General features: G+C 68.3%; 214 protein-coding genes, 4 tRNA genes and 1 pseudogene (1 of these 219 running past the window's edge). 86 read left to right on the plus strand and 133 right to left on the minus strand.

The annotated features are described in order from the left end of the window. Positions 1-127 precede the first annotated feature (127 nt). The 5 genes from rplA to EV652_RS14855 all read right to left on the minus strand — a co-directional run bounded on the left by rplA (position 128) and on the right by EV652_RS14855 (position 3,079). On the minus strand, positions 128-850 hold the full coding sequence (gene rplA / locus EV652_RS14835) for a 50S ribosomal protein L1 (RefSeq protein WP_132209718.1): 723 nt from the start codon (positions 848-850) through the stop codon (positions 128-130). Between the two features lie 114 nt (positions 851-964). Then, positions 965-1,396 carry a 50S ribosomal protein L11 gene (gene rplK / locus EV652_RS14840; RefSeq protein ID WP_132209719.1) on the minus strand — a complete coding sequence of 144 codons (432 nt, stop codon included), beginning with the start codon at positions 1,394-1,396 and terminating at the stop codon, positions 965-967. A gap of 9 nt (positions 1,397-1,405) precedes the next feature. After that, entirely contained in the window at positions 1,406-2,305 is a 900-nt protein-coding gene (nusG, locus tag EV652_RS14845; RefSeq protein WP_439649063.1) for a transcription termination/antitermination protein NusG, read from the minus strand. A 402-nt stretch (positions 2,306-2,707) separates the two neighbouring features. After that, positions 2,708-2,950, minus strand: coding sequence for a preprotein translocase subunit SecE (secE, locus tag EV652_RS14850; RefSeq protein WP_020388149.1), 243 nt, complete (start codon positions 2,948-2,950; stop codon positions 2,708-2,710). 56 nt (positions 2,951-3,006) lie between these two features. Continuing rightward, positions 3,007-3,079 (minus strand) — tRNA-Trp (locus tag EV652_RS14855). A 358-nt stretch (positions 3,080-3,437) separates the two neighbouring features. Between EV652_RS14855 and EV652_RS14860 the strand changes: the two genes are divergently transcribed. The 4 genes from EV652_RS14860 (at position 3,438) to EV652_RS14875 (ending at position 7,716) form a co-directional block, all read left to right on the plus strand. Continuing rightward, positions 3,438-4,631: a pyridoxal phosphate-dependent aminotransferase gene (locus EV652_RS14860; RefSeq protein ID WP_199238201.1), complete on the plus strand. Its 1,194-nt coding sequence runs from the start codon at positions 3,438-3,440 to the stop codon at positions 4,629-4,631. Positions 4,632-4,716: 85 nt separating this feature from the next. Then, complete coding sequence (locus EV652_RS14865; protein WP_132209722.1) at positions 4,717-5,751, plus strand: adenosine deaminase; 1,035 nt, start codon at positions 4,717-4,719, stop codon at positions 5,749-5,751. Further along, positions 5,748-6,329 carry a histidine phosphatase family protein gene (locus tag EV652_RS14870; RefSeq protein ID WP_158441162.1) on the plus strand — a complete coding sequence of 194 codons (582 nt, stop codon included), beginning with the start codon at positions 5,748-5,750 and terminating at the stop codon, positions 6,327-6,329. Before EV652_RS14865 ends, EV652_RS14870 begins: the two co-directional genes overlap by 4 nt. A 16-nt stretch (positions 6,330-6,345) precedes the next feature. Further along, positions 6,346-7,716 (plus strand): TrpB-like pyridoxal phosphate-dependent enzyme, encoded by a 1,371-nt coding sequence (locus EV652_RS14875; RefSeq protein ID WP_132209723.1) that lies wholly within the window; start codon positions 6,346-6,348, stop codon positions 7,714-7,716. On the opposite strand, the gene EV652_RS14880 is transcribed toward EV652_RS14875, so the two are convergent. Then, on the minus strand, positions 7,709-8,203 hold the full coding sequence (locus EV652_RS14880) for a hypothetical protein (RefSeq protein WP_132209724.1): 495 nt from the start codon (positions 8,201-8,203) through the stop codon (positions 7,709-7,711). The two genes, EV652_RS14875 and EV652_RS14880, sit on opposite strands and share 8 nt — an antisense overlap. A gap of 243 nt (positions 8,204-8,446) precedes the next feature. On the opposite strand from EV652_RS14880, the gene EV652_RS14885 reads away from it, so the two are divergent. Next, positions 8,447-9,763 carry an NsdA family TPR-like regulatory protein gene (locus EV652_RS14885; protein ID WP_242001782.1) on the plus strand — a complete coding sequence of 439 codons (1,317 nt, stop codon included), beginning with the start codon at positions 8,447-8,449 and terminating at the stop codon, positions 9,761-9,763. A gap of 27 nt (positions 9,764-9,790) precedes the next feature. Next, positions 9,791-10,405 carry a 2'-5' RNA ligase family protein gene (locus EV652_RS14890; RefSeq protein WP_132209725.1) on the plus strand — a complete coding sequence of 205 codons (615 nt, stop codon included), beginning with the start codon at positions 9,791-9,793 and terminating at the stop codon, positions 10,403-10,405. Between the two features lie 230 nt (positions 10,406-10,635). On the opposite strand, the gene EV652_RS14895 is transcribed toward EV652_RS14890, so the two are convergent. From EV652_RS14895 to EV652_RS14940, 10 genes are all read right to left on the minus strand, one after another. Further along, on the minus strand, positions 10,636-12,825 hold the full coding sequence (locus EV652_RS14895; protein ID WP_132209726.1) for an FAD-dependent oxidoreductase: 2,190 nt from the start codon (positions 12,823-12,825) through the stop codon (positions 10,636-10,638). A gap of 11 nt (positions 12,826-12,836) precedes the next feature. After that, positions 12,837-13,733, minus strand: coding sequence for a MurR/RpiR family transcriptional regulator (locus EV652_RS14900; RefSeq protein ID WP_242001783.1), 897 nt, complete (start codon positions 13,731-13,733; stop codon positions 12,837-12,839). 10 nt (positions 13,734-13,743) lie between these two features. Beyond that, complete coding sequence (locus tag EV652_RS14905) at positions 13,744-15,120, minus strand: hypothetical protein (RefSeq protein ID WP_206752088.1); 1,377 nt, start codon at positions 15,118-15,120, stop codon at positions 13,744-13,746. Continuing rightward, the gene (locus tag EV652_RS14910) at positions 15,120-15,938 is read right to left on the minus strand and encodes a carbohydrate ABC transporter permease (RefSeq protein WP_132209728.1); all 819 of its coding nucleotides are present in this window, start codon (positions 15,936-15,938) and stop codon (positions 15,120-15,122) included. The genes EV652_RS14905 and EV652_RS14910 overlap by 1 nt, the downstream gene beginning before the upstream one ends. Beyond that, entirely contained in the window at positions 15,931-16,887 is a 957-nt protein-coding gene (locus tag EV652_RS14915) for a carbohydrate ABC transporter permease (protein WP_132209729.1), read from the minus strand. Before EV652_RS14915 ends, EV652_RS14910 begins: the two co-directional genes overlap by 8 nt. Next, on the minus strand, positions 16,887-18,185 hold the full coding sequence (locus tag EV652_RS14920) for an ABC transporter substrate-binding protein (RefSeq protein ID WP_132209730.1): 1,299 nt from the start codon (positions 18,183-18,185) through the stop codon (positions 16,887-16,889). The genes EV652_RS14915 and EV652_RS14920 overlap by 1 nt, the downstream gene beginning before the upstream one ends. A 166-nt stretch (positions 18,186-18,351) precedes the next feature. Further along, positions 18,352-19,224 carry a type IV toxin-antitoxin system AbiEi family antitoxin domain-containing protein gene (locus EV652_RS14925; RefSeq protein WP_132209731.1) on the minus strand — a complete coding sequence of 291 codons (873 nt, stop codon included), beginning with the start codon at positions 19,222-19,224 and terminating at the stop codon, positions 18,352-18,354. 154 nt (positions 19,225-19,378) lie between these two features. Beyond that, a complete protein-coding gene (locus tag EV652_RS14930) occupies positions 19,379-20,404 on the minus strand; it encodes a UDP-N-acetylmuramate dehydrogenase (RefSeq protein ID WP_132209732.1) in 1,026 nt (341 codons plus the stop codon). Next, complete coding sequence (locus EV652_RS14935) at positions 20,401-20,805, minus strand: MaoC family dehydratase (protein WP_132209733.1); 405 nt, start codon at positions 20,803-20,805, stop codon at positions 20,401-20,403. The genes EV652_RS14930 and EV652_RS14935 overlap by 4 nt, the downstream gene beginning before the upstream one ends. 55 nt (positions 20,806-20,860) lie before the next feature. Next, the gene (locus EV652_RS14940; RefSeq protein WP_132209734.1) at positions 20,861-21,283 is read right to left on the minus strand and encodes an FAS1-like dehydratase domain-containing protein; all 423 of its coding nucleotides are present in this window, start codon (positions 21,281-21,283) and stop codon (positions 20,861-20,863) included. Positions 21,284-21,530: 247 nt separating this feature from the next. Here EV652_RS14940 and EV652_RS14945 point away from each other — a divergent pair, with 247 nt between their 5' ends. After that, positions 21,531-22,277, plus strand: a complete 747-nt coding sequence (locus EV652_RS14945; protein WP_132209735.1) for a hypothetical protein — start codon at positions 21,531-21,533, stop codon at positions 22,275-22,277. 68 nt (positions 22,278-22,345) lie between these two features. Here the strand turns inward: EV652_RS14945 and rpmG are convergent, their stop codons facing one another. The 16 genes from rpmG to EV652_RS46155 all read right to left on the minus strand — a co-directional run bounded on the left by rpmG (position 22,346) and on the right by EV652_RS46155 (position 36,074). Next, positions 22,346-22,513 carry a 50S ribosomal protein L33 gene (rpmG, locus tag EV652_RS14950; RefSeq protein ID WP_132209736.1) on the minus strand — a complete coding sequence of 56 codons (168 nt, stop codon included), beginning with the start codon at positions 22,511-22,513 and terminating at the stop codon, positions 22,346-22,348. 67 nt (positions 22,514-22,580) lie between these two features. Further along, positions 22,581-22,654, minus strand: a tRNA-Met gene (locus EV652_RS14955). 51 nt (positions 22,655-22,705) lie between these two features. Beyond that, positions 22,706-22,778, minus strand: a tRNA-Thr gene (locus EV652_RS14960). Positions 22,779-22,901: 123 nt separating this feature from the next. After that, a complete protein-coding gene (locus EV652_RS14965) occupies positions 22,902-23,846 on the minus strand; it encodes an NAD-dependent epimerase/dehydratase family protein (protein ID WP_132209737.1) in 945 nt (314 codons plus the stop codon). Between the two features lie 67 nt (positions 23,847-23,913). Then, on the minus strand, positions 23,914-24,963 hold the full coding sequence (locus tag EV652_RS14970; protein ID WP_132209738.1) for an LLM class flavin-dependent oxidoreductase: 1,050 nt from the start codon (positions 24,961-24,963) through the stop codon (positions 23,914-23,916). After that, a complete protein-coding gene (locus EV652_RS14975) occupies positions 24,960-25,739 on the minus strand; it encodes a DUF1684 domain-containing protein (RefSeq protein WP_132209739.1) in 780 nt (259 codons plus the stop codon). Before EV652_RS14975 ends, EV652_RS14970 begins: the two co-directional genes overlap by 4 nt. Continuing rightward, on the minus strand, positions 25,736-26,848 hold the full coding sequence (locus tag EV652_RS14980) for an LLM class flavin-dependent oxidoreductase (protein WP_132209740.1): 1,113 nt from the start codon (positions 26,846-26,848) through the stop codon (positions 25,736-25,738). Before EV652_RS14980 ends, EV652_RS14975 begins: the two co-directional genes overlap by 4 nt. After that, a complete protein-coding gene (locus EV652_RS14985; protein ID WP_132209741.1) occupies positions 26,838-28,772 on the minus strand; it encodes an FAD/NAD(P)-binding protein in 1,935 nt (644 codons plus the stop codon). Before EV652_RS14985 ends, EV652_RS14980 begins: the two co-directional genes overlap by 11 nt. Further along, positions 28,769-30,085 (minus strand): NtaA/DmoA family FMN-dependent monooxygenase, encoded by a 1,317-nt coding sequence (locus tag EV652_RS14990; RefSeq protein WP_132209742.1) that lies wholly within the window; start codon positions 30,083-30,085, stop codon positions 28,769-28,771. The genes EV652_RS14985 and EV652_RS14990 overlap by 4 nt, the downstream gene beginning before the upstream one ends. Next, the gene (locus EV652_RS14995; protein WP_132209743.1) at positions 30,082-31,164 is read right to left on the minus strand and encodes an LLM class flavin-dependent oxidoreductase; all 1,083 of its coding nucleotides are present in this window, start codon (positions 31,162-31,164) and stop codon (positions 30,082-30,084) included. The genes EV652_RS14990 and EV652_RS14995 overlap by 4 nt, the downstream gene beginning before the upstream one ends. Beyond that, a complete protein-coding gene (gene ssuE, locus EV652_RS46010; protein ID WP_132209744.1) occupies positions 31,161-32,216 on the minus strand; it encodes an NADPH-dependent FMN reductase in 1,056 nt (351 codons plus the stop codon). The genes EV652_RS14995 and ssuE overlap by 4 nt, the downstream gene beginning before the upstream one ends. Positions 32,217-32,228: 12 nt before the next feature. Further along, entirely contained in the window at positions 32,229-33,224 is a 996-nt protein-coding gene (locus tag EV652_RS15005) for an ABC transporter substrate-binding protein (protein ID WP_132209745.1), read from the minus strand. A gap of 9 nt (positions 33,225-33,233) precedes the next feature. Beyond that, positions 33,234-34,163 carry an ABC transporter substrate-binding protein gene (locus EV652_RS15010; protein WP_132209746.1) on the minus strand — a complete coding sequence of 310 codons (930 nt, stop codon included), beginning with the start codon at positions 34,161-34,163 and terminating at the stop codon, positions 33,234-33,236. Between the two features lie 3 nt (positions 34,164-34,166). Continuing rightward, the gene (locus tag EV652_RS15015) at positions 34,167-34,919 is read right to left on the minus strand and encodes an amino acid ABC transporter ATP-binding protein (RefSeq protein WP_132210214.1); all 753 of its coding nucleotides are present in this window, start codon (positions 34,917-34,919) and stop codon (positions 34,167-34,169) included. A gap of 5 nt (positions 34,920-34,924) precedes the next feature. Beyond that, entirely contained in the window at positions 34,925-35,887 is a 963-nt protein-coding gene (locus tag EV652_RS15020; RefSeq protein ID WP_132209747.1) for an amino acid ABC transporter permease, read from the minus strand. A gap of 112 nt (positions 35,888-35,999) precedes the next feature. Further along, positions 36,000-36,074 (minus strand): putative leader peptide, encoded by a 75-nt coding sequence (locus EV652_RS46155; protein ID WP_369410014.1) that lies wholly within the window; start codon positions 36,072-36,074, stop codon positions 36,000-36,002. 474 nt (positions 36,075-36,548) lie between these two features. Here EV652_RS46155 and EV652_RS15025 point away from each other — a divergent pair, with 474 nt between their 5' ends. Next, positions 36,549-37,340, plus strand: coding sequence for a M23 family metallopeptidase (locus EV652_RS15025; protein ID WP_132209748.1), 792 nt, complete (start codon positions 36,549-36,551; stop codon positions 37,338-37,340). 68 nt (positions 37,341-37,408) lie between these two features. Here EV652_RS15025 and EV652_RS15030 read toward each other — a convergent pair whose 3' ends face one another. Beyond that, positions 37,409-37,900, minus strand: coding sequence for a GNAT family N-acetyltransferase (locus EV652_RS15030; protein ID WP_132209749.1), 492 nt, complete (start codon positions 37,898-37,900; stop codon positions 37,409-37,411). A 39-nt stretch (positions 37,901-37,939) separates the two neighbouring features. Then, positions 37,940-38,464, minus strand: coding sequence for a GNAT family N-acetyltransferase (locus tag EV652_RS15035; protein ID WP_132209750.1), 525 nt, complete (start codon positions 38,462-38,464; stop codon positions 37,940-37,942). Between the two features lie 39 nt (positions 38,465-38,503). On the opposite strand from EV652_RS15035, the gene EV652_RS15040 reads away from it, so the two are divergent. From EV652_RS15040 to EV652_RS15060, 5 genes are all read left to right on the plus strand, one after another. Next, positions 38,504-39,067, plus strand: a complete 564-nt coding sequence (locus tag EV652_RS15040) for a helix-turn-helix domain-containing protein (protein WP_132209751.1) — start codon at positions 38,504-38,506, stop codon at positions 39,065-39,067. 62 nt (positions 39,068-39,129) lie between these two features. Beyond that, entirely contained in the window at positions 39,130-40,338 is a 1,209-nt protein-coding gene (locus EV652_RS15045; RefSeq protein WP_132209752.1) for a TerC family protein, read from the plus strand. Positions 40,339-40,627: 289 nt separating this feature from the next. Next, the gene (locus EV652_RS15050; protein WP_132209753.1) at positions 40,628-41,704 is read left to right on the plus strand and encodes a phosphotransferase enzyme family protein; all 1,077 of its coding nucleotides are present in this window, start codon (positions 40,628-40,630) and stop codon (positions 41,702-41,704) included. A gap of 15 nt (positions 41,705-41,719) precedes the next feature. Next, positions 41,720-46,396 carry an ATP-binding cassette domain-containing protein gene (locus EV652_RS15055; protein WP_132209754.1) on the plus strand — a complete coding sequence of 1,559 codons (4,677 nt, stop codon included), beginning with the start codon at positions 41,720-41,722 and terminating at the stop codon, positions 46,394-46,396. Then, positions 46,393-47,430, plus strand: a complete 1,038-nt coding sequence (locus EV652_RS15060; RefSeq protein WP_132209755.1) for a hypothetical protein — start codon at positions 46,393-46,395, stop codon at positions 47,428-47,430. The genes EV652_RS15055 and EV652_RS15060 overlap by 4 nt, the downstream gene beginning before the upstream one ends. 25 nt (positions 47,431-47,455) lie before the next feature. On the opposite strand, the gene EV652_RS15065 is transcribed toward EV652_RS15060, so the two are convergent. Genes EV652_RS15065 through EV652_RS15080 form a run of 4 tightly spaced genes read right to left on the minus strand, consistent with a single transcriptional unit; the run spans position 47,456 to position 52,445 of the window. Then, entirely contained in the window at positions 47,456-48,286 is an 831-nt protein-coding gene (locus EV652_RS15065; protein WP_132209756.1) for a carbohydrate ABC transporter permease, read from the minus strand. A gap of 2 nt (positions 48,287-48,288) precedes the next feature. Further along, positions 48,289-49,197 carry a carbohydrate ABC transporter permease gene (locus EV652_RS15070; protein ID WP_199238202.1) on the minus strand — a complete coding sequence of 303 codons (909 nt, stop codon included), beginning with the start codon at positions 49,195-49,197 and terminating at the stop codon, positions 48,289-48,291. Between the two features lie 29 nt (positions 49,198-49,226). Continuing rightward, entirely contained in the window at positions 49,227-50,537 is a 1,311-nt protein-coding gene (locus EV652_RS15075; RefSeq protein ID WP_132209758.1) for an extracellular solute-binding protein, read from the minus strand. Positions 50,538-50,582: 45 nt separating this feature from the next. Beyond that, on the minus strand, positions 50,583-52,445 hold the full coding sequence (locus EV652_RS15080; protein ID WP_132209759.1) for a glycoside hydrolase family 127 protein: 1,863 nt from the start codon (positions 52,443-52,445) through the stop codon (positions 50,583-50,585). 159 nt (positions 52,446-52,604) lie between these two features. On the opposite strand from EV652_RS15080, the gene EV652_RS15085 reads away from it, so the two are divergent. Genes EV652_RS15085 through EV652_RS15100 form a run of 4 tightly spaced genes read left to right on the plus strand, consistent with a single transcriptional unit; the run spans position 52,605 to position 56,062 of the window. Then, positions 52,605-53,603, plus strand: coding sequence for a LacI family DNA-binding transcriptional regulator (locus EV652_RS15085; protein WP_132209760.1), 999 nt, complete (start codon positions 52,605-52,607; stop codon positions 53,601-53,603). Between the two features lie 53 nt (positions 53,604-53,656). Further along, positions 53,657-54,832 (plus strand): hypothetical protein, encoded by a 1,176-nt coding sequence (locus EV652_RS15090; RefSeq protein ID WP_132209761.1) that lies wholly within the window; start codon positions 53,657-53,659, stop codon positions 54,830-54,832. Between the two features lie 9 nt (positions 54,833-54,841). Next, positions 54,842-55,654, plus strand: a complete 813-nt coding sequence (locus EV652_RS15095; protein ID WP_132209762.1) for a TrmH family RNA methyltransferase — start codon at positions 54,842-54,844, stop codon at positions 55,652-55,654. A gap of 24 nt (positions 55,655-55,678) precedes the next feature. Next, positions 55,679-56,062: a VOC family protein gene (locus EV652_RS15100; protein ID WP_132209763.1), complete on the plus strand. Its 384-nt coding sequence runs from the start codon at positions 55,679-55,681 to the stop codon at positions 56,060-56,062. Between the two features lie 56 nt (positions 56,063-56,118). Here EV652_RS15100 and EV652_RS15105 read toward each other — a convergent pair whose 3' ends face one another. The 3 genes from EV652_RS15105 to EV652_RS15115 all read right to left on the minus strand — a co-directional run bounded on the left by EV652_RS15105 (position 56,119) and on the right by EV652_RS15115 (position 61,168). Continuing rightward, positions 56,119-57,156 (minus strand): class I SAM-dependent methyltransferase, encoded by a 1,038-nt coding sequence (locus EV652_RS15105; RefSeq protein WP_132209764.1) that lies wholly within the window; start codon positions 57,154-57,156, stop codon positions 56,119-56,121. A gap of 87 nt (positions 57,157-57,243) precedes the next feature. Next, positions 57,244-60,294 carry an ATP-binding protein gene (locus tag EV652_RS15110; RefSeq protein ID WP_132209765.1) on the minus strand — a complete coding sequence of 1,017 codons (3,051 nt, stop codon included), beginning with the start codon at positions 60,292-60,294 and terminating at the stop codon, positions 57,244-57,246. A 79-nt stretch (positions 60,295-60,373) separates the two neighbouring features. Further along, positions 60,374-61,168 carry a class I SAM-dependent methyltransferase gene (locus EV652_RS15115; RefSeq protein WP_132209766.1) on the minus strand — a complete coding sequence of 265 codons (795 nt, stop codon included), beginning with the start codon at positions 61,166-61,168 and terminating at the stop codon, positions 60,374-60,376. A gap of 172 nt (positions 61,169-61,340) precedes the next feature. Between EV652_RS15115 and EV652_RS15120 the strand changes: the two genes are divergently transcribed. Continuing rightward, on the plus strand, positions 61,341-62,087 hold the full coding sequence (locus EV652_RS15120; RefSeq protein WP_132209767.1) for an isocitrate lyase/PEP mutase family protein: 747 nt from the start codon (positions 61,341-61,343) through the stop codon (positions 62,085-62,087). Here the strand turns inward: EV652_RS15120 and EV652_RS15125 are convergent. Then, the gene (locus EV652_RS15125) at positions 62,063-63,187 is read right to left on the minus strand and encodes a helix-turn-helix domain-containing protein (protein WP_132209768.1); all 1,125 of its coding nucleotides are present in this window, start codon (positions 63,185-63,187) and stop codon (positions 62,063-62,065) included. The two genes, EV652_RS15120 and EV652_RS15125, sit on opposite strands and share 25 nt — an antisense overlap. Before the next feature lie 121 nt (positions 63,188-63,308). On the opposite strand from EV652_RS15125, the gene EV652_RS15130 reads away from it, so the two are divergent. The 3 genes from EV652_RS15130 to EV652_RS15140 are packed head-to-tail and all read left to right on the plus strand — an operon-like array spanning position 63,309 to position 65,473. Continuing rightward, positions 63,309-63,857, plus strand: coding sequence for a P-loop nucleotide/nucleoside kinase family protein (locus tag EV652_RS15130; RefSeq protein WP_242001784.1), 549 nt, complete (start codon positions 63,309-63,311; stop codon positions 63,855-63,857). 34 nt (positions 63,858-63,891) lie between these two features. Next, complete coding sequence (locus tag EV652_RS15135; protein ID WP_132209769.1) at positions 63,892-64,572, plus strand: RraA family protein; 681 nt, start codon at positions 63,892-63,894, stop codon at positions 64,570-64,572. A gap of 13 nt (positions 64,573-64,585) precedes the next feature. Continuing rightward, the gene (locus EV652_RS15140; RefSeq protein ID WP_242001785.1) at positions 64,586-65,473 is read left to right on the plus strand and encodes an aldo/keto reductase; all 888 of its coding nucleotides are present in this window, start codon (positions 64,586-64,588) and stop codon (positions 65,471-65,473) included. Here the strand turns inward: EV652_RS15140 and EV652_RS15145 are convergent. Then, complete coding sequence (locus EV652_RS15145) at positions 65,470-66,354, minus strand: LLM class flavin-dependent oxidoreductase (RefSeq protein WP_132209770.1); 885 nt, start codon at positions 66,352-66,354, stop codon at positions 65,470-65,472. The two genes, EV652_RS15140 and EV652_RS15145, sit on opposite strands and share 4 nt — an antisense overlap. A gap of 94 nt (positions 66,355-66,448) precedes the next feature. Between EV652_RS15145 and EV652_RS15150 the strand changes: the two genes are divergently transcribed. Then, on the plus strand, positions 66,449-66,874 hold the full coding sequence (locus EV652_RS15150; protein WP_132209771.1) for a MarR family winged helix-turn-helix transcriptional regulator: 426 nt from the start codon (positions 66,449-66,451) through the stop codon (positions 66,872-66,874). After that, entirely contained in the window at positions 66,874-67,554 is a 681-nt protein-coding gene (locus EV652_RS15155; RefSeq protein ID WP_132209772.1) for an alpha/beta fold hydrolase, read from the plus strand. The genes EV652_RS15150 and EV652_RS15155 overlap by 1 nt, the downstream gene beginning before the upstream one ends. Before the next feature lie 42 nt (positions 67,555-67,596). Here EV652_RS15155 and EV652_RS15160 read toward each other — a convergent pair whose 3' ends face one another. Continuing rightward, a complete protein-coding gene (locus EV652_RS15160; RefSeq protein WP_132209773.1) occupies positions 67,597-68,766 on the minus strand; it encodes an MFS transporter in 1,170 nt (389 codons plus the stop codon). Positions 68,767-68,849: 83 nt separating this feature from the next. Here EV652_RS15160 and EV652_RS15165 point away from each other — a divergent pair, with 83 nt between their 5' ends. Continuing rightward, positions 68,850-70,343 (plus strand): HD domain-containing phosphohydrolase, encoded by a 1,494-nt coding sequence (locus EV652_RS15165; RefSeq protein ID WP_132209774.1) that lies wholly within the window; start codon positions 68,850-68,852, stop codon positions 70,341-70,343. On the opposite strand, the gene EV652_RS15170 is transcribed toward EV652_RS15165, so the two are convergent. Beyond that, complete coding sequence (locus EV652_RS15170; RefSeq protein ID WP_132209775.1) at positions 70,333-70,638, minus strand: hypothetical protein; 306 nt, start codon at positions 70,636-70,638, stop codon at positions 70,333-70,335. The two genes, EV652_RS15165 and EV652_RS15170, sit on opposite strands and share 11 nt — an antisense overlap. Then, positions 70,635-71,495 (minus strand): phytanoyl-CoA dioxygenase family protein, encoded by an 861-nt coding sequence (locus EV652_RS15175; RefSeq protein WP_199238203.1) that lies wholly within the window; start codon positions 71,493-71,495, stop codon positions 70,635-70,637. Before EV652_RS15175 ends, EV652_RS15170 begins: the two co-directional genes overlap by 4 nt. Positions 71,496-71,598: 103 nt before the next feature. Between EV652_RS15175 and EV652_RS15180 the strand changes: the two genes are divergently transcribed. Then, entirely contained in the window at positions 71,599-72,384 is a 786-nt protein-coding gene (locus EV652_RS15180; protein WP_132209776.1) for an AraC family transcriptional regulator, read from the plus strand. Positions 72,385-72,394: 10 nt separating this feature from the next. Then, on the plus strand, positions 72,395-73,126 hold the full coding sequence (locus tag EV652_RS15185) for a hypothetical protein (protein WP_132209777.1): 732 nt from the start codon (positions 72,395-72,397) through the stop codon (positions 73,124-73,126). 45 nt (positions 73,127-73,171) lie between these two features. On the opposite strand, the gene EV652_RS45265 is transcribed toward EV652_RS15185, so the two are convergent. After that, entirely contained in the window at positions 73,172-73,918 is a 747-nt protein-coding gene (locus EV652_RS45265; RefSeq protein WP_132209778.1) for a helix-turn-helix transcriptional regulator, read from the minus strand. Between the two features lie 134 nt (positions 73,919-74,052). Between EV652_RS45265 and EV652_RS15195 the strand changes: the two genes are divergently transcribed. After that, on the plus strand, positions 74,053-74,343 hold the full coding sequence (locus EV652_RS15195; RefSeq protein ID WP_132209779.1) for a hypothetical protein: 291 nt from the start codon (positions 74,053-74,055) through the stop codon (positions 74,341-74,343). Further along, entirely contained in the window at positions 74,343-75,587 is a 1,245-nt protein-coding gene (locus EV652_RS15200) for a vanadium-dependent haloperoxidase (protein ID WP_132209780.1), read from the plus strand. Before EV652_RS15195 ends, EV652_RS15200 begins: the two co-directional genes overlap by 1 nt. Here the strand turns inward: EV652_RS15200 and EV652_RS15205 are convergent. Beyond that, entirely contained in the window at positions 75,584-76,516 is a 933-nt protein-coding gene (locus tag EV652_RS15205; protein ID WP_158441163.1) for a phosphotransferase enzyme family protein, read from the minus strand. The genes EV652_RS15200 and EV652_RS15205 overlap by 4 nt on opposite strands. Positions 76,517-76,585: 69 nt before the next feature. Beyond that, positions 76,586-77,077: a YajQ family cyclic di-GMP-binding protein gene (locus EV652_RS15210; protein WP_132209782.1), complete on the minus strand. Its 492-nt coding sequence runs from the start codon at positions 77,075-77,077 to the stop codon at positions 76,586-76,588. Positions 77,078-77,159: 82 nt separating this feature from the next. Between EV652_RS15210 and EV652_RS15215 the strand changes: the two genes are divergently transcribed. Beyond that, a tRNA-Tyr gene (locus tag EV652_RS15215) sits at positions 77,160-77,245 on the plus strand. Positions 77,246-77,413: 168 nt separating this feature from the next. Then, positions 77,414-78,205 (plus strand): class I SAM-dependent methyltransferase, encoded by a 792-nt coding sequence (locus EV652_RS15220; protein WP_132209783.1) that lies wholly within the window; start codon positions 77,414-77,416, stop codon positions 78,203-78,205. An 80-nt stretch (positions 78,206-78,285) separates the two neighbouring features. Here EV652_RS15220 and EV652_RS15225 read toward each other — a convergent pair whose 3' ends face one another. Both EV652_RS15225 and EV652_RS15230 read right to left on the minus strand, forming a co-directional pair. Further along, entirely contained in the window at positions 78,286-79,680 is a 1,395-nt protein-coding gene (locus EV652_RS15225) for a vanadium-dependent haloperoxidase (RefSeq protein ID WP_132209784.1), read from the minus strand. A 175-nt stretch (positions 79,681-79,855) separates the two neighbouring features. Further along, positions 79,856-80,746, minus strand: a complete 891-nt coding sequence (locus EV652_RS15230) for an RNA polymerase sigma-70 factor (protein ID WP_132209785.1) — start codon at positions 80,744-80,746, stop codon at positions 79,856-79,858. A gap of 152 nt (positions 80,747-80,898) precedes the next feature. Here EV652_RS15230 and EV652_RS15235 point away from each other — a divergent pair, with 152 nt between their 5' ends. Both EV652_RS15235 and EV652_RS15240 read left to right on the plus strand, forming a co-directional pair. Beyond that, positions 80,899-81,381, plus strand: coding sequence for a carboxymuconolactone decarboxylase family protein (locus EV652_RS15235; RefSeq protein WP_132209786.1), 483 nt, complete (start codon positions 80,899-80,901; stop codon positions 81,379-81,381). 83 nt (positions 81,382-81,464) lie between these two features. Next, positions 81,465-82,565 carry a hypothetical protein gene (locus tag EV652_RS15240; RefSeq protein WP_132209787.1) on the plus strand — a complete coding sequence of 367 codons (1,101 nt, stop codon included), beginning with the start codon at positions 81,465-81,467 and terminating at the stop codon, positions 82,563-82,565. A gap of 21 nt (positions 82,566-82,586) precedes the next feature. Here the strand turns inward: EV652_RS15240 and EV652_RS15245 are convergent, their stop codons facing one another. Continuing rightward, complete coding sequence (locus EV652_RS15245; RefSeq protein ID WP_132209788.1) at positions 82,587-83,606, minus strand: lactonase family protein; 1,020 nt, start codon at positions 83,604-83,606, stop codon at positions 82,587-82,589. 51 nt (positions 83,607-83,657) lie between these two features. Beyond that, positions 83,658-84,179 (minus strand): GNAT family N-acetyltransferase, encoded by a 522-nt coding sequence (locus EV652_RS15250; protein WP_158441164.1) that lies wholly within the window; start codon positions 84,177-84,179, stop codon positions 83,658-83,660. A gap of 84 nt (positions 84,180-84,263) precedes the next feature. Here EV652_RS15250 and EV652_RS15255 point away from each other — a divergent pair, with 84 nt between their 5' ends. After that, on the plus strand, positions 84,264-85,106 hold the full coding sequence (locus tag EV652_RS15255) for an arylamine N-acetyltransferase family protein (protein WP_158441165.1): 843 nt from the start codon (positions 84,264-84,266) through the stop codon (positions 85,104-85,106). Between the two features lie 115 nt (positions 85,107-85,221). On the opposite strand, the gene EV652_RS15260 is transcribed toward EV652_RS15255, so the two are convergent. From EV652_RS15260 to EV652_RS15315, 12 genes and pseudogenes are all read right to left on the minus strand, one after another. Then, on the minus strand, positions 85,222-86,673 hold the full coding sequence (locus tag EV652_RS15260; RefSeq protein ID WP_132209791.1) for an NADH-quinone oxidoreductase subunit N: 1,452 nt from the start codon (positions 86,671-86,673) through the stop codon (positions 85,222-85,224). Between the two features lie 40 nt (positions 86,674-86,713). Further along, positions 86,714-88,240, minus strand: coding sequence for a complex I subunit 4 family protein (locus EV652_RS15265; protein ID WP_132209792.1), 1,527 nt, complete (start codon positions 88,238-88,240; stop codon positions 86,714-86,716). Next, entirely contained in the window at positions 88,237-90,000 is a 1,764-nt protein-coding gene (locus EV652_RS15270; RefSeq protein ID WP_132209793.1) for an NADH-quinone oxidoreductase subunit 5 family protein, read from the minus strand. Before EV652_RS15270 ends, EV652_RS15265 begins: the two co-directional genes overlap by 4 nt. Then, the gene (nuoK, locus tag EV652_RS15275; protein WP_132209794.1) at positions 89,997-90,323 is read right to left on the minus strand and encodes an NADH-quinone oxidoreductase subunit NuoK; all 327 of its coding nucleotides are present in this window, start codon (positions 90,321-90,323) and stop codon (positions 89,997-89,999) included. Before nuoK (EV652_RS15275) ends, EV652_RS15270 begins: the two co-directional genes overlap by 4 nt. A gap of 1 nt (position 90,324) precedes the next feature. Beyond that, a complete protein-coding gene (locus tag EV652_RS15280; RefSeq protein WP_132209795.1) occupies positions 90,325-90,825 on the minus strand; it encodes an NADH-quinone oxidoreductase subunit J family protein in 501 nt (166 codons plus the stop codon). Between the two features lie 176 nt (positions 90,826-91,001). Further along, positions 91,002-91,229, minus strand: a pseudogene (locus EV652_RS45270) (4Fe-4S binding protein); the annotation flags it as partial. A gap of 198 nt (positions 91,230-91,427) precedes the next feature. Then, entirely contained in the window at positions 91,428-92,192 is a 765-nt protein-coding gene (locus EV652_RS15290) for a methylenetetrahydrofolate reductase (RefSeq protein ID WP_132209796.1), read from the minus strand. Positions 92,193-92,223: 31 nt separating this feature from the next. Beyond that, positions 92,224-94,833 (minus strand): rifamycin-inactivating phosphotransferase, encoded by a 2,610-nt coding sequence (gene rph / locus EV652_RS15295; RefSeq protein WP_132209797.1) that lies wholly within the window; start codon positions 94,831-94,833, stop codon positions 92,224-92,226. Between the two features lie 152 nt (positions 94,834-94,985). Further along, positions 94,986-96,200, minus strand: coding sequence for an RNA polymerase sigma factor (locus EV652_RS15300; protein WP_439649058.1), 1,215 nt, complete (start codon positions 96,198-96,200; stop codon positions 94,986-94,988). Further along, positions 96,197-96,541, minus strand: coding sequence for a YciI family protein (locus EV652_RS15305; RefSeq protein WP_132209799.1), 345 nt, complete (start codon positions 96,539-96,541; stop codon positions 96,197-96,199). Before EV652_RS15305 ends, EV652_RS15300 begins: the two co-directional genes overlap by 4 nt. A gap of 43 nt (positions 96,542-96,584) precedes the next feature. Further along, entirely contained in the window at positions 96,585-97,826 is a 1,242-nt protein-coding gene (locus EV652_RS15310; RefSeq protein WP_132209800.1) for a sensor histidine kinase, read from the minus strand. After that, positions 97,823-98,479, minus strand: coding sequence for a response regulator transcription factor (locus EV652_RS15315; protein ID WP_132209801.1), 657 nt, complete (start codon positions 98,477-98,479; stop codon positions 97,823-97,825). The genes EV652_RS15310 and EV652_RS15315 overlap by 4 nt, the downstream gene beginning before the upstream one ends. A 112-nt stretch (positions 98,480-98,591) precedes the next feature. Here EV652_RS15315 and EV652_RS15320 point away from each other — a divergent pair, with 112 nt between their 5' ends. Genes EV652_RS15320 through EV652_RS15335 form a run of 4 tightly spaced genes read left to right on the plus strand, consistent with a single transcriptional unit; the run spans position 98,592 to position 102,050 of the window. Next, positions 98,592-99,122 carry a hypothetical protein gene (locus EV652_RS15320; protein ID WP_242001786.1) on the plus strand — a complete coding sequence of 177 codons (531 nt, stop codon included), beginning with the start codon at positions 98,592-98,594 and terminating at the stop codon, positions 99,120-99,122. Further along, positions 99,122-100,174, plus strand: a complete 1,053-nt coding sequence (locus EV652_RS15325; RefSeq protein WP_132209802.1) for a peptidoglycan-binding protein — start codon at positions 99,122-99,124, stop codon at positions 100,172-100,174. The genes EV652_RS15320 and EV652_RS15325 overlap by 1 nt, the downstream gene beginning before the upstream one ends. Next, positions 100,171-100,836 (plus strand): ABC transporter ATP-binding protein, encoded by a 666-nt coding sequence (locus EV652_RS15330; protein ID WP_132209803.1) that lies wholly within the window; start codon positions 100,171-100,173, stop codon positions 100,834-100,836. The genes EV652_RS15325 and EV652_RS15330 overlap by 4 nt, the downstream gene beginning before the upstream one ends. Continuing rightward, the gene (locus EV652_RS15335) at positions 100,833-102,050 is read left to right on the plus strand and encodes an ABC transporter permease (RefSeq protein ID WP_132209804.1); all 1,218 of its coding nucleotides are present in this window, start codon (positions 100,833-100,835) and stop codon (positions 102,048-102,050) included. Before EV652_RS15330 ends, EV652_RS15335 begins: the two co-directional genes overlap by 4 nt. A 14-nt stretch (positions 102,051-102,064) precedes the next feature. Here EV652_RS15335 and EV652_RS15340 read toward each other — a convergent pair whose 3' ends face one another. Beyond that, positions 102,065-103,012 (minus strand): complex I subunit 1/NuoH family protein, encoded by a 948-nt coding sequence (locus EV652_RS15340; RefSeq protein ID WP_132209805.1) that lies wholly within the window; start codon positions 103,010-103,012, stop codon positions 102,065-102,067. A gap of 87 nt (positions 103,013-103,099) precedes the next feature. Between EV652_RS15340 and EV652_RS15345 the strand changes: the two genes are divergently transcribed. Further along, positions 103,100-103,942, plus strand: coding sequence for an SDR family oxidoreductase (locus EV652_RS15345; RefSeq protein WP_132209806.1), 843 nt, complete (start codon positions 103,100-103,102; stop codon positions 103,940-103,942). A gap of 16 nt (positions 103,943-103,958) precedes the next feature. Here the strand turns inward: EV652_RS15345 and EV652_RS15350 are convergent, their stop codons facing one another. The 5 genes from EV652_RS15350 to EV652_RS15370 all read right to left on the minus strand — a co-directional run bounded on the left by EV652_RS15350 (position 103,959) and on the right by EV652_RS15370 (position 106,871). Continuing rightward, complete coding sequence (locus EV652_RS15350) at positions 103,959-104,279, minus strand: GNAT family N-acetyltransferase (protein ID WP_132209807.1); 321 nt, start codon at positions 104,277-104,279, stop codon at positions 103,959-103,961. Between the two features lie 36 nt (positions 104,280-104,315). Next, the gene (locus EV652_RS15355; protein WP_206752089.1) at positions 104,316-104,648 is read right to left on the minus strand and encodes a hypothetical protein; all 333 of its coding nucleotides are present in this window, start codon (positions 104,646-104,648) and stop codon (positions 104,316-104,318) included. Positions 104,649-104,729: 81 nt separating this feature from the next. Beyond that, complete coding sequence (locus EV652_RS15360; protein ID WP_132209809.1) at positions 104,730-105,455, minus strand: NADH-quinone oxidoreductase subunit C; 726 nt, start codon at positions 105,453-105,455, stop codon at positions 104,730-104,732. After that, positions 105,452-106,012 carry an NADH-quinone oxidoreductase subunit B gene (locus EV652_RS15365; RefSeq protein ID WP_132209810.1) on the minus strand — a complete coding sequence of 187 codons (561 nt, stop codon included), beginning with the start codon at positions 106,010-106,012 and terminating at the stop codon, positions 105,452-105,454. The genes EV652_RS15360 and EV652_RS15365 overlap by 4 nt, the downstream gene beginning before the upstream one ends. 4 nt (positions 106,013-106,016) lie before the next feature. After that, positions 106,017-106,871: an alpha/beta fold hydrolase gene (locus tag EV652_RS15370; RefSeq protein WP_242001787.1), complete on the minus strand. Its 855-nt coding sequence runs from the start codon at positions 106,869-106,871 to the stop codon at positions 106,017-106,019. A gap of 72 nt (positions 106,872-106,943) precedes the next feature. On the opposite strand from EV652_RS15370, the gene EV652_RS15375 reads away from it, so the two are divergent. The 7 genes from EV652_RS15375 (at position 106,944) to EV652_RS46015 (ending at position 113,459) form a co-directional block, all read left to right on the plus strand. Next, entirely contained in the window at positions 106,944-108,407 is a 1,464-nt protein-coding gene (locus tag EV652_RS15375; RefSeq protein ID WP_132209811.1) for a purine-cytosine permease family protein, read from the plus strand. Next, on the plus strand, positions 108,407-108,946 hold the full coding sequence (locus tag EV652_RS15380) for a cysteine hydrolase family protein (protein WP_132209812.1): 540 nt from the start codon (positions 108,407-108,409) through the stop codon (positions 108,944-108,946). The genes EV652_RS15375 and EV652_RS15380 overlap by 1 nt, the downstream gene beginning before the upstream one ends. A 7-nt stretch (positions 108,947-108,953) precedes the next feature. Then, positions 108,954-109,661: a GntR family transcriptional regulator gene (locus tag EV652_RS15385; protein ID WP_132209813.1), complete on the plus strand. Its 708-nt coding sequence runs from the start codon at positions 108,954-108,956 to the stop codon at positions 109,659-109,661. Positions 109,662-109,756: 95 nt separating this feature from the next. After that, complete coding sequence (locus tag EV652_RS44620) at positions 109,757-109,915, plus strand: hypothetical protein (RefSeq protein ID WP_199238204.1); 159 nt, start codon at positions 109,757-109,759, stop codon at positions 109,913-109,915. A 220-nt stretch (positions 109,916-110,135) separates the two neighbouring features. Beyond that, entirely contained in the window at positions 110,136-110,264 is a 129-nt protein-coding gene (locus EV652_RS45790) for a hypothetical protein (RefSeq protein WP_255512596.1), read from the plus strand. 13 nt (positions 110,265-110,277) lie between these two features. Next, on the plus strand, positions 110,278-110,430 hold the full coding sequence (locus tag EV652_RS44035; RefSeq protein ID WP_158441167.1) for a hypothetical protein: 153 nt from the start codon (positions 110,278-110,280) through the stop codon (positions 110,428-110,430). Between the two features lie 113 nt (positions 110,431-110,543). Continuing rightward, positions 110,544-113,459: a helix-turn-helix transcriptional regulator gene (locus tag EV652_RS46015; protein ID WP_132209814.1), complete on the plus strand. Its 2,916-nt coding sequence runs from the start codon at positions 110,544-110,546 to the stop codon at positions 113,457-113,459. A 162-nt stretch (positions 113,460-113,621) separates the two neighbouring features. Here EV652_RS46015 and EV652_RS15395 read toward each other — a convergent pair whose 3' ends face one another. The 3 genes from EV652_RS15395 to EV652_RS15405 form a co-directional block, all read right to left on the minus strand. Next, complete coding sequence (locus tag EV652_RS15395; RefSeq protein ID WP_132209815.1) at positions 113,622-113,846, minus strand: hypothetical protein; 225 nt, start codon at positions 113,844-113,846, stop codon at positions 113,622-113,624. A 181-nt stretch (positions 113,847-114,027) separates the two neighbouring features. Beyond that, complete coding sequence (locus EV652_RS15400; RefSeq protein WP_132209816.1) at positions 114,028-115,377, minus strand: serine hydrolase domain-containing protein; 1,350 nt, start codon at positions 115,375-115,377, stop codon at positions 114,028-114,030. Positions 115,378-115,383: 6 nt separating this feature from the next. Continuing rightward, the gene (locus EV652_RS15405) at positions 115,384-116,400 is read right to left on the minus strand and encodes a dipeptidase (protein ID WP_132209817.1); all 1,017 of its coding nucleotides are present in this window, start codon (positions 116,398-116,400) and stop codon (positions 115,384-115,386) included. A gap of 43 nt (positions 116,401-116,443) precedes the next feature. Between EV652_RS15405 and EV652_RS15410 the strand changes: the two genes are divergently transcribed. Further along, entirely contained in the window at positions 116,444-117,343 is a 900-nt protein-coding gene (locus EV652_RS15410) for an ornithine cyclodeaminase family protein (protein WP_132209818.1), read from the plus strand. A 100-nt stretch (positions 117,344-117,443) separates the two neighbouring features. Here EV652_RS15410 and EV652_RS15415 read toward each other — a convergent pair whose 3' ends face one another. The 3 genes from EV652_RS15415 to EV652_RS15420 are packed head-to-tail and all read right to left on the minus strand — an operon-like array spanning position 117,444 to position 118,674. Continuing rightward, positions 117,444-117,800 (minus strand): NADH-quinone oxidoreductase subunit A, encoded by a 357-nt coding sequence (locus EV652_RS15415; protein WP_132209819.1) that lies wholly within the window; start codon positions 117,798-117,800, stop codon positions 117,444-117,446. 35 nt (positions 117,801-117,835) lie between these two features. Next, positions 117,836-117,985, minus strand: a complete 150-nt coding sequence (locus EV652_RS45285; protein WP_242001788.1) for a hypothetical protein — start codon at positions 117,983-117,985, stop codon at positions 117,836-117,838. Next, positions 117,982-118,674: a hypothetical protein gene (locus EV652_RS15420; RefSeq protein ID WP_242001789.1), complete on the minus strand. Its 693-nt coding sequence runs from the start codon at positions 118,672-118,674 to the stop codon at positions 117,982-117,984. Before EV652_RS15420 ends, EV652_RS45285 begins: the two co-directional genes overlap by 4 nt. Positions 118,675-118,947: 273 nt before the next feature. Here EV652_RS15420 and EV652_RS15425 point away from each other — a divergent pair, with 273 nt between their 5' ends. After that, the gene (locus EV652_RS15425) at positions 118,948-120,942 is read left to right on the plus strand and encodes a 2-oxoacid:acceptor oxidoreductase subunit alpha (RefSeq protein ID WP_242001790.1); all 1,995 of its coding nucleotides are present in this window, start codon (positions 118,948-118,950) and stop codon (positions 120,940-120,942) included. Continuing rightward, positions 120,939-122,018 (plus strand): 2-oxoacid:ferredoxin oxidoreductase subunit beta, encoded by a 1,080-nt coding sequence (locus tag EV652_RS15430; RefSeq protein WP_199238205.1) that lies wholly within the window; start codon positions 120,939-120,941, stop codon positions 122,016-122,018. Before EV652_RS15425 ends, EV652_RS15430 begins: the two co-directional genes overlap by 4 nt. Here the strand turns inward: EV652_RS15430 and EV652_RS15435 are convergent. Together EV652_RS15435 and EV652_RS15440 are read right to left on the minus strand one after the other, a co-directional pair. Then, the gene (locus EV652_RS15435; protein WP_132209820.1) at positions 122,011-122,772 is read right to left on the minus strand and encodes an alpha/beta fold hydrolase; all 762 of its coding nucleotides are present in this window, start codon (positions 122,770-122,772) and stop codon (positions 122,011-122,013) included. The two genes, EV652_RS15430 and EV652_RS15435, sit on opposite strands and share 8 nt — an antisense overlap. After that, positions 122,753-123,943, minus strand: coding sequence for a serine hydrolase domain-containing protein (locus EV652_RS15440; RefSeq protein ID WP_132209821.1), 1,191 nt, complete (start codon positions 123,941-123,943; stop codon positions 122,753-122,755). Before EV652_RS15440 ends, EV652_RS15435 begins: the two co-directional genes overlap by 20 nt. Before the next feature lie 93 nt (positions 123,944-124,036). Here EV652_RS15440 and EV652_RS15445 point away from each other — a divergent pair, with 93 nt between their 5' ends. From EV652_RS15445 to EV652_RS15455, 3 genes are all read left to right on the plus strand, one after another. After that, entirely contained in the window at positions 124,037-124,996 is a 960-nt protein-coding gene (locus EV652_RS15445; RefSeq protein WP_132209822.1) for a GlxA family transcriptional regulator, read from the plus strand. A 90-nt stretch (positions 124,997-125,086) separates the two neighbouring features. Further along, complete coding sequence (locus tag EV652_RS15450; protein ID WP_132209823.1) at positions 125,087-125,662, plus strand: hypothetical protein; 576 nt, start codon at positions 125,087-125,089, stop codon at positions 125,660-125,662. Between the two features lie 9 nt (positions 125,663-125,671). Beyond that, a complete protein-coding gene (locus EV652_RS15455) occupies positions 125,672-126,049 on the plus strand; it encodes a DUF805 domain-containing protein (protein WP_132209824.1) in 378 nt (125 codons plus the stop codon). Between the two features lie 21 nt (positions 126,050-126,070). Here the strand turns inward: EV652_RS15455 and EV652_RS15460 are convergent, their stop codons facing one another. The 3 genes from EV652_RS15460 to EV652_RS15470 are packed head-to-tail and all read right to left on the minus strand — an operon-like array spanning position 126,071 to position 129,133. After that, the gene (locus EV652_RS15460; RefSeq protein ID WP_132209825.1) at positions 126,071-126,646 is read right to left on the minus strand and encodes a ribonuclease FAU-1 family protein; all 576 of its coding nucleotides are present in this window, start codon (positions 126,644-126,646) and stop codon (positions 126,071-126,073) included. After that, positions 126,643-127,890 carry a DUF445 domain-containing protein gene (locus tag EV652_RS15465; RefSeq protein ID WP_132209826.1) on the minus strand — a complete coding sequence of 416 codons (1,248 nt, stop codon included), beginning with the start codon at positions 127,888-127,890 and terminating at the stop codon, positions 126,643-126,645. Before EV652_RS15465 ends, EV652_RS15460 begins: the two co-directional genes overlap by 4 nt. A gap of 43 nt (positions 127,891-127,933) precedes the next feature. Further along, positions 127,934-129,133 carry an MFS transporter gene (locus tag EV652_RS15470; protein ID WP_242001791.1) on the minus strand — a complete coding sequence of 400 codons (1,200 nt, stop codon included), beginning with the start codon at positions 129,131-129,133 and terminating at the stop codon, positions 127,934-127,936. A 90-nt stretch (positions 129,134-129,223) separates the two neighbouring features. Here EV652_RS15470 and EV652_RS15475 point away from each other — a divergent pair, with 90 nt between their 5' ends. Then, the gene (locus EV652_RS15475) at positions 129,224-130,375 is read left to right on the plus strand and encodes an alpha-hydroxy-acid oxidizing protein (RefSeq protein ID WP_132209828.1); all 1,152 of its coding nucleotides are present in this window, start codon (positions 129,224-129,226) and stop codon (positions 130,373-130,375) included. After that, the gene (locus EV652_RS15480; RefSeq protein WP_132209829.1) at positions 130,372-131,028 is read left to right on the plus strand and encodes an HAD family hydrolase; all 657 of its coding nucleotides are present in this window, start codon (positions 130,372-130,374) and stop codon (positions 131,026-131,028) included. The genes EV652_RS15475 and EV652_RS15480 overlap by 4 nt, the downstream gene beginning before the upstream one ends. On the opposite strand, the gene EV652_RS15485 is transcribed toward EV652_RS15480, so the two are convergent. Both EV652_RS15485 and EV652_RS15490 read right to left on the minus strand, forming a co-directional pair. After that, positions 131,012-131,773, minus strand: coding sequence for a D-Ala-D-Ala carboxypeptidase family metallohydrolase (locus tag EV652_RS15485; protein ID WP_242001792.1), 762 nt, complete (start codon positions 131,771-131,773; stop codon positions 131,012-131,014). The genes EV652_RS15480 and EV652_RS15485 overlap by 17 nt on opposite strands. A gap of 139 nt (positions 131,774-131,912) precedes the next feature. After that, entirely contained in the window at positions 131,913-132,665 is a 753-nt protein-coding gene (locus tag EV652_RS15490) for a sugar phosphate isomerase/epimerase family protein (protein WP_132209830.1), read from the minus strand. A 141-nt stretch (positions 132,666-132,806) separates the two neighbouring features. On the opposite strand from EV652_RS15490, the gene rarD reads away from it, so the two are divergent. The 6 genes from rarD (at position 132,807) to EV652_RS15520 (ending at position 140,671) form a co-directional block, all read left to right on the plus strand. Further along, positions 132,807-133,724 (plus strand): EamA family transporter RarD, encoded by a 918-nt coding sequence (gene rarD, locus EV652_RS15495; RefSeq protein WP_132209831.1) that lies wholly within the window; start codon positions 132,807-132,809, stop codon positions 133,722-133,724. A 97-nt stretch (positions 133,725-133,821) separates the two neighbouring features. Beyond that, entirely contained in the window at positions 133,822-135,894 is a 2,073-nt protein-coding gene (locus tag EV652_RS15500; protein ID WP_132209832.1) for a PhoX family protein, read from the plus strand. A 139-nt stretch (positions 135,895-136,033) separates the two neighbouring features. Further along, positions 136,034-136,516: an RrF2 family transcriptional regulator gene (locus EV652_RS15505; protein ID WP_199238207.1), complete on the plus strand. Its 483-nt coding sequence runs from the start codon at positions 136,034-136,036 to the stop codon at positions 136,514-136,516. Positions 136,517-136,639: 123 nt separating this feature from the next. Continuing rightward, entirely contained in the window at positions 136,640-138,052 is a 1,413-nt protein-coding gene (locus EV652_RS15510) for an MFS transporter (RefSeq protein ID WP_132209833.1), read from the plus strand. Positions 138,053-138,070: 18 nt separating this feature from the next. Beyond that, complete coding sequence (locus tag EV652_RS15515; RefSeq protein ID WP_132209834.1) at positions 138,071-138,529, plus strand: cupin domain-containing protein; 459 nt, start codon at positions 138,071-138,073, stop codon at positions 138,527-138,529. A 219-nt stretch (positions 138,530-138,748) separates the two neighbouring features. Beyond that, entirely contained in the window at positions 138,749-140,671 is a 1,923-nt protein-coding gene (locus EV652_RS15520; RefSeq protein ID WP_132209835.1) for an HNH endonuclease signature motif containing protein, read from the plus strand. A 561-nt stretch (positions 140,672-141,232) separates the two neighbouring features. Here the strand turns inward: EV652_RS15520 and EV652_RS15525 are convergent. From EV652_RS15525 to EV652_RS15610, 18 genes are all read right to left on the minus strand, one after another. Beyond that, positions 141,233-141,790 carry a hypothetical protein gene (locus EV652_RS15525; protein ID WP_132209836.1) on the minus strand — a complete coding sequence of 186 codons (558 nt, stop codon included), beginning with the start codon at positions 141,788-141,790 and terminating at the stop codon, positions 141,233-141,235. A 68-nt stretch (positions 141,791-141,858) separates the two neighbouring features. Further along, the gene (locus EV652_RS15530; RefSeq protein WP_132209837.1) at positions 141,859-142,881 is read right to left on the minus strand and encodes a polyprenyl synthetase family protein; all 1,023 of its coding nucleotides are present in this window, start codon (positions 142,879-142,881) and stop codon (positions 141,859-141,861) included. Continuing rightward, entirely contained in the window at positions 142,878-144,467 is a 1,590-nt protein-coding gene (gene nuoN / locus EV652_RS15535; RefSeq protein ID WP_132209838.1) for an NADH-quinone oxidoreductase subunit NuoN, read from the minus strand. The genes EV652_RS15530 and nuoN overlap by 4 nt, the downstream gene beginning before the upstream one ends. Continuing rightward, the gene (locus EV652_RS15540; RefSeq protein WP_132209839.1) at positions 144,464-145,987 is read right to left on the minus strand and encodes an NADH-quinone oxidoreductase subunit M; all 1,524 of its coding nucleotides are present in this window, start codon (positions 145,985-145,987) and stop codon (positions 144,464-144,466) included. Before EV652_RS15540 ends, nuoN begins: the two co-directional genes overlap by 4 nt. Beyond that, the gene (nuoL, locus tag EV652_RS15545; protein ID WP_132209840.1) at positions 145,984-147,855 is read right to left on the minus strand and encodes an NADH-quinone oxidoreductase subunit L; all 1,872 of its coding nucleotides are present in this window, start codon (positions 147,853-147,855) and stop codon (positions 145,984-145,986) included. The genes EV652_RS15540 and nuoL overlap by 4 nt, the downstream gene beginning before the upstream one ends. A gap of 11 nt (positions 147,856-147,866) precedes the next feature. After that, the gene (gene nuoK / locus EV652_RS15550; protein ID WP_130384807.1) at positions 147,867-148,166 is read right to left on the minus strand and encodes an NADH-quinone oxidoreductase subunit NuoK; all 300 of its coding nucleotides are present in this window, start codon (positions 148,164-148,166) and stop codon (positions 147,867-147,869) included. 73 nt (positions 148,167-148,239) lie between these two features. Next, the gene (locus EV652_RS15555) at positions 148,240-149,085 is read right to left on the minus strand and encodes an NADH-quinone oxidoreductase subunit J (RefSeq protein WP_132209841.1); all 846 of its coding nucleotides are present in this window, start codon (positions 149,083-149,085) and stop codon (positions 148,240-148,242) included. Further along, positions 149,082-149,636 (minus strand): NADH-quinone oxidoreductase subunit NuoI, encoded by a 555-nt coding sequence (nuoI, locus tag EV652_RS15560; RefSeq protein ID WP_242001793.1) that lies wholly within the window; start codon positions 149,634-149,636, stop codon positions 149,082-149,084. The genes EV652_RS15555 and nuoI overlap by 4 nt, the downstream gene beginning before the upstream one ends. Then, positions 149,629-150,969: an NADH-quinone oxidoreductase subunit NuoH gene (gene nuoH, locus EV652_RS15565; protein ID WP_132209843.1), complete on the minus strand. Its 1,341-nt coding sequence runs from the start codon at positions 150,967-150,969 to the stop codon at positions 149,629-149,631. Before nuoH ends, nuoI begins: the two co-directional genes overlap by 8 nt. Then, positions 150,966-153,395: an NADH-quinone oxidoreductase subunit G gene (locus EV652_RS15570; protein WP_132209844.1), complete on the minus strand. Its 2,430-nt coding sequence runs from the start codon at positions 153,393-153,395 to the stop codon at positions 150,966-150,968. Before EV652_RS15570 ends, nuoH begins: the two co-directional genes overlap by 4 nt. Next, positions 153,392-154,693: an NADH-quinone oxidoreductase subunit NuoF gene (gene nuoF / locus EV652_RS15575; protein ID WP_132209845.1), complete on the minus strand. Its 1,302-nt coding sequence runs from the start codon at positions 154,691-154,693 to the stop codon at positions 153,392-153,394. Before nuoF ends, EV652_RS15570 begins: the two co-directional genes overlap by 4 nt. A 2-nt stretch (positions 154,694-154,695) precedes the next feature. Beyond that, positions 154,696-155,508 (minus strand): NADH-quinone oxidoreductase subunit NuoE, encoded by an 813-nt coding sequence (gene nuoE, locus EV652_RS15580; RefSeq protein ID WP_132209846.1) that lies wholly within the window; start codon positions 155,506-155,508, stop codon positions 154,696-154,698. Further along, complete coding sequence (locus EV652_RS15585) at positions 155,509-156,861, minus strand: NADH-quinone oxidoreductase subunit D (protein ID WP_132209847.1); 1,353 nt, start codon at positions 156,859-156,861, stop codon at positions 155,509-155,511. Continuing rightward, on the minus strand, positions 156,861-157,568 hold the full coding sequence (locus tag EV652_RS15590; protein ID WP_132209848.1) for an NADH-quinone oxidoreductase subunit C: 708 nt from the start codon (positions 157,566-157,568) through the stop codon (positions 156,861-156,863). Before EV652_RS15590 ends, EV652_RS15585 begins: the two co-directional genes overlap by 1 nt. Then, positions 157,565-158,119: a NuoB/complex I 20 kDa subunit family protein gene (locus EV652_RS15595; RefSeq protein ID WP_132209849.1), complete on the minus strand. Its 555-nt coding sequence runs from the start codon at positions 158,117-158,119 to the stop codon at positions 157,565-157,567. The genes EV652_RS15590 and EV652_RS15595 overlap by 4 nt, the downstream gene beginning before the upstream one ends. A gap of 3 nt (positions 158,120-158,122) precedes the next feature. After that, positions 158,123-158,482, minus strand: a complete 360-nt coding sequence (locus EV652_RS15600) for an NADH-quinone oxidoreductase subunit A (RefSeq protein ID WP_132209850.1) — start codon at positions 158,480-158,482, stop codon at positions 158,123-158,125. Between the two features lie 104 nt (positions 158,483-158,586). Continuing rightward, positions 158,587-159,900 carry a geranylgeranyl reductase family protein gene (locus EV652_RS15605; RefSeq protein ID WP_132209851.1) on the minus strand — a complete coding sequence of 438 codons (1,314 nt, stop codon included), beginning with the start codon at positions 159,898-159,900 and terminating at the stop codon, positions 158,587-158,589. Positions 159,901-160,093: 193 nt separating this feature from the next. Then, on the minus strand, positions 160,094-160,795 hold the full coding sequence (locus EV652_RS15610; RefSeq protein ID WP_132209852.1) for a demethylmenaquinone methyltransferase: 702 nt from the start codon (positions 160,793-160,795) through the stop codon (positions 160,094-160,096). 301 nt (positions 160,796-161,096) lie between these two features. Between EV652_RS15610 and EV652_RS15615 the strand changes: the two genes are divergently transcribed. The 3 genes from EV652_RS15615 to EV652_RS15625 all read left to right on the plus strand — a co-directional run bounded on the left by EV652_RS15615 (position 161,097) and on the right by EV652_RS15625 (position 163,460). Then, positions 161,097-162,359, plus strand: coding sequence for an isochorismate synthase (locus EV652_RS15615; protein ID WP_132209853.1), 1,263 nt, complete (start codon positions 161,097-161,099; stop codon positions 162,357-162,359). A 2-nt stretch (positions 162,360-162,361) separates the two neighbouring features. Further along, positions 162,362-162,982, plus strand: a complete 621-nt coding sequence (locus EV652_RS15620; RefSeq protein WP_132209854.1) for an MBL fold metallo-hydrolase — start codon at positions 162,362-162,364, stop codon at positions 162,980-162,982. A 250-nt stretch (positions 162,983-163,232) separates the two neighbouring features. Beyond that, complete coding sequence (locus EV652_RS15625) at positions 163,233-163,460, plus strand: hypothetical protein (RefSeq protein ID WP_132209855.1); 228 nt, start codon at positions 163,233-163,235, stop codon at positions 163,458-163,460. On the opposite strand, the gene EV652_RS15630 is transcribed toward EV652_RS15625, so the two are convergent. Beyond that, positions 163,450-164,277 carry a GNAT family N-acetyltransferase gene (locus EV652_RS15630; protein WP_132209856.1) on the minus strand — a complete coding sequence of 276 codons (828 nt, stop codon included), beginning with the start codon at positions 164,275-164,277 and terminating at the stop codon, positions 163,450-163,452. The two genes, EV652_RS15625 and EV652_RS15630, sit on opposite strands and share 11 nt — an antisense overlap. A gap of 57 nt (positions 164,278-164,334) precedes the next feature. Between EV652_RS15630 and EV652_RS15635 the strand changes: the two genes are divergently transcribed. The 4 genes from EV652_RS15635 to mptB all read left to right on the plus strand — a co-directional run bounded on the left by EV652_RS15635 (position 164,335) and on the right by mptB (position 168,358). Continuing rightward, on the plus strand, positions 164,335-164,964 hold the full coding sequence (locus EV652_RS15635) for a PadR family transcriptional regulator (RefSeq protein ID WP_132209857.1): 630 nt from the start codon (positions 164,335-164,337) through the stop codon (positions 164,962-164,964). A gap of 73 nt (positions 164,965-165,037) precedes the next feature. Next, on the plus strand, positions 165,038-166,027 hold the full coding sequence (locus EV652_RS15640; protein WP_132209858.1) for an ATP-binding cassette domain-containing protein: 990 nt from the start codon (positions 165,038-165,040) through the stop codon (positions 166,025-166,027). Beyond that, the gene (locus EV652_RS15645) at positions 166,024-166,788 is read left to right on the plus strand and encodes an ABC transporter permease (protein WP_132209859.1); all 765 of its coding nucleotides are present in this window, start codon (positions 166,024-166,026) and stop codon (positions 166,786-166,788) included. The genes EV652_RS15640 and EV652_RS15645 overlap by 4 nt, the downstream gene beginning before the upstream one ends. Before the next feature lie 124 nt (positions 166,789-166,912). Next, positions 166,913-168,358 (plus strand): polyprenol phosphomannose-dependent alpha 1,6 mannosyltransferase MptB, encoded by a 1,446-nt coding sequence (gene mptB, locus EV652_RS15650; protein WP_132209860.1) that lies wholly within the window; start codon positions 166,913-166,915, stop codon positions 168,356-168,358. On the opposite strand, the gene menD is transcribed toward mptB, so the two are convergent. Genes menD through menE form a run of 3 tightly spaced genes read right to left on the minus strand, consistent with a single transcriptional unit; the run spans position 168,345 to position 172,002 of the window. Further along, the gene (gene menD / locus EV652_RS15655; RefSeq protein ID WP_132209861.1) at positions 168,345-169,985 is read right to left on the minus strand and encodes a 2-succinyl-5-enolpyruvyl-6-hydroxy-3-cyclohexene-1-carboxylic-acid synthase; all 1,641 of its coding nucleotides are present in this window, start codon (positions 169,983-169,985) and stop codon (positions 168,345-168,347) included. The two genes, mptB and menD, sit on opposite strands and share 14 nt — an antisense overlap. After that, entirely contained in the window at positions 169,982-170,914 is a 933-nt protein-coding gene (locus EV652_RS15660) for an o-succinylbenzoate synthase (RefSeq protein ID WP_132209862.1), read from the minus strand. The genes menD and EV652_RS15660 overlap by 4 nt, the downstream gene beginning before the upstream one ends. Then, positions 170,911-172,002, minus strand: coding sequence for an o-succinylbenzoate--CoA ligase (gene menE / locus EV652_RS15665; protein ID WP_132209863.1), 1,092 nt, complete (start codon positions 172,000-172,002; stop codon positions 170,911-170,913). Before menE ends, EV652_RS15660 begins: the two co-directional genes overlap by 4 nt. Before the next feature lie 63 nt (positions 172,003-172,065). Between menE and EV652_RS15670 the strand changes: the two genes are divergently transcribed. Next, positions 172,066-172,938 carry a 1,4-dihydroxy-2-naphthoate polyprenyltransferase gene (locus tag EV652_RS15670; protein ID WP_132209864.1) on the plus strand — a complete coding sequence of 291 codons (873 nt, stop codon included), beginning with the start codon at positions 172,066-172,068 and terminating at the stop codon, positions 172,936-172,938. A gap of 136 nt (positions 172,939-173,074) precedes the next feature. On the opposite strand, the gene cds1 is transcribed toward EV652_RS15670, so the two are convergent. Further along, positions 173,075-174,196 carry an L-cysteine desulfhydrase Cds1 gene (gene cds1, locus EV652_RS15675; RefSeq protein WP_132209865.1) on the minus strand — a complete coding sequence of 374 codons (1,122 nt, stop codon included), beginning with the start codon at positions 174,194-174,196 and terminating at the stop codon, positions 173,075-173,077. 82 nt (positions 174,197-174,278) lie between these two features. Here cds1 and EV652_RS15680 point away from each other — a divergent pair, with 82 nt between their 5' ends. Then, positions 174,279-174,635 (plus strand): hypothetical protein, encoded by a 357-nt coding sequence (locus EV652_RS15680; RefSeq protein WP_132209866.1) that lies wholly within the window; start codon positions 174,279-174,281, stop codon positions 174,633-174,635. Continuing rightward, positions 174,632-175,648, plus strand: coding sequence for a M48 family metallopeptidase (locus EV652_RS15685; RefSeq protein ID WP_132209867.1), 1,017 nt, complete (start codon positions 174,632-174,634; stop codon positions 175,646-175,648). Before EV652_RS15680 ends, EV652_RS15685 begins: the two co-directional genes overlap by 4 nt. 71 nt (positions 175,649-175,719) lie before the next feature. Here EV652_RS15685 and EV652_RS15690 read toward each other — a convergent pair whose 3' ends face one another. The 9 genes from EV652_RS15690 to hemL form a co-directional block, all read right to left on the minus strand. After that, complete coding sequence (locus EV652_RS15690; protein ID WP_132209868.1) at positions 175,720-177,294, minus strand: MFS transporter; 1,575 nt, start codon at positions 177,292-177,294, stop codon at positions 175,720-175,722. 61 nt (positions 177,295-177,355) lie between these two features. Next, entirely contained in the window at positions 177,356-177,958 is a 603-nt protein-coding gene (locus tag EV652_RS15695; RefSeq protein ID WP_242001794.1) for a TetR-like C-terminal domain-containing protein, read from the minus strand. Between the two features lie 275 nt (positions 177,959-178,233). Then, positions 178,234-178,485 carry a DUF4229 domain-containing protein gene (locus EV652_RS15700; RefSeq protein WP_132209870.1) on the minus strand — a complete coding sequence of 84 codons (252 nt, stop codon included), beginning with the start codon at positions 178,483-178,485 and terminating at the stop codon, positions 178,234-178,236. Between the two features lies 1 nt (position 178,486). Next, entirely contained in the window at positions 178,487-179,491 is a 1,005-nt protein-coding gene (gene ccsB / locus EV652_RS15705) for a c-type cytochrome biogenesis protein CcsB (RefSeq protein ID WP_132209871.1), read from the minus strand. Then, positions 179,488-181,065, minus strand: a complete 1,578-nt coding sequence (gene resB / locus EV652_RS15710) for a cytochrome c biogenesis protein ResB (RefSeq protein ID WP_132209872.1) — start codon at positions 181,063-181,065, stop codon at positions 179,488-179,490. The genes ccsB and resB overlap by 4 nt, the downstream gene beginning before the upstream one ends. Before the next feature lies 1 nt (position 181,066). After that, on the minus strand, positions 181,067-181,810 hold the full coding sequence (locus EV652_RS15715) for a cytochrome c biogenesis CcdA family protein (RefSeq protein ID WP_132209873.1): 744 nt from the start codon (positions 181,808-181,810) through the stop codon (positions 181,067-181,069). 6 nt (positions 181,811-181,816) lie between these two features. Then, positions 181,817-182,389 carry a TlpA family protein disulfide reductase gene (locus EV652_RS15720; RefSeq protein ID WP_132210224.1) on the minus strand — a complete coding sequence of 191 codons (573 nt, stop codon included), beginning with the start codon at positions 182,387-182,389 and terminating at the stop codon, positions 181,817-181,819. Beyond that, positions 182,389-183,054 carry a histidine phosphatase family protein gene (locus tag EV652_RS15725; RefSeq protein ID WP_199238208.1) on the minus strand — a complete coding sequence of 222 codons (666 nt, stop codon included), beginning with the start codon at positions 183,052-183,054 and terminating at the stop codon, positions 182,389-182,391. The genes EV652_RS15720 and EV652_RS15725 overlap by 1 nt, the downstream gene beginning before the upstream one ends. A 17-nt stretch (positions 183,055-183,071) precedes the next feature. After that, positions 183,072-184,394: a glutamate-1-semialdehyde 2,1-aminomutase gene (hemL, locus tag EV652_RS15730; RefSeq protein WP_132209875.1), complete on the minus strand. Its 1,323-nt coding sequence runs from the start codon at positions 184,392-184,394 to the stop codon at positions 183,072-183,074. Between the two features lie 254 nt (positions 184,395-184,648). Between hemL and EV652_RS15735 the strand changes: the two genes are divergently transcribed. Further along, positions 184,649-185,998, plus strand: coding sequence for a lytic transglycosylase domain-containing protein (locus EV652_RS15735; RefSeq protein ID WP_132209876.1), 1,350 nt, complete (start codon positions 184,649-184,651; stop codon positions 185,996-185,998). Positions 185,999-186,093: 95 nt separating this feature from the next. On the opposite strand, the gene EV652_RS15740 is transcribed toward EV652_RS15735, so the two are convergent. After that, complete coding sequence (locus EV652_RS15740; RefSeq protein WP_242001795.1) at positions 186,094-189,780, minus strand: S8 family peptidase; 3,687 nt, start codon at positions 189,778-189,780, stop codon at positions 186,094-186,096. A 193-nt stretch (positions 189,781-189,973) separates the two neighbouring features. Here EV652_RS15740 and EV652_RS15745 point away from each other — a divergent pair, with 193 nt between their 5' ends. Then, on the plus strand, positions 189,974-191,029 hold the full coding sequence (locus EV652_RS15745) for an acyltransferase family protein (protein ID WP_132209877.1): 1,056 nt from the start codon (positions 189,974-189,976) through the stop codon (positions 191,027-191,029). Between the two features lies 1 nt (position 191,030). Here the strand turns inward: EV652_RS15745 and EV652_RS15750 are convergent, their stop codons facing one another. Then, positions 191,031-191,993 (minus strand): LLM class F420-dependent oxidoreductase, encoded by a 963-nt coding sequence (locus tag EV652_RS15750; RefSeq protein WP_132209878.1) that lies wholly within the window; start codon positions 191,991-191,993, stop codon positions 191,031-191,033. Between the two features lie 132 nt (positions 191,994-192,125). Here EV652_RS15750 and EV652_RS15755 point away from each other — a divergent pair, with 132 nt between their 5' ends. Together EV652_RS15755 and EV652_RS15760 are read left to right on the plus strand one after the other, a co-directional pair. Beyond that, positions 192,126-192,830, plus strand: a complete 705-nt coding sequence (locus EV652_RS15755) for a hypothetical protein (RefSeq protein ID WP_132209879.1) — start codon at positions 192,126-192,128, stop codon at positions 192,828-192,830. 96 nt (positions 192,831-192,926) lie between these two features. Continuing rightward, positions 192,927-196,088: a glycoside hydrolase family 3 protein gene (locus EV652_RS15760; RefSeq protein ID WP_132209880.1), complete on the plus strand. Its 3,162-nt coding sequence runs from the start codon at positions 192,927-192,929 to the stop codon at positions 196,086-196,088. 149 nt (positions 196,089-196,237) lie between these two features. Here EV652_RS15760 and EV652_RS15765 read toward each other — a convergent pair whose 3' ends face one another. The 3 genes from EV652_RS15765 to EV652_RS15775 all read right to left on the minus strand — a co-directional run bounded on the left by EV652_RS15765 (position 196,238) and on the right by EV652_RS15775 (position 200,011). After that, positions 196,238-198,361 (minus strand): MMPL family transporter, encoded by a 2,124-nt coding sequence (locus EV652_RS15765; protein WP_242001796.1) that lies wholly within the window; start codon positions 198,359-198,361, stop codon positions 196,238-196,240. Positions 198,362-198,477: 116 nt separating this feature from the next. Continuing rightward, on the minus strand, positions 198,478-199,407 hold the full coding sequence (locus tag EV652_RS15770) for a GlxA family transcriptional regulator (protein ID WP_132209882.1): 930 nt from the start codon (positions 199,405-199,407) through the stop codon (positions 198,478-198,480). A gap of 4 nt (positions 199,408-199,411) precedes the next feature. Then, positions 199,412-200,011: a cysteine hydrolase family protein gene (locus EV652_RS15775; protein WP_199238209.1), complete on the minus strand. Its 600-nt coding sequence runs from the start codon at positions 200,009-200,011 to the stop codon at positions 199,412-199,414. A 240-nt stretch (positions 200,012-200,251) separates the two neighbouring features. Here EV652_RS15775 and EV652_RS15780 point away from each other — a divergent pair, with 240 nt between their 5' ends. Beyond that, on the plus strand, positions 200,252-201,484 hold the full coding sequence (locus tag EV652_RS15780; RefSeq protein WP_132209883.1) for an aldose epimerase family protein: 1,233 nt from the start codon (positions 200,252-200,254) through the stop codon (positions 201,482-201,484). A 98-nt stretch (positions 201,485-201,582) separates the two neighbouring features. On the opposite strand, the gene EV652_RS15785 is transcribed toward EV652_RS15780, so the two are convergent. Further along, complete coding sequence (locus tag EV652_RS15785) at positions 201,583-202,170, minus strand: DJ-1/PfpI family protein (protein WP_132209884.1); 588 nt, start codon at positions 202,168-202,170, stop codon at positions 201,583-201,585. A 72-nt stretch (positions 202,171-202,242) separates the two neighbouring features. Here EV652_RS15785 and EV652_RS15790 point away from each other — a divergent pair, with 72 nt between their 5' ends. Together EV652_RS15790 and EV652_RS15795 are read left to right on the plus strand one after the other, a co-directional pair. After that, positions 202,243-203,169 carry a GlxA family transcriptional regulator gene (locus tag EV652_RS15790; RefSeq protein ID WP_132209885.1) on the plus strand — a complete coding sequence of 309 codons (927 nt, stop codon included), beginning with the start codon at positions 202,243-202,245 and terminating at the stop codon, positions 203,167-203,169. Between the two features lie 40 nt (positions 203,170-203,209). Then, positions 203,210-204,412, plus strand: a complete 1,203-nt coding sequence (locus EV652_RS15795) for a cytochrome P450 (RefSeq protein ID WP_132209886.1) — start codon at positions 203,210-203,212, stop codon at positions 204,410-204,412. A 36-nt stretch (positions 204,413-204,448) separates the two neighbouring features. Here the strand turns inward: EV652_RS15795 and EV652_RS15800 are convergent, their stop codons facing one another. Further along, positions 204,449-205,954, minus strand: a complete 1,506-nt coding sequence (locus tag EV652_RS15800) for a hypothetical protein (protein ID WP_132209887.1) — start codon at positions 205,952-205,954, stop codon at positions 204,449-204,451. A 188-nt stretch (positions 205,955-206,142) separates the two neighbouring features. Between EV652_RS15800 and EV652_RS15805 the strand changes: the two genes are divergently transcribed. Both EV652_RS15805 and EV652_RS15810 read left to right on the plus strand, forming a co-directional pair. Continuing rightward, positions 206,143-207,063 (plus strand): phosphotransferase enzyme family protein, encoded by a 921-nt coding sequence (locus EV652_RS15805; RefSeq protein ID WP_158441168.1) that lies wholly within the window; start codon positions 206,143-206,145, stop codon positions 207,061-207,063. Positions 207,064-207,132: 69 nt separating this feature from the next. Then, positions 207,133-208,626 carry a sensor histidine kinase gene (locus EV652_RS15810; protein ID WP_132209889.1) on the plus strand — a complete coding sequence of 498 codons (1,494 nt, stop codon included), beginning with the start codon at positions 207,133-207,135 and terminating at the stop codon, positions 208,624-208,626. A gap of 25 nt (positions 208,627-208,651) precedes the next feature. On the opposite strand, the gene EV652_RS15815 is transcribed toward EV652_RS15810, so the two are convergent. The 5 genes from EV652_RS15815 to EV652_RS15835 are packed head-to-tail and all read right to left on the minus strand — an operon-like array spanning position 208,652 to position 213,917. Beyond that, the gene (locus EV652_RS15815; protein ID WP_132209890.1) at positions 208,652-209,566 is read right to left on the minus strand and encodes a DUF6807 domain-containing protein; all 915 of its coding nucleotides are present in this window, start codon (positions 209,564-209,566) and stop codon (positions 208,652-208,654) included. Beyond that, on the minus strand, positions 209,563-210,708 hold the full coding sequence (locus tag EV652_RS15820; protein ID WP_132209891.1) for a Gfo/Idh/MocA family protein: 1,146 nt from the start codon (positions 210,706-210,708) through the stop codon (positions 209,563-209,565). The genes EV652_RS15815 and EV652_RS15820 overlap by 4 nt, the downstream gene beginning before the upstream one ends. 26 nt (positions 210,709-210,734) lie before the next feature. After that, the gene (locus tag EV652_RS15825; RefSeq protein WP_242001797.1) at positions 210,735-212,066 is read right to left on the minus strand and encodes an ABC transporter substrate-binding protein; all 1,332 of its coding nucleotides are present in this window, start codon (positions 212,064-212,066) and stop codon (positions 210,735-210,737) included. A 17-nt stretch (positions 212,067-212,083) separates the two neighbouring features. Then, on the minus strand, positions 212,084-212,968 hold the full coding sequence (locus EV652_RS15830; protein WP_132209892.1) for a carbohydrate ABC transporter permease: 885 nt from the start codon (positions 212,966-212,968) through the stop codon (positions 212,084-212,086). Continuing rightward, positions 212,958-213,917: a carbohydrate ABC transporter permease gene (locus EV652_RS15835; RefSeq protein WP_132209893.1), complete on the minus strand. Its 960-nt coding sequence runs from the start codon at positions 213,915-213,917 to the stop codon at positions 212,958-212,960. Before EV652_RS15835 ends, EV652_RS15830 begins: the two co-directional genes overlap by 11 nt. Before the next feature lie 226 nt (positions 213,918-214,143). Between EV652_RS15835 and EV652_RS15840 the strand changes: the two genes are divergently transcribed. Beyond that, positions 214,144-215,904, plus strand: coding sequence for a prenyltransferase/squalene oxidase repeat-containing protein (locus EV652_RS15840; RefSeq protein ID WP_132209894.1), 1,761 nt, complete (start codon positions 214,144-214,146; stop codon positions 215,902-215,904). Here the strand turns inward: EV652_RS15840 and EV652_RS15845 are convergent. From EV652_RS15845 to EV652_RS15855, 3 genes are all read right to left on the minus strand, one after another. Beyond that, complete coding sequence (locus tag EV652_RS15845) at positions 215,901-216,878, minus strand: NAD(P)-dependent alcohol dehydrogenase (RefSeq protein ID WP_132209895.1); 978 nt, start codon at positions 216,876-216,878, stop codon at positions 215,901-215,903. The two genes, EV652_RS15840 and EV652_RS15845, sit on opposite strands and share 4 nt — an antisense overlap. A gap of 82 nt (positions 216,879-216,960) precedes the next feature. Then, a complete protein-coding gene (locus tag EV652_RS15850) occupies positions 216,961-218,811 on the minus strand; it encodes a hypothetical protein (RefSeq protein ID WP_132209896.1) in 1,851 nt (616 codons plus the stop codon). Between the two features lie 52 nt (positions 218,812-218,863). Further along, positions 218,864-221,032, minus strand: a complete 2,169-nt coding sequence (locus EV652_RS15855; RefSeq protein ID WP_132209897.1) for a glycosyl hydrolase family 28-related protein — start codon at positions 221,030-221,032, stop codon at positions 218,864-218,866. A gap of 177 nt (positions 221,033-221,209) precedes the next feature. Between EV652_RS15855 and EV652_RS15860 the strand changes: the two genes are divergently transcribed. The 6 genes from EV652_RS15860 to EV652_RS15885 are packed head-to-tail and all read left to right on the plus strand — an operon-like array spanning position 221,210 to position 227,444. Beyond that, positions 221,210-222,241, plus strand: coding sequence for a LacI family DNA-binding transcriptional regulator (locus EV652_RS15860; protein ID WP_132209898.1), 1,032 nt, complete (start codon positions 221,210-221,212; stop codon positions 222,239-222,241). Beyond that, complete coding sequence (locus EV652_RS15865) at positions 222,241-223,836, plus strand: FAD-dependent oxidoreductase (RefSeq protein WP_132209899.1); 1,596 nt, start codon at positions 222,241-222,243, stop codon at positions 223,834-223,836. Before EV652_RS15860 ends, EV652_RS15865 begins: the two co-directional genes overlap by 1 nt. A gap of 24 nt (positions 223,837-223,860) precedes the next feature. Then, positions 223,861-225,105 carry an ABC transporter substrate-binding protein gene (locus EV652_RS15870; protein WP_132209900.1) on the plus strand — a complete coding sequence of 415 codons (1,245 nt, stop codon included), beginning with the start codon at positions 223,861-223,863 and terminating at the stop codon, positions 225,103-225,105. After that, positions 225,102-226,040: a carbohydrate ABC transporter permease gene (locus tag EV652_RS15875; protein ID WP_199238210.1), complete on the plus strand. Its 939-nt coding sequence runs from the start codon at positions 225,102-225,104 to the stop codon at positions 226,038-226,040. The genes EV652_RS15870 and EV652_RS15875 overlap by 4 nt, the downstream gene beginning before the upstream one ends. Further along, on the plus strand, positions 226,030-226,860 hold the full coding sequence (locus tag EV652_RS15880; RefSeq protein WP_132209901.1) for a carbohydrate ABC transporter permease: 831 nt from the start codon (positions 226,030-226,032) through the stop codon (positions 226,858-226,860). The genes EV652_RS15875 and EV652_RS15880 overlap by 11 nt, the downstream gene beginning before the upstream one ends. Before the next feature lie 59 nt (positions 226,861-226,919). Continuing rightward, positions 226,920-227,444, plus strand: coding sequence for a dihydrofolate reductase family protein (locus tag EV652_RS15885; protein ID WP_132209902.1), 525 nt, complete (start codon positions 226,920-226,922; stop codon positions 227,442-227,444). A 20-nt stretch (positions 227,445-227,464) separates the two neighbouring features. On the opposite strand, the gene EV652_RS15890 is transcribed toward EV652_RS15885, so the two are convergent. Next, positions 227,465-227,881, minus strand: coding sequence for a nuclear transport factor 2 family protein (locus EV652_RS15890; RefSeq protein WP_158441169.1), 417 nt, complete (start codon positions 227,879-227,881; stop codon positions 227,465-227,467). An 82-nt stretch (positions 227,882-227,963) separates the two neighbouring features. On the opposite strand from EV652_RS15890, the gene EV652_RS15895 reads away from it, so the two are divergent. Beyond that, complete coding sequence (locus EV652_RS15895) at positions 227,964-228,527, plus strand: TetR/AcrR family transcriptional regulator (RefSeq protein ID WP_132209904.1); 564 nt, start codon at positions 227,964-227,966, stop codon at positions 228,525-228,527. Positions 228,528-228,573: 46 nt separating this feature from the next. On the opposite strand, the gene EV652_RS15900 is transcribed toward EV652_RS15895, so the two are convergent. Then, on the minus strand, positions 228,574-229,343 hold the 3' portion of the coding sequence (locus EV652_RS15900; RefSeq protein ID WP_132209905.1) for a hypothetical protein. 55 nt of this gene lie beyond the right edge of the window; 770 of the gene's 825 nt are visible here — the last part of the coding sequence; its start codon lies beyond the right edge, outside the window; it ends in the stop codon at positions 228,574-228,576.

Below are 229,343 nucleotides of genomic sequence, written 5' to 3' on the forward strand. Positions count from 1 at the left end.
AAACGCTCGACTGGGACACCCCAGCCGAGCGCTTGCGTGATCTACTCACCACCTAGAAACCAAGGCGGTGTTGCAACGACCCCTTGAAACCGCCCCGTAGACCGGGGCCCTCGTTGCCAGTGACGCGTCAGGCGTCGGCGGTCTCCTCGGTGAGGTTGCGGGTGAGGTTGGGGTCAACCTGGACACCCGGGCCCATCGTGGTGGAGACGACGGTCTTCCTGATGTAGCGGCCCTTCGAGCTGGCGGGCTTGAGGCGGAGGATCTCCTCCAGCGCGGCGCTGTAGTTCTCCACCAGCTGCGCCTCATCGAAGGAGGCCTTGCCGATGATGAAGTGCAGGTTCGCGTGCCGGTCGACCCGGAACTCGATCTTGCCGCCCTTGATCTCGGTCACGGCCTTGACGACGTCCGGGGTGACCGTACCGGTCTTCGGGTTCGGCATCAGACCGCGCGGGCCGAGGACGCGGCCGAGGCGGCCGACCTTGCCCATCAGGTCGGGGGTGGCGACGACGGCGTCGAAGTCGAGCCAGCCGTCGGTCACCTTCTTGATCATGTCGTCATCGCCGACGAAGTCGGCGCCCGCGGCCTTGGCGGCCTCGGCCTTGTCACCGGTGGCGAAGACGAGGACCCGTGCCGTCTTGCCAGTCCCGTGCGGAAGGTTGACGGTGCCGCGCACCATCTGGTCGGCCTTGCGGGGGTCGACCCCGAGACGCATCGCGACGTCCACGGTGGAGTTGAACTTCTTGCTGCCGGCGGCCTCCTTGGCCAGCCGGATCGCCTCGAGCGGCGTGTACAGGTGGTCGAAGTCAATCTTGTCCGCGATCGTGCGGTAAGCCTTGCTGCGCTGTGCCATTTCTCTTCTCCTGTCGCGAACGGTGCTGATCGTTCGCGTGTTGTGGTTTCTGGCGGGCGAAATCTCCTCGCCCTTCCACTACTGCTGGTCCACCGGGGTGAACCGGTGGATGTACTACTTGTCGACGACGACGCCCATCGAGCGGGCGGTACCCTCGATGATCTTCATCGCGGCGTCGATGTCGCGGGCGTTCAGGTCCGGCATCTTGGTGGTGGCGATCTCGCGGACCTGGTCCTTGGTGATCTTGCCGACCTTGTCGCGCTGCGGGACGGCCGAGCCCTTCTGCAGACCGGCGGCCTTCTTGATCATCTCCGGCGCCGGCGGCGTCTTGGTGATGAAGGTGAAGGAACGGTCTTCGTAGATGGTGATCTCGACCGGAACCACGTTGCCGCGCATGGACTCCGTCTGGGCGTTGTACGCCTTGCAGAACTCCATGATGTTGACGCCGTGCGGACCGAGCGCGGTACCGACCGGCGGGGCCGGCGTCGCGGCACCGGCCTGGAGCTGCACCTTGACCAGGGCAGCGATCTTCTTCTTGGGAGGCATTTCGGGTCCTTAGACTTTCTGGATCTGGCTGAAGCTGAGTTCCACCGGGGTCTCCCGGCCGAAGATCTCCACCAGCGCCTTGATCCGCTGGGCGTCGGCATTGATCTCCGTGATCGTGGCGTGCAGGGTCGCGAACGGCCCGTCGACCACCATGACCGAGTCGCCGACACCGAAGTCCGCAACCTCGACCTTCTTCTTGGCCGCGGTCTTGGTCGGTGCGGCGCCGGCCTCGGCAGCCGCTGCCTCGGCCGCCGCCACGACGGCCGGAGCAAGCATCTTCTCGACCTCTTCGAGGCTGAGCGGGACGGGCTTCTGGCTGTTCCCGACGAAGCCGGTCACCGACGGCGTGTGCCGCACGGTCGACCAGGACTCGTCGGTCAGGTCCATCCGGACCAGCACGTAACCCGGGAGCACGGTGCGCTTCACCATCCGGCGCTGCCCGTTCTTGATCTCGGCGACCTCTTCGGTCGGCACGATGATCTCGAAGATGTAGTCCTCCATGTTCAGGGAGTTGATCCGGTTCTCCAGGTTGCCCTTGACCCGGTTCTCCATCCCCGAATAGGTGTGGACCACGTACCAGTCGCCGATCTGCGAGCGCAGCCGGCTGCGCAGCTCCTCGAGCGGGTCACCCGGCTCCTCGGGCTCCACGACCTCGTCCTCGGCCTGCGCGGCGGCGGCCGCAGTCGTAGCGGCGAAGGCGTCCATGTCGGCGTCGTCGGCGGGCTCGTCCTCGTCCGACTCGTCGTCGGCGGTCAGGCTCGCGGCGGCGGCCGTACCGGAGTCACCGGTGTCGCCGGCGGAGAAGACCAGCTCGTCCTCGACCGGCTCCTCGGCGGTGTCCTCGGCCGCCGTCTCGGCGGTCTCGGCGGCCAGCTCGTCGGCGGCGTCCTCGACGTCGGACTCGGTCACGACCTCGTCGGCCTCCGCGGCGTCGGCGGCGGCGACCACGACGACCGGCTCGTCGTCGGAGTCGTCCTCGTCGGCCGGGCCTTCCTCGGCCTCGTCGTCGGCGGAGTACTCCTCGGCTTCGTCCTCGATCTCGATGTCGTCATCCTCGTCGTCGTCGTCGGTGTCGAGATCCGCAAAGAGGTCGTCATCGTCGTCGGAGTCGTCCAGGTCGAGCTCGAGGTCCAGGTCGGGCTCGACGTCGGAGTCAGCGGATACGTCGAACTCGTCCTCGTTGTCGAGGATCTCGTCGTCGCGCTCGGACACGTTGTACTCCGTCATCTCTGCATCGGGTCTTGTCTGCTTCGGGTCGGGCCGCGGCCCGGGACCCCCGGCTCAGGTGTTCGTGGGCGGCTGCGAACGGTCTCAGCCGAAGATCTTGAACATCGCCCAACCGAAGGCGAGGTCGAGAACCGAGACGATCGCGATGACGAACACCACGAAGGTCAGGACGACCACGAAGTAGGTGGAGAGCTGCTTGCGAGTCGGCCAGACGACCTTGCGGAGCTCGGCAACCACCTGGCGGTAGAAGCGCAGCAGGCGGTTGCCCGACTTGCTCTCCGCAGGCTTGCCGGCGCCGGACGGTGCCGGGGTGCGCGTCTCCGTCACGACCTAACCTCTTTCGCTAGCGGCGGCCTGACCGGCCCTGCGCCGGTCAGGATTTGCAGGGCACGAGGGACTTGAACCCCCAACCTTCGGTTTTGGAGACCGATGCTCTGCCAGTTGAGCTAGTGCCCTCTGCAATCCTCCGGACGCCGCGGGACCTGATCTCGGGCATGCCGAGTCAGGGCCTCCAACGCCCGGACTAGAAGAGTGTACGGGTTCGGGGCCACCTGGTCGAACTGAGGCCCTACCCGTACGACCCCACCCGGGCGCCGCACCGCGACCAGAACCATACAGCCTCCAACCGGTCCCAACGGACCGCACCCCCAGCGTGTTCCCGGATCACCGACGACGAGAGACGGACGGCCAGGCCATCTCAATCGGCCCCCTCGGTGAGGCTCCCGCGTGCGGCCGGCGGGATCGCGCGAATGTGATGGCCTGGCGGTCCGCCCCCGAGTAGGAGCAGCCGCCGGGCAGTGCCAAGATGGCAGCCATGGGTTCCAGGGTTTCGGCGCGGATCGGCGCCATCAGTGAGTCGGCGACACTCGCGGTCGACAGCAAGGCGAAGGCGCTCAAGGCGGCCGGGCGACCGGTGATCGGGTTCGGGGCCGGTGAGCCGGACTTCCCGACGCCGGACTACATCGTCGAGGCGGCCGTCGAGGCCGCGCGCGATCCGAAGAACCACCGCTACAGCCCCGCCGGCGGTCTGCCGGAGCTGAAGAAGGCGATCGTCGACAAGACCAAGCGCGACTCCGGCTACGAGGTCGAGGCGGCCCAGGTGCTGGTCACCAACGGCGGCAAGCACGCGGTCTACAACACGTTCGCGGCGCTCCTCGATCCGGGTGACGAGGTCCTGCTGCCGGCGCCGTACTGGACGACGTACCCGGAGGCCATCCAGCTGGCCGGCGGCGTGCCGGTCGAGGTGCTCGCCGACGAGACCCAGAACTACCTGGTCACCGTCGAGCAGCTGGAGGCGGCCCGGACCGAGAAGACCAAGGCTCTGCTGTTCTGCTCCCCGTCGAACCCGACCGGCGCGGTCGACAGCCCGGAGGCGGTCGAGGCGATCGGCCGCTGGGCGCTCGAGCACGACATCTGGGTGGTCACCGACGAGATCTACGAGCACCTGACGTACGGCGAGACGAAGTCGACCTCGATCCCGGTCGCCGTACCGGAACTGGCGGACCGGACCGTCGTCCTGAACGGTGTCGCCAAGACCTACGCGATGACCGGCTGGCGGGTCGGCTGGATGATCGGCCCGAAGGACGTCATCAAGGCCGCGACGAACCTGCAGTCGCACCAGACCTCGAACGTCTGCAACGTCGCCCAGCGGGCCGCGATCGCCGCGCTGACCGGCGACCTGAGCGCGGTCGACGAGATGAAGAAGGCGTTCGACCGCCGCCGGCAGACGATGGTGAAGCTGCTGAACGAGATCCCCGGCGTCGAGTGCCCGGAGCCGACCGGCGCGTTCTACGCGTACCCGTCGGTCAAGGGTGTGCTCGGCAAGGAGATCAACGGGCGTACGGCGAACTCGTCGACCGAGCTGGCCGAGATCATCCTGGACGAGGCCGAGGTGGCCGTCGTACCGGGTGAGGCGTTCGGTGCGCCCGGGTACCTGCGGCTGTCGTACGCGCTCGGCGACACGGATCTGGCCGAGGGCGTCGGCCGGATCGCCAAGCTGCTGAGCTGACGCCGCGCATGCTCGTCGGGCCGTCCATCCACAGGGTGGACGGCCCGATTTCTGTCCGGGCGCTGTACGTCGGTAACCTTCTGTAATGACGCATCGGGACCTGCGGGTGCTGCCGAAGGCGCATCTGCATCTTCACTTCTCGGGCTCGATGCGGCACCTGACGCTGGTCGAGCTGGCGGACACGCACGGCGTCCGGTTGCCCGACGCGCTGCGCACCGACTGGCCGCCCGATCTGTCGGCGGCAGACGAGCGCGGCTGGTTCCGGTTCCAGCGGCTGTACGACATCGCCCGGTCGGTGCTGCGCACGGAGGACGACGTACGGCGACTCGTCCGGGAAGCGGCCGAGGACGACCGGGCCGACGGCTCCCGCTGGCTCGAGATCCAGGTGGACCCGTCGGGGTACGCGAACCGCTTCCACGGCATCACCGAGTTCACCGATCTGGTCCTGGACGCGGCCCGGGACGCGGCGGCCTCGACCGGGATCGCGGTCCAGGTGGTGATCGCGGCCAACCGCACCCGCCATCCGCTCGACGCACGCACGCTTGCCCGGCTCGCTTCGCAGTACGTGGGCCGCGGTGTGGTCGGGTTCGGCCTGTCGAACGACGAGCGCCGCGGTACGACGTCGGAGTTCGCGCCGGCCTTCCGGATCGCTCGCAACGCCGGATTGCTCGCCACACCGCACGGTGGTGAGCTGTGCGGCCCCGCAACCGTCCGGACTTGCCTGGACGAGCTGGGTGCCGACCGCATCGGCCATGGCGTCCGCTCCATCGAGGACCCCGACCTCCTGAAGCGTCTGGTCGACGCACAGGTCGCACTGGAGGTCTGTCCAGCCTCCAATGTCTCCCTCGGCGTCTACGACAGCGCCGAAGAAGTCCCCCTCCGCCAGCTCTACGAGGCCGGCGCCCGAATCGCCCTAGGCGCCGACGACCCGCTGTTGTTCGGTTCCCGCCTGGCCGAGCAGTACGAAACAGCCCGCACAGTCCACGCCTTCACCGACGAAGAACTCGCCGACCTGGCCCGAGGCTCGGTCCTGGCCTCCACCGCCCCACCCGACGTCCAGAAGTCTCTACTCACCGAGATCGACGACTGGCTCGGCGTCACCGCCCCAGCCCTGGCGTGACCGCCTTCGAAGTCGTCTACCTGGCCCGCCACGGCCAGACTGAGTGGAACGTCGAGGGCCGGAAGCAGGGCCGGCTCGACTCCCCTCTGACACCACAAGGGCTCGCCCAGGTACGTCGCAACGCCGCACTGGTCAGCGAGGAACCAGTCGACGGCATCTTCACCAGCCCGCTCGGGCGGGCCCATACAACCGCAGAGGTCTTCGCGACAGCGCTTCGGTTGCCGCTGCACGTGCTCGACGACCTCAGCGAGGTCGACCACGGTGAGTGGTCCGGACTCACCAAGGCCGAGGTTGAGGCAGGCTGGCCGGGAGAGCTTGCCGTCCGGAAACAGGGAAAGTACGGCTACCGGTTTCCGGGCGGGGAGAGTTACGCGGATGCCGACGTACGGGCTGGACGGGCGTTGGCGGAGGTGGCTCAGTCGGGAGCACGGCGTCCGCTGCTGGTCTCGCACGAGATGATCGGGCGGATGCTGCTGAAGCAGTTGGGTGTGGAGGACGCGCTGAGCCTCGATCAGCCGTCCGAGGTCGTCTACCGCGTCACGATCGGTGATCAGAGCATTGTCGTCGGCCGGATCTGAGCCGTACGTTTCAGTCATGAGTGCGACGAAGATCTTGTTGCCCGAGGACGAGTTGCCGACACGTTGGTACAACGTGCTGCATGATCTGCCGACGCCACCGCCGCCGGTGTTGCATCCGGGGACGGGACAGCCGGTGGGGCCGGATGACCTGGCTCCGCTGTTCCCGATGGATCTGATCCTGCAAGAGGTGTCGCAGGACCAGTACGTCGACATCCCGGGCGACGTGCTCGACGTCTACAAGCTCTGGCGGCCGAGCCCGCTCTACCGGGCTCACCGGCTGGAGAAGGCGCTCGACACCCCTGCACGGATCTACTACAAGTACGAGGGCGTCTCCCCCGCCGGGTCGCACAAGCCGAACACCGCCGTACCGCAGGCCTACTACAACGCCAAGTCCGGTGTCCGGAAGCTCACCACCGAGACAGGTGCCGGCCAGTGGGGTACGGCGCTCGCCTTCGCCTGTGCGCAGTACGGGCTGGAGTGTGAGGTCTGGCAGGTACGGGCGTCGTACGACCAGAAGCCGTACCGCCGGACGATGATGGAGGTCTTCGGCGCGACCGTGCACCCGAGCCCGTCGGAGCTCACCGAGGCGGGACGCAAGATCCTGGCCGGCGATCCCGACTCCACCGGCTCGCTGGGTATCGCGATCAGTGAGGCGGTCGAGGCAGCGCTCCAAGACGAGACCGTGCACTACGCGCTCGGCTCGGTGCTCAACCACGTGCTGCTGCACCAGACGATCATCGGCGAGGAAGCGCTGATCCAGCTCGCCATGGTCGGTGAGACGCCGGACCTGCTCGTCGGCTGCACCGGCGGCGGCTCGAACTTCGGCGGTCTCGCGTTCCCGTTCCTGCGGGAGAAGTGGGCCGGCCGGATGGCGCCGGTCGTCCGCGCGGTCGAGCCGGCCGCCTGCCCGTCGCTGACGCAGGGGACGTACGCGTACGACTTCGGCGACACGATCGGGATGACGCCGCTGATGAAGATGCACACCCTCGGCCACGACTTCGTCCCCGACCCGATCCACGCCGGCGGGCTGCGGTACCACGGGATGAGCCCGCTGATCAGCCACCTCTACGAGACCGGTGAGATCGAGGCCGTCGCCAAACAGCAGTCGGAGTGCTTCGCCGCCGGTCTGCAGTTCGCCCGCACCGAGGGCATCGTGCCGGCGCCCGAGCCCACGCACGCACTGGCCGCCGCGATCGAGGAAGCCCTGCTCTGCAAGGAGTCCGGCGAGGAGAAGGTCATCCTCACCGCCCTCTGCGGCCACGGCCACCTCGACCTGGCGGCGTACGACGCCTACCTCAGCGGCGCCATGACAGACCGGTCCTGGGACGACGCCGACATCCAGGCTGCGGTCGCACAGGCCCTCACGCGGCTGCCAGCGGTCAACTAGCCCCACCGCGCTTCCACCAGGGTTTGGGCCGCTTGGCGACGGCTGACAACCAGTCCGCCGGGATGACCCAACCCCTGGTGCTCAGTGCCTCGAAGTACTGCGCTTTGAGGCTGTCAGGCAACCAGTACGTCGCCCGCTCGCGCCCGACCACCTCGAAGTACGTCGTCCGGTGCCGAGCACTCCACACAGTCGCCTGGTTGGAGCAGTAGGCCAGCCGCACGTAGTCCCACCGTGCCTGTGCGTCCTGCATGTCGAACGACCGCTCGCGCCCACGCTCCTCCTGCTCGATCTCCTCGATCAGCCCCTGCACCAAGGCCCGGTCGTCTGTCACCTGGTCCGGCAACCGCAGCCCCACCGGATCCAGCACCACAGCGCCCAACTGCTCCCGTCCTACCTCCAGAAACACCTCCAGCAACGCCAACGCCTCTTCGGCCCGGTCGAACCGCGCGAGCTCCGCGCGCAACGTCGTCACAGCTTCCTCGGCCACAGCAGGACCCTAATCTGCCCCGGTCTGCCCGCATCTGCCCCGGCTGTTCACGCTCAGCTAGCCCGTCCCGACCCCCACACTGCCCCGACCGGCGGCCACCGGGCGTGTCGACCTCGCCGGAAAGCCCTTCCGCAGCGGGGATTCCGGGGCATCTCGGGGCATTGCGGGGCAGCTTGGGGCAGATCATCCACAGACGCGGTTTTCGTGGTCGCGGACGGTGTTCGGGCACCTACAGTTACCGCCATGCCAGAGCCCAACGAACTGCTGCGAGCCGCCCGGGAGCGGACGGCATCGCGGCGCGCGCCCGGTGAGCAGATGTCCCGGGCCGAACTCGCGGAGGCCGTCTGCAGCTGGCTGTGGGAGACCACCGAGACGAAGTACGAGCTGGACGGGCACTACATCGCCAAGCTCGAGCGTGGTGCGGTCCGCTGGCCCGGAGCGGCGTACCGGTCGGGCCTGCGGTATGTCCTGAACGCCGCCGACGACAGCGAACTGGGCTTCGTCCCGCCGGGCGGTCCCGGCAGTGTCGATCCCGAGCCCGGCACCAGTTCGATGCTCGGTCTCGAGGACGACCTGGTGCAGGCCGGCGACGAGTCGGTCGCGCTCCTCGCTCTCGCCGAGGAGTCGAACGTCGGTGAGCTGACCGTCGAACAGCTGCACGCGGACATCCTGCGGATCACCCAGAACTACCTGCGGACGCCGACCAAGGCGCTGTTCGTTCGCAGCCGCGCCGTCCGGGACCGTGCCTTCCGCCTGCTCTCCGGACGACAGCCACCGAACCAGACCCGCGACCTGTACGCGACGGCCGGCTGGGCGCTGACCCTGCTCGGCTGGATGGCGGTGGATCTCGGCCGACCGGACGTAGCCGAAAGCCACACCCGGACGGCGTGGGCCTGCGCCGATGCCGCCGATCTCGACGACCTCCGCGCGTGGGTCCGCGCCACGCAGCACACGGCCGCGTTCTGGCAGGACGACTTCGCCCGCGCGGCGTCGTACGCGCAGGACGGGCTGCAGTTCGCCCGCGGTAGCTCGACGCTGTTTCTCACGAGTGTGTCGGCGGTCGACCTGGCCCGGTCGGGGCGTCATGCCGAAGCCCGCGAAGCCCTGTCCATCGCGAAGCGCACCACGGTCCGCACCGATGTCCCCGAGCTCGGCGGCCCGTTCCTGTGTACGCCGGAACGCGCAGCGGGCATCTGGTCCGACGCGCACCTGGCGCTCGGCGAAGCGGCGGAGACGTTGAAGCATGCCGACCACGGCGTCGCGATGTTCGAGGCCGCGCCGCATGCGGTCCGCAACTTCGGCTCCGAACGCATGGTCCGGCTGCAACTCGCCAAGGCCCATCTGCAACTCGGTGAGCTGGACGGCGCGACCGAGGCGGTCGCGGCGGTCCTCAGCACACCGGTCGAGTACCGCGTCCGTCCACTCATCCACCGCATCAGCGAGGTCGCCGCTCTCACCCGACTCAGTCGGCACGCGACTGATCCCAAGGCGCTCGCTCTGCACGACTCGATCCGCGTCTTCATCCGTCATCCCGCCAGCCGGGCGACGCCCAGCAAGTAATCGCCCAACAAGGACAGAGGAGTACTGATGTTCGAAGAAGTCCGCGACCACTGGTACTGGCGACCCGGTTGGCGGCCCGATCGCAGCTTCTACACCTGGCACATCAACTTCGCCGGCCGCTCGGAGATCGCCGCGCTCCATGCGTCGTACGCCGAGCTGCTCAACGAGCTGCCAGGCCTCACGCCCGTACCGCTGGAATGGCTGCACCTCACCGTCCAGGGTGTCGGCTTCACCGACCGCGTACCCGACGCGGACGTGGCTGATATCACCGAAGCCACCCGCCGCCGCCTCACCACGGTCGAGTCCTTCCCGGTCACCATCGGCCCCGCCGTACTCGATCCCGAGAGCATCCAGCTCCCGGTCCGCCCGATCGACCCCCTACAGCACCTCCGCGACATCACCCGCGCCGCCATCACCGACATCTGGGGCGACGACGCCGTACCCGAGCTCCCCGAGCTCAACCCCCACATCACCCTTGCCTACTGCAACCACAACACCCCCGCCGCCCCACTATCCACCCGCCTCCTAGCCCACACCCCCCATTCCACAGCACTCTCCATCACCACCCTCACCCTCGTAGCCCTCACCAGAACCCACCACCTCTACCACTGGAAACCCACCCACACCCTGACCCTCACCTGAACCCCACCTCGGTGGGGTTTTGTCTTTCCGGGGGTGAGCCAGGCACGAAGGGCCACGGCTGCAGCTAGTAGCAGAGCGCGAAAGCGCAGAACCCGGCTCACCAACCGTCCGGATGGCTGCCGGGTTCACTTCCCACAAGCTATTGCCCTGGGCAACAACAACTCTACCCGCCCGTGGGCGGGCGTGCTACCTCCCGGACAGTTGGGAGTTGGCTTGCGCCACCTCGCTGGTCAGGCGTACGCGCGGAGGGAGACTACGTGGGCTCGGGGGATGCCGTTTGTTGTTAGGGCTCTTAGGCGGAGGGCGGTTGCCTGTATCGAGACGGGGTGGCGGACGGTTCGGTGGTGGTTGGACTGGACGGTGGCGATGGGGTGCCATTCGGGGGTGCCGGTTTGGGCTTCGAGGATGTAGGTGTTCAGGAGGGTGGGGAGGATCTCGAAGGGGGTGCGGTGGTGGTGGAGGTTGATGAGGTCTTCTTCGACGTCGGCGTCCAGGATGACGACGATCTCGGAGAGTTCGACCGGGCTGGGCCAGGTGAGCTGGATCCAGGGTTCGGGGTCCCAGGCGAGGTCTTCGGAGGACCAGAGTTGCGGGGCGCCGTACGGGCGGGAGTAGCCGCCGACGACGTTCGAGGCGGCGTATGCCGACGTCTCGCCGAGGCGGAGGCAGAGGCCGGCCCGCGGGAGGATGTGTTTCCAGGAGCGGAACTGCTCGGTCCACTCCTCGTCGGGCGCGGGGTCGCGGTGGGCGAAGAAGATCATCCCGGGTAGGGCGGTATCGGCGGTGTGGACCGAGATCGCCGGGTTCTGCCGCAGTACGACGATCGCGTTACCCGCATGGTCCAGCGGTACGTCGACCCATCGCTTCTCACCAGCCGGCACGGGCACATCCCACGAGTCGATCAGCGCCAGCGGCACGTAGTTCTGCGGCTTCACCGGATCGTGGAGCTCCACCGTCAGCGAAGCATCAGCCGAAGCGTCGACCAGCAAGGACAAGCCGGTCGCCGACGGAAGCACCATTGCGATGTCGGTCGTGAGCGGCAAGGTTCCGGACGAGACCTCGACCGCTGGGTGCGTGAGGGTAGACGAGGCGGACACAGACGCCGTCAGCGCAAGGTTGGCCGGATCGTCGTCGACCACACCGAGCACCGACGCGTCGGCCCGCTGTAGCGCGCGCCGCATCAACTCGAACCGATCGCACGCCAACTCCCGCGGCGACAACCCGTTGCGTGACGCAACGGCTGACGCGATCCCGACGGCCTCCCCGAGTACGGCGCACGTCGCCATCACCCGCGTCGTACCGAAGGCCACATGGCTCGCGCTGATGTTCCGCCCCGCCATCCACAAGTTCGACACGTTCCGCGAGTACAGCGACCGCAGCGGGATGTGGTAGTTCCCGTCCGGATGCCAATGCTTCGACCCACGCTCGGCGGCATAGACACCACCGGGCGGATGCAGGTCGATCGACCAGCCACCAAAGGCCACCCGGTCGTCGAATTCGGTCTGCCCGAGTACGTCGTGCTGCGTCAGCACGTGATCACCGAGGAACCGGCGATACTCCCGCTTCCCCGGCACGGACCCGATCCACTCCAGGGTCAGACACTCCGCGTCGAAGCGGCCCGAGTTCTTGATGTAGTCCCAGATCCCGTAGACAACAGCCTGCAGCTCGTCCCGGATCCGTTCGTTGTCGTCGACAACATCCAGTTCGCCACCCCACTCGATCCACCAATAGGCACACCCGTTCAGGTCGGAGCGGATGATCCGTCGAGAAGGAATCGCGGTCTCATCGATGTTCCGCGCAAAGGAAGGTGGTACGAACCGCACCGGCGATCCGGTGTCCTTGGTGTAGAAGAGGATCGTGCTCCCCAACGTGTTCCCATCCGGGACGTCCGGAGCCCACGACTCGTCGTACAACGACCGCGGCTCACGACCCGTCGCGAACTCCGCCCCAGCGAGATACCCGACCAGCCCGTCCCCCGAGCAGTCGGCAAACGCCGGGCTGTAGAAGGTGATCGACTTCTCCGAGCCCATCTGCCACCCGGTGACCGACCGGATCTCCCCGTCCGCAGCGTCCACCGTCCGCACGTCCGTGTTCAGGAACAGCGAGATCCGCGACTCCGCCCGGACCGCCTCCAGCAGCACGAGATCCCAGTAGTACGGATTCCCCTCCGGATTCCGGTACTGGTTCTCGACGAACAGCTCGCCCATGATCCCGGTCTCCCGGGCGAAGTGCTGGACGCCGTGCGCGGTCGCCCCGCACACCCACACCCGCACCTCGCTGGAGGAGTTGCCGCCGAGCACCGGCCGGTTCTGGACCAGGGCCACCGTGCTCCCCTGCCGGGCCGCGGCGATCGCCGCGCAGATGCCGGCGAGGCCGCCGCCGATGACGGTCAGATCGGTACGGACGTCGAGCTGTTGCATGCACGAACCTTTCAGCTATCTGGATCTGGATGGACGACGGGTTGTCCCGGACCGTTCGGGTGGTTGGCGGTGAGGTGATCGGGGACGCGCTGCGCGACCAGGACGAACAGCAGCCCAGCCGTCAGTACGTCGCTGGCCCGGCCGGCGAAGAACTCGGTCCAGGTCGTCCCGTTCGGCGTACCGGTGTCGAGGGTGACGTCGGCCAGCCGGCCGATCGGCGCATCGACGACCCCGGTGATCGCGACCGTGAGCGCACCCTCGGTCTTGGAACGCTTGATGAACTCCAACGTGGTCTGATCGGTCCCGGATCGCGAGATCACCAGGGCGACATCGCCGGACCCGAGCAGCCCGGCCCCGATCTGGGACGACTGCGGTCCGTCGAAGAACCACACCGGGATCCCGATCCGCAGCAACCGGATGTAGAGCTCCCGGGCCGGAATGGCGTCACCCCATTCCCCATAGATATGCGTACGGCGTGCGCCCGCGATCGCATCGGCGACACGAGTAGCCGCGGCCAGGTCGATCGCCGCCAAGGCATTCCTCAAAGCGTTCGCCTGGGTGGACGCGAGCACGTTCAGCACCTGCTCGGGCGGATCCGCCGGGCCGATCGCCATCCCGATGTCACTCGCCCAGCCCGCCTCCAGCCCGCGGCCGATCTCCATCGCCAGCGCGGCCCGGAGGGCGGGATACCCAGCGAACCCGAGCTGGGTGGACAGCCGGGTGACCGTCGCGGCCGAGGTCTGTGCGGCCTCGGCCAGCTTGGTGATCGACCCGCGCGCGACCTCGTCCGGGTTGGCCAGGATGTGTTCGGCGACCCGCTGCATCGCGCCGTGCAGGTCCGGCTGCGCACGCTTGACCAGCTGCAACGGACTCGGGCTGCCGGCTCGCTCCATCGAAGTAGATCCCATCCCGTGATCATCACGTATAGACGAACTGGGCACTCGCCACACCGTCGGTGTCGCTCACCACCCGCACCCAGTGCGCGCTGAACCCGGGCGGGAACACGTGGGTGCGGACCTGCCCCGGCTCGACCGTCAACGACTCGACCGCGCCGAACCGGCCGTGCCCGTGGAAGTCGATCTCGACCGTGATCGTCAACGGCGACGAGCTGAAGTTCTCCAGATGCAGGCACTTCCCGTCGAACCCGGTCATCAGATAGGGATCCGAAGGCTCACCGGCGACCACCGGCGTCTCCCACCACGGACCGCCCCACCCGGCCGGCTTGCCGAAGCTCCACAGGTCGTCGGTCTTCCCGAACCACAGCCCGGACTGCGGTTCCGCCGTGGTCGGGTTGAGCCCGTGACTCGGTGACGCATTGTCGGCGCCGGCGACGAGCATCCCGCGCCAGGAGCAGAAGTCCCCGAGCACCCACAGGTGGGTCGAGATCGGCCGGACGCCCCAGATCCTGCCGCCGTACGCCCACGGCGACAGCTCGTAGAACATCCCGTGGTGGTCGAGCAGCAGCCGCTCGTGCTCGACCTCCCGGATCCGCGGCCACTCGGTCTGCCACTTGTGGTCGAAACAGTGCGACGCCTTCGGCAGCCGGTACCGGGTCCACTTCTGGTCCGACTCGGTGAACACCTCGAGGATCGCCGACGCGCGATCCCAGCCGGCCGCGAAGATGGTCCCGCCGAACTCGTGCCGCCCGCCGATCGCGGTGAACGGGTCCTCCGCCAGCACGCGCCACGCCGTACCGTCGTACTCCGCCAAGCGCCCCCGCGACCGTTCACCGGCCCACTCGGGCTCGGCGTACTCGTTGGAGCAGACCACGAGACGACCGAACGACGTGTAGCAGTCCTTGTAGTGGACCTTCATCTCGCCGTCGGTATCGAGCTCGTCGTTCAGATCGAAGAGCTGCACACACTCGTACGTCGTGAGGTCGAGCTCGAACAACTCGCCTTCCATCGCGAGGACGTAGACATGCGTATCCGGTTTCGTCAGGTGGCGCGACGTACCGCAGACCCGGAGCGGCTGGAGCTCGGGGATCGTGACGATCTTGTGGTCGGCGCTGATCACGTGCGGCCCGAGGACCAGTTGAGAGGTCGGGAAGTGCACGAACCGGTTGGTGTAGGTGCCGTCGACGCCGAGCGTCTCGGGCACGATCTCCATCGACAGGTCCGGCTCGATCCGGCGCAGGCTGACGCCGGCACCGGACCGTGCCTTGTGCGAGTTGTAGTTCTGGACGTAGAGCTTCCCGTTCCACGGCATCAGCGAACCGACGCCGAGCTCGCTGCGCGGCGGACCGAAGTCGCCGATCTGCGCGAGATGCGGGAAGACACCTGAGACGTTCTGCATCATTTGATCCCTGTGTGAGTCATGGCAGCGATGAACCGGCGTTGCAGGACGACGAAGACGATCAGCACCGGGACGATCGAGATCACCGACGCGGCCATGGTCAGGCCGGGGGCGATCTGGCCCTGTTCGTCGACGAAGTTGGTCAGGCTGAGCGGCAACGTGTAGCGGTCCGGGTTGCTGATCAGCACCAGCGGGGTCTCGTAGTCGTTCCACGACCAGACGAACGCCAGGATGCCGAGCGCACTCATCACCGGTGTTGCCAACGGCAAGTAGATCCGGGTGAACACCTGCCACTCGTTCGCACCGTCCATCCGGGCCGCCTCGGCGAACTCGGCCGGCTGGCTGACGAAGAACTGGCGCATCAGGAAGGTGCCGAGCACGGTGAACATGCCGGGCAGGATCAGCGCCCAGAGCGTGTCGTAGAGCCCGAGCTTCTGGAAGTAGATGAACCGCGGCACCAGCAGCAGCTGCGCCGGGATGATCGCGGTCGCCAGGTACAGCAGGAACAGCCGGTCCCGGCCCTTGAACGACATCCGCGCGAACGCGTAGCCGGCCATCGTCGCGGTGATGAGCTCACCCGCAACCCGCAGTACGGCGACGAAGACGGACCGGCCGAACGCCGGTAGCACCGAGGTCGCGCCGGTGAGGACGGTCTGAAAGTTGTCCCACTGGAACGGGTCGGGGATCCACTGCATCGGGATGCGGTACGCGTCCACGTCCGCCTTGAGCGCGGTCGACAGCATCCACGCGAACGGCGCGAGGAAGGCGATCGCGAGGATCCACAACGGGATCCCCCAGTACCACTTCGACTTAGTCATGGAGGGCCCTCCCACGCTGCGCGCGCCACGTCACCAAGGTCAGTGCGAGTACGCCGATGAACGTCACCAGGCCGATCGCCGACGCGTAGCCGAACCGGTAGAACTGGAAGCCGGTCTGGTACATGTAGTACGAGATCGTGGTGGTCGAGTCACCCGGACCACCTGCCGTGATCAGCGCGATCAACCCGAAGCCCTGGGAAGCGCCGATGATCAGCGTCACCAGCAGGAAGATCGTTGTCGGCAGCAACGACGGCCAGGTGATCACGCGGAACTTCGCCCACGCCCCGGCACCGTCGATGTCGGCCGCCTCGTACAGCTGCCGCGGCGCGTCCTGCAGCGCGGACAGGTAGATCAGCGAGCAGTACCCGACACCACCCCAGACGGCCATCACGATCAGCGCCGGCAGTGCCCAGTGCGACGACGCGAACCAGCCGGGCTGCAGACCGAACGCGTCGAGCACCTGGTTGACCAGGCCCGCCTTCGGGTTCATCAGCATCAGCCAGGTCATCCCGATCGCGACCACGTTGACGATGTACGGCAGGAAGAAGATCGCCCGCAGTACGGCGCGACCCGGCAGCGGCCGGTTCAGCGCGATCCCGAGTGCCAGCCCGAGGACGACGGTCAGCGGCACGCTCACCCCGACGTACACCAGTGTCAGACCGACCGCCCGCCAGAAACCGGGGTCCTGGGCGATCGCGACGAAGTTGTCGAGGCCGTTGAAGGTGATGCCGCCGAGGCCGGAGACCAGGTTCCAGTCGGTGAAGGCGAGCACGATGACGCTGATCAGCGGGATCAGGGTGAAGGCGATGACACCGAGCAGGTTGGGCGCGATGAAGAGGAATCCGATCCAGCCTCTCGGCTTGATCCCGGGCGCCTTCCCGGTCCGGACCGACGGCGGCCCCGAGCTTGTGGTGACGGCTTCCTCAGCCGTCGCGACCGTGGTGGCCATCAGGACCTCCTCTCGTTACGGGCGATCGCTGCGTCGGCGAGCCGCCGTACCTCACGGATCGCGACGCCGGGGTCCTTCTCACCCAGCCAGCACAGGTCGCCCTGCTGCTTGACCGCGAGGCTGATCTCCGGGAACCCGGTCAGCCGGGTGTCGGTGGCGAGTTTGGGATCGGAGTCCAGGACGACGCGGCGGAACGACTCGACGTCGAAGAACTCCTCCGGCTCCTTGCCGAGCATGCCGGTGATCACCTGGTCGTCGGTGACGTTGCCGAGCGTGGGCAGCTTGCCGGCCTTGAGCATCGGCGCGGATCCTTCGGTGATCCAGAACTTCACGAACTCCCAGGCCGCCTCGAGTTTCGGCGAGTGCGGGTTGACCATCACGAAGTTGCTGTAGCTGCCGCCGTTCCAGTCCTTGCCGTCGACCGTCGGCGGCGGTGCGAACGAGACCTTGAAGTCGTGCGGGTACTTCTTCGGGTCGTACAGGTACCGCAGATTGAACGGTGCCGTCGACCACAGATGGAACTCCTCGCGGAGGAAGGAGTTCTGCTGATAGGCGTTCAGGTGCCGGGACAGCACCTCGCTCCACGGGAACGCGGACCCCTCGGCGATCATCTCCTGCCCGAGTCGCAGCCCCTGCTCGAAGTGCGGATCACCGAAGTTCGAGCGATCGCCGTCGTACCAGTAGTTGGGACCGAGGGCGATCCGGGCGACGTCGGGGATCGAGTAGGCACCGATCGTTGTCCCGGTCGTCAGACGTTGGGCCGTGCTGCGGTAGTCCTCGATCGTCCACTGCCGTGGGAGGTCGACACCGGCCTGCTGCCGGAGCTTCTCGTTGAAGAGGACGAAGCCCGGCTCACGGGCGGTCGCGAGCGCCTTGACCTTGCCGTTCTCGATGTACGCCCGCGGCTCGACCGTGTCCAGGAAGGGTTTCAGGTCCGGATCGGCGGTGACTCGGTCGGTCAGGTCCGCGGCCAGTCCGGACCCGGCCCGCAGCGCCATCGACGCCTGTGAGTAGGTGAAGTACACGTCGATGTCGAGCCCGCCCTGCAACGCGGTGTCCAGCTTGAGGTTGCCGCGGGGATCGTTGACGAATCGCGTGTAGTTCACCTTGTACTGCGGGAACTTCTTCTGGAACGCCTCGACGACGGCCGCCGGGCCGGACGCCGCCGGTACGCCGCCCCATACCTGCAGCGCACTCGACCGCGCGCCACCGGACGAACACCCCGGCACGACCGCCGCGGCCGCCGCCGCGCCCAGCCCGGCGAGTACCTCCCGCCGTGAAAATCCTTTGCGCCTCACACTCCACCTCCCACCAGATTTCGCAAAAGATTAGCGAGAGTGGAGTGCTTTGCCTAGCCCTGGTGCAAATCTTTTTCAGACTAGCGTACCGACGAACGGGTAGTCTCCCGCGTACAGCGCGGCAGGTACACCATCCACGGTGGACTGGATGACCGGCCCGGTACTACTACCCGTTCCTCGGTACGCCGATCCGTTGCGCCACCGCACTCCGGACGGTCGCGACTACCCAGTTCGGATCACCAAGCACCTGCTGATAGGTGAACCTCAGGACGAGCCACCCGTCCGCGACGAGTTCGTCGTACCGGCGGCAGTCGGCGGCAAAGTCTCTGGCCGAGCCGTGGAACTCGTAGCCCTCGGCCTCCAAGGCGACCCGCGCCTGCCGATGTCCCAGGTCTACGCGTACACGGAAGGTGCCCAGGTCGACCAGGACCTGCGGCTCGAAACCGTCGACACCGGCCGATACCAGCAGGCCTCGCAGCATCGACTCGAGAAAGCTGTCCGCGCGACCGCTGGCGGCCGCCGCGACCTGGACCGCGTTCGGCCGTCCCGATCCTCGCATCGCGATTGCCGCAGCCTGCAGTTCCTCGGGTGTCAGCCGACCGCCGGAGAGCGCGGCGTCGGCCACCGCGAGCGCCTCGCCGAACGGCAGGATCCGAGCACAGTCCAGGACTGTTCGCAGCAACGAGGTCCTGCGCCGGCTCGAGTCAGCCGACGCGATGGTGCCCCAGTGCAGGACCGCAGGCGGTCCGGAACGGGCATTGCGGTTCATCGGCAAGGTGATGTGGGGTTTCGGCGGCACGACGAGCAGCGGCAACTGCCAGCCGGCGGCCGCACTCGTATGCGAGATGACCCCGTCATAGGCGATGGCCGCCGCCAGGTCCGGGGCGAGGCCGGGTATCCCGTAGATCCCGCGCGTGAGCCGCGCGATGTCGCCGCGACGAACCGCCGCCGCCAGCGCACGCCGGGAGGTCGCGCTGACCAGCTCGGCGGACGTCGCCCAGCCGCCTTGCCGGATCAACACTTCGACGACGGACTCCACCCGACAATGCTGCCGGAGTAAGCGGGGTTCCGGCCGGCGCTATCCACAGCGGACCGAAGGACGGGTGGTAGTCCCGAGTGGCGCCCCGGAGACACGCCTGGCGTTGCGCGCGAACTCACCGCAGGGAGGACTATTACCCGTTCTTCGGTACGAATCAGAGACTGCTGTTCACCAGGACAGGTTCATTGACCAAGGTGATGCCGAAGGCCTGGTGGACCTGGGCGCGGATGTGGCCGGCCAGGCCGAGGATCTCCTTGGCGGTGGCGCCGCCGCGGTTGGTGAGCGCCAGGGTGTGCTTGGTCGAGACCGAGGCGGCGCCGATCGCGAAACCCTTCGGGATGCCGGCGTGCTCGATCAGCCAGGCCGCGCTGGTCTTCACCCGGCCGTCGGGTTGCGGCCACTGCGGTGCTCCGGCCGGTACGTCGGACGCCGTGTCGAGGATCGGGTTGGTGAAGAACGAGCCGGCACTCCACGTGTCGTGGTCGGACTCGTCCAGGACCATGCCCTTACTCCGCCGCAGCCCCAGCACGGCTTCGCGTACGTCGGTCATCGGCGCGCGCGACCCCGGCTCGACCTCGAGCACTCGAGCCAGTTCGGCGTACCCGACCGGTGCGGACAAATCGCCGATCTTCAGCTGGAACGCGACCTCGAGTACGACGTACCGCGAAGGATCGGCCTTGAAGCGCGAGTTCCGGTAGCTGAAGCCGCAGTCGGCCGCGAAGATCGTCTGGACCTTGTTGTCCACTCGGTCCCAGACCCGGACCGACGCGATCGTCTCGGCCACCTCGTGACCGTAGGCGCCGACGTTCTGGACCGGGGTCGATCCGGTCAGCCCAGGGATGCCGGACATCGACTCCAACCCACTCCACTCCTCGGCGATCGCGCGCTGGACCACCGTGTCCCAGTCCTCGCCGGCCTGGATGTGGACCATCGCGCCTGAGCACATGTCTGCGTCGACCTCGATCCCACGGGTGGCGACCTTGATCACGGTGCCGCGGAACCCTTCGTCGCCGATCACCACGTTGCTCCCGCCGGACAGCAGCAGCACCGGTTCCCCGGCGGCGTCGGAGTCGCGGACGGCGGTGATCAGATCGTCCTCGGTGGTGACCTCCACCAGCTTGTCGGCCAGCCCTCCGATCCGCAGGGTGGTGAAGTCGGCCAGGCGTACGTGGGTCTTCACTGGACGCGCACTACCGCCCTGGACCGGCCGAGGACCTTCTCCTCGCCGGCGATCGCGGTGATGTCGATCTCGGCCAGCCCGTCGGCGACCTTGTCCACCTTGGCCGAGAACGTCACGCTCGTGCCCTTGTCGTCATCCGGTACGACGACCGGCTTGGTGAACCGTACGCCGTACTCGACCAGATCGGCCGGGTCGTCGAGCCAGTCGGTGACGACCCGGACCGCGGAGGCCATGGTGAGCATGCCGTGCGCGATCACACCGGGCAGACCGAGCGCGGCCGCCATCCGGTCGCTCCAGTGGATCGGGTTGAAGTCCCCGCTGGCACCGGCGTACCGGACCAGGTCCTCGCGCCGGAAAGTGACGGTCAGCGGCGGCAGTTCGGTGCCGACGTCGATGGTCATGGGGCCTCCCGGCCTGGACTGAGGAGCGGAGGGAGACCGGCCAAAAGCACGGTGCTCATGCTTCCGCCCGGTTGTGCGAGATCGTGGAGGTCGAGGTGGCGATCGGCTCGCCGTCGACCGTGGTCAGGGCGGTCTCGTACATGATCACCTCGACGTCACCGGCCTTGCGCACGGTGGTGATGGTCGCGGTCGCGGCGATGTCGTCGCCGGCCTTGATCGGGCGGGTGTAGGCGAACTTCTGCGCGCCGTGCACGATCCGGTCGAGCCGCAGCCCGAGCTCCTCGTCGCTCAGCAGCTGCTCCAGCGCCCGGCTGCCGAGCATGAAGGCGAAGGTCGGCGGTGCGATCGCGTCAGCACCCCGGTACGCCGGGTTGGAGTCGCCGATCGCGTCGGCGAACTCGCGGATCTTCTCCCGGCCGACCTGGTAGGACTCGGCGGCCGTGTAGCTCCGGCCGACCATCGTGGCGTCGATCGTCATATCCCGTAACCCTACTGGCAGACTAGGGAAGGCGTACCTGCCGGTCCCACGCCGTAGCGAGCAGGTGCTCGGTGCGGTAACTCGGCGTGCTGGAGCAAAGGCCTCGATGCGGGTTTCATCGTGGCCTTTGCTCCAGTGCGGCGAGATGCCGTGCCGAGTGCCGCGCAGTAGGCGTGGGACCGGCAGGTACGCCTTGATGCGAGTGCCGCCACCCACTCTCAGTAAGACCGGACTGGGAAGGTAGAACGTGACGGCAGTAACGGCGCTGGCTAGGTACGCGCCCCGGTACAGGCTGGACATCGGTGCGCCGGAGGGCCCGGAGTGGCTCCGGGTGGACCGGATCCTCGAGCAGGACGGGCCGGAGCTCACCGAGCTCCTCAAGCGCGACCACGACGCCAGCGGGCACACATCTGCCCACGCTAACGCGCTCAGCTTCATGTCCTTCTACGCCGGCCGCGCACCCGCGACCGCACTGCTGTGGTGGGCGCTGGAGGGCCATGTCCTCGACATCCGCCCGCACAATCTCTGGGTCCGCCCCCACGACGGCCACGGCCTCGCCGCCGTCGCCATCCGCTCCGCCCGCTACCTCCCGGGCGGCCTGGAGACCCTGTACGACGTGGTGCTCCGGCAGCACCTGCTACCACTGTCCGCCGAGCTCCACCGCCGTACCCGGGCCGGACTCCGCCAACTCCAGGGCGGTGTCGCAGCCGGCTGCGCGATGGGCTTCTGCGCCGCCAACCGCGAGCAGGAGACGGTGTCCCCGACCTATCTGCTCGATCGCTGGCGGACCTTCGTTGGGAACGCCCCGGGCGGGCTGGCTCGGCTGGGCGACGTACAGGAGGCGGCCGGGAAGCTCGTCTACCTCCGCAACACCTGCTGCCTCTACTACACCAGTGAGGTCGGCACCGGAACGCTGTGCGGTTCCTGCTGCCTGACCCCGCGCGACGAGCGCCTGGCCGCCTACGAGGGCGGCCGACCCATCCTCACCGTGTAACTAGTGCGCTGAGGCATAGCGAAAGGGCCGCTTCGGTGTCCGAAGCGGCCCTCGCGAAGAAGCTGGGGTCAGCGGGTTTCGCGGTGGTCGGTGTGGTCGTTGCAGCGGAAGCAGTACTTCTTCAGCTCAAGACGATCCGGGTCGTTGCGCCGGTTCTTCTTGGTGATGTAGTTGCGCTCCTTGCAGACCGTGCACGCCAGCGTGATCTTCGGGCGGACGTCGGTTGACTTGGCCACTGCTGCCTCTTCTTGTCAGGAGTGCGCAACTTAGGTGATCGCACTCTCGAGATACTGCGTTGGTAGGTAGCGGGGGCGGGAGTCGAACCCGCGACACCACGATTATGAGCCGTGTGCTCTAACCACCTGAGCTACCCCGCCGGGGAGAGTCCGTCACCCCACCCGGCGAACCGGGTGAGATGTCGTTCTCAGAGCCCCTTTACGGAATCGAACCGTAGACCTTCTCCTTACCATGGAGACGCTCTGCCGACTGAGCTAAAGGGGCGGGCCGAGGAGAGAGATTACACGGTCCGCCGCCTCGATGTGAAATCGAGCCGGGCGCACCCTGTGCCCCCCTCTGTCCGACCCGGAAAGCATACCGGGTCCGCAGAGTCCTTCTGACCAATTTTCAGCCCAGTACGTCGTCATCCGCGGAAAAGTCGTCGGAGGCGTCCGAGGGCGGGTGCGCGAGGTGCCACCGCACCGACCGACGCAGACTCTCGGCCGGGTCGACCGGTGCCCACCCGAGCACCGTCCGCGCCTTCCACGAGTCCATCAGCAGGTGCTGGTCCAACGTCCCGGTCAACGACAGGTCCTCCGGCAGCAGATCGTCCCGGACCCGCACCAACTCCACGTCCGACCCACCCGCCGCGGCCAGGATCTGCTCGGCGAACAGCCGGTACGGCGTTGTGACCGGCTCCACGATGTTGAACGCCTCACCCCGATGGTCACCGGCCAGCGCCAACGACACGGCCGCTGCGACATCACCGACATACACCCGGCTGAACAGGAACTGCCCCGACCCGATCGGGATCCGCTTCCGCCCGGCCCGCACCCGCCGCAGGACGAACTCGAACCGCCGCTGGTAGTCGTGCTCGCCGTACACCGCCCCCAGCCGCAGCACGGTCGCTCCCCGCGGCAGGTACCGCTCCTCCATCTCCAGGTTCTCGTACTGCGGCCCGTCCACGAACCGCCGCTCGCGCAACGGAGCGGACTCGGTCAACGGCAGCCCGTCGCTGGTCCAGTTGGAGTGCAGACCGTCGTACGCGCGATAGACGTCACCACTGGAGATCGCCACCAACTTCACCGACGGCCCCACCGCACCCAGCGCCGCGTCGGCCGCGGCAGCGTTCATCCCGGAGACGTCAACGAGCGCCTCCGGCTCGAACGGCTTCAACGCGGCAGCCAGCGCCGGCCCGTCATGCCGATCCACGTGCGCGTGCTCGACGACGGGGAGCCCCGCAGGCTCGTGCTCCCCACGGTGAACCACGAGCAGCTCGTGTCCATCCCCCACCAACCGCTCCACGACTGCCCTGCCGATGAACTGGGTTCCACCCAGGATCGCAATCCGCATTCCCCCAGTCCTACCCGCCGAACCAGCCCCCGCCTAGCACCGTCTGCGCCCAGCAGAACCAGCCCGCCTAGGACTCGGTCCACACCCGGCTCGGGTACGACGTTCGGAGTGCCGGCATCACCTCCGTGACGAACGTCTCCACCGAGGCCCGGTTCTCATCCTCCGGGAGGCCTGCGACCTCAAGCGAGATGCCCGACAGTTCGTGGCCGAAGGCCTCCTGGTAGCGGCCGAACTTGTCGATCACCTGCTCCGGCGACCCGACCAGCACCGACCCACCCTCGAGGAACTCCTCCAGCGTCTGGAACGGCAACTTGTTGTGCCGAGCCCCCGGCGAGTCCATGAACGCATCGAAGATGGGTCGGTACCCGTCCACCGCCTCCTGCGACGTCTTCTTCACGTACAGCCCGTTGAAGCCCGCCCCGACCACAGCGTCGGCCGGATCACGCCCGTACGCCTCCCACCGCTCCCGGTAGTGCCGGATCAGCCCGGCGTACTTCTCCAGCGGGTGGAAGCCGTTCGCCGAGAACAACGGATCACCCCAGCGAGCCGCCAGCTCGGTCGACTCCGTCGACGACGCCGAGCCATGCCACAGCGGGATGCCATCGACCCGATAAGGCCGAGGCTGACTCGTCGCGTCCACCAACGCAGGACGATAGGAACCCGACCAGGTGACAGCTGTCTCCCGCAGCAACCGCCGCAGCAGCTCGTACTTCTCCCGGTTCCGATCCCACTGGCCCTCGAGCGAGTACCCGAACAGCGCGTTCTGGTCCGGGTCGTTGCCCTTCCCGATGATGATGTCGAGCCGCCCACCCGACAGCTGGTCCAGCGTCGCGTAGTCCTCCGCCACGCGGACCGGATCCAGCAGCGACAGCACGGTCACCGTCGTCAGCAGCCGGATCCGCGACGTCACCGCCGCGATGTACGACAACACCACCGGCGGAGACGACGAGATGAACCGCTGCGCGTGCCGCTCCCCCACGCCGTACGCGTCGAACCCCAGTTCCTCCGCCCACTGCGCCTGCTGTACGACGTGCTGGAACCGCTGGTACGGCGTCAGTTGCACCCCGCTGATCGGGTCCGGCGAGTTGTCGATCAGCGTGTAGGTACAGAACTTCATCGCGGCTTCTTCTCGCCTGCCGTGATCGGCAGGCCGAGGCGGTTACCTGCGACCGGCGCCGGGCAGGTCCCGTACGCCGTGAACGCGAACGGCAGGTTGATGGTCCGGTTGAAGTCGATCAGGACTGAGTGGTCCTTCTCCACGACTCCAGTGGTGACAGTGCGCCAGGGAGCCGTCTCCTCCCCGTTTGTCTTGTCGTGGAAGGACAGAGTGAGCCGTCCACCCCCGGCAGCCGTCGCCACCAGTTCGTACGCCGACCCGCCGAGCGCCACGTGGACAGTGCCGACCGCAGTGACGTGCTGACGGAGGTCATCGCGGGCTGTGGAGACCTCCACCCGCTCCGGCTCCGGGTACGGCGTGTAGTACGCCTTCACCACCCAGTCCGGATTCAGTGGGTACGTCGGTACACCGCTGAACCCACGCCGGGTCGATGCCCGTGGGTCTCGCTGGCGAACGGCGTACCGTCCGCCTCGCCGCACGAGTTCCGCGAGGCGGTCGCCGTACAGCAGCCAGCTCAGTGAGCCCGCCTCAGGCACACTTGCCGACGTCTCGCCGTGCACTGGCTCACCGCCCAGTGTCAGCTCGCCATCGGCCGTCACCGACGCCTGCTGGTTGTCGGCCCACCACTTGCCCGGCAGGCCGCGGATCAACCCAGGCGCCGGTGGCAGCCAGTCGAAGGCGACTACGGTCAGCCAGCCGTAGTCGGTGTCCAGGTCCTGTTCGCGGGCAGCGTGCCACGTCTGCCAGTCCTGCTCGAGGTCGGAGACGACGGTCATGAGGCCAGGTCCTTCCGGGAGTTCTGCTCGCGGTGCGCCACTTCGGACCGGACCAGCGGGATGACGTAGCGGCCGAAGTCGATCGCGTCGTCGTAGATGTCGTAACCGCGGGCGGAGAAGATCCGGATCCCGAGGTCGTAGTAGTCGAGCAACGCGGCCGCCACCGTGTCCGGCGTACCGACCAGCGCGGTCGAGTTGCCGCCACCTCCGGTCAGCCCGGTCGGGGCGGTCCACAGCGCCCGGTCGTGCCGCTCGCCGGCCTCGACCGCCGTCAGCAACCGCTGGGAGCCGGCGTTCTCGGGCGTCTTCGACCGGAGGCGCGTGTTCAGCGGGACACCACCGGCCCGCACGGTCTTGATCCGGCCGAGAATGCTTTCGGCCTTCTCCCAGGCGAGTTCCTCGGTCGGCGCCAGGATCGGCCGGAAGGCGATCTGGATCGTCGGACGGTCCGCACGACCTGCCTTCGAGGCTTCGGCGTCGATGGTCGCCAACTGGTCCCGCGTTCCGGCCAGCGGCTCACCCCACAACGCGAAGATGTCCGCCTCGGCCGCACCCACCGCGTACGCCGCGGCCGACGAACCACCGAACGAGATCCGCGGCCGCGGCTGCTGCAACGGCTTGATATCCGCCAGAAACTGCTCGAAACGATAGAACGAGCCGTTGAAGTCGAACCGCTCGTCCGAGGTCCAGGCCTGTTTGAGGATCTGGATGAACTCCCGCGTCCGCCCGTACCGGTCGTCCTTGGCCAGGAAGTCGCCCTCGGCCGCCTGGTCAGCGGTCGACCCGCCGGTGATCACGTGGACCTCGAACCGGCCGCCGCTGATGTGGTCGAGCGTCGCGAACGTCTTCGCGGTCAGCGTCGGGTAGGCGACGTTCGGCCGGTGCGCGACCACCAGGTTGATCCGTTCGGTCCGGCCGGCGACGTACGCCGCGACCTGGGCCGGGTCCGGCGACCCCGAGTGGTAGGCGAACAGGATCCGGTCCCACCCGTTGTCCTCGTGGGCACGGGCGAGCTTGGCCGTGTACTCCAGGTCCAGCGGGCCGCCGGTTCGCGGTGTGACCTCGCTGGCCGGGTTGGTCCCGGCGATTCCCAGGAACTCAACTGGCATGGCGTTCTTCCTTCCGTACGGTGGGTGCGAGAAGCTTCAGGAGGTGCCTGGCGACCGCGTCGTTCTGCCGGAACCCGGCGCCGTTGAAATGTGGCCGCGAGAACCCGGACGACCCGGCCGAACCGGACACCGACGGCCCGAGCAGGAACAGCGACGGGTGGACGCTGCCGTCGGCCCGGATCGCGCGACACTGCGAGTCCGCCTTGAGCTGACCGCCGCCGAGACTCGTCCCGTCCGCGGCGAACAACTCGTCGGCCGCCAGTACGCCGGACGCCAGCAACCCGCGCAGCAGCGGATCGGTCGCAGCCAGTACGTCGGGGCGCGGCAACCGAGCCTCGACGAACGCACGCGCCCGGATCTCCCCGGCCACACCGGAGCTCCGGGCCACGAACTGATCGTTGTCGATGGCAACATCAAGATCAGGACCGGCGAACCGGACGATGCCGGCTCGATGCAACGCGAGCAGTTCCTCCAGCCGCCGCGGCGGTGGACCACTCGCCACGAACGAGAAGAACCCGTGCCACTCGGTCTCCACATGCCGGACCCGATCCTCGTCCGACAACCGCCCTTCGGTGATCGCCACCGACAACACGCTGTAGATGCTCAGCAGCGCATTGAAAACCGCAAGATCAGCCGAGTACGACGCATCCGCGCGCCGCAGCAGATCCGTCTCGATCAACCCGGCCAGGAACTGCTCGAACCGGTCCCGGTCCTCGAAGAACCGCCCGTTCAACGGCCGATCCACGGCAGCGCGCACGAACCGGTCGTTGGGATCCGGTACGGCGTCCTCCACCGCCGCGATGAACTCAGGGGCTGTCGGCCACGACCCGTCGAGCACGGAAGCGAATCGTTGCCACGACCACCGAGTCCGCTCCGGATGCGCGCTGAACAGCTGCTGATAGTGGGCGAACGTCAGTTCCTTGTCGATCAACGGGCTCAAGTGGGTCTGGAAGTCGAGCACCCCGGCGCCGAGCTCGTCCAACGCGGCCTTGGTCAGATAGCGGGTCGGCACCGGCTTCGTCCCGGCCACTGTGTAACCGAGCTTGGCGTGATACGGCACTCCGCGGCGCGAACCGACGTACAGGATCGGCTCGTTGCCGGACGGGCGGTAGCTGAGCAGGCCATCGCACTCGTCGTACCAGCCGCCGCGTCCCTCGGTGAGCAGGACCATCAGGTCGATGAACGCCTGACCGAAGCCGCGGACGATCACGTTCTCGCCCGACCGCAGGTCATCGAGGTCGACGTCTGCGGTGTAGCCGGGTGGGATGTAGGTCAGGCCCGCGTCGGATGCGCGCGCTGCCCAGGCGGTCTCCGATGCCGTCGGCAACCGGTCGAGGTAGCCGAGGGCCAGCACCACGAGGTCGGCGTCGATCTCCTTGCCGGACGCGAGCACCACGCGTTGATCGGCCGTCAACTCGACTGCACGCTCCAAGTGGGTGGTGACGGTCGCGGGCAGGTCGCGGACCACCCGTTCCCAGACCCACGCGAGGTACTCGGCCTGCAGTAAGCGCGGCGGGAAGTCCATCGGACCGGCCGGTTCCAGAGCGGCGCGCTCCAGGATCACGGCGCCCTCGCCGGCCACCCAGGTGGCGAGGTCCGGGCCGGGGATGATCGGTCCGTCGCACTCGACCGATTCGTCGGTGAAGATCGTGACGTCGGATGTCATCGAGTTCATCCAGAGCAGCCGCGACTGGTCCCGCCGCCAGATCCGGCCGCCGCCGGCCGGAAACGGATCCACCACGTGGATCTCCAGCGATCGCTCGCCCAGCAGTTCAGGAGCGCTCGCCGCGAACCGTTCGAGCAACCCGACCGTGCGCGGTCCGCCGCCGACGAACACGATCTTCGCCGGTGAGTTGGAGTGGCCGACCCCGGGCGCGCGTGGCCGGCGGAACTCCGCGGCGACGACCTGTTCCTGCCTTGTCATGTGTCCAGCCCGAGGTGTCCGCGCAACGTCGTACCGGCGTACTCGGACCGGAACACCCCACGCTCGCGCAGGAGGGGGACGACCCGGTCGACGAAGTCGTCCAGGCCGCCGGGTGTGAGGTGTGGGACCAGGACGAAGCCGTCGGCCGCGTCTTCCTGGACGTGACGGTTCAGCGCTTCGGCGACCGTCGACGGGGAGCCGATGAAGGTCTGGCGGTTCTGCTGGTTGATCACGGTCTCGCGCAACGACCAGCCGTGCGCCTCGGCCTGCGCCCGCCATTCCGCCACGATCGGCGCCGGGTCGTTGTAGCCGACGCGCCCCTGGGTCACGGACGACCCGACCACCGGGTCCTCGGACGGCAGCGGACCATCCGGGTCGTACGCCGAGAGATCGCGACCCCACAGGAGTTCGGCCAGTACGAGAGCCGTTGGTCCGGAGACCTGCTGCTCGCGGATGTACTGCGCCTTCTCGACCGCCTCCGCATCAGTGTCCGCGACGACGACCGTCACCGCGGGCATGATCTTCAGCGACTCGTCGGTCCGCCCGTAACGGGCCAGCCGCGACTTCACGTCCTTGTAGAAGGTCTGCCCGGCTTCGAACGTCCCGTGCCGGCTGAAGATCACGTCCGCACCCGACGCCGCGAACTCCCGGCCCTGATCGCTGTCGCCGGCCTGGATGACCACCGGCCGGCCCTGCGGCGACGGCGGCAACCCGAACCGCCCGCGGATGTCGAAGTGCGCGCCCTCGTCCGCGAAGGCCCCAGCGCCCTCGCGGGCGAAGACACCCGCCGCCTGGGCCAGGACCAGATCGTCCTCGGTCCAGGAATCCCACAATTTCCGCACGATCCGCAGTGACTCCTGCGCGCGGACGTACCGATCCGCCTTGTCCAGGTACCCGCCGCGGCGGAAGTTCTCGCCGGTGAACGCGTCCCACGACGTCACGACGTTCCAGGCCGCGCGTCCGCCGGAGAGGTGGTCGAGGGTGGCGAGGCGCTTGGCCAACTCGTACGGCTCGTTGAACGTCGAGTTCACCGTCGCCGCGAGGCCGAGATGCTGGGTGACCGCGGCCAGCCCACTCAGCACCGTCAGAGACTCTGGCCGGCCGACCACGTCGAGGTCGTGGATCTTGCCCTTCACCTCACGCAGCCGCAGTCCCTCGGCCAGGAAGAAGAAGTCGAACGTCCCGCGCTCGGCCGTCTCGGCCAGATGTTTGAACGACGCGAAATCGATCTGCGACCCCGACTCCGGATCTGACCACACCGTGGTGTTGTTCACGCCCGGGAAGTGCGCCGCCAGATGGATCTGCTTGGTCATCGCTCGCTCCCCACATACCGGCTCCCCGGCCGCGCCAGCCCGAGCCGGCTCCTCAGCGTCGCCGCCCGGCCGACCGGCCCGATCAACTTCCTTGCCCGCAGCAACGGAATCAGCCGCTCCGCGATCACAGGTACGTCGACCTCCAGCGAAGCCGGCCGCAGTTGCACCCCATCCACGCCCGCCGCAGCCCACTCTCCAATCAGGTCAGCCAGCCGCTCCACCCCACCGATGTGGTCAAGGTGACTGGCCCCGTCAGCCCGCAAAGCAGCCGCCGCCGGGTCCTCATCCAGCAACACCCCCACCGAAACCAACACCCGCGGCGACCCCGCGCCGACTCGGATCGCAGCCAGCCGCTCCTCCAACTCCCCGACTCCCGGCAGCAGGACCAACTCGGCCTCGGCGGCTGTTTCCAGGGCCTCCGGGGTGTTTACCCGGATCGCGGTGATCGGGTGACCTTGGGGCGGGCGAGGGACGATCGAAGGACCTTTGATGTTGAACGTCGGGCTGGAGTAGTCGACGTAGTGAATGCGGTCTCGGTCTATGAAGCGGCCGGTCGACGCGTCGCGGATGATGGCGTCGTCTTCCCAGGAGTCCCAGAGGTGTCGGCTGACATCGACGACGTACCGGGCCTCGCGCCAGGTGTCGGCGGCGGGAGCCGGTTCACGACGGCCGATCACCGCGGCCGCCTCCTCCGACGACGACACGTCTGCGACCCACCCACCGCGACCGGACGAGATGTAGTCGAGCGTGGCGACGGACGCCTGCACGTGGAACGGCTCGGTGTGCGTGACAGTGATCGTCGGCAGCAGTCCGATCCGCTCGGTCGCCGGTGCGATCCGGGCCGCCAGACCGAGCGCATCCAGCCGCACGCTCACCCGATCGGCAATATCCGCCGGCGCTTCCAGTGCATCGGCGAAGGTCGCGATGTCGACCCCGGCCGCCTCGGCCCGTTGCACCGCACGCAGGGCGAGTTCACCGGTGAGGATCGCGGCCGGGTCCACCTCAGGCCCACGCCAGGCAGCCGGATGCCCGCCGGCACCATCGATCTCGATCGCGGTGATCAACCGCCGCCGACTCACGACGCCACCTTCAACGCGACGCTCAGGTCCTTCGTGAACCGCAGCGGACCGATCGACTCCGGGTCGGCCGACGTGTCGAACTGCGGCTCGAACCCGACCGCCAGGTACAACCCCGCCGCCTCCGGTTGCCGCGGGCCGGTGGTCAGGCAGAGCTTGCGGTACCCGAGGTCGATCGCGGCCGCCTCCAACTCTGTGAGGACCCGACGACCCAGCCCCTGCCGACGGTGCAGGTGCGAGGTCCACATCCGCTTCACCTCGGCGGTCTGGTCGTCGTACCGACGGATGGCGCCGCCGGCAACGGTCCGGCCGCCGTACCGGAGCAGGACGAACGCGCCGCCGCGCTCGGGATGGAAGTCGGACGGCGGGACCTCGGTGAGCTGGGTGTTCTCGTTGGTCCGGCCGTACCGGGTGCTGTACTCGACGACGAGATCGGCGAGGAGCGGCGCCGCCTCGGGATCCTCCGGGCGAGCGCGCACCGCCTCGATCCCGGCGAGCTGGACCGGCACACTCTCGGCCGGCCGGCTGCCCTCGACGGTGGCGAGGAACGCCTCGGTCACCTGGTAGAGCGGCACCGACGCCGCCGGGTCAAGGAGCAGCCCGCCACCGTCGTACAGGCGAATGTGGGACGACAGCACGAACCAGCCCTGCCCGATCGCGCCGGCACCGAGGCTGGTGAGCACCGGCCGGAGCGCGTAGTCGATCACCAGGACGTGCGCCGGCGTACCACCCGTTGCCAACGGCAACACCGTCTTGCCTCTCAAGGCGTACTGCGGCAACAGGTCGAGGAACACCTTGAGAAGCCCGGAGTACGCCGCCTTGTAGACCGGCGTGGTGACGACGACGGCGTCGGCGGCCTCCAACACCTTGACGGCCAAGGCGATCTCCGGGTCGTCGGCGCGACCACGGAGCAGAGGCTCGGCCGAGAGGTCGCGCAGGACGATCGGGGGGACGGTGTGACCGTGGCTGATCAGCCGCTTGGTGACGTACTCCAGCACGGCGTCGGTACGAGAAGGATCGGACGGGCTGCTGGAGATGGTTGCGATGGTTGCCATCTGTGTCGCCTCCTACTTCTGTTTGTCCTTGGGCAGGCCGGGCGGGTTGATCAGGGACTTCGGCACTGCCTCTGCGTCCAGGCCCCACTTCTTCAGGACCTTCGCGTAGCTGCCGTCGGCGACCGCCGCGTTCAGTGCGTCCGCGAGCGGCTTGACCAGGCCGTTGTCCTTCTTGGTGGTGATCCCGACCAGGCCCTGGACCGGGTAGCTGGACGACACCGTGCCGACGATCTCGGTCTTGGCCTGGGTCGCCACGTGGTACGAGGCGTTCGGGTTCGGGCCGAGGTAGAGGTCGATCCGGCCGGACTCCAGCGCGAGGTACGTGTCCGACGCCTGCTGGTAGTACTTCGGGTTCGCGGGCTTACGTCCGGCGGCCGCGTTCTGCTTGTTCCAGTCGAGCAGGATCGCCTCCTGCAGCGTGCCCGAACTGACCGCGATGGTCTTACCGGAGATGTCGGCCGGACCGGCGATCTTCAGGCCGGAGCCCTTCTTCGCCTCGAACGCGTGCAGGCCCAGCCGGTAGGTGGCGAAGTCGTACTTCTCCTTGCGCAGTTCGGACACCCCGATGTTGGAGATGCCGACCTGGTACTTGCCGGAGTCGAGCCCGAGGAACAGGTTCTCCCAGCTGGTGGTCTGGATCTCCGCCTTGAGGCCGAGCACACTCGCGACCAGGTAGGCGATGTCGATCTCGACACCGATCGGGGTCTTGTTGTCGTCCGCGGTGAAGCCGAGCGGCGGCAACCCGCCACCGGCCGAACCGTTGCCGACGACAAGCGTTCCGCTCTCCCGGACGGCGGCCGGCAGTTCGGCCGCGATGCTGTCGACCTTGGCCGACGTGATGTGCTGCTGATTCGCCGAGGTGTCGAACGCGACCACCGAGGCGTCACCAGCCCTGGGAGCCTCCGTCTGCGGATCCGCACAGGCAACCGGCGCCGCGAGTACGACGATTGCCGCGAGGGCCGCCCGCCAGCCGACCGCTGGGCGTACCGAATTCAAGCGTTGCGTCATCAGGATTCCTCAGCTCGTCAGGGGAAGGCCGGGTGGGTTGATCTCGGACTTGTCGACCGCTTCTGTCGACACGTTCCAGCGCTCCAGGACCTTGGCGTAGCTGCCGTCCGCGATGACGCCATCGAGGGCCGCCTGGTACGCCTTGACCAGTCCGCTGTTCTTCTTCGTGGTGGCCGCGATCAGGCCCTGCAGCGTCGGGCCGGCACCGGAGAACTTGCCGATCGTCTCGGTCTGGCCGGACGTCTTCACGTGGTACGCGATCGACGGGTTCGGCCCGAGATAGGCGTCGATCCGGCCGGAGCTCAGCGCCAGATAGGTGTCGGACTGGTTGTTGAAGTACTTGATCGTCGCGGCCGGCAGCCCGGCCTTGACGTTCGCCTCGTTCCAGTCGACCAGGATCTTCTCCTGGTTCGTGCCGGAGCCGACCGCGATCGTCTTGCCGGCCACGTCCTTGCCGCCGGCGACCCGCCAGGGATTGCCCTTCTTCGCCTCGAACGCGATGTCGTCCTTGCGGTAGGTGGCGAAGTCATACTTCTGCTTGCGCTTCTCCGTCACCGTGATGTTCGAGAAGCCCGCGTCGTACCTGGCCGAGTCCAGACCGATGAAGAGATTCTCCCAGCTGGTCACCTGGATGTCTGGCGTCAGCCCGAGCGCCTCCGCGACCAGGTAGGCGATGTCGATCTCCAGGCCGATCGGGGTCTTGTTGTCGTCGGCAAGGAATCCGAGCGGCACGTTGCCGCTGCCGAAGCCGGCGCCGACGATCAGCGTGCCGCGCTCGCGGACCTTCGCCGGCAGCAGCGCGGCGGCTGCTTCGTTCTTCGTGGTGGTCACGCGGTTCTGCTCGGCCGACGTGTTGACGCCGGTGTCGGTCGCAACCTGGGCCGGCGCGGCCGTGCAGCCGGTCAGGAGGAGAAGAGCCGCGATCAGGAGACGTTTCATCAGTCAGAGAACCTTGGAGATGAAGGCGCGGGTGCGCTCGTGGACGGGGTTGTCGAGCACCTCGTGGGGTGGACCCGACTCGACGATCCGGCCGCCGTCGATGAAGACCACCGTGTCGGCGATCTCCCGGGCGAAGCCGATCTCGTGGGTGACGACGACCATCGTGGCGCCGTCGCGGGCGAGCTCCTTGATCACGTCGAGGACCTCGCCGACCAGCTCGGGATCGAGGGCGCTGGTGGGTTCGTCGAACAGCAGGACCTTCGGCCGGAGCGCCAGCGCACGGGCGATCGCGACGCGTTGCTGCTGGCCGCCGGACAACTGGCGCGGGTACACGTCGGCCTTGTCACCGACTCCCACCCGCTCGAGGAGTTCGCGGGCCAATGACTCGACCTCGCTGCGCTTGCGGCGCTGCGACGAGACCGGTGCCTCGACGACGTTCTGCAAGGCGGTGAGATGTCCGAAGAGGTTGAAGTTCTGGAACACGAACCCGACCTGCGACCGCTGGTGCAGGATGTCGCGCTCGCGCAACTCGTGCAGCTTGTTGCCGCGCCGCTTGTACCCGATCAGCTCACCGTCGATCCGGATCAGCCCGCGATCCACCTTCTCCAGATGGTTGATCGAGCGCAGCAGCGTCGACTTGCCCGACCCGGACGGCCCGAGGATCACCGTGACCGAGCCGGCCCGCACCTCCAGATCCACACCCTTCAGGACTTCGAGATCCCCGAAGCTCTTGTGCACGCCCTTGATGTCCACCATTGCGCTCATCGGGCCGCCTTCACTTTCAGGTCGCGCCAGGTACGCCGTACGCGCTGGACCGGAGTCGGTGGCAGCTCACGCGTCGTACCGCGGGCGAAGTGCCGCTCGACGTAGAACTGGGCGATGGACAGCAGTGTGGTCAGGACGATGTACCAGACCGTCGCGACCATCAGCAGCGGGACGACCCGGCTGTTGCGGCCGTAGATCACCTGCACCTGGTAGAAGAGCTCCGGGATCGCCATCACCGAGACGATCGAGGTGCCCTTGAACAGGCTGATCACCTCGTTCGCGCCGTTCGGCAGGATCGAACGCATCGCCTGCGGGAGCACGATCCGGAAGAACTGCCGCAGCCTCGGGATCCCCAGCGCGGCGGCGGCCTCCAGCTGGCCCTGGTCGACCGAGATGATGCCGCCGCGGATGATCTCGGCGGCGTACGCGGCCTGGTGCAGCGCCAGTCCGAGCACCGCCGCACCGAGCGGGCCGAACAGGTTGTTGGTACTGAAGTGCACGAACTCCGGGCCGAACGGAATGCCCAGGCTGAGCTCCTGGTACAGGTAGGCGATGTTGAACCAGAACAGCAGCTGCACGATCAGCGGGATCGAGCGGAAGGCCCAGATGTAGCCCCAGGCAACTACTTGGAGGAACGGGCTGGTCGACAACCGCATCGTCGCGATCACCGCACCGAGGGCGAACCCGAGCACCGTCCCGTACACGGTCAGCTGGATGGTCACCCAGAGCGCGGCGAAGATCGTCCGGGTGGTGACGAACTGGAAGAACGTCGGCCAGTCCCAGCCGGGGTTGGTGGCCAGGCCGTGCACGAACATCGCGAGCAGGACGAGCACGACGGCGACGCCGACCCACCGCCACGGATGCCGCCGCCCGACCACGGGCAGATCGGCATCGTCCGGTACGGCGGTCTGCGGCGGGTCGGCGGCATGCGGAGCGGAGGTGAGCGAGGTGGTCGGCACGGGTTCTCCCTGGCGGTGGGCAGGCTTCGCGGGCGCTCGGGCGGCGCGGATGCGGGCACGGCGCGGCAGACGTCCGGTGGCCGGACGCCGTCGTACGGAATGTGCTGTCGGGTCAGCGCAGACAGAGGGCGCTGGAGACGCGCAGGAGGTCGATGTGGAGGCGGTAGTACGGCAGTGCGCGCGTCATTTGCGTCCTCCTCGGTAGCTCCTGAATCGATCGGTGATTCCAGTATGGGTCGACTTTGAAAGTTAAGTAACTTGGTCGACAAACCTCTCAATATATGGACGGCTTATACCGGTGTGGAGGGGCTGCTCGGCGCCATTTGCAGAGTGATGCGCGTCACGCCCGCCTTCAACTACCCGGCGGTTCGACTCACGCCTGAGCGTCTACGCGGGGGCAGGGATCCTTCACCGTCCGTGTGCGATTTTGTTCATCTGACCGCAATCCACGTTTGAAGGCACCGTGACCTTCTCTTATGGTCGAGGGCGCTACTGCTTCCCCCCGGCAGTGGTGCCCCTCCCTGGAAGGCCCCTCGTGTCCCCCCACTCTGACGTGCCGGAAACAGAACGGCCGGCACCGAGTCGTCCTGCTGCCCCGCGCCGGGCGGCCAAGCATCGTTCCTCCCGTCGAAGTCTCGGCCGCCGTACCCAGCTGATCGGCATGACCGCCGCTCTCGCCGCCGCGGCCGGCACCACCGCTGTCGGTATCACCTCCTCCGCCACCGGATCCTCCACGGCCAACACCGGACTGAGCCCCTCACAGGCCGGCGACCTGACCGCGGCCAGGATCGATCGGCGGGACCTCGGTTCCCGGGACGCGTCCCGGGTCGACCTGAACCTCGCGGCGACCCGCAAGGCGCAGGCCGACAAGGCTGCCCAGCAGCGGGCCGCGCGCCTGGCCGCGAACGCGACGCTGACCCAGCGTCGTGCCCTCGCGCTCGCCGCGGCCAAGGCAGCCGCCGCCAAGAAGGCGGCCGCGCAGGCCCGTGCGCTCGCCGCAGCGAAGGCGGCCGCGATCGCCAAGGCCAAGGCTGAGGCAGCGGAGAAGGCCAAGGTGAAGGTCGTCCTCCCGACCACCGGCTACCACCTGACCGCTCACTTCGGCCAGGCCGGCGGCCGCTGGGCCAGCAACCACACCGGTCTCGACTTCGCCGCACCTCTCGGTACGCCGGTTCGTTCGGTGATGGCCGGTGAGGTCATCCAGGCGGCGTACGAAGGTGCGTACGGTCGCCAGGTGAAGGTCCGGCACGCCGACGGAACGGTCACGTCGTACAGCCACATGTCCGAGTTCGACGTCTCGGTCGGCGACATGGTGACCGCCGGCGACCCGGTCGGCGCCATCGGCATGACCGGCAACACCACCGGCCCGCACGTCCACTTCGAGGTGCTGCCGGGTGGCGGCTCGCCGATCGACCCGGAGCCGTGGCTCCGGGACCACGGCGTCAACCCGTAGTACCCAGGAACCTCGCCACGGTCGCCACGAAGGCGTCGGCATCATCCAGGCATAACCCCGATCCTCCCTCACAACATCTTGGCCATGTCGATGGCGTCGACGTAGGTGCCTTCGATGAGGAACTCGTTGGGGTGGGTGCCTTCAATGACGTAGCCGTGGCGTTCGTAGAGGCGGCGGGCGACGGTGTTGGTGCCGTGGACGTGCAGGCTGATCTTGCGGGCGCCGCGGCGTTTGCCCTCGGCGGCGGCCGCATCCAGGAGGGCGGTGGCGACGCCTTGACCGCGGGCATCGAGGGCGACCGCGAGACCGTTGATGGTGAGGACGCCTTCGCCCTCGGGGAACGGGTACTTGTCCTGCAGCCGGAGGTAGCCAACCACCTGGCCGTCGTACTCGGCGACCAGGTGGGCCTCCGGGCCGCTGCGGGCGAAGAAGCTGTCCCGGATGTGCTCCTGGTACGACGGGAAGCCCGTGGTGGCGTCCCAGGAGGTCTGATCGATCCGGAGGAGTACGGCGTCGTCGGTCTCGACGGCACGGCGAACGGTCAGGCGGTTGGCGGTCACCCGACAATCCTCACCCTCCGACCAGGTCAGCCCCCTTCCCTAGCGGGTCTCCTCCGGCGGATCCGGGAGTACGGCGAGGGGACGCTGCCGCCAATGGACGTCGTGCCAGGCGTCGAGCTTCCACCCGATCTTGCGGTAAGTGCCGATTTCTTCGAATCCGAGCGCCTTGTGCAGTCCAACGCTGGCGTCGTTCGGCAGCGTCATCCCGGCGACCGCCGTACGGAAGCCACGCTCGGTCAGCCGCTCGAACAGGGCCTCGTAGAGCGCTCGCCCACCACCGGTCCGGCGGCGGCCGAGCTCCAGGTAGACACTCACCTCGCAGGACCATCGGTACGCCGCTCGCGGCTTCATCGGACCCGCATACGCGTACCCGACAACCCGGCCATCATCGTCCTCCAGCACGATCCAGGCATGGGTCGCCTGCGTGCTCTCGATGCGCGCGGCCATCTCCTCGACCGTCGGCGGCTCGATCTCGAACGTGATCGCCGTACCGGTGACATAAGGCGCGTAGATCGCCGCGCAGGTCTCGGCGTCGAGCCGCGACGCATCTCTGATCTTTGGCATGTCACGATAGTAGCCATAAATGTGGCTATAGTGGCAACCATGTTGGATCAACTGTCCGCCTCGCTCGCCGCGACGGTGCAGGCCGCCCGGATCGCCCAGGACCTGTCTGTGAACGCGCTGGCCGAGCGTTCGGGGGTGTCCCGGGCGATGATCGGCAAGATCGAGCGCGGTGAGGCGCAGCCGACCGCGGTGCTACTCGGCCGGCTCTCCGGCGCCCTCGGCATGACCCTGTCCGAACTGGTCGCCCGCGCCGAGAACACCGACGACCTCCTCCGCCGCCGGTCCGATCAGCCTGCCTGGACGGACCCCGCCACCGGCTACGTGCGCCGCGCGGTCTCACCGGTCACCGACGGCCCGCTGGAACTGGTCGAGGTGGAGCTCCCACCCGGCGCCTCGGTCTCGTACCCGGCGGACGCCTACATCTTCAAGTACCAGCAAATCTGGATCCTCGACGGCCACCTCCGCTTCCACGAAGGCCCGGTCATCCACGACCTCCACACCGGCGACTGCCTCCAGCTCGGCCCGCCGTCACCCACCACATTCCACAACCCGTCGACCACGCCGTGCCGCTACCTGGTGGCCCTGGTCAAAGGCCGTAGCTAGCGGACACAGGCCGGTACGGCGTGATTGGCTGAGCCCATTGCCCCACGCCGTACGGAGGAACGATGTCGGTGTCCCCGCTGGTCTGGATCCTCAGCCTTGGCCTCATCCTCGCGCTGCTCGCGTTCGACTACTTCTTCCACGTCCGGTCCGCGCACGTGCCGACGCTGCGGGAAGCGGCGATCTGGTCCTGTGTGTACGTCGGGATCGCGGTGCTGTTCGGACTCGGCTGCTTCCTCTTCGGGGGTACGGCGATGGGCTCGGAGTACTTCGCCGGATACATCACCGAGAAGGCGTTGTCGGTCGACAACCTGTTCGTGTTCCTGATCATCATGACCAGCTTCCGGGTGCCGCGGGAGAACCAGCAGAAGGTGCTGCTGTTCGGCATCGTCTTCTCACTGATCGCCCGGTCCGGGTTCATCTTCCTCGGGTCGGCGTTGCTGAACACGTTCTCCTGGGTGTTCTACCTGTTCGGCGTGGCCCTGCTGCTCACCGCGGGCAACATGCTCAAGCCGCAGACCGAGGAGTCTCACTCGGCGCAGAACCTCGTGGTCCGGCTCAGCCGGCGCCTGTTCCGTACCTCGGAGGACTTCGACGGCGACCGCCTGTTCACCTCCCTCGACGGTCGCCGGATGATGACGCCGATGGTGCTGGTGATGGTCGCGATCGGTGGCACCGACCTGATGTTCGCGCTGGACTCGATCCCGGCGATCTTCGGGCTGACCCAGAACGTGTTCATCGTGTTCACCGCGACCGCGTTCAGCCTGCTCGGCCTGCGGCAGCTGTACTTCCTGCTCGACGGCCTGCTGGACCGGCTCATCTACCTGTCCTTCGGGCTGGCCGCGATCCTCGCGTTCATCGGCGCCAAGCTGATCCTGCACGCACTGCACGAGAACAACCTGCCGTTCATCAACAACGGCGAACACGTCGACGTGGTCGAGATCAGCACCGGCCTGTCCCTCGTGGTCATCATGGCCGTCCTGGTGATCACGGTGCTGGCGTCCCTGTTCAGCACCCGCGGCCGCACCCAGACCGCGATGGCCAACATCCGCCGCGACGCCAACGCCTACCTGGACGCCGAATACACCATGGACCAGGGCGAGCGCGAACGCATCTTCCTGCGACTACTCGCGGCTCGTGACCACATCATCGCCCTAGGCCCCCAAGCCCGCCAGCAGGTCAAGAACGAACCCGAACTGATGGACCTCTGTCGCCAAGTCGCCGAAAGCCACGCCGCCGCCCACGCCGACCACGAAATCCGCCCCAGCCTGTAGTTCTTGCCCGCGATCAACCACACCGTGGTCACGGAGGCGAGTGATCACCATCTGCCGACGCTATCGCGCACTTCGAGTGGCGTCTCGACTCGCAGGCGAACGCTTGACAAGCGCTACGCCGGCCGGGGAGATTGGCGCCACGGCGCCGACCGGTCGCCGAGCTGTGGAACCTCTGCCCCAGTCGGAGTTCCATTGGCGAAGGGGAGTTGTCCTCTCGGTCGTCGATGTCATCAGGCCATCTCTCAACACCGCGTCGCTGGGGGGCGAGGGTGTCAAGAGGAGGCTTGTCATGACCAGGGACGGCAACTTCAAGAAGGTCGTCCGGCGTCACGCCGAGGAGACCGGGCTGCGCTACACCGAGGCGCTGACCGATCTAGAGGGTCTCAGTACCCGCATGCACCACGAGCCCGTTGCCGAGCGACTGCTCGCCCACCTTCGGGATTGCTACGGCATCAACGCCGTCGCGGCGACGAAGGTCAGTGTGCACAAGACCTACGTCTTCCGCATCGACAGGAATGACGGCGACCCGTGGATCGCGCGTGCGTTCCCTCCCGCCCGTCCGAGGGCCAGCGTCGAGGGCGACGCCGCGATCCTGCGATTCCTGGAGCGACACGACTTCCCCGCGGAGCGTCTTGCGGTCGACGACGCGGTGTCCGACTTCGACGGAAGCGCGGTCCTCGTGACCCGGCTCATCGAAGGCGTCCCGCTTCCCGAAGGTGTCGAGAAGTTCGCCATTATGGGTGACCTGCTCGGACGGCTGCACGCGCTGCCGTTCGACGAGTCCGTCACTCGCCCCGGTGGCGCGAGTGGTGAGGACCCCAGCCGTGAGGGTAGGCCGCGTCAGGATCTGCTGGCCGCTCTGTCGTTTCTCGATGCGGTGGACACCAAGGTCGCGGCTGCCAATCGCAAGCAATTCGAGCAGCTTCGCGACCAGGTACGCACGGCCGACGACGGTCACGGCCTTCCCGAGAGCTTGCTCCACGGCAACCTCCTCCACGCCCCCGATCACGCGGTCGTGAGCGAGCAACGGCCGGTGGCGATCAACTGGAAGGCGTCTGGGCGCGGACCGCGCCTCGCCGACTTCGCGTACCTGATCTGGGGCACCGGGCACTGGTCTCCTTCGAGACTCACCAACGAGGAGTGCATCGACGCGGTCGTCAACGCCTACCGCCGACACGTCGAGCTGACCGACGACGAACTCGACCGACTCGAGGCGGTGATGTACATCCGGCCGCTCTACCTCGTTGGCTTCGGTTACCGGCGTGCGCTCGCCAACGGCCTGATGTTCGACGAGTGGGGTTTCATCGAACCACCGGAGTACTTCAGCTCCACCGCAGCCGCGACCAGAGCCGCGTTCCGCGGATAGACAGCGTCCGCGGCGATGGTGGGAAAGCTGAAGGTTCTCGGCGCGTCCGAGCACAACCTGCGTGACGTCGACGTCACGTTCGGGCCCGGCGTGACCGCCGTCGTCGGTGTGTCCGGTTCGGGGAAGTCGTCGCTCGCGTTCGACGTCGTCTACACCGAGGCACGGCGCCGGTTCACCGAGTCGTTCGCCCCCGGACGTCGAGGGGCACGCGTTCCGGCCGCACAGGTACGCAGCATCGAAGGCTTGGGGCCTGCGGTCGCGATTGCCCAGAACGTGCTCAACGTCAACCCGGCTTCGACAGTGGCGACGTCGGTCGGCTTGCACCCGTTCCTGCGCATTCTCTACGCGCGATTCGCGGATGTCACCTGCCCGCGTTGCGAGGTGCCAGTTCGGTCGGTGTCGCGCGAAGAGCGGCTCGCGACCGCCTCGGACATGCTCGCGACCGCGGGCAGCCTCGACGTCGAGGTCGCGGTGGTGCGCGGGCTTCGCCGGAGCCACGCGCGTCTGCTCGCCGGCCTGCGTGGCCAGTTCGACGCGGTCACGATCGACGGCCGTCCGTGGGCTGCAACCACGTCGAGCCGCGTGCCGCGGCTTGACCCGGCGGTGCCGCACGATGTGGTCGTACGCGTCGCCACGCTCCAAGCGGGAGCGTCGGCGGCGGACGTTCGTGCCACCCTCGAGCGTGCTGACGCGTTGGGCTCGCCCGAGGTCCGTCTCGACGGTACGCCGGTACTGCGGACGCCCATTTGCCCGAGCTGCTCGGAGTGGGTCCGGCCGCTGGAGCCGATGGCGTTTCGCGACCCAGCGGTGGACACGTCGTCGCATCGCATCGCCGGCGTGACCTTGCCCGAGTTGCTGGCTTGCTCGGTGAGCGAGGTCCTCGAGTTCGTCGAGCAACTTCCGGTCGGCCCCCGCGCGGCACGCATCGAGGACGAGCTGTTGCGGCGACTGCGGCCGATGGTCACGTTGGGGCTCGGCCACGTCACCCTCGACCGGTCGATGCCGACGCTGTCGCGCGGCGAGGCCCAACGGACCCGGCTGGCGGTCGTGCTCGGAGGCAGGCTCGAAGACCTGCTGCATGTCCTCGATGAGCCGACCATCGGGCTGCACCACACCGATCTCCAACGACTGCTGGATGCCATCGCATCGCTTTCCGGCCCCGTCCTCATGGTCGAACACGACCGGGCCGCGATTGCGATGGCAGACGAGGTCGTCGAGATCGGCCCGGCCGGAGGCCGCGGCGGCGGCGAACTCGTCTTTCAAGGAACTCCCGCCGCGCTGTGGCGCGCCGGCACCGCATCGGGCCGCGGCTTTTCGGCGCCAGCCCGTATCCGGCGAGCCCCCCGTGCGATCGGTGATCAGCGGATCGGCATCAGCGGTGCCGGCCTGCGCAACCTTCGCGGAGTCGACTGCGAGATCCCGCTCGGAGCGCTCACCGTCATCACCGGTCCGTCGGGAGCCGGCAAGACCACCCTCGCTCGCGACGTGTTGTTGGCGTCGATCCGAGAGCACTCGCCGATCGGCTGCGCGACGTTCGACGCGCCCGCCGTGCGCGCGATCGCCGTCGACCAGAAGCCGCTGGGCAACAACCCGCGGTCAAATCCCGCGACGTACACCAAGGTCCTGGACCGCATCCGCGATGTCTTCGCGAACGAGACCGGGCGGTCCGCGTCGGAGTTCACGTTCAACCGAGCCGAAGGGGCCTGTCCCGAGTGCGAGGGGATGGGCGCGGTCGCGATCAGCCTGAGCTACCTCGCGCCCATATGGGTCCCGTGCGAGGCCTGCGAGGGCCGGCGCTACCGGCCCGAGGTCCTCGACGCAACGTGGTCGGAACTCTCGATCGCTGACGTGCTGGCGTTGAGTGTCGACGAGGCCCACGCCTTGTTCGCCGAGCACCGGTCGGTGACGCGCATCCTCGAGACCTTGCAGGAAGTCGGGCTCGGCTACGTGACGTTGGGCCAGCCGTCGCCGAGCCTGTCAGGCGGTGAAGCGCAACGGGTTCGTCTCGCCCGCGAGGTGACCAAGGCCAAGACGGGCGACCTTGTGCTGCTCGACGAGCCCACCACCGGCCTCCACCCCGCTGACCTCGGCCGGCTGCTTACTGTGCTGGACAAGCTGACGGCCAACGGCTGCACCGTGGTTGTCGTCGAGCACCACGCCGACGTGATCGCCTCCGCCGACTGGCGCGTCGATCTCGGCCCGGGCGGTGGCCCTGACGGCGGACGTCTGCAGCATTGCGGCCCGCCCGTCGCGGAGAAACAGCCGAGGGTGACGCCCCGAGCGAGGCCACGCGCCGGCCGACGCTCGAGCGACGCGATCAGCGTGCGCGGGGCCCGCGCCCACAATCTGCAGGGTGTGGATGTCGACTTCGCGAAGGGCCGATTCACCGTCGTGACGGGGGTGTCGGGCTCCGGCAAGTCGTCGTTGGTCCGCGATGTCGTCGCGGCCGAAGCAACGCGGCGGTTGCTCGAGTGCCTGTCGGTGTACGAGCGCCAGTCGGTGCGAGAGGGTCCCGAAGCCCCGCTCGACTCGCTGACCGGACTGGGGCCGACGCTGAGCATCGACGCCTCCGGCACGATGTTCGACTCGCGAGGGCCCGGCTTCTATATCTGGGATGCCGCCCGAGCGACCGTTGGCCTGTCGAGCGACCTCGATCGTCTCATCGCCGTCGTCATGGCGCGCGCCGGTGTGCGCACGTGCCTCGCGTGCGGTGGCGACGACGTTCGCCGAATGTCACCGACGCCCGACGCTGCGTGGACCTGCAGCGGTTGCGACACAACGGCGGTGCCGATCGAACCGCGTCACCTGATGGGATCGCCGGCGTCCGTCTGTCCCCAATGCGTGGGACTCGGCGTTGAGCGCGAGTACGACTGGGACAAGCTGATCGTGCGGCCTGACGCACCACTCGCCCGCTGCTTCGGCGGAAGCCTGGCATGGTTCCGTCCTGAAGTAGTCGGCAGCAACGACGTGTTGTGTGCCCTCGGCGCGCGCTACCAGTTCGACCCGAGCACCAAGCCGTGGTCCGAACTGACAGACGAAGTGCGCCACGCGGTCTTGTACGGCGACTCGTCCTGGGCCGGGCTCAACGACTGGGCTCAGCACGACCTGGGCGGCAAGGACACAAAGGTGTTCCCGTGTCGGGAGTGCGACGGCAAACGGCTGCGCGCTCCCTACTTGGCGATTCACCTCGAGGGTCGGGACCGCAATGACCTGTTCTCGGCATCGCTCGCCGAAGTCGAAGAGGTACTGGCGTCCATGGACGAACCCGACGACAAGCACTCCGCCGACGCCCGCACCGTCGCCCTTCACCGCCTCGGCTTCCTGTGCTCGGTCGGGCTCGGCTACCTTCACTTGGACCGGACGACCTGGACGTTGTCCGCGGGCGAGGCCCAGCGGATCAAGCTGGCGTCGGTGGTCGGCGGCGGCCTCGTCGGCATGACCGTTCTGCTTGACGAACCATCCCGCGGCCTGCACCCCGCAGAAGTGAGTGCGCTCGCTCAAACCCTGGCCGAGTTGCGCGACGCAGGCAACACCGTCATCACCGTCGAACATGACCCGACGCTCATCCGCGCCGCAGACGATGTCGTCGAGATCGGCCCTGGGCCCGGGCGAGCGGGCGGCCGCATCATCGATCTCAACAGTGCCGAGTCGGTCACCCGGGCAGTGCGCGACGGACGCAACTCGATCCCTCGCCGCGACCGCCGCGAGCCAACAGAGTGGATGCACGTCACCGGCGCGCGGGAGAACAACCTGCGCGGCCTCGACGTGCGCATCCCGCTCGGCGTGCACGTCGGCGTGTGCGGTGTGTCGGGTTCGGGCAAGTCCTCGCTCGTCGTCGACACGATCGCCCTGGGCCTGGCGCGACCGAAGACCGACATCCCTCACCGCGGTGTGGTCCGCGTCGAGCCCGGCGTTCACGACGCCATCGCCGGCGCGCCCGCCCGCACCGTCGTGGTCGACCAATCGCGCGCCGAGATCACCTCACCCGGCATGTTCCTCGGGCTGATCAACGCAGTCCGCAAGTCGTTCGCCACGAGCGAAGTCGCCCGCGAGCAGGGCATCACGATGAAGGATCTCACCTATGGCTGCGACGCCTGCGGCGGCAAAGGAACGTGGCAAGAGGGCATGTCGTTCCTGCCGTCGGTGACCCAGACCTGCGAGGCGTGCGGCGGCTGCGGCTACCGCCGCGAGGTCGCCGCCCTCGTCGAGCGGGGCCGAAGCCTCGCCGACATCGAAGCCCTCACCATCGGTGAACTCGTCGAGGAGTGGGGCGATATCGACCGGGTGCGCCGCGTCGGCGACGCCGCTGTCGCGCTCGGCCTTGGCTACCTGATCGTCCGCCAGCCCGGCTGGAGTCTCTCGGGCGGCGAAGCCCAGCGGCTCAAGCTCGCCAAGGAACTCGCTCGGTCCACGAAGGCCGGCACGCTGTACGTACTCGATGAGCCCACCGTCGGTCTGCAGGTCACCGACGTCGCCGTGCTCGCCCGCGCCCTCGACACGATCGTCGACGCCGGCAACACCGTGCTCGTCGTCGAGCACGACCCGATGTTGCTCGCTACCTGTGACTGGCTCGTCGAACTCGGTCCCGGTGCAGGACCCCATGGCGGCAAGACTGTCTTCGAAGGCCCACCCGAAGAACTCGCCAAGGCCGACACCGCCACCGCGCCCTTCCTGCTCGAGGTCCTCACATGAACACGCTGCTACTCGGAGACCCGTCCCCGTCGCTGCAATGGCGCGCGGCCGTCGAGCTCGAGGGAATCACCGAGGACGATGACGACGTACAGGCGTCGCTCGCCGAGATCCGCGAGAGCGCCGCGGTCCGGTCGCTCCTCGCGCGGCTTGAAGCTGCGCGCAACCGGCCCAAGGCTGCCGGCTACCTGCTGTGTCAGCTCGCGTACCTCGGCTACCGGGGGCCTGAGCTGCCCGCTGCGGTCGACGCCATCTTCGCCCACCAGCAGTCGGATGGCTCGTGGCCACTGTGGCTCGACGACGACAGCGACCAGCCAGCACGTAAGCCCACACGGAAAGCGCAGCCGCCACCGGCCCCAGCCGACGGCCCGCGGTTCATCACCATGCAGACGGTCGTACCCTTGCGGGGCATCGCCGCTGCGGGCTTTGCCACCGACCCGCGCGCGGAACGCGCCTACGAGTGGCTCCTCCGCGAACGCCTCCCCGACGGCTCCTGGCCGGCGGGACCCAAAGCCGACCTCGGCGGTCCCGGACGCCCATCGCCGCCGGAGAAGGAGTACCGGCGACTCACACGAGCCGCTGGATGCCGCTCGGCGACGACCGGCGCCGCCGCCTGCTTCGCGCTGCACCCCGAACGGAGACGATCGGAGGCCGCTCGCATCGGCATCGACCATCTCCTCGCACGCGAGTCGCGAGACCAGTCGACCCTCGGCTGGGAAGTCTCCCGCCTGCTCGGGCTCGAGCGGGCCATGGGACAGGTCACCTTCTACGTCACCTGCGATCCCGCCTTCGTCCTCGACCTCGCCTCCCGATGCGGCGTCTCCGCTGATGACCGCCGCGTACGCGACCTCGTCACCTGGCTCGAAACACTTCGAGGCCCCTACGGCCTCTGGGAACACCACGCCCAGCCGCAGCTGTCCCGATGGCTCACCTTCGACCTCGAATGCAGCCTCCGCCGACTGACCGACGGCGACTGGATCGGCAACGAGGAACCGGCTGGCTTCACCCCCTACCAACGTGGCCGCCGCCGCTACTGACAAGGAGCCGGTTGCGGGGAAAGACTCAGCCTTTGACGGCTCCGGATGCTAGGCCGGTTACGTAGAAGCGTTGTAGGCCGACGTACAGGACTATGCAGGGGATCATGGCGATCACCGAGCCTGCGACCAGGGAGCCGAAGTTGACCTCGCCGTAGGCGCCGGCCTGGACGTTCACCAATGCGACGGGCAGCGTGTAGAGCTCGTCCTTCGTGAGGAACGTCAATGCGCCGAGGAACTCGGTCCACGCCGCCAGGAACGCGTAGAGGGCGACCGTCGCGGCGCCGGGGGTGACCAGCGGACGCAAGACGGACCCGATCATTCGCAGCGTGCCGCAGCCGTCGACGTGGGCGGAGTCTTCCAGCTCGACCGGGACCGAGGAGAAGGAGTTGCGCATGACGAAGACCCCGAACGGCAGGTTGACCGTGGTGTAGAAGAGCACCAGTCCGAGCAGGCTGTCGGTCAGCCGCAGGACGTTCATCTCCAGGTACAGCGGCGTCAGGATCGCCTGGAACGGGATCATCATCGACACCATCACGAGAGCGAACAACAGCGGCCCACTCCGGAACCGGAACCGGGCGAAACCATAGCCCGCGAAGGTGGCCAGTACGGCGGTCAGCGCCGCCGTACTGACCGCCACGACCAGACTGTTGCCGACGGCCCGCATCAGGTTGCCCGGTCCTTCGATCAGGGTCCGGAAGTTGTCCCAGGTCAGGTGGAAGAAGGTCGACCGATCCGGGGCCGCGACGATCACGTCGTTCGGCTGCACCGACCGGAAGAGTGCCCACAGCAGCGGTACGGCGAAGACCAGGAAGGCACCGCCACCGCCGACGACGTACAGGATGTTCTTGAGCCTCATCGTCAGTCCCTCTCCCGGAGCAGCCAGAACTGGGCCGCGGTGACGAGTCCGACCACGACCACCAGCACGATCGACAGCGCGGTCGCGGCACCGAGCTGCAGTTGGACGAAGGCGCGGTTGTAGATGTACTGGACGACCGTGGTGGTGTCCGTCCCCGGACCGCCGCGGGTCAGGATGTAGAACTGGGTGAACGCGAGCAGCGAGCCGACCACCGAGATGATCACCGACATCGCGATCGTCGGACGCAGCACCGGGATCGTGATCTCCCACTCCTGCCGCCACCAGCCGGCCCCGTCCAGCTCGGACGACTCGTAGTACTCCCGCGGGATCGCCTGCATCCCGGCCATCAGCAGCATCATGGTCAGCCCCGACACACCCCAGATCACCAGCACGCAGATCAGGCCGGTCGCGAGCGGGCCGTCCACGAGCCAGGCCGTCGTACCGTCGGTGATGCCGAGTGTGCGGAGAATGATGTTGATCGCACCGCTGTCCGGCTGGGCCTCGAGCACGGTGACGAAGCTCAGCGTGGACAGACCGACGACGAACGGCAGGAAGAAGACCGTACGCAACAAGGTCGCGCCGCGGCGCTTGCGACGTACCAGGACGGCGAGGGCGTAGCCGAGCACCAGGATCGGCCCGGTCACGATGACCGTGTAGAGCAGGGTGTAGAGCACCGACTTCGCGAATGCGGCGTCGGAGACGATGGCGGTGTAGTTCTTCACCCCGCTGAACTTCACCGTGCCGATCAGCGGCCAGTTGGTCAGCGAGATCACCAGCGCGAAGCCGAGCGGCACCAGCACGAAGACCGCGACGAACAGTACGGCGGGCATCACGAGGAGCAGCCCGGTTCGGGACGGATGGGTGAGCGAGCCGCGGCCACGAGCAGCCTTCGGCCGCGCAGCAGGTTCCACGCGGCGAGGCCTGACTTCTGTCCGGGTGCTCATGCCTGTCCCTGGGCGAGGATTCGGTCGAAGTTGCTCTGGGCTTCCGTCATGGCGGCCTCCAGCTCGCCGTCGAACACTGCCCGGCGGAACATCTGCAGCCACGGGCCGTCCGGCTGGTTGTAGAGCAGGTTGTAGGAGAGAGTGGTCGGTGCGTATCCCTCCGAGATGCGTTCCAGGGGCAGCGTCGCGAGCGGGAACTTCTTCGCGAACTCCGGTGTCGCGGCATCCGACCGGACCGGGGTGTAGCCGCCGGCGGGCAGATCGATCTGCTGCGGCAGGTCGAGTGCGAACCGGACGAACTCCCAAGCACCGGAGGCGTTGCGAGCCCCCCGCGGGATGCACATGTTGTCGCCACCGTCGAAGAAGGCCGCGCCACCCGTCGGACCGGACAGCAGTTTGGGCGCCACCTTCTTCTGGAAGGCTTCGTCCGAGGACGACACGACCACGGCGTAGTTGGACGGGAAGATGCCGATCTTGCCGGCCCGGAAGTCGCTGCCCCACCGGGACGCGTCGTCGGAGAAGTTCGCCCGCGGCACCAGTCCGTCAACCCACAACTGCCGGTGCAGCTCGAGCATCTGCTGGACCGCGTCGTTCCCGACGATGTCGCCGGACTGTTCACCGATCTTGCCCTTGATCAGGTCGGTATCCGCAGCCCAGATCATCGGCTGTACGACGAAGCCGAGTGCGCCCGGGCTGTTCGCCGGGAAGCTCCACGCGTAGATGTCGTCGCCGAGCTTCCGCAGCTTGCGGGCCGCGTCGAGCAGATTGTCGAAGGACTTGATCGCCTCATCCGGGTCGACGTCCGCCTTGTCGCACAGCTCGGTGTTGAACCAGAACATCGAGTTGTCGGCCAGGTACGGTACGCCGAACGCCCGGTCGTCCTTGGTCGCCAGCCGCAGGTGTCCGGGGCTGAGCTTGTCCCGGAAGTCCAACGCCTGCAGGGGTTCGGTGAGGTCGGTGAACGCGTCCCGGTAGATGAACAGCATCGAGTTGATGTCGTCGATGTCGACCAGGTCCGGCACCGACCGGCCGCGGATCGCGGTCGCCAGCTTGGTCACGTACTGCGCGTCCAGGACCGGCGTCAGCTCGACGGTGAGCCGGTCCTGGGACGCGTTGAACTTCTTCACCAGGTCGGTCAGACCGGTCTGGGTTGCCGCCCGGCACCACACCTGCACGGTGCCGGTGGCGTCCTGCCCGAACCCGGCCGCCTGGACGTCGGGTTCGGCCAAGACCGAACTACAGCCCGGTACGGCGGCGGCCGCGGTTGCGGCCGCCGTCACACCGAGGAACTTCCGTCGCGTCAGCATGAGTACCTCCGCCTCACAAGGGAGCCCCCGCTGGTGCGCGCCTCATTAGGCGCGCGGCAGCCACACGCGCATCGCACCGATCTCGCGATTCGCCCAGGCGTAATACGGCACCGCGACCACGTCGACCTCGTCGCCGACCTGATCCGCGGCTTCGGGCGTGAACGGCCAACCCCCGTGGTGACCGGTCCCGATCCGTCCACGCGTCGTCAGTACCGTCACGCCGTCCAGCAGCCCGTCGTCGTGACTCGCGGCAACTGATGCCTCTGGCAACAGGTGAAGGTCGTCGACATTCGCCTGCTGATCGGCCTGCTCAACCGCGTAGACGAGCGGACCGCGCTCCAGCGCGACACACCCGCGGACGGCGTCGACGCGCGGATCGGCCGCAATGACGCGCGCGGCCATCGGCAACTGCAGATCGATCTCGTTTGCCTCGACCCGCGCGTAGGTACCGGCCTCGACGGGCTTGCCGTTGACGGTCGCACCTTCCGCCCAGGCCGGGATCCGCAGCTCCACCGCGACCGAGCCGTCGACGGTGATCCGCACCGCGCCGTCCCACGGGTAGGCCGTTTCCACGGTCAGGGTGGCGTCTCCCACGGTCAGCGTGCCGGCGGCGTACTGATGGATCTGTACGGCGTCGTCGCTGCTGCTCGCGAGATAGCCGTCGAGGCTGGCCAGCGTGCGCATGATGTTCGGCGGGCAGCACGCGCAGTCGAACCACCCACGCCGGCCGTGCATCGGACTGCGGCCGGTGTCGGCATGCGCGGCGCCGCGCAACTGCAGGGCGTTGACGTAGAAGTACTCGGTCCCCTTGAGCGAGACACCGGCGAGGAAGCCGTTGTAGAGCATCCGCTCGATCGCATCCGCGTAGAACGCGTCTCCGGTGGCGATGAGCATCCGCCAGGCCCACTGGATCCCGCCGATCGCGGCACACGTCTCGGCGTACGCGCGGTCCGGCGGCAGCTCGTACTCGTCGCCGAACGCCTCACCCTCCCAGCGCGCGCCGAGGCCGCCGGTGATGTAGGTCTTCGTCGACCACATGTGGTCGAACTGCGTCTTGAGCGCATCGAGCAGCTCGGTGTCGCCGGTCTCGAGCGCGACGTCGGCGGCACCGGCCGCGAGGTACACGGCCCGGACCGAATGGCCTTCCACCGTGGTCGCCTCGCGGACCGGGAGCCGGTCGGAGAAGTACGTCGGCTCGTGGCCGTGTTCCTTGATGATCCCGTGGCCACGGGCCTCGACGAACCACTTGGCCAGGTCGAGGTAGGCCGCCGTACCGGTTTCTCGATACAGCTCGACCAGGGCCATCTCGATGACGGGGTGACCGTCCACGTCCACCGTCTTGTCGTCACCGAAGGTTGCGACGAGGTGGTCGGCGATCTTGATCGCGACATCGAGCAGCTCGCGGTCGCCGGTGCAGCGGACCTGGGCGACAGCGGCCTGGATCAGGTGGCCGGCGCAGTAGTGCTCGTGGCTCCAGACGAGTTGCTTGTAGCGGCCTTCGTCGCCGTACCGGAGCTGCACGACCGAGTCGAGGTAGCCGTCCTCGCGCTGCGCGGCAGCGACGATCGCGGTGAGCTCGCGCTGGCGCTTGAGCAGGTCCTCGTTCGGATTGCGGCCGTACTCCCAGGCGGCGGCCTCGAGCCACTTGTAGACGTCGGAGTCAGCGAACACCGGGCCGATCGCCTCGCCCTCACCGATGCCGGCCGCAAGCCGGAGGTTCTGCAGGTTGCCGGCCGTCTCGAGCTGGTCCTGGCCGCTCGGGATCGCGCTCTCGCCGTTCCGGGTCTGGCGCGGCGCCCAGAAGCCGCCGGTGATCTTCGCCTGGCCGAGGCCGACGGGTTGCCAGCGGCCATTGCCGCTGGCGGCTGGACTGCGGGAGGTGGTGGCAGAGTCCGGGGAAGGGCTCATAGAGGGAAGCTCCTAGGCTCACGGAAAATCCAGAATACGTTTTCCTTGACGAAGTTAGAGACGCGCAACGGTCTGGTCAACCCCTGGGACCTGGCGAAATCCGGACAACGCGGGAATCGTGCTGTACTGTTTCCGGAAAGTTCGGAAAGGAGTTGCCGGATGGCGTCACGTGGTCCCTCGCTGCCCCGGATCACCGATGTGGCCGCGCTGGCAGGCGTCTCCACGAGTACGGCGTCCAAGGCGCTGAACGACACCGGTCAGCTCCGCGAGGAGACCAGAGAGCGGGTACGACGAGCCGCCGAGCAGCTCGGGTTCACGCCGGACAGCCGCGGTCGGGCGTTGTCGTCCGGGCGCAGTTTCACGGTCGGGCTGATCACCACCGACAGCTCCGGCCGGTTCAGTATCCCGATCATGCTCGGTGCGGAGGACGCCCTGAGTGCGGGCGAGATGGGGTTGCTGCTGTGCGACACCCGCGACGACCCGTTGCGCGAGCAGCACTACCTGCGGTCGCTGGTGTCGCGGCGGGTCGACGGGATCATCGTGACCGGGCGACGGACCGAGCCGCGCGCGCCGATCGACGTACCGATTCCCGTTGTCTACGCCTTCAGCCCGTCGACCGATCCGTCCGACACCTCGGTGATCGCGGACGACCACGGTGGCGCGGCCTCCACCGTGCGGCATCTGCTCAGCCTCGGGCGTCGGCGGATCGCACACATCAGCGGACCGGTGTCTCACCACAGTGCGCAGACCCGTGCCGCGGCGACAGTCGAGGCTGCCGCCGGCGCGCTGGTCGGTGAGCCGATGCACGGCGAGTGGAGCGAACGCTGGGGCCGCCACGCGGTCGACGTCCTCCTTCGTACCTCGCCCGACGTCGACGCGATCTCCTGCGGCAGCGACCAGATCGCCCGCGGCGTGTGCGACCGGCTCCGCGAACTCGGCCGATCCGTCCCGGACGACATCGCGGTCACCGGCTACGACAACTGGTCCGTCATGGCCCTGGCCAGCCGGCCGCCGCTCACCACTGTCGATCTGGAGTTGGAAGAGCTCGGCCGCCGTACGGCGAATCTCCTGCTGGACGCGATCGCCGGCTCACCCCACCGCGGCCTGATGGAACTCCCGACCCGCCTGGTCACGCGCGAATCCACGCTTGGTACCTAGTTGGTTGCTTGGCGGACCGCCGTTGTCCGTCTGGCGTCGGTAGATTTCGCCGGGTGCTGCGCAAGCTCGTGATCGGCCTCGCGGTGATCGCCACGCTGGTGGCGGGGGTGGGCACCGCGCGCCTGGTGCTGCCCCGGACCGATCCCACTCCAGGGGTGGTCAAGCAACTGACGTTCCTGCGAGCGGAGATCGAAGACGGCGCCGACCACGCCGCGCAACAGCAGTTCCCGGAGGGGTACTTCTTCCTCAACGCCCTCTACGGACTGACCTGGGTGCAGGTCGGACTCGCCGATCCGGACCGCTCGGTCGACGCCGCCCGCGAGGCTCGATGGGCCCTCGACCGGCTGAAGTCCCCGGACGGGACCGCCGTGTTCGACGCCTCGCTCCGACCGAGGTACGGCGTCTTCCACGCCGGCTGGACCAACTGGCTGCGCGGTGGACTGATCGCGCTCAAGCACTCCGACGCAGCCGAGATCGACGAGTTCACACGCACCTCGGTCGAGATCGCGACCGCGTTCCGCACCGCCAAGACCCCGTTCCTGCCGGCGTACCCGGGTCAGGCCTGGCCGGTCGACTCGACGGTCGCCATTGCCTCACTGCGCTTGTACGACGACCTGGTGGCACCCCGGTTCGGCGCGACCACGGAACGTTGGGTGGCCGCGGTGAAGACCCAACTGGATCCGGCGACCGGACTGATGCCGCATCAGGTCGAGCCGGAGACGACCGGCGCGCGGGCATCGTCGCAGAGCATGATCCAGCGGTTCCTGGTGGAGATCGATCCCGCCTTCGCACGGGCGCAGTACGAGATCTTCAAGGATCGGTTCGTGGCCGGGGTGGGTGTCCGGGAGTACCCGAAAGGTGTTGGTGGACACGGTGATGTGGACTCCGGCCCGCTGATCCTCGGGATCAGTCTGTCCGCGACCGTGGTCACGATGGGCGCGGCCCGGGTCCAACACGATCCGCTCGCCGATCGGCTCGCCCGGGAAGGCGATCTGCTCGGTCTGCCACTCAGCGGGCTGAAGACGAAACGGTACGCCCTCGGGCTGGTGCCGATCGGCGACGCCTTCCTGGCCTGGTCCGCGTCCGCGCGGCCGATCGTGGCGGACGAGCAGCCGGAGTTCGCGAGTGGTTCCGGCTGGTGGCGGGTTCCGTGGCTGCTGGTGCTGTGGCTGCCGGCGTTGATCCTGTGGGGTTTCGTCCGGTTCAGACGTTCGCGCCGACGGCACTAGGGTGAGGATGTGCAGCGGATCTCGTCTCGGAACGCGCGGTTTCAGGTGTGGCAGTCCTACCTGACCAACCGGACCAAGCGGCACCGGGCGGGCGAGTTCCTGGTCCAGGGCGTGCGGCCGATTTCGCTTGCTGTGGACAACGGGTGGCCGGTCCGGACGGTGATCCACGATGCGGCGCGGCCCTTTTCGCACTGGGCCCAGGAGCTGTATCAGCGGCTGCCCGGGGTCGAGCGAGTGGCGATGGAACCGGAATTGCTGGCCGAGCTCGGCGAGAAGGATGCCGAGGTCGTTGCGGTGGTCGAGATGCCGCCGGACGACCTGGATCGGATCCCGGTGGGCCCCGACTTCCTCGGCGTGGTGTTCGACCGGCCGACCGGGCCGGGCAACATCGGGTCGATCATCCGGTCCGCGGACGCGTTCGGTGCGCACGGCGTGATCGTCACCGGGCACGCGGCCGACATCTACGATCCGAAGGCAGTGCGGGCGACGACCGGGTCGCTCTTCAGCGTTCCCGCCGTCCGCGTGCCGTCGCATCGTGAGGTGATCGAGTGGGTACGGCGGTCGACCGGCGTACCGATCGTGGTCGTCGGCACGGACGAGCACGGCACCGCGGATGTGTTCGACTTCGATCTGACCCAGCCGACCTTGCTGCTGATCGGCAACGAGACCCACGGGCTCAGCACCGCGTGGAAGGAGGCCGCCGACGCGCTGGTGCGGATCCCGATCACCGGATCGGCGAGCTCACTCAACGCGGCCAATGCTGCGACGGCCGTTCTGTATGAGGTGTCGCGGCAGCGCTCCCATTCGTCCAAGACTCGATAGGTGCTGCGGCCTAGCGTCGTACCCATGAGGCCACAAACTTTGATCGCGGTGAGCGATGTCGAGAAGAGCAGTGCCTGGTACTGCGAGGTGTTGGGAGCTGTCAGCGGTCACGGCGGACCGGAGTACGAGCGGCTCGTGGTCGACGACGTACTGGTCATGCAGCTGCACCAGCTGGAGGTCGAGCACCATCACGGCACGTTCGGCGATCCCTCGCATCCGTTGGGGAACGGGGTCGCGATCTGGTTCGAGGTGGACGACCTGGAGGCAGCAGCCGAGCGCGCCCGCACCCTCGGTGCCACCGTCCAGACCGACATCCACCTGAACCCGAACGCCAACCACTACGAGCTCTGGCTCCGGGACCCGGACAACGACCTCGTCGTCCTCGCGTCTCACCCGTCGAGCCGGTAGAACCGCCAGAACGGGTGCTCGATCGGCAGGATCTCGACGCTGCCGAAGCCGGCGCGCTAGGCCAGTCGGCGCATCACGGCGGGCCGGATCTCGAGTGGTCCCACAACTTCGGAGCCGGCATCGGTACGGCCCTGCGGGACACACCAGAGTGTGCCTGCCGCGGCCATGAACCGCTCGACCTCGTCACCCGGAGCGGTGAAGGTCTCGGCGACGTGCTCCTCCATCACGATCACCGAGCCCCCGGGAGCCAGCGCACGACGGGCGGCCTCGAGTGCTGCCACCGGATGCGGCAGGTCGTGCAGGCACTCGAAGAAGAACGCCACGTCGTACCCGTCGCGAGGCAGCGGCTGGGTGATGTCGGCAACCTCGAGGTCGACCCGGCCGGCCACGCCGCGCTCGGCGACGTACCGACGGCCGCGGGCGATGGACTCCTCGTCCAGGTCGTACCCGTCGACGCGTACGTTCGGGAACGCCTCCGCGAGCCGGATCGACGCCCAGCCCACGCCCGCGCCCAGGTCCGCGACGCGCGCCGGACTGGTGGTGTCGGCGAGACGGGCCTGGATATCCGGCACCTGAGGCAACCACTCGTCGATCAGCGAGTTCTCGTAGGCGGGCCGGTTCAGTGCCTCCTGCGCGGTCACGGCTTCGGGGCCGTACGCCGCGTACGGCACGCCGTCCCCGGTACTGAACGCGGCGACCAGCGACGGCAGCGCACGTCCGATCGCGGGCACGATGTAGGACATGCCGCCGACGTAGAAGGGGCTGATCTCGTCGACCAGTGTCTCGTGCACACCATCGGCCAGGCTGAACTGCGCAGTCGACGGCTCGTCGCCTTCGGCGATCAGCAACCCGGCGACAGCCTGCTGGGCCAGCCATTCCTGGGTGTAGCGAACCTCGTTGGCGGTCCGCTCGGCCAGTTCGGCAGCCGTCGCCGGCCCGTCGTTCGACAGTGACCGGTAGAAGCCCAGCCGGATGCCGAAATAGACGTTGAACAGCTCCACGGTGTCGAGGGTCTGCAGGAAGAGGCGGCCGGACAGCTCCTCGGCCGCGGACGGGGTGGGGGTCTCCTCGACCTGATCCAGCAACGTGCTCATGATGTCCTCCCGGATGCTTCGCGGCGCCCGGTGCGCCGCTTCTACCAGGGAGGCGCCAGGTCTGCTGTGGCGATGCCACACGACCGGCTAGCTGTGCCAGGTCACGGCTTCCTCCGGGCGATAGACGCAGAATCGCCCGGTAGAGACAGCCAGCTCGAGGTGGCGGGCCAGCGCGGGATGGACCTCACGGATCGCCTTGATCGCCGTCGCGATGCGCATCGCGACGGCCTTGCGAGCACGTTCCGACTGGTCCCCCGTCGTACGGGCCCGGCCACCGAGGCCGTAGGCCGCAGCCAGTTCGCGGACCAGGAAGTCCCGCTCGTCAGTGAGGGTGCCGACCAGCTGGGCCGCGCCGTCCCGTTCGGCTTCGGCGATATCCGTCTCGAGTTCGGTGACCCGGCGCTTGTAGGCCGAGCGAGCCGTGCCGTCGAGGAGCGGCCCGGTATCACCGCCGGCCGCCGCCCGCGGCGGGCCGCCACCAGCTGCGACCAGATCGAGCACGTGGACCGGCTGGCCCGGCCGGGCCAGCACGACGGACAGATCGTGCATTCCCTTGGAGTCCGGGACAGTTGCCTCACCGTCCCGCCAGCGCAGGTGCCACGTCCGGCCATCCTTGCGGAACACGCCCTCAAGGCTGGTGGCTGGTCCAGCCGGTACGCCGATCGCGGCCAGATCCTGCTCTGCCTTGACCAGCCAGGGTTTCGCTCCGGAGCCGCGGTACGCATCGACGGCGCTGGTGAGCAGCCGCCGTGCGTCGTCGGTGCGACCCAGGAACACGGACAACCGCCCGAGGAGGTGGGCGGTCACGCCCATCACACCACCGCCGATACCGTCGATGACCCACAAGTCTTCGTACGGCGCGAGTCGCCGAGCCACGTCCGCCGCCGCATCGGCATGGGCGAGAGCGATGGCCGCGTCGCCCACGTGCCACATCCCCTCCAGCCATTCGCAGTCATCAGGTATCGCATCCAGGCCCCGACCCATCAGCTGGTCGAAGAAAGGCCGCGACTTGTCGAGTTCTCCAGCCGCGGTGAAGTAGCTAGCCCTCATGCCCAGAGCGACGGCTGACTCACGCATCGACTCGGCGACCGCGTCCGCCTCGGCCCCGAAGCTCGCCGGAAGCGCACCGCGCGTCCGGTAGGTCCACATTCGCAAGGTGAAGACCATCAGTGCGGCGTTGGCACTGCCGGCGCGTCGGCCGATCGCCGCCACCTCATCGGCACACCGCTCCGCCGAACCGAAATCACCGGACATCAGTGCGCGCGCGCCACGCCACAGCGGAACACACCACGCGTACAGCGGCAGCATCAGCCGGTCCGACGTCCGCGCGAAGGCCTCGATCTCCGCGTCGACCGCAGGCCAGTCGCCGCGCTCCATCAACGCGACCACACGCAGCCGACGGGCCAGCAACTGGCATGGCGAATCGTGGCCGCGTTCGGCCACCGCGAGCATCCGGGTGGCCGCGGCGAAACGCTCGTCGTCATGGCTGGGGCCGGCAATTGTGTCGCAGTACGCCGCCAGCGCGCCCGACTCGACACATGGGTGGCCGACCCGTCCGGCCATCTCCACGGCGGACCGGGCCAGTTCGACCCGCTCGCCCTCCCGCTCCGTCGCCGCGTAGGCCAGCGAGAGCCGTCCCATGACGGCCGCGCGAAGTCCGCCGTCTCGCTCCGGCAGCGATGCCAGGGCTTCCTCGAGCAGCTCTGTCTGCAGTTCGTCGTACAGCGGAACCTCGAAGCCACCCAGGCCGGTGCCCAAGCCGAGCGCGGCCATCGCGAGATGACTGGCTCTGCCGTTGCGTCGAGCCAGCTCGGCGGTCTCTGCGAACGTCTGCCGGGCGCCCTCGAGGTCACCGGCGTACATCTGTACCTCGCCGAGCTCGAGCATCACCTTCGTCCGCTCGATGTCCTTTCCACGTAAGGCGATCCGGTAGGCGTCGACCGCCTGCTCGTAGCCCATCCGCGACCGCGCCGCTCGTGCTGCCCGCAAGGCCCACTCCGAAGCCCGTTCGCTGGCGTCCGGGCCGAAGGCGGCGGACCAATGGCGAGCCAACTCGCCTGCGGCAGCATTCTCGTCCGTGGCAGTCGCCTCGAGCTGTTCGGCCAAGGCTCGATGCAGCGCGGCTCGCCGAGCGGTGCCGAGCGATGCATCCAGCACCTCCCGGACCAGGGCGTGGGCGAACCAGATCCGGCCGTCGACCGGCGGGCCGGCGAGCAACCGGGCGGCGGCCGCCTCCTCGAGCAGCTCGAGAACGGCTGGACGGTCGGCGACGGCCGTGACGAGGGACAGGTCGGCGCCGTCCCCCGCCACCGCTACGACCTCCAGAATCTGCTGGCAGTCCTGGCTGACTCGCGCGATCCGCCGTGCCAGCACCTCCCGCACGCCATCGGGTACGGCGGTCGTCGCCGGCCGAGCGGCGAGCAGCCGGGAAACCTCGCGCACGAAGAACGGGTTGCCACCGGTGCGACTGTGCACCATGGTGGCCAACTCGTCGGTGGCGGTCTCGCCGAGCACCCGCGTCACCACCGCCGCGACCTCGTCGACCTCGAGACCGTCGAGCCGGATCCGCTGGACGGCGGTGGGCAAGTCCCGTACGACGGCGAGCACCTCGTCACTGCTCTCGAACGGCTCGTCACGACATGTGGCAACGAGCAGGACTCGAAGGCCTGGCAAGGCATCGATGACCGTACGGAGCAGCAGCAGCGATGCGCTGTCCGCCCACTGCAGGTCTTCGAGGACGAGAACGATCGGGCCTTCGCCGGAGACCTTCTGCAACGCGTCGATCACCGAAACAAACAGCCTGGCCCGGGCTCCGGCGTCACCGCGCAGCAAACCCAGCCCATCAGCGCCGGCATCGGCAGGCTGCTCGGCAGCGAGCCGGTGGTCCGGCACCAGCTCCCGGAGAATGGTCCGCCATGGCCAGAACGGCGGCATCTCGGTGGCCGAGCACCAACCCCAGGCGACGGTCACGCCAGCTTCCCCGGCACGGTCCGCGAGCGCCTCGGCCAAGGTGGTCTTGCCCATGCCCGGCTCGCCCAGGACGACCGCGGACCGGCCGCGGCCGTCGATTGCTGCTGCCAGCAGGCTGTCGAGCTCGGCCAGTGGTCTGGCCCGGCCCACCATCACCCGTCGCTCCATCCGACGCCTCCCCGATCCCCATGCTAAGCAGCATGCGCCGCCGGGTCAGCTGGTCGGAAGAAGCGTCCGCGGGCCGTAATCAGGCGATGCCGAGGAGTTCGCCGTGCAGGATGGAGATCCAGCCGTCGGGGCGGGCGGCCCAGGTACGCCAGGCGGCTGAGATGCGTTCGAGGGTCTCCTCCGGTACGCCGGCGCGGCGGGCCTGATCCGCCATCGCCGACTGCAGGACGCGGTCCGCCCACATGCCGCCCCAGAAGGCGCGCGAGTCGTCGTCGGCGAACGCCCAGGTACTCGCGGTCGCGTCCACCTTCTCGAAGCCTGCTTCCAGCGCCCATGACAGCAGGCGACGGCCGGCGTCCGGCTCGCCCTGGTTGGCGCGCGCCATCCGCTGGTAGAGCTCCATCCACTCGTCCAGCTCGGGCAGCGCCGGGTACCAGGTGAAGCCGTGGTAGTCGGAGTCGCGGACGGCGACAATCCCGCCAGGCTTGCAGACCCGGCGCATCTCGCGCAGTGCCTGCACCGGATCCGCGACGTGCTGCAGGACCTGGTGCGCGTGCACGACGTCGTACGAGTCGTCGGGAAGATCCAGCGCATGGACGTCGCCGACCACGAACTGCACCCGGACGTCGAGCTTCGCAAAGGTAGCGCGAGTGATGTCGAGCGCCGCCTCGGTCGCCTCAAGGGCGGTGACCTTGCCTGGTTCGACCAGCCGGGCCAGGTCGGCGGTGATGGTGCCGGGACCCGCGCCGACGTCGAGCAGCGACATGCCGGGCCGCAGGTGCGGAAGGAGGTAGCCGGCCGAGTTCTCCGCGGTACGCCAGCTATGCGAACGCAGCACCGATTCGTGGTGGCCGTGCGTATACACGTTACTCATCACAGGCTCCTTTGCCTCGGTCGGACACCTTCTTCACGCTACTCCAGAATCTTGGTTTGTGAGACATATCGTCCTACATAGTGATACAGACGGAGATGGCCGAATATGGCCAGACCTGAGGTGGGGTGGGGGCGAGGCTGGAGGGGTTGTCGTCGATCTCAGGAGGAAGTCAGTGAAGACGGAGTTGGCACGGCGGTTGCGGGAGTTGCATGAGCGGCCGCCGCTGGTTCTGCCGAACGCGTGGGATGCCGGGTCGGCGCGGGCGATCGAGGCCGCGGGCGCGCAGGCGATCGCGACGACGAGCGCGGGTGTCTCGTGGGCCGCGGGCGTGGAGGACGCCGGCGGATTGAACCGCACGACGGCCATCGCGGCGGTCCGGGCGATCGTCGCGGCGGTGTCGGTCCCGGTGACCGCGGATGTCGAATCCGGGTACGGCGATGTCGAGGCAACAGTTGCCGAGGTCATCGAGGCAGGTGTCGCCGGCATCAACCTCGAGGACAGCGACGCCGGCGCCTTGGTCGATCCCGCCGTCCATGCGGGTCGAATCGCGGCTGCGCGGGCGGCAGCAGTTGCTGCTGGCATCGACCTGGTGATCAACGCCCGTGTCGACACCTATCTCTTCGGTGACGGAACCGGGACGATCGAGCGGGCCAAGATCTACGCCGAGGCCGGTGCGGACGTGCTGTTCGTGCCCGGCGTCGTCGACGCGCCGACGATCCGTGAGTTGGTCGACGGGTCGCCGTTGCCCTTGAACGTGATGGCCGGTCCGGGAGCACCCGCCGTCACCGAGCTTGCCGCGTTGGGGGTGACCAGGATCAGCGTCGGTCCCGCCATCACCACGGCCGCCTATGCGCTGGCCGCGGCCGCCGCCCAGGAACTGCTCACGACCGGCACCTACCGAACCCTCAGCGCCACCTGACACGCCGCCGCGACGCTGACGCCGGGCACCTCCGCCAAGGAACGGATCAGCAGCTCCGTGCTCTGACCCTCGAAGCGTATGTTGCCTGCAGCAACCTCTTGGGCGAGTGGGCCGATCAGCTCGTCACCGGCCAGCGCCTCCGCCGAGGGGAACGCGTGAGTGAGTCCGTGGCCGAGCCCCGGCACCGGCATCCCGTGCACCTCGACGAGCTTGCGGAGTACGGCGTACGCCTCCTGCTCCGCAAGCTGGTCGCGGACGACCGCCCCGACGGCGACCTCGAACGGGCCCCAGGCGCCCGGGCCACGGCGGGCGGGGCGGAAGTGCAGGCCGGCCAGCCGGGCGGCGCGGTCGACGATGTGGATGACGCCTTCCCAGTAAGGGAGATGGGCTTTCAGGAGGAGGTGGTCGTCGCCGCCCGGGCCGATCTCGAGCAGACCGGGATCACCGTCGATCGAGACCGTCCGGCGATACACACCGTCCTCGACCGATTCGACCCCCGGGATCGCGTGTGCGGCGAGAAAGGTGGCCGTCGCATCCCAGTCGTACGGCGGGTCGTACGGCAGCCGCAGTACCAGGCCTCCGTCCGCCACCAGGCGATCACTGCGACGGCGGCCGTCCCGGAGCTCTCGCGGCGAGGCACGGAAGATCTCGCGCATTTCCCGGTTGAACTGGCGCAGACTGCCGAACCCGGCGGCGAAGGCGACGTCCGCGATCTTGAGGTCGGAGTCGTCCAGCAAGCGGCGGGCGAAATGGGCTCGCCGCGAGCGCGCGAACTGGTCGGGCGTGACGCCGAGGTGCTCGAAGAAGATCCGCCGCAGGTGCCGCGCGGAGAAACCCAACTGTGCACCGAGCGCTTCCTCACCCGACCCGTCCAGCACGCCGGCGATGATCAACTGCACCGCCCGGCAGACGAGTTCGGGGAGCTCGTCGGACACCGTCTGTGCCACCCGATACGGCCGGCAGCGCAGGCAGGCGCGATACCCGGCCGCCTCGGCGGCCGCGGCCAGCGAGAACGTCCGCACGTTCTCCGCCAGCGGCTTGGCACCGCATCCCGGCCGGCAGTAGATCCCCGTCGTACGCACCGCCGAAAAGGTGGTCACCCGACCACGCTAACCATCCGCACCGACATCTCTCCGTCCCACCGCCCCGGTCAGGCAGTTGGTCTGAACGTGGGTCCTACGTCGGCTGGCGAGTCTTGCGTGGGCTGGCTAGGGTTCGGCGGTGCAGTCGAAGCCGATGGTCATTGTGGTGAGCGGCCCGCCGGGGACCGGGAAGACGACGCTGGCGCACCGGGTGGCGGCCGCGATCGGGTGCCCGGCGATCTGCCGGGACGAGATCAAGGAGGGAATGGCGCACGCGACCCCGGGGTTCGTGCCCGGGCCCGGCGACCCGCTGACGATGCGGACGCTGTCGACGTTCTTCGACGTGATCGGGTTGCTCGTCGGCCGCGGTACGACGGTCGTCGCCGAAGCCGCCTTCCAGGATCGGCTGTGGAATCCCGGCCTGACCCCGTTGCTCAGCCGCGCGGACCTGCGCATCATCCACTGCGTGATTCCGGCCGACCTCGCCCTCGCCCGGATCCACGCCCGGACCGCCGCCGACCCCAAACGTGGCTCCCACGAGGACGCCCAGATCGGCGACGACGCCCGGCTTCGCACCCACAACGCGTTCCAGCCCGTCGACCTCCCGGTCCCGATGCTCACCGTCGACACCTCCACCGCGGTCTACGACCCACCACTGCCAGAAATCCTCAACTTTCTGTCGCGCTGACCCAGCGGTTGGATTGCCTGATTAGGGTCGGGGGATGGAACGGTTCGAGGGGCTTACCACCGCGCACGTCGCGGATGCTTGTATCCGGGCCGGCGTACCGGTGCGCACGGTTTCGCTGACGTCCGTGGCGGGTGGTCAGGTCGCCGGTCGCGTGTTGCCGGCTCAGCACGTGGGCAGCGTCGATGTCTTTCTGGAGGCGTTCGAGTCGGCCGAGGCGGGCGACGTACTGGTTGTCGACAACGGCGGGCGGCGGGACGAGGCCTGCGTGGGCGACATGGTCGCGCTCGAGGCACAGGCGGCCGGTGTCACGGGGCTCGTCGTGTGGGGGCTGCATCGCGACACGGTGGACATCACCGCGATCGGCTTGCCCGTGTTCAGTCTCGGCGCGTTGCCCACCGGACCGTTGCGGCTCGACCCGCTGCCGGGTGATGCGTTGTCGTCGGCAACCATCGGCGAGTGGACCGTCACCCGCGCCGACGTCGTACTGGGTGACGAGGACGGGGTCGTGTTCGTGCCGGCCGACCGGGTCGACGAGCTCTTCGACCTGGCCGAGTCCATCCGCGACACCGAGCGTGCGCAGGCGGACGCGATCCGGGCCGGGCGGTCGTTGCGCGAGCAGGTGCGGTTCGCGGACTACCTGACCGCGCGAGCGGCGAATCCGGAGCTCACCTTCCGGCAACATCTGCGTGCGGTCCAGGGCGCGATCGAGGAGTAGCTACCCTGGCTCGGTGATCAACGCATCCGCCGCGGGTAGCTGGAAGCTAGGCGAAGTCACCGTCAACCGCATGGGGTACGGCGCCATGCGGATCACCGTCAACCCGGACCGAGACCTCGCGATCCGGGTCCTGCGCCGGGCCGTCGAGCTCGGCGTCAACCACATCGACACCGCCGGCTTCTACCGGACGCCGGGCGGCCCGCTCAACCTCGACGACGGCGGGTCGGTGCGGTACGCGAACGAGCTGATCCGGGACGCGTTGGCGCCGTACCCGGACGATCTCGTCATCACCACCAAAGTCGGGCCTGGCGAGGATCCGGAGCGTGGCTTCTACCAGGCCCGGACGCCGGCGGAGATCCGCGCGCAGGTGGAGACCAACCTGCGCCAGCTCGGCGTCGACTGCCTCGACGTGGTGAACCTGCGCATCATCAAGAAGCCCGGCGCCGACTCGATCGCGGAACGGTTCGGAGCACTCGCGGAGCTGCGCGACGCCGGGCTGATCCGGCAGCTCGGCGTGTCCAACGTACGCGCCGACCATATCGACGAGGCGGAGGCGATCGCCCCGGTGGTCTGCGTACAGAACGGCTACGCGATCGACATGCGGCGCGACCAGGACGAGCTGATCAGGCTGTGTGCGGACCGCGGGATCGCATACACGCCGTTCTTCGCGATCGCCGGGACCGAACGCGAAGGTGGTGCGACCAACGACCACTCCGAGGCCGTCCAGGCGATCGCCACGGCTCACGGCGTCACACCACAGCAGGTCCGCCTCGCCTGGACCCTCCACCAGAGCCCGAATGTCCTCGCGATCCCCGGCACCGGCAACCCCACCCACCTGGAGCAGAACATCGCCGCCGGGGCGATCCACCTGACCCCGGACGAACTGGCCACCGTGAACTAACTGACCGCGGTGCGGACGGCTGGGGCGATCTCCTGGGCCCATTTGGCGAGTTGTACGCCGTACGGGTCGGGGCCGGTCGGGAACAGGGTGAAGCCGGCGGCGCCGTGGTTGAGGACGGCGTCGGTGAGTACTTCGATCCACTGGTCGGAGGATCCGCCGATCCAGCGGCCGTCGTCATCGCGCGTACGACGTACCGGCGACGAGGTGATCGCGCCCGGGAAGTTGTAGATGGTGGCAACGTCGGACGGTTTGCGGCCGACCGCGAGGGCGGCCTCGTCGATGATCGGGCGGGACCAGCGGTAGCGGTCGCTCAGCCAGTCGGCCGCGTGGCCGGGGATCCAGCCGTCCGCCTGCCGGCCGGTCGCGGCGAGCGACTTCGGGCCGTTCGATCCGGTCCAGATGAGCGGAGCCGCGACGGTTGAGGGCTTCAGCGCGCCGATCGGGTAATGCTTGGTCGGGGCCGGGCGGCCGCCGTCGGACATGCTCCGGACCAGCTGCATCGCCTCTTCGAAGGCTTCGACCGCTTGGGCGGGGCGCAACTCCGGTACGCCCATCGTGGTGATGTGGTTCCACGCTCCCCCGGCGCCGAGGCCGAGGACGAACCGGCCGCCGGACAGTGCGGACAGGGCGGACGCCGTACGGGCGAGCACCGGGGCCGGGCGCAACGGCAGGTTGGTCACGTTGACGAACGCCGACAGGCGCTCGGTCCGGCCGAGGATGAAGCCGATCGCGGCGTACCCGTCCAGCAGGTCGGCGACGTACGGGTGATCCGACAGGCTGACGTGGTCCAGCCCGTCGGAGTCGGCCTGCTTGGCCAGTCGCAGGATCCGGTCCACGTCGCGGATCTTGTCGGGTGAGCCGTATCCGAATCGCACGGTCATATCTCGTCTCCTTCAGATGCTTCGTAGACCTAAATAGTAGCCCTACGAAGTATCAGGTCCGCAAACTGTCCGCGCTGCGGACTACAGTGGAGGTATGGCGACCACGACAGCGCAGGACGCGGAGCTGGCCGGCGCGCTCGTCCAGACGATGCACGTCCTGCAGGATCTGTACGCCGAGACGAGCCGGCCGCTCGGCCTGACCCCGCAGCAGGCGCACCTACTCTGCGTACTCCTCGCCGGCCCGCTCGGGATGACGGAGCTGAGCCGCATCCTCAGCATCGAACGCTCCAGCCTGACCAGCATGGTCGACCGCCTGGAACGCCGCGACCTGGTCGCCCGCATCCCCAACCCGACCGATCGCCGCGCCTTCCAGATCGAGCTCACCGATCCCGGCCTCGCGCTGGCCAACGATGCCCACAAGGCCTTCACCACCCGCATCGACGACCTCACCGCCGACCTCAGCCCGACGGCCCGCCGTACCCTCAGCACCGCCTTGACGAGCATCTTCAGCCGAGCCTGATGTACAGCCACGTCACGCTGAACGGCGCGCGGATCGCGTACCGCATCAGTGGTGACGGGCCGGCGCTGGTGCTGATGAAGAACAACCGCCGACCACTCGACTACCCCGCGGCCGCTGTGTTGTCGCACAACTTCCGCGTCCTACAGCTCCATCCGATCGGCTTCGGCGCCAGCGACCGTCCGGACAACTACGACTTCGGCAGCATCGGCGAGCAGGTCCTGGCGGTCCTGGACCACGAAGGCATCGACCGCTTCGCCATCTGGGGTTTCTCCCAACCAGCAGCCATGGCGGCTGTAGCGGCCCGACATACCGGTCGGGCCGCCGCCCTCATCATGGGCGGCATTCCCCCGATCGGCTTCCCCACCGACACCGAGATGCGTCGCCTCGAACGCGAACCTCGCCTCCCCCGACCGCCGCTCGAGTTCTGGCGCGCCTACCGCTCCTACGACTGGCACCACGAACTCCGCACCCTCCCCGCGGCCAGGCTCGTCTACCTTGGCACCGCCGACAGAGTCATCAAGCCTTTCCGACGCCTCCGCCCCGTCCTCGAAGGCATCGGATGCACCTACCTCGAGTTCGACGCCCTCGACCACCACGCCGCCGGCCTGGGCGCTCCCGCAGACCCCTACATCCTCACCACCATCACCGACTGGCTCGATCAGGAACAGGTCTTCTCATAGGCCGCTTCTCGAAAGCCACCAGGTCCGGGATCGGACCACGCGCTAGGCGGGTGATCGGGTCCGGCCCCGGGCGGCCAAGGCCAGGCCGGCGGCGGCTACCAGGGCTGCGGCCAGGAAGCCGGTGCCGCGGTCTCCGCCGGCGGCGACCAGGCCGAAGGTGGCGGGGCCTAGGCCGGCGGCCAGGTCGATGCTCATGCTGACGGTGCCCATGACAGCGCCGCGTTCGGCGGCGGGGGCGCGGTCGAGGGCGAGCATCATGATCGCGGGGGTGCCGAGAGCGACGCCGACACCGAGGACGACGGTGCCGAGGACGAGGCCCGGAGCGGACCGCCAGCAGCCGATGACGGCGAGCCCGATCGTGGCGCAGAGCAAGGAGATCCGGACACTCCGGACGGCGCCCAACCGATCGGGGATCCGCGCACCGACGCTCCGGATGACCACGACGATCCCGGCGAAGCCGAAGAGCAGGAACCCGGATCCCGGCAGCCCGAGGTCGAGCGCATAGAGCGGCACGAACGCCAGGAATCCGGCCATTCCCCACACCAGCGCGAGCAACAGCAGCGCGGGTACGACGGCCGCACGCGGGACGAGACGCGTAGGCCCGGCACTCGGCTCGGCGGTCGTCGGCTCGCGGGTGTCGCCGACGCGCGCTGCGAGGAGTACGGCGAGAAGCGCGGAACCGGCGGCGACCAGCCAGACCGTGGTGAATCCCGCCACGTTGACGAGCAGTTCCCCGATCGGCGGGCCGACGGCGAGGCCGACGTACAGGGAGAGGGAGAACAGGCTGATCGCCTCACCGCGGCGTTCGGCCGGGGCGAGGTCGCTCATCGCGGTGACGGCGCCGACGAAGAAGAACGCGTCGCCCACACCGGTCAGCAGCCTGAGCGCGGAGAGCGCACCGACGGAGTCGACCAGACCGTAGGCAGCAACCGACGTGGCGAAGATGATCCCGCCACCGACCATCGCGAGTGACCGGCCGTGCCGATCGGCCAGTCGTCCGGCCCATGGGCGCAGTACCAGGGCCGACAGGCTGAACGCGGCGACCACCAGACCGACCGCGATGTTACCGCCGGTAAGTTGCCCGGCCACGTACCGCGGCACGGCGGGAACCAGCAGTCCGTCGGCGAGGAAATAGGCCAGTGCGGCGGAGCCGAGCAGCGCGAACTGCGGCGTGATGAGTCGCGGAACGGTGGAAGTCGCTGCTGTACTCATGGCATCTCCTCTGGTCACGCCCACAATGGCCGTAGGAGTGACACCGGGGCATCGGTAGATCTGCCCATCCAGGGGAGGTTGCGATGGGACAGCACGATCCGCGACTCGCAGAGCTGCTCTGCGCACTGTCCGTGAGCCTGGATCTCGCCATGGCGCAGCCGCCGGAGAAGTCGATCCGTAGTTGCCTGGTCGCGACGCGCCTCGCTGACCGCCTCGGAGTCGCTGACAAGCGCACGATCTACTACGCCACCCTGCTGCGCCACCTCGGCTGCACTGCCACCACTCACGAGGAGCTCTACCTCCTGGGCCCACGTGCGGCCGAGCTGCGCCCGTTGGCGGAGCGGACCGACTCCAGCAGCCGCAAGGAGTCGCTCAACTACCTCAGACACGTCGGCAAAGGCACCGGCATCAGGCGCTTCCAGTACGTCGCCCGCACCATGGCAGCGGGTGAGGCCGACCTGCTCCGAGCCGTCTGCGAAGTAGGCAGCATGCTCGCCGAACGCCTTGGACTGGGCCCTGCCACATCCGAAGCGCTCTACCAGAACCTGGAGCGCTGGGACGGCAAAGGTACGCCGAAAGGCCTGGCCGGCAGCGAGATCCACATCGCCACCCGTGTCGCCGAGGTTGCAACCCAGGCAGTCATCGTGGGCGGCGAGACACTGCAGAAGCGGGCAGGCGGCTGGCTGGATCCGGAGATCGTCGCGGCGTACGACGACAGCCTCGTAGCCGACCTGGACGAGATCGACGTGTGGCAAGCGACTCTGGACGCCGAGCCACAACCCTGGTCCACCACACAGGATCTGGACGAGCTGGCACGCACCTTCGCCTACTTCGTCGACCTCAAGTCGCCGTACCTCTTCGGCCACTCCACGGGCGTCGCCATACTCGCTGACGAGGCTGCGCGGCTGCTGCACCTCGAGGAAGCAGAGAGAGCGACTCTGCGGCGTGCGGCCCTGCTGCACGACCTCGGCAGGGTCGCAGTACCTACAGCCGTGTGGGAGCGCCCCGGACCACTACGGCGAGCGGATTGGGAGCAGGTGCGGCTTCACCCATACCAGGCCGAGCGGATCCTCGCCCGATCCCCAGTACTCGAGCCCATCGCCGTACTGGCGGCTCTGCACCACGAGAGGCTCGATGGCAGTGGCTATCCGCGGCACGCCAAGGGTGGTGAGCTCTCCACCGCCGCACGGATCCTTGCTGCGGCGGACTGCTACCAGGCACTGACCCAGGACCGTCCACACCGGTCCGCGCACTCACCTCAGGGTGCTGCCGAGCTCATCCTGGGCCAGGCAGCGGCCGGACGACTCGACGGCCGCTGTGTGAAGGCTGTGCTCGCGGCGGCCGGGCAACAGGTGCCCGGCCGCCGGATGAGCCGTCCCGCCGGTCTCACCGAGCGGGAGATCGACGTACTGCGCTTACTCGCTCGCGGGTCGTCGAACGCCGATATAGCCCGCGAGCTGGTGGTGTCACGCCGTACTGCCGAGCATCACGTCCAGCACATCTACGGCAAGATCGGTGTGTCCACCAGAGCCGGTGCAGCGCTGTTCGCGATGCAGCACGGGCTCTTTACACAGTGACGAGCTTCTCGAAGAAGAACTCGTGCTTGAGGAACGAGACGTCGTACTCGCGCCCCGGGAACGGCGGCAGCAGTTGCGCGGCCTGGAACAGTCGCCAACCGTCCTTCAGCGCGTCCAGCCCGGTCTTGTACGGCGGGACGTCGCTGTCCCCTGTCGTCGGCGACGTCTCGCCGGTGCCGTCGTACGTCGACCAGCCGACCACCCGCGCGTCGAGCGCGGAGGAGGCCAGGTAGAGCACCAGCACCTGCTGGCGGACCGTCTGCTGACCGGCGGCGACGGGTGCGGTGGTGGTCATACCATCTCCTTCTTCGCGTGCGGGTTCTGGCTGCGCTGGGCGACCACACGGGTCGGGCGGTTGGACACCCGGGTGACCCAGAACTCCGGGTCGAAGGTGTCGTCACCGGTGAGGGCCTGCCACAGCTTGATCCGGTTGTACTTCTCCAGCCGGCCGGTCGCGTTCTCGTACCAGGGGAACGACTGGTCGAGCTCGCGCGCGACCTCCTCGTCGTACAGGTCCTCGACGTTCCACAACCGGACCTGGCGAACGGTCGGGTTGAACCGGATCTTGAACATGTAGCGGTCGATGTCGCTGTCGTTCTTCCGGCCGCCGTGCCAGATGCCGTGGTGCAGGAAGACGACCGTGCCGGCCGGGCAGACCAGCCGGGTCTGGCCGAGCAGGTTCTGGTACCGGCCGGTGTCGCTCTCGTTGGTCCGGCGCAGGTGGCTGCCGGGCACGCTCAGCGTGCCGCCCATCTCGAGCGTCACGTCCTGCGGGTAGTACATGAGCTGTACGTCGAACGCATCCGGGCGGACGTCGATGATCGCGTCACCGTGCAGGTTCTGCGCCTCGCCCTCATTGGCCTTGCGGATGTGCACTGCGTGGTGGTCGACGGTCGGCTCGGGCCCGACCAGGCTGTGGATGGCGCCGGCAACCTCGGGCAGCTGAACCAGCCGCTGGACGAAGTCGCTGCTGGTGAACGCGTCCGACAGCGGCGTGCCGTACGGAACGCCGGGAATGCCGGCCTTCAGTACGTCGATCGCCTGCTGGTTCATGTCGTCCGGGACGACGGCGTCCATCCGGAACGACCCGGTGGCCACGAAATGCGCCATCTGAACCGAGGTGAGCAGGTTCTTGCGATGCGGATGGGGCATGAGTCTCCCTCTCGGGGGGGAAGTGGTAACTACTCCACCAGGCTAAGTTCAGACAGCGTTGTCGCGCGTTGGATGTGTTCACCACTAGTGGTAATTTCTCACCATGATCGAGTTGCCCCTGGCTGCGCCGCCGGACGTTGTCAACGTCGGCGTGGGGATCCACGGCGTGCGGAGCCTGCGGGATGTGTTCCGGCTGCCGGACCTGTGGCAGCTGCATCTGTACAGCTACTCGGCCGAGCTGACGGTCGACGGTACGACGTACGCCGTGGCACCCGGGTACGTCAGCCTGACCCCGGCCGGGGCGCAGGTGCAGTTCGACTACCGCGGTCGGTCGGAGCACCTGTACGTGCACTTCCGGCCGGCGGCTGTCGGCGAGCCGTCGTACCTGCCCGTCGTACAGGATGCGGGCGCAGCCGCGCCGGTGCTGGCCGATCTGCTGCGCTCGGCCCTGGAGTCGTCGCCGTCAGGTTCCGCACGGGTAACGGCCGAGGTGTGGACGGCGTTGTGGCGGATCGCGGAGCTGGGATCGTCGTCCAGCGCCGAGGACGCGACCCACCCTGCCGTGTCGGCGGCGATCGCCTACATCGAGGCGAACCTGGCCCAGCCGCTCACCATCCCGGCGCTGGCCCGGATGGCCGGCGTCTCGCACAACCACCTGACCCGCCTCTTCCACGCCGAGACCGGGCTGACCGTGATCGCCTACATCCGTCAGCGCCGGATGACCCGCGCTCTCCACCTCCTCGTCTCGTCGACGCTGTCGATCCCGGCCGTCGCGGCGTCGGTCGGCATCCCGGACCTCCAAGCCTTCAACAAGACCTGCCGCCGTGAACTGGGCGGCTCACCGCGAGCAGTCCGAAACGCGGTGGCCGGCACGACACCGGCGGGTTAGCGTTCCCGGTATGTACGAGCTGATACCGGTGGGCGAGGCGCCTGAGCTGGATGAGGAAGCCGGACGGCGGTTTGTCGAGAACTGGCCGGAGTTCATCTTTCATGACCTGGAGGTGAAGAAGTACAGGGAGCGGCGGGTGGAGTACTTCCGGGAGTGGGAGTTCTACCTGGTCTCCGCCGGTCGGCTGATCGCGGGGTGCTGGGGTGTGCCGATCGCGTGGGACACGACGGTCGACGACCTTCCGGGTGGATTCACCGACTCGCTGGCTCGGGCAGTCACGTCGTACGAGGAGGGCGTCGTACCGAACACGTTCGTGCTGATGGCGGCCGCCGTACGGAACGACGAGCAGGGCAAGGGGCATGCCGGCCGGGTGATCAGTGCGGTGCGGGAGCGCGCGGCTGACGGTGGGCTGCCGCAGGTGATCGCGCCGGTCCGGCCGACGCTGAAGTCTTCCTATCCGTTGACCGATATCGCGTCGTTCATGACCTGGACGCGGGAGGACGGGCTGCCGCTCGATCCGTGGGTGCGTACGCACGTCCGCCTGGGTGCGACGATCCTCGCGCCGGCGCCGGAGTCTCAGACGATGACCGGAAGCGTCGCCGACTGGGAGAAGTGGACCGGCATGGTGTTCCCGGAGTCCGGGTCCTACGTCATCCCCGACGGGCTGACGCTGCTGGAGCTCGACCGCGCGGCCGACGTCGGCGTCTACCGCGAGCCGAACATCTGGATGCGGCACAGCTGATCAGGCCGGCTGCGGTGCTCGAGCGTCCGGTTGCGGCGCGGGTGATCAGGCCGAGAGTGGGAATGCTGTTGCGACGGCGGCCGTGCGGCTGCTGACGCCGAGGCGCTCGTAGATGTTCTCCAAGTGCTTGCGAACGGTGCCTTCAGCAACGAACAGCCGGCGGGCGATCTGGGTGTTGCTGTGGCCCTCGGCAACGAGACGCAGGAGCTGCAGTTGCCGGCTGGTCAGATCCGGGATGCCGGCCCGGCGGCGTTCGAGGTCGCGATGCGCCTCGATGAAGTGCGGCCGGAGCATCCGGAGCAGCAGCCGCTCGCGTTCGGTGAAGTCGCGGCCGGTGCCGCGGAACAGCAGCAGCCGACGGTCCTCGGCTCCGCTCGCCGGGAACGGTACGGCGATCTCGCTGCGGACGCCGATCACCCGGAACCACTCACCGATTGGTGACCTCGCCAGCTGACTGGTGGACAGATAGTCGGAGATCTTCCAGACGCTCTCGTAATCACCGGTCCGTTGCGGCCGGCTGCACACGTCCTCGCCCCAGTAGGACCGCCAGAACAAGTCCTCCCAGCCTTCACCGGGGTAGACATCCTGCAGGGTGACCTCCTCGTACGCGACGAACTCGCGATCCAGCGGCCGGCTCACCTGGAACGTGACGTCGTCGGCCGGGATCAGCTCGGCGAGCGCCCGCATCAGCTCGCGCGGAAACACCTCGTCAGGCCCTGCCTGCCGCCCCCGGTCGATCACGTCCAACATCCTGCGCAGGTCGCGCTCGGTGACAGTCAACTGCTCCACCATGACGTACCCCTCCCCTCGACTCAGGCTAAGCCCGCTGCGGCGATCCGCGAATACGTCGAACTACGTATGGCTGTGGGCGGTCCGACGCGGCCACGGTTGGTCGTGGAAGTTCCACAATCGGGAGGGAAAGACCCATGAAGCGCTTGTCTCGTCTGGCCGGTCTGTCGGCCGCACTACTGGTCACCGTCGTCGCACTGTCGGGTACGGCGTACGCCAAGATCCCACCGCATGATCCGGACACCGGTCCTGGAGTTGCGTACGACGCTCCGCGGTCGCCGGCCGCCGTTGTCGAGACCGGGCTGTCCGTGCTGCAGGTGGTCGGGCTGATGCTGCTGGCGGCCATTGCTGCAGCCGTCGTCACGGCCCTTGCCGGTAGGCGGATGCCGCGGATCTCGGCCGGCGCGGTGCAGGCAGGGACTCGGTGATGTTTCGACGTGTGTGGAGGTGGCCGGCGCTGCTGGCCACCTGTGCCCTGCTCACCGCAACCGCCTGGTCGCCTGCAGCAACCGCAGTAGCCGGCGCAAAGGCTTCTGCTGCGCCGGTGCTCGACTGGAGTCGGGTGGCGACGCAGTCGATCGTCGCTGGCGGCCGGCCGCCGGCAAGTAGCGAGGTGCTGATGGGGATCGTGCACATCGCGATCGCCGACACTGTGGCCGGGCTGGGATACGGCCGGCCGTACGTGGCCGCCGTACGTCCCGATCGGCAGGCGTCTGCGGCGTCTGCGGTCGCCACTGCGGCGTACGACGTACTGAAGGCTCGGGTTCCGGCTGCGGGGCTTGATGTCACCTATGCCGACTACCTGGCCGATGTGCCGGACGGGAAGGCCAAGACTCGGGGGATCACGCTGGGACGTGCGGTGGCAGCCGCCGTACTCGCGTGGCGAGCAGGAGACGGCTTCAACACCTCGGTGGCGTACGTGCAGCGGCAGCCGGGACCGGGAGTGTGGGAACCGACCGCGGCGACTCCGCAGGTCGACCTGGTCCTCACCCAGGTCAGGCCGCTGACGCTGCGTTCCCGCGCACAGTTCCGGCCCGATGGTCCTGTTGCGGTCACGAGCAAGCAGTACGCCCGTGACGTGGCTGAGGTCGCTGCACTCGGCCGCAAGGACAGTACGACGCGGACCGCCGTACAGACTGAGACAGCGATGTTCTGGTCGGAGCACACTGCCCAGCAGTGGAGCCGCGCTCTGGTGCGGCTGGCGACCGAGCGGCACCTCTCACTGTCCGAGGCGGCCAGGATGCTGGCTCTGGTCCACGTGACGACTGGGGACGCTCTGATCGCGTGCTGGGATGCCAAGTACCACTACCGCTTCTGGCGGCCGGTCCACGCCATCCAGCGCGCCGACACCGACGGCAACCCACGTACGACGGCCGACCCCACGTGGCAACCGCTCCTCGGCGCCAACCACCCGGATTACCCCTCGGGCCACGCCTGCTTCACCGCAGCCACCACTCGAGCCTTGGAGTCCTTCTTCCACACCAGCAGGCTGAAGCTCTCGATCGACAGCCAGGTCACGGGCACCACCCGCCACTACGACAAGCTGTCCGCCATCCGCCACGACGTCCGCGAGGCCCGGATCCTCTCCGGCCTCCACTTCCGCCACGCCATGCATGACGGCGACCAGCTAGGCACCAACGTCGCCAACTGGACAACCCACCGCTTCCGCTAGGGCAGCGCCAGTCGGGCGAGACCGCCGGCCCCGAGTACACCGCTGAGGATGTCCACACAGTCCTCGCGGTCGGGGCCGGTGAGGGCCTGTTCTGCCCAGAGGGCGACGTCTTCGAGGGCTCGGGTGTGGCGGTAGTAGGCGATGGCGTCCTGGTCCAGGTCGACGTCGCCGTACCCGGTGAAGAAGGCTGTGAGCTGTTCGGGCGTGGTGGGGCCGATGGAGCCCATGCCGCCAAGCATGAACATGAGGTCCTGCTCGCGTGGCGCCAGTACGACGTCGTCCCAGTCGATCAGGTGGACGTGGCCGTCGACCAGGACATTGCCGAGGTGGGGGTCGGCGTGGCAGACGACCTTGCGGCCGCCTGGCTCCGGCGGCCGGGCGGTCAGCAGGTGGGCGATGGTGTCCTGGTGCTCTTTCCAGACGGCGGCGAGCTCGGCCTCGAGGTCGTCCTCCGGCGCTTGCGTGGTGAGCCGGGTCTGCAGCTGCGCGGCCAGCCCGGGGATGCGGGCGTCGACTGGGCTGTGCCGAGGTAGCGCGTCGCGGAGTCGTTCTGGTAGCTCTGACGAGTGCACTCGCTGGAGGAGTACGCCGTACTCAGTCCACTGCTCGGTGGTGAGGCCTGTCTCGGCCGCACGGACGCCGTCGATCCACGGTGTGATGGTGAGGCGCTTCTTCCCGTGGAAGCTCCACAGGCCGCCCTCCATGGTCCGGATCAGCTCGGGGATGCCTTGCAGGCCGACGTCCGCCAAGTACGCCGCCACCTGGTGGCCCGTATTGGTGCCGGCCCCGCTCCACTTCACGGCGTACGTGTTGGTGGCCGTGGCCGCCCTCCATACCTGGGCCGCCACGTCAGCCCCGTGCCCGACCGGTGAGAGCTCCACCACATCAAGCCCGAAGTCCTCCAGCACCCACCGCTGCAGCTTCCTCACGCCCGCCAGCATGCCCGGCTACCGGCCGCGATGCGACCGCTTTACCGGGCAGGCCGGCGTGCCCGAAGGTCAGCGGTAGTTGACGAACTGGACGGCGAAGTCGAGGTCCTGGCCCTTGATGAGCGCCTGGACCGACTGCAGGTCATCGCGGCTCTTGCTGGAGACCCGCAGCTCCTCGCCCTGGATCTGTGCCTTGACGCCCTTCGGGCCCTCGTCGCGGATCAGCTTGGACAGCTTCTTCGCGTTCTCCTGGGTGATGCCGGCGCTGATCGAGGCGTTGATCTTGTAGACCTTCCCGGACAGCTTCGGCTCGTCCGCCTCCAGGCCCTTGAGCGAGATCTGCCGCTTGACCAGCTTGTCCTTGAACACGTCGAGGACGGCGTTCACCCGCTCCTCGGTGTTCGCCTGCAGGTCGATGGCCTCACCCGACCACTTGATCCCCGCGTCCACGTTCTTGAAGTCGAACCGCTGGCTGATCTCCTTCGCCGCCTGGTTCACGGCGTTGTCCACCTCCTGACGGTCGACCTTGTTCACAATGTCGAAGGAGGACTCCGAAGCCATGGGCAGTTCCTTTCCGATTTGCTGTCAGGGGCACTGTCTGTTGTATCGTCTCCCACGCCGGTTCACGAACCGGCAGCACCCTGGCGGGTTGCCCGAGCGGCCAAAGGGAGCAGACTGTAAATCTGTCGGCGTATGCCTACGCAGGTTCGAACCCTGCACCCGCCACCAGCTGTAAACCAGCCCCTGACCTGCGGAAACGCAGGGCCAGGGGCTCTTTCGTGTTGTCCGGTCGTTACGGCTTGTCCACGGCTGGTCCTGCCCTCATTCTGCCCTGGCTGTCAGGAGGTCTCGTCGCGCTCGACTGCTCGCTGCAGTACCGCGGCTAGCATTCGGCGCATGAACGAGCCGCACACAGATCCTGTCGCCCACAACCGCCGCGCCTGGGACCGCGAGGTGGAGAAGGGCAACGAGTGGTCGCGGCCGGTGACACCCGAGGTGGTCGCGAAGGCGCGGGCCGGTGAGTGGTCCATCGTGCTCATCGGGTACGAGCCAGTCGACCCGACCTGGTTCCCTCCGGACATCGCCGCCTGCGACGTGCTCTGCCTCGCCTCCGGCGGCGGGCAGCAGGGTCCGGTGCTCGCCGCGGCCGGCGCGCGGGTGACCGTCTTCGACAACTCGCCCGGCCAGCTCGCGCAGGACGAGATGGTCGCCGCGCGGGAGGGGCTCGACGTGCGTACCGTGCTCGGTGACGCGCGCGACCTGAGCGGGTTCCCGGACGCCTCGTTCGACCTGATCGTGCACCCGGTCTCCAACCTCTTCATCCCCGAGCTAGCTCCGGTCTGGCGGGAGTGCCACCGCGTGCTGCGGCCGGGCGGCACGCTGCTGTCCGGCTTCGTCAACCCGGACATCTACCTCTTCGACGCGGACGCGATGGACACGCGCGGCGAGCTGGTCGTGCGGCACCGCCTGCCGTACAGCGACGTCACCCATCTGGAGCCAGGCGAGCGGGAGCGGCTGTGGGGCGCCGACTCGCCGCTGGAGTACAGCCACACGCTCACCGAGCAGATCGGCGGGCAGACCGCCGCGGGGTTCGCCATCACCGGCTTCGCCGACGCGCCACACCAGTCGGAGGCAACGGCCGGCTGGCTGCCTGGCTACTTCGCCACCAAGGCGGTCAAGAGGTCCTAGGCCCGTGCACCTGCCGCCAGCGCCAACCAGCCCCTGACCTGTGGGAACGCAGGGCAGGGGCTGTTGTTGTGGCCGGCTGGTTAGTGGTGGGGTTGGAGGTAGTTGTTGACGGTCAGGCGGCCGATCTTGGTGCCGTGTTGGGCGCCTTCGGTGGTGGCGTGGGTGAAGTGGAAGCCGACCAGGACCCGGGAGCGGGCGTTCTCGTTGGAGGCCTGGGAGAAGCTGGTGTAGTGGCGGATCGCCGGGTTGGCGTCGGTGCAGGTGCTCCCGGCTAAGGCGGTGTAGCTACACAGCGAGAAGTTCATCCGGTCGGTCTTGAAGAAGCCGCGGAGTACGGCGGCCGCGGCGCCGCCCTCGACGCTGTGGCCGGAGTCGTGGTCCGGGATCGGCGGAGTGGGCACCAGCGGGGTCCAGGTCGGGTCGGCAGTGGTGGTGGGGTTGCCGTCTGTTGCGGCCAGCTGGATCGCGGTGACCGGGCGCCAGAACAGCAGCTTGTACTTCACGTCGAAGGTCGCGATGTAACCGTCGGTCAGGGCGATGTCGAGCAGGCCGAACAGGCGGGCGCTCTGCCAGAGATCCAGGTGCTGGGTCGTTGCCAACTGGCGGGCGACGCGGTTCCACTGCAGCGGTGAACTCTCGACCCAGTGCCGGGCCATCTGGGTCTCGTCGGCGGTGCGTGCGCTCGGCGTGGTGATGCCGTCACCACCGAGTCGCTTCACCTCGTTGAAGTCGGCGGTGTACCGCTTGGAGGTGAGGGCGAAGGGCGGCTCGATCTTGAACTGTCCGGCGGACCTGAGTGCGAACGGCCTCACCTCTCCCCAGGTGGGCGCGAAGGCGAACGGGAAACCGGGAGTGAAGCGATACTCGCCGGGGTTGACGCCTTGTGGGAAGCCGGAGTCGATCAGCAGGACCGTCGAAGCGCCGTCGTCAGCCCGCTTGGCGAGGATCGTGTACGCCGATTTCTTCCCGAGCGCGATGCCGTCCAGCTTCGCCAAGCTGTCGGGGATAGCGGCCAGTGCGGCGGTGTAGGCAGCCTCGACGCCTGCGATCGCGGCGGCGGTGTCGGTGAACGGTGGCGTCAGGTCCGTCAGGGCAGCGACCAATGAGGTTCTCGCGGCGGCGGCGATCGCAGCCTCTGGGGAGGCGTGCCGCGCGCGGCCGTGGAACGCGTAGGGGCGCGAGCGCGGAGAGATGGCGTTCAGCGCGTCGTGGATGGCGATGTGCATCATCGCGTACATCCGGGACTCGTGCAGTGGGTTGGAGGTCGGTGCGAGCGTGGCGGTGAGCGCGGCCGTCGCGGCCGTCTCGTTCCACTTGACCACCGCGTTGCCACTCACCGCGGTACCGCTCGTCACCGCCGGACCTCGCGGCGCCGCAGAGACGGCGGCTCCGGTGGTCGGCGTCAGCAGAGCGACCACGACGACCGCTCCGACGGCGAGTTTGACGCGGGACAGGGCAGCACGAATTCTGGCCACGATGGGCCCCCCTCGAGAAATGCCCGGAGCATCGGATCACGGGCCTCTTTTCGACGCTATGACTGCCCGATGGGTTGGTCAACGCGTCGCGGCCGGGCAATCACGGACGGCTTCCGTTCGAACCCTGCACCTGCCACCAGCAGGAAAACAGCCCCTGACCTGCGGAGACACCGGGTCAGCGGGTGACCGGGATGGCCTGTTCTACGCGGGAGAGTTTTTCGGGGTTGCGGACGATGTAGAGGCCGGTGACGAGGCCGTTGTCGATGCGCATGGCGACGACGTCGTCGATCTCGCCGTTGATCCGGACGATCAGGGCCGGGCTGCCGTTGATCTGGACCGGCTCGACGGACACGTCGCCGGTGAGGTTGGGGAGCCCGAGCGACAGCAGGCGGGCCACCTTCTCGGCTCCCACGACGGGGTGCGGGACGGCCTGCCGCACTCCGCCACCGTCGCCGAGGAGTACGACGTCCGGCGCGAGCAGATCGAGCAGGCTCTGCAGGTCACCGGTTTCGATGGCGTGCTGGAAAGCTTCGAGCGCGCCCCGGGACTCGCTCGCCGACACGACACCGCGGGGGCGGCGGGCGGCGACATGGCTGCGGGCGCGGTGGGCGATCTGGCGGACGGCGGCCTGGGTCTTGTCGACGGCTTCGGCGATCTCGTCGTACTCCAGGGCGAAGACCTCGCGGAGGACGAACACCGCGCGCTCGGTCGGGGTGAGTGTCTCCAGGACCAGCAGCATCGCCATCGAGACGCTGTCGGCCAGCTCGACGTCCTCGGCCACGTCGGGCGCGGTCAGGAGCGGTTCGGGCAGCCAGGGACCGACGTACGACTCCTTGCGGCGGCCGAGCGTGCGCAGCCGGGTCAGCGCCTGGCGGGTGGTGATCTTGACCAGGTACGCACGCTGGTTCCGCACCTCGTCGTGCTCGACGTCCACCCACCGCAGCCAGGTCTCCTGCAGGACGTCCTCCGCGTCGGCGGCCGAGCCGAGCAGCTCGTAGGCGACGGTGAACAGCAAGTTGCGGTGGGCGACGAAGGCCTCGGTGGCGGAATCCATGCGCTCGCTCATAGCTGGTTCCTCTCGACTCTCTCCTACACAAGACGCCGCTCCCGGCCGCGCTGTGACACCGGGGTTCGGTGGTTCACGTCACAGTCACAGGGTCCGGGTCGCCGACGTCTCGTGGTCATCCACTACGCAACTCCACGAATGAGGACGACATCATGCGATTCAACCTGATCGAGAACCCGGTCGCCGCGAAGTTCGGCAAGCGGTTCGCCAACGCCGCCATGGTGATCGAACAGTCGACGCTGCCGAAGCTCACGCAGGAGCTGGTCAGCCTGCGGGCCAGCCAGATCAACGGCTGCGGTTTCTGCGCCGATATGCACACGAAGGAGGCCGAGGCAGCCGGCGAGACCTCGGTCCGGCTGCACCTGGTCGCCACCTGGCGCGAGTCCACGGTGTTCACCGAGGCCGAGGAGGCCGCGCTGGCGCTGGCCGAGGAAGGCACGCGGATGGCTGACGCCGGCACCGGCGTGTCCGACGACACCTGGGAGCAGGTGCGCAAGCACTACGACGACGACCAGATCGCCGCACTGGTCTCCCTGGTCGCGTTGATCAACGCGGCCAACCGGATGCAGGTGATCGTGCGCAACCCGGGCGGCTCCTACCAGCCCGGGATGTTCGCCTCCTACATCGACAGCTGACGAATTCCGGCCGGGCCTGCCGGAATAGCGGTGGGCCCGGCCGTGGTTTCCTCTTACGACCGACTGGCCGAGAGGAGCGGGCGTTGAAACCCACCGAGTTCGTGAAGGTGAACACTCAGTTCTGGGGCGACCACCTACGGAGCGTGAGTGAGCATCTGCCCGGCAGCCACGGCCGCGAGTTGCCAGGGCAGCTGCTGTACCCGCGGATGATGGTGCTGACCGAGACCCCGGACTGGAACATCCTCGAGCTGGTCGGGGTGAGCCGCGAGTACCGGGCCCTGGAGGTGCGGCGGCAGAAGGCACAGAGCGTCGAGGAGTACTTCGGTCTCGCCGAAGGCTCACCGGTCGTCTCACTGGCCGGCGAGAACATCCTCAAGGACGCGACCGTCGCCACCGAGGTCGGGCGCCGCGAGCTGGACGCCAGGTTCCCCAGCGCCCAGAAGATGCTGGGAGAGACGTACGTCGGCCCGGGCGACCAGCTACTGCGGTTCGCGCCGGGCAACTACTCGACCTTCGACCGCGTCCTGCTCGTGCACTCGGCCGGTACGTCGACCAGACTCCACTGGACCTTCTTCGCCCTCGCGATCCACCGGTCGGAGCCGGCCGACAAGTACCTGGACTTCCTCCGCAACTTCGCCACCGCAGCGCCCCATCTCGACCCGGTCGCCACCCTGAGCGCACCGCGGGATGACGAGGGCCTCAAGAGTGCGGCCTTCACCAGCACCTACCTCGCGCACGGACTCCAGGACGCGACCGCAGAAGAGTTCGTGACCGAGCACGAGAGCATCCTGCTGTCGGCGTTCGACGCGACCCGGCTGATCCAGCGGCCGTCGCTCGAGGGGCAGGACGACACGCTCACGCCCGACTTCATCCTGGAGCGCGCTGATGGGACGCACATCGTCGGCGATCTCGGTCTGCCGCTCCGCGAGGTCGGCAAGAAGCATCGCCGGTCGGCCACGGTCCGCGAGGGCACCGCTCAGCTCGCCAAGTACGACGAGTACTTCGCGTCGGCCGAGAACCGGGCCTTCGTCCAGACGAAGTACGGCGTCGAGGTGAGCGAACCGCGCACGCTCCTGGTCGTCGGCAGCCAGCAGACTGTGACCGCCGACGACCTCACGGAGTCGGCGGCCGAGATCATCGACTACGACACCATCCTGCGCCTCTACCTGGCCGCGAAGGCGTAAAGCCCAAGACCCCCAAGCCCTCTAGACCGGCAGGATGCAGACCGGCCTGGGCCACGCCGCCGGCTCGCCGTCGGGGATCAGGGTGCCGTCGGCGGCGTCGATGACGAAGGTGGCGATGGCGTCGGAGCGTTCGTTGGCGGCGTAGAGGCGGGTCCCGTCGTTGCTGAAGGCAAGGTGACGGGGTGATTCGCCGCCGGAGTCGATCGTCTGGACGAGCTCGACCGACAGGCCGTCACCGGCGATGGCGAAGACCGCGACCGTGTCGTCGCCGCGGTTGGAGCCGTACAGGTGCCGGCCGTCGGCGGAGATCAGCAGCTCGGCCGGGAAGTTCTCGCCCGGGGAGTCGGCCGGCCGGGTCGAGGCGGTCTGCACGACCTGCAGTTTGCCGTCGGCGTAGCTGCACACGGTCAGCGTCGAGTCGAGCTCGTTGATCACGTACGCCGCTCCGGCGCTCGGGTGGAACACCATGTGCCGCGGACCCGCGCCCGGGTGGATGTGCAGCCGGTCGACCTCCTCCAGCCGGCCGTCCTCGGTCAGCGTGGACACATAGACGGAGTCCGTGCCGAGGTCGACGTCGAAGGTGTACGTACCGGACGGGTCGAACGCGATCTGATGCGCGTGCGGACCCTCCTGGCGCTCCTTGTTCGGCCCGCTGCCCTCGCGCTGCACCACCTGGGTAGCCTCGCCGAGCGAGCCGTCCGCCGCGATCGGGTGGATCGCGACCGAGCCGGACGTGTAGCTGGCCGACACCAGGAAACGGCCGGACGGGTCGATGTCCAGGTGGCATGGGTGGTCGCCGCCGGTCGGCTGCTCGTTCACCGGCTCCAGCGCACCGTCCGGCTGGATCGCGAACGCGCTGACCCTCCCGTTCTCGGTCTCGTTCGTGACGTAGAGGAAGCGCCCGTCCGCGGACCTGACCAGGAAGGACGGATCGGCCGTCGTCGCGACCAGCCCGATCCCCGCCAGCGGTCCGAACCCGATGCCCTGCCCGCCACCCGGCTGACTCGTGTAGCTCCCGACATAGATCCGCTCAGAAGTCATAGCCCCTACCCTGCCAGGTCACGGTTGCAGCGGCACGGTGGTGTCCAAAGCTCAGCGAAGCCTTAACCCGTAGAGCGCCGATCCCCAGCCCAGATCCGGGACCAGCACCTGCCAGCCCTTCCGCCGGTACAGCCTGGGCGCGGGTCGATCGTCCGCCCACGTCGTCAGCAGCGCCCTCTCGTGCGGAAGGTCAGCCATCAGTACGTCGTGTAGCGCCGAACCGAGCCCTTGTCCCTGAGCCTCGACCATCACGGCCAGATCAACGATCTCGAAGTGCCCGCCCACCCACTCCTCGACGATCTCCGCCGGTGCGGCCTCGGCAACCCGCTCCGACCACCACTGCCCGCGCTGGCCGGTGAACCCGTACGCGAACCCGACGATCCGGTCGTCCGACCTGGCGGCGACGAGCTTGAACCCGTCCCGTTGTGAGTGCAGCGGCAACTGCTCGTTCCCGAACTCCTCGGCCCGGGCGGCATCCTCGTCGTACCCGGGTGCCCCGAAGGCGGACAGGTAGACGGCGGCCAGCTCCGGAGCGGCCCCGAGTGACTGCTGTACGTCGAGCACGTCGATCACCCGGTGAATCCTGCCGGGCGCCGACGGCTACCGGAAGGTGCAACTCGGTGGCGGCGGCCGAATCGGGCAACTAGCCTCGCCCGGGTGGACACCCAGGCGTTCCTGCGACGGATCGGGATCAGAGAGTACGACGGCCCACCTCGATTGGAAGGTTTGTCCCAGTTGCACGAGGCGTTCGTCGACCAGGCGCCGTACGAATCCGTGCAGTTCCAGCTGGCGCCGGGCGGCCCCCTCGAGCCGGAGGAGACGGCGAAGCGGATCATCGCGCGGGAGACCGGTGGCTACTGCTTCCAGCTGAACGGGTGCCTCGCCCTCCTGCTCACCGAACTCGGCTACCGGGTGACGATGCACTGCGGCGGCGCGCAGACTCCGACCCGACCCGGCGACGTCAGCCACATGGTGCTCACGGTGAGCGGCCTGGTCGAGGATCCGGACCGCGTCTGGCTGGTCGATGCCGGGCTCGGCGAGACTCTGGTGTGGCCGCTACCGCTGGAGGTGGGCAGTAGCTATCAGGAGCCGTTCGACCTGCGGTTGCGGCCGTCCGAGAAGGTCGACGGCTGGCGGCTGGACCACGACCCGCGGGCCAACCTGATCGGCATGGACTTCGAGTCCGCCGCGGTCGGCCTGGAAGCCTTCGCCGCCCAGCACGCGAACCTCTCCGCCAACCCGGAGTCCCCGTTCCGCCGGCTCGCCTCCGCCTTCCGCCGGAAGTCGGCGAGTGCCGTCATCCTGCGCTCGGTCGGGCTGACCGAGACGCTCGCCGACCGGATCGACTCGACCATCATCGAGAACCCGGCCGACTACTTCGCCACGCTGGCCGACGTGTTCTACCTGCCGCTCCCACACCTGGACGCCGCTCAGCGCGACCAACTCTGGCGCCGGGTCTGGTCGCAGTACGAGGACTTCCTCGCCAAGCAGTCCGCCTGAGCTATCGCCTGGTCACGAGGACCAGGATGGCGGTGGTGACGACGTACTTGCGCACGATCACCTGCAACACCCTAGGCCGCGACCGGTCGAGCCGGGCGCGGTTGTCCTGAAGCTGTCAGGTGGCCAGCGCGAACAGGGTGCTCGGCAGGACCGACAGTACGGCGGCAGTCGCGGCGCAGAGCGAGATCATCGCAACAGCCGGGGACTCGATGTCGACCGAGAACGGGTCCTCGGCGGGGAGGCGGAAGAGCTCGGCGATCCAGCGGAGGTAGACCGCCAGGCCGATCATCACGTTGATCGCCATCACGATCGCGAGCCAGCCGAGATGCGCGTCGATGACGGCCTGGAACGCGGCGAACTTGGTGAACAGCCCGGCCAGCCCCGGCGGCAGACCGGCCAGCACGACCAGGAAGAGGATCAGCGCGACCGCGAGCCCTGGCTCGGAACGCACCATGCCGCGATAGTCCGACAGCAGCCCACCCGGCCGATGCCGCTGCACCACAGCGACCGACCCGAACGCGCCGAGGGTCACCACGACGTACGCCGCCAGATACCCGACCACAGCCTGCGCGTCACCGACCGCCAGCGGCGCGAGCAGGAACCCGACCTGACCGATCGAGGACCAGGCGAGCAGCCGCACCGCTTCCACCTGGCGCAGTGCGGCCAGATTGCCGACCGTCATCGTCGCCGCGGCGAGTACGGCGACCACCGTGCGCAGATCCGATCCGTCCGGTGCGATCCCGGCCGTCACCAGCACCAGCAGACCGGCGACACCGGCCGACTTCGACACCACGGCGAGGAACGTGGTCACCTCGATCGGCGCACCGACGTACGTGTCCGGAAGCCAGCCGTGGAACGGCACCGCCGCGATCTTGAACGCGAACCCGACGATCACGAACAACCCGGCCGCGAACGCGACCCGCTGCAGATCCGGGTCGAGCCCGCTCAGCCGGTTCGCGATCGTGGTCAGGTACAGCGAGCGGGTCACGCCGTACAGGTAGGAGATGCCGAACAGCATCACCGCGGTCGACAGCACCGACACCAGGAACGCCTTCAGCGCACCCTCGGACCCCCGGCGATCCCGGCGCAACGCGACCATCGCGAAGCTCGGCAGCGACACGACCTCCAGCGCGATCACGACCGTGGCGAGATCACGCGCCCCGGCAAGAACCGTCGCGCCGACGAGCGCGCTGAGCAGCAGGAAGTGGTACTCGCCGACCGGGATGTCCGCGGCCAGCAGCTTGTACGCCGACAACCCGACGACCCCGAGTCCGCCGATCAGTAGCACCGCCCACAACCCCGCGGTCAACGGCTCGAACACCAGGCTGCACTCAGCCGGCCCTTCGACCACCGGCCGGCAGAAGGCCGGCTTGAAGTCGTCCCGCTGGGCAAAGGCGAAGACCAGCCCGAACAGGATGACCCCGCCGGTGAGGAGCGTGATCAGGGTGTGCCGGAGCTGCGCCGGTGCGCTCCGCCAGAAGGCGTCGATCAACAGCACGGCGACCGCCCCGAGCGCAAGCACCAGCGGTACGGCGACCGCCTGCCAGTCAGTCCACGTCAGGGTCATGGGGCCCTCCCGCCGCGCGGCGGCGTGGCAATGTGCACTGTCACAGGCTGCCCCACTGGTGTAGGAGGAGGCCGGGCCAGACGCCGAGCAGGACGGTGAGCGCGATCAGCGGCGCCCAGGTGATGAGCTCGATCCGGCTCAGGTCGACCGCGAAGGCCGCGGACGGATGCTCGGCGGGATCACCCTGGCAAAGGTTGCGGACCAGGCGGAGGAAGTACGCGGCGGTCAGCACGGTCCCGAGGCCGGCGATCACCATGAACACCAGATAAGTTGTCCGGGGCAACAGATCACTGGGGTCGTACGCACCGAGCAGGACCAGCATCTCGCCCCAGAACCCGGCCAGCCCGGGCAATCCGAGCGACGCCAGGCAGGCGAACGTCAGCAGCGCACCGATCCGCGGCAACCGGGCATACAGTGCCCGCCCGATCGTCCGCAGGTCGCTGGTGTCGTGCCGATCCTTGATGGCACCGGCCAGGAAGAACAGCAGTCCGGTGATGATCCCGTGCGCGATGTTCGCGAACAGCGCGCCCCGCAGCCCGGCCGGCGACAGCGTCGCGATGCCGAGCACGATGAAACCCATGTGACCGACGCTCGAGTACGCGATCAGCCGCTTCACATCGGTCTGCGCCAGGCACGCCAGCGACCCGGCGATGATCGCCACGACGGAGAAACCGGCCAGGTACGGCGCGATCGTGACAGTCGCATCGGGCAGCACCGGGACCAGGATCCGGATCAGGCCGTAGGTACCGAGTTTCAGCAGCACGCCCGCCAGCAGGACCGACCCGACCGTCGGCGCCTTCGCGTGCGCGTCCGGCAACCAGATGTGCAACGGCCACAGCGGCACCTTCACCGCGAGGCCGACCGCGATCAGCACCGCTGCGGCGAGTGGCACCCCGTGTCCGCCGAGCACCGGCGAGTTGGTCAGCCGGACGATGTCGAACGTCCCCGCCTCCCGGTACACGAGCAGGAACCCGAGCAGCATCAGCGCCGAGCCGAGCACGGTCATCAGCACGAAGGTCAGCGCGGCCCGCTTGCGGCCGGCCGGGTCGTGGTCGTCACCCCAGATGTCGATGACCAGCCACATCGGGATCAGCACGATCTCGAAGCAGAGGAAGAACAGCACCAGGTCCATCGCCGAGAAGGTGCCGATCACGCCGGCCTCGATCACCAGCAGCAGCGCGATCAGCGACCGGGTCCGGCCGACCCGCGGCGTGATCTTCAACGAGTACAGGCAGCACAGGAACACCAGCAGCGCGGTCAGCACGATCAGCGGCATCGAGATCGAGTCCACTCCGACATGGAACCGCACGCCGAGAGAGGGAATCCACGGCACGTTCGTCACCGCTTGCAGCGGCCGGACGTCCTCGCCGAGCACCTCGTCCAGCAGGTTCGTGTACGCGAACCAGCCCCCGGTGGGCCAGAGCAACAGCGACCCGATCAGCACCAGCCCCGAGATCACCGAGCCGTACAGCGCCGCCAGCCGATCCCCGATCGCGGCCGGAACCGCCCACAACGCAAGGGCCGCCAGCAGAGGCAACGCAAGAATCCCCAGCAAGATCGCGCTCATGAGCCGATCACCCCGGCAAGCACCGCGAGCACGACCACGCCAACGACCGCCGCAGTCAAGTACGTCTGCACATTCCCGGTCTGCAAGCGCCGGAACCCTTGCGACGCCAAGGTCCCGGTCCGACCGACCGCACGCACATAAGCCCCGACCACATCCTGATCCCCCGCGACCGTCAGCCGCGCGAGCCACCGCACCGGTACGGCGAACATCCGGTGGTACAGGGTGTCGACGCCGAACTCACGCTCCAGCACCTTCGGCCGCGGATCCGCTCCCCGCGACCACAACGAGTACGCCGGAAGCGCTCCGAGCAACGCGAGCACAGTCGTCACCAACCCGACGATCCAGTTCAGATGTACGCCGTCGACGTACCCGAGAACGACCGAAGCGATGGCGAGCAGGACCAACGGCGACAGCATCACCCACGGCGCGTCGCGGAGCTTGGAACTGTCGGGCTCCTCGAGGTCGGCCATCGGGTCGTCGTCCTCGAAGGCCCCCATCGCGCCGGCGAGCGCGGGCGTCCGGAAGAACACCCACAACCACAACCGCACGCAGTAGAACGCGGTCATCGCCGCGGTCAGGCACACCGATACCAGCACGACCCATCCAATGACCGAACCGTCTCGCGCGTGCTCCCAGGCCGCCTCGACCACCGCGTCCTTCGAGAAGAACCCGGCGAACCCAGGTACGCCGGCCAACGACGCGAGACCGACCGTCATGGTGGCGAACGTGACCGGCAACGCCTTACGCAACCGGCCCCGACGCGTGTAGCGACGCAGTACGACGAACGCCGCACTACCGACCTGGTGGAGCAGCACGCCGGCACAGAGGAACAGCAGACCCTTGAACGCGGCGTGGGTGACCAACTGGAAGAGCCCAGCGTGCCGACCATCCGCCGTACCCAAGGACAGCGCGGAGAACATGATCGCCAGCTGACTCACGGTCGACCAGGCCAGCACGCGCTTCACCTCGACCGCGGCCATCGCACACAGCGCGGCGAACAGCATCGTCACCGAGGCGACGATCGCCAGCACGGTCATGGTGGTCTCGGAGGCGGTGAAGAGGTCGTACAGGCGGGCGATCAGGAAGACGCCGGCGGCAACCATCGTCGCGGCGTGGATCAGCGCGCTGACCGGGCTCGGGCCGGGCATCGCGTCCGGCAACCAGGTCTGCAACGGGACCTGGGCCGACTTGCCGACCACGCCGACCAGAAGAAGCAGTGTGCCGGTAGTCAGGACGCCTGGGGAGATCTGGCTGGGGTCGAGTTCGGAGATCCGGAAGGTACCGGCGCCGACGCCGAGGACGAAGATGCCGAACAGGAAGCCGACATCGCCGAGTCGGGTCATCAGGAACGCCTTGACCGCGCCGGAGCGGGCGTCGCGGCGCTCCCAGTAGTGCCCGATCAGCAGATACGAGCAGGCGCCCATCACCTCCCACCCGATCAGCAGCAGGAACAGGCTGTCCGCGACCACGACCATCACCATCGCCGCGGTGAACAGGGTGACGAGAGCGTGGTACGACGCCGGACGCTGATGCAGGTAGCCGACCGAGTAGACCTGGACGCAGGTCGCGATCACTCCGACGACCGCGAGCATCAGGACGGTGAGGTCGTCGGTGCGTACGGCGAAGCCGATGGTGAGATCGCCGACGGACGAGTTCAGGAAGCTGGTCTGATCGGGCTCAGCGCCGGACAGCAGACCGGCCATGAGGACGACGAGCAGGGAGAAGCCGACGCCGATCACGCGCCAGGCGGTCGCGATCACGTGGCCGCACCCTTCTCCTGCTCGACCAGGTCACGCGCCGCGTCCGCGTCGACATGACCGTGGCCGCGGAAGAGCAGCAGCACGATCGCGAGGCCGAGCCCGATCTCGGCCGCCGCCAGCGTGATCACGAAGATCGCCAGCGTCTGGCCGGTCGCGAGGCCGTCGAGCCGCCAGGCGTCGAAGGCGACCAGGTTGAGGTTCACCGCGTTGAGCATCAGCTCGAAGGAGATCAGCAGCGTGATCGCGTTGCGCCGCGCGAGTACGCCGTACACGCCGATGCAGAACAATGCGACCGCCAGCAGCAGCGGAAGAACCAACGGCATCTCAGTCCTCCTCCGTCTTCTTCCGCTGGGACAAGGCGATCGCTCCGATCAACGCTGCCAGCAGGAGGACGGACAGAACTTCGAACGGAAGCACCCAGGTCTTGAAGATCGCGGTGCCGATGGCTTCCGCGGACCCGTCGGGCACCGGCTTGATCTTCTCGTTGCCGAAGGCAAGCACCACGCCGGCGCCGAGGATCAGCGCCAGGACGCCGGCCACCGCCGCCGCGAACGGGCTGCGGCCAGTGGTCACGGTGGGCAGCGGATTGGTCGGCGCCTTGGTGAGCATCAGGGCGAAGAGGACCAGTACGACGATCGCGCCGACGTACACCAGGATCTGCACGAGCGCGACGAACTCGGCGTGCAGGACGCCGAAGCAGCCCGCGACCGCACCGAGCGCGACGACCAGCCACAGAGCGGCATGGACGATGCGACGGGAAGTGACGACGATGACGGAAGCGATGAGGGCGACTGCTCCGGCAACGCTGAAGAGTGCAGTGGTCACGCCTCATCCTCCGAGGAGGTGACCGTCTCCGAGGAAGTGACCGCCTCCGGGGCCGGCGTGACTGTGGGTCCTGGGTCGATCGGCTGCGGTGCCGGGACGGTCCACATCCAGTCGCGGAGGCGGTCCTTCTCGTGGGTCAGGTTGCGGATGTCGGTCTCGGCGTACTCGAACTCCGGCGACCAGAACAGCGCGTCGAACGGGCAGGCCTCGATGCAGATCCCGCAGTACATGCACAGGCTGAAGTCGATGGCGAACCGGTCCAGCACGTTTCGGCTGCGTTCGCGGGCCTGCTCACCGACCGACGGCGCGGTCTCGGTGTGCGAGTCGATGTAGATGCACCAGCTCGGGCACTCCCGGGCGCACAGCATGCAGGAGGTGCAGTTCTCCTCCAGCAGCGCGATCACGCCCCGGCTCCGCGGTGGCAACTCCGGCTGGACATCGGGGTACTGCTCGGTGACGGAGCGGCGGGCCAGCGTCTTGGCGGTGACCTTCAGCCCCTCGATCAACCCCTTGCCAGGTATGCCCACGTCTCCTCCTCCCGTCAGTAGGACCCTGCAAGCAGGACACTAGTCGGTTCCGGCTCAAACTGGCGCGACCCGAGGTCAGAGTTCGCGCTCCAGGCGGGCGGCAACCTGCCGGTATCGGCTGACCGGTATCAGGTGAACGCCGTTGAAGGCCCCCGAGTCACGGATCTTCAGGATCAGCTCACACGCGTGGTCGACGCCGGCGTCCCGATCCCGGTCCACCGCCTCGATCAGGGCGTCCGGGATGCTGAGCTGCGGCAGGGCCGCCAGGTTGTGGGCCATCTTCGCGCTTGCCAGCACCATCACCCCGGCGTACACGGGGATGTCCAGTACGACGCTGTCTCGCCAGCGGAGCAGCTCGTCCAGGTCGTAGCTGACCTGGACGTACAGGAAGTCGGCCTCGGCCTTCCACCGCGGCACCGGCCGCAGCCGGGTCGCCGCGCCGACCTGGAACGGGTTGCACCCCGGGTACGACGTACCGCGCGCCTGCTCGATCATCGTCCGCACGGTCAGCTGGCTGGTCCGCGCACCCTCGGCCGGGTCGTCGCCGTGCACGAACAGGAACTGCTCGACGCCGTACGCCGCCGCGGTGAGCAGGTCGCGGCGGAAACCGAGCAGGTTCCGGTCCCGGGAGTTGAGGCAGGCGATCCCGCGCGACCCCATCGCCTGCACCTCGTTCGCGACCGCCACACTCGACACGGTCGCCCGCCCGATGTGGTTGTCCGGGATCAGGAACGCGTCCGCGATCGGACTCATCACACCGATCTGGTGCCGCACCTTCTTCAGGTCCGGCCGCGTCGGCGGCTCCACCTCACACACCAGTTCGAAACCGTCCACAGCCATCCCCCGACCCTACTGAACTCGCTGGGGTCGGTCAGGGCAGGATCTCGACGTACCCGTCGGTTCCGTGTACGCGGATCCGTTGCCCGTCCCGGATCAGCCGGGTGGCATCAACCACACCGACGACGGCCGGCAAGCCGTACTCCCGGGCGATCACTGCGCCATGGGTCATCTGGCCGCCCACCTCCGTCACCAGGCCCGTGATCGCGACGAACAGGGGCGACCAGCTGGGGTCGGTGTGGGCCGTGACCAGAATGTCGCCCGCTTCGAGATCGGCCTGCTCCATATCGAGAATGACGCGGGCCCTGCCCTCGATGGTGCCGCCGGAGACCGGCAGGCCGATCAGGGCACCGGCCGGCACGTCGTCGCGCCGGTACGCGCCGACGATGGCCTCGCCGTCAGAGGTGAGTACCCGGGGCGGCGTGAGCGCGTGGTACGACCGGAACGCGTCCTTGCGTTGCTGGATGAGCTGGTCGTCCACCTGGTGGGTGCGCACGACGTCGTGGAGCTCTTCGAACGTGAGGTAGAAGATGTCCTCCTTCTCGGGGAGCACGCCGGCCTGCACGAGGCGCCCGGCCTCTTCCAGCAGGGCCTTCTTGTAGACGAAGTAGCGGCTGATGATGTTGTACTTCGGGTACTCCCGGTAGCCGATGAAGGTCCGGACCCGGTCGATCATCCGTTGGGTCTCGTCGGCCTTCTGCTCCCCGTCCGGCAATGCCCGCAGACGCTCGAGCAGTTCCTGTTGCTTGTTCTGCGCCTCCTGGCGCCCCTGCTCGAAGCGCCGCTGGGCGGCGCCCGGTTCGAAGAGCTTGATGTTGTCGAGGATCAGCGGCACGAGCGTGGCGGGCCGTTCGCTCCAGCGTGGCCTGGTGATGTCGATCTCGCCGACGCAGCGCATGCCGTACCGGTCGAGGTAGGCCTCGATGGCATCGCGCGCTTCGGTCCCGCCCGCGACCTTCGGCAGCTTGTCCAGGAAGTCCGCGTCATCGACGCCCTGCAGGAACGCCACCACCTCCGGATGCGGGCGGATCACGTCGGCGACGTCGAGCAGCGCCAGGCCCATCTCCGACGTGACGTTGTTGGGAGCGGACAGCGTGAGCGTGTCGGCCGCGTTCTTCTCGCCCAGCCATTCCTGCAGCTGGTCGTTGAGCCACCAGGTGGCCTCCATTCCCGCCATGATCGCCTGCATGTTCAGGGGATCACCGAGGACTCGCTTGTGCTCCTGGAAGGCCTCCAGCAGGAAGTCGAACAGCGCCGGCCCGGTCAACGTCGCGATGTCGCGCCGCAGGGAGGCGATGGACGCCTGACTGCGCTCGATCAGCCCGGTGACGATGGCCGGATCGGTCTCGAGCGAGGCGGACGCGCCGCGGACCGGTGGCCCACCGGGACCCTGGGCGGGCCCTGCCTCAGGGAGAGTCGGGAGGAAGTCACCGCGATCGATGACGGTCTCCACCGCGTCCCTCATCAGCAGATCGGATTTCCCCGCGACGTCCAGGAAGCCGGCGCGGCGGGCCGGCGAGGCCACCAGCGCAGTGGCGTCGACGAACAGCCTCCCGCCGGCCTCGAGCATCGGCGCCATGGCCGTCAGCTGCCACATGGAGATGCCCAGCGGCTTCATCGGGTCGGTCATCATCTGCTGGTGGCCGACGGACAGGTAGACGTGGTTCTCCTGGTCGCCGGTCTCGGGGATCGGGAACAGGGTGGTGATCGGCCGGCTCTGAACGATCTGGAAATCGTCGTCGACCAGGCACCATTCGATGTCCTGCGGGCGGCCGAAATGCGCCTCGATCCGCCGCCCGAGTTGCACGAGCCGCACGACCTGCGCATCAGTCAGCGCCGGCTGCACCTGCTCCTGCGGGTCGATCGCCAGTACCTCCGTTCCGCCGGTCGGCAGAGCGTGAATGGCGAGCATCTTGGCGGCGACCGTCTTGGCGATGACCTCGCCGTCGCGCACCTTGAAGACGTCCGGGTTCACCAGGCCGGAGACCAAGGCCTCGCCGAGGCCGAAGCCGGCGTCCACGGCGGCGACCTTCCGGTTGCCCGTGACGGGGTCGGCCGTGAACAGGATGCCGGCCGCCTGCGAGAAGACCATCTGCTGCACGACCACGGCCATGGTGACCGACCGGTGGTCGAAGCCGTTCCGCAGGCGGTAGGTCACCGCCCGCTCGGTGAACAGCGACGCCCAGCACCGGCTGACGTGCTGGAGGATCGCCGCCGGACCAACGACGTTCAGGTAGGTATCCTGCTGGCCCGCGAACGAGGCCGTCGGCAGGTCCTCTGCCGTCGCGCTGGATCGGACGGCGTACGCCGCTTGCTCGCCGACTCGTGCGAGCGCGTCGGTGACCGCGGCCGCCAACTCGTCGGGGATGGCGACCCCTTCGAGCGTCTGACGGATCTCCGCGCTGAGCGCGCCGATCGCCTCCCGGTCGTCCGGGTTCAGGCGCGACAGCTGATCGAGCCGATCGTCGATCGACGGCGCTTCCGCCATGATCCGCCGGAAGGCGTCCGTCGTCACGCAGAAGCCGGCCGGCACGCGGATGCCTTCGATCCGCGACAACTCCCCCAGGTGCGCGCCCTTGCCGCCAACGACCGCGACCTGCCGCTCGTCAACCTCCTGAAGATCCAGCACGTACTGCGCGATCACTGCGATACCTCCGAGGTAGCCATGCTCCGGTCGGCAATCATGAGGCACCACCCGGGCCTTGCCGCAAGCCCACCAGTGCGCTATAACCTGAAAATGCAAGGAGATCCTTCTCCTTGCATTTTCTTTTGCCGTCCGCCGCGAAGGTCGTCCGGCTAGAGAGGCCTCAGCCGGGCGCGGAGGAAGTCTTGCTCGGTCTGGTTGGTGGTGAGGTCGAGGGCGGCTTGGTAGGCGGCGCGGGCCTCGGGGCGGCGGTCGAGACGGACCAGCAGGTCGGCCCGGATTGCGTGGAAGAGGTAGTAGGAGCCGAGGTCCAGGTCGTCGATCAGGTCGAGCGCGGCTGACGGACCGTCCACCTCAGCGAGCGCTACAGCTCGGTTGAGGGCGACGACGGGGCTCGGCGCGATCACGAGCAGGTGGTCGTAGAGCTGGAGGATCTGCCGCCAGTCCGTCTCGGCGGCGGTCGCCGCATCACTGTGTACGGCGTTGATCGCGGCCTGGAGCTGGTACGGGCCGGGCTGGTTGCGGCGGAGGCAGCGTCGTACCAACTCCTGGCCTTCGGCAATCAAGGTGTGGTCCCACAGCGCTCGGTCCTGGTCGGCGAGCAGGACCAGTGAGCCGTCGGATTGCACGCGGGCCGGACGGCGGGACGCTTGCAGGAGCATCAGGGCGAGCAGGCCCACGGCCTCGGGTTCGTCGGGCATGAGCTCGACCAGCAGCCGGCCGAGGCGGATCGCCTCCGCGCAGAGTTCGTCGCGGACGAGGGCTTCGCCGGACGAAGCGGCGTACCCCTCGTTGAAGATCAGGTAGACGACGGCCAGGACACCGCGGACGCGCTCGGGCAGGTCGGCCTCGTACGGCACCCGGTACGGGATCCCGGCGGCGCGGATCTTCGCCTTCGCGCGGACCAGCCGCTGCGCCATCGTCGGCTCCGGCACCAGGAACGCGTGCGCGATCTCGGCCGTGGTGAGCCCGCCGAGCATCCGCAGAGTCAGGGCGACGCGGACGTTGAGCGCTAGGGCCGGGTGGCAGCAGGTGAAGATCAGCCGGAGGCGGTCGTCCTGCACGACGCCCTCCTCCACCGGTTCTTCCTCGGCCTGCAGCAACTCGGCCTGCAAGGCCGCCTGGGCATGCTTGTCCGCACGCACCGCCTCACGCCGCAACCGGTCGATCGCGCGGTTCCGGGCGGTGGTGATGATCCACCCGGACGGGCTCGGCGGTACGCCGCTCGCCGGCCACTTCTCCACCGCCGCGGCGAACGCATCCTGGACGGCGTCCTCCGCGATCTCCAGATCGCCGAACACGCGCGTCAGTACGGCGACCGCCCGCCCGTGCTCGGCCCGGAAGACCCCGGCGATGTCCACACTCACGACACGAACGGACGAACTTCTATCGACAGCGGTTCGAGCACCCGGGCCAGCCGCCGCGACCACTCGAGCGCGGCGTCCAGGTCATCCACCTGGATGACGGTGAAGCCACCGAGGTGCTCCTTGCCCTCAGTGAACGGACCGTCGGTAATCAGCACCTCGTCACCGGACGCCTTTAGCACGGTCGCGGTCTCCGCCGGATGCAGCCCGGCGGCGAACACCCAGACCCCAGCCGCCTGCATCTCCTCGTTCAACGCATTCAGCTCACGCATGATCGGCTCGAGAAACTCGTCCGAGGGCGGCGGTCCGTCAGGCTGGTAGATGCTGAGCAGGTACTGGTTCATCTCGACCTCCTGATGAGTGGTGTCACCACCTACACGAACGGTCTCATCCCGGATCGACAGGTAGCGACACGGTAATCTCCAGGCCGCCGCCCTGCCGAGGGGTTGCGGTCACGGTGCCGTTGTGGGCTTCTGCGACTGAGCGGACGATCGACAGGCCCAGACCTGCGCCCTTGCCGCCGACCAGGCGTTCGGCGCCCAGGCGGTAGAAGGGCTTGAAAAGGGATTCGACCTCGTACGGCGGGATGTCGGGGCCGGTGTTGGTGACCACGACCTCGACTCGGTCGCCGACGGTCTTGCTGACTGCTCGCACCCAGCGGTCGCCCTCGGACAGGTTGTGGCGGATACCGTTCTCGACCAGGTTGTGGACGAGGCGTTCCAGCAGCAGGGCGTCGCCCTGGGTCGGAGCGTCGCCCGGTCCGCGGATCAGCTCGACGCCGACTGCCGAAGCCTCGGCTGAGAGTTGGCCGGCGACGTGGTTGACGATGTCGCCAAGGTTGACCGGGTAAACAGTTGTGAGCTGCTTCTCCGAGTCGGCCAGGATCAGCAGGCCGTCGATCAGCTGCTCGTGCCGGGCGTTGATCGTCAGCAGGCTCTCGCCCAGTTCCTTGACGTCGCCGGACGCCGTACGCCGGTGCATCGCCACCTCGACCAGCGCTCGGCCGAGGGTGAGCGGCGTACGCAACTCGTGGGAGGCGTTGGCGACGAACCGGCGCTGGCCGTCGAACGAGTGGTCCAGCCGCTCGACCATCGTGTCGAAAGCATCCGCCAGGTTCTTAACCTCGTCGTCAGGTCCCCGCAGATCGATCCGCTCGTGCAGGGAAGCCGGTGACGCGGCAATGCGTCGTGCGGTGTCGGTGACCCGGTGCAGAGGGGCCAGCACCCGTCCGGCGACCAGCCAGCCGAAACCGGCCGCCAGCCCGCCGACGACGACCAAGGCGATGCTGCCCTGGGTGAGCAAGGACTTGATCGCCGCCTGGCGTACCTGCTCCCTCTGCTCTTGCATCGCTTGCTCGGCTGCTGGACCGGTGAGCACGTCGCCGTCCTTGTTCAGGACGAACACCTGGTTGGGCAGCCGCGGCGTCGGGCTGGCGGACGGCGTGCCCGGGGAAGGCGTTCCGGCGCTCGCCGGTGGGTTGAGGTACGTGCCCTGCACCAAGACGCGGTAGCCGCCGTTGAGGTTCTGGCTGAACAGCAGGTAGGTGACACCGAGCAGGAGCACACCGGCCACCATGAAGAGCCCGGCATAGATCAGCGTCAGCCGCCCGCGCAGCGTCAGCCGCTTCATGGGATGCGGTAGCCGACCCCGGTGACGGTCTCCACCAGCCCCGGCTCCCCCAGCTTCCGCCGAAGCTTCAGGATGGTCAGCCGGACCGCCCCGGTGAACGGATCCACGTGCTCGTCCCATGCCTTCTCCAGCAGTTGTTCGGCCGAGACGGTCGCGCCGTCGGCTCGCAGTAGTTCCGCCAGTACGGCGAACTCCTTCTTCGACAGCGGTACGTACCGCCCGTCCCGGAACACCTCGTGCCGCGCCGGGTCCAGGGTCACTCCGGCACGACGCAGTACGGGCGGATCCGCAGGACGACTCCGCCGCCCGAGGGCAAGCACCCGCGCGGCCAGTTCGGCGAAGGCGAACGGCTTGGTCAGGTAGTCGTCTGCGCCCAATCCCAGTCCCTCCACCCGGTCGGTGACAGCAGCCGCAGCCGTCAGCATCAGCACCCGGGTGGCCGACCCGGACTCCACCAGCCGCCGGCACACCTCGTCACCGTGGACGACGGGGATGTCACGGTCGAGCACGAGTACGTCGTACTCGTTCACCGTCAGCCGTTCCAGCGCGGCACCACCGTCGCCGGCCACGTCGACGGCATGTGAGTCGTCCCGCAACCACTCCGCGATCGCTGCCGCCAGCAACGGTTCGTCCTCGACCACCAGAACCCGCACGCCACCCATGATCCCCGACGCCGGTGTTTCCTCCGTGTTATCGCGCCTGGAAACGGCACGGAAACGGCCCGCGGCGAAGGCTTGCCTCCCAAACGACTCGAAGGAGACAAGCGTGCTGTACGAGATTTCTCGGGGCAAGACCACCCTGGCCGCGGCGATGTTTGCGGCCGCCGTACTGCTGACCGGCTGCGGCTCGGAGGAACCCGACAACCAGGTGGCGTCGGGTACCGGGGCGCAGGCGCAGGAGACCGCTCCCAGCAGCGCGCCGCCCAGCCTGAGCCGGGACGAGATGGCGATCAAGTTCACCCAGTGCCTGCGGGAGCAGGGCCTGAACGTGCCGGACCCCGAGCCGGGCAAGGGTCCGATGCTCAAGTTCGACAAGAACTTCGGCGTCGGCAGGGAGCAGGTCGACAAGGCGATGGAGGCCTGCAAGCAGTACAACCCGCAGGGCCAGGGCACGCCGAACCCGCAGCAGGAGGAGAACGGCCGCAAGTTCGCCGAGTGCATGCGGAAGAACGGCGTGGAGAAGTTCCCGGACCCCAAGCCGGGTCAGCGCGGCATCATGATCGGCCCGGGTGTCGGTGACGACCCCGACTTCCAGAAGGCGCAGGACGCCTGCCAGCCCATCCTGGCAGGTAAGTGATGCGTCGAGCTTTGACCGCTGTGGTCGTCCTGGCCGCCGGAGGGGCAGCGAGTGCCTTCCTGGTGAACCGGGGCGACACCAGCCAGGCAGCAGACCAGACAGCCGCCGCAGTCCCCGTCAACACCGCCAAAGTCGCGCAGCAGACGCTCAAGGACACCGAGACGGCGGACGGCGAGCTCGGCTTCGGTACGACGTCCGCCGCGGTCAACCGCACCGCCGGAACGATTACCGGCGTACCCGACAGCGGACAGGAGTTCCGACGCGGCCATACCGTCTACAGCGTCGACAACAAGCCCACCACTCTCATGTACGGCGCTCTGCCGGCGTACAGGAAGCTCGCAGACGGCAGCGAGGGTACGGACGTGCTGCAGCTCGAGCAGAACCTCAGTGCGATGGGCTACACCGGCTTCACCGTCGACGACGAGTACACCGACGCCACAGCCGAGGCCGTCGAGGAGTGGCAGGAGGACCTCGGCCTGGACGAGACAGGTGTCGTTGAGCTCGGCAGTGTCCTGTTCGCACCGGGTCACATCCGGGTGGACAGTGTGGAGGCGCAGGAGGGCACACCGATCGGCCCGAATCAGAACATCCTCACCTACACCGGCACCACGAAGGCCGTCACCGTCCAGCTCGACGCCGCGGACCAGCGCCTCGCGAAGCCGAACGCGAAGGTCGACGTCACCCTCCCGGACAGTGCCACCGTGCCCGGCCGGGTGGAGAACGTGTCGACGGTGATCATCCCGGCCGAGAGTCCGGACAAGGACCCGGAGACCAAGGTCGAGGTGATCGTTGCCATCGACAACCAGAAGGCGGTGGCCGCCTGGTCACTGGCCTCCGTCGACGTCACCTTCACCGCGTCGGAACGCAAGAACGTGCTGACCGTCCCGGTGTCCGCGCTGGTCGCCCTGCGCGAGGGCGGTTTCGGCGTCGAGGTCTCCGACGGTACGGCGTCACACTACGTGCCGGTGAAGACCGGGCTGTTCGCCGGCGGGCAGGTCGAGATCAGCGGGACCGGGATCAAGGCCGGCACAGTGGTGGGGATCCCGAAGTGATCGAACTGACCGAGGTGACCAAGGTGTACCCGGGCGGTGTCGCGGCCCTCGGCGGGGTCAGCCTGCGGATCGACCGCGGCGAACTGGTCGCGATCGTCGGACCGTCCGGCTCGGGCAAGTCGACGATGCTCAACGTCCTCGGCACCCTGGACCGGCCGTCCACCGGCACGGTCCGGATCGACCGGTACGACGTGGCGCGGTTGACCGACTCGGGTCTGTCCGCGTTGCGGGCGACCCGGATCGGGTTCGTCTTCCAGCAGTTCCATCTGGCAGCCGGCACCCGGGCAATAGACAACGTGGCGGACGGGCTTCTGTACTCCGGTTTGCGGCCGTCCGTACGACGGAAACGCGCGGCGGCCGCCTTGGAGCGGGTCGGACTCGGACATCGGATGGACCACGAACCGCATGAGCTCTCCGGTGGTGAGCGGCAACGGGTCGCCGTGGCCCGGGCGGTCGCAGGTGAGCCCGCCGTACTGCTGGCCGATGAACCGACAGGCGCGCTGGACTCAGCCTCGGGTGCAGGGGTGATGCAGTTGCTGCGCGATCTGCACGCGGCCGGTACGACGGTTGTCATCATCACGCACGACCGCGACATCGCGGCGTCGCTCCCCCGGCAGGTCCGGATGCGCGACGGCCGGATCCTCGAGGAGGTGCTCTCGTGACCGGCTCGCACGGGAACGCCGAACTGAAGCCGGCGAAACTCTGGCCGCGCGACGTCGTCCGGGTCGGGGCGGTCGGGCTGCGGACGCGGCCGATGCGGGCCTTCCTGTCCGCACTGGGGATCGCGATCGGGATCGCGGCGATGGTCTCGGTGGTCGGCATCTCGTCCTCGTCGCGGGCCGAGCTGGACGGCCAGCTCGATGCCCTGGGCACCAATCTGCTGACGGTCGCGCCGGGCACCCGGCTGACCGGCGAACAGGCCCAGCTACCGCTCACCGCGGAGGCGATGGTCGGCCGGATCGCGCCGGTCCAGGCACAGTCGGCGGTCGGCCGGGTCGACGACGCATCCGTCTACCGGAGCAAGAAGATCCCGGCGGTCGAGACGAACGGAATCATCGCGTACGCCGCCCGGACCAACCTGCTGGACACGATCGGCGCGGTGGTCCGCAGCGGCAAGTGGATCGACACGGCGACCGGCCGCTACCCGGCGACCGTGCTCGGGGCGAGCGCCGCCGAGCGGCTCGGGATCACCCGCGCGGGTCCGGACACGCAGGTGCTGATCGGCAACAAGTGGTTCACGGTGCTCGGCATCCTCGAGCCGGCGGCACTGGCTCCGGAGCTGGACAGCGCCGCGCTGATGGGCTGGCCCGCGGCGGAGAACACGCTGGACTTCGACCAGCACCCGACCACCATCTACACCCGGTCGGCCGACGCTCAGGTGGAGGCCGTGCGATCGGTGCTCGGGGCAACGGCCAACCCAGAGGCGCCGAACGAGGTCGAGGTGTCCCGGCCGTCGGACGCGCTCGCCGCGAAGCAGGCCGCGGGGGAAGCGTTCACCGGGCTGCTGCTCGGGCTCGGCGCGGTCGCGCTGCTCGTCGGCGGCGTCGGGGTCGCGAACATCATGGTGATCTCGGTGCTGGAGCGTCGGGCGGAGATCGGGTTGCGGCGGTCGCTCGGCGCGACCCGGGGTCAGATCCGGACCCAGTTCCTGACCGAGTCGCTGCTGTTGTCCGCACTCGGCGGAGTCGGCGGAGCGATCCTCGGATCCGGGGTCAGCGGGGGTTATGCGTCGTACCAGAACTGGCTGACGGTGATCCCGCTGTGGGCCCTGGCCGGCGGGATCGCGGCCACCCTGGTGATCGGCGGCCTGGCCGGCCTCTACCCGGCGATCCGAGCATCCCGGCTGTCGCCGACCGAAGCCCTGGCAACCCCTTAGAAACTGGCAACCCCTTAGAAGATGGTGACCCCGATGCCGGTGAGCGCGAGCTGGAGCAGCGCCACCGGCACGAGGGCCTGCCAGGCGAGCTTCTGCAACTGGTCGGCGCGCATCCGCGGGAACGAGACCCGCACCCAGATCACCACCAGCGACACGAACGCCACCTTCAGGATCGACCAGATCCAGCCGATCGAATCCGGCCCGGGCCCACTCCAGCCCCCGAGGAACAACACCGTGGTGAGGCCGGCCAGGACGACGATGCCGGCGTACTCGGCCAGCAGGAACATCGCGAACCGGAGGCCGGTGTACTCGGTGTACGGGCCGAAGATGACCTCGGAGTCCGCGACCGGCATGTCGAACGGCGGCCGCTGCAGCTCGGCCAGTCCGGCGATGAAGAACACGATCAGGCCGGGCAGCTGCCAGAGCAGCCACCACGGGTTCCACGCCTCCGCGATGCCGGTGAGGCTCAGCGAACCCGCCGCGACCGCGACGCTTGCCGCGGTGAGCACGAACGGCAGCTCGTAGCTCATCAGCTGCGCGGCGACCCGGAGACCGCCGAGCAGGCTGTACTTGTTGCCACTGCCCCAGCCGGCCATCAGCGAACCAAGCACGCCGATGCTCATCACGGCCAGCACGAAGAACAGGCCGGAGTCGAGGTCCGCGCCGACGATGCCGGGGGCGAGCGGGATCGCGGCCATCGCGGCCAGGTAGGGCAGGATCGCGACGATCGGGGCCCACTCGAACACGCGCCGGTCCGCGGCGGCCGGGACCACGCTCTCCTTCTGCACGAACTTCACGCCGTCCGCGACCAGCTGGGCCCAGCCGTGGAACGCCCCGGCGTACATCGGGCCGAGCCGCGACTGCATGTGCGCCATCACCTTGTGCTCGGCCTGACCGACCAGCAGGGGCGCCACCAGGAAGGCGACCACGACGCCCACCACCCGCACCACGAACTCGACCATGACGGCACCCTACCGACTCCGACTTGACCTCAACCAAGGTTCAGGCCGAAGGGTGGGGTGTGTTACCTAGCGAAGGAGCTTTAGCAGATGACCACCGTTCTCGTCACCGGGGCCACCGGGCGCGTCGGCCGGCATGTCGTGGCCGGCCTGCGAGCCGCCGGCGCGACGGTCCGGGCCTTGGTCCGTACGCCGGATCTGGCCGGCCTGCCACCGGACGTCGAACTGATCCAGGGCGACATCTACGACCCAGCCGCTGTACGACGCGCTGCGGCCGATGTGGACGCGGCCTTCCTGTTGTGGCCGTCGTTCAGCGCTGAGGGGGCTGAGCCGATCGTCGCGGAGCTGCCGAAGCGAGTGGTGTACCTGTCCTCGTTGAACGCATCGTCCGGCGGCGTGTGGGGCGATGTCGAGGAGCTGCTGCGCCGGGCGGGCAAGGACTGGACCTTCGTCCGGCCAGGCGGCTTCGCGGTCAACGCACAAGGCTGGGCCGAGGAGTTCCGGACCGGCGACGTCGTCCGGCTGCCGTATCCCCAGGCCGGGCGCTCCCTCATCCACGAGCGAGACATCGCGGCGGTCGCCGTACTCACCCTCCTGAACGACCGGCACATCGGCCAGACCTACGACCTCACCGGGCCCGAGGTCCTGACCCAGGCCGAACAGGTACAAACCATCGCGCGGGCCGTCGGCAAGCAGATGCGGGTCGAGGACCTCTCCCCGGCCGAAGCCCGCCAGGCGATGCTCGATCTGGGCGCTGACCCAGCCCTCGCCGAGAGCTCAGTCACCTACTGGGCCTCGCTGGTCGACAACCCCGAACCAGTCACCACCACAGTCCCCGAACTCACCGGCCGGCCCGCCCTCACCTTCGCCCAATGGGCCGACGAACACGCCGACGAGTTCCGCATTCTCCCCGCGGCGGAACTCGCGAGCTGAAGGGCGGCCCTCTACTTCACCCCGCCAGCGGGAGCTGAAGCCAGCCGCCGATGTCGTGGCGGCCGGCTGTGAGGGCGGCGGCGCGGGCGCCGGTGTTGGCGGCGTGGATGGTGCCGGTGAGGATGCGGGTTCGGTCGGGGAGGGACGCGGCCAGGAGCGTGCTGAGGTGCGGGCCGTAGCCATGGCCTCGATGGGCCGGGGTGAGGATCAGTTCCTGGACGACGTACGTCGGGAGGCCGATGCTGTTCGAGCTGTCGAGGGTCGCCGAAACGTAGCCGGCCCACTCGCCGTTCACGGTGACGTCGAACAGCAGGCCCGCGTCGGCCGCCTCCTGCAGGTCGTCGCGGTCTTGGAGAGCCGCCTGCTGCCGGTGCTACGGGTGAGCGGCGTCCACCGCGTCGTACGCCCGCTGCGCCTCGTCGTAGTGGTCGACACTCGCAGCACGGGTCAGTGCGAGCTCAGGAGGTACGTCGCGAGGCTGCAACTCACTGACCGGCGCAGCCAGGAACCGGCGGTCGGGATGGGTACCACGGATGCGCGGCTCGGCGCTCCACAGGCGGAGATAGCGCGGGTGGTGGATGCCGTAGGCCTTTAGTGCGGCGGTGGCGAGCGCGGGTAGGTCCGTCGTACGGGGTGACCGGCTCATCGGCGTCGCGTCGACGAAAGGTTTGGTGGGATCCAAGCCCTCGAAGCGCATGCTGAGCATGACGCCCATGTCACCGACAGGCACCCAGTGGTTGAGCATCGACTCGGCCGGCTGCCCCGGCGCGAACCGCTGCGGTCGGGATCACGACTCGGGCTCGGCCGCAGGTGGTTGTTCGGTCGCGGGAGGCGCCTCGGCCTGTTTGCGGGTACGGCGTTCCGCGCCGCCTCGGCGAGGTCGGGCCGGGGTGGCCGCCGCCTGAGCGGGCGCCAACGGATCCGGATCGGGTGAGCCGGGCGGCCGCGGACCCCAGGTGTCCGGGTCCGGCACACCGGGCGGCAGCGTGCGCCGCCGGCTGGGCGCACCGTGAGCGGGAGCGTGGTCCGACTCCCCCGGCTCTTTCGCGCCGGGCCAGGGTTTGGCGACCCGGGAGGCGAGGATGAACTCCTTGCGCAACGGGTTGCCCTCGAAGCCGTCGGGAAGCAGCAGCGGAAGAAGGTTCGGATGGTCCGCGAAGGTGATGCCGAACATCTCGTGCGTCTCACGCTCGTGCCAGTTGGCCCCGGCGTACAGGTCGGACAACGTCGGCAGAACCGGCTTGTCCCGCGGGATCAGCGTCCGCACCAGCAGGTGCTCGACGTGCGCCCCGCCCCAGAAATCGGCCAGATGCGACACCACCCGGAACCCGTCGGTGAGCTCGTCGCTGGCGGTCAGAAAGTCGAAGAACGTCAGCCCGACGGCATCGCGCAGCATCTCGTGCGCGGCGACCCACGACTCCGTCGGTACGTCGATCGCCAGCGGACCGAAGCTGTCGGCCTGCGTCGCGGCGATCCCCGCATCGGTCAGCGTCTCGAGGGCGTCCGTGCTCACTGCGGCGTCACCAGGTCGCGGGTGAGCGCCGCCGCGGACGGCTCGTCGTACCGGCTCGTCATGTTCTCGCCGGCGATCTTCTCCTGCAGTTTGAGGATTCCCTGCAGCAACGCCTCGGGCCGCGGCGGGCAGCCGGGCACGTAGACGTCGACCGGGATGATCTGGTCGACACCCTTGGTCACGCAGTAGGAGTCCCAGTACGGGCCGCCGGAGTTCGAGCAGGAGCCGAACGAGATGACGTACTTCGGCTCCGGCATCTGGTCGTAGAGCCGCTTGATCGCCGGCGCCATCTTGTCCGTCACGGTGCCCGACACCACCATCAGGTCGGCCTGCCGCGGCCCGGGCGCGAACGGGATCACCCCGAGCCGGATGAAGTCGTGCCGGCCCATCGACGCGGCGATGAACTCGATCGCGCAGCAGGCGAGGCCGAAGTTGAACACCCAGAGGGAGTACTTGCGGCCCCAGTTCAGCAGGTACCGGACCGGCTCGGGTGCGAGCTTCGCCAGCGCACCCACATCCGGCCGCACGATCGGCAACGGCAGCTCGGTCTGGGCCATGGCCTCAGCCTAGTCCGACAATCTCCTCCGCGAGCACCTCCGGGTATTCCAGCGGCGCGTAGTGTCCGACCCCGTCGACGAACCGGAGCCGTTCGTCGCTGAAGAAGTCGTCCAGCCGATCCGACCACGCCCGGGGGAACAGCGGATCGAACTCGGGCCACAACACCACCGTCGGTACGCCGATCCGGTCGTACCGGGCCGGCGCCGTCTCGGCGGCCGACGTGGCGACCGAGCCCGCGCCCGCCCGGTACCAGTTGATCGATGCCGTGAACGCACCCGGCGCCGAGTAGACCTCGACCAGGTGATCCAGCTCCGGCTCGAACGCGGGCCCGGACCAGTGGGTCCAGAAGTGCCGCAGGTACGACCGGACCGCGTCCGGATTCCCGTCGATCAACTCCTCGATCACCGGCAGCTTGTGAAAGGCCTGGTACCAGAACTCCGCCTGCGCGTGCTCGGAGAACACCCGCTTCCCGATCCCCGGCAACGGCGGCGCCACCACCATGCCGCGGACCAGATCGGGTCTGCTCCGGGCGATCCCCTGCGCGATCCGGCTGCCGACGTCGTACCCGGCGAGCACCGGACGCTCGAGCCCGAGTTCCTCGATCAGCCCGACCACGCTCCGCCCCTGGCCGGCGACGCCGTACTGCGCGGGATCCACCAGCGGCTTGTCCGACTCCCCGAACCCGCGCAAATCGGGCACCACCACCTCGAACCCGCGCTCGACCAGCATCGGCGCCAACCGGCGATAGTCGGTCCGATCGCCCGGCCACCCGTGCAGCAACACCACGCTCGGTCCGTCCCCGTCCCGGTCGTACGCCAGCGTGAACCCGTCCACCGCGCTACTCAGCATGCCGCTCATTCTTGACCACCCACGCGCCCAGGCCTACCGTGATTGAACAGGACTGGACAGGTTCATTCGGTTGGAGACGGCATGGCCGATCAGCTTGAGGTGCGGGGACCGGAGTCGCGGGCGCTCGCGGTGGAGAGCAACGGGCTGAACGTGATCGCGGACGAGGAACGGAAGGGCCGGCCCAGTCAGCTGTTCTGGCCGTGGTTCGGGGCGAACGTCTCGGTCCTCGGTCTGAGCTACGGCGCGTTCGCGCTCGGGTTCGGTATCTCGTTCTGGCAGGCGCTGATCGCCGGCCTGATCGGCATCGTGTTCTCGTTCCTGCTCTGCGGGCTGATCTCGCTGGCCGGCAAGCGTGGTTCGGCGCCGACGATGGTGCTCAGCCGGGCCGCGTTCGGCGTCCGGGGCAACAAGCTTCCCTCGCTGGTGTCCTGGTTGCTGACGGTCGGCTGGGAGACGGTGCTGACCATCCTGGCGACCCTCGCGACCGCGACGGTGTTCGAGCGGCTCGGCTGGGGCGGCGGCGATCTGACCAAGCTGATCGCATTGCTCGTCGTCGGCGTACTGATCGTGGCTTGCGGCGTGCTCGGGTTCGACCTGATCATGCGGGCGCAGACCGTGATCACGATCGTCACCGGCGTCCTCACCATCGTGTACATCATCCTGGTCGCCGACCAGATCAACTGGACCACGGTGTCCGGGCTGCCGAGCGGCTCGAGCCAGCAGATGATCGGCGCGCTGGTGTTCCTGATGACCGGCTTCGGGCTCGGCTGGGTGAACCTGGCCGCGGACTACTCGCGCTACCTCCCGCGGCAGTCGTCCGGCGCCGGCGTGGTCGGCTGGACCACCTTCGGGGCGTCCGTCGCCCCGGTGATCCTGTTCGGCTTCGGACTCCTGCTGGCCGGTTCCTCGACCGAGCTGAGCAGCGCGATCGCCGCCGACCCGATCGGTGCCCTCGCGGAGGCGTTGCCGACCTGGTTCCTGGTCCCGTTCGTGCTCGTCGCCGTCCTCGGCCTGGTCGGCGGCGCCGTCCTCGACATCTACTCGTCCGGCCTGGCCCTATTGTCGCTCGGACTGCCTGTACCCCGGTACGTCGCCGCGTTCATCGACGGTCTGGTGATGATCGCCGGGACCGTCTACGTGGTCTTCTACGGCGACGAGTTCCTCGCCGAGTTCCAGGGCTTCCTGATCACGCTCGGCGTCCCGGTCGCGGCCTGGTGCGGCATCATGCTCGCCGACCTCGCGACCCGCCGGCGCGACTACGCCGACGCCGACCTCTACGACCCGCGCGGCCGGTACGGCGACGTGCGATGGCTGCCGGTGATCACCATGATCGTTGCCACCGGCATCGGTTGGGGCCTGGTCACGAACACGCTGGCGTCCTGGCTGACCTGGCAGGGGTACCTGCTCGAGCCGTTCGGTCTCGGCGGCAAGGAAGGGGCCTGGGCCTACGCGAACCTGGGTGTGCTGTTCGCCCTGGTGGCCGGCTTCGTCGTCCAGTTGGCCGGCGGGAAGTCCGCCGTACGCAAGCAGGAAACGGTGGCGTGATGGCGCCGGTTCTCGCGCTGATCGACCTGCAGCGGATCTTCGCCGCCCCGGACTCGGCCTGGGCCGCGCCGGAGTTCCAGCGGGTGGTCAAACCGGCACGGCAACTGGTCGACCTGCTCTCCCCGAAGGTGATCTTCACCCGGTTCGTGGCACCGGAGAAACCAGCCGGTTCCTGGGCGACGTACTACGAGGTCTACCCGTTCGCACTGCAGCCGCCGGACTCCGAGGACTACCAGTTGGTCGACGAGTTCAAGGGTGTGCCGACGCTGGACAAACCCACGTTCGGCAAGTGGGGTCCCGAGCTCGCCGAGGCGGTCGGGCCCGGCGGGCACCTGGTCCTTGGCGGCGTGTCCACGGACTGCTGCGTGATCACCACCGCGCTCGCCGCGGTGGACGCGGGGATCTACGTCCAGGTGGTCGAGGACGCCTGCGCCGGCGGCGACGCGGAGAGCCACCAGAAGGCGATCGACATCATGCGGCTCTACTCGCCGATGCTGGAGATCGTCACCGTCGACCAGGTCCGCGCGCTGAACCAGTGAGCCGCCGATGCCCGAGATCGCACTGAAGCACGAACGGATCGCGGCCGTCCTGGCCCGGGAGATCCGTTCGGGCCTGGTACGGCGGGGTGCCCAACTGCCCGGCGAGATCGAACTCGCCAAGCGCTTCTCGGTCAGCCGCAACACGGTCCGCTCGGCGCTCGCCGTACTGACCGAGGACGGGCTGATCACCACCCGGATCGGCAAGGGGTCGTTCGTGCTGTTCGACGGGCGACCGCTGGACGGCCGGCTCGGGTGGACGCACGCGCTGGCCGAACAGGGTGTCGAGACCCGGATGCGGACGGTGAAGATCGCCCTCGTACAGGACCCGGACCTGGCCGATCGGCTCGGCCTCAAGGCGCCGGACGTGATCGTGATCGAGCGGCTGCGGCAGCTCGCGACCGGCGCGGCGATCTCGATCGAACGCAGCCGGATCCCCGCGCTGAAGTCCTTACGCGACCTGCCCGACCGGGGGCTCGAGAACGGCTCGATCACGGCCACCCTGCACCGCGCCGGGTTGCACCTCGATCACTGTGAGCAACGACTCCGCGGCCGTCCGCTGGATGCCGCCGAGGCCGAGCTGCTTGGCCGCCCGGAGGGGACCTGGTTCCTGCACACCGAGCGGACCAGCTTCACCGCCGACGACAGCTTCGCGGAGTACGCCGACAGCCTGCTGGACCCCGAACATTTCGAGCTAAGTCTCAGCTACGGCCACTAAGGCCGCCCGCCCTGCGGGCGTAGGGAGTTGTGCCGATGTGGCCCCCCTCCTCAGGCGAGCACTGTCTAGTCATCGACAAGCTCCCCGGAGGAGACATGTTCTACCACACGACCGACTCCGTCCAGGCAGAGATCAAGTACCGGCAGGAGCGGCTCAAGCGCGACTACCAGCGCCCGTCCTGGTTCCAGCGCAAGCCCAAGGAGCAGGCCCCTGAGCCTTGCGCTCCCGAGCTCCGCGCCCGCCCCGCGACGTGAGCCCCCGTAGTCCCCCACCCCCCGGCGCGGCCGGCTCTCCCCAGGAGCCGGCCGCGCCGCCTCGTTTCAGGGGTCCCTAGGCGGTCCGTACGCCGTACCCGGACTCCCTAGGACCCCCTAAGGACCGGAGATAGGGAGGAGTTCCGATGTGGGGCTCCACCTCAGACGAGCAGATTTGAGGCATCGGCAGGAAGCCGACAGACACCAGGAGGAACACCAGATGTTCACCAACGAATCCGTCAAGGCGGAGGTCGACTACCGCAGGGAGCGCCTCAGCCGCGACTTCCGGCAGCACCGGAACACCCGGACCCGCCGGAACCTCGTCCACCTGTTCAGCCGGAAAGCCTGAAGGGAGGCACACCATGTTCATGACACCTCAGTCGATCAAGGCAGAGACCACCTACCGCCAGGAGCGGCAGTACCGGGCGGCGACCCGCCGGGAGCGCGCGGAGCGCACCCCGCGGCCCGAGCCGCGGCGCACTCGCCGGGCCCTCCGACCCACCACCGCGGCATGACCGCCGGGACCGCCGTCCCTGACCCGATAGCACCGGTCAGGGACGGCGTTTTCGTTGCCACGGGCGACCACCGGAAGGGCTGCCGTCGATTTGTGTCGGCTTCAGGGGCGAAGATGGACGACGTGCCCTGGACTACGACACCTCTCGTCGGCCGCTCTGCCGAGATGGCCGCCCTGCTCAGCGCCGTCGACGACGCCAGGACGCGTCGCGCCGGCGCCGTCCTGCTGTCGGGTGACGCCGGCGTCGGCAAGACCCGGCTGCTGGACGAGGTGGCCACCGGTGCGCACGAGCGCGGTTTCGGCGTCCTGGTCGGGCACTGCACCGATTTCGGCGACGCCGGCCTGCCGTACCTGCCGTTCACGGAGATCTTCGGCCGGCTGGCCGGTGACCGGCCCGACCTGGTCGAGAGCGTGCTGACCAACTTCCCCGCGATCGGCCGGCTGCTGCCCACCCACCGCCTGATCGGCGCCCAGCCTGTGCCGCAGGAGGGCCAGCTGGATCGGGGCGCCCTGTTCGACGCCGTCCTGGGCGCGTTCACCGCGCTGTCCACCAGCGAGCCGCTGCTGGTGATCGTCGAGGACGCGCACTGGGCCGACGACTCGACCCGGGACCTGATCGGTTTCCTGATCACCCGGCTGACCTCACAACGCCTGACCCTGGTCGTCTCCTACCGCAGCGACGACCTGCACCGCCGGCACCCGCTGCGCCGCCCGATCGCCGAGTGGTCCCGCAATCCCCGGGTGCGCCGGGTCAACCTGCTGCCCCTGGACGCCGACGAGTCCCGCACCCTCCTCAGCTCCCTGCTGACCGAGCCGCTGCCGGAATCCGAGGTACGACGCATCCTCGAGCGCGCCGGCGGGAACGCGTTCTTCACCGAGGAGCTGGTCGCCGCGGCCTCGATGGGCGACGGCGAGGCCGTACCGCCGGATCTGGCCGATCTTCTCCTGGTCCGGCTCGACCCGCTGTCCGACGACGCACGCCAGGTGGCCCGGGTGATCGCCGTGGCCGGGCGCCGGGTGCCGCACAATCTGCTGAGCGCCGTGGCCGGACTGCCCGAGCGTGAGCTCGACGTGGCGCTGCGTGAGCTCATCGACGCGCACATCATCGACGTACCGACCAGTGATCGCTACTACTTCCGGCACGCACTGCTGGCCGAGGCGGTGTACGACGATCTGCTGCCAGGCGAGCGGGTCCGGCAGCACGCGGCGTACGTGCAGGCGCTGAAGGACCAGACCGTCGCGGGTACGGCGGCTGAGCTCGCCGGGCACGCCACCCGGTCGCACAACCTGGCCGAAGCCTTCGACGCGCGAGTCCGGGCCGGCGAGGAGGCCATCTCGGTCGCCGCGCCGCAGGAAGCGCTGAAGCACTACGAGCTGGCCCTGGAGCTGTTCCCGAACAGGGCGCCCGAGAGCAGCATCGACAAGACCTGGCTGATCGTGCAGACCGCGACCGCGGCGACGCTGTCCTCGCAGCACCTGCGGGCGCTGAAGATCCTCCGCAAGGCGCTCGCCGAGCTGCCCGCGGACGCGCCGAAGCTGCGGCGGGCTCAACTGCTGCTGCCGCTGGCCGAGATCGCGCTGATCATCGACCAGGACAAGGAAGCCAACGAGGCGATCTCGCAGGCGCTCAAGCTGGTCAACGACGAGCCGGCCAGCGTGTTCAAGGCGCACGTCGCGTCGCTCTATGCCCGGGTCTCGGATGCGATGGGCCGGCCGATGGAGGCCGAGCGGTGGGCGCTGCGCGCGCTGGAGATCGCCCGAGAGGCCGGTCAGGAGGCCGCGATGGGCGACGCCGGGATCACCCTGGCCGTGCTCCGGCGGCGGGCCGGTGACCCGATCGGAGCGGTGCGACAGCTCGAGGAGGCCGCCGTCCGGGCGCAGTTGGCGGGAGACGCCTCGGCGGAGGTGCGGAGCCGGTTCCTGCTCGGCTCGACGCACTACGAGCAGGGCGACCTGCAGAACGCGAAGGCGGCACTGGCGCTCGCGATGAAGCGCGCCGGCGAGCTCGGCCGGCAATGGGCCGTGTACGGGTTCGACGCGCGACGGATGCTCGGGCTGACCCAATTCGTCCTGGGCGAGTGGGACGAGGCCGCAGCGACCGTCCGGACGGACTCGATGACGCCGAACGCTTCCGCGGCGGCGCTGCGGGCGGTGGAGTTCGCCGTCCGGGGTGGGCGCGGTGACACCTCGGTCGCGGAGGAGCTGGAGCGGCTGCGCAAGTGGTGGGATCTGGACGTGATGCTGCCGATCATCGGTCTGCAGCCGGCCGTGGACGCCTACCGGCAGCTGGACCAGCCCGCGGACGCGGAGAAACTGATCGCCGATGTGTCCGCGCTGTGTGCGGACGTGTTCCAGGCCGAGTGGTTCATGGCGCGGATCCGGTTCTCGACGCTCGGGCTGCAGGTGTTGTGTCACCGGGCTGTCGGCGAGCCGTCGGCCGCTGCGGAGCTGGTGGCCAAGGGCGCGGAGTTGCTCGCGGCCGGTCACGCAACGGCTGAGAAGGGTCTGCCGCCCGGGCGACTGATGGGTGTCGAGGGTCTGGCGTGGCTGGCGCGGCTGGAGGCGGAGTGGGAGCGGCTGCGGTGGCTGGCCGGGATCGATCCGCCGACGCCGGAGGACCACGTGTCGGTGTGGGAGCGGACGGTGGACGCGTTCGGGTACGGCTACACCTTCGAGCAGGCGTGGTCGCGGGTGCGGTTGTCGGCCGCGCTGCGGGCTGCCGGCCGTGTCGCGGAGGCGAACGAGCAGGCGGCACTGGCTGCCGAGGTGGGTCGTGAGCTGGCGTCGAAGCCGTTGCTGGACGAGAGCGGCGGCGTGGAGGCCGGCGGTGGGGCAGGCAGCCTGACGTCCCGGGAGAACGAGGTGCTCGCGTTGCTGGCCGAGGGGCGTACCAATCGGCAGCTGGCTCGGGAGCTGTACATCAGCGAGAAGACGGTCAGCGTGCACGTCTCGAACATCCTGGCCAAGCTCGGCGTCCGGTCGCGGACGGAGGCGGCCGCAGTCGCCCGCCGCGACGGCCTCCTCGACTGATCAGCCGGCGGCCCTGATCGGTCCGCTGGACCGATCAGGGCTGCTGGATGTCGCCCCTCCCGCGTCGCTCATGTTCGGCGCTGTGCGTGTCCGCCGAACATGAGCGAGCGGTGTGGGCGGAACCCGGGTGTGGGGCCCGGGCGTCTTGGGTCTGTCGCCGGGTCAGCCGTGGCCGCGGCGGCGAAGACTGGCCTCTGCCTCGGCCTGGCGGGCCGTGGCTCGTGCTCTGGCGCGGGCGATGTCGTCACTGGAGAGACCGCTCTCCGTCGGATCGTCCAGCCGGGTGATGTCGGTGAACACGTGCTGAGCGTGCCGCATTCTGGTCACAGCCAGTATCACGACCCCGGTCGCGATCAGCGCGATCACCACCCAGAGTTGCCACGCCATAGCCTCACCGCCCTGTACTCACCCCGTGTCCCCGAGTAATCACCATAGCTGCGTTCTCAGCGATTGGCGACGGTGTGTACGCATTCCGTTATTTCGGCGGGAAACTTCGTGCGTTTTGTTGCCAAATGCAATCACAAAGGGTGACCGGGCAACGATCCGGCCGCCTGGGAGAAAACTACTCTCAGTCACTGCGAGGGGTGAGCCGACCGCCCCGAAAGATGTATGCCGCCCGCCCATCGATGGGTTCACGGAACGCGATCACCTCGTGCACCCCGCGTTCCGGCTCGGCCGCGATCAGCCGGGACTCGTCCAGCGGGACGTACCGGGTCCGGCGCGGCTCCGGCAGCAGCACCTTCGCCGTCTCGCTCGTGGCCTCGTCCAGCACCCAGAACTCGCCGTCCTCCACGCTGACCGTCGCGCTCATCAGGACACCGTCGTACCGTCCGGTGACGAGCTCCGGGGAGATCTCGGCCGGCTCCGACGGCGGCTCCGGCCGTTTCGGCAGTTCGACTCCGGCGGTCTCCCGCAGCACGTGGCCGACCAGTTCGTCGTACAGGGCCGGGGTGTCGCCCCCGTTGGTGAGCAGCGCGACCGCGACGCCCTTGGCCGGGACCAGCCGGAAGTACGCGGACTGTCCGATCGTCCCGCCGTCGTGACCGTAGAGCGGGCCGCCCTCAGCGCTGAAGATCATCCAGCCGAGCCCCAGGTGCTCAGGGAATCCACCCGTCGGCGGTACGTCGACCTGCGGCTCCCACAAGCTGTCGATGGCCGGCCGGTCGAGCAGCGTCGCGTCCAGATAGGCCCGGCCGAAGGCGATCAGGTCGCAGGCGCTCATCGCCAGCAGCGCCCCGGCCGGCGCCATCGCATGCACGAGACTCCAGATCGGCGCGGCCTGCAGCGGCGCACCCGGCTTCGGCGACACATGCCCGTGCGCGGCGCGGTAGAGCAGCGCCTCGTCCGGGATCGTCGCCACGTGCTTCAGCTCCAGCGGTTCGACGATGTGCTCGCGCAGCAGCTCGTGGTACGGCTTTCCCCGCAGTACTTCGGCGATCCGGCCGAGGATGACGAACCCGGCATTGTTGTAGGAGAACCCGGCACCCAGCGGGACCTCCTGCGCGAGCCCGGGGACGACGTCGCGGACGTACAGCTCGACCCCGTCGTCACCGCGGGAGGTCGGCGTGAACGCGTCACCGGAGAAACCGCCGGTGTGGGTCAGCAGGTGCCGCGGTGTGACGGCGGCGGCCGCGCCCTCGTCGGCCAGCTTGAACTCGGGCAGGTAGTCGCGCACCGGCCGGTCGAGGTCGACCTTGCCCTCGGCGACCAACTGCATGATCAGCGTCGTCGTCCACAGTTTGGTGATCGAGCCGACCTGGAAGATCGAGTCGGTGGTCGCCTCGACACCGGTGTTCAGGTTGAGCACCCCGGCCGCCGCCGCGCTCACCTCCCCGTCGGCGAACACCGCGATCGATGCGGCCGGTACGTCGTACTTCCCGATCAGGCGAGCGAGGGTTTCGTCGAGCCAGGTTTGCACGGTGTGTCACTCCTTCGACAGGACGCGGATCAGGTTCGTGCCGAGGACCTTGCGGATGGTTGCCTCAGGCAATCCTCGGCGGAGCAGGGCTTCGGTGACCAGCGGCATCCCGGCCGGTCCTCCCAGACCGGGGACGAACAGCTCGGCGTCCAGGCCCTGGATGATCAGCGGCCGGTCGCAGGCTGGGATCTTCTCGGCGAACACTTCGGCGACGAAGTCGCTGCCCAGCCCGACGTGATCCTCACCAGCGACGTCGACGAGGTGCTCGATGTGGTCGGCCAGGTGATCGACGGTCGGCTTCTCGGCCTCGGTGAGGAAGCCGGCGAAGAAGTTCACGCAGACGACACCGCCGGTCGCGGCGATCCCGCGCACCTGCTCGTCGGTGAGGTTGCGGTGGTGCTCGCGCAAGGCGAACGCGCTGGAATGCGAGGCGACGACCGGCTTGGTCGCCAGCTCGAGGATGTGCTCGACGCCGGCGCGGCCGACGTGCGAGACGTCGACCAGGACGCCGAGCTCCTCCAGCAGACCGACCGCTTCGACGCCGGCGTGGGTGAGCCTGCTGCCGGTGGCGTCCTCACCCGATCCGTCGCCGAGCGCGCTGCGGCCGAAGTGCGTGAAGGAGACCATCCGGACGCCGAGCCGGTGCAGGGTCTGCAGGAGCTCGAGGTCGTTGTCGATCTGCGGACAGCCCTCGAGCGCCAGCACCAGCGCGATCTGGCCGGCCTCGGTGGCCGTGGTCAGGTCGTCGGCCGTCGTACAGAGCACGACCTGGTCGGCGTTGTGGTCGGCGATCTGGTGCGCGGCCTCGATCATCCGCAGCGTCTCGCGCAGCGCCCCTTCCGGCCGGAACTCGTCGTCGATGAACACCGGCAGCACCTGGACATCGATCCCGCCCGCAACCAACTGCGGGATCCACCGCTCACGGAAGTACGCCGCCCACGTTTCCTTCGGCCTCCGCGCCACGAGCATCAGCAAGTCGTTGTGCGCGTCCGCGACCAATGTGTCCCGGTGCAGGTCGTCCATCGAGCCCCCTCAGTCGGCCGGGGTCCAGAGTAGCCTCGGGTCGGTGAGAGTTCTGTCGGCTGCCGATGTCCGCCGTATCGTCTCGATGAGTGCTGCTATCGACGCCGTACGGGATGCGTTCCGGGAGCTGGCCGCTGGGAATTTCGTGTTGCCCGCGCGGCAGATCTTCGGGGACGGGACGGTTCTGGTGATGTCGGCGTACCACTCGCCGTCCGGGACCGCGGTGGTGAAGAAGATCGGCATCGCGCTCGATCAGGTGCCGGCGATCCGGGCCACGGTGATCTGGACCGGCGGCGGTGAACAGCTCGTCGCCGACGGCAGCTCGATCACCACCTTGCGGACCGGCGCGGTCGTCGGGGTCGCCACCGATCTACTCGCTCCGGCCGACGCGTCCCGGCTCACGCTGATCGGGACAGGTGCTCAGGCTCCCGACCAGGTCCGCGCGGTTCTCGCCGTACGACGCATTGCCGCAGTGACCGTCACCGGCCGCTCGGCCGATCGCGCCGCGGCCCTGAGCACGTCACTGACCGCCGAGTTCCCGGACGTGAAGTTCACGCCCAGCACGTCCGTCGACGACGCGATCGCCGATGCCGACATCGTGTGCTGCGCGACCTCGTCGTCCACCCCACTCTTCGAGGCCGACGCGCTCCCGGAACGCGTCCACGTCAACGCCATCGGCGCCTTCCGCCCCACCATGCGCGAACTCCCCCGCGACCTCCTCACCACCGCGTCCATCGTCATAGTCGACCAGCGGGAAGCCGCCCTGGAGGAATCCGGCGAGATCATCGACGCAGTGACCTCGGGCGCCCTCAGCACGGAGGACTTGCTGGAACTCGGCCCCGCACTGTCACAACCGTTGGAACCCACCGGCCGCACCGTCTTCAAGTCCGTCGGCATCGGCCCCCAGGACTGGGCCATCGCCGCCGCCCTCGCGAAGGCCTAGGTGGGATGGCGGACCGCCACACCATCACAATCGCGTCCGCGCGTCCGGCGCGAGCGTGGACGCGACCCGCCGCGTCACATGTGATGGGCCGGCGGTCCGCTCAGGTCCAGCGGAGGACGTCCTTGCGGTAGGCGTAGAGGAGGCCGACCGCGACGAAGGCGAGGAAGATGAACATCTCGATCAGCGTGGCGAAGCCCAGGGCGGCGAAGACGGTGGCCCAGGGGAAGAGGTAGATCGCGTCCACGGCGAAGATCACGTAGAGGTACGCGAACAGGTAGTACCGGATGTGGACCTGGGCCCAGCCCTCACCCACCGGGTCGACACCGGACTCGTAGGTCTTGAGCTTGCCCTCGGTCGGATAGGTGACGGTGAGCGCCTTGTTCAGCGCGAACGCGCCGAGCAGACCGGCCAGGCCCAGGACGACGACCGCCGCGATGACGCCATAGCTCTCCGACACGGACAGCAGCCTAGCCTCGATCCACGGATCGAGGCTTAGTTCGTACAGAGCAGAATCGAGTCGACCGCGACGTACGGGCCGTAGCCGGAGCGGACGTCGGCGACCTGCAACCGCAGCCGGGTGACGCCGAGGATCTTGTAGTTGAGCGAGGTCTCGGTCTCCTGCTTCTGCAGCACCGACGTCATCGCCGTCGTCCGTTGTGCAGCGACGTGCGTACAGTCCCGTCGGTCAGGTTGCCCAGCCAGTTCCGCACGAAGCTGCAGCCGGTCGAGTTGACCTCGCCCCAGACGTACCCGCCCTTGTCCGCCAGCAGATCCGCCTCAGCCCGCCGCGGCCCTTCCTTCGGCGGAACGATGTTGAACTGCGGCGTGGCATTCCCACCCGTCGCGAGCAGCCCCTTCTTGAAGATGCCGCGCCAGACGTAGTGCTTGAAGCTGATCATCGGCGAGATGGCAGCTGCGTACGGCGCTTGTGGCCCGACCGCGATCCGGTAGGTCCGGACCGATCCGGGCTGCACCGTCTTGATGGTGACGCTGGTGCCGGACGAGTACCCGTGGGCGACCTCCTGCCACCGGCGTGCGGACGGGATCCACTGGTGCAGCGGGATCCGGGTGCCCGTCTTCGGCGCCGGCGACAACGTGCCGATCACCGTGATCACGCCCTTGGTCGCGTCCGTGGTCCGGATGCTGTAGATCTTCGCCGTCCGTGCCGCTGCGGTGGCCGATGCCGTGAGCGCAACCGGTGCGGCGGCCGCCGTACTGCCGAGACTCAGCGCACTGTCCGCGGGTGCCGCCGGGGCGGCGCATCCGGTCAGCGCCAGCGCCAACAGTCCGACAATGACACGCCCGACAACATGCACAGGGCGACGGCCCATGGGAGCTCCCAGCAGGTGGATCACAACTTGATGGCGACACCCTGCCGTTTCTCACTCCGGATCGCAAGCGAGCCGCTGCGGAGTGTGACACTGGAGGATTTCGTCGTACCCGACGACGTCCAGCCACTAACACCCGTGTCCCAGGCTGTGGACCACCGGGGCTTCCGCATGGTTCTGTTCTAAGGGCGAACTAATATTGGGGTTATCGCCCTGACTGGGGGGATCGACCTGTCGCCCACGAAGCGGCCGGCCGGCCCAAGCTTCGACTTGGAGATGAACAGAACAGTGACCATCGAGGTCAAGCAGCTCGACCGCGTGGTGATCCGCTTCGCCGGCGACTCCGGTGACGGGATGCAACTCACGGGGGACAGGTTCACAGCGGAAACGGCGTCGTTCGGCAATGACCTGTCGACGTTGCCGAACTTCCCAGCAGAGATCCGGGCACCAGCCGGAACGCTGCCGGGCGTGTCGTCGTTCCAGCTGCATTTCGCCGACCACGACATCCTGACGCCAGGTGATGCGCCGGATGTGCTGATCGCGATGAACCCGGCCGCCCTCAAGGCGAACCTGCGCGACGTGCCGCGCGGCGCCACCCTGATCGTCGACACCGCCGACTTCACCGCCCGCAACCTGAAGCGGATCGGGTACGACGAGAACCCGCTGGAGACCGGTGAGCTCGACGGCTACCACGTCGTACCGCTGAACCTGACCGGCATGACGGTGGAGTCGGTCAAGGAGTTCGGGCTGTCCCGCAAGGACGCGTCGCGGGCGAAGAACATGTACGCCCTCGGCCTGGTGTCCTGGCTGTTCCAGCGACCGGTCGAGTCGACGATCACGTTCCTGGAGACCAAGTTCGCCTCCAAGCCGGACATCCGCGACGCCAACATCGCGGCGTTCCGCGCGGGCTACAACTTCGGCGAGACGGCCGAGGAGTTCTCGGTCCGGTACGAGGTGAAGCCGGCCAGGATGGCCACCGGTACCTACCGGAACATCTCCGGCAACCTCGCGCTGGCGTACGGCCTGGTGGCGGGCGCCCAGCGCGCCGGTCTGCCGCTGGTCCTCGGCGCCTACCCGATCACTCCGGCCTCCGACGTGCTGCACGAGTTGTCCAAGCTCAAGCGGTTCAACGTCACCACGGTCCAGGCCGAGGACGAGATCGCCGGTGTCGGTGCTGCGCTCGGCGCCTCGTTCGGCGGTGCGCTCGGCGTGACCACGTCGTCCGGTCCGGGCATCAGCCTGAAGTCCGAGACCATCGGCCTCGGCGTGATGCTCGAGCTGCCGCTGGTGGTCTGCGACATCCAGCGCGCCGGCCCCTCGACCGGGATGCCGACCAAGACCGAGCAGGCCGACCTGCTGCAGGTGATGTTCGGCCGCAACGGCGAGGCCCCGCTGCCGGTGCTCGCGGCCCAGTCCCCCGCGGACTGCTTCGCGATCGCGATCGAGGCGGCCCGGATCGCGGTCACCTACCGGACGCCGGTGATCGTGCTGTCCGACGGCTATCTGGCCAATGGCTCCGAGCCGTGGCAGATCCCGGTGGTCGAGGACCTGCCGACGATCGACCCGGACTTCACCCTCGAGCCGAACGCCACCAACGACAAGGGTGAGCCGACGTACCTCCCCTACCTGCGCGACCCGGAGACCCTGGCCCGTGCCTGGGCGATCCCGGGTACGGCGGGACTGGACCACCGGATCGGCGGTCTGGAGAAGGAGGACAAGACCGGCAACATCTCCTACGCCCCGGCCAACCACGACCTGATGATCCGCACCCGGCAGGCGAAGGTGGACGGGATCACCGTCCCGCCGCTCGAAGTGGACGACCCGGACGATGACGCGAAGGTGCTCGTCCTCGGCTGGGGCAGCACCTACGGCCCGATCGGCGCCGGCTGCCGCCGGGTCCGCAAGGTCGGCGGCAAGGTCGCGCAGGCTCACCTGCGGCACCTGAACCCGTTCCCGTCGAACCTGGGCGAAGTACTGAGGTCCTACGACAAGGTCCTCGTGCCGGAGATGAACCTCGGCCAGCTGGCGATGCTGCTGCGGGCCAAGTACCTGGTCGACGTGGTCTCGTACGCGCAGGTCAGGGGCATGCCGCTCGGCGCCGCGGAACTGGCCGAAGTGATCGGCAACCTGGTCGAGGAGACCGAGGGCATCGACGACGACGCCCGCCACCTCGGCGAGGCCGCGGCCAGCCTGACGCATGGCGAAGCGCTGCACACCGAGGCGAACGGCCGACCCAACGGCCAGTTGCACCACCAGGAGGGAGCGCGATGAGTACTGTCGATCTCGGCCTGCCGGGTCTGCCCGGAGGCCTGCGCGGCGTACCGGCCGCGACCGAGCCGCAGAACCGCAAGGAGTACGTGTCGGACCAGGAGGTCCGCTGGTGCCCGGGCTGCGGGGACTACGCCGTCCTGGCCGCTTTCCAGGGGTTCCTGCCGGAGCTCGGGATCAAGCGGGAGAACGTGGCGATGGTGTCCGGGATCGGCTGCTCGTCGCGGTTCCCGTACTACCTGTCGACGTACGGCATGCACTCGATCCACGGCCGCGCGCCGGCGATCGCGACCGGTCTGGCGGTGGCCCGTCCGGACCTGAGCGTCTGGGTGGTGACCGGTGACGGCGACGCGCTGTCGATCGGCGGCAACCACCTGATCCACACGCTGCGGCGGAACGTGAACATGAAGATCCTGCTGTTCAACAACCGGATCTACGGCCTGACCAAGGGTCAGTACTCGCCGACCTCGGAGCCGGGCAAGGTGACCAAGTCGACGCCGATGGGCTCGGTGGACAACCCGTTCAACCCGGTCTCGCTGGCGCTCGGCGCGGAAGCGACGTTCGTGGCCCGGACGGTGGACTCCGACCGCAAGCACCTGACGTCGGTACTGCGCGAGGCCGCGGAGCACCGGGGGACGGCGTTCGTGGAGATCTACCAGAACTGCCCGATCTTCAACGACAACGCGTTCGAGGCGTTCAAGGACCCGGAGACCCGGGACGACGCGATCATCCCGCTGGTGCACGGCCAACCGATCCGGTTCGGCACGGACGGCCGCCTCGGCGTGGTCCGCGACGGTTTCGCGTCGCTCGCCGTCAAGGAGGTCGCCGACCTCCCGAACGGCGAGGCCGACCTGGTCGTCCACGACGCCCACACCGACGACCCGGCGTACGCGTTCGCCCTGTCCCGGCTGACCGATGCCGGCGTCCTGCACCGCGCCCCGATCGGCGTCTTCCGCTCGGTCGACCGGCCGGCGTACGACGACATGGTCCGCCAGCAGATCACCACCGCCCAGGAAGCCCAGGGCACCGGCGACCTCCAGGCGCTCGTCACCGGCGCAGACACCTGGACAGTCAACTAACAAAGGCTTGGACGGCTTTCTGAAAGCCGTCCGGGTCTTCGATCCACGGGTAGTGCGCGACACCGTCGAGCACTACCCGTTCTGCGTTCGGCAGCGCCTTCAGCAGGCTGTCCGTGACGGCCGGTGGACGCAGATCCTCGGCGCCGTGGATGAGCAGGGTCGGTCCGGCGATCCGGCGGCAGGCCTCGGCCCGATCCGGCACGGCGCGGAGGGCGGCGAGCAGTGCGTCGGCACAGAGCTGGTTGGGTTCGAAGCGTGGGGTGTTGAGGCGGTTGGCGTGGTCCAGGGCTGTCGACCGATCGGCGAAACCCGTTGAAATACGGGCGATCCAGGGATCGTCGGAGGGTTCGCGGGCGAGGATCTCGGCGACGCGTCGGCGGTACGACGATGGTGGTCCGTCGAGACCGGTGCTCGATACCAGGACCAGGCGACTGATGTGGTCGAGGTGCACCCCGGCGTACTGGAGAGCCAGTGCCGCACCCCACGAGTGACCCATGAGCACGACCTTCGCGTGGCCGGTGCTCTGGCGGACTGTCTCGAGGTCGGCGACGAAGCGTTCGAGGGTGTAGGGCCCGCGGCGATCCGACCGACCGCAGCCTCGCTGGTCCCACCGATGAAGCCTGAACCCAGGCAGCGCGAGATCTTGGAAGACGTCCCACCACCCAGGCCCGCCGTGGACCAGGACGACGGGCGGGCCGTCACCGGTGACCTCGGTCCAGAGTTGGTAGCCGTCGTCAGTCGACAAGTGCGCCATAGACAGCGGCTCGCAGCTCGCGGCGGATGGGGTAACTGGAGGACGGACGCAGCTGGGTCAGGAAGATGACGATGAGTTCGTCGGCCGGGGAGACGAAGAACGCAGTCGAGGCGGCGCCACCCCAGAAGTACTCGCCGGGTGTGCCGATGGTCTGGGCCACGACCGGATCCAGCAACACCCCGAACCCCAGGCCGAACCCCTGTCCCTCGCGGCGCGTCTCCCCGCCGAAGTCGGCCATCGACGCCAGGTCGCGACCGTCCGGCAGATGGTTGGCGGTCATGAACCGCAGCGTCCGCGACCCGATGACCCGGATACCGTCGAGCGAACCGCCGCCGGCCAGCATCCGGCCGAACCGCAGGTAGTCCCCGGCGGTCGAGACCAGCCCGGCGACACCCGACAGGAACGTTCGGGGCCGGGTGTACGCGCTGGTCCGCGGATCGTCGGCGAGCGTGAAGCCTCCGTCGGCGAACGCATAACTCGCGGCCAGCCGGCCGATATTTGCCTCAGGCACCGAAAATCCGGTGTCCGCCATGCCCAGTGGATCGAAGATCCGCTCCCGCAGATAGCTGTCCAGCGGCAGCCCGCTGATCACCTCGCACAACAGGCCGACCAGGTCGGTGGAGATGCCGTAGATCCATCGGGTTCCCGGATCGGCCTGCAACGGCAGCTCCGCCAGCCGCGCGGGCAGCTCCGACAAGGGCTCGTCCGAGTCCATCCAGGTCAGCCCGGCCTCCTGGTAGAGCTGGCTGACCGGATGCTTGCCGTACGGCGCCGCTAGTCCCGAGGTGTGCATCAACAGGTCCCGCACCGTCATCTCCCGCGTGGACTCCCCCGCGCCGTAGACCTTCGGGCGGCCGAGTGCGGGCAGGTACTTCACGACCGGGTCGTTCAGCTGGAACAACCCCTCTTCGTAGAGCTGCATCAGCCCGAGGCTCACGATCGGCTTCGTCATCGAGTAGATCCGGAAAATGGTGTCCGGCCGCATCGCGATCCCGCGCTCGGCGTCCATCGACCCACACGTGTCGAACAGCACCACCCGGTCCCGCCGCGCCACCACGGTCACCGCGCCCGAGTAGCGCCCCGCCGCGACATACCGCCGTACCAGCTCCGACACCCGCGTCATCCCGAGCGAGGACATCCCGACCTCTTCAGGCCCAGCGGTCGACCACATCCAGCCTCCTCGTAACGTTCATTTCAAAATGTAGATCATCTGTTGCAGATGTTACAGGCACCGTTTCCTTGGCCGGCGGGTTAACTTGTCGGGGTGAACGACCGGGTGGTCCTGGTGGTGGCGTACGACGGTGTCGAACTGCTGGACATCGCGTGTGTGACGTCGTGTCTGGATATTGCCAATCGGATCGGTGCGAGTCCGCCGTACCGGGTTGTGCTGCTGACCTTGGGCGGACGCGCGATCACGTGTGACTCGGGTCTGCGGTTGCAGGCCGATGAAGCACTCGAGCGGTTCAAGGAGCCGTTTGACACGTTGCTGGTGTCAGGCGGGCTCGGGCACGAGAAGGCCGCAACGGATCGCGGGTTGGTCGGTCACGTACGACGGCTTGCCGCGCTGTCCCGTCGGGTCACGTCGGCGTGCACGGGTGCGACCGTGCTGGCGGAGGCCGGCCTGCTGAACGGCCGGCGGGTGACCACGCACTGGATGTATGCCGATCAACTCGCCGCCAACTACCCGGATGTCCAGGTCGACGCCGACCCGATCTACATCAGGGACGGGCACGTCGCGACGTCAGGTGGTGTCACGAGTGCACTGGATCTGACGCTGTCGTTCATCGAGGAGGATCACGGCGAGGCGCTGGCCCGCGGGGTCGCGATGGGGACGGTCGCGTACCTGCAACGGCCGGGCGGGCAGTCGCAGATGAGCATGTTCGTGGCGACCCGGCTGAGCGGCGATCTGCTGGTCCGCCGCATTCGCGACCACATCCACAGCCACCTCAACACCGACCTGAGTACGCCGGCACTGGCCCGGTTCGCCGGCGTCAGCGAGCGGCACCTGTCGCGGTTGTTCCTGACCCACGTGGAGCAGACGCCGGCGCAGTACGTGCGCGGTGTCCGGACCGAGGCGGCCGCACATCTGGTGGTGTCGGCCGAGCTTCCACTCGCGGCGGTCGCGCGGCAGTGCGGCTTCGGATCGACCGAGTCGCTGCGCCAGGCGTTCCTCGATCGGTACGGCGTACCTCCGTCGACGTACCGCCGGGAACGGGCCAGCTGACCGCAGGAATCCGGCAAGCTTCCGCACGGATCCGGACGCGATAGGCCGTCGGCAGACACCTCGGCCGCCGGTGTTCCGCAGGATCGGCCCATGACGAACACGGCAGCGCCTCGCGGCCTGGCCGCCCGGTGGCCGACCGCGCTGGCCCTGGTCACCATCGCCGGTGCACTCGTGCTGATCATCGGGACGGATCGTGAGGCCGAGTTCTTCGGGCCGGCGGTCGCGACGATGGCCGGGATCTACCTGATGGCGTACGCGATCGGGCGGCCGTGGACGGCCTGGGTCGCGTTCGCCGTACTGAGTGTGGTGGCGTCCGTGTTCCACACGCTGGCCGTGGCGGAGGTGTGGTCGGTCGAACCCGGCATCGGGATGGCGGCGGTGCTGGTCGTGCTGTGGTTGTGGGTCGTCGCTCGGCGCAGGTTCACCGAGTCGACGTTCTCGCTGGAGACCGCCGGGATGGTGTTCTTCGGGGCGATCACCGTGCTGGTGGTCGCAACTGAGTCGACGACGGCGATCGTCCTGGCCGGCCTCGGCTGGCTGTGCCACGGCGCGTGGGACGCCTACCACTTCCGCGTGAACAAGATCGTCAACCGCCCGTGGTCCGAGTACTGCGGCGTGATTGATCTAGCGGTCGGCACTTCCCTCCTGATCGCAGCCGCAGCCTGAGGAGATCGCATGACCTGGTTCATCACTGCACTGAAGAAGTACGCCGTCTTCAGCGGGCGGTCCCGGCGCAAGGAGTACTGGTTCTTCGTCCTGTTCGCGGTCCTCGTCTCCGGCGTACTGCGCCTGATCGACACCGCACTCGACCTGACCTGGGGCGACCGGTCGACGTTCGGCATCCTGCAGGCACTGTGGTGGCTCGCCGTACTGATCCCGAGCATCGCCGTCCTGGTCCGCCGGCTGCACGACACCAACCGCAGCGGCTGGTGGTGGTTCCTCAACCTCGTGCCCGTCATCGGCCCGATCGTCCTCGTCATCTTCGCCGCCCAACCCGGCACCCCCGGCCCCAACCCGCACGGCCAGAACCCCACAGCGAGCGAGCTCTCATGACCGACACCGAAGAACGCAACGTCAGAGCGGTGCCACGTCCACCGGTTGTTCCCCGAAGTCGGTCAGGGGCGGAAGACCCAGGGCGATCGCCGCCTTCAGGCGGTCCCAACCGTGCGGGCCGAAGGGTTCTGTGGCGTGGGTGAAGTGGTCTTCCAGGGTTCGTGAGGCCGCGACGGCGGCCTCGTGTTCGGTGTCGTCGATCAGACCGTTCCGGCGGGCCTCGGCCAGGTCGTCCCAGTCCATGGTGCCGATGCTTCCGTCCGGGCGGGAGTACGGGTCGAGTTCGAGGTCGACGTACGTCCACTCGTTGCCGATCAGCACCGGGGGCGTGCTCACGTCCGCGACCAGAACCCCGCTCGGCCGCCAGGTTGCGAACCACCAGCCGTCGCGCGGTACGAGATGCAGCGCGTGTTCACCCGGCCCGCCCGGGCTTGTCTGGGCGACCTCGCAGAAGGCGCCGTCGCCGTCGCGGTGTCGGGAGTGCTGAGGCGTGAAGAGCCAGGTGCCGTATTCGTCCGTCCCCAGCTGGTACGTCGGCCAGAGTCCACATCCCGTGGGGCGTTTGCGCTTCCGGACGAAGGTCGTCGGAGGAGTCACAGCAGGTCGCTCACGGTGTGGATGATCAGGCCGACCAGGGCGCCGACGACAGTGCCGTTGATGCGGATGAACTGGAGGTCGCGGCCGACGTGCAGCTCGATCCGGGCAGCGGCCTCGCGACCGTCCCAGCGTTCGATGGTGTCGGAGATGACCGAGACGATCTCGCTGCCGTACGTGCGGATGACGTACCCGACCGCCTCGGCCGCGCGGGCGTCCACCTTCGCCCGCAGCGCATCGTCGGTCTGGAGTCGTTTGCCCAGGTCCTGCAGGGCCTGGGTCGCACGGACTCGCAGCGTACTTTCGGGGTCGCCGATCGACTCGATCAGCGCGGTCCTGACGGCGTCCCACACCGCAGTGAGACTGGACCCCATGTCCGGGTGCGTCAGCATCCGGGCCTTGAACGTCTCGAACCGGTCCATCATCTCCGGGTCGTGCTGCAGGTCGTCGGCGAGCTGAGTGAGCAGCCGGTCGACCGCCATCCGGGCCGCATGCGTCGGGTTGTCCCGCACGTCGGCCAGCCATGCCAGCGCCTCGCGATGGATTCGGTCGATGACCAGCCGGTCGACCCAGTGCGGCGACCAGCGCGGCGCCCGCGGGCCGACGACCTCGGCCAGCAACTCCCGGTTGTCGCGCAGCCAGTCGTGCGCCTCGACCATCAGCAGGTCGAACAACGCATGGTGTGCGCCGTCGTCGACGACCGACTGCAGGAAGTGGCCGGCGATCGGGCTCAGCGGCTCCTTCACGAACCGCGGCAGCAGCGACCCCTGCACGAAGGCGGTCACATCCTCGTCGCCCAGCCTCGGCAACGCCGCGCCGATGGTCCGCGCGCCCTCGGCCACGATCCGCTCGGCATGGTTGCCGGTGGCAAGCCACTCACCGGCCCGGCGGCTCACCTCGGCGGTCCGCATCTTCTCCGCCACCACTTCCTCGGACAGGAAGTTCTCGGTGACGAACTGCTCCAGGCTCTCGGCCAGGCTGTCCTTGCGGGTCGGCACGATCGCGGTATGCGGGATCGGCAGCCCGAGCGGTCTGCGGAACAACGCGGTCACCGCGAACCAGTCCGCCAGCGCACCGACCATCGCGGCCTCGGCCGCCGCGTTCAGATACCCCCAGCCACCGTCGCGGTGCAGGGTGATCAGATAGACCACCGCCGCGAGCACCAGCAACGACAACGCCACCAACCGCATCTGCCGCAGCCCGCGCCGCCGAACCTCGTCGGCGGCGCTCAAGGTCAATGTCGCCATACCCCGATCTAACCAAGTCGCCGGTGATCACGCCCTCAGGTGACTACCTGAGTCGTCCCCGGCGATCCATCAGTCCGGAGATCAGCGCGAGGATCAGGCCGGCTATGGCGAGGCCGGCGCCGAGCCGGCTCGGCCATTCGTAGCCGTAGCCGGCGGCCAGTACGACGCTGCCGAGCCAGGCGCCGAGGGCGTTCGCGATGTTCAGCGTCGAGTGGTTGAGCGAGGCGGCCAGCGACTGACCTTCGTGCGCGACATCCATCAGCCGGGTCTGCAGCGCCGGGACCAGGATGCTCGCCGAGAATCCCATCGCGAACACCGCGATCAACGCGGTCGGCCTGGCCTGCGCGAGCCACCCGAACGACCCGAGCACGATGGCGATCGCGATCAGGCCGCCGTACAGGCTCCCCATCACGGACCGGTCGGCGAGGCGGCCGCCGACGACGGTGCCACACGTCATGCCGACGCCGTACACGGCCAGCACGATGGTGACCGCGGCCGCGGAGAAACCGGCCAGTTCCGTCATCGTCGGGGCGATGTAGGAGTACGTCGCGAACATGCCGCCGAACCCGACCATGCCGATCAGCAGCGCCATCCACACCTGCGGCCGGGCCAGCGCGCTCAGTTCGCTGCGGACGTTGACGTCACTGCCGACCGGCTGCGGCGTGATCCAGAACCAGACCGCCACAAGCGTCAGCAGTCCGAGTCCGCCGACCGCCAGGAACGCCGCCTGCCAGCCGAATTTCTGCCCCAGCAGCGTGGCCACCGGCACCCCGATGATGTTGGACACCGGCAGGCCGACCATGCTCATCGAGACCGCCCAGGCCCGCCGGTTGACCGGCACCAGCGAGGCGCCGACCACCGCGCCGATCCCGAAGAACGCACCGTGCGGTACGCCGGTCAGGAACCGCGCGGCCATCAGGAACTCGTAGCTGGAGGCAACGGCCGACAACACGTTGCCGAGCACGAAGACCGCCATCAGCCCGAGCAGCAGGCGCTTCCGCCCGGTCCGCGCGCCCAGCGCGGCGATCACCGGCGCACCAACCACGACACCGATCGCGTACGCCGAGATGAGGTGACCGGCGGTGGGGATCGAGATGTCCACCCCGTCGGCGATCTGCGGCAGCAGTCCCATCGTGACGAACTCGGTGGTCCCGATCGCGAATCCACCGGTCGCCAGCGCGAACAACGCGAGTCCGACGTGCCGCGCGGTGGTCCTGCTGTCAGGAGTTACTGAGGCGGTCACACCTGATTGTCGCATTGACCAGCAGACCCGCCACGAGCAGGCAGACCACGTCACCGTTGAGGTCGGGAGATGGCCGTGGGAGCATCCGGCATGGGCAATTTTGGCGACCACCAGCTGGGCATCTACCTGCAGGGCATGTTGCAAGGAACCAGGCCGGAGATCACCACCGATCTGGGCCGGCTGGAGTCCCAAGCGGCCGGGAAGTTGTCGGCCGAGGCCATGGGGTACATCGTGCCGAGCGCCGGCAGCGGTGCGACCGCGAGGGCGAACCTGGCCGCGTTCGATCGCTGGCGGTTGGTGCCGCGGATGCTCCGGGGCAGCACCGAGCGAGACCTGTCCTGCACGATCCTCGGTACGCCGATGCCGGCGCCGGTGCTGATCGCGCCGATCGGCGTACAGACACTGGCCCACCCCGACGGCGAACTGGCGACCGCACGGGCCGCGGACGCACTCGGGTTGACCTACACACACTCGACGCAGGCGAGCCACGCGTTCGAGCAGATCGAGGCGAGCAGCAAGTGGTACCAGCTCTACTGGCCGACCGATCGCGACGTCTGCCTGAGCTTCCTGCAGCGCGCGAAGGCCGGCGGGTACGGCGTTCTGGTCGTCACCCTCGACACCGGGACACTCGGCTGGCGACCGGCCGATCTGGACCGCGGGTTCCTGCCGTTCCTCAAGGGCGAAGGGCTGGCGAACTACTTCAGTGACCCGGCCTTCCAGGCGAAGCTGGTCAAGCCGGTCGCGGAGGACCCGGCCGCGGCGGTGATGCACTGGGCGCAGATGTTCCCGAACGTCGGGCTGAGCTGGGACGAACTGTCGTTCCTGCGGGACAACTGGGACGCGCCGATCGTGCTCAAGGGGATCACGTCGGTCGACGACGCCAAGCTCGCGGCCGAGAACGGTGTCGACGGCATCGTCGTGTCGAATCACGGCGGCCGCCAGGTCGACGGCGCGATCGCGTCGCTGGACGCGTTGCCCGCGATCGCCGAGGCGGTGGGCGAGCAACTGACCGTGCTGTTCGATTCGGGTGTTCGCACCGGCGCGGATGCGGCGAAGGCGCTCGCACTCGGCGCGAAGGCGGTGCTGCTCGGGCGGCCGTTGATGTACGGTCTCGCGCTGGCCGGTCAGGCGGGTGTCGAGCATGTCCTGCGGTGTTTCCTGGCCGAGCTCGATCTCACCCTGGCCCTGTCCGGGTACGCGAATCATCGCGAACTGAACCGCGACTCGTTGGTCCGGGCATGAAGGCGGTCGTCTTCGACCTCGACAACACGCTCTTCGATCACACCGAGTCGGCCGCTGCCGCGGTCCGCAGTTGGCTGCCAGAGCTTGGCGGTACGGCGTCCGACGCGTTGGTCGCGCAGTGGTTCGTGATCGAGGAGCGCAACTTCAATCAGTGGCTGAACGGTGTCGTCACTCATCAGGGGCAACGGCGCGGGCGACTGCGCGATTTCCTGCCGCTGCTCGGGCATCCGGTGCCAGAGCTCGACGAGGACCTCGATCAGCTCTACACCGGGTACCTGCGCCACTACGAGGCAAGCTGGGCTGCCTACCCGGACGCGCGACCCGCCCTGGAAGTTGCCCGCAGCAATGGCCTCGAGGTCGGTGTGCTGACGAACGGGAGCACGACGCAGCAGAACGCCAAGCTGGCCGCGATCGGGCTGGCCGACCTGGTCGACGTCGTCTGCACCTCGGAGTCCCTCGGCGTCAGCAAGCCGGATCCGCAGGCCTATCTACAGACCTGCAGCGCCCTCGGCGTCGAGCCGGCTGACACCGTGATGATCGGCGACAACCTCGAACTGGACGTCCTGGCGGCCCGGAAGGCTGGGCTGACCGCCCATCACCTCGACCGGGCCGCCGGAATCACCCTTCTGGACCTGGTCAGATCCCGCAGTTAGGCGCATCCCAGACGTTGCTCGTTCTGATGTCCGCGTGCGTGTGGTCGTTGTGGCCCGGGTAGCCCGGACCGAAGATGCCGCCGAAGCCGTGGTTGCGGGCCTGCTTGGCCAAGGTGCACAGCGAGTGCACACCCACCAGGTCGGCCGACCGGCCGTACAGGTGCTGGCTGTTGCTCGCGCCGCCGACCGCGTTGTTGCACGGGATGCTGCGGAACCCGCTGCTGACGTTCAGCGGCTGGTCGCCGAGTGCGTGCCGCATCGCCTCGAGCTGCCACATGGTCTGCAACGCATTCGCCTTCGTCGCCGCCTCACTGAGCGGCCCGCCGTCGAACCCGGAGCCGCCGCAACCGTCGTCCAGCTCGGCGTAGGTGAAGTGGATCGGCGTGCAGTCGTCGTCCTGCAGTTCGTAGATCTTGCTGAACGTGGCCGGCCCGGCGATGCCGTCGGCTCCCAGCCCGTACGCCGACTGGAACCGCTGCACAGCCGCCTTGGTGGCCGGCCCGAAGGCACCGTCGGTCGCCAGGTGACCGCCGTACCCGGGCCAACCGGCCACCCGGATCTGCAGTTGGCGCACGTCCTCCCCGCTGGCGCCTTGGGAGAGGGTGCGACCCCAGGTGTAACAGCCGTCGGCGTGGGCCTTGGTCGCGGTGACCACCTGGGTTGTCACGGTCGCGGCGAGCATCGCGGCGAACAACGCCAGGATGGCCAGGATTCTGGGAAGAGGCTTGCTGAAGATCTGGGACATCGGACACCTCCGGGGCGGTGAAGGACCTGTCCGAGCCAGCATCGCGGCAGTATCCACCGGTTGGCCAGAGTTCGGCGGAACTTTTCTCCGAGGGCAAGGCCACGAAGGGCACGCCGATCCTGGCGCTGTACGTGCCGGTCTAGATCCAGGAGTGGAGGTCGGCGGCGTCCTTGGCGAAGCGGTCCGGGGAGTCGTCGGCGACGAACTCCAGGAGGGCGTTGATCTCCCGGTCCTCGGCGGCGAGGCGGCTGAGGACCGGGCGCCACAACGACTCGCGACCGGAGAGTGGGAGCCGGGTGTTCGACGGCCACCAGGAGAAGACGTGGACAGTGGTCAGCCAGGGCATCAGGGCCTCGAGTTGCTCGAGACACTGGGCGTCACTCAGGTCGACCGGCGGCTGCCAGTAGGTCTTGAGGTTCGGCGCACCGACGTCGAGCAGCAACGTGATCGTCGAGTCGACCTCGTCGGTCAGCGTATTGCGGTGGAACTCCATCGCGATCTCGATGCCGGCACTGGCTGCCACGTCGGCCAGCTCGGCCAGCCCACGGGTGACCGCCATCCGGTCCCCCACCCCGGCTTCCGCCGTACTGACGTTGCCCGCCCACACGCGGATCCGGGGGGCGCCGAGCGCCTCGGCCGTGGCGACGGCGGAGCGCATCTCCTCGCGGTCCACACTGCCGGCGCGCAGATAGGAGCCGTACGCCGCGATCGCCAGCCCGCGGTCCTCGCACAGCGCCTTCACCCGCTTGGCGGTCGCCAGATTCCCGAGCGGCACATGGACGTCGCCACCCCACTCGATCGCCGCCAACCCCGCACCGGCCGCAACCTCAACCACCTCGTCGGCTGGCAACTGGCGGAACGTCACCGAGACCAGACCGGTCCTCACAGCCACGCGTGCCTCCTCGTGTTCACCCCTCCATCCAACCGCATCACACCAGCCCGCCAGGTGGTGCGGCCGCCGGTGGACAACGGGCCGTCTCACGTCATGAGCAAAATAGTCAGATGCGGCTGTCGAAGGATTAGGCTGAGCAGCGTGCCAGAACAGCGGAGAGGCTTCGTCTACGGCCTTTCCGCGTACCTGGTCTGGGGTCTGTTCCCGCTCTACTGGAAGCTGCTGGACCGCTCCGGCGCGATCGAGGTGCTGGCCCACCGGGTCCTCTGGTCGATGGTGACGATCGCCCTGCTGGTCGTCGTACTGCGGAAGTTCGGCCGGGTGAAGGCGGTCCTGCGGGACCCGCGGCGGCGGTGGCGATTGATCGCGGCGGCGGTGCTGATCTCGGTGAACTGGGGCACCTACATCTGGGGCGTGCAGAACAACCGGATCGTGGAGACGTCCCTCGGTTACTTCATCACGCCGCTCTTCACCGTGCTGCTCGGCGTCCTGGTGCTCAAGGAGCGCCTGCGGACGGTGCAGTGGGCCGCGCTCGCGATCGCCTTCGTCGCGGTGATCGGACTGACGATCGAGAACGGCCGGCCGCCTTGGGTCGCGCTCATCCTGACCTTCTCGTTCGGGCTGTACGGGCTGGCGAAGAAGCAGGCCGGCGCCGGGGCGATCGAGGGGATGGCGATCGAGACCGCCACCGTCGCACCGGTCGCGCTCGCGGCAATCGTCGTACTGGGTGCGCAGGGGCAGTCGACGGTCGCGGACAACGGCGTCTGGTACCTGATCGTGCTGCTGCTGGCCGGGCCGATCACGTCGGTCCCGCTGATGCTGTTCGGCGCGGCCTCGACCCGGGTGTCGATGACGACGCTCGGGCTGCTGAACTACATCACGCCGAGCATGCAGTTCGCGCTCGCGGTGCTGCTGTTCCACGAGGCGATGTCGCCGATGCGGTGGGCAGGCTTCGGGCTGGTGTGGTTCGCGCTGGCGATCTTCACCTGGGACACGATGGCGCACCGGCGCCGGATCCAGTCGCTCGAACGGGCCGCGATGACCGCCTCCGCAGTGTGACTGTTCGATTTCTCCTTGCTACTGAGGGCAACCTAAGCCTTATGACGTTCACCTGACCTTCACTCAGTTACCGCCTGGCCTCCCTAGGGTCCCGGGCGTGACCAAGTTCCTGCCGCTGATCAGCCAGATCGGCACCCGCCACGGGTCCCGAAGCTTCCGCACCTGCGAACTCAAGTGCGCCAACCAGTGTGACCACCCGGAGCCGAACACCTCCGGCAACGAGCACATCCAGACCGTGATGCGGTCCGCGTTCTCGCGCCGCAACGTCCTCAAGGTCGGCGCAGCCGGAGTCGCGGCCGCCGGAGTCGGCGCGCTCGCGGCCAACCTGACCCCCGCGGCCGCCGACCAACCGGTCGGTGCCGGCTCCGGCGGCGAGAGCGGTAACGGCGCCTTCCCCGGCTTCGGCAAGCATGGTGCGCTGACGCATAGCGTCGTACCGCCGAACCGCAAGGACGACATCGTCATCCCGCACGGCTACGAGCAGGGCGTCATCATCGGCTGGGGCGACCCGGTCGAGTCCGGCGCGCCGACGTTCGACGCGTACAAGCAGACGCCCGAGGCGCAGGCCAAGCAGTTCGGCTACAACAACGACTACACGATGATCGTGCCGCTCCGCGACGACCGGAAGGCACTGCTCGTCTGCAACCACGAGTACACCGACGAGAACCTGATGTTCCCGACCGGCAAGTACGACCAGAAGACGATCGCTCGCATCGGCCTGGCCGCCCACGGCATGACCGTCGTCCAGATCGAGCGCGTCGGCCGCAGCGGCCAGTGGCGCCGGGACAAGCAGGGCTCGAAGTACAACCGCCGGATCACCGCCACCACCAAGTTCGAGGTCACCGGCCCGGCCGCGTCCGACCCGCGGGTCGGAAAGGTTGCCTACGGCACCTTCGGCAACTGCGCCGGCGGCGTCACCCCGTGGGGCACCATCCTGTCCGGCGAGGAGAACTTCAACGGGTACTACGACGTGTCCGGGACCGTCCCGGCCGAGTACGTGGACAGCTACAAGCGGTACGGCGTACCGACGACCGTGACCAAGTCCGCGCGGGAGTGGAGCACCGTCGACCCGCGGTGGGACCTGAGCAAGACGGCGACCGAGGTGTTCCGGGCCGGCTGGATCGTCGAGGTCGACCCGTACGACCCGAAGGCGGCGCCGAAGAAGCGGACCATGCTGGCCCGGCTCAAGCACGAGGGTGCGACCACCACGATCACCGCCGACGGGCGGATCGCGGTGTACCTCGGCGACGACGAGAAGGGCGAGTACATCTACAAGTTCGTCTCGGCCGGCAAGTACGACTCCGACAACCGGCGGAAGAACTTCGGCCTGCTCGACGAGGGCACCCTGTACGTCGCCAAGTTCACCGGCGACGGCACGGCGGACGGCCTGTACGACGGAGTCGGGCAGTGGATCCCGCTGACCACGGACAAGAAGTCGTTCATCGACGGCATGTCCGTGCAGGACGTGCTGATCAACACCCGGTTCGCGGCGGACAAGGTCGGCGCGACCCGGATGGACCGGCCCGAGGACGTCGAGCGCAACCCGGTGAACGGCCGGATCTACGCCGCGCTGACGAACAACGACAACCGGGGTGCGAAGTTCCCGGCCGACGAGGCGAACCCGATCGTCACGTCGCACACCCGCGACACCCTGGACGGGCCGCTGATCGAAAAGGCCGGCAACCGGAACGGGTACATCCTCGAACTCAGCGAGGAAGGCGATGACGCGGCCAAGACCGGCTTCTTCTGGACGCTCTTCCTGGTCTGCGGCGACCCGGCCGCGCAGGAGACGTACTTCGGCGGCTTCGACAAGACCAAGGTGAGCCCGATCTCGTGCCCGGACAACGTCAGCTTCGACGGCTCCGGCAACCTGTGGATCTCCACCGACGGCAACGTGCTCGGCTCCAACGACGGCATCTTCACCGTCCCGGTGGCCGGCCCGAACCGCGGTCAGGTCAAGCAGTTCCTGTCCGTGCCGTTCGCTTCGGAGGCCTGCGGCCCGTTGGTGTCGGAGGACGACAAGACCGCGTTCGTCGCTGTTCAGCACCCGGGTGAGACCGACGACGCGACCTTCGAGAAGCCCACCTCGACCTGGCCGCACACCCACAAGTACCCGCGTCCGGCGATCGCCTGCGTCTGGCGGCGTGACGGCGGCCGCGTCGGTAGCTGAGGTTTCCGAGTCGGTAGCTGAGGTTTCCGAGTCGGTAGCTGAGGTTTCCGCATCGGTAGTTGAGGTTTCCGCGAGAGGCCCGGTGCTGCGGCGCCGGGCCTCTTGACTGTGGCTATTCAGGATGTCTAGTATCCAGAATATGAAGATGAACGAAGGCGTCGAGTGGGCGATGCACAGCTGCGTGAACCTCAGCTGGGTGCCCGGCGAGGCGGTGACCGCCAAACGACTCGCCGCCTTCTACGACCTCCCCACGGCGTACCTGAACAAGCAGCTCCAGGCACTCACCCGGGCCGGCATCCTGTCGTCCGTCTCCGGACCCAAGGGCGGCTTCCAGCTCGCCCGGGATCCGCGCAACATCAGCCTGCTCGACATCGTGGTCGCGATCGACGGCGGCGACGATGCGTTCCGGTGCGCCGAGATCCTGAAGGACGGTCCGGGCGCCGATCCGCACGCCGACTACCGCAAGATCTGCCTGGTGTCGCAGGCGATGCGGGCGGCGGAGCTCAACTACCGACGCGAACTGGCCGGCCAGTCCATCGCCGACATCGTCACCCGGGTCGAGGAACAGTTCCCCGCCGCCCCCGAGAACGCCCGCCGCTGGTTCGCCAACCTCAAATCCTGACTCCAGCTCTACCTGAGTCCTCCTCACGCTTCTTCCTGCCTCCTTCCCTCCTTGTTTCTTCAACACTTCCGCCACCACCTCCCCTTCTTGCTCCTTCAACACTTCCGCCGGAGTTGATTCTGGATGTTGAATATCCATAATAAGTCCCTGGTCCTGGCACTGCTTGCCTTCGCCCAGCTGATCATCGCGATCGACTACACCATCGTGTTCGTCGCCGTCCCCGACATCGGCCGTGAACTCGGTTTCGCCGCCCACAACCTGCAATGGGTGGTCAGCGGCTACGCCGTCGCGTTCGGCGGCTTCCTGCTCCTCGGCGGCCGGATGTCCGACCTGCTCGGCCGTCGCCGCATGTTCACCCTCGGCCTCTTCCTGTACGGCGTTTCGTCGCTGGCCGGCGGGTTCGCGACCTCACCCGAGTTGCTGGTCGGAGCCCGTGCGGTCCAAGGCTTCGGCGGTGCGGTCCTGGCACCCGCCGTACTGTCGCTGATCGGCACTCTCTTCGCCGAAGGGCGGGAACGCAACCGCGCGTTCTCGATCTGGGGCGCCGCCGGTGGCAGCGGAATGGCGCTCGGCTCGCTGCTCGGCGGAGTACTGACGCAGTCCTTCGGGTGGCCGGCCGTGTTCTTCGTCAACGTCCCGCTGGCCGCGGTTGGTGTGGTCGCCGGACTGCTGCTGATTCCGACAGATGCGTCCGCGCGGAGTGACCGCCGGTTCGACGTACCAGGTGCGGTGACTGCAACGGCGGGGATCACGTCGATCGTGTTCGCCCTGGTCCAAGGTCCGGCGACCGGATGGAGTGGGCTGAGTGTGCCGGCTGCTGTCGTCGGCGTCGTACTGCTGGCTGTCTTTGCACTGATCGAGATCCGGTCGGCGGATCCGTTGATGCCACTGCGATTGCTGGGGATCCGGAACCTGCGGACCGGCGTTGCTGTCATCACTCTGTTCGCTGCGACGTTCGGACCGTTGCTGTACTTCGAGACCGTCTACTTCCAGGACGTACACGGATACAGCGCTTTGCAGACCGGGCTCGCGTATCTCGTCCCGACAGTCGCGATCTTCGTCGGCGCCAACCTCGGCGGTCGGCTGGCGACCCGCTTCGGACTGCATCTGACGTTGGCCATCAGCCTCGGAGTTGGCGCCGTGGGCACGGCACTCCTGGGATTCGGCCTGTCGACCAGCGCGTCGTACGCCGTACTCATCCCAGGACTGTTGATCCTGGGACTCGGCCAGGGCAGTTCTTTCACCATCATGTACGCCGCGGCGTCCACAGGTGTCGCCAACGAGTACCAGGGCATTGGATCCGGGATGGCGTCGACCGGTCAGCAGATCGGCAACGCAGTCGGCCTCGCCATCCTGGTCGCGATCGCCAACCAAGGCGTCGACGGTCTCACCGGTGACGCCCTCCGAACCGCCACCACTCACGGCCTCCGCGTCGCCGTACTCCTCACCGCCGGCGGCATCATCCTCACCGCCGCACTGGCCCTCACCGCCCGCAAGACTCCGGCACCGGCACTCGTCGATGCCGTCAGCAACTAACTCACCAGGAGCTCAACCATGAAGCCTGTACTGATCCGCGCCACCGACGCCGAGACCCTGCCCGCAAGCGGCGTCACCCTCTTCGCCGACGTCCCCGACACCGGCGGCCACCTGACCAGCCACCGCTCGATCTTCAAGCCTGGCAAGGAAGGCGCTCCCCCGCACCAGCACAAGGAGGCCTCTGAACTCTTCTTCGTTTTGACCGGCTCCCTCCGCGTCCTGACCGGCGACGACATCATCCTGCTGAACCAGGGCGACTTCCTCGTCGTACCGCCGAACACTCCGCACGCCTTCGAAGCCGCCGGCGATTCCGACACCGAAGTCCTCTTCGTCCTCACCCACGCCAAACCCCGCTTCGACTACTACCGCCTCCTCGAGTCCGTCTACCGAGGCGAAACCCCGCCCGCCGAACTAGCCAAGACCAGCGACCTCTACGACAACCACTACGTAGAAAGCCCCACCTGGCAAACCCGCTAGCCCAGACTGCCCAGCCGGCCCCTCACCCGGCTGGGCACTGTCGCAGCTGTCTAGCGGAAGAGCCGGAGCCCCGGCGCGCCTACCAGATCTCGGCCTTGCTGCGCACGCGTCTTGCTGTCTGTGGACAACCAGGGGACGAAGCCTGTGGACAAGAATCCCTTGAAAATAAGGGGATTCTCGGTTTGAGAACTGTCGGTGGGGATGCCTAGGGTGGTCGGCATGGAGATCCTCGGCGAACGACCCGCCTGGTCGATGACCGACAGCGAGAAGCTGTCGCGCCTCGACGCGGCCGTCGCCGAGATCAACAGGTTGAAGACCTACTACCTCCACCTCGTCGGCGACCTCGACGCCTCCGGCTACGCCAACGACATCGGCGCCGGCGACACCGCCCGGTTCCTGTCCACGCGCTACCGCATCGACGCAGTCGAGGCACGCCGCGACCTTCGCCTCGCCAAATCCCTGGCCAAGTACCAAGCCATCGCCGCCGCCCTCCCCGACCCCGCCACCCCATTCCCCGGCGCGCCCACCCCCGACGCACCCGCCGACCCCAACCAGCCCGAAGACCCCGACCAGGCCGAAGACACTGACCAGGCCGATGGCACTGACCGCGCCGATGATGGGGCCGGCAGCACCAAACACACCGGACGGGGTCGCCCGATGCACCCCGCCCAGGCGGCTGCCATCGTGTCCGCCCTGGACAAGGTCTCCGACACCGTCCCGGTCGAGAACCTCGACGCCGCCGAACGCCAACTCGTCAACCTGGCCCGCACCTTCACCCCCAGCCAACTCCGCCACGCCGCCCACCGCATGCGCAACATCCTCGACCCCGACGGCCCCGAACCCGACGAAAACCGCGCCTACCACCGCGAATCCCTCACCCTCAAACCCGCCGACAACGGCGTCAAGTTCGGCGGCTACCTGGCCAACGAAAACGCCGAACTCCTCCGCACCCTCATCCACAGCGGCGCCAAACCCCACAAAACCATCGACGGCCACCCCGACCCCCGCCCCCGCGACAAACGCCAAGCCGACGCCCTCACCACCCTCCTCAACACCGCAGCCACCATCACCCACACCACCGCAACCAGTACGACAACCACCACCGACAACCGCAGCACGACCAACACCGCCGATCGCCAGACGACAGGCAACGCCGGGGATCATCACAGCCCAGCGAGCCATCCGGATGGATCCACCCGCGGCAGCGCCTCGACCGGCACGAGCGCCCGCACGGACGCACCCCCTGACGAAGGCGACAGCATCGGCGCTGCTGGCGACTCCGACCACACCGCCCGTGAAGACATGCCACCGGTCGACAGCCCCGCCCAGCAAGCCACATCGAGTCACGACACGTTCGGTCAGTACATTCCCGGGCACGGTCCGAAGGCCCACCTGACCATCACCATCGACTACCACGCCCTCAAAGCCGCGACCGCCGACGCGACCGGCCAGACCGTCTTCGGCGACGACCTGTCCGCAGCCGCCGTCCGCCGCCTGGCCTGCGACGCCCAAGCCCTCCCCGTCGTCCTCGGCACCAAATCCCAACCACTCGACGTCGGCACCACCAAACGCCTCATCACCGCACCCATGCGACTCGCACTCAACGCCCGCGACCGCGGCTGCGTCGTCTGCGGCGCCCCACCCATCCAATGCGAAGCCCACCACCTCGTGCACTGGATCGACGGCGGAAACACCAGCGTCTCCAACCTCGTCCTACTCTGCAAACGCCACCACATCGACCTCCACACCGGCCACTGGCACATCCAAATCATCAACGACGTCGTCCACGTCACCCGCCCCGGCTGGGCCAACCCCGACCCCATCCCACCCAACACCTACAAACCACCCATCCACCACAACCCAACCAACAACTCCCCAGACACCACCGGACGCACCTGGACGCCCACCACCACCCGACACCGCGAAACCACACCAGACGCCGCCCGCCAAGCAATCTGGGGCGACCCCACCCCACCCACCAACCCCACCCCGCCCCATTCCCCCGGACAAGCCACCACCCCGCCCACCGACCCCACCACACCGCCGTCCCCACCCACCCCTGCCTCACCTCCCCCACCCACCCCTGCGCCATTTCCCCCGCCCACCACTACCCCAGCTCCGCCGCTGCCCCGGTCTGCCTGACCCACCACCCCGACCTTCCCTGACCGATCGCCAGCCCGACCTCCCGCACCCACCTGCAGCCCGGTCCCCTGACTCGCCCATCGCCCCGGCTCGTGCGCCACCGCCGACCGGCCGTTCCGACCACCCCTGCTCCACCTCCCCGTCAACCACCGACCCGCCGCTCGGACAGCTTCAACCGCAGGTCCTGGACGAACGACAGCTGATCTGCGCGGTCGACTCCCAGGACCTGGCCCGGTCATTGCGGTCCGAGGGCATCCGGACACGGACGACCCGGAGCTCGACCGATCGCCGGCCTCACGCAGTGGCAGGAGAAGGAGCTCTCGTCGGCGTCGCCGATCCCGGAGCTCAACCCGATCGCCGACTTCACGCAGTGGCAGCGCAAGGCCACGGCACTCGGCGAGGGGCAGGCGAGTGGTTGCCCTGGGCTACGACCGCCGCGCCGGATCCGGCCGCACCGCGCCGAACCCCTCACCCTGCCAGTTCGTTTGGGCAGGATGGCTCGCGCGTCACCTCTACGACCCGGACGGCAGCGCCCCACGCAGCGCGCCGCGAGCAGGTCTTCTAGGCAAACGTGACGGCGAGGACGATTACGGCCAGCAGCGTGTCAAGAACGGCGCAGAACTCGGCCATTGAGCGTACGACGACGCGCTGGGTGCGGTGGTGGTAGATGTCCCAGGCTGTGTGGGCGAAGAGGCCTGCAGCGACGACCACTCCGGCCAAGGTCTGATTCGCGTCGGCCGCGACGAGCGCAGCGGCGGCACAGACCGCCAAGGCGACGGCTTGTAGCGGGACTCCCCACGACGGGCGGAGAGCTCCACGCGTCACGCCGTACACGATGAGGGCGGCCGCGAGGGCGACCATCCACCAGGTGGCGTTGATGCCGGGGACGTTGGAGCCGAGCCCGACCACCACGAAGCTGATCGCGAACACCGGCCAGGCAGCCTTCCGCCGCTGTAGCGCGGCCGAGCCGAGATAGACGAATCCGGACGCTGTCACGATCGCCGCGACCTCGGCACCACTCGAGATCCCGATCCCAGCAAAGGCAGCCATCGCCACCCCCGCCACGGCCGGCCACCGCCGCACGACCCAGGGCCGTTCCCTGACTTCTGCTGTGCTCATCCCAGCACCTCCAACCCGCCACCGACCTCAAGGCCGACAGCGCATCACGAGACGCTTTCAAAGCCCTTTCAGACCGAGCGGGTGGCTACTAGGTCGCAGAGGGAGTCGAGGGCTTGGCGGGCGGGGCCTTCGGGGAGGGCGGAGAGGAGTTTGCGGGCGTCGGTGGCCCGGCGGCGTACGTCGTCCTCGGCCTGGCGGAAGGCCGGATGCGCGCGGAGAAGCTCGAGGGTCTCGGTCAGACGCGCGTCGTCGGAGAGGTCGGAGTCGAGGAGCTCGAGCAGGCGAGCGTCGTCCGGCCGGGAGGGGTCCGCCTGGGCGCGGAAGATCAGCACCGGCAGGGTCGGGACGCCCTCGCGGAGGTCCGTGCCCGGGGTCTTGCCGGACTGGTCCGACGCCGAGGCGATGTCGAGGATGTCGTCGGCGAGCTGGAAGGCCACGCCGATCTCCTCGCCGAAGGCGCGCAGTGACTCCTGCACCTCATCGGGCGCACCGGCGTACCGGGCACCGAAGAGAGCGGACGTCGCGATCAGCGAGCCGGTCTTGTCGGAGACGACGGACAGGTAATGGGCCAGCGGGTCCTGGCCCTCGCCGACGCCGAGGGTTTCGCGGATCTGGCCCTCGACCAGCCGGCCGAAGGTGCGGGCCTGGATCCGGACCGCCTCCGGGCCGAGGTCGGCGACCAGGTCGGAGGCGCGGGCGAACAGCCAGTCGCCGGACAGGATGGCGACCGAGTTGTCCCAGGCGGCGTTCGCGGTGGCCGAGCCACGCCGGAGCGCGGCCTCGTCCATCACGTCGTCGTGGTGCAGGGTGGCGACGTGGGTCAGCTCGACCACCACGGCCGCCTTCACCACGTCGTCAGACGCCGGCTCCGGCCCGAACTCGGCCGCCAGCAGGACCAGCAGAGGCCGGAACCGCTTGCCACCGGCAACCATGACGTGCTGCGCCGCCGCGGTGACGAACGGCGCCTCGGACTGGGTCGATTCGCGCAGTACCTGCTCGACCGACTGCAGGCCAGCACGAACCCGGGCTTCGAGCGCCTCATCGGCGAACGCGAAGCCCAGGCTCTCGGCCGGCAGCGGGGTCGGACTCAACGGATGAACTCACCCGCGCGGGCCGCCAGGTCGAGCACCGGTCCGGGAACCAGGCCGAGAACCACGGTGGCGGCGAGACCGAGGGCGACGGCGGTCGTGGTCTGCCACCCGGGCAGGGCCACGTCCGGCGCGTCGGCCGGGAGGTCGGAGAAGAACATCAGCACGATCACCCGGACGTAGAAGAACGCGGCGATCAAGCTGCACAGCACCGCGACCACGACCAGCGGCCACGCGCCGCCGGTCCACGCCGCGGTGAACACCGCCCACTTGCCGGTGAAGCCCGCGGTCAGCGGGATACCGGCGAAGGAGAGCAGGAAGAAGGCGAAGATGCCGGCCAGCAGCGGCGACTTCTTGCCCAGTCCGGCCCAGCGGGACAGGTGGGTCGCCTCGCCGCCCGCGTCCCGCACCAGCGTGACGACGGCGAAGGCGCCGAGGGTCGGGAACCCGTAGGTGACCAGGTAGAACAGCACCGCCTGGGTCGAGGTGATCCCGTTGAGGACGCCGTTGCCGGCCTCGGCGAGGCCCACGAAAGCGGTCAGCAGGAAGCCCGCGTGCGCGATCGAGGAGTAGGCCAGCATCCGCTTCACGTCGGTCTGGGTGATCGCGACGATCGAGCCGACCACCATGGTCAGGATGGCAACGATCCACATCATCGGCGCCCAGTCCCAGCGGGTGCCTCCGAGCGCGACGTAGAAGACCCGCATCAGCCCGATGAACGCGGCGATCTTGGTGCAGGCCGCCATGAAACCGGTGATCGGCGTCGGCGCACCCTGGTAGACGTCCGGGGTCCAGGAGTGGAACGGTACGGCGCCCACCTTGAACAGCAGGCCGACACCCAGCAGGCCGGTCCCGGCCAGCAGGATCGCGTCGCCGCTGGTCTGGGTCGCCAACTCGTCCGCGATCCCGCCCAGCGACATCGTTCCGGCGTACCCGTAGAGCAGCGCGATCCCGAACAGCAGGAAGGCCGACGCGAACGCACCGAGCAGGAAGTACTTCATCGCCGCTTCCTGCGAGATCAACCGGCGACGCCGGGCCAGCCCGCAGAGCAGGTACAGCGGCAGCGAGAACACCTCGAGCGCGACGAACAGGAGCAGCAGGTCGTTGGCCGACGCGAACAGCATCATGCCGCCGACCGCGAACAGCGTCAGCGGGAAGATCTCGGTGTGCTCGACCCTGGCCGCCGTACCCTCACGCTCGGCCTCGGACCCCGGTACGGCGGCCGCCTGGCCGGCGAACGCGGACAGCCCGCCGTCGACCGACCGCTCGGCGAAGAGCAGCACGCTGATCAGTGTCAGCGCGAGCAGTAGGACCCAGGTGAACAGCGCCGGGCCGTCGACGGAGATCGCACCCTGCGCCGCGATCATTTCCTTGTTCTCGTTGATCAGCATGGCGGCCAGCACACCCGCAACGACGACGGACACCACCGTGATCGCCAGCTGGGCCGCGTGCCGCAACTGCCGGGGCAGGAAGGCCTCGACCAGTACGCCGACGCAGGCGGCACCGAAGACCACGAGCAGCGGCGCGAGTTCGCCGTACTCGATCTTGGGCGCGGTGAAGTCCGCCAGCGGCAGAATCTGCGCGATCACTTCTGTCCCTCCGTCACGGGGATCTCCGGAGCCTTGTCAGTCACGCCGACGTGCTGCATCGTCGACTCCACCGCCGGCTTGATGATGTCCACCACCGGCTTCGGGAAGATCCCCAGGCCGATGATCAGTACGACGAGCGGCGCGATCGCGAGCACCTCGCGCACGTTCAGGTCCTTCAGTTTCTCGATCCCGTCGCGGACCGGCCCGGTCATCAGGCGTTGGTACATGATCAGGATGTAGAGCGCGGCCAGCACGATACCGAGGACGGCGATCACCGCGAGCGTCTTGTGCCGGCTGAACGTCCCGGCCAGCACCATGAACTCGGAGATGAACGGCGACAGACCGGGCAGCGCCAGGCTGGACAGACCGGCGAACAGGAACGTGCCGGCCAGCACCGGTGCCACCTTCTCCACCCCGCCGTAGTCGGCGATCCGCGCGGACCCGCGCCGGGAGATCAGGTACCCGGCAACCAGGAACAGCGCCGCCGTCGACAGACCGTGGTTGAACATGTAGAGCGTCGACCCGGTCAGGCCCTGCGACGTCAGCGCGAAGATCCCCATCACGATGAAGCCGAAGTGCGAGATCGAGGTGTAGGCGATCAGCCGCTTGATGTCGGTCTGGCCGATCGCCACCAGGGCGCCGTACAGCACCGAGATCAGGGCCAGCACCAGGACGACCGGCGTGGCCCACTCGGACGCGTTCGGGAACAGGCCCAGGCAGAACCGGATCATCCCGAAGGTGCCGATCTTGTCCAGGACGCCGACCAGCAGCACCGAGGTACCCGGTGTCGCCTCGGCGGCGGCGTCCGGCAGCCAGGTGTGGAACGGCACCATCGGCGCCTTCACCGCGAAGGCGAAGAAGAAGCCGAGGAACAGCCACCGCTCGGTGTTCTGGCTGATGTCCAGCTTCATCAGATCGGTGAGCAGGTACGACGGGTCACCGGCCTGGGACGACAGCACGTACAGCCCGACCACCGACGCCAGCATCAGCAGACCGCCGAGCAGCGAGTAGAGCAGGAACTTCACCGCGGCGTACGAGCGCTGTGCACCGCCGAAGCCACCGATCAGGAAGTACATCGGGATCAGCGTGGCCTCGAACAGCACGTAGAACAGGAACACGTCGGTGGCGGCGAACACGCCGAGCGACAGCGCCTCCAGGCCCAGGATCCAGGCGAAGAAGGACTTCTCCGACCAGCGGCCGTCCTGCGCGTCGTTCCAGGACGCGATCAGCACGATCGGGGTGAGCAGCGCGGTCAGCACCAGCAGTACGACGCCGACGCCGTCGAGACCGAGTGCGAAGTACGCACCGAACGGCTGGATCCAGGTGTGCGTCTCGGCGTAGTCCGCGGCACCGTTTTGCTGGTAGCCGATCGCGATGATCGCCATCAGCACCAGGGTGACGAGCGAGAAGCCGAGGGCGACCTGCTTGGCCAGCAGCACCTTCGCTTTGGGCACCAGCATCGTCGCCAGTGCCCCGACGAACGGCAGGAGCAGTAACAGGGTCAGCCAACCGATGTTCACGACAACCTCACCGCGAGGAGGGCGACGACCACGAATGCGGCGCCGAAGACCATGCTGAGTGCGTAGGAACGGACGAAGCCCGTCTGGAACCGGCGGAGCCGGCCGGACAGACCGCCGAACAGCGCGGCCAGCCCGTTCACCAGGCCGTCCACACCGCGGTTGTCCAGCCAGACCAGGGTCCGGGTGAGGTACTGGCCCGGGCGCATCAGGACCGCCTCGTTCAGCGCGTCGCCGTACAGGTCACGGCGGGCGAAGGTGGTGACCGGCGAAACCCGGACGGGCGCCTCGCGCGGGATGTCCCGGCGGAACTGCACGACACCGATGGCAGCGCCGACGATCACGGTCGCGAGGATGATCAGCGTCATCGCCAGCGCGCTGAGCGGCGGATGGGCTTCCTCGAAACCGGTCACCGGCTCCAGCCAGGTGACGATCCAGTGGTTGACGAAGTAGAGCGCGCCGCCGACCAGCGAGAGGATCGCCAGGATGATCAGCGGACCGGTCATCACGTTGGGCGACTCGTGCGGGTGCACGTCCTTCTCCCAGCGCTTCTCGCCGAAGAAGGTCATCATCATCAGCCGGGTCATGTAGAACCCGGTGATGCCGGCGCCGATCAGCGCACACAGACCGACCACGGTGTTCTCCGCGAAGGCCACCTCGATGATGTGGTCCTTGCTGAAGAAGCCGGAGAACGGCGGGATGCCGAGGATCGCCAGGTAACCGAAGGCGAACGTCACGAAGGTGACCTTCATGTACTTGCGCAGACCGCCATAGTGCCGCATGTTCACGTCGTCGTTCATGCCGTGCATCACCGAGCCGGCACCGAGGAACATGTTGGCCTTGAAGAAGCCGTGCGTGAGCAGGTGGAAGATCGCGAAGGCGTAACCCACCGGGCCGAGACCCGCGGCGATCATCATGTAGCCGATCTGGCTCATCGTCGAACCGGCCAGCGCCTTCTTGATGTCGTCCTTGGCGCAACCGATGATCGCACCGGTCAGCGCGGTCACCGTACCGACGATCACCACCGCGGTGGACGCGGCGTCGGTGACCTCGTAGATCGCGCTCGAGCGGACCACCAGGTAGACGCCCGCGGTGACCATGGTCGCCGCGTGGATCAGCGCCGACACCGGGGTCGGGCCCTCCATCGCGTCCAGCAGCCAGGACTGCAGCGGCACCTGCGCGGACTTGCCGCAGGCCGCCAGCAGCAGCATCAGGCCGAGCAGTGTGGCCCAGGTGCTGGACAGCTGCTCGGCGCCGGCGTCCACGGTGGTGAAGGCGGACGAGCCGAACAGCGCCCACATGCTCATCACCGCGAGCGAGAGGCCGATGTCACCGACCCGGTTCACCACGAACGCCTTCTTCGCGGCGACCGCGGCGGAGTTCTTGTGCTGCCAGAACCCGATCAGCAGGTACGACGCCAGGCCGACGCCCTCCCAGCCGACGAACACCACCAGGTAGTCGGCGGCGAGGACCAGCAGCAGCATCGCCGCGATGAACAGGTTCAGGTACCCGAAGAACCGGCGCCGCCGCGGGTCGTGCTCCATGTAGCCGATCGAGTAGATGTGGATCAGCGAACCCACACCGGTGATCAGCAGCACGAACAGGATCGACAGCGGGTCGATCAGCAGGCTGAAGTTGACCGTGACATCGCCGACCGAGAACCACTCGAACAGCCGGATGGTCTCGGACCGCTCCTCGCTGCCGAGGCCCTGCATCTGGACGAACAGCACGACGCCGAAGGCGAAGGAGATCAGCGGCGCCAGCGTGCCCAGCAGGTGACCCCACGCGTTGGTGGCTTTGCCACCCAGCAGCAGGATCGCCGCGGACAGGGCCGGGACCGCGATCAGCAGCCACGTCAGCTCATGACTCATCGGTGCTTACCTCAGTACTTGAGCAGGTTGGCGTCGTCGACCGAGGCCGAGCGACGGGTGCGGAAGATGGCCATGATGATCGCCAGCCCGATCACGACCTCGGCCGCGGCCACCACCATCACGAAGAAGGCGGCGATCTGACCGTCCAGGTTGCCGTGCTGGCGGGCGAAACTGACGAACGCGAGGTTGGTTGCGTTCAGCATCAGCTCGACACACATGAAGACGACGATGGCGTTACGGCGCACCAGCACACCCAGCGCGCCGATGCTGAACAAGATCGCCGCGAGCACGATATACGGCTCGGTGGTCATGCCCGACCTCGCTTCGCTCCGGTCAGACAAGACCAATGGGTGCTGTGTTGAATGGCTCGCTCGCTCCGCTCGCTCACAGCTTGTCTCCTTCGCCATACCCGGAAAGATCCGTGCTCTCGGGCTCGGACGGGACCTGGTCACCGGGATCGCCTTCACTGATCTCGCGGACCTTGTCGACCTCGTCGCGCTCCTCGTTCTCGGGGAACACGGTGCCACGTGCCTGCAGCACCCGCGAAACCGAGGTCGGTGCGATCGACCCGTCCGGCAGCAGCGCCGGCGTGTCGACGGCGTTGTGCCGGGCCAGTACGCCGGGCGTCGGCAGCGGACCGGGGTGTACGCCGGACTCGGCGTACTTGCGGATCCGGTCCTCGGCGTGGTCGCGCTGGGTCCGCTTCTTGGTCAGCCGCTCCCGGTGGGCCAGCATCATCGCGCCGAGTGCCGCGGTGATCAGCAGCGCCGAGGTCACCTCGAAGGCGAACACATACTTGCCGAACAGCAGCTGCGCGATCGCCTGCGGGTTGCCGTCCGGCTGCGCGTCGGCCAGCCCGGTCGGGTTGCCGTACACCGCGTTGCCGACGGCCGCGACCAACAGGATCGCGAAGCCGAGGAACGCCAGTCCGGCCAGCAGCCGCTGGCCGCGGATCGTCTCCACCAGGGAGTCGCTCGCGTCCACACCGACCAGCATCAGCACGAACAGGAACAGCATCAGGATCGCGCCGGTGTAGACGATGATCTGTACGGCGAACAGGAACGGCGCGTCCAGAGCGGCGTACTGGATGGCCAGGCAGATCATCACGGTGGCCAGCAGCAGTGCGGAGTGCACCGCCTTGCGGACCAGCACCATCGCGATCGCGGCCAGCACCATGATCGGCGCGAGCATCCAGAACGCCACGCCGGCGCCGGTGACGAGCGGCATCATTTGCCGTCACCACCCTCGGCCGGTGCGGCGGCACCGGTCAGTCCGAGGTAGTAGTCCTTCTCGGTGGAGCCGAGCTGCATCTCGTGCGGCGGCTCCTGCATCCCCGGCAGCAGCGGCGCCAGCAGGTCCTTCTTCTCGTAGATGAGGGACTCGCGGCTGCGGTCGGCCAGCTCGTACTCGTTGGTCATGGTGAGCGCCCGGGTCGGGCAGGCCTCGATGCACAGACCGCAGAGGATGCAGCGCAGGTAGTTGATCTGGTACACCCGGCCGTAGCGCTCACCCGGGGAGAAGCGGCCGGTCGCGTCGTCCGCGTTGTCCGCGCCTTCGACGTAGATCGCGTCCGCCGGGCAGGCCCACGCGCACAGCTCGCAGCCGATGCACTTCTCCAGACCGTCCGGCCAGCGGTTCAGCTGGTGACGGCCGTGGAAGCGTGGCGCGGTCGGCTTCTTCTCGAACGGGTACTGCTCGGTGAACACCTTCCGGAACATCGTCCGGAAGGTGACTCCGAACCCGGCTACCGGATCCCAGAGGGATTCCTTGACACTAGCCACGGCTGCCTTCCTTGCTACGGGTGTCAGTCTCGCTTCGGCTCGGCGTGTGAACGAGCGGTGGGGGCACCGGGTAGCCGCCGGCGAAGGCGTCGAAGTCCTTCGCCCGGTCGTCCTCGGTGGTCTTCTCTGGCTTGGGCTTCTGCGGGATGAACATGGTGATCACCGCGATCAGCAGGACCACACCCGCGGCCACCAGCAGCGTCGTCCGGCTGAAGGTGGTCTCCCGGCCGACCGCGCGGACGGTGGCGACCAGCAGGATCCAGCCCAGCGAGACCGGGATCAGGATCTTCCAGCCCAGCTTCATGAACTGGTCGTAGCGCAGCCGCGGCAGCGTTCCGCGCAGCCAGATGTAGAAGAAGATGAAGCACATCATCTTGCCGACGAACCACAGCACCGGCCAGTAGCCGGAGTTCGCGCCGTCCCAGATCGAGATCGGCCAGGGAGCCCGCCAGCCGCCCAGGAACAGCGTGGTCGCCAGCGCCGACACGGTCGCCATGTTGATGTACTCGGCCAGGAAGAACATCGCGTACTTCATCGACGAGTACTCGGTCAGGAAGCCGGCCACCAGCTCGCCCTCGGCCTCCGGCAGGTCGAACGGCGCCCGGTTGGTCTCGCCGATCATCGAGATCACGTAGATCACGAACGACGGGAACAACAAGAACGCGTACCAGCCCGGGATCGGGATGTCCGCGCCGAACAGGTTGATCGACTGGTTCGAGCCCTGCGCCGCGACGATCTCCGAGGTGGACATCGACCCGGCGAACAGGAACACCGTCACCAGCGCCAGGCCCATGCCGACCTCGTAGGAGATCATCTGGGCGCTGGAGCGCAGACCGCCGAGCAGCGAGTACGTCGAGTTGGACGACCAGCCGCCGAGCACGATGCCGTAGATGCCGATCGAGGCGACCGCCATCACGTACAGCACGGAGACCGGCAGGTCGGTGATCTGCAGCCGGGTGTAGGTGTCGGTGAACGGGATCCTCACCGTCGGCCCGAACGGGATCACCGCGAAGGTGAGGAAGGCCGGGATCGACACGATCACCGGTGCGGCGACGAAGACGAACCTGTCGACGCCCTTGGGCATCAGGTCTTCCTTGAACATCAGCTTCATACCGTCGGCCAGCGACTGCAGCAGACCGGCCGGGCCGTGCACGTTCGGGCCGATCCGGTGCTGCATCCGGGCCACCACCCGGCGCTCCCACCAGATGTTGAACAGTGTCAGCACGATCAGGAAGACGAAGACCAGCAGCACCTTGAGGCCGACCACCCACCAGGCGTCGTTGCCGACGCCGGCGTCTGGTGTCGCGAGCGGGATACCTGCCACCAAACTCATGCGTTCCCTCCGGCGATCGTCACGATCGAGCCATGGTCTGCGTGCAGCGACCGGCGGACGTGAGAGTCGGCCGAGTTGGCCGGCAGCCACACCACGTTGTCGGCCATCGGCGTGATCACCACCGGCAGCCGGATCGACCCGGCGTCGGTGCTGACCACCAGCTCGTCACCATCGGCGACACCGACCCGGCGCGCGGTGGTGAGTGAGATCCGGGCGATCGGCGTACGGGCCGTCGCGGTCAGGTGCGGTTCGCCGTCGTTCGCGCGGCTGTCGTCGATCAGCATCCGCCAGGTCGCCAGCCGGGTGGAGTCGAACGCGCCGAGCGACGGACCGGCCTGGTACGTCGGCTCCTGCGCGCGGTCCCCGTCCCAGCGGCCGAGCTCGTCGAACTCCCGCTTCGCACCGGCCGGAGTGCTGAACCCGATCGAGCGGTCCATCTCCTGCGCCAGCGCGGCCAGCGCGCGGACGTCGGGCATCGCGGTCGGCACCTTCAGCACCACCGGGAACGGCCGCTCGCGACCCTCCCAGTTGATGAAGGTGCCGTCCTTCTCCGCCGGCGGAACCACCGGGAAGACGACATCGGCGTGCTCGGTGACCTGGGAGTTGCGGACCTCGAAGCTGACCACGAACGGCGCGGCCTCCAGCGCGGCCAGGGCCGCCGCCGGGTCCGGCAGGTCGTCGATCTCGACACCCGCGACCACCAGTGCCTGCAGCGAACCGGCTGCGGCGAGGATCTCGGTCAGGTCCCGGCCGACGGTCGCCGGCAGGCCGTCCACACCCCACGCGGCCTGCATGTCGACCCGCGCCTGCGGGTCGGACACCAGCCGGCCGCCGGGCAGCAGACCCGGCAGGCAACCCGCCTCGAGCGCGCCCCGGTCACCCGCACGACGCGGGATCCAGGCCAGCTGAGCACCCGTGTCGAGCGCGACCCGCAGTGCGGTCGAGTACCCGCCCGGCACACTGGCCAGCCGCTCGCCGACGATGATGATCGAGTCGGCCCCGAGCGACGCCAGCGCGGCCGCTCCGGTCTCACCGGCATTGCCGAGATCGGCCAGTACGGCGGCCTCGGTCCCCGGCGACGCCTGTACGACGACACCGTCGAGCTTCTCGATACCGCGCGAACCGTAGGCCGCGACCGTGAAGACCTTGGTGCCGTGCGAGCGGACGCCCTTGCGGAGCCGCAGGAACACCGACGGCGCTTCCTCCTCGGGCTCGAACCCGACGAGCAGAACCGATCCGGCCTTCTCCAGGTCGCCGAACGTCGTACCCAAACCGGTGCCGGCCACCGCGGCGGCGAGGAAGTCCGCCTCCTCCGCGGAGTGCGGCCGGGCCCGGAAGTCGATGTCATTGGTGCCGAGGGCAACCCGGGCGAACTTCGAGTACGCGTAGGAGTCCTCGACCGTGAGCCGGCCGCCGGTCAGCACCGCCGCGTTACCGCGGGCCGCGGTCAGCTTCTCCGCCGCAAAGGTCAGCGCCTCCGGCCAGGACGCCGGCCGCAGCTCGCCGTCCTCGCGGATCAGCGGGTGGGTCAGCCGGTCACCGGTGGTCGCGTAGTTGAACGCGAACCGGTCCTTGTCGGAGATCCACTCCTCGTTCACCTGCGGGTCGTCACCGGCCAGCCGGCGCATCACCTTGCCGCGCCGGTAGTCGACCCGGATCGCCGCACCGGAGGAGTCGTGCTCCGCCACCGACGGAACCGAAACCAGGTCGAACGGCCGGGACCGGAACCGGTACGCCGCGCTGGTCAGCGCACCCACCGGGCAGATCTGGATGGTGTTGCCGGAGAAGTAGCTCTCGAACGGCTCCTTCTCGTAGATGCCGACCTGCTGCAGCGCACCGCGCTCGACCAGCGCGATGAACGGGTCACCGGCGATCTGCTCGGAGAACCGGGTGCAGCGGGCACACAGCACGCAGCGCTCGCGGTCCAGCAGCACCTCGGCCGAGATGTTGATCGGCTTCGGGTAGGTCCGCTTGATCTCGGTGAACCGGGACTCGCCACGGCCGTTGGTCATCGCCTGGTTCTGCAGCGGGCACTCGCCGCCCTTGTCGCAGACCGGGCAGTCCAGCGGGTGGTTGATCAGCAGGAACTCCATGTTCCCGTGCTGCGCCTTGTCCGCCACCGGCGAGGTCACCTGGGTCCGGACCACCATGCCGTCGGCGACGGTGATCGTGCAGGAGGCCTGCGGCTTCGGCATACCCCGGCCGTTCCCGGCGTCGGTGATCTCGACCAGGCACTGCCGGCAGGCGCCGACCGGGTCGAGCAGCGGGTGGTCGCAGAACCGGGGGATCTGGATCCCGATCTGCTCCGCGGCCCGGATCAGCAGGGTGTTCTTCGGAACCTTGACCTCGATGTCGTCGATGGTCACGGTGATCAGGTCAGTCCGCTCCACCTCCGACCCGGCCGGGGGGTTCGCTTGGATCGTCATGCGCTTGCTCCAGCGGTAGCGAAGACAGTGCTTGCCATCGGGTCGAACGGGCAGCCGCCGTTCTCGAAGTGCGCCAGGTACTCGTCCTTGAAGTGCTGGATCGAGCTGGTGATCGGCGCGGTCGCACCGTCGGCCAGCGCACAGAACGACCGGCCGGTGATGTTCTCGCACAGATCGAGCAGGGTGACGAGGTCCTCCTCGGTTCCCTTGCCGTGCTCCAGCCGCTCGAGGATCTGCACCAGCCACCACGTGCCTTCGCGGCACGGCGTGCACTTGCCGCAGGACTCGTGCTTGTAGAACTCCGTCCACCGCAGCACCGAGCGGACCACGCAGGTGGTCTCGTCGAAGATCTGCAGCGCCTTCGTGCCAAGCATCGAGCCGACCGACCCGACGCCCTCGTAGTCCAGCGGTACGTCGAGGTGCTCAGCGGTCAGCAGCGGAGTCGAGGACCCGCCCGGCGTCCAGAACTTCATCTCGTGGCCCTCGCGGATACCGCCGGCCAGGTCGATCAACTGCCGCAGCGTGATGCCCATCGGCGCCTCGTACTGGCCCGGCCGGGTGACGTGCCCGGACAGCGAGTACAGCGTCATGCCCTTGGACTTCTCGGTGCCCATCGAGGAGAACCAGTCCGCGCCGTTCTTGATGATGGCGGGAACTGACGCGATCGACTCGACGTTGTTGATCACTGTGGGGCAGCCGTACAGACCGGCCACAGCCGGGAACGGAGGACGCAGCCGGGGCTGGCCGCGACGGCCCTCGAGCGAGTCGAGCAGCGCGGTCTCCTCGCCGCAGATGTACGCACCGGCGCCGGCGTGCACGATCACGTCCAGGTCGTAGCCGCTGCCGAGGATGTTGGTGCCGATGAAACCGGCCGCCCTCGCTTCCTCGACCGCCTGCTGCAGCCGGCGGACCACGTGCAGCACCTCACCGCGGACATAAATGAACGCAGTACTCGCCCGGATCGCGTAGGACGCGATGATGACGCCCTCGACCAGCGTGTGCGGCGAGGCGAGCATCAGCGGGATGTCCTTGCAGGTACCCGGCTCGGACTCGTCCGCGTTCACCACCAGGTACTTCGGCTTCGGGTTGTCCTGCGGGATGAACGACCACTTCATCCCGGTCGGGAAGCCCGCGCCGCCACGGCCGCGCAGACCGGAGTCCTTGACCGCGGTGACTACGTCGGCCGGCTGCATCCGCAGTGCGGTCTGCAGTGCGTCGTACCCGCCGGAGCGCTGGTACGACGCCAGCTGCCAGGAACGGATCTGGTCCCAGTTGTCGGACAGTACCGGGGTCAGCATGGTCAGTCCTCCTTCCGGGAGTCGGGAGTGGCCGGGGACCCTGTGCCGGACTCACGTCCGGGCTGGTCCTCGGGACGCGGGCCGGGAACGGAGTCGATCGGGGCCCGGGAGCCGCCGCGACCACCCGGAGCCGTCCAGTTGCGCTCGCGGGCGAGCCGCAGACCGGCCAGCGTCGCCTTGCCGCCGGTCGGGCCCTCGTCGGCGCGGCCGTCGGGGAACCCGGCCAGCACCCGCTCGGCCTCGCGCCAGGTGCAGATCGTCGCACCGCGCGGGGACTTCACCTCGGTGCCCTCGCGCAGGTCGTCGACCAACTGGGTGGCCGACTCCGGCGTCATGTCGTCGAAGAACTCCCAGTTCACCATCATCACCGGCGCGTAGTCGCAGGCGGCGTTGCACTCCAGGTGCTCGAGGGTGATCTTGCCGTCCTCGGTGGTCTCGTCGTTGCCGACGTCGAGGTGCTGCTTCAGCCGGTCGAAGATCAGGTCGCCGCCCATGACGGCGCACAGCGTGTTGGTGCAGACCCCGACGTGGTAGTCGCCGACCGGGCGGCGCTTGTACATCGTGTAGAAGGTCGCGACCGCGGACACCTCGGCGCCGGTCAGCCCGAGCACGTCGGCGCAGGCCTCGATGCCCTCCGGGGTGACCCGGCCCTCGACCGACTGCACCAGGTGCAGCATCGGCAGCAGCGCGGACCGGCCTTCGGGGTAGCGGGCGGCCAGCTCGCGCATCTCCGCGATCGTGGTCTCGGTGATGTTGGAGTCACCGGTGCTGTACGGCACCGGCTTGTCGGTCGCTGTCGCGTGATTCTCGGCCATCTATCGGTCCACTCCACCCATCACCGGGTCAAGGCTGGCGACGGCGACGATCACGTCGGCGACCTGTGCGCCCTCGCACATGATCGGCATCGCCTGCAGGTTTGCGAAGGACGGGTCACGGAAGTGCGCCCGGTACGGCTTGGTGCCGCCGTCGGAGACCAAGTGGCAGCCCAGCTCGCCGCGCGGCGACTCCAGCGCCACGTACGCCTGGCCGGCCGGCACCCGGAAGCCCTCGGTGACCAGCTTGAAGTGATGGATCAGCGCTTCCATCGACTCGCCCATGATGTGCTTGATGTGGTCGAGCGAGTTGCCCATCCCGTCGGAGCCGACGGCCAGCTGGCTCGGCCAGCCGATCTTCTTGTCGGCCACCATCACCGGCTCGCCCTCCATCTTGGCCAGCCGGTCGGCGCACTGCTCGACGATCTTCAGCGACTCGTGCATCTCCTGCAGCCGGACCCGGAACCGCCCGTAGGAGTCCGCGGTGTCCCAGGTCGGTACGTCGAAGTCGTACGTCTCGTACCCGCAGTACGGCTGGGTCTTGCGCAGGTCCATCGCGTACCCGGTCGAGCGCAGCGGCGGGCCGGTGATGCCCAGCGCCATGCAGCCGCTCAGGTCCAGGTAGCCGACGTTCTGCAGCCGGGCCTTGAAGATCGGGTTCGCGTTGCACAGCTCGGCGTACTCGGGCAGGTGCTTGTTCATCCAGGTGATGTACTCGCGGATCTTGTCCAGCGCACCCGGCGGCAGGTCCTGGGCGACACCGCCCGGCCGGATGAACGCGTGGTTCATCCGCAGGCCGGTGATCAGCTCGAACAGGTCGAGCGTCATCTCCCGCTCACGGAAGCCGATCGTCATCACCGTGAGCGCGCCGATCTCCATCCCACCGGTGGCGATGCAGACCAGGTGGCTGCTGATCCGGTTGAGCTCCATCAGGAGCACCCGCATCACGTTCGCCTTCTCCGGGATCTGGTCCTCGATCCCGAGCAGCCGCTCGATCGCGAGGCAGTAGGCCGCCTCGTTGTAGAACGGCGCCAAGTAGTCCATTCGGGTGCAGAACGTGACGCCCTGCGTCCAGGAGCGGAACTCCATGTTCTTCTCGATACCGGTGTGCAGGTAGCCGATGCCGCAGCGGGCCTCGGTCACCGTCTCGCCCTCGATCTCGAGGATGAGCCGGAGCACGCCGTGGGTGGACGGGTGCTGCGGGCCCATGTTGACGACGATCCGCTCTTCGGGCTCCTCGCCGAGGCCGGCCACGACCGAGTCCCAGTCCTGACCGGTGACGGTGAAGACCTTGCCCTCGGTGGTGTCGCGAGTAGTCGCGTACGGGTCTGAGGGTGTCGATTGTGTCTGGGTCATCAGTTGTACGACCTCCGCGTGTCGGGCGGTGGGATGACGGCGCCCTTGTACTCGACGTCGATACCGCCGAGCGGGTAGTCCTTGCGCTGCGGGTGACCCGGCCAGTCGTCCGGCATCTGGATCCGGGTCAGTGCCGGGTGACCGTCGAAGATGATGCCGAAGAAGTCCCAGGTCTCCCGCTCGTGCCAGTCGTTGGCCGGGTAGACCGAGACGACCGACGGGATGTGCGGGTCGGCGTCGGGTGCGGACACCTCGAGCCGGATCCGCCGGTTGTGGGTCATCGACATCAGGTGGTAGACCGCGTGCAGCTCGCGGCCGGTCTCGTTCGGGTAGTGCACGCCGCTGACGCCGGAGCAGAACTCGAACCGGAGCGCCTCGTCGTCGCGCAGGTGCTGACACACCTCGACCAGCCGCTCGCGCTGGACGTGCAGGGTCAGCTCGCTCCGGTCGACCACGACCTTCTCGATCGCACCGTCGCCGACCAGGCTCTCCAGCCGCTCGGTCGCGCCGTCGAACCAGGAGCCGTACGGCTTCGGCGTACCGCCGGGCAACGCGACCTGGCGGCGCAGGCCGCCGAAGCCGGAGGTGTCACCGGTGCCACGGACACCGAACATGCCCTCGCGCTGGTCCACCACCTCGGCCGCCGGGGTCTGAGCGTCACCGGCCGCCGCGGTTGCCGGCAGGTTCTCGGGTTGCGTATTGCTCACCGCAGCAGCCCCTTCATCTCGAGCGTCGGCGACGCGGTCAGCGCGGCGGCTTCCTGCTCCGCCTGCAGCGCCTTCTTGTTCGCGCCGAGCTTGCCGCTCTGGATGTCCTCGTGCAGCTTGAGGAACGCGTCCAGCAACATCTCCGGCCGCGGCGGACAGCCGGGCAGGTACATGTCGACAGGTACGACGTGGTCCACGCCCTGCACGATCGCGTAGTTGTTGAACATGCCGCCCGACGACGCGCAGACACCCATCGCGAGCACCCACTTCGGGTTCGGCATCTGGTCGTAGATCTGGCGCAGTACCGGGGCCATCTTCTGGCTCACCCGGCCGGCCACGATCATCAGGTCGGCCTGCCGGGGCGACGCCCGGAAGACCTCCATGCCGAACCGGGCGGCGTCGTACCGCGGCGCGCCGGTGGTCATCATCTCGATCGCGCAGCAGGCCAGCCCGAAGGTTGCCGGCCACAACGAGGCCTTCCGCATGTAGCCGGACAGGCCCTCGATCGTGGTCAGCAGTACGCCGGCCGGAAGCTGTTCCTCAACACCCATTGCTCAGTCCCACTCCAGTCCGCCGCGGCGCCACACGTAGGCGTACGCGACGAAGACGGTGACGATGAAGATGACCATCTCGATCAGCCCGAACAGCGCCATCTGGTCGAAGGCGACCGCCCACGGGTAGAGGAAGATGATCTCGATGTCGAACACGATGAAGAGCATCGCGGTGATGTAGTACTTCACCGGGAACCGCCCGCCACCGACCGGCTGCGGGGTCGGCTCGATCCCGCATTCGTAGGAGTCGAGCTTGGCCCGGTTGTAGCGCCTGGGTCCGACCAGCGCGCTCGTCACCAAGGTGCCCGCCACGAAGATCGCCGCGAGCACACCGAGAACGAGGATCGGTACGTAAGGGTGCATCGGGTTCCTGCTCCCTCCTTCAGCCGGTGGTCTGTCTGTCTGCGTTTCCGAACAGCACTGTGTTATCAGTACCGCTGTGGCTCATCTCACTCGCCCCGCCGGTTTCAGGCGGCCGGGGCGACCTTGGTGAGGCCGTTGATGATCTTGTCCATCACGTCGCCGTCGCGCGGGTCGGTGAGGTTGGCAAGCAACTTCAGGGTGAACTTCATCAGCGTGGTGCGCGGCAGACCGTACTTCGTGCACAGCCGCATCACCTCCGGATTTCCGATCAGCTTCACGAAGATCCGGCCGAGCGTGTAGTAACCGCCGAACTCCTGCTTCAGCGCCTTCGGGTACGCCGACAACGCGCGCTCTCGCTGGTTCGGCTGCCGGTGCAGGGCCTGGGCGGCGACCTCGGCGGCGAACGCCCCGGACTCCATCGCGTACGGGATGCCCTCGCCGTTGAACGGGTTGACCATGCCACCGGCGTCGCCGAGCAGCATCAGGCCGCGGGTGTAGTGCGGCTGCCGGTTGAAGCCCATCGGCAGGGCCGCGCCACGGATCGGGATGGTCTGGAACTCGTCCCGGAACTGCCACTCCTCCGGGGTGTTCTTCAGCCACTGCTTCAGCAGATCGGCGTAGTCGACCTTGCCGAACGCGTCGGACGTGTTCAGGATGCCGAGGCCGACGTTGACGGTGCCGTCGCCCATCCCGAAGATCCAGCCGTAGCCCGGCAGCAGGTTGCGCTGTCCCGGGTGCTGTGGGTCGTCGGCCCACAGTTCCAGCCACGACTCAAGGTAGTCGTCGTCGTGGCGCGGGCTGGTGAAGTAGGTGCGGACGGCGACACCCATCGGGCGGTCGTCGCGCTTGTGCAGGCCCATCGCGATGCTCAACCGGGACGAGTTGCCGTCGGCAGCCATCACCAGCGGCGCCCGGAACTCGAGGTCGGCACCGGCGCGCCGGCCGTTGTCGTCGACCGGCTTGGCGGTGACGCCGACGATGTGGCCCCGGTCGTCCAGGATCGGCGCGGAGACGTTGGTCCGCTCGCGCAGCCGGGCGCCGGCCTTGACGGCCTGCCGGGCGAGCATGTCGTCGAAGTCCATCCGGTTCCGGGTCAGACCGTAGTTCGGGTGGCTGGACAGGTCCGGCCAGTCGAGCTGCAGCACGTGCCCGGCGCCCTGGATGCGCAGACCGTAGTTGCGGATCCAGCCGGCCTCTTCGGAGATGTCGATCCCCATGTTGATGATCTGCTTGGTACCGCGCGGGGTGAGCCCGTCGCCGCACACCTTCTCCCGGGGGAAGGCGGTCTTCTCCAGCAGTAGGACGTCGAGTCCCGCGTTGGCCAGGTGATAGGCGGCGGCCGAGCCCGCGGGTCCGGCGCCGACGACGATCACATCAGCGGTCTCCGCCTGCTGCCCGCTCGGCACGCTCTGGCTCATCTCATTCCCGGCCTGGAAGTTTGGGGGCTGTGCGCTCGTGAATCGCTTCACGAAGCCTCGTCACCCGACAGTCTAGGACTGCCTGACGCGGACACGAAACCGGCCCTGAATCCCTTGCTGGACAAAGATTTACGCACGTTTCACCTTGCGTAATTCAGCATCCGCCGTACTGCGGACCAGTGCCCCTGGTGGTCTACTTCGAGGGCTTCACCGCACGATGGATGGCGACCAGGCCGCCGGTGAGGTTGCGCCACTGCACCCGGGTCCAGCCGGAGGCCTCGATCGTGCGCGCGAGCGGCTCCTGCGCCGGCCAGGCGCGGACCGACTCGGCCAGGTACTCGTAGGCGTCCGGGTTGGTCGACACCGCCTTCGCCACCACCGGCACCGCCCGCATCATGTACTCCAGGTACGCGACCCGGAACGGCTTCCAGGTCGGGTGCGAGTTCTCCAGTACGACGAGCCGCCCGCCCGGCCGGGTCACCCGCAGCATCTCCCGCAGCGCGACGGTGACGTCGTTCACGTTCCGCAGCGCCCACGAGATCGTCACCACGTCGAAGGTGTCGTCGGCGAACGGGAGCTGCAGGGCATCGCCGGCGATCAGGTCGAGCTCGGGGTAGCGGCGCTTGCCGACCCGGAGCATGCCGACCGAGAAGTCGCACGAGACCACCTCGGCGCCGGCCTCGCGCAGCTTGATACTCGACGCACCGGTCCCGGCGGCCAGATCGAGGACCTTCATCCCCTTCCGCGGCGCGATCTCCGCGAACGTCTGCGGCCGCCAGTGCAGCTTCTCCAGCCCCATCGTGGCCACCGCGTTCGTCCGGTCGTACCCCTCGGCCACGTTGTCGAACATGGCCGCCACGGCATGCGGTTCTTTGCTCAGATCTGCGCGGGTCACCTGTCTAGTGTCCTGCACCGCCCTCCGTGTGCCAGCTCCGGTGTCCAGGTGGGTGCATCGCAAGGCGGAGGAGCTGCCTCGATGTGGTGTTCATCGTGGCTGCTTCTCCAACGCAGCGAGGTGCCCGCCTGGGCGCCGGAGATGGTGTGCGGAGGGCGGTGTTGGACGCGAGGTTCATCACGGCCGCGACGGGCGCCGAAACTCGCTGGACATGGGACAGGCATACGCTTGCATCTCGTGAGTGCATCTCCATGGAGCCGGCAGGCCATCGAGACCCGGGGCCGCAGCGAGGAGTGGTGCGGTGAGCTTGTCTGAGCCGGTCGGGAGCCAGGCTCCCCATCTGGTGATTCGCAGCCAGCCCGTCGACGGGGTGTCGGCCCAGCTGATGGACCATCTACCCGCCGAGGGCGGGCTGGCCTGGGTACGACGCGGCGACGGTCACGTCGGCTGGGGTGTCGCCGCCCGCCTCGACATTGCCGGTGGCAACCGCTTCCAGGAGGCGATCGCCTGGTGGAAGGAACTGGTCGCGGCCGCGGTGGTCCGCGACGAGGTCGGCGTACCGGGGTCCGGGCTGCTGTGCTTCGGGTCGTTCGGGTTCACCGACGAAGACCTGAGTCAGCTGGTCGTGCCCGAGGTGATCATCGGCCGTCGGGGCGGGACCACCTGGGTGACCACGGTCTCGCCGGCGAGCTCGCTGGCCGCGCCGCCGGAGCTCGTCACCCACGAGCCGTCACCGGTGCACGACATCGCGTTCTCGGACGGCGCGCGATCCGGTACCGACTGGTCGAGCATCGTCGCGGACGCGATCAAGCGGATCACCGGCGGTGAGCTGGACAAGGTGGTGCTGGCGCGCGACCTGATCGCGATCGCCGAGCAGCCGATCGACCTGCGCTGGCCGTTGCGCCAGCTCGCGTCGGCGTACCCGAACTGCTGGACGTTCTCCGTCGACGGCCTGATCGGGGCGACTCCCGAGCTCCTGGTCCGGCGGGAGAAGGGGCTGATCACGTCCCGGGTGCTGGCCGGGACCATCCGCCGTACCGGGGACGACGCTCACGACCTCGCGCTGGCCGCGTCGCTGGCCCGGTCGAGCAAGGACCTGGAGGAGCACGAGTTCGCGGTCCGCTCGGTCGCCGACGCACTGAAGCCGCACTGTACGTCGATGAACGTGCCGGAGACCCCGTTCGTCCTGCACCTGCCGAACGTGATGCACCTGGCCACCGACGTCGCCGGAGTCGCCGCCAACGGCGCTTCCGCGCTCGGCCTGGCCGCCGCACTGCACCCGTCCGCGGCGGTCTGCGGTACGCCGACCGACCTGGCCCGCGACCTGATCGGCGAGATCGAGGGGATGCGGCGCGGCCGGTTCAGCGGACCGGTCGGCTGGCTGGACGCGGCCGGCGACGGCGAGTGGTGTATCGCGCTGCGCTGCGGCCAGGCCGACCCGGACGACCCGCGGCGGATGCGCCTGTTCGCCGGCGCGGGCATCGTGGCCGGCTCCGATCCGGTAGCCGAGCTGGCCGAGACGAATGCCAAGCTGGTTCCGATGAGAGACGCGTTGGGAGACTGAGGGTGAAGCTGACCAAGTTCGCGCATGCCTGTGTCCGGCTGGAGAAGGACGGGAAGGTCCTGCTCGTCGATCCGGGAACGTTCAGCGAGGACGCCGTGTTCGAGCGCGCCGACGCGATCCTGGTCACGCACGAGCACCCGGACCACCTGGACGTGGAGCGGCTGAAGCTCTTGGATGCGCCGGTCTACACGAACGCCGGTGTCGCCGCGCAGCTCGCGGATCTGGGTGACCGGGTCAGCGTGGTCGCGGACGGCCAGTCCTTCGAGGCGGCCGGCTTCGCGGTACGTGCCTATGGCAAGGACCACGCGGTGATCCTGCCGGAGCTGGGTGTTCCGTGCGAGAACGTCGGCTACCTGATCGAGGACGCCGTCTACCACCCGGGCGACTCGTTCACCCAGCCCGACCGTCAGGTGCACACCAACCTGGTCCCGATCTCCGGCCCGTGGTTCTCGCTGCCGCCGGCGATCGAGTACGCCCGCGCGATCACGTCCGAGCAGACGATCGGCATCCACGACGGCCTGCTCAGCCCGATCGGCCTCGGCATGATGAAGCGCTGGCTGGGCGAACAGGGCGGCCGCCCCTACCTCGGCCTGGCCCCAGGCGAGTCCACCGAGCTCAACTGACATCTGTCACCGCTTCCGGACTCCTATGCCGCGGGCGGCTCACCCGCAGGTACGGCGGCCGGCCTGGCTGCAAACCGACAGGACGTATACGCCCACTGCCAGCCACTCCCCGCCTGAGCCCACCGGGTATCCGACTCGATCGCCAGACACCTCCTGTCGAACTGCACCAATCACGACGCTCGACGAACTGGTGGAGCTTGTGCAGGCGGCTCCGCTCCGACCCGCGGAAGGTTCTGCCGGTCCTCGCGGCATGGCTCCCCAGGTTGATCCCGTACAACGCCGTACTCACCACGGCGCCGACCGCCTCGTCGCCCTCGTGCACGGACACCGGCGGTTCCGGGTCGGTCAGGATGCCGCGGATCCGGTCCGCGGTACCGGTCAGCAGGGCGGTGTTGAGTACCGGATCGCGTTGCAGGAAAGGGAAGCGATGTCCTTGAAGACAGCGGGGTCACTGGTGCTCCGCGCGATCATGCGGTGAACTCGACGTCGACGAAATCCGCGACCTGGCGGTAGCCGGCCTGGTGGTAGATCTTGTTCGAGGTCGGGTTGGCCAGGTCGGTGTAGAGGCACGCCTGGTTGCCCTGCGCAAGGATCTCGGCGGACACGTGGCTGGTGAGCGCACCGGCGTACCCACGCCGGCGGTGCTCGGGCGGCGTGTAGACCGGCCCGACCCGGCAGACCCCGAAGACCGGATGGTGGTAGCTGACCATGCTCACCGGCTCACCACCGGCCTCCCACATCCAGAGTCGCCCGTCGCGCAGGTGCTCTCTGGCCCAGTCCAGGCGGTCGGCGCCGAGCTCCTCAGGGAAGCCGTCCTTCACCCAGTCCGCGACCAACTCGACCTCGTCGTCCTTCATCAGCCGCGGTGAGCCGTCCGCCGACAGTGGCGTCAGCGTGCCGAGCTTGTGCAGGCGGGTGGCCTTGCTCTCGGTCGCCGTACCGCCGCGCCGCTCGCACCAGCGGTCGGCGAATCGCTGGGCGGCAGGTCGATCGCCCGCCACGCCGATCTGGTCGGTCAGTACGTCGAGATACGCGTCGGCGACCGCCTCGGCGTACTCAGGTCGCAGCGCGCCGAGGTAGACCATCCGCCCCGGGGTCCGCATCGCGGCGCCGACCACATCGGCTCCGTCGTGGACCGAGGCGAAGTACGACGGCTCGTCCACCACGGCGCCGGCTCCGGCGGCGCGTTGGTGGACGTTGCTCATGATGAGGGTGTGCAGCACCGGATCCCGTTGCAGGAAAGGGAAGACCGTCTGCTCGAAGGCGGCCGCGTCACTCGTCACACGCACATCCATGCCTCCGGAGACTACGCCTGAGGACCTGGGCTGGTCGCCCGGATTTACACTGCGGCTATGTCCACCACGCGGTTGCTCCTGCTCGGGGTCGTGCGGATCTTCCAGCCGGCCTACGGGTACCAGCTGCGCCGCGAGCTGCTCACCTGGAACGTGCAGGAGTGGGCGAACATCAACCCCGGCTCGATCTACACCGGGCTGCGGACACTGGCCAAACACGGCTACCTGCAGGAGCTCGAGGAGGGCCCTGGTCAGCGGCCCGGGCGTACGTCGTACAAGCTGACGGCCGACGGTGACACGGAGTACTTCACGCTGCTCCGCGAGATGCTCTGGACCGTGGACGGCTTCCACCCGGACCGGATGCAGGCAGCGCTCAGCTTCCTCTGGTCGCTGCGCCGCGACGAGGTGCTGGCCGCGCTCGAGGCGCGGATCGTCCAGCTCGAGCAGCGCAACAAGGCTCAGCCGTTCTCGGAGCGCCAGATCCTCGAGGACCCGGCAACCCCGAACCACGTGGTCGAGATGCTCCGCATCGTCGATGCCCGCGACCGCGGCGAGCTCGAGTGGACCAGGTCCTTCCGCGACCGGATCGCCGACGGCAGCTACGCCTTCGCCGGCGAACCGGCCGACTGGACGCCGTACCCGGGCATGATCACCCTCTGGGGCGAGATCCCCAGCCCGCCCGCCGACTGACCGCGCTCAGCCCGCTCCGGGCGGCGACCAATCAACGTTGACTATTCAAAGTTGATTAGTCAGACTTGCCCGCATGATGATCGAAGCGCGCGGACTAGTGCGTACTTTCAAGACCAAACGCGGCCCGGTGGAGGCCGTGCAGGGGGTAGATCTGGATGTCGCCGACGGGGAGATCGTCGGCTTCCTCGGGCCGAACGGGGCCGGCAAGACCACCACGATGCGGATGCTGGCGACCCTGATCAAGCCGACCGCCGGGACCGCGACCGTGGCCGGTTGCGACCTGGCCAAGGACCCAGTCGGGGTCCGCCGCGGCATCGGGTACGTGTCGCAGAGCGGCTCGACCCTGCCGGAGGCGATCGCCGGCGACGAGGTCGTCGACCACGCCCGGCTGTACGGCGTACCGAAGGCCAAGGCGGCCGCGGACGGTCAACGGCTGTTCGAGGAACTCGACCTGCCCGGCCTGTGGCGGCGGCAGTGCAAGACCCTGTCCGGCGGCCAGCGGCGCCGGCTCGACATCGTGATGGGGCTGATCCACGACCCGAAGTTGATCTTCCTGGACGAGCCGACCACCGGTCTCGACCCGCAGGCCCGGGCGAACCTGTGGCAGCACATCCGCGGTCTCCGCGACCGCGGTGCGACGATCTTCCTCACCACCCACTACCTGGACGAGGCGGACGCGCTCTGCGACCGGATCCTGGTCATCGACCACGGCAAGATCGTTGCCGCCGGCACCCCGGACACGCTGAAGCAGCAGGTCTCCGGCGACGCGGTCCGGCTCAGCCTCGCCGACGCCGACCAGGCGTCCGCGGTGACCAAGATCGTGCAGGAACTGGACGGCGCGACCGAGTTCGAGACCGACGGTGACGTGGTCGGTTTCCGGATCCCGCGCGGCGGTTCGGTGCTGCCCGGCCTGCTCCGCCAGATCGATGCCCAGGGCGTCGAGTTGGCCGGTGTCGAGGTGCACCGCCCGACTCTTGACGACGTGTTCCTGACCATGACCGGCCGCTCGCTGCGCGACGACGAGACCGCAGCCAAGCCGCAGACCGAGGAGGCCGTGGCATGACCGTCCTTCGTGAGACCTGGATCGTCTTCCATCGCTCGATGCGGCTGACCCTGCGCAACCCGATGTGGGCGATCCTGATGCTCAGCCAGCCGCTGATGTATCTGTTCCTGTTCGGCCCACTGCTGAAGCCGATCACCGCGCAGATCAGCCAGGGTGCGACCACCAACGCGTACCAGGTGTTCATCCCCGGCCTGATCGTCCAGCTCGGCATGTTCGGCGCGATGTTCGTCGGCTTCGGCCTGATCGCGGAGTACCGGGCCGGCGTGATCGAGGCCGACCGGGTGACCCCGGCCTCCCGGATATCCCTGATGGCAGGGCGCGTACTGCGGGATGTCGTCGTACTGGTCGTGCAGACGCTGGTGTTGCTGATCGCCGCGGTCCCGCTCGGTCTGCGGGCGCCGTGGGGCGGCGTACTGCTGTCGCTGGTGATCGTCGCCCTGCTCGGCGCCACGTTCGCCTCGCTGTCGTACTCGGTCGCGCTCATCACCAAGAGCGAGGACGCACTGGCCCCGTTGCTGAACGGGATCGCCATGCCGCTCCTGCTGCTGTCCGGCATCCTGCTGCCGATGCAGATCGGCCCGGAGTGGCTGCAGCGGTTGTCCGACATCAGCCCGCTCAAGCACGTGGTGAACGGGGTGCGGGCACTCTTCCGCGGCGACATCAGCAACAGCTCGTCGCTGTGGGGCCTGTTCTGGGTCGTCCTGCTCACGATCATCGGTCTGACCGTCGGCGCCCGGACCTTCCGGAAGGAATCCGCTTAGCCTCAATCCGTGGATCCTGGCAGCAGCGAGCAGGTGCTCGGCGGAGTGCGGCAGGATCCACGGATTGAGGCTTAGGTAAGGCGCTGTTCATCGGGGAGTCGCCGGGCCGGGTTAGCGTCCGGGCATGCGCTCGCCGATGGTCCGTGGGGTGGTCGGCTCCGTCGTAGTCGCCGTGGCGAGCCTGGTGACCTCGGTGGTGCCGCCCTCCTCGTGGGTGGCGTCGTTTCCGATCACCGGCGACCTGCGGGCCACTCTGCCCGGCCGGATGGTCGGACTGTCGTTCATGGTGGCCGGGCTCGGGCTGATGGCTTGGGCCTGGCTATCCGTGGGGCGGAAGGTCATGGCCGGGCTACGGCCTCCGGTACTGCGCATGGCGGCGTGCTGGAGTGTGCCGCTGCTCCTGATCCCGCCACTGTTCAGCCGGGACGCGTGGAGCTACGCCGCGCAGGGTGCCCTCGTTGCCGAGGGCTTCAACCCGTACGACGTGGGCCCTGGCGTCCTGTCCGGTCACATCGTCGAGGCCGTCGACCCGATGTGGTTGCAGACGCCGGCGCCGTACGGACCACTACCTCTCGCGTACGGCGGCCTGGTCGCGCGACTCACCATGGACCCGTACGTGCTGATGCTGGCGCACCGGCTGCTCGCCGTACTGGGCATCGTGCTGATCGCTTGGGCCGTGCCACGGCTGGCGACCGCGTGCCGGGTGGACCCGGTGTTCGCGACGTGGTTGGTGGTCGCCAACCCGGTGCTGATCACGCATGGCATTGGCGCCGCGCACAACGACGTACTGATGCTTGGACTGGCTTGTAGTGCGTTTGCTTTGGCTCTGATGGGTCGGTGGGGAACTGCGGCGGTTGTAGCTGGTGCAGCGGCTGCGGTGAAGCTGCCGGGTGGGCTGGTGGTGATCGCCATTGCCGCGGTGATGAGCCCGCTGGCTGGGCGGGCTCTTCGTTTCGCGAGTCTGGCAATCGCCGGTGCGGTGTCGGTGCTCACGCTGGTGACCATCGGTGAGCTGACTGGCGTGGGGTCAGGGTGGCTGGGTGCCCTCGACGTACCCGGGCTGGTCCGTTCACCCTTCTCGATCGCGAACCTGATCGGGATGGCCGCGTCCGGCGTACTCGGATGGCTGGGCGAGGACACCGCTGCCGACCAGGCGCTCCAGATCGTCCGGCTGGTCGGGATGATCGCGGCCGTCACGCTGATCGTCGTACTGAGCCTCAGGTCGTCCGTCCATCACGCCGCGCGGGCTGTGGGCATCGCCCTGCTCGCGGTGGTCGTCTTGGGGCCGAGCGCGCACGACTGGTACTTCCTGTGGTGCCTGCCGTTCCTGGCCGTCGCCCGCCCCGGCCGCCGGCTGACCACCACCATCACCGCGGTCAGCCTCATCTTCACCATCGCCGCCCCACTCAACTCCTCCCTCCGCGGCGCAACCATCCCCATCCTCACCACCACAGCCCTAGCCATCGCCACCATCGCCCCCCTCCTCAACCACCTGCGCACGCTCCATCCAGTGCGCAAGTCCAAGGCTGCGGTGCCGATTGAGGAGCCTGCCCGGGTTAGAGCTGCCTGAGTGCGGTTACCAGGGCCTCGGTGAGGGGGCGGTGGGTGGTTCTGGGGATGCGGGCTTCTACTACTGACAGGCCGGCGACGGTGGGGGTTAGGGCGGCTCGGAGGGCGTCGGGGGTTTCGGCGAGGGTGTAGGGGGTGTGCGTCGCGGCGCAGAGGGCCGACAGGTCGGTGTTGTGGGGGGTGCCGAAGATGCGCTCGAAGTGGGTGGCGTGGGTGGGGTCGCCCTGTTCGAGCGTGGAGAAGATGCCGCCGCCGTTGTCGTTGACGACGACGATGCGCAGGTCAGGGCGGGCCTCGTCCGGGCCGATGATCAGGCCGTTCGCGTCGTGCAGGAAGGCCAGGTCGCCGATCAACGCGTACGTCGGGCCGGCATTCGCCAACGCGGCGCCGACAGCCGTGGAGATGGTGCCGTCGATACCGGCCAGACCGCGGTTGGCGATGGTGCGGATCGGGACGACCGGGGCGAGGTCGAGGTCGCGGACCGGGTTCGAGGAGGCGACCACGAGCATGCCGTCGGCCCCGACCGCTTCGCCGACCATCGCCGCGATCCCCGGTCCGTTGAGGCCGTCGGCGAGCACCTTGTCGATCTCGGGGCGGGCCAACTGGTCCGCGTGCTGCCAGCGTTCCAGCCAGTCGGTGGTGTCGGGTCCTGTGACCTCCAGCCCGGTGATGACCGACGACGCACGCCGGGCCGGGTCCGGCCACAGCCCGGTCGGTGCGACCACTATCACCTCGACACCGGGCCGCGCGAGCAGCCTGGCGATCGGCCGCGACAGCGTCGGATGCCCGAACACCAGCACCCGCTCGATCTCGGCGGCCAAAGCGTTTGCCTGGAGCAACAACCGGTACGCCGAGATGACCGCAGGACCGGTCCGGGCCCGGCTGGACGGCTCGGCGAACAACGGCCACTGACCGGCTTCGGCAGCCAACCGCGCGGCCTGCGACGCCCCATCCCCCGCAACCACCACAGTCTTCGGCCCAGGTGCGACAGCGGACGGCTGACCAGCTGCGGCGTGCACAGCAGTCCAAGGCCCAGTACTACGACCATCCAGCGACTCAGGCCACTCCGACCCATCTGTAGGCACCAACGGCTCAGCCAACGGACAGTTGAGGTGCACCGGCCCAGGATCCGCCGACCGAGCTCCGACTGCGTTGGCCACGGCCCGTGCGACCTGCGAACGCCAGTACGCCACCTGCCCGACCTCACGGACCGGCGTACCCATCTCGTGGAACAGCCGCACCGCAGACCCGAACACCTTCAGCTGGTCCGTCGTCTGGTTGGCACCACTCCCCCGCAACGCCGGCGGCCGGTCCGCGCTCAGCACGATCAACGGCAGTCCGCTGTGCGACGCCTCCAACACGGCCGGGTGCAGGTTTGCCACCGCCGTACCGGACGTCGTCACCACCGGCACCGGCAATCCGGTCCCGCGGATCAACCCGATCGCCAGGAACCCCGCCGTACGCTCGTCGATCCGGACGTGCAACCGCAGCCGTCCGGCACGATCAGCAGCAGCCAGTGCCAACGCCAGCGGAGCGCTGCGCGAGCCCGGCGCCACCACGGCCTCCCGTACGCCGCAGCGGATCAGCTCGTCGACCACCACAGTCGCAAACGCCGTGGACGGGTTCATCCGGCACTCCTCTTCTGCACTCGGCTCATGCGCTCTTCCCACACCGCAGTCCTGGCTGCATCCGCCCGAGCCGCTTCCAGCAACACAGGATCTGGCTGCACCGATTTCACCGGCAGGAAGCCGTCCACCGGCAGCATGGGCTCAGCAACGACCTCACTGGTGAACATGGAGACAGTGGCGAGCCCACACGCATAAGGAAGCTCTGGAAGGGCAGCGGCCAACGCAACACCGGCAGCGATCCCTACCGAGGTCTCGAGCGCGGACGACACCACTACAGGCAATCCGATCTGCTCGGCGATCTCCAGGCACGCCCGGACTCCACCGATGGGCTGCACCTTCAGCACAGCGATATCCGCGGCTTCCAGCTTCCTCACCAGCAAAGGGTCCTCGGCCCGGCGGATCGACTCGTCCGCAGCCACGGGTACGTCGACCAGGCGCCGTACCGCGGCCAGATCCTCCACAGCCGCACAAGGCTGCTCGACGTACTCCAGGTCGAAGCGGGCCAACTGTCGGAGCGCCTGCACAGCCTCGTCGACGGACCACGCGCCGTTGGCATCGATCCGCACGCGGCCGGAGCCAATCGCGTCCCGCACCGCCTCCACACGTTCCAGGTCGTCCGCCAACGTCTGACCCGGCTCAGCCACCTTCACCTTGGCAGTGCCACACCCGGACGCCCTCACGATCTCGGCCGCCCGATCCGGCGTCACAGCAGGCACAGTGCAGTTCACCGGTACGGCGGTGCGCACCGGAGCCGGCCAGCCGTCGACAGCCGCCTCCCGCGCAGCCTGCAGCCAGGAGACACAGGTGGCGTCGTCGTAGTCCAGGAACGGGCTCCACTCGGCCCACCCCGCAGGCCCCTCGAAGAGCATGCCCTCGCGCACGGTAATCCCACGGAACTTGTTCTTCAGGCCGATCGAATACGTGATCACCGCACGCCCTCCAGCAGCCGCCGGCGATCCACCTTGCCTGAGGCAAGCATCGGCAGTGCGCTCATGGGGACCACCTCACGCGGCGCCCAGGTCCGCGGCAGCACCTCGGCCACGAAGTCCCGCAACTCGTCCCGTCCGGCGTCACCCACCACGAACGCGACGACCCGGCTCCCCCACTCCGCGTCCGGCACACCGAGCACGACCGCATCGGCGACGGCAGGGTGCTCGAGCAGTCGCGCCTGAACCGACGGCAGCGTCACGTTCACCCCACCAGAGATCACCACGTCGTCCAGCCGCCCGATCACCTGCAGCCGTCCGTCCACCAACTGCCCGCGGTCCTGGGTCCGGAACCACCCGTCCCGCAGCACCTCCGCGGTCAGCTCCGGCCGCAGCCGGTACCCGGAGAACAGCGTCGGCCCCTTGATCAGGATCCGCCCGTCGTCGAAGTCGATCGACGTCCCCACCAGCGGCTCACCGGCGTACACGCACCCACTGCCCGTCTCCGTCATCCCGTACGCCGGTATCGCGGTCACCCCGGCCTCCGCGGCCCGAGCCTTCAATCCTGGTGGAGTCGCAGCCCCGCCGATGATGATCGCGTCGAAGGAGCGCAACGCGTCCAGGTCGGTCTCCAGGTAGCGGGCCAGCTGGGTCGGCACCATCGCTGTGTAGCGCCGCGGCCCGGTCATGGACGCGGCAGCCGCACTGAAGCTTTCCCCCATCACTACCGGCGCCAGACCGGCCAGCACGGACCGCGTGAGGATCTGCAGCCCACCGACGAAGTACGGCTTCATCGGCAGCAGCCACTGCCCCGGTCCGCCGAGCCGGTCGTGCGTACTGGTGGCGGACGCGATCAGCGCGTCCCGCGACAACAGGACGCCCTTCGGCTCACCCGACGACCCAGATGTGGTCAGCACCACAGCACAGCCGTCCTCCAGCGGCTCGTCCGGTGCCGCCGCCTGCCGGACCCTGGCGGCATCCGCCGGATCGGGTGGCAAAGGGGCGAACGGTGTACCGCTGCCATCCAGTACGCCGGAGAGCGCAGACAGCACGGCATCCGGCGTACCGGGGACCAGGCGCAAGGTAGACATGTCAGCAACGAGCGTACGGCCCGGCCGCGGCGGTCCGACCCGCGGCTGACACAATCGATAGTCATGGCCACCCCTGCCCAGTGGATCGAAGGCGCACGCCCACGCACGCTGCCCGCCGCGATCGCTCCAGTCCTCGTCGGAACCGGTGCAGCCGCCTACCTGGACGGCTTCGTCTGGTGGAAGGCGCTGCTTGCCCTCGGTGTCGCCCTGGCCCTGCAGATCGGGGTCAACTACGCCAACGACTACAGCGACGGCATCCGCGGTACGGACGAGAACCGGGTCGGTCCACTGCGTCTGGTCGGCTCCAAGGTCGCCACTCCGGGACAGGTGAAGACCGCAGCCTTCACCTGCTTCGGTGTGGGCGCCGTACTCGGGATCATCCTGTGTGCGACGTCCAACTGGTGGCTGCTGATCGCGGGAGCGGCCTCACTGGTCGGTGCGTGGTTCTACACCGGCGGCAAGAAGCCGTACGGGTACAGGGCGCTCGGCGAGGTCAGCGTCTTCCTCTTCTTCGGGCTGGTCGCCGTACTGGGCACTACCTACGTGCAGGCCGAAACGCTCAGCTGGACGGCTGTTGCCGGCGCTGTAGCCATCGGCTCGATCGCCTGCGCGCTACTGGTGGCCAACAACCTGCGCGACATCCCCACCGACACCGTCACCGGCAAGCGCACCCTGGCCGTCGTACTGGGCGCTGCCCGGTCTCGCCAGCTGTACGCCGCCCTGATCGCCCTAGCCTTCATCCTCGCCATCATCTCGGCCCTCGCAACCCCATGGACCCTACTGGCCCTCATCGCCCTCCCCCTGGCCGCCAAGGCAGTCAAAGTGGTCGTCAGCGACGCAGTAGGCCCAGCCCTAATCCCCGTCCTCAAGGGCACCGGCCTAACCGAACTCACCTACGCCATCGGCCTGGCTGTGGGCCTGGCGATCGGCGGCTAGTTCTACCCCGCGGCGCGGGCCTGTCGCCCGTGTTTGCGGGCTTATCGCCCGCGGCTTGCGCTCCGTCCCGCGCGTCGTCAGCTCATCACACAGGCGATCGGGCATCCGCCCGCCATGTTGGGTAGCACGCTGGGGATTAAGTGTTCGGCTCGCGCCAGCGGCCAGTGGTGGCGAAGGTTTCGAGGGTAGCCAGGTATGGGGCGATGTCGATGCCATTGGTGCGGAGCCAGGCGTCGTCGTAGTAGGTGTTGCCGTAGCGCTCGCCACTGTCGCACAGCAGGGTGACGATGCTGCCGCGGACGCCCGTACGACGCATCTCCTCGGCCAACCGCAGGGAGCCCCACAGGTTCGTACCCGTGGAGCCGCCGACCAGGCGACCGGTGACTCGGGAGCAGAACCGCATCGCCGCGATCGAGGCGGCGTCCGGTACGGCGATCATCCGGTCGACCACGCCGAGGACGAACGACGGCTCCACCCGCGGCCGGCCGATTCCCTCGATCCGGGACGGGCGGCCGGTGGAGAAGTCGTCGTCACCGGCCTCGAACGCGGGGAAGAACGCCGAGTTCTCCGGGTCGACCACCGCGACCGAGGTGTCGAAGCGCTGGTAGCGGACGTAGCGGCCGATGGTCGCCGACGTGCCGCCGGTGCCGGCGCCGACCACGACCCAGGTCGGGATCGGGTGCTGCTCGAGCTTCAGTTGGCCGAAGATCGACTCGGCGATGTTGTTGTTACCACGCCAGTCGGTGGCCCGTTCGGCGTACGTGAACTGGTCCATGTAGTGGCCGCCGGTCTCCTCGGCCAGCCGCTTGGCCTCGCCGTAGATCTGACCGGACCGCTCGACGAAATGGCAGCGGCCGCCGTAGAACTCGATCAGCTCGACCTTCTCCGGGCTGGTCGAGCGCGGCATCACCGCGATGAACGGCAGGCCGAGCAGGCGGGCGAAGTACGCCTCGCTGACCGCGGTCGAGCCGCTGGACGCCTCGATCACGGTGGTGCCCTCGCGGATCCAGCCGTTGCACAGCGCGTAGAGGAACAGCGACCGGGCCAGCCGGTGCTTGAGCGAGCCGGTCGGGTGCACGGACTCGTCCTTCAGGTACAGGTCGACCCCGGTGAGTTCGGGCATCGGGAACACGTGCAGGTGGGTGTCCGCGCTCCGGTTCGCGTCGGCGTCCACGATCCGGATCGCCTCGGAGACCCAGGCCCGCGCCTTGTCGTCGCGCCGATCAACCTCACGACACACCGCGTCAACCTCACTCATGCGGGCCAGGCTAGATGGTAGGCACCCGATTTGAGTATTCCTACGCTCGGTCAGCGGACGCCGGGCCGGAACGATGAGATCCATGGTTCCCATGGGTCCGATCGAGTTCTCACCCGCCGAAGTAGCGATGATCCTCACCGTCCTGGCTCTGGTCGGCGTCTGCTCCGCCCTGCCCGCCACGATCCCGCTGGCCCTCGTCGGCCACCGCCGCGGAGTGCAGAACCCCGGCTGGAACGCGCTCTGGTATTGGCTGTGCGGCACGGTACTCACCGTGGTGCTCATGGGCGCTCTCATTCAGACCGGCCTCGGCTGGGCCGTCGTACCCCTCAGCTGGCTGCCCACCCTGCTGATCGCCTGGCTGCTCAAACCCCGGCATCCGCGACCCGGCGGCGAGCTAGGTTGGAGTGACATGACGTCTGGGCAGCAGGGGGAGCGATGAGCGAGCACGAAGAGCGGCCGACGCGGCACCGGGCCACGTTGACGGATATCAGTTCGCGGGCGTGGGAGCACCCGGCGGACCGCGGCGCACTGGTCGCGCTGCGGCAGCTGAAGGGCTTCGACTACGTCCTGCGGAAGCTGTCCGGGATGATCAACGAGCGGGCCTTCCGGCTGCAGTTCCTCGGCTCCGCGATCCGGGTCGACGAGCGGCAGTTCCCCACCATGCACCGCCTCTACACCGAGGCCGGTACGACGCTCGACGTACGCCAACTGCCCGAGCTGTACGTCACCAACAGCCCGATCTGGAACGCCGTCACCATCGGCATGGACAAGCCCTTCATCGTCGTCAACAGCGCCCTGCTGAAGGGCCTGGACGAGGAGGAGCTCCGGTTCATCCTCGGTCACGAGCTCGGCCACGCGCAGAGCGGCCACGCGCTCTACCAGTCCCTGCTGTTCTGGCTGATGCGGCTGACCGGCGCGGTGAACTGGCTGCCGATGGGTGCCCTCGGCATCCGCGCGATCATTGCCGCCCTGCACGAGTGGTCCCGCAAGGCCGAGCTCTCCGGCGACCGGGCCGGGCTGCTGGCCGTCCAGGACCCGGCGGTCGCGCTGCGGGTCCAGATGAAGCTGGCCAGCGGTGGTCAGCTCGGTGAGCTCGACACCACCGCGTTCCTGGCGCAGGGCACGGAGTACGAGAGCGCCGGCGACCTGCGGGACAGCGTGCTGAAGCTGCTGCTGCTCGAGGCGCAGTCGCACCCGCTGGCCGTCATCCGGGCGCACGAGCTGCGGCGCTGGGTGGACGACGGCGAGTACATGCAGATCGTCTCCGGCACCTACCCGAAGCGGGAGGACGACGCCAACGCCTCGATGTCGCAGGAGGCGAAGAACGCGGCCAAGTCCTACTCCGACGCCTTCGCCCGCTCCCAGGACCCACTCGCCAAGCTCATCCGCGACATGGGCGACGGCCTCGGCGGCGTCCGCGACTGGGTCTCGTCCAGGTTCCCCCCGCGCTGATCCGACGCACACACAGACAAACGAAGGGCCCGCTTCCCCCCTCCCGGGAAGCGGGCCCTTCGAGTTTGTGGTCAGCCCATGTGCACCGGGGCCTTGCCGTCGGAGGCAAGGTCCTTGTGCTTGATGGACAGGCCGACGATGGTGACGACCGCCGCGCCCAGCATCAGGAACGTGGACCAGAGGAACGCGCGGGTGAACCCGTGCGTGGTGGCCACCGCGGTGAACTGACCCTCCAGCTGCTTCAGCTGCTCCGGCGACGAACCGGACTCGGCCGCCTTCTGCAGGCCCGGGGCCAGCTCGGTGAACTTGTCCTTGATCGCGCTGGTGGAGATCGTGCCCAGCAGTGCCAGGCCGACCGCACCACCGATCTGCTGGACCGTGTTCAGCACCGCTGATCCAACTCCGGAATCCTCGTTCGCGACCCCGCTGACCGCGGTCAGCGTGAGCGGCACGAAGATCAGGCCCATCCCGAACGACAGCAGCAGGATGAACGGTAGCAGGTGGGTCAGGTACGACGAGTCCACCGCGAGCCGGCTGAATCCGAACATGCCACCGGCCACCAGCACGCCACCGGCACCGGAGATCCAGCGGGGGTCCATCTTCGCCACCAGCGACGAGGCGACCTGCGCCGCGGCCACGATGCCGACACTGAACGGCAGGAACGCGAAGCCGGTCTTCAGCGCGCTGTAACCCATGATGTTCTGCACGAAGATGCCGAGGAAGTAGAACATCGAGAACATCGCCGCACCGACGACCAGCATCACGAAGAAGCTGACTCCGCGGGTCCGGTTCGCGAGGATCCGGAACGGCATCAGCGCGTGCCGCGACCGGGCCTCGATGCCCAGGAAGACCGCCAGCAGGCCCAGGCCGCCGAGGATGAACAGCAGAGTAAGCGGGTCGCTCCAGCCGTCGGTGGCCGCGTGGGTCAGGCCGTAGACCAGCGAGGTCAGACCCAACGTTCCGGTGATCGCACCCGGCAGGTCGAACTTGCCGGTCTGGCGCTCCGACTCACCCAGGAAGCGGAACGCGAGCACCGCCACCAGCAGGCCGATCGGCGTGTTGATGAAGAAGGTCCAGCGCCAGTCCGCCTCGGTCAGCGCACCGCCGAGGATCAGGCCGACAGCCGCACCGGCGCCGGACATCGCGGCGTACACGCCCATGGCGCGGTTGCGTTCCTTGCCGGCCGGGAAGGTGGTGGTGATCAGCGCGAGTGCGTTCGGCGAGGCCGCCGCAGCCGCGACACCCTGCAGGATCCGGCTGGCCAGCAGCACGCCCTCGCTCTGGGCGATACCGCCGATGAACGAGGCCACACCGAACAGCACGACACCGAACACGAACACCTTGCGGCGGCCGAGGATGTCCCCGATCCGGCCGCCTAGCAGCAGCAGACCGCCGAAGGCCAGCGCGTAGGCGTTGACCACCCACGGCAGCGTGGCGTTGCTGAAGCCGAGATCGGTCTGGATGTGCGGCAACGCGATGTTGACGATGGTGCCGTCCAGCACCACCATCAGCTGCGCCATGCTGATCAGCGCGAGCGCGATGCCGAGATTGCGGTGGCCGTGACCGGCCCCTGCATCGGATGCAGCGGCCACCGAGTCGACCGGCCGGTGCTCCGGCGGATCGGCCTTGACGACGTCTTCGGACATGAATATTCCCCTCTTGGGCGTAACTGCGTTTGGTTACGAGCCGACCGACCCCTCACAGCGGTCAGCTCGCCTGCGACCCCCGCGCCGCAGGCAGAATCACGTTGTCGATAACTCGGAGGACCAGGTCGTCGGTGGCCGGGACGCCGAGGATGTACGCGTGGTGCACGATGACCGCCGGCAACGTCACCGACAGCAGCTCCACATCGACGTCCGGCGCGATCTCGCCGCGGGCGACGGCGCGCTGGTAGACCTTCCTGGTCAGGTCCAGCCGGGGCGCCAGGAAGCGCTCCTGGAACGCCGTCTGCAGCTCCGGATCCCGGTGCAACGCGGTGACCAGGCCGGCGATCACCGACATCGGCATCTCGGCGGTGAAGCCGCCGTCGCCGCACGACATCGAGATCAGGTCACCGCGCAGGCTGCCGGTGTCGACGTCCTCCGGCACCGGGCAACCCTTGGCCCGGCTGATCGCGTCGACGACCAGGTCGGCCTTGGTGGTCCAGCGCCGGTACAGCGTCGCCTTGCTGGCCTTGGCAGCCGTCGCCACCGCGTCCATGGTCAGCCGGTCGTACCCCAACTCGGCCACCACAGCCACGGTCGCGTCGAGGATCTCCTCCTCGCGACCACCCTCGACCCGAGGTCGATGCCGAACGCTTGCTGACTCCACCACTCATCACCCTGCGTAAACATGTTGTCACCGATAGAACGAAACGGTTTCGTTTCATCGATCACTCTACGACTCATGTGAAGGCATGCACAAAGGATTTTGGCAGGATTCTTCGAGTGGCGTAGGTCACTCTCCGTACCAGTCGACGACTGGTACGCCGCCACCAGACGGGACCGTGAACATGAACTGGTGGGCCTGGACGGGTTATTGCCTGTCCGAGCCCACCAGGAGGTGTTCCAGCCCTCGACGGCTACCCGTCGGCGGACTGCCGCGCGTCAGTCGTCGTCTTCGGCGCTGCGGGCCTGCTCGATGCGCCGGGACATCTTCTCCGCGCGCTGCTCGATCTTGCCGGCCAGGCGGTCGCGGGCGGCGCGGAGGACGAAGATCGACAGGATGGAGGAGACGATCAGGGCCAGCAGCAACAACGGGAAGGCGGTCAGCCAGTTGTTCAGGGCGAACCACAGCACGGCGAAGCAGGCGGCGAACAGGGCCGCCCGCAGGCCGGTGTAGATCGCGAACTCCTTCATCTCACACCCCAGCGTAGGAGTGCAGACCGGAGACCAACAGGTTCACTCCGACGAAATTGAAGATGAAGACGAACCAGCCGACGATCGCGATCGTCGCGGCCCGGCGACCACGCCAGCCCGCCGTCGCCCGCGCGTGCAGGTAGGCGGCGTACACCACCCAGGTGACCAGCGACCAGACTTCCTTCGGGTCCCAGCCCCAGTAACGGCCCCAGGCGTACTCGGCCCAGATCGGCCCGGCCACCAGGACGCCGAACGTCCAGAGTGGGAAGGCGAACGCCAGCACCTTGTACGCCGTACCGTCCATCGCCTCGGCACTCGGCAGCCGCCGCAGCGAGGCGGACATGGTCCCACCGGCCAGCACCCGCCGCTCGGCCCGAGCCTTGATCAGATAGAGCACCGACACCAGTCCACCAACCGTGAACGCACCACCGGAGATCGCGGCCGCAGACACGTGGATGACAAGCCAGTACGAGTGCAGTGCCGGCACGAGCGGCCCGGCCGGGGTGTAGAGCGCGAGAGTCGCGAGACCCAGTACTGCGGCCACCACCAGCGTGACGCCGAGACCCAGCCACTGCAGGCGGTAGCGGTGCACGAAGAGCAGGTAGACCGCGGCGACCGCGAGCGACGCCGTGATCGAGAACTCGTACATGTTGCCCCACGGCACCCGATCGGCCGCGAGACCACGAGTGACCACCCCGCCCAGGTGCAGCACGAACGCCAGCCAGGTCAGCAGCAGCCCGATGCGGCTGGCCGCCTCCATCCGCTCCGTCCGGCTCTCGCCACCATCGTCAGCGACGCTGTCGGCAGACCCACTCGAGACCTGCTCGGAGCCCTCGGCCGCGACCAGCACCTCGACCTTCTCCTCGACTGAAGCAGTGGCGGCCTTGGTCGACACAGTCCGGCCCACGGCCCATTCGAGCGCGTGCGACACCATCGCCAGTGCGTAGATGACAGTGGCAGTCGGGACCAACAGGTTGGAGACTTGCGCGAAGGTCTCCGGGCTCATGGCTGCTCCTGCTTACTCGATGGAACTGGTCTCAGGCTGTCGGTGATGGCCTGGAGTTCGTCGCCGAGGCCACGCTCGGGTCCGCGGTCCAGGCCCGCGACCTCGACCACGGTACGCCCGTCCTCGGTCCGGACGCGCACCCAGGTACGGCGGGGATGCACGAACAGTGATCCCATCAGCCCGAGGATCGCGAGCAGAATGCCGGCCAGGGCGAGGTCCGTGCCCGGGGTGTGGCTGACCTGCAGCTTCACCCAGCGGCTGTACCCGTCGAAGGTGATCGAGCCCATCTTGTCCGGCAACGTGGTGGTCTGCCCCGGCGCCATCTGGAACCGCAGCTTGTCGCCGTCCTTCTCGAACTGGGTCAGCTTCGACTTGTCCAGTTGGTACACCGACTCCGGCTTCCCGGTCTCCGGCTGCGGCCGGCCGTAGTACGCCGTCATCACCAGCTCGGGGTTCAGGTCGTCCGGGAACACCGAGACCGGACCACGCTGGTCGATCACCGCGGTCGGCAGGAAGAACCCTTCGAAGCCGAGCTGGGCCGGCCGGGCGTCCGGTGCCTTGATCACACCGAACGACGAGAAGTTGCCGTCCTGCGGCAGGAACGGGGCCGGACCGGAGAACGCGATCTTCCCGTCCCCGTCCCGCACCGTCACCTTCGGCGCGTAGCCGTGGCCGAGCAGGTAGACGCTGCTTCCGTCCAGCTTGAGTGGGTGGTTCACCCTCAGGTCGTACGACTCCTCCGGCGCGTCCGGCGACTCCTGGTAGGTCAGCTGCGCGTTGAACTCGCGGGCCGCGCCGCGTTGCGGGCCGTCCTCCTGGAACTTCACCTGGAAGTCCTTCACCGTCAGCGAGAACGGCGGCAGGTTGTCCTCACTGAACACCCGGCCCGGCACGAAGTCGTCGTACTGCGCCAGCGAGTTGGAGAAACCGTTGCCCACGACAACCAGTACGGTGCCGCGGTAGCCGAACAGCGAACCCCAGGCGACGCCGATCAGCGCCAGGATCAGGGAGAAGTGGAAGAGCAGGTTGCCGGCCTCACGCAGGTAACCGCGCTCCGCTCCGATCGCACCGTCGTACGCCTCGACCCGGAAGCGGCGCTTGCGAAGCTCGCGGGTGGCGCGCTCGAGCATGTCGCCGGACTCGTCGACGGTGAAGCTCTGGTAGCCGGGCAGCCGGTTCAGGTTGCGCGGCGGCTTCGGCGGCCGGGCCCGGACGGCCTTCAGGTACACGCCGAGCCGGGGCACCACACACCCGATCAGGGAGATGAACAGCAGCAGGTAGATGGCCGAGAACCAGGCCGACTTGTAGACGTCGAACAGCCCGAGCTTGTCGTAGATCGGCCCGAGTGTCTTGTGCGCCTCGAGGTAGTCCGCCACCTTGATCGGGTCGATCGCGGTCTGCGGGATGAGCGATCCCGGGACGGCGCCCAACGCCAGCAGAAGGAGCAGCACCAGGGCCGTCTTCATCGACGTCAACTGACGCCAGGTCCAGCGCAGCCACCCGACCAGGCCCAGCGCCGGCGGCTCGTTGGGCGGCTCCGGCGGCGCGGCGGCGCGATCCTTGACCTCGGTCATCTCACACCGCCGACCCGAAGTTGCTGACCCACTGCCTGAGGTCGGCGGTCATCGAATCCCACACTCCCGTCAGCAGCAGCAGTCCCACCGCGATCATCAGTACGCCGCCGATCCGGATCACCAGCAACTGGTGGGCCCGGACCCACGCCACCGCGCCCAGCATCCGCCGGAACGCCAGCGCCGCGATGATGAACGGAATACCCAGCCCGAGGCTGAACACCAAGGCCAGCGTCGCACCCCGCCCGGTGCTGCCCTCGGTCGCGGCCAGGGTCATCACTGTCCCGAGCGTCGGCCCGATACACGGCGTCCAGCCGAACCCGAACAGTACGCCGAGCAACGGCGCCGCCGCGATCCCGACGGCCGGCACCCGGTGCACCCGCAGATCCTTCTGCAGGAACCCGAACCCGCCGAGGAACACCAGACCCAGTACGACGGTCGCCGCACCGAGCACCCGGGTGATCACAGTCTGGTGCTCGAGCAGCGCATCACCGGCGGCCCCGAAGACGACGCCGGTGAGGATGAACACGGCCGAGAACCCGGCGACGAACAACGCGGTCCCGGCCAGCATCCGCCCACGCCGTTCCGACCCGAGCTCGGCCGCGGACAGCCCGGTGACGTAGGACAGATAGCCAGGCAGCAGTGGTACGACGCACGGCGAGAAGAACGAGATCGCACCGGCCAGCACCGCGATCGGCAGTGCCACCAGCATCGAGCCCGTCATCGACTCCGCGAACCACTCACCCATCGGCTATCAGCCCGCGTCCTTCACCATTCCGAGCAGCGTCTGCTTGGTCACGGGCCCGAGGACCCGGGACGCGACCTTGCCGTCCTTGTCGATCACCAGCGTGGACGGGATCGAACTGGCCGAGATCTTCTGACCGCGGAACTTCAGCAGCAGCTTGCCCTGCGGGTCGTAGACGCTCGGGTACGGGATCTTGAACACCTCGACGAACCTCTTCGGCGCCGCCGTGTCCAGGTCGCGGGTGTTCAGCCCGATGAACTGCACCGACGAGCCGAGCTCGGTGGCCGCCTCGCCGAACGCGGGCGCCTCCTCCCGGCACGGCCCGCACCACGATCCCCACACGTTCAGTACGACGACCTTGCCGGCCGCGTCGGCCAGCTTCCACGGCTTGCCGTCCAGTGTCGTACCGCCGAAGTCGGGCGCCGCCGTGCGCTCACCCGGTGGGAACGACGCCACCCGGCCGTTGCCGCTGACGAAGCCGGTCTGCCCCTGCCGGCTCTCCGACGCCTGCTGGCCCGAGCTGCAGGCCGTCGCCGCCAGCAACAGTGCGGCGACGGCGAACGTCGTACGACGGAAGGACATCACGCGCCGCCGACGAACTTCTTCGTGTTCTTGACCGGCAACAGGTCCTTGGCCGGCTCGGCGTACCCGACCGAGACGATCGACTCGCCGTGGAAGGTGAACGAGGTCAGGCTGGCCAGACTGCACTGCCGCTTGCGCGGGTCGTGCGGGAGCCGGCGGCCCTCGATCGCGGACCGGACGATCCAGATCGGTAGCTGGTGCGACACGATCAGTGCCTCGTGCCCGGCCGCCTTCTGCCGGGCGGTCTCGATCGCGTCCCGCATCCGGCGGACGAGCTGCTGGTACGGCTCACCCCAGGACGGCTTGATCGGGTTGCGCAGCAACCACCAGGCGCTCGGATTCCTCAGCGCGCCGTCGCCGACGCCGAACTTCTTGCCCTCGAACAGGTTCGCCGCCTCGATCACCCGCTCGTCGATATCCGGGGTCAGCCCGAACACCTTGGCGATCGGTTCCATCGTCTCCTGGGCCCGCTCCAGCGGCGAGCTGACCAGGTGGACGATGTCGCGGCCCTTCACGTGCTCGGCCACTCGTTCCGCCATGGTGCGGCCGAGCTCGGACAGGTGGAAGTCGGGGATCCGGCCGTAGAGCACCCCGGTCGGGTTGTGCACCTCGCCGTGACGCATCAGGTGCACGACCGTCGTTTCGGTCACCGCTGCCCTTTCCATCAGTTCGATACAGTCGTTCAGTTCTGTACTGCGGCTGCCGCGCGGGCGGCCGGAGCCAGGGCGGACTCGAGCTCGGCCAGCGCGTCGTCGTCGATGGCGCTACTGACGAACCAGGCCTCGAACGCACTTGGCGGCAGGTAGACGCCGGCGTCCAGCATGGCATGGAAGAACGCCGCGAACCGGGGCAGCACCTGGGCATTCGCACCGGCGAAGTCCCGGATCTCGGCAGGTCCCTCCGAGGACTCCACGAAGAAGACGCTGAAGAGGTTCCCGGCCGCCTGGATGACGTGCGGCACACCTTCCTTGTCCAGCGCGGTGGCGACCAACCGCTGGATGGTCGCCGAGGTCTCGTCGAGCCTGGCGTAGACCTCGTCGGTTGCCAGCCGCAACGTGGTCAGACCGGCCGCGGTGGCGACCGGGTTCCCGGACAGCGTGCCCGCCTGGTAGACGGAGCCCTCCGGTGCCAGGTGAGCCATCACGTCGGCCCGCCCGCCGAACGCAGCCGCCGGGAAACCACCGCCCATCACCTTGCCGAACGTCATCAGATCCGGCTGTACGCCGTCCACGCCGTACCAGCCGGAGCGGGTGATCCGGAAGCCGGTCATGACCTCGTCGCTGATGAACAGCGCACCGTTGTCCTTACACACCTTGGCCAGGAAGGCGTTGAAGTTGTCCCGCGGCGGTACGACGCCCATGTTGCCCGGCGACGCCTCGGTGATCACGGCCGCGATCTGGTCGCCGTACTCGGCGAAGGCGGCGGTGACGGCGGGCTGGTCGTTGTACGGCAGCACGATCGTGTCGGCCGTGGTGGCCTCGGTGACGCCCGGCGTACCAGGAATGCCGAGGGTGATGACGCCGGAACCGGCCTGGGCCAGCAGTGCGTCCACGTGGCCGTGGTAGCAGCCGGCGAACTTGATGATCTTGGCGCGACCGGTGAATCCGCGGGCCAGCCGGAGCGCGGACATGGTCGCCTCGGTCCCGGACGACACCAGCCGGACCTTGTCCACCGGTGTCCGGTCGACGATCTCCTCACCGAGCAGTACCTCGGTCTCGGTCGGAGTCCCGTACGACGTACCGCGGGAGACCGCGGCCTGGACGGCGGCGGTCACCTCCGGATGGGCGTGGCCGAGCAGCATCGGCCCCCAGGAGCAGACCAGGTCGAGATAGCGATTGCCATCGACGTCGGTGATGTGACATCGGTCACCCGATGCCATGAAACGCGGCACGCCGCCGACGGCGCGGAACGCACGCACGGGAGAGTTGACCCCGCCCGGGGTGACTGCGGAGGCCCTGTCGAAGAGCGCGGCGGACTGTTCTGTGTGGTCGGGCACGGCCGCCATTCTCCCCGACCGGCCAGCCGGTCGGACCGGCGGGCAGGGCCAACCGGCTCCGACGGACTTGCGATCAGGGGTTCACAGGTACGTTGTTACGCGCCAGTATGGGTACCCGGTGACTGCTCGTACACGGTCTCGTCCGGCGCGTAACCCACGCACGGGGCGGACGTTAGACCAATAACGACGGCGACCGATCAGACGAAATGACGTGTCCGCAGCGTGGGGCCGGGCAGGTCGATGAGTCACGGAGGGGATCATCGATGGCGAAGGGCAAGCGCCGCGCCACGGGTAACGGATGGCGTCAGGTGGCGCCGTTGATCCCGTTGGCGTTGTTCGCTAGCGCGTTCACCGTCAGCGCCACGGACGATCCGGCAGTTGCCACCGCCTCGCTGGAGCAGGGACTGTCCGGCAAGGATCCGGTCGTCGTACCCGCCAAACCGATCACCGCGCCGGCCAACGTGCCGGTGCCGGGTGTGGTCGGCCACGGTGTCGACCCCGGCGAGCAGCCGACCCAGGTCGTCTCCGGCCTGTCCCGGAACGGGATCCCGACCCTGGCTCTGAAGGCGTACTCCCGGGCCCAGCAGGTAATGGCCCAGGTCGACCAGGCCTGCAACCTGCCGTGGACGCTGGTGGCCGCGATCGGCCGGGTCGAGTCGAACCACGGCCGCTTCGGCGGGAACGCGCTGAACTCCCAGGGCGTCGCCGTCCCGGGCATCTTCGGCCCCCGGCTGGACGGCGTCAGTACGGCGCGGATCACCGACACCGACGCGGGTGCGTTCGACGGTGACGGCGCCTTCGACCGCGCGGTCGGCCCGATGCAGTTCATCCCGGGCACCTGGCGGTCGATGGCTGTGGACGGCGACGGCGACGGTGTGCGCAACCCGCAGGACATCGACGATGCGGCGATGGCGACCGCGGTCTACCTGTGCTCCGGCAAGACCGACCTGTCCAAGGCGAGCGATCTGAACTCGGCCGTCCTGCGCTACAACCACTCCCAGCAGTACGCCGACCTGGTGCTGAGCATCGCCAAGGCGTACGCCGGCGGCAGCTGGATCGCGGTCGGCAACGGGACCGAGGACGACGACCAGGGCATCGACCGGGCAGGCGACCAGATCGGTGACGAGCTCATCGACGCCCCGGCCGACGACAACCTGCCGCAGGCGGTGGACAACCCGACCTACCCGTCCACGGTGAAGCCGACGCCGTCGACCAGCGGCAAGCCGAGCACGGATCCGACCAGCCCGCCGTCGACCACCAAGCCGACGACGAAGCCGACCACCAAGCCGTCGACGGACGACCCGACCGTCCCGACACCGAAGCCGCCCAAGCCGACGACGCCGAGCGCGCCGGGTCTGGCGACCCTGCAGACCGCCGCCGGCCTGATCGTCGGCACGGTCGGCAGCACGGTGACCGAGCTGACCAAGGCGACGCAGTACTGCCAGGCCGAGATGGCGAAGGTGACCATCACCAAGCCGTCGCAGGAGCAGCTGCAGAAGTGCGTCACGGCCTACCAGACCGGCGGCACCAAGGCCGTCGACCAGGTCATCCGCAACCTGCTGTCCCTGCTCGGGCTGCTGGGCATCCTCGGTGGAGGCCTGGGCGGAAGCTGACCTACTGACCGGCGCGCCTGCCCCCACCCCTCCCTGGGCGCGCCTCTGGCGACGCCACGGAGCACCTCCCCCCGGCTTCGTGGCGTCGCCCTTTTTTATCGTTCTACGGCCCAGGCCTTCTCGATCGTCTGGCTGATCTTGTTGCCGACCAGATCCGTCGCCGTCACCCGGACGTTCGCGTACGACGCATCCCCCGGCGCGACCGGGATCCGCGCACCCACCGTGCCGCCGAGTCCACGCGGGCTGAGGTGGAGCCGTTGCCACGTCTTGCCGTCGTACGAGATCTCGGCGGTGGTCCGGAACAACCCCAGGCCGCGGGCACCCGGCTGGTACCCGGGCTTCAGGTCGAGCCAGCCATTGGCCACCTTGTAGTCGACCTGGACGAGCGGCAGCACCGACCGTCCCTGCGCCGGCTTGGACACGAACCGCCACTCGGTGTGGGTCGCGGTCGAGGTGGTCGCCCAACTGTTCGGCCCGCGCTTCTGGTCCAGGACCAGTTCGTACCAGGCCGCCTTCGCCGGGATCGCGAACTGCGCGACGGACCAGTCCTTGCGACCGAGCTCCACGCCGTTGCTGCTGAGCTTGAGGCTCGTCACGTCACCGCGGTCGCCCCAACCGTAGGTATCGCTGTCGCCACTCACGTACTGCGGGATCGCGATCCGCAGCGCGTTCTCGAACCGGGCGACCGGCAGGCCCTCGGACTCGCTGCCGGTGGCGTTGTACGGGATCGCCGGCCGCGTCAGTGACTCCCACCAGCCGCGGGTGACCTTCTCGTTCGGGCGGTAGCCGCGGGCGATCGTGTACTCGTACCCGGACTCGTTCCACTCCCCCGCCACAGTCCGCTCGTCCCACGTGACGCCCTTGACGTCGGTGGCCAGGTAGTCGGTGCGGACGACCGGTCCAGTCACCTGACGCGACGAGGACAGACCGGTGGAGATGCCTGGTAGGTAGGCGGACCGCTGGTCGAGATGCAGGTACCACGCGTCGTTGCGGTTGTAGTTCGTGGTCACCGCGGCCGGACGCATCTTCGCGATGTCGTACGTCAGCGGCCCACTCACTGTGGACGGCCCGACGGCCAGGTCGTAGCGGTAGGTGCTGTCGAGCAGACCGTTGAGCTGGAACGTCACCGGCCCCTTCGCCAGCAGATCGAGCAGTTGCTTCCCCTGCTCGGCGCGCAGCAGGTAGAACGGGATGCCCTGCTCGGACCCGGTCGACCAGAACCCAGGCGCCTCCTTGTACATGAAGATCGCCTTGGCCCCGGCGTCCTTCGCCGCCTTGACCTGCGGCACGACCTGGTTGAGGGAGCGCCAGCGGACCAGCGCCACCTTGTCCTTGGCTCCGGCCAACTCGGCCGCCGTACCGTCGCCGCCGTTGTAGAGCGGCAGTTTCTCGTTCCCCACGAAGACAGTCCGGTACGACGCTTCGTCCGGGGTCGGCAGGCGGAAGCTGCTGCCCGTGCCGCTGACGTCGACGGTCAGCTTGGGCTGGGCGAGGTCCCAGCGCTGCACGACCTGGAAGGTGCCGTTGGCAACCTTTCCGAAGTCCTGCACGTAAACACCGTTCATGACCCGCTCGTCGTAGGCCCAGCCGGAGACCGCGTCGCGGTCGCCGATCTTGCGGTGCCAGGCGAGGCCGACCCGCTGCCCGTCGGCCCGCAGCGGGGTCTTCACTGTGACCTTGTTCGCCTGACGGGCGTCGAAGGTGAAGGTGCGGTCGCGGTCGATCCACTCGTCCGGGTCGCCCATCAGGGTGACCGAGTTCGTCCAGTTCGCCTCGTCGCCGCCCATCGCGTACGCCATCACGCTGTACCGCCCGGTCGGCACCTCGAGGGTCCGGCTGCCGGTCTGGTCGAAGGCGATCCCGTTCACGTCACCGGTGGCCTGGTTCCACAGCTGCACGCCGCTCGCCCCGGTCTTCGTGGTCGCGGGCTGACCGTCGCGCCCGATCCCCTTCACCGTCACCTGGTGCATCCGTCCCCCGGCCGCGAACGCGAGACCGGTCCGGTACGACGTGCTGCCCGAACGTGCCGTGACGACGCCGGAGTACTTGGCCGGCTGGGTCTTGGCCAGGTCGAGGGTGACGGTCGCGGACGCCGTACCGCCGGCCGGGATCGTCAGCCGGGCCGGGTTGACCGTGATGGCCGCCTTGACCTTGGCGGGCGACTGGGCATCGACGGTCAGGTCGAGAGTGACCGGCTTGTCCGAGTTGTTGCGGTAGGCAACCTTACGGGTGACCGGCACGGGTGCGGTGGGTCCGCTCCAGGACAGGTCGCCGAAGAACAGGTTCGCGGTGTCCGGCAGGACCTTCGGGTCGAGTGCCTTCGGGATGTCGATCCGGCCGAGGCCCTGCTGATCGGTCCTTGCCGCGGCCGACGGGACAGCGGTCGCGGCGAGGGCAGCCTTCAGTTGCGAGCCGGTCCAGTCCGGGTGCCGCTGTGACAGGATCGCGGCGGCGCCGGCGACGTGCGGCGTCGCCATCGAGGTGCCGCTCATCGCCGTGTAGTACTGGCTGAGCACGTGGCCCTGCACGGTGCCGGCCGCGCGGGCGGCCGCGATCTCGACGCCGGGCGCGGTCACCTCGGGCTTCAGCGCGCCGTCGCCGAGGCGTGGGCCGCGGCTGGAGAAGTACGCGAGCTGGTCGTCGCGGTCGACCGCGCCGACGGTCAGCGCCTCGGCCGCCGCGCCGGGAGAACCAACGGTTTCCTCGGCGCCGGCGTTACCGGCCGCGATGACGAACAGGGCGCCGCTGGACTTGGAGAGCCGGTCGACGGCCTGGCTCATCGGGTCGGAGCCGTCGGTCGGCCAGCCGCCGAGGCTCATGCTGACCACCTTGGCGCCCTGCTGGACGGCCCACTCCATCCCAGCGATCGCCTCGGAGTCGTACCCGCCGCCGCCGTTGTCGAGCACCTTGCCGATCAGCAGTTCCGCACCCGGCGCGACGCCCTTGCGCTTGCCGTCGGACGCCGTACCGAGGCCGGCCACGATCGACGCGGTGTGGGTGCCGTGGCCGTGCAGGTCCTGGACCGCCTGGTCGGGGATGAAGCTCTCCGAGGCGATCACCTGCTTGGCCAGGTCGGGGTGGCCGGCGTCGTACCCGGTGTCGAGGACGGCCACCTTGACGCCGCGGCCGTCGTACCCGGACTTCCAGGCGGCCGGGGCACCGATCTGTTTCGTCGATTGGTCGAGGGTGGCGCGGGTGCGGCCGTCGAGCCAGATCTTGCTGACCTGGCTACCCGACTTGAAGGTGGTCGGGCCGCTGACGCTGTCCCAGAAGGTCTTGGCGTCCGACTTCTGCACGTTGACCGCGGTGCTGCCGACGCTGGGCAGCGTCCGGCGGACGGTCGCTGCCTGAGGCGCGGGCGGGGTGCTGCGCAGGGTCGACGGCGCAGTGAGGAGGAGCGGCAGCCGGTCGCTCTTCGCGTCGTCGTACCCCTGGGCGACCAGGTCGGTGAGGTTGAAGAGTCGCTTGTCGAGACGGCCTTCGGTGAGCAGCGGGTACGCCTCCGCCGGGACCAGGGTGAGGTCGCCGTCGAAGTTGCCGAAGTAGTACGGCTCGTCGCTGGTCAGCCGGGCGGAGACCTGGCCGTTCGAGCTGGTGGTCAGTTCGGCGACATCACCCGTGACGAGGGTGATCCGGTGCGTACTCGCACCCGGTGTCGGCCGTTCGGTGGTGCTGGTGTTTCCGGGGTCAGCGGCCTGAGCCGAGGTGGTCGCCAGCGTCAGGGAACTGGCGACCACCATCGCGAGCAGGCTCTTCGCGAGACGTGACGATCGGGTACTCACAGGCGGATACCTCCCGATGCCTCGACCCACGCGAGGCCATCTTCCGGAGCCTGACAGTTGCCCTCAGCCCCGGTCCACCGGTCTTCGTGACGGACATCCGCCATGGCTGGTTCTGGTCAAGTGGGTCCAGCCCCACCCAGGCGTGCGTCCAGGCGGATATCGCTGCGGCCGGGCGCTTCCTAGGTTCGACGGTATGGAGAAAAGACTGTGGTTCGTGGACAACCTGCGGGTGCTGCTGACCGTGCTGGTGGTCCTCCACCACATCGCGGTCACGTACAGCGGGATGGGGCTCTGGTACTACACCGAGGAGCCGACCAGTGGAGCGGTCGCGCTCTGGTTGACGGTCTTCCTGCTGGTCAACCAGGCGTGGTTCATGGGCGCCTTCTTCCTGCTCTCCGGCTACTTCACGCCCGCGTCGTACGACCGCAAGGGCCCGCGCGCGTTTCTCCGCGACCGGCTGATCCGGCTCGGGATCCCGTTGCTGGCCTTCTACTTCATGCTCAACCCGATCCTGTACGTCGGCTCCCACACCAGCTACCTGCACTCCATCGGCTCGGGGCCGTTGTGGTTCGTGCTCGCGCTGCTCGTCTTCGACGGGTCGTACGTCGCCTTCCGCCACTTCACCGGGAACCGGCGGCTGCGGGGCTCCGGGGCGCTCACTTATCGTGCCGTGATCGGGTTCGTGGTGGCGCTGGTGACCTACGCGCTGCGGATCGTGGCGCCGATGGGCACCTGGGTGCCGGTCATCGACTTCCCGACCAGCACCTACCTTCCGCAGTACGTGAGCTTCTTCGTCCTGGGGATCGTGGCGTACCGGCGGGACTGGTTGTCGACCATCACACCTCGGATGGGGAGGGTCGGGCTCGGGCTGGCGATCGGCGCCACGCTGGTGTTCCTGCCGCTCGCGCTGGTCCTCGGAGCCGATGCGTGGGTCGGGCACGGCACACTGAGCTCGCTGTTCTACGCGCTGTGGGATTCCACGTTCGCGGTCGGCCTCGTGCTCGCGCTGGTCACGTTCTTCCGCCGCCGGTTCAACACGCAGGGTTCGCTGGGCCGGTATCTGTCCAGGCACGCATTCACGGTGTACGTGATCCATGCGTTCGTGGTGATCGCGGCGGCGCGCGCCTTGAGTGTGCTGGAGGTGCCGACGCTGGCGAAGTTCGTCATCGCCGCAGTCGTGGTGCTCCCGGTCTGCTTCCTACTGGCAGGCCCCGTACGCCGGCTCCCCGGCGTACGGGCCGTGCTCTGAATCAGGCGAAGCGCTTGGCGACCTGCTCGGCGCGGTCGACCAGGTCCAGGTCGTACGCGACGCCGGGGACGTAGAAGTTCACGTAGTCGGCGCCGGCCTCCAGGGCGGCCTCGACCTTGTTCGCGATCTCGTCCTCGGTGGCGACGAAGTTGTCCTTGTCGAACTTCTCCCGGTTCATCGGGCCGAGCGCCTTCTCGGTGGCCCGCTGCGGGTCGTCACCCTTGTCGATCGGGAAGATGTTGAAGTTGGTCGACTTGATGATCTCGTCGTAGTCGCGGCCGACCTTCTCGCAGTGCCCGCGCAGGATCGCGCACTTCTCCTTGATCACCTCGGGGTTGCCGCCGCCGATGTTCGCCGCGTCGGCGTACTGCGCGACCAGTTTCAGCGTCACCTGCGGACCGCCGCCGCCGATCCAGAAGCTCGGGTGCGGCTTGCGGACACCCTTCGGCTCGTTGATCGGCTTGTCGATCGAGTAGTACTTGCCGTTGTAGACCGGCTTGTCCTCGGTCCACATCTTGACGATGATCTCGGTCGCCTCGCGGAAGGCGGCCATCCGGGGCTTCACCTCGGTCCAGTCGTAGCCGTACGCCTTCCACTCGTGCTCGTACCAGCCCGCGCCGATTCCGGCGTACAGGCGACCGTGGCTGGCGACGTCGACGGTGGACGCGATCTTCGCGTACAGCGCGGGGTTGCGGTACCCGTTGCAGCCGACCATCTGGCCGATGTTCACCCGCTGGGTGTCGCGGGCCAGCGCCGCGGTCGCGCTCCAGCACTCGAAGGTGGTGTTGTCACTGGGCTCCGGCACGGTGTGGAAGTGGTCGAACAGCCAGATCGAGTCCCACGACTGGTCGTCGGCGCGCTTGGCGACCGCCGTCATCGCCTCCCACTGCTCCACCGGATCCGCGATCTGCGCCAGATCCATCTTCCAGCCCTGCGGAACAAAGATGCCGAAACGTGTAGTCATGCTGACATCCTTTCCGGCCGCACCCACCAGGGTCCATCACTCTGGCTACTGAATTTGCACTCAATCGGACCACTACAACTTCTGAATCCCTCCCGGCGTCGTATCCCCGGCGACCACCGATCCGGGAGGACCATGACCACGTTCGACCAACTCTTCACCACGGCCGTCCCACTCATCGCCGCCGGGAACCACCACCGCGACGAACCTCCACGCGAGGGCGGCCGCTGGCCCGTCAGCGTCGTACTGGGCCCTCCACCGGACAGCGCTCTCGCCAAGCGCCTCGACACCCTCACCGCCGAGGCGGCCGAGTTGGCCGGCCCCGGTCACTGGCACACAGGCCAAGCATCGTCCGCACACCTCACGGTCCGTGCCCTGGAGACGTACCGAGCTTCCGTGGACCCCACCGAGCCCACAATCCGCCGCTACCAGGCCGCCATGGACCGCGCCGCCGCCGTCACCGGACCAGCTCGCATCGAGGTCACCGGCCTGACCCTCACCCCAGGCAGCGTGATGGCCTGTGCGGTCCCCTCAGACGACCAGGCCGACCTGTTCCTGGACCGCCTGACGACCGAACTGGGCCCAGACGCCTGGTTCGAAACCCCACACGGCCGCCGCGACATCTGGTACCTGAACCTCATCCACTTCACCACCGACATCGCCAACCCGGAGGCGCTGATCGACTGGGTCGCCACCCACCGAACGCTGAACCTCGGCGAAGCCACCATCCCCACCGCCACCCTCGTGCGCTTCCACCACACCCCAACCCCACCCCGGCCGCACATGCGCCCAGAGGTTCTTCATCGGGCCTCGCTCAAGGGATGGGTGAGAGCGCTCTAGTTCCGGAACCGGTGGGGGGTTGACCGGGGGGTGGGGAGGGCTGAGAGTCGGGCGCGAGACGCGGGTGTGGCCCGCGCCCGAGGCTAGGAGTCGCCCATGCCCAGGTGGCCTGTTGTTCGCCGGTCGAGACGCCGTACGGCGCTCATCACCGCAGGTGGGTTGTTGATCGGGCTGTTGCCGCTGCCGGCGGTGGCCGATGATCCGGCGCCGATCGTGCTGGCGGCGTTCGAGGGGGCGGAGCCGTTCGCGTCGCCGCCGAATCCGGGGATCTTCGGGTGGGGCAGTGACGGTGACGACCCGCCGACGATGGAACTGCAGGCGCGGGCGGATGCGCCGGCCGGCGAGAAGGTGTTGCACGGGACCTACAACATCAGCGGCTGGGGCGGGTTCAGCCACGACGTGACGTTCGACCAGAACCCTGGTGACTGGTCGGCGCACAAGGGCATCCGGTTCTGGTGGTACGGCCAGAACACCGCCCCGCTGCCGCCCGGGTCGGGGAAACGGATCTTCTTCGAGATCAAGGACGGCGGCGCCAACGCCGAGGCGTCCGAGCTGTGGAACACCAGCTTCACCGACGACTGGCAGGGCTGGCACCTGGTCGAGATCCCGTTCAGCGACCTGGTCTACCGCACCGACTACCAACCGGTCGGCGGGATCGACCAGGTACTCAACCTGACCCACATGTGGGGCTATGCCTTCACCATGCCGGCCGGGTCGCCGGGCGAGTTCGCGATCGACCAGGTCGAGGTGTTCGGCAAGGCCGACCCGGCACTGAAGGCGAGTGTCGTCACCGACGCCGGCGTCTACCCGGTCAAGGAGGGCGGCACCGCGAAGGTCAAGATCTCCGTTGCGACGACCGGCAGCACGCCACTCGAGGAACCGGTCACCGTCGCCTACCAGACCGGCACCGGAAGCGCCGGCTCCGACGACTACACGCCGGTCACCGGGACCTTCACCTTCCCAGCGGGTACGCCGTCCGGCACCACACAAACCGTGGACGTCGCGACCCGCAAGGACCGCACCGCCGAGGTCGCCGAGACGATCCCGCTGGAGCTCACCGTCACCGGAGCAAAGGCGCCGTCGACCCAGCCGACCGTCGTGATCAACGCGCACGACCTGCCGTACCTCAACGGCAAGCTCCCGCTGACGAAGCGCGTCGCGGACCTGCTCGCGCGGATGAACCTGGCGGAGAAGGTCGGGCAGATGACCCAGGCCGAACGCAACGCACTCCGGTCGCGCACCGATATCGCGTCGTACGCGCTCGGCTCGTTGCTGTCCGGCGGCGGCTCGGTGCCGACCCCGAACACCCCGGCCGCGTGGGCCGCGATGATCGACAACTTCCAGCTGAACGCACAGGCGACCCGGCTGCAGATCCCGTTGATCTACGGCGTCGACGCGGTGCACGGGCACAACAATGTGGTCGGCGCGACGATCCTGCCGCACAACATCGGCATCGGCGCGACCCGCGATCCGGACCTGGCCCGGCGTACCGGTGAAGTGACCGCGACTGAGGTCCGTGCGACCGGCATCCCGTGGGACTTCGCACCGTGTGTGTGCGTGGTGCGCGACGACCGGTGGGGCCGGGCGTACGAGGGGTACGGCGAGGACCCGGCCCTGGTGCAGTCAATGGCGACCGTGATCACCGGCATGCAGGGCAAGGCCGACGGCAGCCAGCTCAAGCAGAACAACCGCGTGCTGGCGACGGCGAAGCACTTCGTCGGTGACGGCGGTACGACGTACGGATCGTCGACAACCGGCTCGTACACGATCGACCAGGGCATCACCGAGGTCACCCGTCAGCAGTTGGAGACACTGCACCTGGCGCCGTTCAAGACGTCGGTGGATCTCGGGGTCGGCACCGTGATGCCGTCGTACTCGAGTGTCGCCATCGATGGCCAGGCACCCGTGAAGATGCACGGCAGTGGTGAGCTGATCAACGGGGTGCTGAAGGAGCGGATGGGCTTCGACGGGTTCGTGATCAGCGACTGGCAGGCGATCGACCAACTGCCGGGTGACTACCCGAGTGACATCCGGACGTCGATCAACGCCGGCCTCGACATGATCATGGTGCCGACGAACTACCAGGGCTTCACCCAGGGCCTGACCGACGAGGTGACCGCGGGCCGGATCCCGCTGAGCCGGATCGACGACGCGGTCCGCCGGATCCTGACCGAGAAGTTCAAGCTCGGCCTCTTCGAGCAGCCGTACGCCGACACCTCGCGCATCGCCGAGGTCGGGTCGGCCGCCCATCGCGCGGTCGGCCGCGAAGCGGCGGCGAAGTCCCAGGTCCTGTTGAAGAACGACGGCAACCTGCTGCCCCTGGCCGCCACCGCGAAGGTCTACGTTGCCGGGAGCAACGCGAACGACCTGGGCAACCAGATGGGCGGCTGGAGCATCAGCTGGCAGGGCGGTTCGGGTACGACGACCACCGGTACGACGATCCTGGACGGGATCAAGCAGGTGGCGCCGTCGGCAACGTTCAGCGCGGACGCATCGGCTCCGCTGGACGGTCATGACGTCGGCATGGTCGTGGTCGGCGAACGCCCGTACGCCGAGGGGATCGGTGACGTGGGCAACGGTCACGACCTGTTGCTGTCGGACGCCGACAAGGCCGCGGTGGACAAGGTGTGCGCGGCGATGAAGTGTGTCGTGCTGATCGTGTCCGGCCGGCCGCAGGTGATCGCCGACCAGCTCGGCGCGATCGATGCTCTGGTGGCGTCGTGGCTTCCCGGCACCGAGGGTGCAGGCGTCGCCGACGTGCTCTTCGGCAAGCGGCCCTTCACCGGTCGCCTCCCGGTCAGCTGGCCCCGGGCGGAAGATCAGCAGCCGTTGAATGTCGGTGACGCGTCCTACGATCCGCAGTACCCCTACGGCTGGGGTCTGAGCACGCAGGCGACGGCCCGGCAGAAGTTGGCCGAGGCGCGCAACGTCCTGCTGCAGAAGCAGGATCCGTATGCGCTGGCCGCAGGTGTCGCCGCCGGAGTCGCACTCCACGTCAAGGACTGGTCAGGGCCACAGGCAACCATTGCCCTGGCCGCCCTCGCCCAGTCCGGGAAGTACCTGGAGCGGACCAAGGCGGACTCCTACGCCGAGGGCGATGCGGTCGTCAGCGCTGCTCGCTGGATCGCGCAGAACAGGATCGGGCCGAACGTCGACGAGCCGACCTCGAAGCTCACCTCCGATGCGGAGCACCTGCTCCTCACCGGGAACCTGCAGGCCGCGGTCGACAAGCTGGCCGCGGCCTACCGGCTGAGGTAAGCCCAATGGGCGGGACGGAGAGCCCCCCTCATCCGTCCCGCCCATCCCCACGTCGACGCCCCTGATCGCCAACGCCCCCGCGTGGTCCCCCCAGGTCAGTGCCGTTCCGACAGGTAGACGCAGGTTCCGGCGAAAAGGTTCGAAACGGTCTAGACCGCGACGACCTCGCGGTCGCGGACCTCGGGCGTGGGCCTGGCCGACAGCTTGTTCGGCCACCAGGCCTTCCGGCCGAGCAGGACCATGATCGAGGGCAGCATCACGATCCGGACCAGGGTCGCGTCGATGAGGACGGCAACGGCCAGGCCGACACCCATCTGCTTCATCTCGAGCATGCCGAGGGTGGCGAAGACCGCGAAGACCGAGACCATCACCGCGGCCGCACTGGTCACCACACCGGCCGACTCGGTGATGCCCTTGCGAACAGCCTCCCGCGGCGTCAACCCCTCCGCGACGCCTTCCCGGATCCGGCCGAGCACGAACACGTGGTAGTCCATCGACAACCCGACCAGGATCACGAAGAGGAACAGCGGGATCCACGACACCACGAACCCGGCCGACGTGAACCCGAGCAGTCCTTCCGCCCACGTGTGCTGGAACACCAGCGCCAGTACGCCGAAGCACGCAGCCACCGAGGCCAGGTTCAGCACCGTCGTCACCAACGCGATCGCCAGGCTCCGGAACGTTACCGCCATCATCACCAGCGTCAGCGCCAGCACGAACGCGATCACATAGGGCAGCCTGTCCCGCTGATTGTTGCCATAGTCAACCGACTCCGCCGACTCGCCACCGACTGCCCAGGTCACCGACCCCAGCGCAGCCGGCGCCAACTCCGTTCGCAGCTGACTCAGCGCGGCCTCGCCGTTGGCACTGCTCTCCGGCAGCACCGACACCAACGTCAGTACCGCGGTGCCATCCGCCTGCCGGATCGCCTCCCCCGGCGGTACGACGAACTTGCCGGTCTGTACTGCGGACTCCTGCAGCCCGGTCAACGCCGCGACCGCACCTCCGCCCTGTGCAACCACGTCGTACGAAAGACCGCCCTGGGACGGGAAGTTCGCCTGCAGTTCCTTGAACGTGCGTACCTCGGGGATGCTTTGCGGCAGCGTGTTCAGATCGGCCGGCTCGGTCTTCATCCCGAGTGCTGGTACGGCGAGCGCGACCACAGCGGCCGCGGAGATCACCAGTGCGGCGCGCGGATAACGCAGTACCGGAGCCAGGATGCGACGGCTGATGCCGCCCGGACCGATGCGCCGGTTGAGCCGCCACAACAGCGGGACCCGCGGGCGGTCGACCCGGTGACCCAGCTTCGCGAGCAGGGCGGGCAACACGGTCAGCGAACCGAGCACCGCCACCGCGACGACCACGATCGTTGCCGTCGCCATCGACGTGAAGGTCGCGTCCTGCGAGACGTACAGGCCGGCCATCGAGACGATCACGGCGAGACCGGAGACGACCACCGAGTGCCCGGACGTCGCGGCAGCGATCTCGACAGCGTCCAGAGTGGTGCGGCCCTTACGGCGTTCCTCGCGTTCACGCTTGAGGTAGAAGAGCGAGTAGTCGACGCCGACCGCCATACCGATCAGCAGTACGACGTTCGCCACCGAACCACCGTCCGGGAACAAGTAGGACAGCGGCGCGTAGAAGCCGAGGGCGGCGCCGACGGCCGAGAACGCCAGCAGGACCGGGATTCCGGCCGCGATCAACGCGCCGAAGGCCAGCAGCATCAACGCGAAGGTGATCGGCAGGCTGAGCTTCTCCGCCTTCGCGAGGTCGGAGCCGACCTGCTTCCAGATACCAGCATCCACCGACGCACTACCGGCCTGCGCGATGCTCAGGTCGGGGTTCGCCTTCTGTACCTCGGCGGTGGTGGCGACGATCTCCTCGATGTTGTCGGACGCATCGTCCGGTGAACCTTTCAGCTCCATCGGGACGAGTGCGGCCTTGCCGTTCTCGGACCAGACCGGCTGCCCGACCGCCTGGATCGAGTCCAGCGCCTTGAGCTTCTGCTGGAGCTGGGCGATCGCCGTACTCGCGGCCGCCTTGTCCAGCGGTCCGTCCGGATCGGTCAGCAGGACGGTCTCGGTCGGGCGGTCGCCGAGTCCTGCCTTCTCGATCAGTTCCGCGGCCTGGCCGGACTGGCCGACCCAGTTGTCCTTGCTCTCGGTCTGCTGCTTCGGGATGGCCACCGACATCCCGACCGCGACGACGACGAGCAGCAGCCAGAGGCCGATCGCCCGCCATGGATGGGTTGCACTCCAGCGCGCAACGCGCACAGTTACTGATCCCCTGCTCACCCTGGCCACCTCTCGTTGGTTCGGTCAGGACGAGCCTGACCGGAGCACGAGCGGAACTCAGGAGTCTTGAGCCCCCCGACGGGGTGGACCTAGGCCTACCCTGCGACAGGTTCGGCGGTGCGGGAGCGGAGGCGGCGGAGCATCCGGGCGTCCTCGAAGCCGACCGCCCGCGCGGCCGCCTCGACCGTCGCACCGTGGCCGATCAGGTGTTCGGCGCGCTCGAGCCGCAGGAGTTGCTGGTAGCGCAGCGGGGTCAGCCCGGTCGCGGTGGTGAAGATCCGGGTCAGGGTCCGCTCGCTCACATCGACCTGGCGGGCGAGGTCGGAGAGCAGCAGGCGGTCGGCGTACCGGGCATCGATGACGTCCTGCACGCGGTGGGCGAGATCGCTGAGGTGACTGCGATGCCGCAGCATTGCGCTCTCCTGCAACTCGTCGCCGTTGCGCCGCGCGTAGACGACCATCTCCCGCGCCACCCGCGCGGCCGCCTCGGCACCACGCGCGCCGGCGACCAGCTGCAGCGCGAGGTCGATGCCACTGGCGATCCCGGCGGACGTGATCACCCGATCGTCCATGACATAGAGGACGTCCCGCACGATCGTTGCCTTCGGGTACCGCGCCGCCAGTTCGTCGGTCAGGTCGTGGTGCGTGGTGTACCGCCGGCCGTCGAGCAACCCGGCCGCCCCGAGTGCATCAGCTCCCGAGCACACACTCGCCACCGATCCGCCGGCCGCGTGGTGAGTGCGCAACCGTTGCCTGGTCTCCGGCCCGATCGGCGGCACCGGCGACAGCCGCGGCGACCTCCAGCCCGGTACGACGATCAGGTCGTTCGGACCGAGGTCGGGCCAGTCCAGCCGAGCCTTGACCGGGACGCCCTGAGCCGTGAGGATCTCGTCGGTCTCGGCCACGTAGCTCAACTGGTAGCCGTACCCGAGGTCGTTCGCGGTCGAGAAGACCTGCGCCGGCCCGGCCAGATCCAGCAGGTGCAGCTTCGGCACCAGTAGGAAGGCGACCTGGGTAGGGCTCATCTGGTCAGGATGGCACGGGTACGCCGGTCAGTTCGTCGAGCGTCCGAATGGTGGCGAACCGGCCGGCCAGGGCGTACTCGGTTCGCTCGGTGACGACCTCAGGACTGAGCGTCCGCGGATCGGCCAGGATCTCCTCGAGAGTCGCGTCGGCCGGCATCGTCCAGTGCGGCAGCGGGGTGGTCGCGGTCGCCTCGGTGACGAACACGACGTCGTACCCGAAGTCGGAGGCGACCCGCGTGGTCGTCTCGCAGCACTGCTCGGTCCGGATACCGCTGATCACCAGCTCGGTGACGCCGTGCTGAGTGAGGAGCTGCTGCAGATTCGTTGTGGTGAAGGCGTTGTGGGACGTCTTGGTGATCACAGGCTCGCTGGGCAGTGGTTCGAGACCCTCGATCAGCCGGACCTGGCCGTTGACCGGGTCGAACGCACCGCCGGTACCAGGCTCGGTGTGCAGCACCCAGATCACCAGGTCGCCCTTGTCCCGGGCTGCCCGGACCAGGCGGTCGACCCGCTCGGCGATGTCGGGGTGGTTCACTGCCTGCCAGTTCGGGCGGATCCGGAAGGATTCCTGGACGTCGATCACGATCAGTGCGGTTCGGCTCATACCGTCCATGCTCGCGGCCGGTCGGCGTACCGGAGAAGGCCCGATCAGGGCCGCTGGCGGACCGATCCGGTCAGCGGTCCAGGAGGGTTTCGATCATCGTGCAGTCATCGGACGAATTCGAACGGTGACGAACCATTCCAAACACTGGACTGGCGTGCTTATGGTGCCAAGGGTCGGCGTGGCTGCATGGATTTCTTTGGGCTCTCGCCGCACACCGTCGATTCAAGTGAGGGGAATCCGATGCCCGACCACCTACCCCGCCGCCAGGTCCTCCGCACGGCCGGCGCGCTCGGGTTGGGTGCCGCTGCCGCGGGCGCTCTCAGCAGCACCGCGGACGCCGCCACCCAGGCCAGTTCGATCGCTGGTACGCCGGATAAGTTGACCGCCATGGGCGAACATCACGGCAGGTTCGAGATCCGCAAGGATCCGTTCGGCACGACTCCTGACGGCCAGAAGGTCGACGTCTATACGTTCACCAACGGCCGGGTCACCATCTCGATGCTGACCTGGGGCGCCACCATCCAGCGGGTCGAGACCCCGAACCGGCGTGGCCGGACAGAGAACATCAGCCTCGGCTTCGACAACCTGCCGGACTACGCGACGCTCAGTCCGTACTTCGGCTCGACCATCGGCCGGTACGGCAACCGGATCGCGAAGGGGCAGTTCACGCTGAACGGGACGACGTACCAGATCCCGATCAACAACGGCGAGAACGCGTTGCACGGCGGCACCATCGGATTCGACAAGAAGGTGTGGACGGCCAAGGTCGTCCGCAGCGACAAGGCGGTCGGGGTCGCGTTCAGCTACGTCAGCCCGGACGGCGAGATGGGCTTCCCCGGTGAGCTGACCACGACCGTGACCTACACCCTCGACCGGCGCGACACCCTTCGGATCGACTACCACGCGACCGTCGCGGGCAAGCCGACCATCGTGAACCTGACCAACCACGTGTACTTCAACCTGGCCGGCGAGGGCAGTGGCTCCATCGACGGCCACGTGCTGCAAATGGACGCACCGTCGTACACCCCGGTCGATGCCGGGCTGATCCCGACCGGCGAGATCGCGCCGACAGCCGGTACGCCGTTCGACTTCAGTAAGCCGACCGCGATCGGCAAGCGGATCCGGGACGACCACCCTCAACTGGTGATCGGGCGCGGGTACGACCACAACTTCGTCCTCGGCGCCGACGCCGGCAAGGACGGCCTGCGCTACGCCGCCCGGTTCTGGGAGCCGGAGGAGGGCCGCACCGTCACCGTCCACACCAGCGAGCCGGGGGCCCAGTTCTACAGCGGCAACTTCCTCGACGGCACCTTCCAGGGCATCGGTAACAAGTCCTACCGCCAGGGCGACGCCTTCGCCTTCGAGACCCAGCACTTCCCCGACTCCCCCAACCACCCCAACTTCCCCTCCACCGTCCTCCGCCCCGGCGAGACCTACACCTCCACCACCACCTACACCTTCGGCACCAAGTAGCAACCCGGACGCCCAGGCCATCAACATCGCGGATCAGAACGGCACTCCTGCCTGACCGCGCGGCGTGACGGCGATTGTGATGGCCTGGCGGTCCGCGCCTACCTCCGCCAAACAGTGCCCTGGCGGTCGCGGCCGATCCATTGTTCTAGAGCGACGACGTCTGCGGCCGCGTCCAGTTCGCGTTCCAGCAGCCAGTAGGCGAGGTCGACGCCGGCGAACCAGCCGGTGCCGCAGGTGACCAGGTCGCCGTCGTCGACGATCCGTGCATCGATGACCTCGGCCCATTGCGCCAGGCGTTCGTAGTCGGCGCGGTGGGTCGTGGCAGGACGGCCGTCGATGAGACCGGCGGCGCCGAGCAGCAGCGAGCCCGAGTCGATCCCGGCCAGGATCAGGTTGTTGCCTCCGGCCCGCTTCGCCTCCGCCAGCTGCTTCGGAATCACACCGCGCTCGATCTCCTCCAGAATCCAGCCGCCGGACACCGCGAGCACCCGCGCCGTACTAGGTGACCACGGCTCCAGGCCCGCGAACGTCGTCCCGTAGCACCCGGTCACCTCGGTCACCCCGTCGGCCGTCACGAGCCGGGGATCCACCGCCAGCCCGCGCCGCTTCGCGTTCGCGAACACCGCGTACGTCGCCAGCGCGTCGACCTCGGCCACTCCTTCGAACATCAGTACGTCGATCCGCATACCCCTCAGCCTGCTGCTGTCGAGCCCGGAAATGAGAGTGGCTGGAAAGACATCATCAGCTAGATTCGCGCCATGACCAGAGTCTCCGTGCTCGCACTCGAAGGCGCGATCGGGCTCGAACTGGCCGGCGCGTGTCAGGTGTTCGCCAGCGCCGAGGGCCGGTACGACGTCCGCGTCTGCGGCTCACCGGGTACGACGCTGATGGCGCATGACCGGCCCATCCTCCGGGCGGAAGCGCCGTACCCACTCACCGAAGCACTCCGTGCGCACACCCTGATCGTGCCCGCCGCCTTCGAACCGATCGACGAGGTCGTGGAACTCGTGCGGGAGGCGCATCGGCGCGGAGTGCGGATCGCGTCGATCTGCACCGGGGCGTTCGTGCTGGCGGCGGCCGGCCTACTGGATGGACGGCGGGCCGCGACGCACTGGACGCATGCGGAAGAGCTTGCCCGCCGGCACCCGAAGGTCGAGGTCGTGGTCGACGCGCTCTATCTCGACGAAGGCGACGTACTGACGTCCGCAGGTGTCACGGCAGGGCTCGACCTCTGCCTGCATCTGGTCCGGCGCGACCACGGTTCGGCCGTCGCGGCGGCGGTCGCCCGGCGACTGGTGATGGCACCGCACCGGGACGGCGGTCAGGCCCAGTTCATCACCACACCCGTTGTCGCAGGCAACGATTCCCTCGAGCCGGTGATGCGCTGGATGCGCGACCACCTGGCCGAACCACTCACCCTCACCACCATCGCCGCCCACGCCGCGATGAGTCCACGCACCCTGTCCCGCCAGTTCCGCGCCCAGACCGGTACGACTCCGCTCCAATGGCTCATCCGCCAGCGCCTGACCCGCGCCCAGGAACTCCTCGAGACCACCACCCTCCCGATCACCCAGATCGCCACCCGCTCCGGCTTCACCACCCCTCTCCTCCTCCGCCAGCACTTCACCAAAACGTTCGCCACCACCCCCACCACCTACCGCCGCACCTTCGCCGCAACACGCTGATCGGTCGGTGAGGGTTACCTAAGTCGCTTAGGGTCGGGGTATGTCGGAGCCGGTGCTCGAGATTCCGTTTGATGATGCGTTTCGGTTCGATCCGTCGCCTACGTTCGCCGAGTTGCGAGAGAACCGGCCGGTGGCGCGGGTGCGGACGTTGGCGGGCGCCGAGGTCTGGCTGGTGACCCGGTACGACGACGTGCGGTTGGTGCTCGCGGATCCGCGGTTCTCGCGCGCGGCGGTGGTGAAGCAGGGCGCGCCGCGGGTCGCGCTGGCGAAGCCGATGCCGAACAGTCTGACCACGACGGATCCGCCGGAGCACACCCGGTTGCGCAAGCTGGTGTCGTCGACGTTCGCGCACCGGCGGATCGAGCGGACCCGGCCGTGGGTGGCGGAGTTGTCCGCGCAGCTCGCGGAGGATGTGGCCGCGGCCGGCGATGGTGCGGACATCCGGCAGTTGGTCGCGTTGCCACTCCCGATCCAGGTGATCTGCCAGTTGCTCGGCGTACCGTACGAGGACCGCGAGCAGTTCCGTGAGTGGACCGAGCTCGGGTACAGCATGCGGATGGCGGAGAAGGATCTCGTCGAGGACGCGATGACGAGTCTGACCGCGTACATCGAGGCCCTCGTCACCAAGAAGCTGGCGAACTCCGACCAGCCGGCCGAGGACCTGCTCGACGAACTGGTCCGCGCACGCGAGGAAGGTGACCGGCTCAGTCAGGACGAGCTGATCGCCTTCGGCGTGAACCTGCTCGTGGCCGGCCACGAGACCTCGGCGAACCAGATCTCCAGCTGCGTGGCGACTCTGCTGCGCTGGCCGGACAACTGGGCGAAGCTCGTCGCGAACCACGAGCTGGTGCCTTCGGCGGTCGAGGAGTTGCTGCGGTTCAACCGGTTCAGCGAGGTCGGCCAGTTGCGGGTCGCGATCGAGGACGTCGAGCTGCACGGCGTACAGATCAAGGCCGGGGAAGGCGTGATGGCGGCGCTGAACTCGGCCAACCGGGATCCGCGTGCGTACGACGACCCCGATGAGCTGCGGCTGGATCGCAAGGACAACAAGCACCTGTCGTTCGGCTTCGGCCCGCACTTCTGTCTCGGCGCACAGCTGGCCCGGATCGAGCTCCAGGAGTCGTTGCTGGCGCTCGTTCGACGCTTCCCGCGGATGAGCCTGGCCAAGCCGGCCGAGGACCTCGAGTGGCGCCGCGTACTGGTCAGCGGCCTCGCCGAGCTGCCGGTGAACCTCGGGAACTGAACCCCGCGCCGGGGAACGGCCGGCGCGGGGTTCCGATCAGTTCTGCGAGCTCGACACCAGGCCGTGCTCGGTGTCGTACTGCTCCATGAAGCGGGCGGCCATCGGCTCGCTGGAGGCGATCGCGTCGGCCAGCTTCTTCGGCGTGCGCTCGTGGCCCTCCGGCCAGTCGGACAGCAGCGCCCAGGCACGCATCCGCTTCTTCTCCAGCGCGGTCGGCTCCGGCTCGTCCTCGGCCGGCTTCTCCACCACCACCGGCTTCGCGGCCACCGGCTTCGCGACCACCGGCTTCGCGACGACCACCGGCTCGGGCTCCGGCAGCACCGGCTCGACGACGGCAGGCTTGGGCGTCTGGATGAGCGCCGGCGGCTGCGTGTCAGTCGGTCCCGCGAACGGTGACGGACCCTGCGGCTTCTGCACCAACGGCTCAGCCTTCGGCTGCGGCGCCGTCGGCTTGAGTCGACCGGTGGGCTCCGCCTTGGCCGGCTGCTTCGAGCCGTTGACGACGTGCTGCGACTCGTCCTCGTCCTCGACCACGACCGCCTCGGCGACGGACTCGTCGGTGTTGCGGTCGTAGGGCAGGTAGTCGACGGCCATCAGCTCACCCGTCATCGCCTCACCCCAGGCGTCCTCGTCGCGCAGCGACACACCCGTGTCCGTCATCGAACGCAGTTGCCGCGCCCGCGTCTGCTGGCCCTCGACCACCCAGACCGCTGCCCGCAGGTCGTTGCGGTCGGCGTCGTCCTCCGCCGGCTCCGGCGGCGGCGAGATCGCCTTGGTCAACTTGTTGGTGATGACCTCGTAGTTGATCCGCTCCTCGAGCATCCCGGCCAGCCGATCCGGGTCGTACGTCGTCTCGGCGATCTTGGCCAGCCGCTCGTCCTGGTGCTCGGAACGGATGTACTCGGCAACGGTTCCGGCGATGGCATCGCGTCGGGACTTGTTCCGGATCTGGTGCTGGGCCGCGCGCAGGCTCTCGTACAGGCCGTACCCGTGCTCGATCGCCAGTGACCGGGCCAGCCAGGTGACCCGGGGCTCGCGGGCCCACTGGATGACTCCGTACACCGGGCCGGTCTCGCGCATCTGCCCGGCCCGGCGCAGCGCGTCCCGGCGGCGGGCCGAGCTGTGGATCAGCCACAGCACATAGGCGAACGCGGACAGGCCGCCGAAGCCGAAGGCGAGGAACCGCTCCTCCGGCCGCCAGTGGCCGACCACGTTGAAGACGACCGCGACCAGGGCCGCGAAGAACGACATCGCGCGGTAGGCGTAGGCCTGCTCACCCTTGCGCCGGCGCAGGTCGGCGAGCGCGGCGGTGGCGACACCACCGAGCTCGAGCACGGCCACCGCGGGCGTGACGAGGGCGATCTTGAGGAACGGCGAGAAGCCGGTCTCGGGCCAGGGGATATGGGTCACGCCGGCCCAGACCTGGCCGACAAGTGCGGCCGCGGCCGCAGTAGCGTAGAAGGCGTAGGCGACCTTGTCCGCACCGGTGAGGGGTACGTTGGCCAGTTCGCCAGGACTGGTGCTGGTGGTGTTCTCCTGCAAGACGTGGTCTCCTGACCGGTTTGGGCTCTCCGGCAGTTTCGTCGGGTGATGGTACGGCGGCCTCCCCCAACAGGGCGCTGCAAGAGGCTACCGGTTTCCGGCCCCGAAAGGGGAGGCGAATCCGGAAACGTCTCGAACCTCCCCACTCGGCCGCTCGTTCACACCTCCGAGGTTTTAACCTCTTCTTTGTGCTTCCGACTTTGCGCTCACTGCCCGACCCCGCCGCGCTGGCGCCGTACCTGCGTGACCGCTACGGCATCGACTTCACCGGCTGCACGCTGCTCCGCTCTCTGGTGAACGACGTCTACGAGGTGACCACGGCCGACGCGCGGTACATCCTCAAGCTCTACCGGTACGGCGGCCGCCACCTGGACGGAATCCGTTGGGAGACAGGGCTTTCGGCCCACCTGATCGCCAACGGACTGTCGGCGCCGGCGATCCGTCCGCTCCCCGACGGCGACCCGGTCGGGCTGCTCGACGCACCCGAGGGACCCCGCCCGTTCGTGCTCCAGGAATTCGTCGACGGCACCAAGCCGCCGTACGCGGAGGAGCTCTATCGAGACTTCGGCGTACTGGTTGCCCAGTTCCACGAAATGGCCGATTCGTATGTGTCCGAATTTCCCCGGCGTACGGCCGACCTGTCACACAGTCTCGACGAACTCCGCCCGCAGCTTGCGCCCGCGGAGGAAAACCTGCTCCAAGACCTTGCCGATGCTGTACGGAACAACCTCGCGCAGTACAGTGCCGAGCGCGGCATCTGCCATGGCGACGTGACCCTCGACAATCTCCTGGTCGCCGGCAACTGTCTCACCCTGTACGACTTCGACCTCGCCGGTGCCGATTATCGCGCCGCCGACTTTCACCGGCGTCGCGTCCACGCCGTACTGGCACGCCCTCAAGGCCGGCTACAGCACCCACCGCCCGATCACGGCGGAGGACGAGGCCGCCATCCCTTACCTCGGCGTCGCCGGGCGGATCTCCAACCTCCGGTTCCACCTGGTCGACAAACCGCTGATCCGCGGCACCGAGTCCCGCACCGAAGGCTGGGCGGACCGCGAACTGACTGCCCTTCGGCAGGCGGCCGACGAGCTTCTCTGACGCGTCAGTAAATCGCCATTCACAGCGATCCCCCAGGATGCGTCCAGGAAGCACCAGGTTTGGGCGCACATCCTGGGGAGATGAGCCGCGTCCTGCCGACCTCGCTGACCGCACGGGTGACCCTCGCGGTCGTCTTGCTGATGGCAACGGTCAGCCTGGTGATGAGTGCGTTGACCACGGCCGCCATCAGCTCGTACCTGACCACGCAGCTGGATGACAAGGTCGGCGCATCGCACAGCCGGGCGATCGGCGTACTGAACAAGAGCGGCGACGACAGACCTGAACCGCCGGACATCGACAACCCACACGGCCAGGACGCGGGCACGATCACCCTCTACCAAACCGACGCAGCCGCGAGTGCCAACGTCATCACCTCGGACGGGGAGCTTGCCGGCCTGTCCGCGCAGGCGATCAGCGCGCTCGCTTCGGTGCCAACGGGTGGGGCGAACGAAACCATCGACGTACCGGGGTTGGGTCAGTACCGGGTGCATGCGTCGCTGATCCGCGGTACGACGGTCATCACCGGCCTGCCCACCAAGGACATCGACGACACGGTGAACAGCCTGATCGGCTGGGAGGTCCTGTTCGGTTGCGTCGGCGTGGTCACCGCGGGAGGCGTCGCGATCATCGTCGTACGGCGTCAATTGCGGCCGCTGCGCCAGGTCGCGCAGACCGCCCGCGAGGTGGCCGGTCTACCCCTGGCCACGGGCGAGATCGGCGTGACCGCTCGGGTGCCGGAAGCACTCACCGACGAGCGGACCGAGGTCGGTCAGGTCGCGGTCGCGTTGAACACCTTGCTGGGTCACATGGAGAACGCGTTGGATGCCCGGCATCGCAGCGAGCAGCAGGTCCGGCAGTTCGTTGCCGATGCCTCCCATGAGCTGCGTACGCCGCTCACCACGATTCACGGCTATGCGCAGCTCAGCCTCCGCAGCCCGGAAGTGCTCCCGCTGGCCATGGGCAAGGTGATGGTGGAAGCCACCCGGATGGCGTCGCTGGTCGAGGACCTGCTCTTGCTGGCCCGGCTCGACGCCGGCCGGCCGCTCGACCTCAGGCCGGTCGACCTGACCCGTCTGGCACTGGACTCGGTGACCGATGCGCGGATCGTGAGTCCCGACCACCAGTGGACTCTGAACCTGCCCGCGGAACCCGTGGTCGTCACCGCCGACGAGCAGCGATTGCACCACGTCGTGACCAACCTGCTGAGCAACGCCCGCCGGCACACCCCGGCTGGAACCAGCGTGACCGTCGGCCTCCGCGCCGATGAGGAACGGCACTCCGCCGTCCTCACCATCCACGACAACGGCCCCGGAATCCCGGCCGACCTGCAGCCCAATGTCTTCAAGCGATTCACCCGCGCCGACACGTCTCGCACGCGCGACTCGGGCGGCTCAGGACTGGGCCTGTCCCTGGCTCAGTCCATCACCGAAGCCCACGGCGGCGCGATCACCGTCACCTCCCGCCCCGGCAACACCTGCTTCACCCTCACACTGCCGGGCGTGACCGAACCGCCAGGCCATCACAATCGGCGGTCCGCACGTGGGGCCACGCTCAGGGTCGGACGTCGCCGGTGATTGTGATGGCCTGGCGATCCGCAGATCAGCCGGCCGCCAGGGCCTTCTGAGCCTGGGCGGCGAGGGCGGTGGCGCGTTGGTCGTCGGAGCCTCCGTCGGCGACCAGGACGGCGTAGCGGAAGCGGAGGGTGGAGCCGGCTTCGAAGGGGAGTTCTTCGGAGAAGAACGGGGCCGGGCAGACGGCGGCGAAGTCTTCCGAGCGGACGAACCACTGCGGTGGGTGCCGGACGTTGTTGGCGGCGTCGGCGATGATGATCGTCGAGGCGCGGTCGTTGTTGTCGTGCTTGCCGCTGAAGCCCATCCACGCGGCTCGATGGCCGCGCAGCTCGTCGCCGCCCTTGCCCTGCTGCGCCAGCACCGTGCCGTTGGTGAACGACCGCGGTCCACGCCAGAACAGGCCGCCGTACCCGGCGTTCTCCCGGCCGGCCGTGGTCGGGCTGCCGATCTGGATGGTCTCACTCGACACGTTCGTCATCGCGGTCTCGTAGACCAGCACCCAGCCGTCGTCGGCGAACCGCGTGGTCAGTGACCGCGACTCGTCGACGACATGCGCACCGGCCTGCGTCCGCCAGGACAGGTGGTGGGAGAACCGGACCAGGTCGTCGGACACGTCGAGCGCGTCGATCCGGTCGTGGTCCATCGAGCCGTTGTTGTCGAGCTGCTGGTAGCCGGCCTCCTTGGAGAACGTCGGCCCGCCCCAGAAGTTCTCGTGCCCGAAGTGCGGCAGCGACCAGGTCAGGCCCTTGTGCCAGACGTGGTCATGCGGCCGGAACACGCTGACCAGGTCGCCGTCCAGCGTCCGGATCGGGTGCAGGAAGGGCCGCGGCGACTCCAGCTGCGGATCGGTCGCCCGGTAGACGTAGGTGAACAGCTCGCCGTCACCAGCCGTGACCTGGATAGACCGGCCGACAGCATGGTTACAGCCGAGGTTCTGCGTCATGAACTCTCCCGTTTCGATTGAATGATGGTCCACGGCGCCCCGAGTTCGCTGAACAACGCCAGCTCGTCGGAGGCCCGGTCGATCCACTTCTCCACATCGACCACGATCGGATGTCGCTCGAGCCCGTCGCCTTCCCAGCGGACCAGGCCGGCTGGGATCTCGGCCGGCGCCTCCGCCACCCGCACCGCCTCGACGACCTTGGTGAAGCCACCGGTCGCGGTGAGCGGGCAGTACAGCGGTACGGCGGGATCCGCGCGATGGGCGAGCAGGTTCTCCAGCAAGTCGTCCCGCGCGTACGTCGTCACGGTCACCCCCGAGCCGTCGTGGAGCTCGAGCGTGTCCGTGGCGTACTTGAGTACGGCGCGACCGGTCGAGCCGTGCACGATCACCTGCGGCTCGAGATGTTCCGCGGCGCACAAGGTCACCGCGATCAGGATCGTCGTACCGCGGCCGGTGACGATCCGGACCGTGGACGTGTCGTCGGACTCGATCGGGTTGGCCCGGAACAGCTCGGTCTCCACCGACCGTACGTCGTCCGCACCGGGCGAACCGTCGAGCAGCAACGCGGCCGCGGTCGAGTGGGCGAGCGGGTTCGTCACCGCGCCGTCGACCACCGCTACCCCGTCGAGAGTACGGCGACCGGCCCACCGCGCGCGCTGGAAGTACTGTGCCTTCCGCACCCACTTGCCGACCGCGCTGATCCCGCGGATCTCGCCGAGCCGCCCGTCGGCGATCAGCTTCGCCAGCGTCAGCGTCGCCGTGGAGGCCTGCGCCTGAAAGCCGACCTGGCATGCCCGGCCGGTCTCGGCGACCACCGCGGACAACTGCTCGAACTCGGCCAGCGACGCGGTCGGCGGCTTCTCCAGCAGTACGTCGGCGCCCGCCCGCATCGACAGTTCGGCCAGCGGGACGTGCGTCTGGATCGGCGTACTGATGATCACCACGTCGACCTCGGTCGACGCGAGCAACTCGTCCAGGCCGCCGTACACCTGGACGTCGGCGGGCAGGTCCTCGGCCGGCCGCGGGTCGGCGACGGCGACCAGCCGGGCGCGGCCGGCCTCGGCCAGCCGCGCCACGTTCCGGACATGTGATGCCCCGTGGCCGTGGACACCTGCCACGGCCACCCTGGGCACGTCGGTCATCTGAAATCAGTTGCCATCAGCAACACTTACTTGAGCTCCCCGTTGACCTCGTCGACGAATCCCTGCGCGGCCTTCTCCGGTGTCTGCCGGCCGAACAGCACCTCGGTGGTGTACCGCTGGATGATCTTCTCCACCTGACCGCCACCCACCGGCGGCGCCGGCGACGGGTCGCCGAGCTCCTTGCCGATGTCCTGGATGAACTTGGCGGACGCGGCGTCGGCCGGCTGCAGCTTCGGCGTCACCGCCGCGCGGATCTCGGTGTTCGGCGGCACGCCCCGCTCGGCGAGCAGGATGTTGCCGGCCGCCGTGTTGTTGGACAGGTAGTTGACGAACTCGGACGCGGCCTTCTGGTTCTTCGACCGCGACGAGATCGACCAGAACATGGATCCCTTGTAGTAGGAGCCGTTCGCGTCGGCCTTGCCCTCGACGCTGGGGATCCGGAGCAGCTTGAGCTCCTGGCCGGCCGCCTTGCTCATCGCGTTCAGCTGGTTGCTCCACATCCAGCTCATGGCCAGCTTGCCGGTGGCCATCGCGGACTGGTCGAGCGCGGCGTTCATGTCCTGGGAGACGAACTCCGCCGACGGGATGGCCTTGGCGTCGCGCAGCTTCAGCACCTGCTGGTAGAACGCGGTCACCTGGCCGGGCGAGACGCCGAGCTTGCCGTCCTGGGTCCACAGCGACTCACCGTGCTGGCGGGCCCACAGGTTCAGCGCGGCCTCGTTGGTCCCCGGCGCGCCGGTCCCCCAGCCCTTGCCGTTCAGCTTGGTGCTGAGCTCGGCCGCGAGCTTGGTGTAGTCGTCCCAGGTCCAGGTGGTGTCGTCCGGAAGGGCCACGCCGGCGGCCTTGAAGATCGCCGGGTTGGCGACGATGGCGAAGGAGTTGATCCCGGCGTTGAGGCCGTACAGACCGCCGTCGAACTCACCGGCCTTGAGGGTGTCCTCCTCGAACTTGCCGGTGTCCAGCCCCTCGGCCTTCTTCAGGTCGAGCAGCGCGCCGCGGTCGGCGTACTCACGCAGGTACTTCTCGTCCATCTGGATGATGTCCGGTGCGTCGTTCGCGGCGACCGTGGTGGCGAGCTTGTCCCAGTACCCGGACCACTCGCCGAACTCACCCTTGATCGTCACGTTCGGGTGGTCCTTCTGGTACGCCTCGATCGCCTGCTGGGTCATCTTGGTGCGGGTGTCGCCACCCCACCAGGTGAACCGGAGGGTGACCGGGCCGTCGGCGGATCCGCTGTCGTCGCCGGCGCCGCCGGAGTCGCCGCCGCAGGCGCTGGCGGCCAGCAGGGTGGTGGCGATCGCGGCGGCGGCCAGGGCCCGCAGGCGACGGCCCGCGGTGGGTGGGATGTGCGGCCTCATGATGTGAACCTTTCGTGTTACTTGATGCCGGTGGTCGCGATGCCCTTGATCAGGAACCGCTGGCCGAGCAGGAAGGCGAGGAAGATCGGGACGAGGGAGACGACCGACATGGCGAACATCGATCCCCAGGACGATTCCGCGGTCGCGTCGACGAACGACCGCAGGGCCACCGGGACGGTGTACATCTTCGGATCGGTCAGGTAGATCAGCTGGCTGAAGAAGTCGTTCCAGGTCCAGATGAACGTGAAGATCGCGGTGGTCGCCAGCGCCGGCACCATCAGCGGCAGGATCACCCGCAGGAAGGTCCCGGCCCGGCCGCAGCCGTCGATCCGGGCCGCCTCGTCCAGCTCGCGCGGGATACCGCGGATGAACTGCACCATCAGGAAGATGAAGAAGGCGTCGGTGGCCAGCATCTTCGGGATGACCAGCGGCAGGAACGTGTTGATCCAGCCGGCCTGCGAGAACAGGATGTACTGCGGCACGATCACCACGTGGATCGGCAGCATGATGCTGAGCAGCATGATCGCGAACCAGAACTTCTTCCCGACGAACTCCAGCCGGGCGAACGCGTACGCCGCCATCGAGCACGACACCAGGTTGCCCACGACGCTGCCCAGCACCACGGCCGCGGAGTTCAGCAGGTAGCGGGTGAACGGCTCGGTCAGCGCGTTCCAGCCGACCCGGTAGTTCTCGATCCGCAGGTCCTTCACCAGCAGGCCCGGCTCGCGGAAGATCTCGTTGCCCGGCCGCAGTGAGCTGACCACCATCCAGATCACCGGGTAGAGCATCACCAGGGCGGCAGCGGCCAGCGCGAGGTGGATCACGAACGGCCGGATCCGGACCCAGGTGATCGCACCGGACCGTCGCGCGGCCAGCGTGCTTCGGATCGTCTCAGTCGTCATAGAACACCCAGTACTTCGAGGCGAAGAAGTTCGCCGCGGTGAAGACCCCGATGATCACGAGCAGGAACCACGCCATCGCGGAGGCGTAGCCCATGTCGAAATTGCCGAAGCCCCGGTCGTAGAGGTAGAGCGTGAAGAACATGGTCGAGTCCGACGGCCCACCGCTTCCCCCGGAGACGACGAACGCCTGGGTGAAGGACTGGAACGCGTGGATGATCTGCAGCACCAGGTTGAAGAAGATGATCGGGGTGAGCAGCGGCAGCGTGATGCTGAAGAACCGGCGCAGCGTCCCGGCACCGTCCACCGACGCGGCCTCGTAGTACATCGCCGGGATCTGCCGCAGGCCGGCCAGGAAGATCACCATCGGCGAGCCGAACGTCCACACGTTCAGCACCACCAGGGTGCCCAGCGCCGTACTCGGGTCGGAGATCCAGCCCTTGCCGTCGATCCCGACCAGGGCGAGCACCTGGTTCATCAGACCCTCGGTGCCGAACACCTGGCGCCACAGGATCGCGATCGCGACACTCGAACCGAGCAGCGACGGCAGGTAGAAGACCGAACGGTAGAACGCCATCCCGCGGACACCGCGGTCCAGGACGACGGCGAGCAGCAGGGCGACCGTGAGCTGCAGCGGCACCGAGACGAACACGTAGGTGAAGGTGACGCGCAGCGAGTTGTGCAGCCGCTCGTCGGACAGCATCCGGGTGAAGTTCTCGAACCCGATCCACTGGGGCGCCTGGATCAGGTTGTAGTCCGTGAAGGACAGGTACAACGAGGCCAGCATCGGCCCGATGGTGATGAGGAACAGCCCTAGCAGCCACGGCGCGAGAAACAGGTACGCAGCCAGATTGTCTCGCTTGTAGACCTTTCCCGCCCCGCCGCCCCGGTCAGGCTTCTGCCCTGCGGGTTTCTTCTGCCGGAGCGTGCCGAGCTCGCCCAGCGCACTCATATTCTTACCTCCGGAAACCTCGCGGCCGCGGAAAGCGCTTGCCTTGGCCGGTCAAGTTAGCCCAGGAAACCGGTTCACACAAGACTTTGAGCCAACCTCGGCTGACCAGAAGCGGACTCGTGCGAAGTATTGACAGGACAAACCTCCGAGGAGACAGTACTGGACATTTGGCAACCGCTTACCGGCGCCGATGGGCGGTGCGTCCCCTGTCACCTTGGAGGCTTCGATGCAGCGTCGTACGTTCCTCGCCGGCTCACTGACCACGCTGACGGTCGGTGCCCTCTACCCGGCCACCTCGGCCGGGGCTACAGATGCTGGAGTAGCTGCTGTGGACGAAGACTTCCTCGCCGTACTGACCAACGCCAACCAGGTGCAGATCCCGCTGGTACTGGGCAATCTGCAGAACCCGTCCGACAGTGTCCGGGCCGTCGCGCGGAAGGCCCGTCGGCTCGTCTCCGGGTACGTGTGGGGCAAGTCGTCGTACCACCATGACGCGTCCTTGCTGGCGCCGTTGCTCTGGCTGGCCGAACAGCTCGCGGCGCGGCAGCACGAGGATGGCTTGTACGACGTCGGCAACCTGCACTCGCCGCCGGACACCTCGTTCGCCATCCAGGACATCTGCATGGTCTACGGGCTGCTCGACGCCGACGACCAGGCGGAGACCAAGCCACACCGGGCGATTCTGGCGAACGTACTGCGGAAGGCCGGCCCCGCACTCGCGAGCGGCGGCGTGCACACGCCCAACCACCGTTGGGAGATCGCGGCCGCGCTGGCGCGGACCCACCACCTGTTCCCGGACCGCCGGTACGCCGCCCGCATCGACGACTGGCTCGACGAGGGCATCGACGCGACCCCGGACGGGATCTACAGCGAACGCAGCTCGACGTACGCCTCCGAGGTCACGAACCACTGTCTGCTCACGGTCGCCTGGCTGCGGGACAAGCCCGAGCTGCTCGAGTACGTCCGGCGCAACCTGGACGCGACGCTGTACTTCCTCGAGCCGAACGGCGAGGTCGACACGGTCGCGTCCCGGCGGCAGGACCAGAACCGGATCCGCGAGATCTGGTGGTACCTGACCCAGTTCCGCGAGCTCGCCCACCACTCGGGTGACGGCAGGTTCTCAACTGTTGCCAAGAGCATCGAGCAGCGCGGCACCGGTGAGATCGGCGACTTCCTGGCCGAGGTGCTGGAACGGCCGGAGATCGCGGCGGTGCTGCCGGCCGCCAAGCCCGCGCCCACCGACTTCGCTCAGCACTACCCGTCGCAGGCGTCGGCACGGATCCGGCGGGGTACGCGGACTGCGACTGTCTTCGGTGGAACGGACTTCCACGACATCCCCGTGATCGCCTCCGGCCTGTCCACCAACCCGACGTTCTTCAAGCTACGCAACGGTGCCGCGATCCTCGACTCGGTCCGGCTGTCGCCGCAGTTCTTCAGCACCGGCCACTTCCGCAGCGACGGCATGCGCCCTGTCGGACCGCGCACGTACAAGCTGGCGCAGGAGGTGAAGGTGCCGTACCACCTGCCGCTGCCGAAGCGGTACCGGCGGGAGGACGGTCTCTACGCGCTCACCCTCGACGGGCGGTTCTACGCGTCGATGGACTTCCCGCACCGGCCGAAGCAGTACCGGACGCTGCGGACCGAGGTCACGATCGTTGAGGTCGGCAACGGGTACGACCTGACCTTCGAGTTCGACGGTGACGAAACGGCGTACGCGATCGAGCTGTGCTTCCGCGCCGGCGGCACGCTGGCCGGGGTCGAGACGTTGGGGACCGCCGGCAACCACCAACTGGTCTCCGGCACCGGTTCCTACACGGTCGGCTCCGACCGGATCGAGTTCGGCCCGGGCAACGGCGCCACCCGGGTCTCCATGGACCCGGGTGAGCGCTACACCTACCTCGGCGGCAGTCTCACCCCGGACGGCCTCCGCGTGTACATCACCGGCCGCACCCCGGGCCGGCAAAGCCTGCAGTTGCGTACTTCTTAGGCGGTGATGACCACCTTCGCGCGAGCGTGCTCCGTCTCCACGTACCGAATGGCCTCAGCGATCTCGGCCAGCGGGTAGGTGCGATCGATGGCCGGGATCAGCTTCCTGTCCTCGGCCATCGTTCGGAGCGTTGCGAGGTTCTCCGCACTCGGCTTCGCGTCGAAGGTGACGATCCGCTGGCTGACGAAGCGGGACAGCAGCATGCCTCGGATCATCAGGCCGACCGGGCCGAACACGCTGCCGCCGCGGAACACTCCGCCACCGGACAGGATGAGAAGCCCGGTCGGCGTCAGCGCGCGGCGCAGGTCGGCGAGAGAGCGGTTTCCCACCAGGTCGAGTACGACGTCGTACTGCTTGCTGGTGAAGTCGTCCTGCGTGTAGTCGACGACTGCATCGGCGCCGAGCGATCGCATCAGGTCGACGTTCTTCGTGCTGCAGACAGCGGTCACCTCCGCGTCGAGCGCCTTGGCGATCTGTACGGCGAAGGTCCCGACGCCACCCGAGGCACCATTGATCAGGAGTTGCTGTCCGGCCTTCAGTTGCGCCACATCACGCAACCCCATCAGGGCGGTGTTCGCCGCGAGCGGCATCGCGGCCGCCTGCTCGAACGTCAGGTTGGCGGGTTTCGTGTCGACCACGGTGTCCGGCGCCTTCACGTACTCGGCGAACGCTCCGCCCGCCTCGCCGTACACCTCATCGCCCGGCTTCAACCGCCGTACGTCCGGCCCGACGGCTTCCACTACTCCGGCGAAGTCCGTGCCCAGGTCCATCTTGGGCGCCCGGAGCCCGAACGTCGCCGGATCCATCAGCCGGGCGACGTACGGGTCTCCACGCATGACGTGCCAGTCACGGGCGTTCAGGGACGCCGCTCGGACCCGCACGAGCACCTCGTTGCCGACGACACCGGGCTGGTCGATCTCCTTGACCTCCAGTGCCTCCGGCCCGCCGTACCGCCCCTGCACAACCGCCTTCATCCGGATCCTCCCCTTCGGTGGCTGCGACGCTATCCGGTGAAGTGATCCGGGGCCATCCGGACGATCCCTACGCGATCCCTGGCTACCCTGCCCGGACTGTTGTCTCGAGTACGCCGTCATGCGGGATGCGGAGCACGTGGATGCGGCGGCTCTGGTCGCGGAGGTAGGTGCGGGTGGAGGTCGTGAGCGAGGCCGGCCGGTTCCCGGACCAGGTGATGGTGATGACGGCCGCGCCGCGCTTGATCGTGAGGGCCTCGGCGGTCGCCGTACGCGTCTGGTTGTAAGGGACGACAGTGCCGTCCGAGAACGTGACCTCGTCACCTGGCCGGAGGACCAGTGGGACCTGCTCGGTGGCGGCCGCGGTCGCCGCGACCCGCCGGGTGACGGAGTTCGAACCGAGGATCAGGTCGGTCGACACCGAACCGTCGGTGGTGCGGTAGCGGACCAGATCCTCCGACGGGTACTCGGCGACAAGGTTGCTCTCGGCATCGGCCTTGCCATTCCGGACCGTTGCCCAGCACCCGGTCGACGTCTGCTGCGCGTGGATCACCGTGCCGGCCACCGGATGCCAGAGGAAGCCGGTGCCGGCCTTGACCACACTGCCCGGCCGGGTCCCGAAGAACGCGCCGAGGTAGAAGCCCGGACGCCGTACGTAGAGGTAGTCCTGGTTCTCCACCTCGTCGCGGCGCAGCTCGGTGAAGTGGTCCTGGCGAAGGTACGGGATCCGCGCGATCGCAGCACGCTTCGCGGCGCTGGTCGGCAGGGTCTCGCCGTACGGCGCGTGCGCGATGATGCGTGGTGACGTGTCCTGCTTGGCGAGCACGGGGACCGGCGCCGGATCGGCTGCCCAGCCGGCGCGCAGCGCCGCCTTGTCCTCGCGGGAGGTGAAGAACGCGCCGAGCTCCGGTACGGCGGGGACGAAGTGTGAGCCGAGGATGCTCCGGTCGGGATCCGGGATCGCGTCGTCGTAGTACGCGGTGGCGGTGCGGTCGGACACGGCGTAGTACGTCAGCCAGCCGGAGCCGTCCGGCTCGCGCAGCAGGTTGTAGCCGAACCAGTCGGTGAACTTCCGCGTCATCGAGACGAGTAGCGGGTTCCGGCTGTGCAGGTAGAGCTCGGCCATCTCCGGCAGCATCACCTCGAAGTTGTAGTTGATGTCCATGCCGCGGGGGTCGTAGAAGAACCCGGCCGGGCTCTGCGACCACTTGGCGACGTACCGGATCCGCTCCTGCAGCCGGAGCCAGCGGGCCTGGTCGGGCAACAGCCGGAGGGTGAGTGCGGAGCCGGCCACACCGGCGACGGCCTGGTTGGTGTACTGGAACGGGTCGTCCCAGACCACGGTGTTGGCCGGATCCAGGTACCAGTCGACTCCCTTGCGCAGGGCAACTTCCAGCTCGGTACGACGGCTCGGCAGCGCACCGGCCTGACGGAGATTGGCGAGCGTCTTGGCCAGGTAGCCGAGACCGAAGCCACTCGACGCCTTGCCCCGCTCACCTGGGGCGTACTCCGGCCACGACCCGTCCGGGTTCTGCAGCTTCAGGTAGTGCTCCAACGCGGCATCCAGCCGCCCGAGCAGGGCGGGGTCGCGGTGGTACGGATTCCACGCCCGCTGGTTGGCGTAGAACCAGCTCAACGTGAACACGTGCTCCTGCACCCGCGCGTTGAACGGCTGCGCCGGCGTTCGCCACCACCCACCACCCATGAACCCGTACGGATCGGTGTCCACGATGTCGTTGGTCATCGGCGCCAGAGTCACCAGATACCCCGCAAACCGCTGCTCCCCCGCCGCGAACACCCGCCGATCCGGCGCCCCCACCGGAAGACTCGCAAGCAGGGGGAGACTTCCAGCGGCACGCGCGGGCGAGGACATCAGTGCGGGCGCGAGTCCGGCAGAGGCGGCACCGAGCAGGACAGTACGACGTTTGACGGGCATGACTGGACTCCTGACAAGACTGAGCATTTTCGGGATGGCGGGAGGTCGGGGTTCACCGGATCTCGACGACGGTGAACTCGGGTTCGGGGACGCTTCGGCCGGTGCCGAGGTCGGCGACGGAGGCGCCCCATTGGGTGAATTCGGGGGTTTTGTCGCGGTAGCCCCGGTTGCCGCGGAAGGTGATCGCACGGGAGTTTCGCAGGCCCACGCCGTACGGCGATGGGCCGAGGACGGTGGCGACGCGGAAGAAGACCGAGTTGCCGAAGAGCAGGTCGTGGCAGTGGTCCAGCTCGACGGCCTGGGACTGCCAGCCGTAGAGGTGGTCCTCGGTCTGGAGGCCGAGGAACTCCCAGTTCGCGACGTGCCGGAGGACCACCTCGCGGTGCTGGTGGTGCTCGACCGAGACCTCGTAGGCACGCGTGGGGACGGTCGAGTACTCGACCAGCAGTCCGTTGTCCGCCCAGCCGTTCGCACTCCAGATGTTCGACAAGACACCGCCACCACCGCGGACCCAGACGCCGTACTTGTGCCGTCCTCGGTACGTGTAGCCCGGATCGCCGCTCGCGACGTCCTCGGGATGCCATTTCACGAACTGCGTGGTGATGTCCGCGAGGTAGGAGCCGCGACCCGACTGCCAGCGGATGTTGACCGACCCGGCCGTGTCCCGGGCCGTATCGAGGCCGAGCCCGGAGACGATGTTGCGGCCGCCGGGCGGCGTCTCCACCAAGGCCGCCGGCCGCTGCGGATCACCGAAGTACGACGTACCGTCCGGGGTCCGCAGCCAGGTCTGGCGCGGGTGGAGTCCGACCAGGTTTGTCCGGTGCCGAAGCCGCAGCGTCCCGGCCAGGAGGTACTCGCCGATCGGCACGAACACGGTCTCGTGTCGATCGACCGCGGCTTGGAACACCGCGAGATCGTCCTCGGTACCGCTGCCGACCGTGCGTCCCATCCGGGCCGCGACCTCGGTGATGCTCACCCAGCTGGACACCGGCGGCAGGTCCGGTACGTCGGACCTCAACATCTCGCGGATCGTGGTGTCGTCGCAGGGCCGGGAGAACGTGCGGACCCCGTCCGACCGGGTCTCGCCCGCTGACAACGCCCGCTCGATCCGCAGACCGTAGGTCAGGTCGACAGCACCCTCGCGGGCCGGCGTGCGGCCGCCGGACTGGGCCAGGGTGAGCAAGGTCCCGGTCCGCCGCACCGCGCTGTCCACCAGGTTCAGCTGGTTGCTGTTCCGGATCAGCGGATTGCTTGCGTCTGGCAACAGATCGCTGTCGTTCAACAGCAGCGCGGTGTCACTGAGGTCGTCGAGCAGGCAGTTCTGCAGGTACAGATGCACGAACTGACCCGGCACACACTCGACACCCCGCGGCGCGTCTGCCAGCACGGTCCGGACGAGGACCAGCTTCGCGTCGTTGTTCGTCCGGATCGCCGTCTCGCGCTGACCGGTGAATCGGCAGTCCAGCACCGTCGTCTGCCAGCCGGCCGAGGCCGCGAACGCGTTCAGGCCGACGGCTCCCCCGGTGACCCGGACCCGCTGGATCAGATTCGCGTTGTGGTCGGCCCCGGCCCAGCCGTCGCCGACCTCGAGGTCGAGGTCCTGCAGGACGCACAACTGCGCACCGCCGAAGCGGACCGCGATCGCTCGTGGGTTGCCCGGGCCGATCGTGATGTCCAGGTTGATCAGTCCGGAGCCGAAGGTGTCGTTGTTGGCATACGTCACCGGACCACCGACAGGTCGCCGCCGGAACGAGAACACATCGCGTGGGGTGCTGCCGGCGTACCCGGGACTGTTGTCCGCCAGGACGAACCGCGGCCGCCGTGCGCCGTACCCGATGATCCGCACGGAGTCGTGGACGTCGATCGGCCCGGTCAACCGGTAGGTGCCGGGCGGCACCAGTACGACACCGCCGCCGTCACCCAGCGGGAAGTCGCGCACCCCGCCGAGGATGTCGCCCAGCTTGTTCGCGATCCCGCGCCGCGACGCCTCGTCGACCACGGCCCGGACGGCGGCGGTGTCGTCGCCGATCCCGTCGCCGTGCACCTCGAACCCCGGCGACCCGAGCAGCACCGCACCCGGATCCGGCGGCCGCGACTGGTACGTCGATACGAACCGAACCGGATCCCGGTCGCCTGTTGCGACGGCCGGTGTGGTCGTGCTGACGAAGGAACCAGCGACGGCTCCGGCGGCCAGGCCGGTGAACTGGCGTCGACTCAGCATGTGGAGCCTCCTCGGCGGCGGGGGTGCTGGTGCGGTGAATGTTGTCCACGCAGCTCTGCGCCCGTCAAGAACTTGTCGCTGCTAATCCGCATTACCACTGACTATGACCTCTTGACGACTCTCGACGGACTGTTCTACGGTTCCCGGCAATGCGTATTACTGCGAAGGATTGAGCCGATGCCGGACAAGGCCACCACCCGACTCACCCAGCGCGATATCGCCCGGCTGGCGAAGGTGAGCCAGACGACCGTGTCGCTGGTGCTGAACAACCGGAGCGACGCGACCGCGCGGATCCCGGCCGAGACGCGGGACCGGGTGCTGAAGGTGATCCGGGAGACCGGGTACCAGGCCGATCCGCTGGCCCGGCGGATGCTGAAGCAGCGCAACCAGATCCTCGGTGTGTTCACCTACGAGTCGGTGTTCCCGAGTTCGAGCGGCGACTTCTACCACCCGTTCCTGGCCGGGATCGAGGACTGCGCCGAGCGGCTCGGCTGGGACCTGCTGCTGTTCACCAGCGCGCCGGTGGCGTCGGGCCGGCGGCAGATCTTCCACGAGAACAACCGGCTCCGGATCGCCGACGGCTGCCTGCTCCTGGGTCGCCGGATCCCGGCCGACGAGCTTGCCCGGCTGATCGCGGAGGGGTACCCGTTCGTCTCGGTCGGCCGCCGCGACGACGCCGGCGGTCCGGTCCCGTACGTCGGCGCCGACTACGCCGCGGCGACGTCGACGACGATCGAGAAGGCTCTTGCCCTCGGCCACCGTCGGATCGCGTTCGTCGGCCCGGGCGCGGGCGCGGAGTCGTCCGCCGATCGCCTGCGCGGCTTCCGTCGTACGGCGGGCAACCGGGCACCGCATCTGCCGACCGCCGACCGGGCGCCGGCCGAGGTGCTCGACGCCCTGCTGGACGGGCGGATCACAGCCGCGTTCGTCGAGGAGCGGGCCGACGCGGTCGCGCTGGCCGAAGCGGCGGCCGAGCGGGGTATCGACATCCCGGCCGACCTGTCTGTGATCGCCCTCGGTGACGCGACCCGGCCGGCCGCGACCGGCATCGACTTCAGCGGCTTCCACGTCCCGCGCCAGGAGATGGGCCGCCAGGCCACCGAGCTACTCGAGGCCGTACTGAGCGGCCGCGCCGCGGCAGGCACGCAACGGCTGCTGCCGTGCGAGCTGGCCGAAGGCACCACATTGATCGCACCGAAAGGCTTGTAATGCAGACAGATGTACTCGTAGTCGGCGGCGGGCTCGGCGGCATCGCCGCGGCTCTGTCAGCCCTGCGCGCCGGTCGTTCGGTCATCCTGACCGAGGAGTTCGACTGGCTCGGCGGGCAGCTGACGAGCCAGGCCGTTCCACCGGATGAGCACAGCTGGGTCGAGCAGTTCGGCATCACTGCGTCGTACCGCGCACTCCGTGAGGGGATCCGCGATTACTACCGCCGCTACTACCCGTTGACCTCGGCGTCGCGGGCGGCGGTGCAGCTCAATCCGGGTGCCGGATACGTGTCCAAGCTCTGTCACGAGCCGCGGGTCGCGCTGGCAGTGCTGGAGGGCATGCTCGCGCCGTACCGGGCCAACCGGCGGCTGCAGGTTCTCCAGCCCTTCCGGCCCGTTGCCGCCGAGACCGATGGCGATCGGGTCAGCGCGGTGACGGTGCAGCACCGCGACACGGACGAGCAGTTGACGATCACAGCGCCGTACATCCTCGATGCGACCGAGACCGGCGAGCTGCTGCCGCTGACCGGCACGGAGTACGTGACCGGCTTCGAGGCGCAGAGTGCGACGGGTGAGCCGAGCGCGCCGGCCGAGACGCAGCCGCTCAACATGCAGGCGGTGTCGTACTGCTTCGCGATCGATCACGTCGACGGCGATCACGTCGGGGACAAACCGGCCAACTACGCGTTCTGGCGGAACTACCAGCCCTCGTTCTGGGGTGACCGGCTGCTGTCCTGGACGGCGCCGAATCCGCGCACGCTGGCCGCCTCGGAGCGGACCTTCACGCCGAACCCGGACGACGACCCGCTCGCGGTCGTCGCGGATCAGCGCCGGACCGGTGGCGACACGAACCTGTGGACCTTCCGCCGGATCGCAGCTCGCCGGCACTTCGAGCCGGGTGCGTATGACAGCGACATCTGCCTGGTGAACTGGCCGATGATCGACTACTTCGAGGGCCCGGTCATCGACGTACCGGACGCGGCCAAGCACTTGACCGCGGCGAAGGAACTGTCCCAGGCCGTCTTCTACTGGCTGCAGACCGAGGCGCCGCGTCCCGACGGCGGCGCGGGCTTCCCAGGGTTGCGGCTGCGCGGTGATCTGCTCGGTTCGACGGACGGCCTGGCGCAGGCGCCGTACATCCGGGAGTCCCGCCGGATCGAGGCGGAGTACACGATCGTCGAGCAGGACCTGTCGGTCGCCGTCCGCGGCGATCGGGGCGCGGTCGAGTACGACGACAGCGTCGGCATCGGGATGTACCGCATCGACCTGCACCCGTCGACCGGCGGGGACAACTACATCGACGTGGCCAGCAGCCCGTTCCGGATCCCGCTCGGGGCACTGATCCCGCGCCGGGTGGAGAACCTGCTGCCGGCGAACAAGAACCTCGGCACCACCCACATCACCAACGGCTGCTACCGCCTGCACCCGGTCGAATGGAACATCGGCGAGGCCGCCGGGGCACTCGCGGCCTTCTGCCTGGACCGTGGTGTCAGCCCGCGCGCGGTCCGCAACACCCCGGCCCTGCTCGGCGACTTCCAGTCCCAGCTGGTTGCCCAGGGCATCGAGCTCGGCTGGCCGGCCATCGAAGGCTACTGAGTACCGGCTACTGATGGAGGACTGATGAAGCTACGTGTGCTGACCGCGGCTGTCACAACCGCGGCCCTGTTGACCGCCTGTGGGGGCGGCTCCTCGGACTCCGGGTCCAAAGGGCCGGTTGATCTGCGGATGACGATCTGGAGTGCGAACGCCAAGCATCTGGCCCTGTTCGACCAGATCGCCGCCGACTACAAGAAGGACCATCCAGAGGTCGGCAGGATCACCTTCGAGGCGATCCCGTTCGAGAACTACACCACCACGCTCACCACCCAGATCGGCGGCGGCAACGTGCCGGACCTGGCCTGGATCTTCGAGAGCACCGCCCCCGACTTCGTCACCTCCGGCGCACTCGAGCCGATCGAGAAGGACGCCGACCTGCTGCCGAGTACGACGGCCAACTGGGAGAAGGACGGCAAGCTGTACGCGTACCCGTTCTCCACCTCGCCGCTGGGTGTCTTCGTCAACACCGACCTGGTGACGGCGGCCGGACGACCGACACCGGCCCATCAGATCGCGGCCGGGACCTGGACCTGGGAGGAGGCTGCGAAGACCGCGGCCGCCGTCCAGGCGAAGGGCAAGGGCGGCCTGGTGGTCGGCGACTTCGACTTCAAGGGCTGGGACACGCTGAACGCGATCTGGGCCGGCTGGGGTGCGCGGCCATGGAGCGAGGACGGCAAGAGCTGCCAGTTCGACCAGCCGGCGATGGTGGAGGCGATGACTTTCATCCATCAGCTCGTCTTCACCACCAAGGGCATGCCCGGTCCCGGCGTGACGAAGGACTTCTACGCCGGTGACTCGGCGATGGTCCTGACCCAGATCAGCCGGGCGGCGCTGCTGGAGAAGGCCAAGTTCAAGTGGGACCTCGTTCCGTTGCCGACCGGTCCGGACGGTGAGTACTCGGTCGTCGGACAGGCCGGGATCGGTGTCCTGAAGCGCGGTAAGAACGCCGACGCGGCCAAGCAGTTCCTCACCTACTTCAGCAACGCGGAGAACTCGGCCAAGCTCGCGCAGTTCTTCCCGCCGCCGCGCAAGTCGCAGCTCACCACCGAGACCCTGGCCAAGGCGAACCCGCTGCTGAAGCCCGCCCAACTGGACAGCGTCGTGGTCAAGGGCATCGAACGCGGCACGATCAAACCCAGCCACACCGGGTACGCCGAACTGCAGCAGACCGTCCGGGCCGCGCTCGACCCGCTGTGGAAGCCGGGCGCGGACGTCAAGGCCGTGCTGTCGGACGTGTGCGCGAAGGTCAACCCGCTGCTGGCGAAATGACGCTGCTCTTGGAGAAGCGGGCCTCGTCGCTGGCGCCCGCGGACAGACCGCCGTACTGGACGATGCGGCGCCGCGACGAGCTGGCGGGGTGGCTGATGGTCGCCCCGCAGCTCGCCGGGATCGTTGCCTTCGTCATCGTTCCGCTCGGGCTGGTGGTCTGGTACAGCCTGCACGAGTGGAACGTGCTGGCCGGGACGTTCGACTTCGTCGGCGGCAGCAACTACCAGGCGCTGACCGACGATCCCCGGCTCGGGCCGGCGCTGCGGGCGACCGCGGTGTTCTCCGCCGGCCTGGTGGTGCTGAACCTGAGTCTCGCGCTGTTCCTCGCCGTACTGCTGAACCAGAAGCTGCGCGGCACGGTGGTCTTCCGGACGCTGTTCTTCTCGCCGGTCGTGGTGACGCTGGTCGCGTGGACGATCGTGTGGGGGTTCCTGCTGCAGGACAACGGCGGTGTGAACGGGTTCCTCGACCTGTTCGGGATCGACGGGCCGAACTGGCTGCGGTCGGGCGGTACGGCGATGGCGTCGGTGATCGTGGTCCAGTTGTTCAAGAACGTCGGGCTGAACATGGTGCTGTTCCTGGCCGCGTTGCAGGGGGTTCCGGCTGAGCTCTACGAAGCCGCCCGGATCGACGGCGCGTCCGCATGGGCGCGGTTCCGGCGGGTGACGGTGCCGTTGATCAGTCCGACCATCCTGCTGACGATGATCCTGACGATCGTCGGCTCGCTGCAGGTGTTCGCGCAGATCGCCGTACTGACCCAGGGCGGTCCGGGGACCTCGACCACGGTGCTCGTCTACTACCTGTACCAGCAGGCGTTCCAGTTCCATCACTTCGGGTACGGCGCGACGCTCTCGCTGCTGCTGTTCGGGATTGTGCTGGTGCTCACCGTGGTGCAGTGGCGGATGCGGAGGCGGTGGGTGTTCCATGAGTCATAGAGTCAAGGTGCTCGTGTACGGCGTACTGCTGGTGTGCTGTGTGCCGTTCGTGTTCCCGATCTGGTGGATGGCGACGACCTCGCTGAAGCCGGTGACCGAGATCTTCGCGTTCCCGCCGTCGTTGCTGCCGGGGTCGCCGACGCTGGACGCGTACCGGCAGGTGTTCGAGCTACAGCCGTTCGGGCGGCAGTACGTGAACAGTCTCTACATCGCCGTCCTGGTAACGATCCTGACGCTGGCGGTGTCCGCGCTGGCCGGGTACGCGTTCGCGCGGATCCGGTTCCGGGGTGCGGGCGTGGTCTTCGTGATCGTGCTGACCGGGCTGCTGGTGCCGAACGAGGTGACGATCATCCCGCTGTACCGGATGTTCGACGCGCTCGGCCTGGTGGACACCCACTGGCCGCTCATCCTGGTCCCGGCGCTCGGTGCGCCGAGCGTGCTGGCGACGTTCATCATGCGGCAGTTCTTCATCACCTTGCCCGGCGAACTGGAAGAGGCCGGCCGGGTGGACGGTCTCGGCCGGTTCGGCCTGTTCTGGCGGGTCGCCCTCCCCCTGGCCCGGCCGGCGATCGGTGCCGTGTCGATCTTCACCTTCCTGCACAGCTGGAATCTCTACCTGGAGCCGATCGTCTTCCTGTCCAGCAAGGAGAAGTTCACCATCCCGCAGGCGCTGACGCAGTACGTCGACGCCTATGGAGGGCCGATGTGGAACACCCAACTGGCGGCGGCAACGCTGTCCGCACTACCGGTCCTGATCATCTTCGTGCTGGCCCAACGCCAGTTCGTCGAAGGCCTCGCCCAAACCGGTCTGAAGGGATAAGACTCGCTTGCGGCCGCCTCCTGCCTAGACCTGTTTCGGCCGCGTGGAAAAATGGTCAGGTGAGTTTCCATGCAGCTGCCTTCATCGCCACCAGTCTCGACGGCTACATCGCCCGACCGGACGGTTCCATCGACTGGCTCACCTCACGCGGTGAGCGGGCCGGTAACACCGGGTACGACGAGTTCATGACGTCGGTCGACACCGTCGTGATGGGGCGCAACACCTTCGAGAAGGTGCTCAGCTTCGACTTCTGGCCGTACGACGGCAAGCAGGTCGAGGTACTCAGTACGACGCTCGCCCCGGACGCCGACGAGCGCATCATTGTCCACCGCACCCTCGAAGGCCTGATCGAGACCCTCAACGACCGCGGTGCCAAACGCATCTACACCGACGGCGGCCGGGTCATCCAGACCTTCCTCCGAGCCGGCCTCCTGAACGAACTGACCATCACCACCGCCCCGGTCCTCCTCGGCGCCGGCATCCCGCTGTTCGGCGACCTGGACCAGGACATCTCCCTGACCCACAACGCCACCCGAACCCTCAAAGCCGGCTTCACCCAATCCGACTACACCATCCACCGCTAAACGTCCCCGGAGGACCGGCCTCACTCCGGGAGTGGGAGTCCGCCGGGGACCTTGGTGTAGCCGAGTTGCTCGATGACGCGTCCGTTGCTCACGCGGGTGACGTTCACGCCGAGCACTGATTCTGCGTCCGCAGGTCCGAAGCGGTAGCGCCACCGGACCGTTGCCCAGTCGCCGGCGGAGAAGACGTGTTCGACCTCGAAGGTACTGGCCTCGTCGGTCATCAGCTCCGCCCAGAAGTCCACGCACGCCTTCTTTCCGACATACGCGGTGCCGTCCGGTGCTGGTTGCGCAGACACCATCAGGCAGTCGTCGTGGACCAGTGCGGCCATCGCCTCGGTGTCGCGGCGCCGGAAAGCGTCGTTGAACAGGCGGATGGTTTCGGCGGTCTCAGTGCTCTCGGCGGTGTCACTGGTCGACGGAGTGTCTGGTGCAGTCATGGCGAGCATCCTCCAGAAGTAGACTGATCGGTCTATCCGGTAGCATATAGACCGATCGATCTACTGGCAAGGAGTGCCGAGCATGAATGGGAAGGCCGAGACCGTGGGGCCTCGGGAGCGACTGCTCCTCGCTGCCGAGAATCTCCTCTACTCACGTGGCGGCTCGGTCGGCGTGAGCGCCCTGCTGGAGGAGGCGAACGTCGCCCGTCGGTCGCTCTACGAGCACTTCGGCGGCAAGGACGGCCTGGTGGCCGCTGTGCTACGTCGTACCGCCGATGAGGACCTGGCGTGGTACGAGAGCGCTCTGGGCGACGCCGATTCGCCCCGAGACCGGCTCCTGGCGCTGTTCGACCGGCTGGACGAGCTTGTCTCGGACGCGGGCTTCCGCGGCTGCCGCTACCTTGCGATCGACCTTGCCTTCGCGGATCAGAACCATCCGGCGCATGCGGAGACGGACGCGTACCGGCAGCGGATCCGCGCCCTACTGGTCCGGGAGCTCGAGGCCCTCGGTCACGCCCGCCCCGAGCACGCCGCCGAGCAACTGCACCTGCTGATCGAAGGAACACTGGTCATGGGCACCACCCAAAACCACCAGCACCCCGCCCGTGCCGCAAGAGCCCTCGCCACAACCGTCCTGGACAGCTGAACGATCTCAGCGACGCTCGAGCGGTGAATCTCATGACCGAGTACGGCTAGAGGTTGAGGCCTTTGCTCAGGTCCCGCCCGTCGGACCACGCCCGCCGGGGATCCTCAGCCGAGGCGGCCGGGCTGGTTTGCTCGGAGGGCTTCGTCGGGTTCATGCCGGCCCGCAGCACGTCGGCCAGCTCGGAGCTGTCACGCGAGATGTTCGACGCCTCCGACCACGTGGCTTCGAAGTCATCGCGCAGGGTCCGGATACCACCGCGTGCCCCATCGACCGCCTGGGTCGCGTCGGAGCCGGCCTCCTGGATCACGGCCGCGGTCCGGGACTGGTCGTGGACGGTACCGGGCACGTTCAGCAACGGCTCGAGGTTCTCTCGCGCGGCCCTCAGCCGCCAGTTGGTCCGCTCCGCGCCGGCCATCGCGCCGTGCACCGCCCGATCGAAGGCCGCCAGCCGGTACCGAAGCTGGTCATTCGCCTCAGAACGCTGACCCGGCAACTCGTCCAGCTCGTTCAGAAAGTCGCGCCCGGCCGCGACGGCCCGCGCACTCTGCTCGAGCCTGTCCCGCACCTCGTCGATGCCACCTTGCGCCTTCCGCAGGTCTTCCTGGACGTCATTCGCGGCGTAGCGCGCGGTCCTCAGCGGGAACTCGGCCTCTTCCCCGGTCTCGGCGTACCGGACCCGGTTGGCCTGATCGGACAGCACGCCGACGCCGTGCTCCGCGTCGCGCAGCCGCCGGTCGACGATGTCGGTCACGTCGGCGGCCTCACCCAGCGTCGTCCGGGCCGCGTTCAACGCGTTGGCCGTCATCTCCGCCAACG

Origin of the sequence: Kribbella steppae, assembly GCF_004342025.1 — a bacterium.
In the GTDB taxonomy this organism is placed as follows: Bacteria; Actinomycetota; Actinomycetes; order Propionibacteriales; family Kribbellaceae; genus Kribbella; species Kribbella steppae.

Bases quoted from the DNA above. Each gene is read 5' to 3' on its own strand.
- EV652_RS45265 (WP_132209778.1), bottom strand. From the start codon at position 73,918: ATGGTGGAGCAGTTGACTGTCACCGAGCGCGACCTGCGCAGGATGTTG.
- EV652_RS15195 (WP_132209779.1), top strand. From the start codon at position 74,053: ATGAAGCGCTTGTCTCGTCTGGCCGGTCTGTCGGCCGCACTACTGGTC.
- EV652_RS15355 (WP_206752089.1), bottom strand. From the start codon at position 104,648: ATGCTCAGCATGCGCTTCGAGGGCTTGGATCCCACCAAACCTTTCGTC.
- EV652_RS15685 (WP_132209867.1), top strand. From the start codon at position 174,632: ATGAGCGAGCACGAAGAGCGGCCGACGCGGCACCGGGCCACGTTGACG.
- EV652_RS15870 (WP_132209900.1), top strand. From the start codon at position 223,861: ATGAAGCTACGTGTGCTGACCGCGGCTGTCACAACCGCGGCCCTGTTG.
- EV652_RS15100 (WP_132209763.1), top strand. From the start codon at position 55,679: ATGAGGCCACAAACTTTGATCGCGGTGAGCGATGTCGAGAAGAGCAGT.
- EV652_RS14940 (WP_132209734.1), bottom strand. From the start codon at position 21,283: ATGACGATCGACGCCACGATGGTCGGCCGGAGCTACACGGCCGCCGAG.
- EV652_RS15640 (WP_132209858.1), top strand. From the start codon at position 165,038: ATGATGATCGAAGCGCGCGGACTAGTGCGTACTTTCAAGACCAAACGC.
- EV652_RS15890 (WP_158441169.1), bottom strand. From the start codon at position 227,881: ATGACTGCACCAGACACTCCGTCGACCAGTGACACCGCCGAGAGCACT.
- EV652_RS14915 (WP_132209729.1), bottom strand. From the start codon at position 16,887: ATGGCCACCACGGTCGCGACGGCTGAGGAAGCCGTCACCACAAGCTCG.
- EV652_RS15820 (WP_132209891.1), bottom strand. From the start codon at position 210,708: ATGACCGACGTGCCCAGGGTGGCCGTGGCAGGTGTCCACGGCCACGGG.
- EV652_RS15185 (WP_132209777.1), top strand. From the start codon at position 72,395: ATGTACGAGCTGATACCGGTGGGCGAGGCGCCTGAGCTGGATGAGGAA.
- EV652_RS14985 (WP_132209741.1), bottom strand. From the start codon at position 28,772: ATGACAAGGCAGGAACAGGTCGTCGCCGCGGAGTTCCGCCGGCCACGC.
- EV652_RS15505 (WP_199238207.1), top strand. From the start codon at position 136,034: ATGAAGATGAACGAAGGCGTCGAGTGGGCGATGCACAGCTGCGTGAAC.
- EV652_RS15755 (WP_132209879.1), top strand. From the start codon at position 192,126: ATGACCACGTTCGACCAACTCTTCACCACGGCCGTCCCACTCATCGCC.
- EV652_RS15055 (WP_132209754.1), top strand. From the start codon at position 41,720: ATGGTGGGAAAGCTGAAGGTTCTCGGCGCGTCCGAGCACAACCTGCGT.
- EV652_RS14980 (WP_132209740.1), bottom strand. From the start codon at position 26,848: ATGCCAGTTGAGTTCCTGGGAATCGCCGGGACCAACCCGGCCAGCGAG.
- EV652_RS15855 (WP_132209897.1), bottom strand. From the start codon at position 221,032: ATGCTGAGTCGACGCCAGTTCACCGGCCTGGCCGCCGGAGCCGTCGCT.
- EV652_RS15310 (WP_132209800.1), bottom strand. From the start codon at position 97,826: ATGAAGCGGCTGACGCTGCGCGGGCGGCTGACGCTGATCTATGCCGGG.
- EV652_RS15375 (WP_132209811.1), top strand. From the start codon at position 106,944: ATGGCCGATCAGCTTGAGGTGCGGGGACCGGAGTCGCGGGCGCTCGCG.
- EV652_RS14965 (WP_132209737.1), bottom strand. From the start codon at position 23,846: ATGCGGATTGCGATCCTGGGTGGAACCCAGTTCATCGGCAGGGCAGTC.
- EV652_RS15160 (WP_132209773.1), bottom strand. From the start codon at position 68,766: ATGAGTACAGCAGCGACTTCCACCGTTCCGCGACTCATCACGCCGCAG.
- EV652_RS14885 (WP_242001782.1), top strand. From the start codon at position 8,447: ATGCCAGAGCCCAACGAACTGCTGCGAGCCGCCCGGGAGCGGACGGCA.
- EV652_RS14890 (WP_132209725.1), top strand. From the start codon at position 9,791: ATGTTCGAAGAAGTCCGCGACCACTGGTACTGGCGACCCGGTTGGCGG.
- EV652_RS15305 (WP_132209799.1), bottom strand. From the start codon at position 96,541: ATGAACCAGTACCTGCTCAGCATCTACCAGCCTGACGGACCGCCGCCC.
- EV652_RS15045 (WP_132209752.1), top strand. From the start codon at position 39,130: ATGTCGGTGTCCCCGCTGGTCTGGATCCTCAGCCTTGGCCTCATCCTC.
- EV652_RS15025 (WP_132209748.1), top strand. From the start codon at position 36,549: ATGACCGCCGCTCTCGCCGCCGCGGCCGGCACCACCGCTGTCGGTATC.
- EV652_RS14970 (WP_132209738.1), bottom strand. From the start codon at position 24,963: ATGAAGTTCTGTACCTACACGCTGATCGACAACTCGCCGGACCCGATC.
- EV652_RS15595 (WP_132209849.1), bottom strand. From the start codon at position 158,119: ATGGGTGTTGAGGAACAGCTTCCGGCCGGCGTACTGCTGACCACGATC.
- menE (WP_132209863.1), bottom strand. From the start codon at position 172,002: ATGTCTACCTTGCGCCTGGTCCCCGGTACGCCGGATGCCGTGCTGTCT.
- EV652_RS15145 (WP_132209770.1), bottom strand. From the start codon at position 66,354: ATGACCGTGCGATTCGGATACGGCTCACCCGACAAGATCCGCGACGTG.
- nuoK (WP_130384807.1), bottom strand. From the start codon at position 148,166: ATGACCACCGAGCCGTATATCGTGCTCGCGGCGATCTTGTTCAGCATC.
- EV652_RS15365 (WP_132209810.1), bottom strand. From the start codon at position 106,012: ATGGCCCAGACCGAGCTGCCGTTGCCGATCGTGCGGCCGGATGTGGGT.
- EV652_RS15760 (WP_132209880.1), top strand. From the start codon at position 192,927: ATGCCCAGGTGGCCTGTTGTTCGCCGGTCGAGACGCCGTACGGCGCTC.
- EV652_RS15265 (WP_132209792.1), bottom strand. From the start codon at position 88,240: ATGAGCGCGATCTTGCTGGGGATTCTTGCGTTGCCTCTGCTGGCGGCC.
- EV652_RS14935 (WP_132209733.1), bottom strand. From the start codon at position 20,805: ATGACCATCGACGTCGGCACCGAACTGCCGCCGCTGACCGTCACTTTC.
- EV652_RS15825 (WP_242001797.1), bottom strand. From the start codon at position 212,066: ATGAGGCCGCACATCCCACCCACCGCGGGCCGTCGCCTGCGGGCCCTG.
- EV652_RS15720 (WP_132210224.1), bottom strand. From the start codon at position 182,389: ATGTCCTTCCGTCGTACGACGTTCGCCGTCGCCGCACTGTTGCTGGCG.
- EV652_RS15690 (WP_132209868.1), bottom strand. From the start codon at position 177,294: ATGTCCGAAGACGTCGTCAAGGCCGATCCGCCGGAGCACCGGCCGGTC.
- EV652_RS15260 (WP_132209791.1), bottom strand. From the start codon at position 86,673: ATGACCCTGACGTGGACTGACTGGCAGGCGGTCGCCGTACCGCTGGTG.
- EV652_RS15170 (WP_132209775.1), bottom strand. From the start codon at position 70,638: ATGACCACCACCGCACCCGTCGCCGCCGGTCAGCAGACGGTCCGCCAG.
- EV652_RS15810 (WP_132209889.1), top strand. From the start codon at position 207,133: ATGAGCCGCGTCCTGCCGACCTCGCTGACCGCACGGGTGACCCTCGCG.
- EV652_RS15455 (WP_132209824.1), top strand. From the start codon at position 125,672: ATGACCTGGTTCATCACTGCACTGAAGAAGTACGCCGTCTTCAGCGGG.
- EV652_RS15220 (WP_132209783.1), top strand. From the start codon at position 77,414: ATGAACGAGCCGCACACAGATCCTGTCGCCCACAACCGCCGCGCCTGG.
- EV652_RS14865 (WP_132209722.1), top strand. From the start codon at position 4,717: ATGACGCATCGGGACCTGCGGGTGCTGCCGAAGGCGCATCTGCATCTT.
- EV652_RS15795 (WP_132209886.1), top strand. From the start codon at position 203,210: ATGTCGGAGCCGGTGCTCGAGATTCCGTTTGATGATGCGTTTCGGTTC.
- nuoF (WP_132209845.1), bottom strand. From the start codon at position 154,693: ATGCTGACCCCGGTACTGTCCGACAACTGGGACCAGATCCGTTCCTGG.
- mptB (WP_132209860.1), top strand. From the start codon at position 166,913: ATGCGCTCGCCGATGGTCCGTGGGGTGGTCGGCTCCGTCGTAGTCGCC.
- EV652_RS14895 (WP_132209726.1), bottom strand. From the start codon at position 12,825: ATGCAACAGCTCGACGTCCGTACCGATCTGACCGTCATCGGCGGCGGC.
- EV652_RS44035 (WP_158441167.1), top strand. From the start codon at position 110,278: ATGTTCATGACACCTCAGTCGATCAAGGCAGAGACCACCTACCGCCAG.
- cds1 (WP_132209865.1), bottom strand. From the start codon at position 174,196: ATGAGTGAGGTTGACGCGGTGTGTCGTGAGGTTGATCGGCGCGACGAC.
- EV652_RS15700 (WP_132209870.1), bottom strand. From the start codon at position 178,485: ATGAAGGAGTTCGCGATCTACACCGGCCTGCGGGCGGCCCTGTTCGCC.
- EV652_RS14905 (WP_206752088.1), bottom strand. From the start codon at position 15,120: ATGCAGAACGTCTCAGGTGTCTTCCCGCATCTCGCGCAGATCGGCGAC.
- EV652_RS15135 (WP_132209769.1), top strand. From the start codon at position 63,892: ATGGAACGGTTCGAGGGGCTTACCACCGCGCACGTCGCGGATGCTTGT.
- EV652_RS15725 (WP_199238208.1), bottom strand. From the start codon at position 183,054: ATGGAAAGGGCAGCGGTGACCGAAACGACGGTCGTGCACCTGATGCGT.
- EV652_RS15050 (WP_132209753.1), top strand. From the start codon at position 40,628: ATGACCAGGGACGGCAACTTCAAGAAGGTCGTCCGGCGTCACGCCGAG.
- EV652_RS15155 (WP_132209772.1), top strand. From the start codon at position 66,874: ATGTACAGCCACGTCACGCTGAACGGCGCGCGGATCGCGTACCGCATC.
- EV652_RS15750 (WP_132209878.1), bottom strand. From the start codon at position 191,993: ATGACTACACGTTTCGGCATCTTTGTTCCGCAGGGCTGGAAGATGGAT.
- EV652_RS15625 (WP_132209855.1), top strand. From the start codon at position 163,233: ATGGCTCCCCAGGTTGATCCCGTACAACGCCGTACTCACCACGGCGCC.
- EV652_RS15345 (WP_132209806.1), top strand. From the start codon at position 103,100: ATGACCACCGTTCTCGTCACCGGGGCCACCGGGCGCGTCGGCCGGCAT.
- EV652_RS15450 (WP_132209823.1), top strand. From the start codon at position 125,087: ATGACGAACACGGCAGCGCCTCGCGGCCTGGCCGCCCGGTGGCCGACC.
- EV652_RS15875 (WP_199238210.1), top strand. From the start codon at position 225,102: ATGACGCTGCTCTTGGAGAAGCGGGCCTCGTCGCTGGCGCCCGCGGAC.
- EV652_RS14975 (WP_132209739.1), bottom strand. From the start codon at position 25,739: ATGACCGTCGTCTCCGACCTCGAGCAGGACTGGCAGACGTGGCACGCT.
- EV652_RS15840 (WP_132209894.1), top strand. From the start codon at position 214,144: ATGCAGCGTCGTACGTTCCTCGCCGGCTCACTGACCACGCTGACGGTC.
- EV652_RS15385 (WP_132209813.1), top strand. From the start codon at position 108,954: ATGCCCGAGATCGCACTGAAGCACGAACGGATCGCGGCCGTCCTGGCC.
- EV652_RS15780 (WP_132209883.1), top strand. From the start codon at position 200,252: ATGCCCGACCACCTACCCCGCCGCCAGGTCCTCCGCACGGCCGGCGCG.
- EV652_RS15380 (WP_132209812.1), top strand. From the start codon at position 108,407: ATGGCGCCGGTTCTCGCGCTGATCGACCTGCAGCGGATCTTCGCCGCC.
- EV652_RS15235 (WP_132209786.1), top strand. From the start codon at position 80,899: ATGCGATTCAACCTGATCGAGAACCCGGTCGCCGCGAAGTTCGGCAAG.
- EV652_RS15290 (WP_132209796.1), bottom strand. From the start codon at position 92,192: ATGGCTGTGGACGGTTTCGAACTGGTGTGTGAGGTGGAGCCGCCGACG.
- EV652_RS15735 (WP_132209876.1), top strand. From the start codon at position 184,649: ATGGCGAAGGGCAAGCGCCGCGCCACGGGTAACGGATGGCGTCAGGTG.
- EV652_RS15175 (WP_199238203.1), bottom strand. From the start codon at position 71,495: ATGCCCCATCCGCATCGCAAGAACCTGCTCACCTCGGTTCAGATGGCG.
- EV652_RS15645 (WP_132209859.1), top strand. From the start codon at position 166,024: ATGACCGTCCTTCGTGAGACCTGGATCGTCTTCCATCGCTCGATGCGG.
- EV652_RS15040 (WP_132209751.1), top strand. From the start codon at position 38,504: ATGTTGGATCAACTGTCCGCCTCGCTCGCCGCGACGGTGCAGGCCGCC.
- EV652_RS15715 (WP_132209873.1), bottom strand. From the start codon at position 181,810: ATGGGTGAGTGGTTCGCGGAGTCGATGACGGGCTCGATGCTGGTGGCA.
- EV652_RS15405 (WP_132209817.1), bottom strand. From the start codon at position 116,400: ATGGACGACCTGCACCGGGACACATTGGTCGCGGACGCGCACAACGAC.
- EV652_RS15480 (WP_132209829.1), top strand. From the start codon at position 130,372: ATGAAGGCGGTCGTCTTCGACCTCGACAACACGCTCTTCGATCACACC.
- EV652_RS15075 (WP_132209758.1), bottom strand. From the start codon at position 50,537: ATGCTGACGCGACGGAAGTTCCTCGGTGTGACGGCGGCCGCAACCGCG.
- EV652_RS45285 (WP_242001788.1), bottom strand. From the start codon at position 117,985: ATGACGTCGGTGCTGCAGAAGCAGGAGACCGAGACCTCGCTCAACTAC.
- EV652_RS15440 (WP_132209821.1), bottom strand. From the start codon at position 123,943: ATGTGGTCGACCGCTGGGCCTGAAGAGGTCGGGATGTCCTCGCTCGGG.
- EV652_RS15035 (WP_132209750.1), bottom strand. From the start codon at position 38,464: ATGCCAAAGATCAGAGATGCGTCGCGGCTCGACGCCGAGACCTGCGCG.
- nuoH (WP_132209843.1), bottom strand. From the start codon at position 150,969: ATGAGTTTGGTGGCAGGTATCCCGCTCGCGACACCAGACGCCGGCGTC.
- EV652_RS15080 (WP_132209759.1), bottom strand. From the start codon at position 52,445: ATGAGCCCTTCCCCGGACTCTGCCACCACCTCCCGCAGTCCAGCCGCC.
- EV652_RS15770 (WP_132209882.1), bottom strand. From the start codon at position 199,407: ATGAGCCCTACCCAGGTCGCCTTCCTACTGGTGCCGAAGCTGCACCTG.
- EV652_RS15635 (WP_132209857.1), top strand. From the start codon at position 164,335: ATGTCCACCACGCGGTTGCTCCTGCTCGGGGTCGTGCGGATCTTCCAG.
- EV652_RS15430 (WP_199238205.1), top strand. From the start codon at position 120,939: ATGAGTACTGTCGATCTCGGCCTGCCGGGTCTGCCCGGAGGCCTGCGC.
- ccsB (WP_132209871.1), bottom strand. From the start codon at position 179,491: ATGAGCCCGGAGACCTTCGCGCAAGTCTCCAACCTGTTGGTCCCGACT.
- EV652_RS15180 (WP_132209776.1), top strand. From the start codon at position 71,599: ATGATCGAGTTGCCCCTGGCTGCGCCGCCGGACGTTGTCAACGTCGGC.
- EV652_RS15815 (WP_132209890.1), bottom strand. From the start codon at position 209,566: ATGACGCAGAACCTCGGCTGTAACCATGCTGTCGGCCGGTCTATCCAG.
- EV652_RS15605 (WP_132209851.1), bottom strand. From the start codon at position 159,900: ATGAGCCAGAGCGTGCCGAGCGGGCAGCAGGCGGAGACCGCTGATGTG.
- EV652_RS15465 (WP_132209826.1), bottom strand. From the start codon at position 127,890: ATGGCGACATTGACCTTGAGCGCCGCCGACGAGGTTCGGCGGCGCGGG.
- menD (WP_132209861.1), bottom strand. From the start codon at position 169,985: ATGAACCCGTCCACGGCGTTTGCGACTGTGGTGGTCGACGAGCTGATC.
- EV652_RS15065 (WP_132209756.1), bottom strand. From the start codon at position 48,286: ATGAGGCTCAAGAACATCCTGTACGTCGTCGGCGGTGGCGGTGCCTTC.
- EV652_RS46015 (WP_132209814.1), top strand. From the start codon at position 110,544: ATGGACGACGTGCCCTGGACTACGACACCTCTCGTCGGCCGCTCTGCC.
- EV652_RS15210 (WP_132209782.1), bottom strand. From the start codon at position 77,077: ATGGCTTCGGAGTCCTCCTTCGACATTGTGAACAAGGTCGACCGTCAG.
- EV652_RS15005 (WP_132209745.1), bottom strand. From the start codon at position 33,224: ATGACGCAACGCTTGAATTCGGTACGCCCAGCGGTCGGCTGGCGGGCG.
- EV652_RS15425 (WP_242001790.1), top strand. From the start codon at position 118,948: ATGAACAGAACAGTGACCATCGAGGTCAAGCAGCTCGACCGCGTGGTG.
- EV652_RS15230 (WP_132209785.1), bottom strand. From the start codon at position 80,746: ATGAGCGAGCGCATGGATTCCGCCACCGAGGCCTTCGTCGCCCACCGC.
- EV652_RS15370 (WP_242001787.1), bottom strand. From the start codon at position 106,871: ATGAGCGGCATGCTGAGTAGCGCGGTGGACGGGTTCACGCTGGCGTAC.
- EV652_RS15880 (WP_132209901.1), top strand. From the start codon at position 226,030: ATGAGTCATAGAGTCAAGGTGCTCGTGTACGGCGTACTGCTGGTGTGC.
- EV652_RS15830 (WP_132209892.1), bottom strand. From the start codon at position 212,968: ATGACGACTGAGACGATCCGAAGCACGCTGGCCGCGCGACGGTCCGGT.
- EV652_RS15860 (WP_132209898.1), top strand. From the start codon at position 221,210: ATGCCGGACAAGGCCACCACCCGACTCACCCAGCGCGATATCGCCCGG.
- resB (WP_132209872.1), bottom strand. From the start codon at position 181,065: ATGACCGAGGTCAAGGATCGCGCCGCCGCGCCGCCGGAGCCGCCCAAC.
- EV652_RS15115 (WP_132209766.1), bottom strand. From the start codon at position 61,168: ATGAGTAACGTGTATACGCACGGCCACCACGAATCGGTGCTGCGTTCG.
- EV652_RS15200 (WP_132209780.1), top strand. From the start codon at position 74,343: ATGTTTCGACGTGTGTGGAGGTGGCCGGCGCTGCTGGCCACCTGTGCC.
- EV652_RS14990 (WP_132209742.1), bottom strand. From the start codon at position 30,085: ATGACCAAGCAGATCCATCTGGCGGCGCACTTCCCGGGCGTGAACAAC.
- EV652_RS15420 (WP_242001789.1), bottom strand. From the start codon at position 118,674: ATGGGCCGTCGCCCTGTGCATGTTGTCGGGCGTGTCATTGTCGGACTG.
- EV652_RS15835 (WP_132209893.1), bottom strand. From the start codon at position 213,917: ATGAGTGCGCTGGGCGAGCTCGGCACGCTCCGGCAGAAGAAACCCGCA.
- EV652_RS15790 (WP_132209885.1), top strand. From the start codon at position 202,243: ATGACCAGAGTCTCCGTGCTCGCACTCGAAGGCGCGATCGGGCTCGAA.
- EV652_RS15015 (WP_132210214.1), bottom strand. From the start codon at position 34,919: ATGGTGGACATCAAGGGCGTGCACAAGAGCTTCGGGGATCTCGAAGTC.
- EV652_RS15475 (WP_132209828.1), top strand. From the start codon at position 129,224: ATGGGCAATTTTGGCGACCACCAGCTGGGCATCTACCTGCAGGGCATG.
- EV652_RS15630 (WP_132209856.1), bottom strand. From the start codon at position 164,277: ATGGATGTGCGTGTGACGAGTGACGCGGCCGCCTTCGAGCAGACGGTC.
- EV652_RS15515 (WP_132209834.1), top strand. From the start codon at position 138,071: ATGAAGCCTGTACTGATCCGCGCCACCGACGCCGAGACCCTGCCCGCA.
- EV652_RS15845 (WP_132209895.1), bottom strand. From the start codon at position 216,878: ATGAAGGCGGTTGTGCAGGGGCGGTACGGCGGGCCGGAGGCACTGGAG.
- EV652_RS15555 (WP_132209841.1), bottom strand. From the start codon at position 149,085: ATGATGCCGCTCGTCACCGGCGCCGGCGTGGCGTTCTGGATGCTCGCG.
- EV652_RS15010 (WP_132209746.1), bottom strand. From the start codon at position 34,163: ATGAAACGTCTCCTGATCGCGGCTCTTCTCCTCCTGACCGGCTGCACG.
- EV652_RS15670 (WP_132209864.1), top strand. From the start codon at position 172,066: ATGGCCACCCCTGCCCAGTGGATCGAAGGCGCACGCCCACGCACGCTG.
- EV652_RS15525 (WP_132209836.1), bottom strand. From the start codon at position 141,790: ATGAGCACAGCAGAAGTCAGGGAACGGCCCTGGGTCGTGCGGCGGTGG.
- EV652_RS15340 (WP_132209805.1), bottom strand. From the start codon at position 103,012: ATGGTCGAGTTCGTGGTGCGGGTGGTGGGCGTCGTGGTCGCCTTCCTG.
- EV652_RS14910 (WP_132209728.1), bottom strand. From the start codon at position 15,938: ATGACTAAGTCGAAGTGGTACTGGGGGATCCCGTTGTGGATCCTCGCG.
- rplK (WP_132209719.1), bottom strand. From the start codon at position 1,396: ATGCCTCCCAAGAAGAAGATCGCTGCCCTGGTCAAGGTGCAGCTCCAG.
- EV652_RS15510 (WP_132209833.1), top strand. From the start codon at position 136,640: ATGTTGAATATCCATAATAAGTCCCTGGTCCTGGCACTGCTTGCCTTC.
- EV652_RS15085 (WP_132209760.1), top strand. From the start codon at position 52,605: ATGGCGTCACGTGGTCCCTCGCTGCCCCGGATCACCGATGTGGCCGCG.
- EV652_RS15775 (WP_199238209.1), bottom strand. From the start codon at position 200,011: ATGAGCCGAACCGCACTGATCGTGATCGACGTCCAGGAATCCTTCCGG.
- EV652_RS15245 (WP_132209788.1), bottom strand. From the start codon at position 83,606: ATGACTTCTGAGCGGATCTATGTCGGGAGCTACACGAGTCAGCCGGGT.
- EV652_RS14860 (WP_199238201.1), top strand. From the start codon at position 3,438: ATGGGTTCCAGGGTTTCGGCGCGGATCGGCGCCATCAGTGAGTCGGCG.
- EV652_RS14875 (WP_132209723.1), top strand. From the start codon at position 6,346: ATGAGTGCGACGAAGATCTTGTTGCCCGAGGACGAGTTGCCGACACGT.
- EV652_RS15865 (WP_132209899.1), top strand. From the start codon at position 222,241: ATGCAGACAGATGTACTCGTAGTCGGCGGCGGGCTCGGCGGCATCGCC.
- EV652_RS15600 (WP_132209850.1), bottom strand. From the start codon at position 158,482: ATGCACCCTTACGTACCGATCCTCGTTCTCGGTGTGCTCGCGGCGATC.
- nuoL (WP_132209840.1), bottom strand. From the start codon at position 147,855: ATGAGTCATGAGCTGACGTGGCTGCTGATCGCGGTCCCGGCCCTGTCC.
- EV652_RS15150 (WP_132209771.1), top strand. From the start codon at position 66,449: ATGGCGACCACGACAGCGCAGGACGCGGAGCTGGCCGGCGCGCTCGTC.
- EV652_RS15165 (WP_132209774.1), top strand. From the start codon at position 68,850: ATGGGACAGCACGATCCGCGACTCGCAGAGCTGCTCTGCGCACTGTCC.
- EV652_RS15110 (WP_132209765.1), bottom strand. From the start codon at position 60,294: ATGGAGCGACGGGTGATGGTGGGCCGGGCCAGACCACTGGCCGAGCTC.
- EV652_RS15680 (WP_132209866.1), top strand. From the start codon at position 174,279: ATGGTTCCCATGGGTCCGATCGAGTTCTCACCCGCCGAAGTAGCGATG.
- EV652_RS15395 (WP_132209815.1), bottom strand. From the start codon at position 113,846: ATGGCGTGGCAACTCTGGGTGGTGATCGCGCTGATCGCGACCGGGGTC.
- EV652_RS15785 (WP_132209884.1), bottom strand. From the start codon at position 202,170: ATGCGGATCGACGTACTGATGTTCGAAGGAGTGGCCGAGGTCGACGCG.
- EV652_RS15585 (WP_132209847.1), bottom strand. From the start codon at position 156,861: ATGACCCAGACACAATCGACACCCTCAGACCCGTACGCGACTACTCGC.
- nuoK (WP_132209794.1), bottom strand. From the start codon at position 90,323: ATGCCGTTGGTTCTTCCGCTGCTGCTGGCGGTCGCATTGTTCTGCATC.
- rplA (WP_132209718.1), bottom strand. From the start codon at position 850: ATGGCACAGCGCAGCAAGGCTTACCGCACGATCGCGGACAAGATTGAC.
- EV652_RS15485 (WP_242001792.1), bottom strand. From the start codon at position 131,773: ATGTCCCAGATCTTCAGCAAGCCTCTTCCCAGAATCCTGGCCATCCTG.
- EV652_RS15570 (WP_132209844.1), bottom strand. From the start codon at position 153,395: ATGACGATCCAAGCGAACCCCCCGGCCGGGTCGGAGGTGGAGCGGACT.
- EV652_RS15520 (WP_132209835.1), top strand. From the start codon at position 138,749: ATGGAGATCCTCGGCGAACGACCCGCCTGGTCGATGACCGACAGCGAG.
- hemL (WP_132209875.1), bottom strand. From the start codon at position 184,394: ATGGCGGCCGTGCCCGACCACACAGAACAGTCCGCCGCGCTCTTCGAC.
- EV652_RS15745 (WP_132209877.1), top strand. From the start codon at position 189,974: ATGGAGAAAAGACTGTGGTTCGTGGACAACCTGCGGGTGCTGCTGACC.
- nuoE (WP_132209846.1), bottom strand. From the start codon at position 155,508: ATGGCCGAGAATCACGCGACAGCGACCGACAAGCCGGTGCCGTACAGC.
- EV652_RS15325 (WP_132209802.1), top strand. From the start codon at position 99,122: ATGCGTCGAGCTTTGACCGCTGTGGTCGTCCTGGCCGCCGGAGGGGCA.
- EV652_RS15850 (WP_132209896.1), bottom strand. From the start codon at position 218,811: ATGCCCGTCAAACGTCGTACTGTCCTGCTCGGTGCCGCCTCTGCCGGA.
- EV652_RS44620 (WP_199238204.1), top strand. From the start codon at position 109,757: ATGTTCTACCACACGACCGACTCCGTCCAGGCAGAGATCAAGTACCGG.
- EV652_RS15895 (WP_132209904.1), top strand. From the start codon at position 227,964: ATGAATGGGAAGGCCGAGACCGTGGGGCCTCGGGAGCGACTGCTCCTC.
- EV652_RS15060 (WP_132209755.1), top strand. From the start codon at position 46,393: ATGAACACGCTGCTACTCGGAGACCCGTCCCCGTCGCTGCAATGGCGC.
- ssuE (WP_132209744.1), bottom strand. From the start codon at position 32,216: ATGGCAACCATCGCAACCATCTCCAGCAGCCCGTCCGATCCTTCTCGT.
- EV652_RS15435 (WP_132209820.1), bottom strand. From the start codon at position 122,772: ATGGCGCACTTGTCGACTGACGACGGCTACCAACTCTGGACCGAGGTC.
- EV652_RS14900 (WP_242001783.1), bottom strand. From the start codon at position 13,733: ATGGGATCTACTTCGATGGAGCGAGCCGGCAGCCCGAGTCCGTTGCAG.
- EV652_RS45790 (WP_255512596.1), top strand. From the start codon at position 110,136: ATGTTCACCAACGAATCCGTCAAGGCGGAGGTCGACTACCGCAGGGAG.
- EV652_RS15105 (WP_132209764.1), bottom strand. From the start codon at position 57,156: ATGAGCACGTTGCTGGATCAGGTCGAGGAGACCCCCACCCCGTCCGCG.